The sequence below is a fragment of the Actinomadura sp. NPDC048021 genome (assembly GCF_040653135.1).
GTDB lineage: Bacteria > Actinomycetota > Actinomycetes > Streptosporangiales > Streptosporangiaceae > Spirillospora > Spirillospora verrucosospora.
Genome location: NZ_JBEZJQ010000005.1, coordinates 172,047 through 393,785, shown reverse-complemented (window position 1 = coordinate 393,785; position 221,739 = coordinate 172,047). Strand labels below are relative to the sequence as shown.

The following is a 221,739-nucleotide window of genomic DNA, read 5'->3' as shown; positions in this document are numbered from 1 at the left end:
CGGCCGAGCGGCGATCCGCTCGGCCCGCTCGGCCCAGTACTCGCGGGCCCGGCGCACCAGTCGCGCGTCCCGCTCGGCCCCGGCCTCCGCGCGCAGCGCGCGGGCCCGCTCGCTCATGAGCGACTGCATGATCTCGTGGTGGTACACGGCCCCTCCCGAATGGTCCGGGCCGATCGGCACGGCCCGACATCCAAGAGACTCTCGCTAAGGCCCCCGTCCCCACATGGGCACGACGCCTTATATCGCCCGGTCAGTGGTCTTAGGCCTGCTTAGGGCGGACGGTCCGGTGCCGGTGGCATGATCGCGGCATGGGCGAACCGCTGGCGGGGCTGGACGGCATCGACTGGGCGGGCCTCGACCACGCCTACGGGTCAGCGGAGGACGTGCCCGACCTGCTCCGCGCCCTTTCCTCCTCCGACGAGGACGAGCGGGAGGCGGCGCTCGGCGAGCTCTTCACCACCGTCTTCCATCAGGGGAGCCGGTACGGCGCGTCCGCCGCAGCGGTCCCGTTCCTGCTCGGGCTGGCGTCCCATCCCGGCACTCCCGAACGCACCTGGCCGCTCTATCTGGCGGCCGCGCTTGCCATCGGGTACGACGAGGCGCATCTGCCGTCCGGCGTCGACATCGCGACCTGGCGCGAGGAGGCCGCGCGGCTGCGGGAGACCGGCGACCGGGACCACTTCGACTTCGCGTGGACGCTGCGCTCCGTCGAGGCGGAACTCGCCGCCTACGACGCCGTCCGCGCCGGTCTGCCCACCGTGCGGGCCCTGCTCGGTGATGACGACGCCGGAGTGCGGGCCGCCGCCGCGTACACGGCGGGCTGGTTCCCCGAGGAGGCGGCGGCCACCCTCCCCGCGCTGGAGGCGCTGCTCGACGCCGAGCAGGACCCGGTCGTCATCGCGCATGCGCTCGTCGCCGCCGGGCTCCTGGAGGGCCGGGCGCTGCTCCCCCGGTTCCGCGAGCACCTGGCCGCCGCCGAGCCACTGCCGCGCTGGGCCGCCGCGATCGCGCTCGCCCGGCTGGGGGCGGCCGACGCATCCGTCATCGCCGAGCTGGCGGCCTCCAGCGCGTCCCCGCCCGAGGGCGAGGCGGCCTTTCTGGAGGGCGACCTGCGCCTCTACTCGGCCCTGACAATGGCCGCGCTGGACGGGGCGCCGCCCGAAGCCGTCGGCGCCGTCCTCGACGGTCTGTCCCGCACGTCCGGCGAGGCGTCGTTCCCGATGGCCGAGGCGGCGCTCCGGCTGACGTTCCGCACACCGGCCCTCCCGCTCCCCCGGTTCGCCGCCCTCGCCTCCGCGCAGCAGCGGACCGTCCACACGATCGCCGAACTGCCGCCCGAGAGCTGGCGATGGGGAAATCTGCTGGAGATCCTCCGCGCTTGGGGCCTGCCCACCGACCACGACGAGTGCCGCCGGTACGCCGGTCTCGCCTGAACCAGGCCTGACGTCGCACTAAGGTGATGCACCGTGCGTCTCGTTATCGCCCGCTGCAGCGTCGACTACGCCGGCAAGCTCACCGCCCACCTGCCGATGGCCCTCCGCCTGATCCTGATCAAGGCGGACGGGAGCGTGAGCGTGCACGCCGACGACCGCGCCTACAAGCCCCTCAACTGGATGAACCCGCCCTGCTCGCTGCGCGAGGAGGTCTACGAGGAGAACGGCGCCATCGCACGCTGGACGGTCACGCACGGCAAGTCCGGCGAGCGGCTGATCCTCACCATCGAGGAGCTCGTGCACGACACCAGTCACGAGCTCGGCATCGACCCCGGCCTCCAGAAGGACGGCGTGGAAGCGCACCTTCAGGAACTGCTCGCCGAGCACATCACCACCCTCGGCGACGGCTACACCCTGATCCGCCGCGAGTTCCCCACCGCCATCGGGCCGGTCGACATCCTCTGCCGCGACGCCACGAGCGCCACCGTCGCCATCGAGATCAAACGCCGAGGCGAGATCGACGGCGTCGAGCAGCTCACCCGCTACCTGGAGCTGCTGAACCGCGACCCGCACCTGGCCCCCGTCCGCGGCGTCTTCGCGGCCCAGGAGATCAAGCCCCAGGCCCGCGTTCTCGCCACCGACCGCGGCATCACCTGCGTCACCCTCGACTACGACGCCCTGCGCGGCATCGAACACGAGGGCACCCTCTTCTGACGCCCCTCCCGGGTCGCGGTCACGCGGCCCGGGGCGTCCGGTGACGGTGCAGGTCACGCAACGGGGAGCCTGGCCGCGAACTCGGGCTTGAAGAGGTCCTTCACCTTCCCGTACGGGACGGCGAAGTCGTAGCAGCTCGTGCGGCCCAGATCGAATGCCGAGGTGGCCGGGCCGTCGTCCAACCCGGCGTAGATGAGATCGAACCGCTTCTCACCGAAGAACGGCTGCGCCCACGGGGGCGACTCGGGTCGCCGGGAACTCAGGCTGAACGATTCGCGGGAGAAGGGGTTGAAGAAACCGCCTGAGCCGGAGTGACCGCGCATCAACTGCTGCTTGTCGTCTCCCTCCGGAAGCGCGTCCCACAGCCGGTCCATCCCGGCCGCGCCGAACGAGGCGGGCTTGAAGACGTCGTCGGCCGTCAGCGCGCGGCCGGTGCGCAGGTCGACGGTGACGACGAACCCCGGAAAGTGTCCCGGCCCTTCGCCGCACCTGCGCTGGAACTTCGGAACGTAGCGCACCGACACGAGGTCCGGGCCGGTCAGCCCCTTGACGACGGTCGTGCTCAGCAGGTTCGGCCGGCCGCCGCAGGCGGCGCGCGCGGCGGCCGTCCTGCCCCACTCCTTGTAGAACGTGACGGCCTGGTCGAGAGGGACGCGCAGCGCCCTGTTGGCCGCGGTCTGGACCGACGCGTTCTTCATCCCCTTGACCTGGGCATACTGGCCGCCCTTGACCTCCAGAACCCCGTCGGCGTACGTCCGGTTCAGGGCGGCGAGAGTGACCGCGGGCGCCTCCGCCGCCTCCGGGCGCGTCGTCTCGTAGGTGACCACACCGACGGTGCCCGCCGCGGTCGCCCCCGCGACGACCAGCGCGGCCTTGACCACGCTCGCCTTGGCGAGGAAGCCCGCCGCGGTGTTCCCGGCGCCCGCGGCGACGGTCCCGGCCGTTCCGGCGCCGCCCGCGCCCGCGGTCCCGGCGGCGGCGCCCGCGGCGGCGGTGCCCGCCGGCGCCGAGATCCCCGCGGCGGCGAGCGGGAACAGCATGGACAGCCCCGCCGCCGCCGCGGCCAGCGTGCGGACGCCGCGGCCCTCCCAGTCGTCCCCGTAGGCCGCGCGGGCGATGCTCTCGAGCTCGGCGACGAACTCCATGGCCCCGGCGTGCCGCTCCGCCGGGTTCTTCGCCAGCCCCCGGGCGACCAGCGGGCGCAGCGGGACGGGGAAGTCCTCCAACGGAACGGGTGCGGTGAGGTGCTGCCCGCGCAGCCCCACGACGCTGTCCGCGCCGAACGGACGCCGGCCCATGACGCACTCGTAGAAGACGCAGGTCGCCGCGTACACGTCGGCGGACGGGCCGGCCTCGCCCGCCTGCCACTGCTCCGGCGCCATGTACGACGGAGTGCCCGACCGCGACGCCGAACCTGCGGCCGACGCGATGCCGAAGTCGATGAGCTTGCTGCGCCCGTCCTCGGGCACCACCACGTTGGCGGGCTTGTAGTCCCGGTGGACGACGCCCACCGCGTGCGCCGCCGCCAGGCCGAGCAGCGACCCCTTCAGGACGGTCAGCGCCGCCTGCGGATCCAGCCGCCCGTGCTCGGCCAGGACCACCTTGAGCGAGACGCCGTCGACCGCCTCCATCACGAGGGCGGCGCCGTGCTCGCCCTCCACCAGCTGGTAGAGCCGGGCCACGTGCGGGCTCTCCACCCGGGCCAGCATCTCGGCCTCGCGCCGCAACGCCTCCAACGGGGCCGCGTCCGGCCCGACGACGACGTACTTCACCGCGACCGGGAACCCGGTCTGCTCGTGCCGCGCCAGAACGACGCGTCCCTGCGCCCCCGCCCCGAGTTCGCGCACCTCGCGAAAACCGGAGATCTTCCACTCGCCCACGTGCTCTCCTCGCCGCCCCGGCCGTGTTGATCATGTGACGCGACCGCCCACGAGGATGTTCGGACGCGATCGTCTCCGCGCGGGCATCACATTTCGGGCCGCTGCTCCGTCATAGGGGAGAAGGCCGAGGTTCCGCACTGATCGAAGGGGTGGGTGTCCATGACCGCGCAGCACGAGGTCGACGAGGCCGGGATCCGCGGGCAGGTCGGCAAGATCGTCGAGGGGATCCGCGCCAAGGACCTGAAGGCCCTGGAGCGGCTCTACGCGGAGGACGTCGTGTCCTTCGACGTCGAACCGCCGCTCCAGCACGTCGGGATCGCCGCGAAGCTGAAGAACTGGACGAACGTGTTCACGTTCTTCGAGGAGGTGGACTACGAGGTCCGCGACCTGGCACTCACCGTGGGCGGGGACGTGGCCTTCGGGCACTGCTTCGGCCGGCTCAGCGGCACGCTGAAGAACGGAACGGCGACGAGCGGCATGTGGGTCCGGGCCACCTTCTGCTTCCGGAAGGCCGGCGACGACTGGCTGATCGCGCACGACCAGGTCTCCGTCCCCCTCGACATGGCGACCGGCAAGGGAGTGGTGGACCTCCAGCCCTGACGGCACCCTGACGGCAACGCCCGACGCGTGCGGCAGGCCGGGCCTCCGACCTGGGCTCAAAGATCAGGGGCTCGGCCTGCGCCGCTGTCGGCACTTCGACAGTGCGGTCCAACGCATTATTCAAACGACCTGGAAACGAAACACCGAACCGGCTTCACAGCCCGAAACCTGCGGCAATTAACGCCCGCAAGCGGCCCCTGTTCCTGCCCACGCTCCCGGCCTGACGACCGGGCACGCATGACAGGTGAACACCGACCGGCCCCAGCCACCCGCTGGGGCCAGTCCTTCCGACATGGTCCTTCACGGATGCTGGACAGCGGGCGGCGTTGCCGGGACGATTCATGGCCGTGAACCAGGGCCTGCACATACGACCAGCCGAACCGGATGACTACGACCGCATCGTCGGCGTGGTGGACGACTGGTGGGGACGGCCGATCACGTCGATCCTGCCGCGCCTGTTCCTGGACCACTTCCACAGCACGAGCCTGGTCGCCGAGGACGGCGCCGGCCTGGCGGGGTTCCTCATCGGGCTCTTGTCGCCCTCGATGCCCGACGCCGCCTACATTCACTTCGTCGGCGTCGCACCCCGTCTTCGCGGCAACGGCCTCGCCCGTCGCCTCTACCACCAGTTCTTCGACCTGGCCGCGGCCGAGCACCGCACCCGAGTGAAGGCGATCACCTCTCCGCAGAACCAGGGTTCCATCGCCTTCCACACCGCGATGGGTTTCACGGTCACCGGCCCCGTCGCCGACTACGACGGCCCCACAGTCGACCGCATGGTCTTCCAGCTCGAACTCTCCACTGGGACGGGATGATGCGCCGGACGCCTCCCGCGGACCCGCCCAGTCCGGCACACGACGGCTTCACCTGCGCTCTGTGCGGGCAGGGCATTCTCGGCTCGTCCCGCCGCCCACCAGCTCGCTCGTCAGGCGCGGCGCCGCCGATGCGCAAGGGCTATCGCTTCAGTTCGGCCAGCAGTGCCCGGAAGTCACGCCGACCAAGCGTGAGGTGCCCCGCCTCAGGTGCCTTGCTGTCACGGACACCGACCCCGTCGGACAGAGCGGCGACCTCAACACACTGACCGTTGGTGCCCTCGGCGGACCGGCTCGACTTGCGCCAAGTGACTACCTGCACTGCTCCACCAGCTTCCGGAACGTCTCACGCGAGAGGGTGAGGTGACCGGCGTCCGGGGCCTTGCTGTCGCGGACGCCGATGCCACCGGGCAAACGAGCCAGCTCAACGCATGCGTCCCCCTGAGCTTCGCTTCGCCGAGCCTTGCGCCACTTGATCAACTCCATCGAGCGACCGCCTTCCGTATGAACTCATTGGACTCGCTCACATTCAACGCGTGAGCTTGGATGAACGAGAACATGCTGACTACGGGCAGGATGTCGCCCGGATCGCTAGTGGTCACTCCGCCCCGGGCGTTGGTCATGTAGAGCAGTTCCTCTCCTGTGGCTTGAGTCGCCAGGTTGAATGATCCACCCAATCCCCAGTGTCTCCCGGTGGGAGCAATTTGCAAGGCTACGTTGTCCATCTGAGCGACTTCCGCAAGGTACTCACACTGCTCCTTCATGATGGCCGGGCCGCCGACCTCGGTATAGAGAACCGGTTCACAGAGCACGATGCTGATCTTGGGGGGATGTTGCCGCTTCAAGATCCCCTGACGTTTGAGACGGGCCTCGACGGCCTGTTCCGTCCCGAGCAGCGCCCACATGTACGCCTCAGTCTGGAACAGCCCATAGACCGTCATGATCTCGAAGGCGCGCAAGAGCGCAGCCGTGGACTCAGCCTTGGGGTAGTCAACGAAGAACCGGGGGTAGGCAGCCGACCGCAGGAGGTCTTCCCATGCTTCCGCGAGAGTTGGCGAGCAGTCCATGGCCTTGTCCAAGCGGCTCGCGAATTCTTGGCGGCACCTGGTTGTGCCGAGTTCTACCTGAGCTATGTAGGAACGAGTGACGGCCGTGAGGTTGGCCAGCTCGATTCGCGAAAGGTCACGCTCTCTCCGCAAACGGGAGACCTCCCCGCCAAAGGCGACGGTTTGGGGAGTCGGCTTCCTTGTTGCCATGGGGACCTCCTGATTACACCAGGTGACACCGCTGTTTTTGTGTCTGGCCACTTCACCGCTAACGCTACTCCTCGGAGTGAATTCTGTGCGCAGAGTCACAGACATTCGAGGGGTGATCGTTCATGGAGGACCCGGCGGCGATCGTGATCAAGGCTGAGCTGGGGTCGGTGCGGGAGGCGCGGGAGTTCGTCGCGCTGGCATTCGGGGGGTGGGGCCTGGAGGACTATGTGGCCCGGACCGTGGTCAGCGAGCTCGCCACCAATGCCATCAGGCACGGGTCGCGGGAAGGCGATCACGTCGTCGTGCGGGCTTACCGGTGGGAGGGCGGGGGTGTCGTGGTCGAGGCCTGGGATCGGTCGGACGTGCTGCCTGTCGTTCGTCCCTTTGACTTCGCGGCCGAGTCGGGGCGGGGGCTTCAGCTCGTGGAGGCGCTGGTGCGGCGGTGGGGTGCCCGTCCGCTCAACGAGGGCGGGAAGGTCGTGTGGGCCGAGGTCGAGGCCGTCGAGGTATGAGTGACGCGCTTCTGCTGCTGTTTCTCCAGCGGCTCTTTCCGAGGTGGTCGATCCGGCTGGAGCGCGGTGGTGTCTGGCGGGCCGAGGGGACGTCCATATCTCGGCGTCGTCTCGGGAGGGGCTGGTCGGGGTGCTCGTCGCTGTTGATCCCGACGGGGTGGCGGAGGCTGTTCGGGTGCTTGGGGAAGTCGGTCGGTGAGGTGGGCGTAGGTCTCGCCCGGTGTCTCACGGGGCGGGCATCATTGCGGGCATGACGTTTCAAGCCAGCGGCAGCTTCGACATCGAGGCGTGGGACGCCGACAAGCCCTACGACGAGCAGGGCGGCAACCGGATGACCCGGGTCCACGTGGGCAAGACCTTCCACGGCGACCTCGTGGGGACGAGCTCCACCGAGCTGATCACGGTGGAGACGCCGGCGGGGCCGGTCGCCTATGTCGGGATCGAGCACGTCCAGGGGATCCTGCACGGCCGGGAGGGGACGTTCGTCCTCCAGCACAGCGCGGGCAGCGAGGACGGCACGGCCGACACCCAGTGGCTGCGGTGGCTGATCGTCCCCACCTCGGGGACGGGGGAGCTCGCCGGGATCCGCGGCGTCGGCCAGATCTCCGTCACCGAGGACGGCGGGCACACCTGGGCGCTGGAGTACACGCTGGACTGAGCGCCGACCGGCGGCCGGTAATGTTCGGGTCATGCCCCCGGTCACCGGCGACGCCACGCGCGAGCGCATCATCGACGCGGCCGAAGTGTGCTTCGGCCGTTTCGGCGTGGCCAAGACCACGGTCGAGGACATCGCCGCCGCCGCGAAGCTGTCGCGGGCGACCGTGTACCGCAGCGTCACCGGCGGGCGGGACGAGCTGATCCTCGCCGTGGTGGTGCGCGACCTGCGGCGGTTCCTCGACCGGCTCGCCGAGCGGCTGCGCCGGGAGCGGTCGGTCTCCGAGGCGATCGTCGAGGGGACGCTGGACGCGCTGAACTACGTCCGCGAGGAGCCGGCGATCGCGCACTTCCTCGTCCCGGAGGCGGCGGGGCACATGCAGGCGGCGGTGGCGGGGGCGGCCGAGCACGTGCTCGCGCTGTGCTGCGAGTACGTGCGGCCCCATTTCGAGCAGGCGCAGCGCCAGCGGACGCTGCGCGCCGACATCGAGGTGGAGGGCACGGTCGAGTTCCTCTTCCGCATCATCACCTCGCTGATCGTGATGGACCGGGACCGGGACGCCGACGGGCTGCGCCGCTTCCTGCGCACCTACGTCGTGCCGGTCATCGCGGCGCCGGCATGACGACCTGGGACGGGACGCCGCGGAGACGGCGCGGCGAGAGGGGCCGGGAACGATGAATGGCACTGCGCGCGAGAGCCGGGGAGGCGCGGCGGTCCGGCCGAGCCCGGTGTTCCTCGCGGTCGTGGGGGCGACGATCCTGTGCGGCCTGATCGCCTGGCGCTACGGGACGATCCTGGACAGGCCCGGCCGGATCGCGGTGTTCGGGTTCGTGATCGCGGCGTGGGTGCTGTCGCTGTCCCTGCACGAGTTCGGGCACGCGTACATGGCGTTCCGCTCGGGCGACCGCAGCGTCGCCGACAAGGGCTACCTCACGCTGAACCCGCTGAAGTACTCCGACGTGACGCTGAGCTTCCTCATCCCCGTCGTGTTCATCGTGCTCGGCGGCATCGGCCTGCCGGGCGGCGCCGTGTGGATCGACCGGCACGTGATCCAGGGCCGGCTGCGGCACAGCCTGATCTCGGCGGCGGGCCCGCTGTCGAACGCGCTGTTCGCCATCATGCTCGCGGTGATCTTCAAGAACTTCGCCGACGCCGACCACGCGCTGTTCTGGTCGGGGCTGGCGTTCCTGGCGTTCCTTCAGGTCACCGCCACGATCCTGAACCTGCTCCCGATCCCGGGGCTGGACGGCTTCGGGATCGTCGAGCCGTACCTGCCGCGCCGCCTGGCCGACCAGGCGAACGCCTACGGCGGCTACGCGTTCCTCGTCCTGATCGCGCTGCTGTGGCTGGGCCCGATCAACCAGGGCTTCTTCAACGTCATCTACTACCTCACCGACGCGATCGGCCTCGGCGAGTTCCCGTTCCGCGTCAACGGCTCGGTCGACCACTTCCCGATCGAGCTCGGGCACTATCTGTTCCAGTGGTGGAAGAGCTAGCCCGTCAGCCGGCGGACGATGCGGCGGAGCTGCTCGGTGTAGTGCTCCTGGAACTCGGGTGACTCGGGGTCCATCCCGAAGACGTGGCGGACGGCGAGCGGCTTGGTGACCGGCGCCGACACCAGCGCCATCACGGCGAACATGATCGCGGCCGGGTCCAGGTCGGCGGGCAGTTCCCCGGCGGCCTGGCGGCGTTCGATGTCGGACAGGTCCTCGCGGGGGCCGGGCGGGATGTCGTCCAGGTCCTCGGTGAGGGCGCGCCAGGCGTTCAGCCGCGTGCCGCGGGGATCGTCCAGGACGTGCCGCAGGTACCGGACGACGATCTCGTCGAACGGGGCGGCGGGGTCGTTGAACTCGGCCTCGCGCTCCAGCCAGCGGTGGTGGAGCGCGCAGTACAGGCCGTCCTTGCCGCCGAAGTAGTAGTTGATCAGCTGCTTGTTGACGCCGGCGCGGTCGGCGATGTCCTGGACGCGGGCGCCCGCGTAGCCCTTGGCGGAGAACTCCTCCAGCGCGGCGTCCAGCAGCAGGCGCCGCGAGCGTTCGGCGTCGAGCGCGCGCTCCTCGGGGGCGGGGGCGCGGCGCGCCCGCCTCGTCGCCGGCCGCTTCGTCGGTTCCGTCACGTTCCCCATGGTAGCCGGGCTGCTGAGAAGTTCAACCATCCGACTGTTTGACAACTTCATCCATCTGGTTGAAGCTGGCCGCATGATTCTCGTAACCGGAGCGACCGGCAACGTCGGACGCCATCTCGTCGGCGAACTGCTCACCGCGGGCGCCGCCGTCCGCGCCCTGTCCCGGGACCCCGCCACCGCCGACCTGCCCAGCGAGGCGCAGGTCGCCCGCACCGACGAGATGCCGCTGGACGGCGTCACGTCGCTCTTCCTCAACCCGGCCGTGTTCTGGAACGGCCTCGGCGACGTGCTGGCCCGCGCGGTCGACCACGGCGTCCGGCGCGCGGTGATGCTCTCGTCGGCCGCCGCGCTGGACGACGACCCGTCCAACCAGCTGGCGGTGCACCACCTCGCGATCGAGCGGGCGATCGAGGAGACCGGGATGGAGTGGACGTTCCTGCGTCCTGGCGAGTTCGCCTCCAACGCGCTGGCGTGGCGGGAGGCGATCGCCGCGGGCGAGCCCGTCCGCGAGCCGTACGCGGCGGCGCGCAGCACGCCGATCCACGAGCGCGACATCGCGGCCGTCGCGGCGAAGGCCCTGCTCACCGACGCCCTGGTCGGCGCCAGGCCGGTGCTGAGCGGTCCCGAGCTGCTCTCGCATCCGGAGATGGTCGGGCTGATCGGGGAGGCCGCCGGCCGCCCGGCGCGGTTCGAGGAGATCTCCCCCGAGCTGGCGCGGGAGGAGATGCTCGGCCGCCCCTACATGCGCGAGGGCCTGGTGGACGTCCTGCTCCGCCTGCGCGCCCGCGCCGTCGACCGTCCGATGGAGCCGTCCGGCGAGGTCGAGCGGATCACCGGCCGTCCCGGCCGGACGTTCAAGGAGTGGGCCGCCGACCACGCCCACGACTTCCGCTGACCGCGTCCCGCGGGGCCGCGAGCCTCAGTGCTCGCGGCCCCGCCCGCGCTCGGCGCCGCGCTCGCCGAGCGACTCGATCTCGCGCGAAGCCCACTCGAACCAGTCGCGGCGCATCGCGGCGAACCGCTTGCCGTACTCGATGACCAGCCGCCCGTAGACGGACAGGTCGTCCTCACCCCAGTCGACGTCCTTCTCCAGGGCGGTCAGCTCGTCGAGGTACTCCCCGAGCCCCGCCGCGTGCCCGCGCATGTAGCGCTGGGCCTCCTCCGGCTCGACCATGCCGAGGAAGAAGACGCGCAGCAGCGACTCGTCCTTGCGGCTCCCCTTCGAGGGGACGTCCACCAGCCAGTGGCGCAGCTCCGCGCGCCCGGAATCGGTGATCCGGTACGCCCGGCGGCCGCGGGGCCCCTCCTCGGCGACCTCGATCAGCCCGGCGTCGGCGAGCTTGCCCAGCTCGCCGTAGAGCTGGCTCTGCCGGGCCGGCCAGACGTTCCCCAGCGAGATCTCGAACATCTTCAGCAGGTCGTAGCCGCTGGCGCCGTCCATCTCGGCGATGAGCCCGAGCACCGCATGTCGCAAACTCATGCCCCGCACCCTAACCCTTCACAGTTGACATGTCGAAACTGGAATGTCTATCTTCGACATGTCAAAGTTGGAATGTGAAGCCAGGAGCCCCCGGCCATGTCGAAGTACTACGCCCGTACCTTCCTCCCCTGGATCCTGCTCGCGGTCGTCAGCGGCTTCGACGACCGCGCCGGGGCCGCCGCCGGGCTCGTCGCCGCGCTGGCCCTGCTCGGCCAGGACCTGCGCCGGGGCCGCCGCGCCGACTCGCTGATCCTGGAGATCTCGACCTCGGCGTTCATGGCCGCGCTCACCGCGCTCGCGTTCGCCGTCCCCGGCTCGCCGGCGCTGGACTACGGCGCCTCCCTGGCGATCGGGTGGCTGGCGCTCACCGCCTGGGCGACGCTGCTGCTCGGACGCCCCTTCACCGCGGGCGTCGCGCGCCGCCAGGTCACCGCCGAGATCGCCGCGACGGACGTGTTCCGGAGCGTCAACCGCGTGCTCACCTCCGTGTGGGCGGCGAGCTTCACCGTGCTGGCGGCCGCCCTCGGCTGCGTCCAGCACTGGACACCGGACGCGACGGCGCTGCTGGTCGCCGTGAAGGTCGCCGGTTTCACGGTCCCCGCCGTCTTCACCGCGCGGTACCCCGGGTTCGCGCGCAGGCGCCACCTCGACCGGCTCGGGCTACCGTGGGCGGAGGCGCCCGCCACGTCGCAGCCCGAGCCGTCCTCCCGCTGACCCCTCGCCGAGGAGCGGCCCGGAAAGGAGCACCGAGATGGGCGAGAACATCACCGAGCGCCCCGCCACCTGGCTGGACGGTCACCTGGCCCCCGTCCCCGACGAGACCGACGCCCGCGGCCTGGAGGTCACCGGCGCGCTGCCCCCCGAACTGACCGGCCGCTACCTGCGCAACGGGCCGAACCCCAAGCCCGGCGAGCCGAGCGGGCACTGGTTCACCGGCCACGGGATGATCCACGGCATCCGGCTGCGGGACGGCCGGGCCGAGTGGTACCGCAACCGGTGGGTGCGGACCGACGCCTACCTGAACGGGACGCCGTTCGTCCGCGACGACCTCACCTTCGACCGCCGCTCGGTGCAGGCCAACACCCACGTCGTCCCGTACGCGGGCCGGATCTGGGCGCTGGTGGAGGCCGGGTTCCCCTACGAGGTGACGCCCGAACTGGAGACCGTCGGCGCCTGCGACTTCGGCGGGCGGCTCACCACCGCCATGACCGCGCACCCGAAGGAGGACCCGGTCACCGGCGACCTGCTGTTCTTCGGGTACGGGGCGTTCGCGCCCCACCTCACCTACCACCGGCTGACGCCGGACGGGACGCTCGCCGAGAGCCGCGAGGTCGAGGTGGCGGGCCCGACGATGATGCACGACTTCGCGATCACCGAGAACCACGTCGTCTGGCTCGACCTGCCGGTGGTGTTCGACGTCGACCTGGCGATGTCCGGGTCGACCGGCATGCCGTACGTCTGGGACGACGCCTACGGCGCCCGGCTCGGCGTGATGCGCCGGGACGGCACGGCCGAGGTCACCTGGTACGACATCGACCCCTGCTACGTCTTCCACGTCGGCAACGCCCACGAGGACGCCGCCGGACGGATCGTGGTGGACGGGGCGCGCTACCGGCCCGAGAACTTCGCCGCCCTCTGGGAGGACATCGGCGGGACCGTCGACCCCGCCACCGGCGCGGCGCGCTCGCAGAAGGCGCACCTGCACCGCTGGGTCCTCGACCCCGCGACCCGCCGCGCCAGCGAGGAGCCGCTCGACGACCGCGGCGTCGAGTTCCCCACGCACGACGACGCCCGCACCGGCAGGGAGCACCGCTACCTCTACACGGTGGGCGGCGAGTCGATCGTGAAGTACGACCTGCGCGGGCAGGGGACGTCCGCGCACGAGCTCGGCGACGAAGCGCACGTCGGCGAGGCGGTCTTCGTCCCGGCGGCGGGCGCCCGCGCGGAGGACGAGGGCTGGCTGCTGTCGATCGTCACCCGCGGCCAGGCGTCCGAGCTGCTGGTGCTGGACGCGGCGGATCTGGCGCCCGTCGCGAGCGTCCGGCTGCCGCGCCGCGTCCCGGCCGGATTCCACGGAAGCTGGATCCCCGACGCCCGACCCGGCACATAGGGTGGTTTACTAGCCGGTACTGCTGTGCAAGCAGTCACTTACCAGGCCCTCCCGGGAGGTTCCCCATGTCCGTGGCCACGGAGAACGCCGAGACCTTCGCGTCGCTGAACCCGGCCACCGGCGAGGTCGTCGCCGAGCACCCCGTCCAGGACGGCGCCGCCGTGGCCGCGGCGGTCGAGCGGGCCCGCGAGGCGGCCGGCTGGTGGCGCGCCCTCGGCTGGAAGGAGCGCCGGCTCCGGCTGCTGAACGTCAAGGGCTCGCTCACCCGCAACCTGAACCGGATGGCCGAGCTCATCCACCAGGAGACCGGCAAGCCCGTCCAGGACGCCCAGCTTGAGACGATCATGGCGATCACCCACCTGGACTGGGCGGCGCGCAACGCGCAGAAGGTCCTCGGGCCGCGCAACGTCTACCCCGGGCTCATGGCGATCAACCAGCGCTGCGTGCTGGAGTACCAGTCGCTCGGCGTCGTCGGGGTCATCGGGCCGTGGAACTACCCGATCTTCACCCCGATGGGCTCGATCGCCTACGCGCTCGCCGCCGGCAACGCCGTGGTGTTCAAGCCGTCCGAGTACACGCCGGGCGTCGGCGTGCTCCTCGCCGAGCTGTTCGCCGCGGTGATCCCCGAGCACCCCGTCCTGCAGACGGTCACCGGGCTCGGCGAGACGGGGGCGGCGCTCGCCTCGTCCCCGCACGTCGACAAGATCGCCTTCACCGGCTCGGCCCGCACCGCCAAGCGCGTCATGGCGGCCTGCGCCGAGAACCTGACCCCGATCGTCGCCGAGTGCGGCGGCAAGGACGCCTGCATCGTCGACACCGGCGCCGACCTCGACGCCGCCGCCGACGCCGCGCTGTGGGGCGCCATGTCGAACGCGGGCCAGACCTGCATCGGCGTCGAGCGGATCTACGTCGTGGACGAGGCCTACGACCGGTTCCTCGGCAAGCTGACCGAGAAGGCCCGCGACCTGCGTCCCGGCTTCGACCGCGAGGCCGCCTACGGCCCCATCACGATGCCGTCCCAGCTCGACGTCATCGAGCGCCACATCAAGGACGCGCTGGACAAGGGCGGCAAGGCGGTCGTCGGCGGCGCCGAGTCCGTCCGCAAGCCCTACGTCGAGCCGGTCGTGCTGACGAACGTCCCGGACGACTCGGCGGCCGTGTGCGAGGAGACGTTCGGCCCCACGATCACCGTCCACCGCGTGAAGGACATGGACGAGGCGGTCGAGAAGGCGAACAGGACCGGCTACGGCCTCGCCGGGACGATCTTCTCCGGCGACAAGTCCCGCGCGATGGACGCCGCCCGCCGGATGCGGTCGGGCATGACGTCCATCAACGCGTTCGCCGCCTTCGCCCAGGTCGCCGCCCTGCCGTTCGGCGGCGTCGGCGAGTCCGGCTTCGGCCGCATCCACGGCGCCGACGGCCTGCGCGAGTTCGCCCGCCCGAAGGCCATCACCCGCCAGCGGTTCGCGACCATGAACCTCACCACGTTCGCCCGCACCGAGAAGGAGATGGCGCGCGTCCTCGGCATGATCAACATGATCCACGGCCGCCGCTACAAGCGCTGACCCGGCACCGCCCCCGCCGGTCCCCTGCGGGGGCGCCGCCTAGACTCGGAGCATGAACGACCCCGCGCGGAGCCGCCTGGAGGTGGCCCTGGGCGCGCCGCCCCCGCCCCCGCCCGGTTTCCGGCCGTTCACCGACGCCGACGTCCCGGCCCTGGCCGCCCTGATGTGGGACGCCTACCGCGGCACTCCCGACGAGGCCGACGTGGGGAACGTCCAGGGCGCCGTCCGCGAGATCCACCTCACCATGGCCGGCGAGTACGGCACGTTCCTTCCCGAGGCGTCCTTCGTGGCCGACCATGAGGGCCGCCCGGTGGGAGGGGCTCTCGTCACCCTCTACAGAGCCGTCCCCTTGCTCGCGTTCCTCTTCACCGCCCCGGCCCACGCGGGCCGCGGCCTGGGTCAGGGGCTCGTCCAGGCCGTCATGCACGCCCTGGCCGGGCAGGGCCACGACACCCTCGCCCTGGCCGTGACCCGCCGCAACCGCCGCGCCCGCCGCCTCTACGACCGCCTGGGCTTCATCGAGACCGCCTGACCCAGAGGCGGCGCTCAGTCGGCCACGAGGCGCGAGCCCCAGCCGCCGGGGGCGTACTCGCGCTGGCGGCGGACGACGTAGCGGCCCGGCGCGCAGCCGGACGCGCCGTGCTCGGGGTGCAGCAGGTAGACGGTCGCGGACGCCTCGAAGACGCCGATCGCCAGGCCGCCGGGCTCCGACACCTGCGTCGTCCAGCGGCAGGTGCCGGGGTCGGCGACCAGCGTGTGCGGGTTGCCGCCCGCCACGCCCCGCAGCAGCTCGACGCCCTCGGGCGGCACGTCCGTCCACGTGGCGTTCTGCCAGGCCGACAGGCCCGAGGTCTCGGCCATGGGGACGACGATCAGATCGCCCTGCGCCTGGATCCCGTCGACGACGGGGATGCTCACCGACCGGTCGAGATGGTCGAGGACGGCGAGCCCGGTCTGCTGGGAGAGGGAGTCGAGAGTCACGCTTTCGAAGACCAAAGAGATCACCTTTCAGGTTCGGCGGACGAGTCGTGCGTACTGGCCGGCGGACAGCCCGTAGGTCCATCCGGCGGCGGCGAGCGGGTCGTCGAAGACGCCCGGGACGGCCAGCCCGTACCGGCGGCGGCTCCCGTCGCGCTCGACGGAGCCGTTGACGGCGAGCAGCACCCTGGCCTTCTCGCTCGGGTCGTCGGCCCCGAGGTCGTAGAGCCGCAGCTCCGAGCCGGGGTTGCCGGGATCCGGCGCGGCCGCGACGAGCCGCAGCCCGGCCCGGTCGATGTACTCGCCCCAGCCGATGTTCTCGACCGCGCACCGCCGGACCTCGATGTTGGCCTCCCGCGCGATCCGCTCGACGCTCGGATCCTCCGCCACCCAGGCCGGCACCCTCGTGCCGTGCCAGGCGTGCACGTCCCAGCCGTCGGCGTACCGGAGGGCGGGACCGTCCGAGCGGTGCAGGCGCACCTCGCCCTCGTCGCCCCAGACCTCCGTATGGATCTCGACGGGCCGCTCGGAGACGACGCAGACGTCCTCGCGCGGCCACCACCAGCCGCACGACCGGGCCGGCGTCGCCCACAGGTCGATCAGCCGGTTCTGTTCGGGCGTGAAGACCACACCGGAGGTCCGGCGGACCGCGTCATAGTTCGCGCTCCAGGAGGCGCACAGGGCCCCGTGCCAGGCGGTGCCCCTCTCGACCCTCTCGTGCGGGGACCGGAGCGCCATCCGGACCGTGTTCCTGGCCGAGCCGACGATCGGCATCCTCACCAGCTGCGACAGCATCGGGCCCAGCGACCGGGAGTTCCGCAGGACCTGAGCCTCCAGCTGCACGGACAACCCGCCGATCAGACGGCGGAAGCGTGCCGGAAGAGGCCATTCGGAAAGCCGGTCCGCGCTCTCGGGGGCCCGCGGCCGGACGCCGGGCGGGACGGTCTCCAGGGCCGCCAGCGGCGACGGGACCCAGTGGAAACGGGGTTGATCGAGACCGATCAGCCGGTACAGCTCGGATATGGCCGCCTCGGCGGCCGGACGGTCGGCGGGCGCGGTGGAGAGCAGATGCCCGAGCCACTCCGCGCGGACGGCGGCAGCTTCCCGCTGCGCGTCGCCGCTCACCGGACGAGGGCGGCAGCGCCCCTTTCATTGATCATGCGCAGGATGGTGGCACATCGCGCTCCGCCTGTCCATACCCGGGCAGCCCGGACGTGTCTGAGCGTCCTACGCGGTCCTGCCGGCGGGACGGCCGGGTCTAAGGCGTCCTAGGCATGCCTAGATAAGGCGTCGTCCCGATGCTCAGGGTGGGGCCTTAGGACGAACCTTGTACATGTCGGGCCGAGAGGGCCCGGCGGGAACAAGGAGAAGCTGATGTTCAGCCAGGAGTTCATGAAGGTCGTCATCGAGGACCGCGTACGAGTGCTGCGAGCGGAGGGGAAGAACAGCCGCCGCGCCCGTATCGTGAAGGCGCTCAAGCGGTGAGCCCCGCAGCCTGCGTCCCAGCGGCCACGCCCCCGTCGTCTCCGACGGGGGCGTTCCTCATTTCCGGGCGCCCGCGGGCGCGAGGGGGGCGCGGCCCCGGATCAGGTCGGCGGCGCGTTCGGCGATCGCGATGGTCGGGGCGTTGGTGTTTCCCCGCGGGACGGCCGGCATGACCGAGGCGTCGACCACGCGCAGGCCCTCGACGCCCCGGACGCGCAGTTCGGTGTCGCAGACGGAGTCGTCCGCGCCCATCGCGCAGGTGCTGGTGGGGTGGAAGAGCGTCGCGGCCTCGCGGCGGACGAAGTCGGCGATGGCCTCGTCGGAGTCGACCTGCTCGCCGGGGGCCCACTCGCCGCCGATCAGGGAGGCCAGCGGCCCGGTGGAGGCGATCTCGCGGGCCTGCCGGACGCCGGCGACCAGGATGTCCAGGTCGGCCTTGTCGGCGAGGTAGGCGGGATCGATCAGCGGCTTGGCATGGGGGCTGGCGGAGCGGAGGGTCAGCGCCCCGCGGCTCGCGATCGCCACCGCGGTGACCATGACCGACAGCAGGCGCTCGGAGGAGTCGGTGAGGCCCTGGTTGACGAACGGGGTCGGCAGGACGTGGTACTGCAGGTCGGGGGCGGGCAGGCCCTCCACCGTCCGGGCGAACCCCCCGGCCTCGGCGACGTTCGAGGCGTAGGGGCCGCGCGCCAGGGCCTGGTAGAGGGCGAAGGAGCGGGCGTTCGCCAGTTCCCAGAGGGGCTTGGTGCGGGGCGTGGCGAACATGACGTTCACGAACGGGTGGTCCTGGAGCCGCTGCCCCACCGGGGAGTCGACCAGGACGTCGATGCCGAGGGAGCGCAGGTGGTCGGCGGGGCCGACGCCCGAGAGCATGAGGAGCTGCGGGCTGTTCACCGCGCCGCCCGACAGGATCACCTCGGCCTCGGCGCGGGCCGACATCGTCTCGCCGCGCGCCTCGTAGCGGACGCCGACGGCGCGGCCGTCCTCGATCACCACGCGGGTGGCGAGGGCGTCGGTGACGACCGTCAGGTTCGGGCGGTGCTCGATCGGGTGCAGGTAGCCGGCGGCGGTCGACCAGCGGCGGCCGCGCTTGTGGGTGACCTGGTAGAAGCCGACGCCGTCCTGGTCGGCGCCGTTGAAGTCGTGGTTGGCGGCGAGGCCGTACGCCTTGGCCGACTGCACCCACGCGCGGGTCAGGGGGTGCCGGTAGCGCAGGTCCTCGACGCGCAGCGGGCCGCCGACGCCGTGGTAGGGCAGCTCGCCGCGCTGCTGGTCCTCGGCGCGGACGAAGTAGGGCAGCAGGTCCTCGTAGCCCCAGCCCTCGCAGCCGTAGGAGTCGCGCCAGGTGTCGTAGTCGTGCCGGGCCCCGCGGATGTAGATCATCGCGTTGGTGGACGAGCTGCCGCCGAGCGTGCGCCCGCGCGGCCAGTACACGCTGCGCCCGGCCGCGTGCTCCTGCGGGACGGTCGCGTAGTCCCAGTCGTACGGGCCCTTGATCAGCGCGGCCACCGCGGCCGGGATGTGGATCTCGGGGGCGTCGTCGGGCGGGCCCGCCTCCAGCAGCAGGACCTTCACGGAGGGGTCCTCGGTCAGTCGGGCGGCCAGGACGCAGCCCGCACTGCCCGCTCCCACGATGATGTAGTCGTACACGGCGGCCTCCGAGGTCTTTCCGAAACCCTACCGAACGGGCTTCTGCCAGCGGCAGGGCTAGGCTGCCCCCATGGCGAAGAACAGGGACAATCCCGTCGTGCTCTCCCGGATCTACACCCGCACGGGAGACGACGGCACCACCGCGCTGGGGGACGCGTCCCGCACGTCCAAGACCGATCCGCGCCTCGCCGCGTACGCCGACGTCGAGGAGGCCAACGCCGCGATCGGCACGGCGATCGCGCTCGGATCCCTGCCCGAGGGGCTGGTCGCGCTGCTGACCCGGGTCCAGAACGACCTGTTCGACGTGGGCGCCGACCTGTGCGCGCCCGTCGTCCCCGACCCGCAGTACCCGCCGCTGCGCATCGAGCCGTCCTACGTCGAGCGCCTGGAGGAGGCCTGCGACGAGTACAACGCCGACCTTCCGACGCTGCGCAGCTTCATCCTCCCCGGCGGGACGCCCGGCGCCGCGCTCCTGCACGTCGCGCGGACGGTGACGCGCCGGGCCGAGCGGTCCGCCTGGGCCGCGATCGAGGCCCACGGCGACGCCGGCGACACGTCCGAGGGCGGCGTGAACGCGCTGACGGCCAAGTACCTCAACCGGCTGTCGGACCTGCTGTTCATCCTCTGCCGCGTCGCCAACGCCGAGACCGGCGACGTCCTGTGGAAGCCCGGCGGCGAGCGCTGAGGCGTCACGGGGGTGGGGCTAACCCCACCCCCGGTTGACCGGCTCCCCTCCTGGCGGGCGCCGCCGCGCCTGGAGCAGGCTTGCCCTTGACGGGCCGTACGCCGACGACGGGGAGAGACCACGTGAGGACTCTGACAGCCGCGGCCGCCACGGCGCTGACCGCGGCGGCGCTGACGGGCTGCGGCAACGTCAGCGTCGGCCGGCACCAGCAGGACCACTCCTACTCCGCGCCCGCGGGCACCGCCGGGTTGAAGATCACGACGCACGGAGGGCGGGTCGAGGTCACCGCGTCCGACTCCCCCGGCATCAGGATCACCGAGCGGCTGCGCTGGTCCAACGACAAGAACAGGCCGAAGGCACGGCACGTCTCCGAGGGCTCCACGCTCGCCCTGTCGTCCTCGTGCGGCCGGAACGTGATGGGGTTCTCCGCGTGCGGGGTCTCCTACCGCGTCCAGGTCCCGCGCAGCACGTCCGTGCAGGTCGAGAGCGGGGACGGGGCGATCGAGGTGTCCGGCCTCGCCGGGACGGTGCGGCTGCGCAGCGCCACCGGCGCGATCAGGGCGACGGACCTGCGGGCCGCGACGGTGTCGATCAGCGCCGACGACGGGGCGGTGCGCGTGACGGGCCGCGTGGCCACCGCCGACCTGCGCAGCGGCAGCGGCGCCGTCACGGCCGGGAACCTCACCGCCGACCGGCTGAAGGCCCGCGCGTCCGACGGCCGGATGGAGGTGAGCGGGCGCGTCCGCGTCGCCGACCTCCGCACCGGCAGCGGCTCGATCACCCTGGACGGGCTCGCCGCCGACCGGATCACCGCCCGGAGCGACGACGGCGGGATCACGATGCGGCTGGACTCGCCGCCCGCCGACGTCCGGGCCGTCGCCGGGAGCGGCCCGATCCGGCTGCGCCTGCCGGGCGAGGAGGGCTACGCCATCTCGCTGTCCGCCCAGGGGGCCAGGCGGATCGACCCGGGCGTCCGCCAGGACTCGCGGTCCGCGCGGCGCCTCGACCTGCGCACGCGCGACGGCGACATCGCCGTGACGCCAAACTAGGGCATCACCGTCATACCGGACTAACGGTCACGCCGAACTTGACTCGGTCCACGGTCTCCGGACGGTCATCCATGGCGCTCGCAGCCAGTAGCCCGATGGAGACGCATCATGACCGACTCACCCGACGGCCTCGCCGAGGACCTCGCCGACCTGCGCGCGGTCGTCGAGATCCACGGTCACGGTCTCGCCAGGCACGCGGAGGTCATCAAGGGACTCCGCGATCGGCTCGCCTCGCCCACGTCGATCGACGCCGAGGACCCCGCCGGCCGGCCGGAGGACGAAGGCCCGGTCGTGCCGACCTTCCTCCTGTACCTGGACGGCCCAGAGCACACCCTCGAACTGGAGACCATGGCCACCTGGGTCAACGTCCTCCTGGTCCCCGTCTACGTCACCCAGGTGAGCCCGCTCCGGCCGTGGTGCTCGCGCTGGTGGGAACATCCCGAGGCACTCGCCCGCCTCCACGCCCTCTGGATGGCCTGGCAGGGGCTCACCGACTCGCCGGGATGCGGGCACACCGGCCCGAGCACCTGGCACCGCGACCATCTCGACCCCACGCTCGCACGCCTCCGCGCCCCCGACGGCCCCTTCGCGGAGTGCATGACCGATCCCGAGCGGCCCGTCCACAACGCGGGCCCCGCCACCCCGGTCGAAGACTTCGGGTTCCCTTCGGTGTGACGCCGGGCCGGCCGGGCCCGCCCGCCGTCAACGCAGCAGGTACGGGCCCTGCCACAGCGGGGCGTAGGACGGGTCCACCGCCGCAGGGCCGAAGCGGGCGCCGCCGTTCACCGCGACCGTCGTCCGGGCCAGGTGCTGCAGCACGTGCGCGATCCCGTCGGCGTTGCTGTCGAGCATCCTGAGGTTGACGTTCTTCAGGCGGTCGCACTTCGCGTGATAGCACGGGTCGTACGCCTTGCCCGCCCTGCCGCCGAACACCTTGGCCTCGGCGGCGGTCTTCACTCCCTCGGCGCCGGTGTCCATCCCGCCCGCCGGGATGCCCCGCTCGACGAACGGCCCGTAGTCGGAACGCCCGTCGAACCGGCTCTCCGTGACCGGCAGGCGGCGGCCCTGGAAGTACTGCCGGAACATCCGCTCGATCGCCCCCGACCCGGCGGGCGCCCGCGTGCCCGCGCCGGTCGAGTGGTCGCCGTCGTAGACGCCCCGGGTGCCGTTGGGCGAACCGAGCATGTCGAAGTTCAGGTTCAGCGCGATCCGCGCCCGCTGCGACACGGGCAACGACCGCAGGTACTGCTCCGACCCCTGCAGGCCCTCCTCCTCGGCCCCCCACCAGGCGAAACGCACCCGGTTGCGCAGGCCGTCCCGGCCGAGCTGCTTGATCTTGGCGGCGACGGCGAGCAGGACGGCCGCGCCGGTGCCGTTGTCGTTGATCCCCGGGCCCGCCGGGACGCTGTCCAGATGCGCGCCGGCGACCACGACGTTGTCGGCCCGCCCCTGCGGGGTGTCGGCGATGACGTTGGCCGACGCCCGCCTCCCGTGCACGGCGTCGGTCCTGACCCGCAGCTTCAGGCCCCCCTTACGCGCGGCCTTCACCAGCGCGGCACCCACCGCGTGCGTCGGCCCGACGACCGGGACCGCGGCCGGCCGCGACAGCGTCCCGTTCAGCGGCCCCCGCTCCCCCGGCTTGTTGAAGATCACCACGGCGGACGCCCCGGCCGCCCGCGCGTTGGCGGCCTTGGCCGCGAACGTGCAGGTCCCCCGCTGGACGAGCGCGATCGAGCCCTTCGCGAAGCCCTTGAAGTCACCGGCCTCGCAGCCGCTCGTCCCCTCCCCCTTGGACGGGACGTCCACCGCCGCCGCCGGCGCCGTCACATCGCCCGAACCCGAGTACGCGAGCGTGAGGAAGTCGGCCTCCCGCCTGTAGGACGCCTTGGACGGCGCCGTCCGCGCGAACGCCGCGGGCGTCCGCTCCCGCCAGTACGGATAGGTGAACTTCTGCACCCTCGGCGCGAACCCGTACTTCTTCAGCCGCCCGGTGACGTACCGCACGGACACGTCGTAGCCGGCCCTCCCCGCCGCGCGGTCGCCGCCGTTGTAGTCGGCGATCTCCTGGAACGCGGCCAGGTGGGGCCTGATGTCCGCCAGCGTGACCAGCGCGGCGAGATCGGGACGCGCCGGCGCGGCCCCGGCCGTCGGCAGGGCGGCGGGCAGGAACAGGGCGGGCAGCGCCACGGCCGTGCCGAACGCGAGCCTGCGGACGGCGGGATGCCTGCGGCCGGTGAGGAGCATGCGCACGTGCACTCCAGCGGACGGAGAAGGGAGCGGACCAGCGCGATCCTCACCCCGCGCCCCGGCCGCCTCAAGCAGCGGCGGCACGGCCAGGCCGATTCGATACCGGGTTCTTACCAGCTCATGCCCGGCCCGTCCCCGATCGCGCCCGCCCGTCCCCTCATTCGGAGGAGTGCAGGTCGACCGGGAAGCCCGGCGGAGCCGCCTCCAGCCAGGCCAGGAACCCGGTCAGGGCCGCAGCGCCCATCGCCAGCTCCACCGCGAGGTCGCCGTTCCTGACCTCGATGACGCTCACGTCCGGCAGCAGGCCCTCGGCCTCCTCCCGGTCCGGGACGCGCCGGTTGGACACGACGAGGCCCCGGCGGTGGATCACCTGCCGGGGCCTTCTGCGGAAACCGAACACGCGGTGCCAGTGCAGGACATCGCCCTTGTAGCGGCCGATGCCGAGCCTCCACACTCCGGGGGCTCCGCCCTCCCGGGGCAGTTCGCGCAGGCTGCACTCCACGGTGCCGCCGCCGCGCGTGAACAGCCAGCGGCGCACCGCCATGGAGGCGAACAGCAGCGCCGCCCCCAGGACGAGCACGGCGAGCACCCCGCCGACGTCCAGTGCCAGGTGCTCGCCCAAGTCCCCCGCCGTTCGCCCGGACCTAGGCCTCGACGCCCGCCGCGCGCAGCCGCGCCCGGGCGCGCCGCTCCGGCGTCGTGTCCTCGCCCTCGGCGGACAGGGCCTCGTCGAGCGCCCGCTTGGCCTCGTCGACGTCGATCTCCTCGGCCCGCTGGACCTGCTCGGCCAGCACCGACACCTCGTTGGCGGCGACGGAGAAGAACCCGCTGCCGACCGCCGCCAGGACCGGCGCACCGCCGTCCGCGGGCTCGATCTTCACCACGCTGCCGTCGAGGAGGACGCCCAGCACCGGGGCGTGCCCCGGCAGGATGCCGAGCGAGCCCTCGATCGTCTGCGCGACCACCATCTTGGCCTCGCCGGACCAGACCTCGCGCTCCGGCGAGACCAGCCCGACCTTCAGGGTTGCCACGTCTTTCCCTCCGACTACTGGAGCGGATCCGGCGGGCCGGCCCGGGCGCGGAGCCCGGGCGCGGCCCGCCGGAGCGGACTACTTCTCCAGCTCCTTGGCCTTCTTCTCGACATCCTCGATGCCGCCGCACATGAAGAACGCCTGCTCGGGGAGATGGTCGTACTTGCCCTCCGCGAGCGCCTTGAACGAGGAGATCGTCTCGTCCTTCGGCACCGTCTCACCGGGCTGGCCGGTGAACTGCTCGGCCACGTACATCGGGTGCGACAGGAAGCGCTCGATGCGCCGCGCCCGCTGGACGGTGACCTTGTCCTCCTCGGAGAGCTCGTCGATGCCGAGGATCGCGATGATGTCCTGCAGCTCCTTGTACTTCTGCAGGATCCGGATCACTTCCTGGGCGACCTCGTAGTGCTCGTTCCCCAGGATCTGCGGGTCCATGATCCGCGAGGTGGAGTCGAGCGGGTCCACCGCCGGGAAGATCCCCTTCTCGGAGATGCTCCGCGACAGCGTCGTGGTGGCGTCCAGGTGCGCGAACGTGGTGTGCGGCGCCGGGTCGGTGATGTCGTCGGCGGGAACGTAGATCGCCTGCATCGAGGTGATCGAGTTACCGCGCGTCGAGGTGATCCGCTCCTGGAGCACGCCCATCTCGTCGGCCAGCGTCGGCTGGTACCCCACCGCGGACGGCATGCGCCCGAGCAGCGTGGACACCTCCGAACCGGCCTGCGTGAACCGGAAGATGTTGTCGATGAACAGCAGCACGTCCTGGTTCTGCACGTCGCGGAAGTACTCCGCCATCGTCAGCGCGGACAGCGCCACCCGCAGCCGGGTGCCCGGCGGCTCGTCCATCTGGCCGAACACCATCGCGGTGTCCTTGAGGACGTCCGCCTCGGCCATCTCCACCCAGAGGTCGTTGCCCTCACGGGTGCGCTCGCCCACTCCGGCGAACACCGAGGTGCCGCCGAAGTTGCGGGCGACGCGGCGGATCATCTCCTGGATGAGGACGGTCTTGCCCACACCCGCGCCGCCGAACAGACCGATCTTGCCGCCCTTGACGTACGGGCACAGCAGGTCGATGACCTTGATGCCGGTCTCCAGCATCTCGGTCCTGGATTCCAGCTGGTCGAACGGCGGAGCGCCGCGGTGGATGCCCCAGCGCTCGTTGACCTCCAGCGAGGCGGTCGGGACGTCCAGCGCGTCGCCGAGGGCGTTCCACACGTGGCCCTTGGTGATGTCGCCGACCGGAACCATGATCGACTCGCCCGAGTCGAACACCGGAGCGCCGCGGACGAGGCCGTCCGTCGGCTGCATCGAGATGGCCCTGACCATGTTGTCGCCGAGGTGCTGCGCGACCTCGAACGTCAGGGTCTTCGCCTCGCCGCCCAGGGTGACCTGGGCGTTGAGGGCGTTGTAGATCTCCGGAATGGCGTCGGCGGGGAACTCCACGTCGACGACCGGGCCGATGACACGGGCGACGCGCCCGGTCGCGGTCGCCGTCTCTACCTGAGCAGTCATACCCTTCTCACTCCCCGCCAGAATCGGCGAGCGCGTCAGCGCCACCGACGATCTCGCTGATTTCCTGGGTGATCGCAGCCTGCCGCGCCTGGTTCATCTGGCGCGTGTAGACCCCGACCAGTTCGTTGGCATTGTCGGTCGCCGACTTCATGGCCCGCCGGACCGACGCCTGGAAGGACGCCGCCGACTGCAGCAGCATGTGGAAGATGCGGCTCTCGATGTAGTTCGGCAGGAGCAGGTCGAGCGCGGCCTGGGCGGACGGCTCGAACTCGTACGCCGGCGGGACCTTGGAGGACTCGGCCTCCTCGATCTCCAGCGGCATCAGCCGGGTGACCCGGACGGTCTGGGTCAGCATCGAGACGAACTCGGTGTAGACCACGTGGATCTCCCCGACCCCGCCCTCGGCGTCGGTCTTGAGGAAGTCCTCGGCCAGCCGCCGCCCGATCCCCTCGGCGTTGCCGAAGTTCGGGCGGTCGCTGAACCCCTTCCAGGACTCGGCGAGGTCCCGGCCCCGGAACCGGTACCAGGTGATGCCCTTGTTGCCGACGACGTAGGGGACCGGCTCGCGGCCCTCGTCCCGCAGCGCCTTGATCAGCGACTCCGCCTCGCGGATGACGTTGGCGTTGTAGGCGCCGCAGAACCCGCGGTCGCTCGTGATGATCAGCACGGCGCTGCGGTTGTCGGCCGGCTGCTCCTCCAGCAGCGGGTGGTCGATCCCGACGTTGTGACTCACCAGCGCGGTCAGGGCCTGCGTGATCTGGTCGGCGTACGGCTTGGAGGCCGCCACCGCCTGCTGGGCCTTGACGATCCGCGACGTGGCGATCATCTCCTGGGCACGAGTGATCTTGGCGGTCGACTTGACCGTCTTGATCTTCTGCCGGAGTTGACGAAGCTGTGCGGCCATGGCCGTCAGCCCTTCTTGACGCGGGTGATCGTCTCCTGCTTGACGTCCTCGTCGTCGATCGCCTCGACGGGCTCCTCAGCGAGCAGCTCGCCCTCGCTGGTCTGGAAGCCCTTCTTGAACTCCGTGATGGTGTTCTTGAGGCTGGTGAGGCCGTCGTCGGACAGCTTGCCGGTCTCGCGGATGGAGGTCAGCAGGCCGCCCTCCTCACGCTCGACGTAGTCGAGGAACTCGCGCTCGAAGCGGCGGACGTCGGCCACCGGGACGTCGTCCAGCGCGCCGGAGGTGCCCGCCCACACGGACACGACCTCCTGCTCGACCGGGAACGGGCTGCCCTGCGGCTGCTTCAGCAGCTCGACCAGCCGGGCGCCGCGCTCCAGCTGGGCGCGCGAGGCGGCGTCCAGGTCGGACGCGAAGGCGGCGAACGCCTCCAGGTCGCGGAACTGCGACAGCGCCAGGCGCAGCGTGCCGGCGACCGTCTTCATCGCCTTGATCTGCGCGTCGCCGCCGACCCGGGAGACCGAGATGCCGACGTTGATCGCCGGCCGGACGCCCTGGTTGAACAGGTCCGTCTCCAGGAAGCACTGCCCGTCGGTGATCGAGATGACGTTCGTCGGGATGTAGGCCGACACGTCGCTGCCCTTGGTCTCGATGATCGGCAGACCCGTCATCGAGCCGCCGCCCATGTCGTCCGACAGCTTCGCGCAGCGCTCCAGCAGACGCGAGTGCAGGTAGAACACGTCACCGGGGTAGGCCTCGCGGCCCGGCGGGCGGCGCAGCAGCAGCGACACCGCGCGGTAGGCCTCGGCCTGCTTCGACAGGTCGTCGAAGATGATCAGGACGTGCTTGCCCTGGTACATCCAGTGCTGGCCGATCGCGGACCCGGTGTAGGGGGCGATGTACTTGTAGCCCGCCGGGTCGGACGCGGGAGCAGCCACGATCGTGGTGTACTCCAGCGCGCCGGCCTCCTCCAGGGAGCGGCGGACGTTGGCGATCGTGGAGCCCTTCTGGCCGATCGCGACGTAGATGCAGCGGACCTGCTTCTTCTCGTCGCCGGACTCCCAGTTCTCCTTCTGGTTGATGATCGTGTCCACGCAGACCGTCGTCTTGCCGGTCTGCCGGTCACCGATGATCAGCTGCCGCTGGCCGCGGCCGATCGGCGTCATCGCGTCGATGGCCTTGATGCCGGTCTGCAGCGGCTCGCTCACCGACTGCCGCTGCACGACCGTGGGGGCCTGCAGTTCGAGCGCGCGGCGCTCGGTCGTCTCGATCGGGCCCTTGCCGTCCAGCGGGTTGCCCAGCGCGTCCACGACGCGGCCGAGGAAGCCGTCGCCGACGGGGACCGAGAGGACCTCGCCGGTCCGGCGGACCTTCTGGCCCTCTTCGATCTTGCTGAAGTCGCCAAGGACAACGGCGCCGATCTCACGCACGTCCAGGTTCAGAGCCAGGCCACGGGTACCGTCCTCGAACTCAAGGAGTTCGTTCGCCATCGCGGAGGGCAGGCCCTCGACGTGGGCGATACCGTCGCCGGAATCGACGACGGTGCCGACCTCTTCGCGCGCGGCGGCCTCGGGCTCGTACGACTGGACGAAGCGCTCCAGCGCGTTCCGGATCTCGTCCGGACGGATCGTCAGCTCCGCCATGATTCCTCTCTTGCTCCCTATGGGGTCAGCTAGCCGGCGGGTCAGCCGGTGCCGAGCCGCCGGCGGACGTCGTCCAGCCGTCCGGCGATCGTGCCGTCGATGATCTCGTCCCCGATCTGGACCGAAAGGCCGCCGATCGCGGTGGGGTCGATCTCGATGTTCAGATGTACTTCGTGGCCGTAGGCGGCGGCGAGCACCGCGGCGAGCCGGGTCCGCTGCGCCGCCGACAACGGCGCCGGCGAGCGGACCAGGGCGACCAGCCGCTGCCTGCGCTGGGCGACCAGCTTGCCGTAGTCGGCGAGCCCGCTTTCCAGGCTACGTCCTCGCGGACGCAGCACGAGTTCCGTGAGCAGCGCCAGTGTCGCGTCGGTGACCTTGCCGTCCACCAGCGCGTTGACCAGCCCGATCTTGCGCTCGGCCGGCAGGCCGGGGTCGGCCAGGGCGCCGCGCAGTTCCGGCTCCCCCTCGACGACCCGGGAGAACCGGAACAGCTCGTCCTCCAGGTCGTCGATGCGGCCGGCGGCCTCGGCGCGGGCCGCCTCGGCGGTGACCGCGAGGATCTCCAGCGCGTCCGACATCTCCGACGGCGTGGACCAGCGCAGCCGGGCGACGTCGGCGACCAGCCCGAGAGCGGCCGGCGACACCTTGCCCTCCAGCAGGATCTGGACGAGCTGCGCCTTCTCGGCCCCGTCGCGCGACGGGTCGGAGACCGCCCGCCGCACACCGTGCTCGCGGTCGATCAGGTGCAGCACCGCGAACAGGTCGCCGCCGAGCCGCGCCAGGTCGGCGGAGGGGATCACGGCCTCCAGCCGTTCCTTGGCCTCGGCCAGCGACGCCCTGCTCACCGCTCCCGTGATGGTCATGATGTGATCTGCTCCTGGGTGCGAGCGCGTTCCTCGAGCTCCTCGAGGAACCGGTCGACGACCCGGCTCTGCCGCGCGCTGTCCTCAAGGGACTCGCCCACGACGCGCCCGGCCAGCTCGACCGACATGGCCCCGATCTCGGCGCGCAGCGACTGCAGCGCCTGCTGCCGCTCGGCCTCGATCTGCGCCTTGGCGTTCTCGACGATGCGGCGCGCCTCGACCTGGGCCTGCTCCTTGGCCTGGGCGATGATCTGCGCGCCCTGCTCCTCGGCCTTGCGCCGCTCGTTCGACGCCTCGACCGCGGCCGCCTTCTGCTGGGCCTTGTACTGCTCGAGGACCTGCTGGGCCTCCTTCTGCGCCTGCTCGGCCCGCAGGAGGCCGCCCTCGATCGCCTCGGTCCGCTCCTCCAGCGTCTGCTGGATGCGCGGCGTCAGGATCTTGCCGAGGACGATCAGCACGACCAGGAACGAGAAGATGCCGACGACCAGCTCGAACGGGTGCGGAATGAGAGGGTTGTTCTCCTCCGCCGCCAGGACGGAAGCTGCTGTGATCATGTCTGCAGCCCTTCCTCAGGTTCGGACGGCTACTACTTGATGCCCTGGAAGATGAACGGCGCGACCAGGCCGATCAGGGCGAGCGCCTCGGTAAGGACGAAGCCCAGCAGCATGTTGGTGCGGATCACACCGGTCAGCTCGGGCTGGCGGGCGATCGCGTTCACGCCCTGGCCGAAGATGATGCCGACGCCGATGCCCGGGCCGATCGCCGCGAGGCCGTAACCGATCGAGGTGACGTTACCGCTGAGGGCAGCGAGGTCTCCCATGTTCTTTCCCTTTTCTGTCGGCCGGCGGAAGCTCCGCCGGTCTGGGCTTACGAGGTTGTCCGATGGGGTCCGCGGAGCCGGGGCGTCGCGTGCCCCGCGGGTCTTAGTGGTCCGCTTCCAGGCCGCTCGAGATGTACATGGCGGCCAGCATGGTGAACAGGAACGCCTGCAGGAACTGGATCAGCAGCTCCAGCGCCGTCATGGCGATCGTGACGATCACACCGATGATGCCGACGCCGAACCCGGCGACCGTGGGCTTCTCGAAGAGGAACCAGAAGCCGACCAGGCTGAAGAACGCCAGGATCGTGTGGCCCGCGAACATGTTGGCGAAGAGCCGGACCGCGTGGGTGAAGGGGGCCAGGACGAAGGTCGAGAGGTACTCGATCGGCACCAGCAGGAAGTAGACCGGCAGCGGGAGGCCGCTGGGGATCATGTTCGAGAAGTACCGGATGCCCTGGTGCCGCAGCCCGAGGTAGATCTTGATGATGTAGACGAAGAGCGCCAGGACGATCGGGAACGCGATGTGCGAGGCGATCGGGAACTGGATGATCGGGACCACCGCGAAGATGTTCCAGACCCAGATCAGGAAGAACATCGACATCAGCATCGGCATCCACCGGTCGGTGTTCTTGCCGAGGAACGGGCGGGCGATCTCGTCCCGCACGAACATGTAGCCGACCTCGCCGAGGTTCTGCACGCCCCGCGGCACGAGCTTCGGCTTGGCGAAGGCGCTCCAGAAGAAGACGCAGATCACCAGCGACCCGACGACCGCGAAGACGACCGGCTTGGTGAGCCACGCGGGGCCGCCGGCGAACAGGGGCGGGAAGTCGAACAGCTCCGGTCCGGGGGCCTGGAACTCTTCTCCGCCGGAGGCGAGGACCGTCAGCGCGTTCACGCGGCGTTCCCTTCATCAATGTGGTGATGTTTCACGAAGGCTTCCTCGGCGGCGGGGCCGCTCAGGAGGAGTGGCGACCGAACTTCACGTAGACCAGGTAGACGGCGAGCACGACGCCGATGACCAGGCCGATCGGGACCAGCCAGGTCTGGTGCGTCCATTTGGACAGCAGCCACCCGAGACCGCCCCAGATGAGCATCCCGGAAAGGAGGTAGCTGGGCACGGACCAGGCGGCGTCGGCGAATTCCCGCTGGCCGTCTTCCGGCCGGCGTTTCTGCTCGCTCATCGCGCTCCGGACGATAGCAGGCCATGCCTGCGGTGGTCATATTGGAGTAGTCCGTCATGGTGGCCGGTACCGTCCGCGAGCGCTTCATCACGGACTCCGGTCCAGCACGTTCTCGGGGTCGTCAATGTAGGGCCTCCGCTGCAGGACGACGCGGAACTCGGCTCCGATCCACAGCAGCGCGAGCCCGATGACCGTCCAGCCGAAGACCTGGGTGTTGAAGATCGACACGCCGTCGATGGCCGTGACCAGCACCATCACCGCGAGGATCTTCACCGCGTAGCTGGCGAGGGCGGCCAGCATCATCGTCTGGGCCGAGAGGCGGGAGGCCCAGGAGACCACCAGCGCGCTCACCGAGAAGAAGGCGATCACCACGACGGAGGCCAGCGCCGCCGCGAGGGCGCCCTTGGCGCCCGCGGTCAGCAGGCCGATCACTACGGCACCCACCCCGACGACCGACGTCGGGATCGCGGCGCCGCGGAGCATCCGGGCGTCGGAGGTATGCATGAGGGCTCCGGCTGGTCACGTTCAGTGGTCGTCTCTTGTTCGTGAAAGGTATCACAAGCGTCCGGAATGTCCACAATTACCCTAGAGGTAATGCGATCCGGCGTGCGCGGCGCTACCGCGCGCGACACCCGCACGAGGGACTGTAGCCGAGCCCGCCCGGTGCCCACGCCCGTTCGGGGCCCGCGGAGCGGTCGGCGCCGCTCCCGCCCGAAGGCGTCCCGGCGCAGGTCAGACGGGCATCGAGGGGCGCTCGGCGGGCTGGTCGCCGGTGCCGGCGTCCGCGGCCTTCCCCCGGGCGGACCTGCGGCGACCGGGGATGCGGAGCATCAGCAGCACGCCCGCGACCGCCACCAGCAGGGTGACACCGAGGGTGATCCAGGCGGCGTCGAACAGCGCGAGGCCGACCAGCCCGGAGGCCAGCAGCCCGACCCAGAAATACATGATCAGCACGGCGCGGCGGGTGGAGTGGCCGAGCTCCAGCAGCCGGTGGTGCAGGTGCTGCTTGTCCGGGGCGAACGGGGAGCGGCCCTGGTTGGTGCGCCGCCACACCGCGAGCAGCATGTCCATGAACGGGACCGCCGCCACCGCCGGGATGAGCAGCACCGGGACGAAGAACGGGAAGAGCCCGTTGGCGAGGACGGCCGCGTCGAACTGCCCGGTCAGCATGATCGTGGAGGCGCTGAGCAGGAGCCCGATCAGCATCGAGCCGGTGTCGCCCATGAAGATCTTGGCCGGGCTGAAGTTGTGCGGCAGGAAGCCCGCGCACATGCCGAACAGGACCGCGGCGGTGAGGGTCGCGGCGGACAGCGTGGTGAGCCCGTGCGCCTTCGACAGCAGGTAGGCGTAGGAGAACAGCGCCAAGGCGGCGATCCCGACGACGCCGGCGGCGAGGCCGTCCAGCCCGTCGATGAAGTTGACCGCGTTGATCGTGGCGACGACGAGCAGGACGGTGAGCGGGACCCCGTAGGCGGGCGGCAGGGACAGCGAGTCGCCGGTGGGCAGCGGGATCACGTAGACCTGGATGCCCTGCATGATGAAGATCCCGGCGGCCGCGACCTGCCCGGCGAACTTGGTGAGCGCGTCCACCTCCCAGCGGTCGTCGGCGATGCCGATCAGCACGATCAGCCCGCCCGACAGCAGGAGCGCCTTGCTGACGCTGATCCCGCCGTCGCCGAGGACCTTGCGCATCTCGGGCAGGCCGGTGGAGACCACCAGCGCCGCCACCATCCCGCCGAACATCGCGAGGCCGCCCAGCCGGGGCGTCGGGATCACGTGCACGTCGCGGTCGCGCGGGACGGCCTGCGCCCCGAACCACACGGCGAACCTGCGCACCGACGGGGTCAGCAGGTAGGCGACGAGAGCGGCGACCAGGATCGTGAGCAGGTACTCCCGCACTCCCCTGCGCCTCCCTTCGCCGATCAACGATGCCTACGTGCCCCGTCCGGGGCTGAGTTCACCTAGGTAGACGACCGCCGGAACGATCAGTTCACGTCGCGACCGACCAACTGTAGTCCTCCCGGACGGTCTTCCGCCGCAAATCGGGCACTACCGGTCCGCTGAACGCACATGATCCCGACTCCGACGATCACGAGCGCGAGGCCGGCGAGGCACCGGTCGCCCAGCGAGAACGCCCACGGGCCGCTCGCCGCGACGTCGTCCCCCGCGTCGGCGACGACGAGCAGCGCCCCGGCGGCCGCCAGGCCGGCGCCGGTCCCCCGCCGCGGCGCCGGACGGCGCGCGAGCAGGGGCACGGCGGCGAGCGCGAGGGCCAGCACGGCGGTGCCCGTCCAGTGGCCCGTCCATCGCGGCGGGACGTACCGGGGCGGCGGGACGGCGATCGCGCGCTTGGGCAGCCGGACCCGGATCCGCATCCCCTCGTGCGGGGCGAGCGCGTTCTGGACGAAGTCGATCGCGTACGGGCCGTCGCGGTCGCGCAGGCACCGGGTCGTCGCCCCGGGCGCGCCCGCCCGGCAGGTCGCGTGCCGCAGCGGCACCGGCGCCTGCACCCGGACCGCCGCGTTCCCGATGGGGACGTCCCAGCTCGTCCCGATGGCGTCCCACAGCAGGTCGTCGTGGTCGGCGCGGGGGGTGAACGCGCGGCGCACCTCGTACTCGATCACGTAGGCCTGGCGGCCGCGGACCTCGCGGTGCCGGTCGCCGACGCTGATCCGCACGTCGCGCAGGAACCGGGTCGTGCGGACGCGGGCCGGGGCGCCGGTGGAGGAGCTGCTGCTGACGTTGCGGACCTCGTAGAGGCGGTCGCCGCGGCGGAACGGCACGTGCCGGACGATCCCGTGCTCCCCCGCCTGGTCGAAGTCGTAGGTGATCGTCTCCCGGACGTACAGCACGCCGTCGGTGCCGATGGTGAGGACGACGTCGTAGGCCGGGATGCTCTCGCCGCGGTAGGCCGGCTCGGGGGGCGGCGCGACGCCCGAGGACCCGGGCGCGGGCTCGGCGCCGGCCGGCCGGCCGGCGCAGGCGGGCAGGCCGAGCACGAGGAACAGCAGCAGCACCCCCGCGATGGTCGCGGAGCGCCGGACACGGCCACGCACGTCGGGCATGTTTCCACCGTTGCCATGATCGTGGCGGCGTAACGCGGTCGATGCGGCCGACCGGTAAGCCCTTTGCCCCTCGCGCGGACGCTCGGGGGCGTCTTGGACGCCTCCGGCGCCGGATCGGTTCGCCGGACGGCCGGATCCGTCCTGCCCCGGTCAGATGGACATCCCTACAGAAAACCGCTGGTAAGGGGCTGCTAGGTTATCGCTCGCTAACCCCCCCAATCCGAACACGGAGGGACCTATGCGGCGAATCGCTGCAGTCGCCCTGACCGCCGGCACGCTGATGGCCGGCATGGCCGCCGTCGGAGCCCCCGCCGAAGCCGCCACCGGCAGCTGGAAGCCCTACAACTCCTACAGCCACGTGGCCGCATGGGGCTCCTACACCCGCAGCGGCGGCAGCACCGCCGTCACGGGCTACCTCGCCGACGACAAGAAGAACGGCTGGACCTCCTGCGTCCGCTTCAAGTTCACCGAGGGCTCCAAGGTGTACTGGTCGCGCTTCAAGATCATCGGCGTGGCGCCCGACGGCACCAAGTACAACTTCGACGGCAAGGCCACCGTCAAGATCAGCGTGAAGTCGTCCTACGGCAGCCACATGTGGGTGCAGGAGTGCGGCCGGAACAAGAAGACCGGCAAGTACTACTACGGCAAGGGCAAGAAGATCTTCTGATCCCCTCCCCCCTTCCGCCTGACGACACAGGCCCCGCCCGGCCCGGCGGGGCCTTCGCGCTTTCCCGGCCCCCGTCGGCCCGGCTCACCAGTCCAGGTCGTAGAAGTCCCCGCCCACCTTGATCCGCGAGATCCCGTCCGGCTTTCCGAGATCGACCAGCCCGTAGCCGGTCACCAGGAACCTTCCGGTGGCGTCGCCCTTCATGGCGGGGTCGCCCGCGAACGAAGCGCTCCGGCGCCGGGTCGACCGCAGGACGCGGCCGTCGCCCGCCGACACCTCCAGAACCTCGAACCCGGCGTCGGCAGTCACCTCCGGGGCGTCGCCCCCGCCGGCGGAAACCGACCCCGCCGCGCCCTCGATCACGAAGACGCGCCGACCGTCCGGAGCGGCCGCGACTCCCTCGAATATCCGCGGCGAGGTCACGGCGCGGACGGGGCGGGCCGTGGACGGCGGGGCGCCGTCCCCTCCCAGCGGCAGGAAACGGATTTCCTGCATGGTCTTTTCCGGCCCCCTGTACCAGGAGCGCACGAAGAACAGCCGGTCCCCGGATCCGTCCCAGGAAAGCCGGTCGGCCAGCGCCACCCGCGATTCCCGCCATTCATGCCGGTCTCCGGTCGCCGAATTCACTATCGCGATTCTGGCGTTCGAGGCGATCCGCGTGATCGGCGGGTCGCCGCAGTCGACCAGGCCGTAGGCCAGCCGGCGGCCGTCGGGGGTGACCGCGAGGGATCCCTGCCCCGCAGGCTCCCCGGAAACGGCCGAACCGCCCACCTCCGTACTCCGGACGATCTTTCCCGACCCGTTGATCGAGAACTTCTCGACCCTCGTCACGCACCTCGTTCTCGCTCGTTTCAGAACGAAGAGCGTCCGCCCGTCGCCGGTGGCGGCGATGCTCAGGAAATTCGTTCCCGCGGGGGCGGATCTCGTGTCCAGGAGGCGGCCGGTGCGGGATTCGCGTACCTCGACGCGGGAGAGCTCCCCGCCTCCGGCCAGGTAGCTGGCGAAGTAGAAGCGGGGCATCGTGGGGACCTTCTGGAGGCGCCGGTCGGGCTCCATCATCTTGCGGACGCCGACGATCCCCGCGGCCAGGGCGAGGACGGCCAGCACCGCGCAGACCGGAACGGCCCACCGCCGCACCGGGGCGCCCCGCCGCGGCCTGCGCTCGGGGAAGGGACGCGGCTTGTCCGCGTCCACCCTGCCGGCCGAAGCGTGCAGGGCGTCCCGCAGGCGGTCCTCAAGCCCGCTCATCGCACCTCCTCCCCCAGTTCGCGGGCCAGCGCGGCGAGCGCCCTGGCCATCGTGGACCGCACCGTGGCGGGCCGGATGCCCATGGCCGCGGAGACCTCGTCGTCGCTCAGATCGAGGTAGTAGCGCAGCACCACGGCCTCGCGCTGGCGGCGCGGCAGCCTCTGGAGGGCCCGCATGACCGCCCGGCGGTCCTCGCCGAGCATCGCCGCCGACTCGGCCGACCAGACCGGCGGCTCATGGGGCTCGGTGTGCCGCCGCATCATCCTGCGGCGGCGCAGGACCATGCGGCAGCCGTTCAGCACCGCAGCGCGGACGTAGGCCAGCAGCTTGCCCTCGCCGTCCAGCCGGGGGGACCTGTCCTGCATGCGCAGGAAGACGTCCTGCACCACGTCCTCGGCGGTGGCCTCGTCCCCGACCAGCAGGACCGCCATCCGCACGAGGCGGAGCTGGTGCTCCTCGTACAGCGCGACGAGATCGCCGGTGCGGGGGATGACCACGGGGCGCGATCTTAACCGCGGGCGCCCGCGGGACGCCCGCGCACGGCCCGCCCGCCGGACGGCCGGTTGAGGCCAGCGCCGCCGCCGGTCATGACACGAGCGTCCGGCCGTGCCGCTCCAGGAGCCTCCGGAACGCGGCGCTGGGCTGGAGTCCCATCTCCTCGTCCAGCAGCCGCCGGTAGCGGGTGAACACCCGCCACGCGCTCACCTGGTCCTCCCGCACCAGGTGTGCGGCGGCCCTGATCCGGTGGGACGCCTCGGCCAGCCCGTCCACGCGCGCGGCCGCCTCCGCCAGGTCGATCGCACCGGTCGCGTCGCCGGCCGCCAGCGCGTGCTCGGCGAGCCGCTCCAGCGCGAGCAGCCGCAGCAGGTTCCACCGGTCCCGCGCGGCCCACACGTCCTCTTCCGGCCAGCAGGGCAGCAGCTCGCCGCCGAGCAGCCGCACCTCGTCCGGCTCCGCGGCCGTGACCGATCCCCCGGCCACCAGCCGCGCTAACCGCTCGCCCCGGCGCAGGTCGACGTCGACGTGGTCCGCGAGCGCGACATGGGACGGGGTCACGGCGAGCAGCCGCGCCCCGGTGTCCCGCCGGACGCGCCACAGCGACTGCCGCAGCCGCTTCGCCGCCTCGGCAGCGCCCGCGTCCGGCCACAGCCGCCCCTGCAGCGACTCCCTGCCCAGCCCGCCCGGCTCCAGCGCCACCGTGACGATCAGACGGCGGGGCGCCGGGGCGAGCCGGACGTCCCGCCCGTCCACCCGGCACCGGAAGAAGGAGAGGAGCCCGAGCCCGGCGTCCTCCGCGGGGACGGCACTTTGATCACCATGCATGCACGGTTGATGCACGCGCCCCGCCGCTCGCTGCTTCCTCCGCCGAGAATTTCTACAGATTCCGCACAGGGATGTCAGAAGCCCTGGTCATGCGTCCGGCGCACCGGCCGTCCGTCCCCCGGACACGGGAGCGCCCGGCCGCGCCGCGCCCAGGGCCGGAGACGTCCGGCGGACCCGCGCCTTAGGGTCGGCGTGTGCGCACGGACGAGAGCCTCGGGCGGTGGCCCCGCCCCGCCGACGTGGGCGTCCCGCTCGCCGTCGCGGGCGTCCAGCTCTCCGGCACCTGGTTCCTGGCCGAGGGCGGCGGGGAGCCGCTCGGCGGCGCCCGCTGGCCTCTGGTCGCGGGCTCGATCGTCCTGGCGGCCGCGGCGCTGGTGTGGCGGCGCGTGGCGCCCGTGCCGGTGCTCGCCGCCGCGATCTCGCTGAGCGCATCGGCGATCGTCGCCGCGGGCACGGCGGACACCGCCGTCAGCGGGCTCGCCGACGGCGTCGCCCTGTACTCGGTGGCGGTGCACAGGGAACGCCGGGACGCGGTCCTCGGATGCCTGGCCGCCTACACCGTCGCCTTCGCGGTCTACCTCCCGTACGCGCGAGGACCGGGCGATCTCTTCTCCAACGAGTTCCTGGACGGCGTCCTCTACCTGGGCATCGCCGCGTTCGGCCAGCTCCGCCGGCAGCGCGAGGCGGTGCGGAGCGGCCTGCGGGCGCGGCTGGCCGACATCGAGAGCGAGAGCCGCGCGGCGGCCGAGGCGGAGCGCGAGCGCTTGGCCAGGGAAGTCCATGACATCGCCGGCCACCATCTGAGCGCCGTCGCCGTCCACACGGGGGCGGCGGCCCGCCGCGCCGACTCCGAGCTGGTGGCCCAGGCCCTCGCCGTCGCGGCCGAGACCGGCCGCGAGGTGCTGAGGTCGTTGAGCGGGCTGGTGGACGTCGTGGCCCCCCGGGCGGGCCACGGCGGCCTGAAAGAACTGCTGCCTCCCCTGTGCCAGGGCCTGAACCGGCTGGGCATCCCGGTGTCCCTGCGGGTGGAGGGGCGGGCTCGCAGGCTCCCCGCCGAGCTGACGACGACCGCCTACCGGATAGTCCAGGAGTCGCTCACCAACGTCATGCGCTATTCGGCGGGCGCCGAGGTGCGGGTCTCCGTCCGTTACGCGCCGCGCGCGGTGAGACTGACGATCGAGAACGACGCCGCTGCAACCCGCGCGGCCGTCCCCGCGCTGGGAGGGGGCAGAGGCATCCAGGGCATGCGGGAGCGGGCGGCCGGGCTCGGCGGCGTCCTCACGGCCGGCCCCACGGCGGCGGGCGGCTGGTCGGTCGCCGCGCACCTCCCGTCGGGTCCGCGCCACCGGCGGGGATGGCCGGAGATCCTCGACGGCGTGGCGGTCGCCCTCTGCGCGTTCCTGCCGCTCCTGGGCTTCGTGCCGCCGGACCCGCTGGTCACGGGGCGGCCCGGGGCGGAGCTCCTCCTGATCGGCGTCGCGCTCACGCTCAGAGCCGTCCCGCTGTGGTGGAGGCGGCACGCGCCCCGCGCCGTGCTCGCGCTGATCGTCTCGGCGGACGCCGCCCTGGCCGTCGCCTGGGGACTGTGGTCACGGGACCTGCTCGGCCTCCTGGTCCTGGGAAGCGCCGCGGAACTGGTCGCCGTCTACTCGCTCGCCTGCTACAGGCCGGACGGGGCGCGCACCTGGCCCGCGGCGCTCGCCGCTCCGCTCCCCTGGGGGCTCGGCCTGGGCTTCCTGCTGGTCGCCGACCATGAGGTGGCGGCGGACGGCCCGACACCTGTCGCGTTCGCGTTCGGGCTGGTGACCGCCGTCGTGTGCACGGCGCCCCTCACGCTCGCGGCCTGGACGCTGGGCGTCACCACCGCGTCCAGGAGCCGCCGGTGGGGGGAGTCCGCGCTCGACGCCGTCTCCGCACGGGCGGGGGACGCCGTGCAGGCCGAACGCGACCGCGTCGCCGCGGGACTGAACGGGACCGTCCTGCACCACACCGTCAGGCTGGTGACGGTCGCCGAGGCGGGCCTGAGCGGTACGGACGGCGACGCGCACGAGGCCGTCGGCCGTGCGGCGGAGCTCGCGCGGGCCGCCCTCACGGAGATGCGCGCGCTACTGGACGCATGGGAGAGGACATGAGCATCCGTGTGCTGGTGGTGGACGACCAGGCCGTCGTCCGCGCGGGCTTCACCGCGATCATCAACGGCGAGCCGGACCTGGAGGTCGTGGGGCAGGCCGGGGACGGCGCCGAGGCGCTGCGCGCCGTCCCCCGGTGCCGCCCCGACGTGGTGCTGATGGACATCCGGATGCCCGGCGTCGACGGCCTGGCCGCCTCCCGGGAACTGGCCGCCACCGGGTCGCCCGCACGGGTGCTGGTGCTGACGACGTTCCACCGCGACGAGTACGTCTTCGGCGCGCTGCGCGCCGGGGCCTCGGGCTTCCTCCTCAAGGACTGCGACCCTCAGGAGCTCGTGGACGCCATCCGCACGGTCGCCGGCGGCGAGGCCCTGCTCGCCCCGGCCGTGACCCGCCGCCTCATCGACGCCTTCGTCACCGGTGCCATCAGCCCGCCGTCGGTCCCCGACGGCCGCCTGGAGGCGCTCACCCCCCGGGAACGCGACGTCCTCGTGCGGATGGCGAGCGGCCTCAGCAACCCCGAGATCAGCGCCGCGCTGGGGATCGGCACCGCGACCGTCAAGACCCACGTCAACGCGATCCTCGGCAAGCTGCGGCTGCGGGACCGGGTGCAGGCCACGATCTTCGCCTACGACGCCGGCCTCGTCCGTCCGGGGGCCGCCCCTCCACCCGGGGGTTGAGGGGCGGCCGACCGCCCGGCCGACCGCGGTCCGTCCCGCCGCAGGACGCGCGGGTGGCACGCGGCGCGCTTTCCTTGATCCATGACCTGCGAACACGACCGGCCGGACGGCGAGGCCACCACCGGAGAGAAGGCGGCCGTCCCCGCGCCGGACGAGGGACTCGACCCGGACGAGGGACTCGACCCGGACGAGGGACTCGATGCGGCATGGATACTTCCGGCACTGCTCATCCTGGCGGCGAAGGGCGTCCGCGCCGGCGGCGAGGGCGGACCGTGGGACGTCCTGGCCATCGGGCTGGCGGCGTGCGCGGCGCTCGCCACCGTCGTCGTCTTCGTCAAGGCCGTCAGGCGGCGCGCCTACGAGACCATGACGACGATCGCGGTCGCGACGCTGTTCGTCGGGGCCGTCGCCTACACCAGGGGCGACGTCCCCTGAGCGCCCGCCCGCGCGAGGAAGAGGCGAGAACTTCCAGGCCGGGTCCCCCACCTCGGAGGAGGACGAGGCGAAGACCCGGCGGAGACGCCGGGGAGACGTGCACGAGAAGCCGGGAAGACGCCGCGGAGACCCCCTCTTGTTGATCTGATCCCGCGGGCCAGGGCGGCTCGCGGCGGACACCGGTTCCGCCGGATCGATCTGGAGGAAACCTCCCATGAACAAGCAGCGGTTCGCCGCGAAGGCGGCGGGCGTCTCCCTGGCCGCGGTACTGGGCCTCGGGGTGCCGGGCCCCGCCTTCGGCGCCACGGCGGAGGCCGGCCGCACGGCCGCGCCCGTCACGGCGGTCCAGCAGCCCGCCCCGTCCCGGTTCAGCGCCGCCGACACCGCCGCGCTCCGGCAGATCGGCTTCTCCGGTCGCGAGATCCAGCAGCTCCAGCAGGACCTCGCGCGGAAGGGCGGCCTCAGCACCCTCCTGAAGATCCTCAAGAAGGCGGGCAAGCTCAAGTCGGCGATCAAGGCGGCGAAGAAGGGCTGGAAGGCCTTCAAGAAGTGGTACAGCAAGCTGCCGCGGCCCCTGCGGTGGGCCCTGAAGGCGGCCGGCTGGAGCACCAACGCCTGGGACCTCTACAAGCTGCTCCGCGGCTACTAGGAGCACCGGGGCCCCGAAGGGCGCACGGGGCCGGCTCCGCCACGGGAGCCGGCCCCGTGCCGGCGAGGCGGCGGCATCACCCGAACCGATCTCTGGGGACATCATCGTGACCAAGACGCGCGAGCCCGTGCCGGAAGCCGCATGGGTGTTGATCTTCATTCCCGCGGCGGCGTCGTCGCTCGTCCGGACCCTGCTCGACGGCGACCCGGCGACGTACACGGCCGACGCGCTGCTCTGCGTGGCCGCTCCGGCGGCGCTCGTCCTGCTGGTCCGCTCCGCCAGGTCCGGCGCGGGGTCGTGGTCGTGGGCCCTGATCACCCTGGCCTCGGTGGCCCTCGGGCTGGCGACCGCCCTCAGGTGACCCGGAGGAAGGCACGACAGTGATCAGAGTCGAAGAACTGACCAAGCGCTACGGACGCCGCACGGTGGTCGACCACCTGTCCTTCACGGTGCGCCCGGGGGTGGTGACCGGCTTCCTCGGCCCGAACGGCGCGGGCAAGTCCACGACGATGCGCATGATCGTCGGGCTCGCCAGGCCCGCGTCGGGCCGGGTGCTGATCGACGGGCGGCGCTACCACGACCTGCCGAACCCCTCCGGAACGGTCGGCGCGCTCCTCGACGCCGGCTGGGTGCGCCCGCATCTCACGGCCCGGAGCCATCTGCGCTGGACGGCGTGCCTGACGGGGGCGGAGCCCGGCCGCGTCGACGAACTCCTGGAGACGGTCGGGCTGGCCGGCGTGGCGGGCAGACGGGTCGGCGGCTTCTCACTCGGCATGCGCCAGCGCCTGGGCATCGCCGCGGCACTCCTGGGAAGGCCCAGGGCGCTTCTGCTGGACGAGCCGATGAACGGCCTCGACCCCGAGGGCATCCGCTGGATGCGGCACCTGCTCCGGCGGGCCGCCGGTGAGGGCTGCGCCGTCCTGGTCTCCAGCCACCTGCTCGCCGAGATGGCCCTGACCGCCGACGACGTCGTCGTGATCGGCGCCGGCCGGCTCATCACGCAGGCCCCCATGCGGGCGTTCGTCGAGCAGGCGGCCGGCGCCGCCGTGATCGTCCGGACCCCGGAGGCGCGGCGGCTCGCGGCCCTGCTCGGCCGGGCGGGCCTCGACGTCCGCCACGGACCCGACGGCGATCTCCGGGTGCACGGCGGCACCGCCGCCCGGGTGGGCGGGATCGCCGCGGCGCACGGCCTCGAACTGCACGAACTGCGCACCGACCACGGCTCCCTGGAGGACGCTTTCATGGAGATGACCCGCGACGCCGTCGAGTACCAGGCGTCCTCCCCGGTCGACTGCGCGGGAGGGCGGCGATGACGGCGCTGCGCCGGGCGCTCGCCGCCGAGACGGTCCGGTTGTCCCGCAGCCGGTCCACGTGGTGGTGCCTCGGCACGGCCGCGGCCCTGGCGCTCGCCTCGGCGGTCCTCGCGGCCCGCGTCCCGGAGGAGGGAGGCGCCGTCACCGTCGTGGACGTCCTCGCCGGGCTGTCGTTCGGCGAGATGATCCTTCTCGTCCTCGCGGCCCTGTCCGTCACCGGCGAGTACAGGCACGGCACGATCCGCCTCGCCTGCCAGGCGGTGCCGCGACGCTGGCCCCTGACCGCGGCGAAGGCCCTCCTGCTGGCGGCGGCCGGCGCGACCGCGGCCGTCTTCCTGGCCTTCGCGAGCCTGCTGGTGGCGGCCCTCTGCGCGGTGGGGCCCGGTCCGAGCCTCGACACGGCGGCGGAATGGCGCCAGGTCCTGGGGACGGGCGTCCTCTGGGCCTTCACGGCCGTGGCCGGAGTCGCCGTGGGCGCTCTCGTCCGCAACGGAGCCGCCGCCGTCGGCGTCCTGCTCCTGTGGTCGCTGGTGGGAGAGAGCGCCGCCGGGATGCTGCCGCGCGTGGGAGGCGCCCTGGCCGGGTGGATGCCGTTCACCGCGGTCGGCGGACTCGTGGACCCGGACGCGGGGTCGCGCGTCCCCTACGGCGCGGCCGGGCAGGTGGCGTACGCGATCGTCGCCGGGCCGGCGCTGCTGGCCCTCGGCATGGTCGCCGGCCGCCGCAGGGACCCCTGACCGGGCCGTCGCCGGAAGCCCCGGACGGCTCCGGCGCTAGGCGGCGCCGGGGTCGTCCTCGTCCTTGCGGAGCGACGGCTTGGGGTTCGGGGCAGGGGCTTCCTGGAGGGGCTCAGAAGGCTCTCGGGGAGTCTGCGGCGGCTCTTCCTTGGTGAGGGAAGGCTTGGCCGCCTCGGTGATGGAGGGGGCCTCTGCGGGCTTCTCGGGCTCGTCCTCTTCGGTGAGCAGGACGCCGACCACGGCGCGGAGCTTGTCCTCGGAGATGGCGCCGGCGCGCAGGAGCCGGGGCACCGGCCCCGTCAGGTCGATGATCGTGGAGGGGTCGGCGTGGCCGGAGGTGCCGCCGTCCAGGTAGACCGCGACCGAGTCGCCCAGCATCTTCTCGGCCTCGTCGGCCGTGCGGGCCGCCGGACGGCCGGACAGGTTCGCGCTGCTGACGGCGAGAGGCCCGGTCTCCTTGAGCAGTTCGACGGCGAGCTCGTGCATCGGCATCCGGATCGCGACGGTGCCCTTCGTCTCGCCGAGGTCCCACATGAGGTTGGGATTGGCGCGGCAGACCAGGGTCAGCGCCCCCGGCCAGAACTCGTCGATGAGGTCCTGCCCGTAGGTGCCGAGGTCGTCCACGAGCGCCGTGGCGGCGCGGACGGAGCCGACCAGCACCGGCGGCGGCATCTCGCGGCCCCGGCCCTTGGCGTCCAGGAGGGCGGTCACGGCGGGCGGCATGAACGCGTCCACGCCGACCCCGTACACGGTGTCGGTCGGCAGGACGATCAGCTCGCCGCGCCGGACGGCCGAGAAGGCCTCGGCGATCCCCCGGCTGCGCTCCATCGGCTCAGAGCAGTCGTAACGTCGGCTCACGGTCGCCCGTCTTCCCATCTGCACAGCGCTCGCGGGTATGGCATCGACCAGGATAGCGGGGCTAGTCGGCGGCCAGGCGCGCGGTGACGAAGCGGTCCCGGTTCGCCAGGTCGCGCCGGTTGCGCACGTCGCGCCAGCCGTGCTCCTCCGCGAAGACCCAGTACACGCCGTTGCCCTGCAGATCGCTGTGCTCGACCGCCGCGTAGCCGCCGGGGCGCAGGAGGCGCCGGGCGGTGCGCTCCACCACGCGGATCGCGTCCAGGCCGTCGTCGCCGCCGCCCCACAGCGCGTCGGCGGGATCGTGGTCACGGACGTCGCGCGGGACGTACTCCCACTCGCTCATCGGAATGTACGGGGGGTTGCTGACGACGAGGTCGACGGTGCCGTCCAGCTCGGTGAGGGCGGTCCCGAAGTCGTCCAGGTGCAGGCGGACGCGGCCCCGCTCGTCCAGCTCCTCCACGTTGCGGGTCGCGTGGACGAAGGCGGTCGGGTCCTTCTCGACGGCGTGCACGCGGGCGCGGGGCGCCTCCAGCGCGATGGACAGCGCGATCGCGGCGGAGCCGGTGCCGAGGTCGACGACGAGGGGGTCGCGCACGTCCATGTCGCGCAGCGTCTCCAGCGCCCAGCCGACCATCACCTCGGTCTCCGGGCGCGGCACGAACACGCCGGGCCCGACCTTCAGCTCCAGGTACCGGAAGAACGCGCGGCCGGTGATGTGCTGCAGCGGCTCCCCCGCCTCGCGCCGCGCGACGAACTCCCAGAACCGGGCGTCGAACGCGCTGTCGGGGACGCCGTGCAGCTCCGAGCGCCGCACCCGGTGCACGGCCGCCGCGAGCTCCTCGGCGTCGGCGCGGGGCGAGGCGGCGCCCGCGTCGGCGAGCCGCGCGGTCGCCCTGGCGATCTCGTCGAGCAGCAGGTTCATGATCCTGCCTTCCGAGGGGGGACGACCCCCCGCGCCCCCCGGTTCGCTGCGCTCATGCGTGCCTTCCGAGGGGGGACGACCCCCCGCGCCCCCCGGTTCGCTGCGCTCATGATTTCTGGGCTTCGGCCAGGCGGCGTTCCATCTCGGCGTCGACCAGCGCCTGCGTGACGTTGTGGAGGTCGCCGTCCAGCACCTGGTCGAGGTTGTAGGCCTTGTAGCCGACCCGGTGGTCGGAGATCCGGTTCTCCGGGTAGTTGTACGTGCGCACCCGCTCGGACCGGTCCACGGTGCGGACCTGGCTCTTGCGCTCGGCGGAGGCGGCCGCGTCGGCCTCCTCCTGCGCCATCGCCAGCAGCCGGGAGCGCAGGATGCGCAGCGCCTGCTCCTTGTTCTGCAGCTGGCTCTTCTCGTTCTGGCAGGAGACGACGACGCCGGTCGGCAGGTGCGTGATGCGGACCGCGGAGTCGGTCGTGTTGACGCTCTGCCCGCCCGGCCCGGACGAGCGGTACACGTCGATGCGCAGGTCGTTCGGGTCGACCTGGACGTCGACGTCCTCGGCCTCGGGCGTGACCAGGACGCCGACGGCGCTGGTGTGGATGCGTCCCTGCGACTCGGTCGCGGGCACCCGCTGCACCCGGTGGACGCCGCCCTCGAACTTCAGCCGCGTCCAGACCCCCTCCTCCTGGGCGCCCTTGGCCTTCACCGCGACCGTGACGTCCTTGTACCCGCCGAGGTCGGAGGGGTGGGAGTCGAGGATCTCGGTCTTCCAGCCGACGCGCTCGGCGTAGCGGAGGTACATGCGCAGCAGGTCGCCGGCGAACAGCGCCGACTCCTCGCCGCCCTCGCCCGCCTTGACCTCCAGGATGACGTCCTTGCCGTCGCTCGGGTCGCGGGGGACGAGCAGCCGCCGCAGCCGCTCCTCCAGCTCCGTGCGGCGCTTCGCGAGGTCGTCGGCCTCGGCGGCGAACGCGGCGTCCTCGCCGCCGAGCTCGCGGGCCGTGGCGAGGTCGTCCTCGGTCGCGGACAGCTCGCGGTGCGTCTCGACGATCGGGCGCAGCTCCGCGTAACGCTTGCCGAGCTTGCGCGCCAGGCTCTGGTCGGCATGGACGGACGGGTCGGCGAGCCGTTCCTCGATGCCCGCGTATTCGCTGATCAGATCGTCGAGATTCACGCTGTGTCCTGGCCCGTTGCGGTGCGGGGACGGCCGCCCCCGCACCGGTTTCGGACGGCCCGGGGACCGTGGGTCCCCGGGCCGCCCCTGATGTCCGCCGTGCGGCTCGCCCTACTTGTCGGCCTTCTTCTTGCCGAAGCGCTGCTCGAAGCGCGCGACCCGGCCACCGGTGTCGAGGATCTTCTGCTTGCCCGTGTAGAACGGGTGGCAGTTCGAGCACACGTCCGCGTGGATCACGCCGTTCTCGGCGGTGCTGCGGGTCTCGAAGGTGTTGCCGCACGTACACGTCACGGTCGTGACGACGTAGTTCGGGTGGATGTCGGGCTTCATCGGTTCTCCTCGCCTCAGGCGGTCGCCGGGCGCCCCCGATCCGCATGGCGAAGCCATGGGAGATGTGGGAGGCGTGAACCGGTACCGCAGCGGTTGCACACCAAGTGTGCCAGATACCCGAACGTCGCGAGGTCACCGGGCATTCCCGATCCGGGGCGGGAGGCGCGGGGCCCGCCGCGCCCGCCTAGTGCAGCCCCAGGTAGGCAAGGACGGCCATGACGCGCCGGTGGCCGCCCTGGGCGGGCTGCAGGCCCAGCTTCATGAAGATGTTGGAGATGTGCTTCTCCACGGCGCCCTCGGTGACGACGAGGTCCGCGGCGATGGCGCCGTTCGAGCGCCCCTGTGCCATCAGCCCGAGCACCTCGCGCTCGCGCGGGGTCAGCGCCTCCAGCGGGTCGCCGGTGCGGCGCCGGCCGAGCAGCTGGCCGATCACCTCGGGGTCGATGACCGTCCCGCCCGCGGCGATGCGGCGCACCGCGTCGATGAACTCCTCGACGTCCGACACCCGCTCCTTCAGCAGGTAGCCGACCCCCTGGGCGCCGCCGCCGATCAGGTCCGTGGCGTAGCGCTCCTCCACGTACTGCGACAGCACGAGGATCGGCGTGCCCGGGCGGCGCTCCCGGACGCCGAGGGCCGCGCGCAGCCCCTCGTCGGTGAACGACGGCGGCATCCGGACGTCCACGATGGCGAGGTCGGGGGCGTGCTCCTCCACGATCCCGAGGAGGCCGGGGCCGTCGCCCACCGTCGCCACCGTCTCGATCCCGGCGTCGGCGAGCAGCCGGACGAGCCCTTCCCGCAACAGCACCGAGTCCTCGGCGATCACTACCCGCATCCGGCCATTATCGTGCCCGGCGCGCCGCCCCGCGCCGCGATCACCACGTGCAGGGCAGATCCGCGCGGACGATCGTGGGGCCGCCGGGCGGGCTGTCCACGATCAGCATGCCGTCGATCGTCGCCGCCCGGTCGGCCAGCCCGGCCAGGCCGCCGTCCGGCCGCGCGACCGCGCCGCCCACCCCGTTGTCGACCACCTCGACGACCACCCAGCGGTCCTCGCGCACCACCCGGACGGACGCGCGGGTCGCGCGGGCGTACTTGGCGATGTTGGCCAGCGACTCGGCGACGATGAAGTAGGCGATGCTCTCGACCGCGGCCGGCGGGCGCTCGGGCAGGTCGACCTCCACCTCGACGGGGACCGGGGCGCGCCCGGCCAGCCCGGACAGCGCCGGGTCCAGGCCGCGGTCGGTGAGGATCGCCGGGTAGATCCCGCGGGCGAGGTCGCGCAGCTCGGAGATCGCCTCCCGGGTGCCCGCGTGCGCCTGCTCGATCAGCGCCCGCGCGCCCTCGGGGTCCTCGTCGAGCTTGGCGCGGGCGCGGCCGATGTCCATCGCCACGGCCAGCAGCCGCTGCTGGGCCCCGTCGTGCAGATCGCGCTCGATGCGGCGCCGCTCGAACTCGGCCGCGTCCACCCCGCGGGCGCGGCTGGCCCGCAGGTGCTCGGTCCGCTCGCGCAGCGCCGCGTTCTCCCGCTGCGACGGGCTCGGGCCCAGCATCAGCGCGGCGAACGCCGCGTGCCCCATCGCGATCACGCGCGTCACGTACATCGCCGGGACGAGGAGCGCCAGCCCCAGGAGCGAGACCGGCAGCGCCTCCACGGGGTTGCCCGCCCAGTACGAGACCCCGAAGTTGACCTCGGCCCCGCCGGACACCGCCACGATCACCGGGAGGAACAGCAGCGTGCCCGTCCCGGCCCACGCGATCGCCGACACGCCGAACTCGACCAGCGTGATCGGGAACAGCGCGGCGAAGTAGACCAGGTCCTTCCAGGTGCCCGGGTCCCCCGCCATCCCCTTGAGCCTGGTCAGCGGGTTGCGGCCCGCCGGCATGCGCCGGTACGGGGCCGGGATCCGGACGCCGAACGCCGCCAGGACGAACCGCCGCTCCACCGCCGCGCCGAACCGCCACGCGACCATCAGCAGCGCCAGCAGCGGGACGCCCACCCAGATGATCAGCAGCGCCACCGACAGGGTCAGCCCGACGGCGAGGACGACGAACCAGGCCAGCCCCCAGGCCAGGCTGACGCCCAGGTACAGCGCCGAGCGCCACGTCAGTGAGGACCTCACCATCGCGAGCGGATGCCAGGACCGGTTCATGACGGACGCCGACTCCCCGCCGGCCATCGTCGCCGTCGCCCACCGCGCCGCGGCCCACTGGACGGCGCCGCCGCCCGCGGCGCCGGGGTCCTTGCTCAACTCGCCCACATCGTCCCTCCGTGCCGCTCGGACCTGCGTCGGCCCTCTCCGCCTCGTGTGGTCAAGCGTGCCGGGCGGGACGCGGGGCCGCCATGACGTCCGCCGCCCGATCGGAGGTGGGGCTAACCCCACCCCTTCGCGGGGCTCGGACGGCGACGCCCCCGCCCGGAGGACCGGACGGGGGCGTGCGCGGCACTGCTCAGCGATCGCCGGAAGACTCAGCGGTCGTCGGAGACGGTCGTCTTCTGCACCTGGAGCAGGAACTCGGCGTTGGACTTGGTCTCCTTCATCTTCTCGATGAGGAGCTCCAGCGCCTGCTGCGTGTCGAGCGCGTGCAGCACCCGGCGCAGCTGCCAGACGACCCGCAGCTCCTCCGGAGCCATGAGGATCTCCTCCTTGCGGGTGGAGGACTGGTCGACGTCCACCGCCGGGAAGATCCGCTTGTCCGCGAGCGACCGGTTGAGCTTCAGCTCCATGTTGCCGGTGCCCTTGAACTCCTCGAAGATGACCTCGTCCATGCGGGACCCGGTCTCCACCAGCGCGGTGGCGAGGATCGTCAGCGAGCCGCCGTTCTCGATGTTGCGCGCCGCGCCGAAGAACCGCTTCGGCGGGTACAGCGCGGTCGAGTCGACACCGCCGGACAGGATCCGGCCGGACGCCGGCGCCGCCAGGTTGTAGGCCCGGCCCAGGCGGGTGATCGAGTCGAGCAGCACCACGACGTCGTGGCCGAGCTCGACGAGCCGCTTGGCGCGTTCGATGGCCAGCTCCGCGACCGTGGTGTGGTCCTCGGCGGGACGGTCGAAGGTCGAGTGGATGACCTCGCCCTTCACCGTCCGCTGCATGTCGGTGACCTCTTCCGGACGCTCGTCCACCAGGACGACCATCAGGTGGCACTCCGGGTTGTTCTTGGTGATCGCGTTGGCGATCGCCTGGAGCACCATCGTCTTGCCGGCCTTCGGCGGCGAGACGATCAGGCCGCGCTGGCCCTTGCCGATCGGCGACACCAGGTCGATGATCCGGGTCGTCAGGATGCCCGCGTCGGACTCCAGGCGCAGCCGCTCCTGCGGGTACAGCGGGGTCAGCTTGCTGAAGTCGACGCGGCCCTTGGCCTGGTCGGGCTCCACCCCGTTGACGGTGTCGAGGCGGACCAGCGCGTTGAACTTCTCGCGCCGCTCGCCCTCGCGCGCCTGCCGGACGGCGCCGGTGATGACGTCGCCCTTGCGCAGCCCGTTCTTGCGGACCTGCGCCAGCGAGACGTACACGTCGTTCGGGCCGGGCAGGTAGCCGGTCGTCCGGACGAAGGCGTAGTTGTCGAGGATGTCGAGGATGCCCGCGACGGGGATGAGGACGTCGTCCTCGGTGAGCACCGGCTCCTCGTAGCGCTCGCGGCCGCGGCCGCGGTTGCGCTCCCGGAACCGGCGCCCGCGACGGCCCCGGCCGCTGCCGTCGTCGTCGTCGTGCTGGCCGCCGCCGCCCTGACCGCCGCCGCCCTGGCCGCGCTGACGCCCGCCGCCCTGGTCGCCGCGGTCGCCGCGCTCACCTCGGTCACCGCGGTCACCGCGGTCACCGCGGTCACCGCGGTCACCGCGCTCGCTTCGGTCGCCGCGCTCACCACGCTCACCACGGTCGCCGCGGTCGCCGCGGTCGCGGCCCTCGCCGCGCTCCCGGCCACCGCGCTGCCGCTGGCGGCCGCCGCCTTCGCGGCCCTCACGGCCGTCGCGGTTGCCGTCCCGGCCGCCCTGGGACTCGCCGTCCTCGGAGTTCTGCTCGCGCCCCTGCTCGCGGCCCTGGTCCCGGCCCTGGCGGTCGCCGCGTCCCTCGGAAGCTCCCCGGTCCTGCTTCTCGCCCCGCTGCCGACCGCCCTGCCGCTCGGCCTTCTCCTGCTTGTCGCCCTGGACGGCCTTCTCGGCCGTGCCGGACTGCGCCTCGGGCGCCGCCGCGTTGTCGGACGCGGGCGCGGCCACGGGCGCGGCGTCGGCGATGGTCACCTGCTCGTCGGGCACCTCGCGCTTGGCGGCGGTGCGGCCGCGGCGCGGGCGCTCGGCCGTCACCGGGGCAGCGGCTCCCTGCTCGCCCCCGGCCGAGCCCTGCCCCTGGCCGCCCTGCTTCTCCTGAATGGCGGCGATGAGCTGGCTCTTGCGCATCCCGGTCGTGCCGGTGATGCCGAGGCTGGACGCGAGCGCCTTGAGCTCGGGGAGCACCATGGCCGACAGGCCGGTGCCGCGGCGGCGCCGGGGGGCGGCGGTCTCCGCGCCGGCCGGAGCGGCGGCGGTTTCCGTGCTCGTTGCGTCCGTAAGGAGTTCGCTGGATTCGCTCACTAAGGGTCCTTCCCAGGGCGCGGGCGTTGGCCGGCGTTCGGCCAGTCGACCCGGTGGTGCGGCCCGGCGGGGGCGCCGGATCGGGCTCCGCTGATCACGATGGAACCGGGATCTGCGTGTTCTGGGCACAGCCAGATGGTGGACGGGACGTTCCGCTCGTGCGTGTCCCCGGTACCGCCACGTCCGAAGTTTCGCTGGAATGCCTGACAACGGGAAGTCACGGTGTCGGGGAGCCTGGTACGCGGGACCGGCACGACCGGAGGGCCGAAATGGTGACGCGCGGCTGACGAGCACGCTGCCCCGAACGGGGCATCTGGTGCGGCAATCAGCCTAACATCACCAGGGCACACTGCTATTCCCCAGAGGTCGATGTCTTCGCATTTTACCTAGCCGGATCCTGCCGGACCGGCACCGGCCGGAGCGACGCGCGTCCCCCGCCCCCGGCGCCGCCGTCAGCTCCGGAACTCCGATTCCGGGGTCATCACGCGTGCGCCGCGGGTCGCGACGTCCAACGGGTGTTCGTGCCACCCTTTACCCACTCCGGCGCCGATCGAATCAACTCGTGATGCGGTTGTGAAGGCCAGGACAGTGGGCCCCGCACCGGAAATCACGGCCGGAACGCCCGCGTCCCGCAACCGCGCGACGAGCGCCGCCGATTCGGGCATGGCCGGGGCGCGGTAGTCCTGGTGGAGCCGGTCCTCGGTCGCGTCGAGCAGGATGCCGGCGTCCAGGCCGCCGGTGAGGGCCGCGACGAGCAGCGCCGCGCGCCCCGCGTTGGCGGCGGCGTCCCCGTGCGGGACGGTCTCGGGCAGCAGGCCGCGGGCCCGCTCCGTCGCGAGCCGCTGCTCGGGGACGAACGCGACCACCCGCGTGACCTGCGACTCCAGCCGCACCGACCGGGGGCCGCCGGGCGTCGTCCAGGCGACCGTCAGGCCTCCGGCGAGGCAGGGGGCCACGTTGTCGGGATGGCCCTCGATCTCCGTCGCGAGGCGCAGCGCCCCGGCGTCGTCGAGGAGCTTCCCGGCGGGGTGCAGCGCCCGGGCCGCGACGATCCCGGCGACGATCGCGGCGGACGAGGAGCCGAGGCCGCGGCTGTGCGGGATGCGGTTGCGGCAGCGCAGCCGCAGCCCGTCCGGGCGCGCGGGACCGCTTCCGGCCAGGTCGTCCAGGACGTCGAAGGTCCGCCGCAACACCCGCACGATCAGGTGCCGGTCGCCGCGGTCGGCGACCTCGGCGCCCTCGCCGTCCACCTCGATGGACAGGCCGCCGCCGGTCGCCTCGACCTCGACGTCGTCGTACAGCTCCAGCGCGAGGCCGAGCGAGTCGAATCCCGGGCCCAGGTTGGCGCTGGTGGCGGGGGTCCGCACCAGCACCGGGCCTTCCTGCCAGCCCACCTCAGGTGAGGCCGAGCTCGGACGCGGCCGAGTGCGCGTCGACCTTGATGGTCGTCGGCGCGGGCGCCCCGGAGATGGCCCAGTCGGGGTCCTTGAGGCCGTTGCCCGTGACGGTGCAGACGACCCTGGACCCGGCCGCGACCCCGCCCTGCTCGCTCGCCTGGAGCAGGCCGGCGACGCTCGCCGCGGAGGCGGGCTCCACGAACACCCCCTCCTCCCGCGCGAGGAGCCGGTAGGCGGCGAGGATCTGCCGGTCGGTGACCGAGTCGATCGCGCCGCCGGACTCGTCGCGCGCGGCGACCGCGAGGTCCCACGAGGCGGGGTTGCCGATGCGGATCGCCGTGGCGATCGTCTGCGGCTTCAGGACGGGCTCGCCCTTCACGAACGGCGCCGCGCCGCTCGCCTGGAAGCCCAGCATGCGCGGGGCGTGCGAGGCGAGGCCGTCCTTGGCGTACTCCTGGTAGCCCATCCAGTACGCGGAGATGTTTCCGGCGTTGCCGACCGGCAGGCAGTGGACGTCGGGCGCGTCGCCGAGCGTGTCCACGATCTCGAACGCGGCCGTCTTCTGGCCCTGCAGCCGGTACTTGTTCACCGAGTTGACCAGCGCCACCGGGTAGTCGACCGACAGCTTGCGCGCCAGTTCGAGGCAGTCGTCGAAGTTGCCGTCCACCTGGAGCAGCCGCGCGCCGTGCACCAGCGCCTGCGCCAGCTTGCCCATCGCGATCTTGCCGTTGGGCACCAGGACCGCGCAGGTCATCCCCGCCCGCACCGCGTACGCGGCGGCGGACGCGGAGGTGTTGCCGGTCGAGGCGCAGATGACGGCCTTGGCGCCGTCCTCGGCGGCCTTGCTGATCGCCATCGTCATGCCGCGGTCCTTGAACGACCCGGTCGGGTTGGCGCCCTCGACCTTGAGGAACACCTCGCAACGGGTCATCTGGGAGAGCCGGGGGGCCGGCACGAGGGGGGTACCGCCCTCCAGCAGGGTGACGACGGGCGTCGCGTCCGTCACCGGAAGCCGGTCGCGGTACTCCTCGATAATGCCGCGCCACGCGCGGGCGTTCGCGTTCACTCGGTCTCCTCGGCTGACCTGCGATGTTCGCCCGAAGTCTACCGGGACCGGCCCCGCCTCACTCGTCGCCTTCGACGCGCATGACGCTCGTCACGCCGCGGACGATCTCCAGCTCCCGCAGGCCCGCCACCGTGGCCGACAGCGCGGCGTCCGGCGCCCGGTGCGTCACGACGACGAGCTGCGCCTCCTCGCCCGAGCCCACCTGCCGCACGGCCTGGATCGACACCCCGTGCCTGGCGAACTCCTCGGCGACCGTCGCGAGCACGCCGGCCTCGTCCGTCACGTCCACCTCGATGTAGTAGCGGGTGACGGTCTCGCCCATCGGCAGCACCGGCAGCTTCGCGTAGGTGACCTCGACCGGGCCGGGCGTGCCGCCGACCACGTTGCGGGCCACCGCGACGAGGTCGCCGAGGATCGCCGACGCCGTCGGAGCGCCGCCCGCGCCCGCGCCGTAGAACATCAGCGAGCCCGCCGACTCCGCCTCGACGAACACCGCGTTGTACGCCTCGCGGACGCTCGCCAGCGGATGCGACCTCGGGATCATCGCCGGATACACGCGGACCGACACGCCGCGGCCGTTCCGGCCGTCCTCCGAAGGGATCCGCTCGCAGATGGCCAGGAGCTTGACGACGCAGTCCATCCCCTGGGCGCCCGCCACGTCGGCGGCGCTCACCTCGGTGATGCCCTCGCGGTGGACGTCCGCCGCCGTCACCGGCGTGTGGAAGGCCAGTTGCGCCAGGATCGCCGCCTTGGCCGCCGCGTCGAAGCCCTCCACGTCGGCCGTCGGGTCGGCCTCCGCGTACCCGAGCGCCTGCGCCTCGTCCAGCGCCTCGTTGAAGCCGGCGCCGTGCGTGTCCATCTGGTCGAGGATGTAGTTCGTGGTGCCGTTCACGATGCCGAGCACCCGGTGCACGTGGTCGCCGACCAGGGACTCCCTCAGCGGCCGCAGCAGCGGGATCGCGCCCGCCACGGACGCCTCGTAGTACAGGTCGGCGCCGTACTCCCGCGCCGCCGCGAACAGCGTCGCCCCGTCCTCGGCCAGCAGCGCCTTGTTCGCGGTGACGACCGACTTGCCGGCCTTCATCGCCTCCAGCATCAGCGTCCTGGCCGGCTCGATGCCGCCGATCACCTCGATGACGAGGTCGACGTCGTCCCTGGTCACCAGCGTCTGCGCGTCCGTGGTCAGCAGCGCCGGGTCGACGCCCGCGCGCACCCGGTCAGGCCTGCGCACGGCGATCCCGGCCAGCTCCAGCGGAACCCCCACCCGCGCGGCCAGATCGTCCGCCTGCTCGTTCAGCAACCGGACGACCTCCGTGCCGACCACGCCGCAACCGAGCAGCGCCACGCGCAGTCCGCGTTTCACGCTTCGACCTCCGCATCGAGCCGCAGCAGGTCGTCCGCGCTCTCCCGCCGGACGATCACGCGCGACCTGCCGTCCCTCACCGCCACCACGGCGGGCTTCGGGACATGGTTGTAGTTGCTGGCCATCGACCGACAGTACGCACCGGTCGCCGCCACCGCCACCAGATCCCCCGGCGCAAGATCTTCGGGGAACCACAGGTCCCGCACCACAATGTCGCCGCTCTCGCAGTGCTTGCCGACAAGCCTACTGAGCATGGGGGCGGCCTCGGACGTCCTGCTCGCCAGCACCCCGGTGTACTCGGCGCCGTACAGGGCCGTGCGCAGGTTGTCGGACATGCCGCCGTCCACCGAGACGTACGTGCGCAGCCCCTCGACGTCCTTGACCGTCCCGACCTCGTACAGCGTGACGCCGCCGGGACCGATGATCGCCCGGCCCGGCTCCACGGTCAGCCGCGGCATCGCCAGCCCGTACGCCCGGCACTCGCGCGCGACGATGGCGCGCAGCCCGTCCGCGATCGACTTCGGGTCGTGCGGCTCCTCGCCCGGCACGTAAGCGATGCCGTAGCCGCCGCCGAGGTCCAGCTCCGGAAGCTCGACGCCGTGCTCGTCCCGGATGGCCACCAGCAGCTCGGCCAGCCGGTGCGCGGCCACCTCGAACCCGTCCACCTCGAAGATCTGCGACCCGATGTGGCTGTGCAGCCCCACCAGTTCGAGCTGCTCCAGCGCCAGGACCCGCCTGACCGCCTCCAGGGCCGCCCCGGAACTCCGGGAGAACCCGAACTTCTGGTCGTCGTGGGCGGTGGCGATGAACTCGTGCGTGTGCGCCTCGACGCCCGTGGTCACGCGCACCATCACCTTGGCCCGGACGCCCATCTCCTTGGCGAGGTACCCCACCCGGGCGATCTCCTCGAACGAATCGAGCACGATCCGTCCGACCCCGACCTCCAGGGCCTTCTCCAGCTCCCAGGACGCCTTGTTGCTCCCGTGCAGCGTGATGCGCTCGGTGGGAAAGCCCGCCGCCAGCGCCACGGCGAGCTCACCGCCGCTGCACACGTCGAGGCCGAGCCCCTCCTCGTTCAGCCACCGCGCGACGGCCGTGCACAGGAACGCCTTGCCCGCATAGTGGACGTCCCCGTCGTGGAACGCCGCCGCGTACTCCCTGGCGCGGCTCCGGACGTCCTCCTCGTCGTAGACGTAGAGGGGCGTCCCGTACTCCTTCGCCAGGTCCCTGACGTCCACTCCCCCGACGGTGAGGGCGCCCTCCTCCCGCTTGGAGTTCCGCGGCCACACGGAGGGCTCGAGCGCGTTCAGGTCCTCCGCCGGCCCGGCCGGATGATCCTCCGGCAGGACGTCGGCATGCCGCGGCCCGGCAGGGTGTACTCGACTCATATCCGCTCTCTAGGTGTTTCACCGATCATGTTCAGCCCGTTGCCGAGGACGACCTTCACGGCCTCCGCCAGGCCGACCCGTCCCGCGTGCACCGCCCCGGGCTCCTCATCGCCCACGGGCAGCGCGGGACAACGCTCGTGCACCTCGTGGTACGCCCCGGCAACGCTCTCCAAGCACAACATCAGGGGCCTGGCGTCGCCTTCCCGCTCCGCCTGCGCGGCCCGTCCGGGAACGTCCCCGAGCGCCCCCACGAGCTCCTCCGCACCACCCTCGAACGGCCCGGCCCCGACCCCGAGTTCCCGCGCCCAACGCCCGACCCAACAGGCCCGCGCATAGGCGTAACGCACCGAGAACCCCGGATTCTCGAACGTCCGGGGCCATTCGCTCCACCCGCCCGACGGCACCCGCGCGACCCCGTAACGAGGATCACGCCGGATGACCTCCACCAGCTCGGGCCCCACCACGATCCTCACGAACCCGGGCCCGGAGACGCTCCCGCCGACCCGACGCGCGATCACCTGCGGATCGACACCGAGCCTCAGCGCCACCGGACTCTCGAAGACCCCGCCGCCCCGCCCGAAGACCACGACCTCCTCGGGAACCGCGACATCGATCTCCCCCGCGTCCACGGCGTCCCGCACCGCCCGCGCGAGAGCATCCCCTGGAGTCACCCTGGTGAGACTAGCCGACCACTATCTGGACACCGCGGCGAGTTTCCGCACCGTCTGGATCAGCTGGTTGGGGTCGAACGGCTTCGTCACGTACGCGTCGACGCCGATCTCGTGCCCCCGCCGCACGTCATGCTCCTGCGCCCGCGCCGTGATCATCACGACCCTGATGTGCGCGGTCCCGGGGTCCTCCCGCAGCCGCACCGCGGTGACCCACCCGTCCAGCCGGGGCATCATCACGTCCAGCGTGATCACGTCCGGCCCGACCTCCGCGACCTTCTCCAGGCAGTCCTGGCCGTCCACCGCGGTCGACACCTCGAACCCCTCCAGTTGCAGGTTCACGGCGATGAGCTGGCGGATCACCTCGTCATCATCGACGACCAGCACGCGTCCCAGTGGCTCGGTCACGGCCTTGAAGTTAGCCCACCGGACCCCCCGAACGCACGGCGAACCTCCCGGTGCGCGTCACCCCGCCAACCCTGGTAACCTCATACCGCGTCGCGCCCCCTTAGCTCAGGGGATAGAGCAACGGCCTCCGGAGCCGTGTGCGCAGGTTCGAATCCTGCAGGGGGCACCTCAGACGACCACCACAAACCCCGGCAGACCAGGCACTCAGCCTGTCGCCGGGGTTTGTCGCGTCTGCACCCAAGCGCCAGCGAAAGCCGCCGTTTGTCACGCTTCCCGGAACATACGCGGAACGCGTCAAGGGGCGGCGGCCCTCAGGCCGCTGCGCGGCCCCGCGCCAGGCCGCCCGGAGCGTGCGGCGTGGGCGCCGGTCACCGGGCGGCCGGACCGCGCGCCCTGCCAACCTGCCGGCCCCGTCCCGATCGCTCACCGCAGGGGCGCGCCACCGCCCTACCGAATCGCCGGGACCTCTACACCCGTTCGGCGACGAGCCACCATTACGCAGGCGGGAAGCTCGGGCACATGAGGCGTGCGCTAGTCGCGCCAGTGGAACCAGGCATCGAAGATCGTCTGCGCTGAGTCTGCAAGGTTCGTCTCGACGGCAAGCCCCATAGGCAGCGGGCGGGTAAGGAGATCTGCGCCGATCAGGGCTATACCGTGTCGGTCTAGAACGTCCCTGATCTGGCGATACTCACTGGCCCACGACCGATCGGGAGCGGTGATGACCCCATCGGATTCGGGCAGCACTGAGGAACCATTGTCACCAGGGCCTCGCCATCGATTGGCCGGGCGCAGCACACAGGCCACCGGAGCCAGACGACATAGGAGAACGTTCAGGCACTCGACGCTGACCTGGCCGCCGCCCTCATTTCGCCGGGTGGAACCATCACGCTTAGTGACAGACACATCGGCGTAGGAGGCGTACCCGGAGCCATAGTGATCGAACTCGGCATGCTCTACCACGACCAGTGGCAGGCTGTTCAACGAAGCGGTGACTCCTCGAAGCAGCCCTTCAACGTCCAGCCCATGAGCCCAGAAGCCTTCGCCGTGGAGCTGCTCGTCACGAACAGCCCGCCGCAGCATCGCAACCTCGGTCAACGACGCGTCCATGTGATCAGCCACTCAACGATCCTCGCGCTAACTGACCAAGATCCGGAACATACCGCGAACCTTCGTCATGGGTCCGATAGTGCCTGTCTGTATGGCTCGAGCTCTGCCGTGACCTGGGCGATTCCGTTAGACAGGGTCCACAGGTCGTACCACTTGTTCTCGACCAGGTTGAGCAACCTGTCGAACGTCCGCGCGGCCAGTGACCGAAGATCCTCCGGGCAGAGGAACATGAGGTCTATCAGGTCTTCTTCGGTATCTGGATCCACGACCATGCCCCCGGACCGGACAGCGGTCAACGCCGCAGCCACCAGCGCGTCATCTCCTGCGATCGAATCCACTGGCCCAGGCGCGTCGGCTACCTGCGACATGACCTCGCGGAGGCGATCAACGATGTCGTCCGCCTTCGCCAGATCCTCGAGGAGGTCTTGGGCGTAATCGCTATCGAAAGGCCCATAGCCCCAAGTACCCAAAGCGACCTCACAGTGATCCAGGTCTCCGACCGACAACTTATAGAGGGTGTTTGTTGATGAGCGCCAGGTTTCGGGTTGGGCTGTCATGGAGTTGTGTACTGGTCGTGCGGGAGCGGTCCTCGGGGCGCGGCTGCAACTTTGAAGCCCGAGGTCTTGTTCCAGGGGACCGCTGACCACAGGTTTTTCAGGGTTGTCCTTATACGTTCCACCAGTGGCCAGTCGGGGCGTTCGCCGCTCACCGTGACTCGCGCCATTAGATCGCTGCCCCATACGCCGTGGTCGTCATCAGGGTCTGCTGCGATCACATCTTCGGCGATGAATCGCATTCCTACATGGATTTCCAACAGGAGATAGTCAGCCGCCGGTCTCATGTCTTCGGTCGCTGTGGCCAGCCTGAAGCTTCGTACGGCGTCGGCCTCGGGGCCTGACCACTCACCTGGGCGAGGCTCGGGCGGGCCGAGGTATTCCCCGACCAAAGGGGGTCCGCTCTCTAGAACGGCGTTGAGAACATGCTCCATCGCCTCTCCGCCGGTTGTCTGTCCGGTTGCCCTGGCGAAGAACGTGAGCTGATATTCCATTGCGCATCCCTTACTGCCCTGCTAACTCGGGCGCCCGTGCGCCGCTGCCGTGTTACGGGCAGGCGATCACGATGACGTCGCCTGGTTGGTCGGCTTCTCGAAGGCTTTGGCTACCTTCTGGCGCACTTGGCCGTAGAGATGTGGATGTTGTGAGGCTTCCATGCCTTCAGCCCGGAAAACCGCGGCCGTGAACTCGTCTACGTCATTTGGCGGCGAGTCGCGCAGTGAATCGTGATCGTCCGGGGGTAGGCAGAAACCGAGTTCGACGCAGAGGTCGCGGAGCAGGAGAGTGACTTCCTCGTGAGACAGCTTGGCCGGTTCCATGCTTCTACGGTGGCACACCGCCCCCTAGGTGCTTTGGTGGGTGTGCGGGGCGGCGTGGGTGAGGTGTGTTGGGCTGACCTGGGGGAACTCTGTGTTCGCTCGCCGCGTTTTCGGCAGGGGAGGCAGATGACCAGGGGTTCGGGGGCCGGGGCGCGATGGTGATCCTGCTTTCGTTGGTGCTCGGGGTGCTGGTGATCCTGGGGATCACCGGGGTGACGGGGTACTTCGTCGCGCAGGAGTTCGCCTACATGGCCGTGGATCGGTCCAGGTTGGCGGCTCTCGCGGGGGGCGGGGACGGTGCCGCCCGGCGGGCGCTCGGGGTGACGCGGCGGACGTCGTTCATGCTGTCGGGGGCGCAGCTCGGTATCACGGTCACCGGTCTGCTGGTCGGGTACGTCGCCGAGCCGCTGGTCGGGCGGGCGTTGGGGGACGTGCTCGGCGGCGTCGGCGTGCCGGACGCGACGGGGATCGCGGTGGGCACGGTGCTGGCACTGGGGCTGTCCACGCTGGTGCAGATGCTGTTCGGGGAGCTCGTTCCGAAGAACCTGGCCATCGCGCGGCCGGAACCGGTGGCGCGGGCGCTGGCACGGTCCACGCTGGTCTACCTGAAGGTGTTCGGGTGGCTGATCCGGGTGTTCGACCAGTCGTCGAACCTGCTGCTGCGGCTGCTGCGCATCGCGCCGGTGCACGACGTCGAGCACGCGGCCACCGAGCGGGACCTGGCGCGCATCGTCGCCGAGTCGCGGCGCAGCGGCGACCTGCCGCCGGAGCTGTCCATCCTGCTCGACCGCATCCTCGACTTCCCGCGGCGGGACGTCGAGCACGCCATGATCCCGCGCTCCCGCGTCGACACGGTGGCGGTGCGGCAGCCGCTCGGCGAGGTCCGCCGCGCGATGAGCGCCGGGCATTGTGCTGGACGGCGGGCGCGTCGCCGGTGTGGTGCACCTCAACGACGTCCTGGCCGCCGGGACGGAGGGGACGGCGGCGTCGGTCATGCGGCCCGCGACCGTGCTCGCGACCCTCATGACGCTGCCGAAGGCGCTGGACGCGCTGGCCGGCGCGGGTGACGAGCTCGCCTGCGTGGTCGACGAGTTCGGCGGGTTCGCGGGGGTCCTGACGCTGGAGGATCTCGCCGAGGAACTGGTGGGCGAGATCACCGACGAGCACGACGTGGCGGAGGCCGGGCCCGCCGCGGTCGCCGGGTCCGACACCTGGATCGTTCCCGGCGACCTCCACATCGACGAGGTCGAGCGCACGCTCGACCTGAGGCTGCCCGAGGGCGACTACGAGACGCTGGCGGGGCTGGTCATCGCCGTCCACGGGGCGCTGCCCGAGGTGGGGACGACGGTCGAGGTCCCGCTGCCTCCGGAGGCCGCCGATCTGGTCCGTGACGACGAGCCGCCGGTCCGGGTCCTGGGGGCCGAGGTCCTGGAGGTGGAGCACCACGTGCCCTCGTCCGTCCGGTTGCGGGTGAGCGCGGAATGACGGCGAACCCGTGGGCGGTGCTCGCCGCGACCGTCGCCGTCATCGCCCTGAGCGCCTTCTTCGTCGCCGTCGAGTTCGCGCTCATCGCGGCCAGGCGGCACCGGCTGGAGGACGCCGCCCTGACCAGTCCGGCCGCCCGGGCCGCGCTGCGCAGCGCCTCCGAACTGTCCGTCCTGCTCGCCGGGGCGCAGCTCGGCATCACCGTCTGCACGCTCGCGCTCGGCGCGATCACCAAGCCGGCCGTGCACCACTGGCTCACCCCGCTGTTCGAACACTGGGGGCTCGCCCTCTGGCTCGCCGACGCGGCCGGGTTCGTGCTCGCGCTGGTCGTGGTGACGTTCCTGCACCTGGTGGTGGGCGAGATGGCGCCCAAGTCCTGGGCGATCGCCCACCCCGAGCGGTCGGCCACGATGCTGGCGCTGCCGATGCGCGGCTTCATGAAGCTGACCCGGCCGCTGCTGTCCACGCTGAACTCGGCGGCGAACTGGTGCCTGCGCAGGGTCGGCGTCGAGGCGACCGACCAGGTCGTCTCCCGCCAGGACCCCGAGGCCCTGCGCCACCTGGTCGAGCATTCGGCGAACGTCGGGGCGCTCGACGCGGGTTACTCCGCGCGGCTCACCGGCGCCCTCGACCTGCGCGAGCTGCGGGTGGACGACCTGGTGAAGCCCGGGCTGGCGGCCGTCCCGCCGGACGCCACCGTCGCCGATGTCCAGGCCGCCGCACTCGCCTCCGGGCATCTGCGCATCCTGGTCGGCGGGCCCGGCACCGCCTGGAAGGTCGTCCACGTCCGCGACACCCTGACCGAGCCGGAAAGCGCGGGCATCCGCCGTCTGACCCGTCCTGCGCTGCTGTTCCCCGCGGGTACGCCCGTCTACGCCGCGCTTTCTCGCATGCGCGAGAGCGGTAATCAGCTCGCCCTGGTGACACGCGGCGGCGAGATCCTGGGTGTCGTCACCATCACCGACGTGCTCCGCCGCCTCTTCTCGCGTCCGCCGTTGACCGGCCCCGGGGGTTCTCCGTCGTCATGAGATCGATGGGGTGTCCGGCAAGGTGGGTTTTCTGTGGAGTACCAGGAGGGCTACGTCGTCTGCCAGCTTGCTGTGGGCGTACTGCTCCAGGTCGTGGTGGACGGTAGGAGCGATTTCGGCGGGGGGCAGGTGCTCCCAGCGGGACAGGCGCTCTTCCAAGGGGTAGAAGGCGCCGGACGGGTCGCGGGTCTCAGTGATGCCGTCAGTGCATAGGAGGAGCGTGGAATCGGTTGGGAAGTTGAACGGTGTGACGGTTCGTGGTTCTGGGTTGAGGGAGGCTAGGCCCAGCGGCAGGGAGGCCTCTCCTAGGTGAATCTGGCCCGTCCCTTGCTCGGACAGCAGGTAGGGCGGGATGTGGCCGCAGTTGATGGCTTGGGCGGTCGTTTCCGAGCCGATGTCCAGGATGAGGGCTGTGACGAATCGTTGTTCCTCGCCTGTCTGGGCGACGAAGGAGTTGTGCCGCAGAACCGAGTTCTCCAGGGCATCCACGACGGCGGTCAGCGTCGGCTCTGCCAGGGCCGCCTCGCGGAACGAGTTGAGCACCGCGAAGGCCGCGCTGATGGCGGGGAGGCCCTTGCCCTGGACGTCGGCGATGAGGACGCGGCTGCCGTAGGGGGTCGGCATGGCCTCGTAGACGTCGCCGCCGACCATGCTGTCCTCCTCGACCGGCTCGTACAGGCCGTGGACGACGAGTTCGGCGGTGGCGAGGGGGAACGGGCGCAGGATATGGCGCTGCAGGGCGGCGGCCGCGGAGCGGAGCCGGCTGATCTCCTTTTCCTGGCGGACGCGGCGGACCGCCTGGACGACGCTCAGGCCGTCGAGCGCGAGAGCGAAGATGATCACGCTGGCGGTGGCCGCCGCGCTCGGCAGCGGGCGGCGGATCAGCGAGCCGATGATGACCAGGACCGTCCAGACGGAGGCGACCGCGGTCTGCCGGACCGTCCCGCGGCCGGCGATCAAGGTGGGCAGGAAGACCAGGAACGGGGCCAGGCCGGTCTCCCGGCCGAGCGCGACGCCGGTCACCGCGAGGGCCGCGGTGATCCCCACGAGCCATCCCGCCACGACCCGCCAGGTGAGGCCGCCCTCGCGCGTGACGGCGTTCGCACCGTCCGGATCCTCCGAGATGCCCATCTCCCGCCCCGTCGAGAGCCGCCCCTTCCGTGATCATTAGAACACGGAGGGTGGCCGACGGGATCACGGTCGCCCGACGCGGCGGGCCGGGGCCGACGTGGCGCCGCGTCGGCCCCGGACCCGCGCCGGCGGCTACTCCGCGTAAGGCTGGTCGGCTCCCTGGGCGCTGTAGCCGAGGCTCCAGATGTAGCCCTCGGGGTCGGCGAAGGTGCCGCCGTACCCGCCCCACGGCAGGGCGCCGGCGGGCTTGAGGATCGTGGCCCCGGCCTTCTCGGCCTCGGCCATGACCTCGTCGACGCGGGCCTCGCTGCGGACGACGTAGGTGAGCACCAGCCCGCTGAAGCCGCTGCCCTCCGGGCTCGTCCCGACCTGGTCGGCGAGGCCCTCGCGGCCGTAGAAGCCGACGGGCGAGGCTCCGTCCGACTCGAAGAACACCGAGATGCCGTAGTCGTTCTGGATCTTCCAGCCGAGGCCCTCGGTGTAGAACCGCTTGGCCCGGTCCATGTCGCGGACGGCCAGCAGAATCGAACTCACGTGCGCCTTCATGTCATGTCCCCTCGTGTGCGTGGTGGGTGCCGCGGGCGGCGGTGAGCCGCCCCGCCGCCCGCTTGCATGAATCACGCTACGTAGGGACCGGGGGTGAGCACTTCTCGATTCCTGATCGATCCTCTCGGGTGCTTTCAGGGGGTGTGGAGGTCCAGGGCCGCGCGGATTATCGAGTCCGTGTCGATGCCGTGGTGGCGGTGGACGTCCTCTATGGAGCCGGACTGTCCGAAGGCGGTGACGCCCAAGGTGGTGCAGGGGACGTTGTTCACCCCCGACAGGAAGGCCAGGGTGTGGGGGTGGCCGTCCAGGACGGTGACGAGCGGGGTGGCGCGTGAGGCGGGGAACGCCTGCTCCAAGATCCAGTTCGGGCCGTCGTCCTGGCCCTGGCGGGAGCGGAGGGCCCGGAAGAGCAGGCCGGGGCTGGTCACGCAGACCACGTCGGTGCCGACGCCGGCCTGCTCCAGGCGGTCGGCGGCGGCCAGGGCCTCGGGGACGAGGGCGCCCATCGCCGCGAGGGTGACGTCGGGACGGGCGGAGCGGCGCAGCGGGTAGGCGCCGGCGATCACCTGGCGGCGGCGGCGCTCGCGGGCGGCCGGGTCGGCCGGGACGTCCGCGAGGGTCTGGTCGACCGGGCGGGTCGACAGGCGCAGGTAGGCGGAGCCTCCGTCGGGGCGGCCCAGGCGGGCCATGCTCGCCAGCAGCGTCCACTCGGTGTCGAGGACGAACGCCGGCTCGTAAGCGACGCAGCCCGGCTGCTCGACACCGATGGACGGGGTGACGATGGACTGGTGAGCGCCGCCCTCGGGGGCCAGCGTGACCCCGGAGGGAGTGCCGATCAGGATCGACTGGCCGCCGGCGTAGATGCCGAACGACCAGGGTTCGAGCGCGCGACCGACGAACGGGTCGTACAGGACGCCGATCGGCAGCAGGGGCCGGTTCCAGCGGCTCCAGGTGGCGCCGAGTTCGCCGAGGAGGCCGACCAGGTTGGTCTCGGCGATGCCGAGCTCGATGTGCTGGCCCGCCGGGCCCTCCCGCCAGTGCAGGATCGTCTCGCCGTCGTCGGCGAACCAGTCGCGGCGTTCGGCGGTCGACCAGACGCCGACCTTGTTCACCCAGCCGCCGAGGTTGGTGCTGGAGCTGACGTCCGGGCTCACGGTGACGACGCGGGCGGCGGCGTCGGGCGCCTCGCGGGTGAGGTCGAGCAGGAGGCGGCCGAGGGCGGCCTGGGTGGTGGCGGTGCCCTTGGGGGTGCGGCCGATGTCGTCCGGCACGGCGGGCGGGGCCTGCGGCACGGCGGGGGGCCGGCGCAGCCGCGCGGCGGTGTCGGCGCACAGGCGGGCGGCCGCCGATCCGTCCTCGAAACGGGCCCAGGGGGCGTCCGGGTCGGCGCCCAGGCGGGGCGCGAGCTCGGCGATCTGGTCGGCGGTGAGGAGGGACGAGTGGTTCTGCGGGTGGCCCTCGCTGGGCAGGCCGTGGCCCTTGACCGTGTAGGCGAAGATCACGGTGGGCCGGGTGTCGTCGATGGCGTCGAACGCCTCGGCCAGGGTGCCGAGGTCGTGGCCGCCGAGGTTGCGGAGGGCCGCGAGGAGGGTGGCGTCGTCGAGTTCCGCGATCAGGCGGGCGACGGGCTCGCTGCCGCCGGGGAGGCGGTCGCGCAGTTCGGCGGCGTCGCAGCGCAGCAGGCGCTGGTACTCGGGGTTGGGCATCGCGTCGATGCGGGCGCGCAGGTCCGCGCCGCCGGGGCGCTCGAACAGCTCGGTCAGCAGCCGGCCGTACTTCAGCGTCAGCACCTGCCAGCCGGCGGCGGCGAACATGCCCTTCAGCCGGTGCGCGGCCAGGTACGGCACGACGCGGTCGAGGGACTGGCGGTTGAGGTCGACGATCCACACGATCTCGCCCAGGTCCGCCACGCCCGGGTCGAGGATCGCCTCCCAGACGGCGCCCTCGTCCAGTTCGGCGTCGCCGACGAGGGAGTACTGGCGTCCCGCGGGCGCCCCTTCCACGTACCGGCGGGCCACCGCGCCCCAGATCGGCGCGGTGGCGCCGATGCCCACCGATCCGGTGGAGTAGTCGACCGGGTCGGGGTCCTTGGTCCGGCTCGGGTAGCTCTGCAGGCCGCCGAACTCGCGCAGGGTCGTCAGGTACCGCTCGTCGAGCTCGCCGAGCAGGTAGTTGATCGCGTGCAGGACGGGGGACGCGTGCGGCTTGACCGAGACGCGGTCCTGCGGCCCGAGGTGGCGGAACCACAGCGCCGTCATGATCGAGGCGATCGACGCCGAGGACGCCTGGTGGCCTCCCACCTTCAGCCCGGACGGGTTGGGCCGGACGCGGTTGGCGTGGTGCACGATGGCCGTGGACAGCCACAGCACCCGCCGCTCGACCTCCTCCAGCACCCCGGAGTGCGTGGCCGCCGCCACCGGTTCGTTCATCTTCGGCTCCTTTGCCTCAGCGCCAGGGCGGGGTCAGGTCGACGGAGATCGACTGGATCTCCGTGACGGCCTCCGCGATGTAGCGGCCGCCCAGCCGGCCGTGACCGCTGTCGGTGCCCGGCGCACCGCCGAACGGCAGATGCAGCTCCCAGTAGTTGCTGGTGTCGTTGACGGTGACCTGCCCCGCGCGGAGCCGGCCGGCCACCGCCAGGGTACGGTCCAGATCGCGTCCGAAGACCGCCGAGCTGAGCCCGTACCGGCCGCGGTTCGCGGCGGCGAGGATCGCCTCGGTGTCGTCGGCGACCCGCAGCACCGGCGCCAGCGGGCCGAACGTCTCCTCGCCCATGGCCGCGGCCTCCGCGTCCAGCCCGACCAGGACGGTGGGACGCCAGAACAGGTCGGTGGGGCGGTCCGGCAGGGGGCCGCCGCCGAACGCCGCGCGGCCGCCGCGGGCCAGACCGTCGGCGACGTGCCGGGCCATCGTGTCGGCCACGCCGCGGGTGTGGACCGGCCCCATGGTGGTGCCCGCCTCGAAGGGCGATCCGACCACCTCGCGCCGGGCCTCCTCGACGAGGCGTTCCTCCAGTTCCGCCGCGATCGACCTCGCGGCGATGACGCGTCCGGCGGCCGCGCAGGACTGGCCGGAGTTGGCGAACGCGGCGGAGGCGATCGCCGGGGCCGCCCGGTCCAGGTCGGCGTCGGGCAGCACCACGATCGGCCCGTTGCCGCCCAGTTCCATCACCTGGGCCTTGCCCGCGGCGAGCCGGGCGATCTCGGCGCCCGCCTTCGAGCTGCCGGTGAACCCCACGCCGTTGACGGCGGGATGCGACACCAGGCGCTGCGCCGGGCCGAGGTCGGGGCCGGTGACGAGGTTGACCAGGCCGGGCGGGACGCCGGCGTCCTCGACGCAGTCGTACAGCGCGCCCGCCACCGCCGCCGTGGAGGGGGCCGGACGCCAGACGACCGCGTTGCCGTTGGCCAGCAGGGGGCCGAGGTACTCCACGGGGATGTTCACCGGGAAGTTGAAGGGGGTCATCACGGCGAACACGCCGCGCGGCTTTCGGGTCGTGAGCACGAGCTTGGCGCCGTCGCGCGCCGGGATGGTCTCGCCGCCGAGCCGCCTGGCCTCCTCGGCGGCGAGCCGGAAGCCGTCGGCGGCCAGCCGGATCTCGGCCTCGGCCTGGTCCACCGGCTTGCCGTGTTCGAGCGACAGGAGCCGGGCCATGGCCGCGGCGCGCTCCTCCACAAGGGCCGCGACCCGGTGGCACCAGTCCGCCCGGGTGAACGCGCTCTCCTGGCGGTGCGTCTCGAACGCCTCCGCCGCGGCGGCCACCGCCGCGTCCACGTCGGTCTCCGAGGCCCGGGCGACGGCGGCGAACCGCTCCCCGGTCGCCGGGCTCACCGCGTCGTAGACCGCTCCCCCGTGGGCGGCGCGGGCGCGGCCGCCGATCCGCAGGACGACGTCGTCAGGCATTCCGGACCTCCTTGGCGACGGCCGGGGCGGGCGTCCACGCGACCGCGTCGCCGCTCTCGGAGTCGAACAGATGGACCTTCCCGGGACGGACGCGCATCGACACCGGGGCGCCGGCGTCGAGGTCGACGTCCGGGTCGGCGCGGGCGATGACGTCGCCGGACGGGAACGAGGCCACGACGATCGCCTCGACCCCGAGCCGCTCGATCAGGCGGACGCGGCCCGCCGCGCCGGGGCCGTCCGGCTCCAGGGTGACGTCCTCGGGGCGGACGCCGAGCGTCAGGCCGTCCCGGGCCTCGCCCGTCCAGCCGATCGGCACCGTCCAGTCGCCGTGCGCGAACGACCCGCCGGCGTCCACCGCGCCCGGCACGACGTTCATGCCGGGCGTCCCGACGAAGCCGGCGACGAACCGGTTCGCGGGCCGCCGGTAGAGGTCGAGGGGCGGGGCCTCCTGCTGCACCACTCCGCCGTTCATGACGACGACCTGGTCGGCCATGCTCATGGCCTCCCCCTGGTCGTGCGTGACGTAGACGAAGGTGCCGCCGAGCTCGCGTTGGAGTTCGCGCAGGCTGATGCGCATGTCGGCGCGGAGCTTGGCGTCGAGGTTGCTGAGCGGCTCGTCCAGCAGGAAGACGTTGGGGCGGCGGACGATCGCCCGCGCCAGCGCCACCCGCTGCTGCTGGCCTCCCGACAGCTGGCGCGGCTTGCGGTCCAGGAGCGCGCCGATGCTGAGCATGTCGGCGACCTCGGCGACCCGTGCCGCGATGTCGGCGGCGGGGAGCCTGCGCAGCTTGAGGGCGAACGAGATGTTCTCCCGCACGCTGCGGTTCGGGTAGAGCGCGTACGACTGGAACACCATCGCGACGTCGCGCTTGTGCGGCGGGACGTCCTGGACCTCCGCGCCGTCGAACAGGATCTCCCCGGAGGACACCTCCTCCAGCCCGGAGATCATGTTGAGGGTGGTGGTCTTGCCGCACCCGCTCGGGCCGAGCAGCACGGTGAAGCTGCCGTCCTCGATGGTCAGGTCGACCGAGTCGACGATCAGCGTGTCACCGAACCGCTTGGTGACCTGCCGGAGTTCGATACTGGACACGCGTCACACCTTTCCGACGCCTGAGGTCAGGCCGCGTACGAGGAACCGCTGCGAGACGAGGGCGAGCAGCATCGTGGGGAGGGCGGCCAGCAGGGTGCCGGCGGCCATGATGCCGAAGGACTGCTCGCGCACGTTGTAGAGCCCGGAGATGGCCGGCTGGATCAGCATCGCGTCCGTCCGCGAGTTCAGGACCAGCGCGAACAGGAAGTCGTTCCACGACACCATGAACGAGAAGAGCCCGACGCTGATGATCCCGGGACGGGCCAGCGGCAGCACCACGCGGGCGAAGACCTGCCAGCGGGTGCAGCCGTCGATCATCGCGGCCCGGTCCACCTCGACGGGGATCCCGTTGAAGTAGGCCCGCATCATCCACACCGAGAACGGCACCGTGAACCCGAGGTGGGCGATGACGACGCCCGCGCGGGTGTCGGTGAGGCCCAGCGAGTGGAGCATCACGTAGAAGGGCACGACGAGCGCGAACACCGGGACGAGCTGGCTGCCGAGCATCAGGCCCGGGACCGTCCGGGAGCCGGGGAACCGGAACCGGGCGAACGCGTAGCCCGCCGTACTGGCGATCACGATGTTGAGGGCGGCGACGCAGACCGCGACCACGGCGCTGTTCTGCATGCCGGGGACGATCAGGTCGCTGGGGTTGCTCGGCGGCGCGGAGCTGAACGCCGAGTGGAGGATCTGCCGGAAGCTGCCGAAGTCCATGGCGGGGATCCACCGCGGCGGGGTGCGCAGCGAGTCGGCCCGGGACGTCAGCGCCACCAGCAGCAGGAAGTAGAACGGCAGCAGCACCCATGCCAGCAGCGCCAGGACGGTCCCGGCGCGCAGCGCGCGCACCGCGACCTTCCTGGCCGTGCGCCCGCGGTCTCCGGCGGCCATCACGCGGTCCTCCCTTCGCGGTTCCTGCGGGGTCCCCGGATGACGAGCGCGGTCAGCGCGGCGAGGAGCACCATCGCCAGCGTCATCAGGTAGAAGATCGCCGCGCCCCTGCCGAGGTCGAGGTCGCGGAACGCGGTGGTGTACCCCCACCAGGACAGCAGCGTCGTCTCGGTGCCCGGCCCGCCGCCGGTGAGGATGTAGATCAGCGCGAACGCCAGGAACGCGTTGATCAGGGCGAGCACGGACACCACCAGCACGGTGTCGCGGATCCAGGGCAGGGTGACGAAGAAGAACCGCCGGACCGGCCCGGCCCCGTCGATCCGCGCGGCCTTGTGCAGGTCCTCGGGGACGGTCTGCAGCGCGCCCAGGATCAGCAGCGTCGCGAACGGCACCAGGCTCCAGACGAACGCGACCGCCATCACGGTGAGGGCCACCCGCCCGGAGGCGAACCAGGCGACGTACCTGTCGATCACGCCGGCCTGCTGGAGCGCTCCGTTCAGCGGGCCGAACGTGGAGTTGAAGATCCAGCCGAAGGTGAGCGCCAGCGTGATCTGGGACAGCGACCACGGCAGGATCAGCACGCCCCGGACCACGGACCGGCCCCGGAAGTCCTGGTTCAGGGCCAGCGCGAACACCGTGCCGAGCAGCAGGGTGCCGAGGACGACGGCGGCGGCGAACAGGACGGTGCGGGTGAGCGAGGGCAGGAAGACGGGGTCGCCGAGGACGGCGGTGTAGTTGTCGAACCCGACCCAGCGGGCCGGGGCCCGGCTGCCGAGGGTCTGCTCGTGCAGGCTGACCCAGAACGAGTACACGAGCGGGTAGCCGAGCAGCAGCAGCGTGACGAGCAGGGCCGGCATGGCCATGGCCATGCCGAACCTCGCCTCGCCCCGCCCGTAGCCCGTGCGGCCCGTCCTGCCGGACCGGCCCCCGCGTCCGGTGCGGCCGGTCGCGGCGGTGGGAGGTGGACGTTTGCTGGAACGTTCCGGCCGCCGGCGGGGCTCCGCCGGGCGCCGGTCGGACTCGGTGGTCATGTCCGCGGCGGGCTCGCTTCCTTGGGTCGGGGACACGGCTACTTCTGCGCGCCCGCGAAGTCGCTCAGCTCCTTGAGCCCCTGGTCGGAGGACTTCTTGCCGAGCACGACCTCCTGGAGCACGGCGCACGCCATGTCGGCGAACTTCGGGTACCAGGTCTTGGTGGTGACGGGCCCGAGGGGCACGGTCTTGGCGAGCTGGCCGGTCAGGGCGTCCACGTCCGCCCACTTCGCCCACGACTTGAGCACGGCCGGGTCGGAGTCCACGCTCTTGTAGCCGCTGGAGAGGCCGAGCGCGGTCGCCACCAGGTTCTTGGGAACGTGGAACGAGCCGTCCTTGCCCGCGCCGCCGAGGTAGTCGATGACCGTCCCGGCGTTCTTCTCGCCCTCGGTGTTGTACGAGAGCATCCAGTACGCGCCGAAGCCGTGCGTCTCACGGGTCTTGCCGGGCATCAGCACGTTCTTGATGTCCTTCGCCGCCGAGCTCTGCTTCGGGTCCTTCCACCCGACGACCTGCGCCTGGTAGCGCATCGAGAAGCTGCTCTTGCCGCCGCCGAAGACGTTGGTCACGCCGCCGTAGTCGGTGGTGAACAGGTCCTTCGGGACCAGCCCCTCGGAGTACAGCGTCCGCCAGCGCTCCAGGGTGGCGCGCGCGACGGGGTTCCCGGCGAGGTTCGCCTTCCCGGACGGGTCGAACAGCGAGCCGCCGCCCTCGGACGCGACCTCGGCGGCGAACTGGTGCCACATGAGGAACGCGTACTTGATCCAGTACGGCGAGTACGGCGTCTGACTGATCCCCTTGGCCTTGAGCTCGCGCGCCTGCTCCAGGAACTCGTCCCAGGTCGCGGGCGCCGGCGCGTCGATCTTCTTGAGGTGGGCGGTGTTGACGGCGAACAGCTCGGCGCCCTGGAAGTAGGGCAGCGCGTAGACCTCGCCGTCCGGCCCCTTGAGGGCGTCGGCGACCCCCGGGTTCATGTTCGCGACCAGCTTGTCCAGGCCGGGCAGGTCCTTGAGGGAGCGGACCCACTGGTTCTTCGACCACGACTCCAGGTAGCCCTCGTCCGCGAACAGCACGTCGTAGGACGCGTTGCCGCCGGCGAGCTGCTGGTTGGTCACGGTGAGGTAGTCCTGCGCGACGTAGGACGTGCCGAGCTTGAGCGGGGCGTAGTTGGTGTTGAAGTAGTCCACGTACGGCTTGAACAGCGGGCCGACCGCGGCGTCGTGGTGCATCTGGAGGTCGTTCGGCGAGCCGTCGCCGCCGCCGGACCCGCAGGCCGTCAGCAGGCCCGTGCCGCCGAGCCCGGCGACGGCGCCGAGCGCCATCGTTCCGCGGAGGAAGGACCGCCTGCTGACGTGCGGGGTGGCCGGGGACGCGTTGCTGGGTGCCATGGTCTGCTCCGTTCCAATCGGTGCGTGGGGGACGGTCATGGCGCGCGCAGGACCTTGCCTGGGCGCCGACCGGTGGGGCGGGAGTTCTCGATGGCGGGTTCGCCGTTCACGAAGACCCAGCGCATGAGGTCGGGATAGGCGCGCTCCGGTGCCGGAGCCGCGCCCTCCCCCGTCCCCCGGCCGCTCTCGTAGGCGGCGGCGCGTCCGGGGTCGGCGACGGCGATGTCGGCGAACGCGCCGGGACGCAGGGTGCCGCGCCCGTCCAGGCGGAGCCGCCGGGCGGGCGCGGTGGCCAGGTGCCGGACCGCCCGGTCGAGCGGCGTCCGCCCGAGGAGCGCGGGGACCAGCACCTCGGTGGTGCTCGCGAGGTTGCGGGGGTGCTCGTGCCGCGCCTGCCCGGCCGTCATCAGCCAGCCGTCGCTGCCGTGCATGGCGGCGGGGTGCGCGGAGACGCGGGCGAGGTCGTCCCGGGAGGCGGCCGGGACGATCATGGTGAGGCTCTCGCCCTCGGCCAGGATCAGCTCCAGCAGCACCTCCACGGGGGCGCGGCCGAGCCCGGCGGCGTAGTCCGGCAGCGCCCGCCCGGACGCGTCCGGACGGTCCCGGGAGCGGCCGATGATGATCTCGTCGGGCCGGAACTGCGCCGCGCCGTCCAGGTGGCGCAGCAGGCGGAGCCGTTCGGCGCCCTCCCCCGCCCGCGTGCGCAGCAGCGGCCAGCCGCCGTCCAGCGAGCCGGGCGGCAGCAGGCTGGAGACCCCCGTGCTGCCGGAGGTGTAGGGGTAGTAGTCGACGGCGACCTCGACGGCGCCGCGGGCGTTGGCCTCGTCGACCATCGCGAGCGTCTGCTCCGTCCGCCCCCAGTTGGCCTTGCCGAGCGCCTTGTGGTGGGAGATCTGCAGGTCGACGCCCGCCCGCTCGGCGGTCGAGATCGCCTCGGCCACGGACGCGACCAGGCCGTCCCGCTCGTCCCGCAGGTGGGTGGCGTAGAAGCGGCCCGACCCGCGCAGCGGCGCGATGACCCGCCGCAGCTCGTCGGCGGCGGCGAACCGCCCGGGCGTGTAGACCAGGCCGCTGGAGACGCCGAACGCCCCCTGGTCGAGGCCGTCGGCGACGAGGCGGCGCATCGCGGCGACGGCCTCGTCCGACGGCGGCCGGGGGTCGGAGCCCGCGACGTGCTCGCGGACGGCGCCGAGGCCGACGAGCGGGGCGACGTTGACCGCCGTCCCGAGCGACTCCAGGTGGGCGGCGTAGGCGTCGAGGTCCGGGAAGCCCGGGTCCAGCCGGGAGCTGAAGAAGGAGCCGAAGCCCCTGCTGGTCCGGGGCAGCGGGAACGGGGAGAAGCCGCAGTTCCCGGTGACGTCGGTGGTGACGCCCTGGTGCAGGCGCGCCGGGGCGCCGGGGTCGTGCTGGAGCGTGAAGTCGCTGTGCGTGTGCATGTCGACGAAGCCCGGCAGGACGACCAGCCCGGAGGCGTCGATCACCGTCGCGCCGGCCGGCGGCGCGATCCGCGCCGCCAGCGCCGTCACCCGCTCGCCCTCGATGAGCAGGTCGAGCACCGCGTCGGTCCCGGTGCCCGGGTCGACGACGCGCCCCCCTCGGATGATCTTCACCACTGTCCTCTGCGTTCCATTCTGTGGTTTGGCATTCCACGTGATGGGATGTTGTGGCAACCTAATCTCGCTGCCAGTCCCCGGTCAAGGCATTCCTGGAGGCGTTCGTGGTGCAAGTGGTCGATCGCGTCGGTGCTCTGCTCGCCGCGTTCAGTCAGGAGGAACCCGTCCTCGGCCTGGCCGAATGCGCCGAGCGGGCGGGGCTGAGCAAGAGTTCGGCGCACCGCCTGCTGAGCGGGCTCGCCGAGATCGGCATGCTGGAGCGCGACCCCGACGGCAACTGGCAGATCGGGGAGCTGCCGCTCCGGCTGGCCGCGATCCGGCTCTCCCACCGCAACATGCGCCGGGACGCCATGGCGGCGCTGGCCCCGCTCGGCCGCCGGTTCGACGCCGCGACCGCGTTCTCGGTCCCCAACGGCGACGAGATGGTCTACGTCGAACGCACCGACAGCAGCATCCCGTTCGCCCCGAGCGCCCGGCTCGGCAGCACCGCCCCGATCTGGGAGGGCGCCGCCGGGCGGGCCGTGCTGGCCCGGCTCGACGCCGCCCGGTGGCGGGAGCTGTGCGCCGGCCCCCGGTGGTCGGCGCTGCCGGACGAGGTCCGCGCCAGGATCGCCGACGACGTCGAGCAGTCCGCGACGCGCGGTTACTCGGTGGACCGGGGCGAGTTCTTCGACGGCATCGCCGGCGTCGCGTCGGCGCTCGGCAGGCAGGGCGAGCCGGTGGCCGCGCTCAGCCTGATCGTCTCGGTCGAGCGGATGTCGCCCGAGCTGGAACGCGAGATGGGACGCGCCGTGGCCGAACTGGCACGCGAGATCACCGGCAAGGCCACGCTGCCGGAGGTGCCCCGGTGACCGGCGGCGACGGCTGGGCCGCGCTCTGCGCCGGGGACGGGCCGCCGACGCCCTTCCTGGCGCTGCGCCACTCCCGGCTCATGACCAACATCCGCGAGATGGCCGACCGGGTCACGGGCCGCGGCGGGCACTCCACACCCCACCTCAAGACCCACAAGTGCCTGGAGATCGCGCGGGCCCAGGTCGCGGCGGGGGCCGCCCGGGCGACCGTGGCGACCGTCGCCGAGGCCGCGCTGGCCTTCGACGCGGGCTTCCCGTCCGTGCTCGTCGCGTACCCGCCCGTCCCGGGCGAGCGCGTCCGCGCCCTCACCGCGCTCACCGGGCGCGGCCGGGTCGCCGTCACCTGCTCGCGCCCCGAGCACGTCGCCGCGCTCGCCGCGACCGGCGCGGAGTTCGACGTCTACTGGGAGGTCGACTCCGGGACGCGCCGGCTCGGCACCGCCCCCGGCCCGCCCACCGCCGAGTCCGTCGCGGCCGCGCCGTTCGGCGGGCGGGTCCGGCTCCGCGGCCTGATGACGTTCGCCGGGCACGCCTACGGCGCCACCGACGCCGCCGGGCTGGCCGCGGTCCGCGACCAGCAGGACGAGGCGCTGGAGAGCACGGGCGCGGCGCTGGCCGGACGCGGGATCGAGGCCCCCGTCCACAGCGTCGGCGTCACCCCGCTGGCCCGGCTGGAGTCCGGCCGCGCGCACGAGTACCGGTACGGCAACTACGTCTTCTACGACGCCACCCAGGTCGCGCTCGGCGGCCCGGACGCGGCCGAGTGCGCGCTCGCCGTGATCAGCACGGTGGTGGACGTCCCAGCGCCGGACCGGCTGGTCCTGGACGCGGGGGCCAAGAGCCTGCCCGCCGAGCGGATGACCGCGCTGACACCGGGCTTCGGCCTGGTGGACGGCCATCCGGGCATCGTCGTCGAGAAGCTCTACGAGGAGCACGGGCTCGCCGGATCGGCGGAACCGCACGGCCTGGCGCCGGGCGACCGCGTCGCGGTGATCCCCAACCACGCCTGCACCGCGGCGAACCTGTTCGGCCGGTACGAGGTGCACGACGGGACGTCCTTCGCGGACACCTGGCCCATCCAGGCGCGCAGGCGCTGACCGGACGAAGGGACGCACACGATGACAGCGGTGACAGGGCGCCTCCGGGCCGGCCCGGACCTCGAACTGGAGACCGTCCGGTTCGGTGACGGCGGCGGCCCCGCCGTGACCGTGCTCGGCGGGGTGCACGGCGACGAGCTGGAAGGCGTCCTCGCGGCGTACCGCGTCGCGGACCTGCTCGCCGCGGCGCCGGTCCGCGGGACGGTGACGGTGCTGCCCCGCGCCAACCCGCCCGCCCTCGCGGCGGGCACCCGGCACGGCGACGGCGGCGCCAACCTCGCGCGGCTCTTCCCCGGCGACCCCGGCGGCGGCCTCAGCGAGCGCATCGCCCACACGATCGCCGCCGCGCTCATCGACCCGTGCGACCTGCTGATCGACCTGCACTCCGCCGGGCGCCGCTACCGGATGCCCCCGATGTGCGGGTTCGGCGCGAACAGGACGCTCGGAGGCCGGCCGCTGCTGGACGCCGCCCGCGCGACGCCCTTCCCCTACCTGTGGGCGCACGCGTCCGTCGCGCCGGGCCGGTCCGTCAGCCGCGCCGACGCCCTCGGCAAGCCCTGGGCCTACTTCGAGAGCGGCGGGGGCGGCGCTCTCCGCGAGGCCGACATCGACCGGTACGCGCAGGGGGTGCTGCGCCTCCTGGAGGTCGCGGGCGCGGTCGAGCCCGTCTCCCTCGCCGGCCCGCCGCCCGGACGGCAGGTCGTCGTGACGGGCGGGGACGGCAACACCGACACCGGCGTGCTGTTCGGCGCCGCGGGGGCCTTCGTCTCCTCCGTCGCCGCCGGGGACGCCGTGGACGCGGGCCAGACGATCGGCGCCGTGTACGACGACGGCGGGCGGCGGGTGGAGGAGGTGCGGGCCGACGCGTCCGGCGTCGTCATGATGCTGCGCCACGACCTGCGGGCCGCGCCCGGCGAGGTCGCCGCGATCATCGCCGGGGAGGACGGCCGTGCGGCTTGACGCGGCCGTCGACCTGGTCGGCGGCGGACGGCTCGGTCCTGGGCTCAGCAACGCCTACGACGGCAACGTCTACCTGCTGCGCGGCGACGACGGGGCCTGGCTGGCCGACACGGGAAGCGGGCTCGACCAGCGGGTCCTGCTCGCGCGCGTCGAGAAGGCCCGCGGAGAGCTGCCGCTGCGCGGCGCGGTGGTCACGCACGCGCACGCCGACCACGCGGGCGGCGCCGCCGGGCTCGCCGCGCTGGGCGCCACGATCGTCGCCGGCGCGCTGACGGCGAAGCTGGTCCGCGACGCCGACCCCGGGCCACTGGGCCTCACCGCCGCGCTGCGCGCCGGGATCTACCCGGCCGGCTACCGGTTCGCGTCCTGCCCCGGCGTGCTGACGCCCGCCGAGGCCGGCCAGGAGCAGGGCCCGCTCCGGGCCCTGCCCACGCCGGGGCACAGCGCCGACCACACGGCCTGGCTGTTCACCGCGGGCGGCACGACGTACGCCTGCACCGGCGACCTTCTCTTCAGCCGCGGCCGGATCGTGCTGCCGGGCGCCGCGGACGCCGACGTCCAGGCGCTGCGGCGGTCCCTCGAACGGCTCCGCGACGCGCGACCCGACGTCCTGCTGCCCGGCCACGGCACACCGGTCATGTCGGACGCGACCTGGCACATCGAGCAGGCCCTGTCCGCCTTCGAACTGGGCCGGCTGCCCGGCTCCTTCCACTGACCCGAGGAACCCCATGAGCACAAGCGTCATCGTCACCGGCGGAGGGGGCGGGATCGGCTCCGCCATCACGCGGCGGCTCGCCGCCCCCGGCCGGACCGTCGTCGTCTTCGAGGCCGGGCCCGCCGCCGGACGGGCCCGCGCCGAGCTGGGGTCCGCCGCCGAGGTCATGGCGGTCGACGCGGGCGACCCGGCCGCGATCAGCGCCGCCGTCGCGGAGGTCGCCGCCGCGCACGGGCCCCCGGAGATCCTGGTCAACTGCGCGGCCGTGACCGGCGTCCCGGCCAAGGCGCCCCTGCTCGACACCTCCGACGACCTGCTCGCGCGCATCCTCGCGGTCAACACCGTCGGGCCGTTCGTCTGCGCCCGCGAGGCCGCGCGGCACATGGTCGCGGCGGGCGGCGGGACCATCGTCAACATCGGGTCCATCGCCGCCCACCGGGGCCAGCTCGACGCCTCCGCCTACACCGTCAGCAAGTCGGCGATGACCGGGCTGACCCGCGCGCTCGCCATGGAGCTCGGGCCGTCCGGCGTCCGGGTCGTCCAGGTCGACCCGGGCGACATCAGCACCCCGGGCAGCGACCGGCTCGTCGAGCTCGTCGAGAAGGACCGGGCGCGCTCGGGCGTCGCGGGCCTGCCGCCGCTCGGCCGCCGCGGACGCCCCGAGGAGATCGCGGACGTGGTCGCGTTCCTCTGCTCGCCGGGGGCCTCGTTCGTCTCCGGCACCCAGATCGTCGTCGACGGCGGATACCTCGCCGGATAGGGGCCCACCATGATCGATCTTCGCTCGGACGTGATGACGCTGCCCACCGAGGGCATGCTGCGCGCGATGACCGCCGCCCCGCTCGGCGACGAGCAGGAGCGCGAGGACCCCACCGTCCTCGCGCTGGAGGACGAGCTGACCGGGCTGCTCGGCCAGGAGGCGGCGGTGTTCGTCCCCTCGGCGACGATGGCCAACCAGATCGCGATGCTGTGCCAGGTGCAGCGCGGCCAGGAGATCGTCGGGGAGCGGCACAGCCACATGTTCCGCTACGAGGCGGGCGGCCCCGCCTTCCTCGCCGGGGCGGTCGTCACCGGCCTGCCGGGCGAGGCCGGGGTGTTCACCGGAGCGCAGGTCCGCGAGATCGCCCAGGTCCGCGACTCCGAGCACCGCCCCCGGACCGCGCTCGCCGTCGTGGAGGACACCCACAACGTCTCCGGCGGGCGGACATGGCCGCTCGCCGCCCTGGACGACCTCCACGACACCTGCGACGAGCTGGGCCTCGCCGTCCACATCGACGGGGCGCGCCTGTTCAACGCCGCCGTCGCGCTGGACGTCCCGCCCGCCCGGATCACCTCGCGGGCGCGGACCGTCGCCGTCTGCTTCTCCAAGGGCCTCGGCTGCCCCGCGGGCGCGGCCCTCGTCGGACGCTCCGAGGTGCTGGCCCCGGCCCGGCGCATCCGCCAGATGCTCGGAGGGTCGCTCCGCCAGGCCGGCGTGCTGGCGGGCGCCGCCCGCTACGCGCTCCGGCACAACGTCGCGCGGCTGGCCGACGACCACGCCAACGCCCGCACCCTCGCCACCCTGCTCGCCGAGGGCGGTCTGCCGGTCGACCCCGCCGGCGTCGACACCAACTTCGTCTTCCTCGATCTGGCCTCGCTCGGGCTCGACCGCGAGGACGCCCGGACCCGGCTGCGCTCCAACGGGGTGCTGTGGTCCAACGCGCACCACCCCACCGTCCTGCGCGCCGTCACCCATCTCGGGCACTCCGAAGCGGACCTCCGCACCGCCGCGGCCCGCACCGTCGAAGCACTGTCGAAGGAGGCGTGACCGGGGCGGTTCTAGCCGGCCGGTGACGGGGGGACGAGGTCCAGGGAGGCGCTGACGGCGGTGGGCAATTCGCGCAGGCGGTGGAGCGGCAGTTCGAGCGGGGTGACGTCCAGCGCCCACGGGGCGGCGTCGGCCACGACCGTGCGGGCCTGCCGCTTGGTGAGGCCCGCGTGCGCGTCGATCAGGGCGTCGCGCCAGACGTTGGCGACCTTCCCGTGCGCCCGGTCCATGACGGCGCGCACGATCCGCCGCGCCCGGTCGTCCGTGCCGGACGGGGTGCGCACCGCCTCCACGGTCGAGCCGCGCCGGGTCAACTCGTACACGGGAGCCAGCGACGCGGCCTCGTCCGCCAGGTCGCCGGGGGGTTCTGCAAGGAACACCCGGACCTGCTCGGCGCGCGTGGCCAGCAGCACGCGGACCAGCGCACCCTCCAGCCCCGGGGGCAGCGCGACGGCCGCGCGCCGCACCCGCGCGGCGTACGGCTTGGCCAGCCACGTCGTCAGCCGCACCCGCGGCACCTGCGGAAGCACCTGCTTGGGCCAGTCACCGACCAGGACGTCCGGCCGCAGGTCGGCGACGTCGTCGGGCGACGCCAGCACCGCCGTCCTGGCTTCGACGGCCTGGGGCCCCTGGGTGTAGATGGCGGTGGCGAACCGGTCGGCGCGGGCCCCGGCGGCCGGCAGGCTCTTGCCGGTCGGCCGCAGGACGTACAGGTCGGCGCGCGAACCGATCGCCTCCGCGCCGAAATAGCTGTTGAAGTCCGGGTAGACGGCCTCGCTCACCAGGTTCAGCTCCTGCAGCGCCTGCTGGACCTTCAGCGCGAGCATCGGAGTGCGGTCGCTCGCCCCGTAGGCCAGCAGGACGCGCCCCTGCCCCTGGTCCCGCAGCCCCTGCACCGCCCGGGCCACGAACAGCCCGACGCCTTCCGGCGTGTACGGAGGATCGGTCACCGCCAGATCCGCGTACTCGACGGCCGACGCGGGCAGCCCCAGCCTCAGGTCGGCCCAGCGGGTGCGCACGTCAAGCCCCAGGTCGGCGGCGCATGCGTCGATGTAGGCCAGGATCCGCTCGTCGACGTCCACGACGGTGGTCTGCACGCCCGGATGGACGAGCCCGACGGCCAGCGAGGTCAGATCGTGGTCCCCGACGCACAGCAGGCGCGTGCCCGGCAGCCAGAACCGCGCCCCCAGCAGCAGCGCCCGCCGCACGACCGTCTCCGGCGTGGCCGAGACATGGTCGAGGACGTGCCTCGCCCGCGGCGCCCGCTCGATCAGCCCGGCCACGCGCTCCACCACGGCGGCGTACTCGGGGAGCAGGTGCCCGACGGGGTCGGCCGGGTCGAGCGGACGGTACCCGGTGCGCAGGGACTCGGCGATCTCGGCGCCCTGCTCCGGGGTGAGGCGGAACCGGTCGCCGCCGGCGTGCTCCAGCGAGAGCCCGGCCAGCAGCGACTCCACCGAGCGCCGCGGCGCGCCCGTCTCCCGGACCAGCTCGCCGAGCGTCCGCCAGCGCCGGTCCGCCAGCAGGCTCAGCGCGGCGTGGATCCGCCGGGGATCCATGTCCGCCGCGATCGGCACTCCCCCATCAGCCATCCGCGCATGCTATCGGCGCGCGGGTCCGCGGGGATTCGCCGCGGGGACGCCCCGAGGTCGCCGAAGATTCACACGGCCACCTCTGGTCACGATGAGCGCTTCTCTCGCTACTTTCAGTAGCGTAGCCTCGGAGTATGCCCCTCCCCACAGAGCCCATCGGCAGCATCCCGCGTCCCCAGGAACTGCTCACCGCCTCGCCGTCCGACCTGGCCGCCGCCCAGGACCGCGCCGTGCGCGAGACCCTCCGCCGGCTGGAGGAGCTCGGCTCACCGGTGGTGACCGACGGTGAGCAGTCCAAGCCGAGTTTCGCCACCTACCCGATCACGGGCCTGGCCGACCTGGCCCCCGACGGCGCGGTGATCCCGTTCGCCGACGGGCACCAGCGGCAGCTCCCGCGGCTGACGGCGGGCCCGTTCCGCTACACCGGCCACGCCGTCGACTACCTGCGCGCCGCCCAGCGCCACGCGACCGCGCCGGTCAAGCAGGCCGTGATCGCCCCCTCGGCGCTGAGCCTGCTGTACCCGGCCGACGGCATCGACGGCTACCCGCGCGAGATGTTCCTCGACGACCTGGTCAGCGAGGCCGAGGCCGACATCCGCTCCTGCCTGGACGCGGGCGCCCACGTGGTGCAGCTCGACTTCACCGAGGGGCGGCTGTCGCTCAAGCTCGACCCCAGCGGCGGCGTGCTGGACGCCTTCATCGCGCTCAACAACCGGGTCCTGGAGCGGTTCTCCGCCGACGAGCGCGCCCGGATCGGCGTGCACGTGTGCCCGGGCGGCGACCTCGACTCCACCCACAGCCTCGACGTCGACTACGCGGGGCTGCTGCCCAAGCTGTTCCAGCTCAGGGCCGGCAACTTCTACCTCCAGCTGGCCAGCGAGCCCGACCCCGACCGGATCCTGGCCATCGTCGCCGCGCACCTGCCCGCCGACGCCCGCGTCTTCGTCGGCGTCGTCGACCCCATCGACCCCCGCGTCGAGACGCCCGAGGAGATCCGCGACCGCGTCCTCGCCGCGGCCCGCCACCTCCCCGTCGACCGCCTCGGCACCTGCGACGACTGCGGGTTCTCACCGTTCGCCGACGACACCTCCACGTCCCGCGACACGGCCTTCGCGAAGATCGCCGCCCGCGTGGAGGGCACCGCCCTCGCCGCCGCCGAACTCGGCGTCTGACCCGCCGCCCGTCTCCGCCGCCACACCCTCGCACCCTCGGACCCGATGGCACGCCCGCGGCCGCCGCCGCAGACGGCCTGGTCCGCTGACGGCGGTGCGGGGGTGGGGCGGCCCGTCCACCTCCAAGCGCCGCGTCCGGGCGGCGCGTGGACGGCTCACCACGTGCACCGGCCTCCCCGACGCCGACCCGGCCGTTCCGGCCCGGTGGTCGGCCATCGCGGTCACCGGGAGGTGTGGTCGGTGGTCGCGTCCGAGGAGGGCGGGGTCCGGATGAGGAGCATCACCACGACGGCCACGGCGGTCAGGGCCAGCGCCGAGACGGTCGCCCCGGTGGTGTAGCCGTGCACGAGGGCCCCCGCCCGCGAGGCGGCCGGACCGTGCTCGCGCAGGTAGCCCGCGGTCGCGCCGATCGCGACGGTGTTGACGACGGCGGTTCCGATCGAACCGCCCATCTGCGACGCGGCGTTGACGACCGCGGCGGCGACCCCGGCCTCGCGCGGGGAGACGCCCGCGGTCGCCAGTGAGAACGCCGGCGGGAACACGGCGCCCATGCCGATCCCGAGCAGGACCTCGACCGGGACGACGGCGGTGGCGTAGCCGCTGCCCGCGTCGAGCCGGGTCAGGGCGGCCAGCCCGGCCGCGGCGATGAGCAGGCCGGCGGAGATCAGCAGCCGGGCGGGCACCCGCCGGGTGAGCCGGGCGCCGACGAGGTAGCCGCTCGCGGAGTTCGCGACGGCCATCGGCAGGAACGCCAGCCCGGTGCGCATCGGGGAGAAGTGCGCGACCACCTGGAGGTAGTAGGTGAGCGTGAGGAAGACCCCGAAGGCGCCGACGACCGCGGTGGCCACCGCGAGGTAGGCGCCGGCCCGGCCCCGGTCGGCGAGGATCCGCAGCGGCAGCAGCGGCGCGGCGTGCCTGGCCTGGCGCACGGCGAACAGGGCGAGCGCCAGGCCGCCGACCGCGAGCGGCGCGGTGGTCCGCCAGGCGTCCCAGCCGTGCGGGGCGGCCTCGCCCGCGCCGTACACGACGGCCGCCAGGCCGCCGGTGACGAGGACGGCGGAGATCCAGTCGACGCGCGCCCCGGGGAACGCCGGCGGCGCGGGAAGGACGATCCGTCCCGCCACCGACGCGGCCGCGGCGATGGCGACGTTGACGTAGAGGCACCAGCGCCAGTCGGCGTACTGGGTCAGCGCGCCGCCGAGCAGCAGCCCGACCGCCGCGCCGCTGCTCGCCACGGCGCCGTAGACGCCGAACGCCTTCGCGCGCTCCCTGGGCTCGGTGAACGTCACCGCCAGCAGCGACAGGGCGGTGGGCGCGAGCAGCGCGGCGAACGCCCCCTGCAGGGCGCGCCCGACCACGAGGACCCCGAAGCCGGGCGCGGCCCCGGCGATCATCGAGGCGACGGCGAACCCGGCCAGCCCGGCCAGGAAGCTGCGGCGCCGCCCGACCAGGTCGGCGATCCGGCCGCCGAGCAGGAGCAGCCCGGCGAAGGACAGGGTGTACGCGGTGATCACCCACTGCCGGTCGGCGTCGCCGAAGCCGAGCGCGTGCTGGGCCGTCGGCAGCGCGATGTTCACGATGGTGGCGTCGAGCGCGATCATCAGCTGCGCGACGGCGATGACGACCAGCGCCGCCCAGCGCCGGTTCGGGACGGCCGCGGACGGACCGGACGCGGTGCGCGCCGGGATGGCGGTCATGGAACCCACCTCCTCTAAGTGAAGGGTTCTCCTCCGGATATTAACTGGAGGTTTCTCCTCCGTCTAGAGGCGCATCGGGCCCGGATCGCCTCCCCGGCACGCCCACAACGGCGGCAGGCGACGGCCGGGGTGCCGGGTCGGCACGGCACTGAGCTGCGGAATCATCGCCCGCGACCTTGCCGTCTCTTGGTGATTTCAGTAGCTTTGCCCCTTCAAGACGCCTTCCAGGCGTTTTGTCCCACCGTGGGGTTTCCGAGCGCGGTGGGGCGGGGTGCCGTCCCCGCGCGACAAGGCCCGAGATCCCTCATCGATCGGGCCCCACATCGTCAGCGCCGCTGTCTCTCAGCGGCACCCGCCGAGTCCGCCGTGGCGCGGAGCCGGGGACCCAACCCGAACTGGGGTGAATCGGCCTGTCAGGCCGTAGGGCGACTTCCACGTCCGAACCCGTCAGCTAACCCGGTAGGCGGCACATGGAAGCAAGGAGCCCCCCTTGAAAGGCAAGCACCTCGACCGGCCGCGCGTTCTGCGGCCCGGCCCCTGGGTCACCGTCACGCTGACGGGCCTCGCCGTCTTCGGCGCGACGGCGGCCATGCCGACGACCCTGCAGCACGCGTCCACCGAAACCGTCGCCGCCGTCCAGACCGTGCCGCAGCAGCGGACCGCGCCGCGGCAGGCGGCGCCGCGGGAGCAGGTCAGAGCGCAGGCCCAGGTCCAGAAGGAGTTCAAGGCCCCAGCGAAGGCCGAGCCCTCGGCGAAGGCCGAGCCCTCGGCGAAGACCGAGTCGTCGGCGAAGGCCGAGCCGCGGAAGCAGGCCGCCGCGCCGAAGTCGGACGCGCGGTCCAAGGTCATCGCGCGGGCCAGGACCTGGCATCCGCACACCGGCCGACGGGTCCCCTACAGCCAGACCAGCACGCACAACGGCTACCGCACCGACTGCTCGGGATACGTGTCCATGGCGCTGGGGCTGCCCAAGCCCGGGACGAACACCGTCGGCCTCACCGCGTCGCGGTACACCGAGCGAATCGCGATGTCCGAGCTGAAGAAGGGCGACCTCGTCATGGACGCCCTCGGCAGCAACACCACCCGGCACGTCGTCATCTTCGAGAAGTGGGCCGACAAGGAGCACTCGTCGTACTGGGCCTACGAGCAGCGCGGCCGGTACGGAACCGACCACCGCGAGCTCGACTACGGGCTCTCCTCGGGCGACGAGTACAAGGCGTACCGGCCGACGTCCCTCACGTAGGCGTCCCTGAAGACGCCCGGCATCGGCGGGACGCCGGTGCCGGGCGGAACGGGCTTGGAGAGAGAGGGGTCAGACCGAGCGGACGGCCCGCAAGGACTCCTTCAGGGAGCCGAGGGTCGAGAAGACGGCCGTGGGTTCGTAGCCGCAGTGGGCCATGCAGTTGGCGCAGCGGGAGTCGCGTCCCCTTCCGTAGGAGTCCCAGTCGGTCTCGTCCAGGAGTTCCTGGTAGGTCTGCGCGTAGCCGTCCGACATCAGGTAGCAGGGACGCTGCCAGCCGAAGAGGGAGTAGGACGGGATCGCCCAGGCCGTGCAGGGGAAGTCGACCTTGCCTTCCAGGAAGTCCAGGAACAGGGGCGAGTGGTTGAAGCGCCACCGCTTGCGGTTGCCGTCCCCGAACGCCTTGCGGAACAGCTCCCGCGTCTCCTGGACGCCGAGGAAGTGGTCCTGGTCGGGCGCCTTGTCGTAGGCGTAGCCCGGCGAGATCATCATCTCGTCGACCCGGAGGTCGTCGTTGAGGTAGTTCATGACGTCGATGACGGTCTGCGGCGTGTCCGTGTTGAAGATCGTCGTGTTGGTGGTGACGCGGAACCCCCGCCGCTTGCACTCCCTGACGGCCGCGACGGCGTCGTCGAAGACGCCCTCCTTGCACACGGACGCGTCGTGGCGTTCCCGCAGCCCGTCGATGTGCACCGCCCACGCGAAGTACGGCGAGGGCGCGAACTTGTCGATCTTCTTGGGGATGAGCAGCGCGTTCGTGCACAGGAAGACGTACTTCCTGCGGCGGACGAGCTCGTTCACCAGCTCGTCGATCTGCGGGTGCATCAGCGGCTCGCCGCCCGCGATGGAGACCATCGGCGCGCCGCACTCCTCGATCGCGGCGAGGGCCTGCTCGACCGGCATCCGCTTCCTCAGCACGTCGTGCGGGTGCTGGATCTTCCCGCAGCCGGCGCAGGCGAGGTTGCAGGCGAACAGGGGCTCCAGCTCGACGATGAGCGGGAACTTCTCCCGGCCGCGCAGCTTGTTGCGGAGGATGTAGCTTCCGATGCGAAGGCTCTGGCGGAGCGGCATGCTCATGGTGTCGGGACCTCCTCGTGCAGGGTGAACTCGGCGGTCCCGCCCGGTCCGCGCCCCCGCCTCATGCCGCGCCCTCCAGGTAGCGGCCGAGGGCGCTCAGGGGGAAGACCAGGCGGTACAGGTGGTAGTTGATGTAGAAGTCGCCGGGGAAGCCGGTGCCGGTGAACTGCTCCTCGTCCCAGTTGCCGTCCGGGCGCTGGTGGTCGACGAGCCACCGCACGCCGGCCTCCACGGCAGGGGTGCGCTCGCCCGCGGCGAGCAGCGCCAGCAGTGCCCAGGCCGTCTGCGACGGGGTGGACTCGCCCCGCCCGATCCACGCGGGGTCGTCGTAGGAGCGCAGGTCCTCGCCCCAGCCGCCGTCGGGGTTCTGGTGGTCCTCCAGCCAGACCACGGCGCGCCGGATCGCGGGCTTGCCGGGACGCACCCCGGCCGCGACGAGCGCGGGCACCACGCTTCCCGTGCCGTAGACGTGGTTCGCCCCCCAGCGCCCGAACCACGAGCCGTCCGCCTCCTGCGCCCGGAGCAGCCACACGACGGCGCGCCTGACCACGGCCGACTCCGCGAGGCCCTCCTTGGACAGCGCCTCAACGACGTGGGCGGTGACGTCGGCGGACGGCGGGTCGATGACGGCGCCGAAGTCGCAGAAGGGCAGCTTCGTGCACAGCTCGCGGGTGTTGTCGGCGTCGAAGGCGCCGAAGCCGCCGTCGCGCGAGGCCATCCCCTCCAGCCAGCGGACGGCCCGCCTGATCGGCTCCTCCGCCGCCGGTAAGGCGGCCCGGCGCAGCGCCAGGATCGCCTCGGCGGTGTCGTCGGTGTCGGGGTAGACGTCGTTGTCGAACTCGAACGCCCAGCCGCCCGGCGGGACGTCCGGCCGCTTCACCGCCCAGTCCCCCGGCCCGCGGACCTCCTCGCCGACGATCCATTCGGCGGCCCGCAGCAGGGACGGGTGGTCGGCGGCCACCCCCGCGTCGGCGAGCGCGTTCACGGCGAGGACCGTGTCCCAGACGGGTGACTGGCACGCCTCAAGGCGGCGTCCCTTCCCGTCGCGGATCGTGAAGCGTTCGAGCCCGTCGAGGCCGCGCCTGATGACCGGATGGTCGAGGCCGTAGCCGAGCTCGTGCAGCGCCATCAGCGAGTACACCCACGGCGGCTGGATCCCGCCCCAGCAGCCGTCGGCCTCCTGCCTGGCGACGATCCAGTCGGCGGCCCGGCGCAGCGCCGCCCGGCGCAGCGGGCGCACCGGCCGCCTCTCGTACACGTGCAGGACGCGGTCGAGGGCGTTGAACGCCGCCCCCCAGCCGCGGGCCTCCCGGGCCGGCATCACGCCGCGGCGCAGTTCGGGCAGGTCGAACGGCAGGGCCCGGACCGGGCGCAGCGACCCGAGGATCGTCAGCGGGACGATCGTCTGCCGTGCCCAGCACGCCCAGTCGTAGACGTTCAGGGGGACGCGGCTCGGCAGGTACATCAGCTCGGGCGGCATGACCGGCAGGTCGTCCCAGGACCACTGGCCGAACAGCGCCAGCCAGACGCGGGTGAAGACGCGGCTGCCCTCGATGCCGCCCGCCTCCCGCACGTAGGCCGCGGCCTCGCGCATGTGCGCGGCGTCCACCGGGTCCCCGGCGAACCTCAGCGCGACGTACGCCTCGATCGTGGTGGACAGGTCGGCCGGGCCGCCGTGGAAGTTCGCCCACGTGCCGTCGTCGCGCTGCCGGGAGCGGATCCAGCGCGCCGCGTCCTTGGTGTCGGCGTCGGAGCGGATGCCGAGGAACTGGCGGAGCAGCAGGTCCTCGGCGTCCATGGTCACGTTGGTCTCCAGCTCGGCCTTCCACCAGCCCTCGGGCGACTGGAGGCCGATCAGGCGGTCGCGGGCGGCGTCGACGGCGGCGGCGGCCGCGCCGGTGAGTCCGGACACGTCGGTGGTGGTCATGCAGCGCTTCCCTTCTCGCCGGCGCGGCGGGGTCAGTGGTCCCGGGAGGTGACGAACAGGGCGATGTCGCGGAACTCGGCGGCCACGGCGCCTTCCATGCCGGACTCGTCGAGGTGGCGCCCGGCGGCGGCGACGCGGCGGTCGGCCTCGGCGGAGGCCCAGTCGCGCCCGCCCGCCGCCTCGACGAGCCGGGCCGTCTCCCGCAGGGCGTCCTCGGACGGCGGCCCGGGGTCGGCGTACAGCGCGGCGAGCCGCCGCGACTCGGGGCGCCCGGCGTTCAGCGCGTACACCACCGGGAGCGACTTCTTGCGCGCCCGCAGGTCGGCCAGGACGGGCTTGCCGGTCGCGTCCGGGCTGCCCCAGATGCCGAGCAGGTCGTCGACGAGCTGGAACGCGAGGCCCATCTCGGCGCCGAAGCCGGTCAGGTGGGTGACGAGCCGGGCGGGGCCCTCGGCCAGCATCGCCCCGATCGAGCACGCGCAGGCGAGCAGGGCGCCCGTCTTGTCGGCCGCCATCGCCAGGCACTCGTCGAGGGTGACGTCGTCGCGCTGCTCGAACCCGATGTCGAGCGCCTGGCCCGCGATGAGCCGCTGCGTGGCGGCGGTCAGCGCGCGCGCCGCCCAGTGGGCGCCGCGCGTCTGCTGGTCCAGGAGCAGGTTCTCCGACAGCGCCATCAGCGCGTCGCCGCCGAGGATGGCGGCGGACGGGCCGAACACCGTCCAGGCGGCGGGGCGGTGCCGCCGGGTCCGGTCGCCGTCCATGATGTCGTCGTGCAGCAGCGAGAACGCGTGCACGAACTCGACGGCGACGGCGCCGGGCAGCGCCGTCTCCTCGGACGCGCCGGCGGCCCGCGCGGACAGCAGCGCCAGCGCGGGGCGCAGCGCCTTGCCGCCCGCGGCGGCGGGCTCCCCGTTCTCGTCGATCCAGCCGAGGTGGTAGGCGACGACGCGGCGGGTCCACGGGTCGAGCCGCTCCGCGGACGCGCGCATGGCCTGGTCGACCAGGGCGCGCCCGCCGGTGATCGAGGTCGGGACGGTCATCGGCCGCTCACCCCGTCCGGGGCCGTCCGGCGCAGGTGGCGGCGGACGAGCCGGGCCGCGGTCAGGCCGCTGCGCACGGCTCCCTCCATCGTGTCCGGCCAGCCCGTGTCCGTCCACGCGCCGGCGAGGAACAGCCACGGCAGCCGGGTCGCGGACGCGGGGCGCAGCGCCTCGCTGCCGGGGCTCTGGCGGAACGTCGCGTGCCGCTCCCGCGTCACGAAGAAGTCGGTGACGCGGGCGCGCCGCGCGGCCGGGAACAGCCGCTCCATCTCGGCGAGGTAGACCGCGCGCAGCGCGGCGGTGGGCGTGTCGATCCAGCGGTCGGCCGCCGAGACCGAGACCGCCAGGTACTGGCCGCCGCCGGTGAGGCCGCTGACCGCGGTGCGGTCGAACACCCACTGGACGGGCGAGCCGACCGCCGCGGCGAACGGCGGGTCGGCGCCGTCGACCCGCAGGACGGGACGGTCGTAGACGACGTGGACGTTGACGATCGGGCTGGAGCCGAGGCCGGCCCAGCGCGCCCGGCCGGGGGCCGCCTCCTCGGGGACGAGCGCGGCCGCCGCCCGGTGGGGCACGGCGACCACGACGGCGTCGGCGCCGACCGGGGCGCCGTTCACGACGAGCTTCGGACCGGCGTCGATCGCCGTCACCTTCGCGTTCAGGTGGATCCGGCCGCCGTCCCGCTCGATCCTGGCCGCCGGGAGCGCGCCGTGCAGGTCGCCGAGCGGGACCGCCGGCACGCCGATGTCGGCGGCGTCCGGGCGGCCGAGGAGCGCGGTCCGGCACACGAACGCGGCGGGGCCGAGCGCGGCGCCGTCCAGCCGGGCGTTGAGCGCGGCCGTGACGAACAGCTCCCAGAGCGCCTCGCGCGCCCAGGGCCCCTGCCCGTGCTCGGCGAGCCAGGTGCCCATGCTGATCCGCTCGTGCGACGGGTCGGAGAGGTCGAGGCGGTCGAGCGCCAGCGACGCGCCGACCGCCCGCAGCCGGTCGGCCGGCGAAAGCAGCCGGTACCCGGCGAGCGCGGGCAGCAGGTGCAGGGGGCCGGGGGCCTTCACACGGCGGAGCCGTGCAGTGGACACCGCACGGCGGAGCCGTCCGGCGCGGCCGTCCGGGGTCAGGACGCGGACGTCGAAGCGGTCCTGGACGCGGACGCGGTCCTGGGCGTCCAGCCGTGCGAGCAGGCCCCGGTACGCCGAGCAGCACTTCAGGAAGATGTGCTGCCCGTTGTCGACCGTCAGCCCGTCCCGCGAGAACGAGTGGGTGGCGCCGCCGAGCCGGGGACGCGCCTCGTAGATCGTCGCGCGCACCCCCGTCTCCTGGAGCGCCAGCGCGGTGGTGACCCCGGCGAGCCCGCCGCCGACGATCGCGACCTCCGGCGGGGCGCCGTCGCGGGCGCTCACCGGTGGATCCCGGCCATCGCCATGGCGGACACGGTCGCCTTCTCCCAGGCGGGCAGGGACGTCCGCGTCTCCAGCGCGGTCAGCGGGTCGGCCGTGATACGCCGCAGCAGGTGCCGGTAGATGCCCGCCATCGCACCCGCGCACGCGGCGCTGCGCCGGTCGAGCATGGGCAGCAGCTTCAGGCCGTCGGCGTACCACCGCCCCGCCCGGTCCGCCTCGAAGCGGACGAGGCCCGCCAGCCGGTCGGGGTCGTCGGTCGTCCGGCCCGCCTCGTCGCGCTCCAGGGTGCACCCGAACCGGGCGAGGTCCTTGGCGGGGAGGTAGACGCGGCCGTTCGCCCCGTCCTCCCGGACGTCGCGGAGGATGTTCGTCAGCTGGAGCGCGACGCCGAGCGCGTCGGCGCGCGGCACGGCCGCGGCGGGGTCGGCCGTCCCGAACACGCCGAGCGACAGGCGGCCGACGGCCCCGGCGACGCAGCGGCAGTACCAGAGGAGGTCGTCGAAGGTGTCGTAGGTCTCGCCGCGCACGTCGGCCTCGCAGCCGTCGATCAGCTCGCCGAACGCGTCGAGGGGGATCGCGTGGCGGCGGGCGGCGTCGGCCAGCGCGACCAGCACCGGGTCGGAGGGATGGGCACCGGGCTCGGCGAGCCGCGCCCGCTCGGCGGCGAGCTTCGCGAGCCGGTCCGCCGCGGACGCGCCGTGGTCGTCGCCGATGTCGTCGATCCGCCGGGCGAACGCGTACACGGCGCTGAGGGCCCGCCGTTTGGGCGGGGGAAGCAGCCGGATCCCGTACGAGAAGTTGCGCGCCTGGGAGCGCACGACGCTCTCGCAGTGCCGGTAGGCGGTGGAAGCGTCCATCTAAGCTGCCCTTCTCCTTCCCATGGTCCGCGACCACTCGGCGAGCAGCCGCACCTTCCCCGGCCGCGGCGGGCGGGGCAGGACGTCGTAGGCGGCGCGCTCCAGCGCGTCGAGGGCGGCGAGGCCGCCCGCGACGTATCCGGCGACGGCGATGCGCGCGAACCCCCGGAGCCCGCCGGTGAGCCCGGCGCCCTCGTCGAGCATGCGCCGCGCCCGCCTCGCCTGGAGCGCCACGACGCCGCGCAGCCGGGTCGGGGTCGCCGGGGCGGTGAGGTCGTCCTCGGCGCACCCGAACCGCCGCAGGTCGTCCGCGGGCAGGTAGACGCGCCCGTTGCGGTGGTCCTCGCCGACGTCCTGGCAGTGCTCGATGATCTGCAGCGCGGAGCACACCCGGTCCGACAGGCGCAGCCGGTCCGGCGTGGCGGCGCCGAACACGTGCAGGACGATGTGCCCGACCGGATCGGCGGACAGCGCGCAGTAGCCGAGGAGGTCGTCGAACGTCGCGTACCGGGTGACCTCCTGGTCCTGGCGGTTCGCCCGGACCAGGCGGCGGAACGGCTCGGCGGGGATGCGGCGGGCGACGATCGTCGCGGCGAGGTCGCGCAGCACGGGCAGTTCCGGCCGCTCCCCCGCGTAGACGCGGTCGAGGTCGCGCTCGACGAGGTCGAGGAGACCGGCCCGCTCGCCCGGCGGCGCCTCGTCCCCTATGTCGTCGACCAGGCGGGCGTACCCGTACACGTTGAGCAGGTGCGCGCGGTGGCGCGCGGGCAGCAGCCGGGAGGCGACGGGGAAGTTCTCCCCGGACTGCAGTTCGGTCCTCGCCCGGCGTTCCTCGGTGGCGTTCCACAAACGCTCGCTGACGGACATGGCGTTCCCCCTGGGGCGGTGGCGGCGCGGGGGCGTACATCGATGCCCGTTAACCGGGTGGCCGGCCGGTAAACATGGCCATCGACGGGGCCCATGACGCGTACGTCCCCGATCGGCCGCGCCGAGCCTCCCGATTTTCCGTCCTTTATGAAAATAGGCCGGAAGCGGTCAGGCGGGAACAGGGAATCGGAGAGTCCGGCGATCACCGGCGGTCATCGCGCATTCACCTGTGGATGATCATTACCTGGCGGGATGGAGGCGGCGATCCGGACGGAACGGGCTGGGGCCGGCTCAGTAGGTGGTGAGGATTCGCGCGAGTATCCGGGGCGTCTGCTCGGGCGGTGCGGCCTCGGTGACCAGCGTGTTGAAAATGTGCCAGTGGTGCTCGATGTCGGCGCGCCGCGTCGGGTAGACGGCATTGTCGGGACGCTCCAGATAGACCATGTCCTGGAGGCCCTGCTGCGGGAACCGGACGAGCGTGAGCGACCCGTCGCCGGCCACCTGGCCGGAGATGCCGAGGGGCGCGATCTGGATCGTGACGTTCGGCCGCCTGCACTGCTCGATGATGTGTCTGATCTGCAGCCGCATCGTCTCGGGCGCGCAGACGGGACGCCACAGCGCCCCCTCGTCGAGCACGACCCAGAGGTTGAGGGGGCGCGGCCGGCGCCGCAGGACGCGCTGGCGCCGCATCCGGAACTCGACGCGCCGCTCGACCTCGTCGGACTCGGGGCGCAGGCCGCGGACCAGGCCGCGGGTGTAGTCCTCGGTCTGGAGCAGGCCGGGGACGAACTGGGCCTCGAACGTGCGGACCAGCCTGGCCGCCTGCTCGGCGCTCAGGTAGTCGCGGACCCAGCGCGGCACGATGTCGGCGTCGCCGTGCCACCAGGGCCGCGCGCCGGTCTGCTCGGCCAGGGCGAGCAGGGTCGCGCGCTCGCCGGGGTCGGCGCCGTAGCGGTCGAGCAGGCCGGCGACGTCGGCGGCCTTGGCGCCCGTGCGGCCCAGCTCCAGCCTGGCGATCTTCGACTCGGACGCGCCGATCGCCAGGCCGGCCCCGGGCCGGGGCAGCCCGGCCGCCTCCCGCAGCTCGCGGAGCCGCTTGCCGAGCAGCATGCGCGGGACGAACGGGTCGCCCTGCGCGGGGACCGCGCCGGCCGGAGCGCTGCGCCCGGGCGGCGGTTTCCTGCTGCCGGTGATCGTGACGGAGGCCAAGGGGGGACTCCTCATCGGAAGACGGCATGGACGACCGCTCCGACTATAGTTCACGCTCCGCGTCGGAGATAAGACCGTATGTTACTTACCGTCCCGGCCACGCGGCCCGGACCCCGGAGACGGTTCCCGGCACGGCGCGTCAGGGTTTACGGGCCACCCCGCACCTGGTCGGCAGGCTCTCGCCCTCGATCGGCCCGACTTCGGGACGCCACGCCCCGCTCGTCACCAGCCCCGGTTCCTCCAGCTCCAGGCCGTCGAAGTAGCCGCGGATGAACTCGGGGTCGCGCAGCCGGAACGGGATCGCGCCGGTCTCGTCGTAGGCGCGCTGCGCCGCGTTGAACCGCGCGTTCTCGTCGGTGGAGTCGTGCAGGATGAGGTAGCTGCCGGAGGGCAGCGGGTCCATCAGCCCGCGGACGACGCCGTAGGCCTCGTCCGGGTCGACGATGTGCCCCAGCACGCCAATGATCATCAGGCCGACGGGCTGGGACAGGTCCAGCAGCTCCGAGGCCCGGTCCATGATCGTCTTCGGGTCGTGCAGGTCGCAGTCGATGTAGGCGGTGCGGCCCTCGTTCATCAGGGCGCGGGCGTGCGCGAGGACGAGTGGGTCGTTGTCGACGTAGACGACCTTGGCGTCGGGGGCGGCGCGGCGGGCCATCTCGTGGGTGTTGTCGACGGTGGGAAGGCCGGTCCCGCAGTCCATGAACTGGCGGATCCCCCGCTCGCGGGCGAGGAACCGGATCGCCCGGTCCATGAAGTAGCGCCCCGCGCGGGCGATCTCCACGATGCCCGGGTACAGCGAGACGTAGTGGTCGCCGGCGAGCCGGTCGACCTCGTAGTTGTCGGTCCCCCCGAGCCAGTAGTTCCAGATCCGCGCCGACTGCGGCACCTCTGTGTTGATCTTGGTGTCCGATCCCTTTCCCGGGCCCCGGGTGGTATCCGTCATGTCTGACGCTCCTTCCAGCAGGTACGGGCACCTCTCGCGGCAAACCTAGACCCCGCGCCCCAGAGGCGGCCGGAAAAGTGAAATTCGGACCTGTCCGCGCACCGATTCGGGACGATAATGAATACACAGAGTGGCGGAAACCCCGAAAATCGGGTGGCGCGTGCGCCAGGTGTGACGAAAGCGATCGCTGAACGCCCTCCGCCCGGAGGACCGATCGATCTCTTACGGGCGGGACACGGATCGGTGTCCGCGCCGCCAGGATGAACCGGCCGGACCACCGCGGAAATTCACCTTTCACTTTTCCAAGATTTTACTTGACCGAGCGGCGCCCGTGACCGAAGCCTCCAAACCCTCATAGTCGCCTATATCAGGTGATTCTTGAGAAACCGTCACCCGGCACCGCACCTGATCACACGTTTCTTCAATGCGGCGTTTCGGACATTCGCCTCGTCCAGCCTGAGAGCGTCCAGGGGGACGGCCCTCAGCGGCCCGCCCAGACGGCGATCGCGAGCGCCACCCGGTCCTCGAACCGCATGGGGTCGCGGCCGGTCAGCGACTCGATCCGGGACAGCCGGTGGCGCAGGGTGTTGGGATGCAGGTACAGGGCCCGCGACGTCGCGCCGACCGCGCCGCCCATGTCCAGGAAGGTGCGCAGCGTCTCGGTGAGGCGGGTGCCGTGCGCGGCGTCGTACTCCCTCAGCGGACGGGCGATCTGCTCGGCGAACGGGGCGAGCTGCTCCTGGTCGAGGCGGCCGAGGAGGGCCTGGAAGGTGGCGAGGTCGGCGGCGTGCACGACCCCGCCGGTGCGGCGCGCGGTGTCCAGGGCGGTGAGGCTCTCGGTGAGCGAGACCGGCAGGTGCTCCAGCGGGCCGGGGCTGCCGACGCCGGCGGGCTCGGCCCAGGCGTGCGCGTCGTTGGTGACGAGCAGGGCCGTGTGGTCGTCCAGGCCGAGGACGCCGGGCAGCTCCTCCTCGACCGCGCCGTCCATCGCGATCACCAGCAAGGACGCGGGGTCGAGCCCGGCCTCGTCGATCCGGGGCCGCAGCGCCTCGGCGGACGCGAGCCCGTCGCGCACCATGCGCAGCAGCCGCCCGGTCTCCTCCCGCTCGTGCCGCTCGTCGCCGACGGACGCGAGCCGCTCGGCGAACCACTCGGTGAACCCGAGGAACGGGACCTCCCGCGGCACCTCCAGCAGCGGGAGGCCGACGCGGTCGCAGGCGTCGCGCAGCTCCTCGGGGACGGCGTCGGTCACGTCGCCGATCCCGTAGCCGACGGCGCTCGCGCGGGCTGCTTTGACCGAACCGGCGAACGCGGCGCACGCGCCCCCGTCCCGCAGCGACGCGCCGACCGTCAGCACGATCTCGTGCCCGTGCAGGTAGGGGCCGGGGTCGAGGAGCTCGGTGGAGTGCGCCCAGCGGACCGGGCGGTCGAGACCGTCCTGCCCGGCGACAAGGCGCAGCCGGAAGCGCGGCACCTCGAGGAGCTGCCGGACGGTCAGGTGCGGCAGCGTGGAATCGCTGGTCACATCCTCACCCTCTCACCCCGCCCGGGTGCCCTCCCGCGCCCGTGACCGTGTTTTGGGCAAGTGCACGAAAGGTCGGGCGCGCCGCGGTGGGTTCGGCCAAGAAATCCCCATGACGCTTGTCACCAGCGGTTATGCCGGGTTTGCCTGGTGCTTTCGGAGCGTTGCGAGGTGATCTCATGGACGGGCGGGTCGCGCTGGTCACCGGGGCGGCCGGCGGCGTCGGCGCCGCGCTGGTGCGCGAGCTGGCGGGACGCGGCTGGCGGACGGCGGGCCTCGACCTGCGCCAGGCCCCGGACACCGACCACTCGGTGAGCGTGGACGTGGCGGAACCCGCGCAGGTGCGCGCGGCGGTCCGGCGGATCGAGCGGGAGCTCGGCCCGGTGGAGGCGGCGGTGAGCGCGGCCGGGCATCACATGATCGTCCCGGTGTCCGACATCGCCTGGCCCGACTGGCGGCGGATGCTGCGGGTGCACCTCGGCGGCGTGGTGAACATGTGCGCCGCCCTCGCGCCGGGAATGGCCGAGCGCGGCCGGGGGAGCATGGTGGCGATCACCTCTCACCTCGCCGTCGGCGGCGCGAGCGCCGAGGCGCACTACGCGGCGGCCACCGGCGCGGTGCTCGGGTTCGTCCGGTCGCTGGCGGCGGAGCTCGGACCGTCCGGGGTACGGGTGAACGCGGTGGCGCCCGGCCCGACCGACACGCCGATGCTCCCCTACGACTCGCCCTGGCGCAGGCCGTCCTATCTGCAGGGCGTGCCGGCCGGGCGGCTGACCTCCCCGGAGGAGGTCGCGCTCGCCGTCGCCTACCTCATCGAGGACGGCACGTTCTGCACCGGCGAGGTCCTGTCCCCGAACGCGGGGACGGTGGTCTGATGACGATCGCGCTGATCACCGGGGCGGCCGGCGGGCTCGGCGAGGCGGTGGCGCGCCGGCTCGCGGCCGACGGCCGCCTGGTCGTCCTCAACGACCGTCCCGGGCGGGACGTGGCCGGGCTCGCCGCCGAGCTGAACGGCATCGCCGCGCCGGCCGACGTCTCCGATCCGGCGGCGGTCACCGCGATGGTGGCGGAGGTCGAGCGCCGTACGGGCGGGCAGATCGCGCTCCTCGTCACCTGCGCCAGTCGGCTGGAGATGGCTCCGTTCACCAGGTCGGAGGACCTCGACGACTGGTGGCGGACGGTCGACATCGACCTCGGCGGGACGTTCGCGTGCGCGCAGGCCGTGATGCCGGGCATGGTCGAGCGCGGCGGCGGCCGGATGGTGTTGACCTCGTCCGAGTGGGGCGTGGTCGGATGGCCGGAGGCGAGCGCCTACTCGGCGTCCAAGGCGGGCGTCGTCGCGCTCGCCAAGTCGCTCGGCCGCGAACTCGCCCCGCTCGGCATCGCGGTGAACGCCGTCGCGCCGGGCGCGATGGACACGCCGCTGCTGGAGGCGGACGCGACCGCCGCCGGGGTGTCCGTCGAGGAGATCCGCGCCCGGTACGCCGCCCGGACGCCACTCGGCCGGATCGCGACCCCCGAGGAGATCGCGGCGGCGGTCGCGTTCCTGGCCGACGAGCGCCTTCCGACGCTCGTCGGCCAGATCCTCCACGTCAACGGCGGCACCACCCGCTGCCGCGCCTGACCGTCACTCGCGGGCGCCGACGGCGTCGGCGGGGCGGGAGGCCATGGCGAGGCGGGCGGCCGGGAAGGTCGCGGCCGCGGCGAGCAGGAGGCCCCAGGCGAGGACCCCCAGGTGGCCGAGCGGCGGGACGTGCGGGGGGCCGTCCGTCATGCCCGCGCCGAACGCGGTGAGCGCGGCGAGGGCGACGGCCGTGCCGAGGACGGCGGCGATCACGACGACGGCCAGCGTCTCCCACCCGAGCATCGCCATGACCTGGCGCCGGGTCGTCCCGACGAGGCGCAGCACGGCGAACTCGCGGGCCCGGCCCGCGGTGGCCATCGCGAGGGTGTTCACCACGGCGATCGCGGTGAACGCGATGATCAGCCCCATCGCGACGTAGGCGACCTCGGCGTTCCCGGCCGTCCGGGCCTCGGCGAGCGCGCCCGGGGCCGCGACCGGGAGACCGCGCGGCGGGGCGCCCGCGATCAGCAGCGCGCCGCGGGGGTCGTCGACGTGGGCGGCCAGCAGGTCGCGGTCGACGGTGAGGTCGCCGAAGCCGAGGCCGCGCCCGTAGACGGCGATCACGGTGGGCCGGAACGGCGTGCCGTCCCCGAGGGTGAGCGCGAGCCGGTCCCCGGGCCGGACGCCGAGGCGCCGGGCGGCGGTGGCGCTGACCGCGATGCCGGAGGCGTCCAGGCGGTCGAGCGACCCGGCCCGGACGTCCAGGTCCATGGTGCGGTCGAGGCCCGCCGGCGTGACGCCCTGGACGCCGTAGTTCTCCAGGCCGACCCGGACGGTGCCGTGCAGGACCTCGGTCACGGCGGTCACACCGGGCGTCCGGCGGAGCCGCTCGGCGGTGCCGTGCGGGACCGCGGGGCCGGCGGCGTGCGCGGCGACCGTGCCCTCGCGCGCCTGCCGTGTCGCGGCGTGGCCGATCGTCGTCTGCGTGAACAGGATCGTCGAGGTCAGCCCGATCATCAGCGTCAGCGGGGTGACGACGGACGCCAGGCGCCGGGCGGCCGCGGCGAGGTTGGCGGCCGCCAGGTGCCCGCCGCCCGGCAGGAGCCGGAGCGGGACGGCGAGCCCGGCGACCGCGGCCCGGACGAGGGCGGGGCCGAGGAGCGCGACGGCCGCGGTCCAGACGATCGCGGTCAGCATCGTCACCGGGCTGGACGCCGCCTCCGTGTCGAGGTGCGCCAGCAGCGCCGTCAGGGCGGCGGCCCCGGCCGCGACGGCCAGCCCGGCCGCGATCCGGACGGCGCCGAGCCGGGCGCGGCCCGTCGCCGCGTCGCCGAGGGCCTCGACGGGCCGGACCCGGGCCGCGCCGCGGGCGGTGATCCGGGCTGCGGCCACGGCCGCGAGGACGGTGGCGAGCGCGGCGGCGAGCGGCGGGAACGGGCCGACGACGAGGTCCAGGTTGGGCGGCAGGGCGCCGAGCCCGCGGAACTCGTCCCGCAGCAGGAACGCCAGCGGCAGGCCGGCCGCCGCGCCGAGCGGTCCCGCGACGAGCCCGACCAGCAGCGCCTCGCCCCCGATCATCCGGCGGACCTGCCACGGCGTCGCGGCGACCGCGCGCAGCAGCGCGACCTCGCGCTCCCGCTGCCGCACCGACAGCGCGAACGTCCCGGACACCACGAGGACGGCGACGAGCAGGGCCGTCCCGCCGAGGGCGCCGCCCAGGGAGATGAGCTTGACGCGGGCCTTCTCCGCGCCGAGGAACTCCGCCCGGCCCCGGTCGCCGCCAGTGTGGACGGTCGCCCCGGTGCCGCGCACGGCGTCCTCGACGGCCCTGGCGGAGCCGCGGGCGCCGACGGCGGTGACCATGCCGCCGCGGCCGGACAGGCGGGTCGCCTGAGCCGTCGAGAAGAAGACGGCGGTCTGGTGCGCGAGCGCCTGCCGGGTCACCCCGACGACGCGGTAGGCGCCGGGGACGGCGGCCTCGACCCGCACCGACGTGCCCGGGTGCAGGCGGCGGGCGCGCGCCGTGGCGGCGTCGACCACGATCTCGTCGTCCGCGGCCGGGGCGCGGCCCTCGCGGAGGGTGAACGGGGTGAGCGCGGCGGACTCCCACCCGTGGCCCCAGGACGGGCGGTCCTCCTCGGGGGCGCCGATCTCGGCGGGGAACGTCACCTCGGTGACGACGTCCCGGACGCCGTCCGCCGCCCGGACCCGGGCGGCGACGGAGGCGGGCAGCCACACGCGCTCGGCGAGCGGCTTGGCCTTGTGCTTGCGCTTGCCCTTCTTCTTGACGATCACCTGGTGGACGGACTGGTCGCCGGTGACGACGACCGGCGCCCCCGCGTACCGTTCCGGCGCGACGGAGCCGCGCAGGCCCGTGTCGAGCAGGACGCCGCACGCGCAGATCAGGGCCGCCGCGCACAGCAGCGCGGCGAACGCCCCCGCGAAGCCCGCCTTGCGATGGCGCAGCGTGCTGAGCACGATTCCGAACATCACTTCCACGCTCCCAGCCGGGTCATGCGGGCGGCGACCTTGTCGCTGGACGGGGCGTCCATCGAGTCGACGATCCGTCCGTCCGCGAGGAACAGCACCGTGTCGGCGTAGGAGGCGGCGACCGGGTCGTGCGTGACCATCACGACCGTCTGGCCCATGCCGTCCACGGTCTCGCGCAGCAGCGTCAGCACGTCCCGGGCCGTCATCGTGTCGAGCGCGCCCGTGGGCTCGTCCCCGAACACGACGTCCGGGCGCGTCACCAGGGCGCGCGCGATCGCGACCCGCTGCTGCTGCCCGCCGGACAGCTGCCCGGGCCGGTGCCCGGTCCGGTCCGCCAGCCCCACGCGGGCGACCACCTCCGTGAGCCACGCCTTGTCCGGGCGGGTGCGCGACAGGCGCAGCGGAAGCGTGATGTTCTGCTCCACCGTCAGGGACGACACCAGGTTGAACGCCTGGAACACGAAGCCGACGCGGCGCCTGCGCAGCTCGGTCAGCTTCGTCTCGTTCATGGAGGACAGCTCGGTGTCCCCCAGCCGGACCGTGCCGGACGTGGGCGTGTCGAGACCCGCGGCGCAGTGCAGGAACGTGCTCTTGCCCGAGCCGGACGGCCCCATCACCGCCGTGAGCCGGCCCCGCGGGAGGGTCGCCGTCACCTCCCGCAGCGCCGCCACCGCTCCCCTGCCCCGTCCGTAGACCTTGCTCACCGCGTTCAGGCTCACCGCGTCCATGCGCACCGCGTCGTTCATGCCCACAAGTCTTGTGACCTGCGGTTCCGGCCACCAGAGAGGAGATCACCGGCCACCCGTGACCTCGTCATGGGTCCGGGCGTGACGCCGTCCGGGGCGGTCGGCGCCGGCTGGTAGACATATGCCGTGATCAAGGTGCTTCTCGCCGACGACCACCACGTGGTGCGCGGCGCCCTCGCCGCCCTGCTGGGGCTCGAACCCGACCTCACCGTGGTGGCCGAGGTCGAGCGCGGGGACGAGGTGCTGCCCGCGGCCCGCTCGACCCGTCCCGACGTCGCCGTGCTGGACATCGACATGCCGGGCCTGGACGGCCTCGCGGCCGCGGCGGCGCTGCGCGAGGCCCTCCCCGACACCGCGACGCTGATGCTCACCGGGCACGGCAAGCCCGGCCACCTGCGCCGCGCCCTGACGGCGGGGGTCCGCGGCTTCCTGCTGAAGACGGCGCCGCCGGACGAGCTGGCCGCCGGCATCCGGAAGGTCGCCGCCGGGGAGCGGGTCCTCGACCCGAACCTCGCGCTCACCGCCTGGGACCTCGCCGACAACCCGCTCACCCCGCGCGAGACCGACGTGCTGCGGCTCGCGGCGGAGGGCGCGGAGGCCCCGGAGATCGCCGGGCGGCTCCACCTGTCCGCCGGGACGGTGCGCAACTACCTGACGGCCGCCGTCACCAAGCTCAACGCCCGCAGCCGCACCGACGCCGCGCGCATCGCACGCGAAGCGGGCTGGCTCTAGCCGATCCTCGCCTCCAGCCGGAAGCATCCCTTTCCGTCGGCGCGCGCGCTGAGCGTTCCGCCCGCCGAGGCGAGCCGCGTGGTCAGGTTCCCGATGCCGGCGCCGGGCGCCGTCCGGGGGGCCGCCGGGTCGAGCCCGTCGTTCTCCACGACCAGCCAGACGGCGGCGCCGTCCTCCCCGGTCGCGATGGTGCAGCGGGTGGCGGCGCTGTGGCGGAGCACGTTGGTCACCGCCTCGCGCAGGACCGTGCCGAGCACCGCCGACACGCGCCCGTCCAGGACCGGGTGCCCGAGGACGGTCTCGACCTCGACCCCGGCGGCGGCGAGCACCGACCGCGCCGACGCCGCCTCACCGTCCAGCGCGAGTTCGGCGTCCCCGCCGGTCGCGGTGCGCAGGTCCGCGCGGGCCTGCTCGGCCATGGCGACGACCTCGGCGAGTTCCGCGCGGGCGCGGTCCGGGTCCGCCCCGGCGAGCCGGCGGGCCAGCTCGCACCTGAGCAGGATCGCCGCCAGGCTGTGCCCGAGCAGGTCGTGCAGGTCCCGGGCGGCCCGCAGCCGCTCCTGGACGGTCGCCGCCCTCGCCAGCTCGTCCCCGGCCGCCCGCAGGTCCCGCACCAGCCGCGCCAGCCGGACGAGCCCGTACACCACCAGGCCCGTCACCAGCGTGCTGACCACGTAGTTGGCGACGGCCGCCGCGCCGAGCCCGAGGGCCCGCGCGGCGGCGCCGGTCACCGCCATGGACGCCGCCACGAGCGGGACGGCGGCCCACGCGGGGAGCCCCACCAGGAACGTCCCGGCGAGGAACCCGGCGACGCCCAGCCACGCCTTCCCGAAGACGGCGAGAGGGGCGAAGCAGAGGACGGCCAGGACCGGCGGCCACCACCGGGGCCGCCCGCGCCCGGCCCAGAGCAGCTCCACCGCCGAGATCAGCGCCAGCCCCGCCGCGGCGGCCGGCCACCGCGGCCCCCACGGGACCAGCAGCAGCCCCTTGACGGAGAACCCCGCCAGGACCGCGGCCAGCAGCGCGAGCGAGAGCCGGTAGGCCGCCCGGTCGGGCAGGCTCACGGTGCGGTCCCCCGCCGCGACGGCGGCCTCCACCGCGAACCGGCCGTCCCCGTCCAGGCCGGCCGAGAAGGTCCCGCCCGCCGCGCGCACCCGTTCCGCCGCCTGCTCCAGGCCCTCCGCGCCGCGCTCGGCCGTGCGGACGCCGTCGTTGACCACCCGCAGCCCGACCAGGCCGCCCCGCTCCGACGTCGCGATCAGGCAGGTCCGCGCGGAACCGGCGCGCACCACGTCCGTCACCGCCTCGCGCAGGACCGTCGCCAGCAGCGCCCCGGCCGGGCCGAGCGGCTCCCGGTGGCCCTCGCGCACCTCGGCCCGGACGTCCGCCGCCTCCAGCAGCGCCCGCGCCGCCGCCATCTCGGGGGCCAGCGACATGCTCCGCAGCCCCGCCGCGGCCGTGCGCGCCCTGTTCAGCGACTCCCTGGCCACCGCCAGCACGTCCGCGACGGACTCCGGGCGGTCGAGGGCGCGCCGGCTGCCGGCCGAGATCGCCCGCAGGCCGTCGCCGAGCCCGCCGTCCAGCTCCGCCGCGATCCGCAGCCGCTCCCGTTCCACGGCCGCCACGGTGAGGGGCAGCCGGGCCGCCGCGACGTCGTCCGCCCGGTCGGCCAGCCGCACCAGCCCGTAGACGACGAGCCCGGTCAGCAGGCAGCTGATCGTGACGTCGGCGCTCGCGCCGCCGCGCAGGGCGTCCGCGAGCGCCGCGCTCGCCAGGACGCAGGCGGCGGCCGGCCAGGCGCCCGCGAGCAGCAGCGACCCGACGACGAAGCCGAGGATCCCAGCCGACGTCCCGAACGCGACGACGCCCGCGTAGGCGGCGGCCGCCTGCGCGGCCAGGCTCCAGCCGCCGCGCCATCGCCGCCAGCGCGGCACGACCTGGACGAACTGGGCCAGCAGGACCACCAGCACGAGGGCGGTCGCCGCGGCCGCCCGCGCGGCGCCCTCAGTCCGCGAGGGCGCCGCCAGCGCGTACACCGCGGCGAACGAGGCGAGCACCACCCCGACGATCACCCGTGCCGACCGCGGCCCCGCCGGTACCGCCCCTGCCACCCGTCCCCCGCTTCCCGGCCCCTGCTTCCCGTTCCGAGGGCCGCCGTCCCCGCCGCCCGCGCCCGCGAGTCCGGACCACGGCGGCGGGTGCCAGGGTACGAGGTCGTCGAGAACGTGACCGTCCGGGACGCCGTCCCGGCGCACCTGTGGCGGCGCGACGACGTGCTGCGGCCGTTCGGCTTCTTCCGGCTGGTCAGGGCGGTCGTCCCGGCATGGCCGGTGATTTCGCCGATGTCGGCGGACGCGGCGCGGGCCGAGAATGTGCGTCCCGGAGCCGGGTGACCGGCCCCGCCCCGTTTCCGGAGCCGCCCTCGGCTCCGCCCCCCGGAACAGGAGCGAACCGACGTGCCCACCCTCACCGCACGCGCGGCGAAGACGGCGCTGGCCGCGGCGCTGACCGCGGCCGCCATCGCCGTCCCCCAGACCGCCCGGGCCGCCGACAACCCCTACGAGCGCGGCCCCGCCCCGACGCAGCAGAGCATCGAGGCCCTCCGCGGCCCGTTCGCGACGTCCCAGACGAGCGTGTCGTCCCTGAGCGTCACCGGCTTCGGCGGCGGGACGATCTACTACCCGACGAGCACCGCCGAGGGGACCTTCGGCGCCGTGGCGGTGGCGCCCGGCTACACCGCCGACCAGACCAGCATGGCCTGGCTCGGGCCGCGACTCGCCTCGCAGGGCTTCGTCATCTTCACGATCGACACCCTCACCCGCCTCGACCAGCCCGACAGCCGCGCCCGGCAACTGGAGGCCGCGCTCGACTACCTCACGCAGCGCAGCACCGTCCGGACCCGGATCGACACGACCCGGCTCGGCGTGATGGGCCACTCGATGGGCGGCGGCGGGACGCTGGAGGCCGCCGAGGACCGGCCGCAGCTCCAGGCCGCGATCCCGCTGACGCCGTGGGACCTGCAGAAGAACTTCTCGGACGTGCGCGTCCCCACCATGATCATCGGCGCGCAGGCGGACACGGTCGCGCCGGTCGCCACGCACTCCCAGCCGTTCTACGAGAGCATCCCGGCGGCGTCGGAGAAGGCGTACCTGGAGCTGGCGGGCGCCAGCCACTTCGCGCCCAACACCTCGAACACGACGATCGCGAAGTACAGCATCTCCTGGCTCAAGCGGTACATCGACAACGACACCCGCTACGACCAGTTCCTGTGCCCGGCGCCCTCGCGCGACCTCACCATCTCCGAGTACCGGGACACCTGCCCGAACTCCTGACCCCGGTCGCCGACCGGACCCCCTACCGGCCGGGCCGCCCGCCTCCCCGCGCGGGCGGCCCCTCGGCGTTCGGGCCGGGCCCGCCGTCCCCGGGGCCGTGCAGCCGCAGCGCGCTCAGCGCGAGGACGAGCTCGACCAGGTCGCCGGGCCGGGCGAGGGTCCGCCCGGTGAGCCGCTCGATCCTGCGGAGCCGGTTCAGGACGGTGTTGCGGTGGCAGAACAGCCGGTCGGCCGCGCGGGCCGCCGAGCCGCCGCACTCCAGCCAGGTCTCCAGCGTCGTCAGCAGGGCGTCGCGGAACCCGGGGTCGACGTCCCCGAGCCCGCCGAGCGCGACCTCCCCGAGGCGCCCGGCGAGACGGGGCTGGGACAGCACGAGCGCGTCGGGGAGCCGGCGGTCCAGGCGGGCGATCTGGTTGCCGGGGCCGCGGCACGTCCGCAGCGCCAGCTCGGCGAACCAGCGGGCGCCGCCCAGCTCGGCGAGGCTGCCGACGACCGGGCTCACGCCGGCGTGCGACCGGGCGTAGGGGCGCACGGCGTCGACGAGGTCGTCGAGCTCCGCGGCGCCGAGCGCGACCAGCGCCACCTGCGCGTCGGTGCGCAGCCGCCAGATGAACCGCATCCCGCCGGTGTCGCCCGGCCGCCGGTTCACCCCGTCCCCGAAGCCGCCCTCCGCGCCGAGCATCACCACGGCGTAGCGGCCGGTCGCGGGCAGCCCGAGGACGGACGTGGCGGTCGCGAGCAGCCCGCCGTCGGCGCCCTGGCCGTCCAGGAGGGCGTCCACGATCGCCTGGACGCGCTCCTCGCTGCGCCGCGCGAGGTCCAGCTCCGTGCGGTGGTAGGCGGCGGCCGCCGCGCCGGACTGCTGGTCGATCGTGTCCCAGGTGCGGGTCGCCTGCCGGATCAGCGCCGCGACGTTCTCCGGGTCGTGCCGTCCGACGACCTCGACGACGGCCTCCCAGAACACCCGCCCGGCGAGCCGGTAGGAGCGCAGCAGCTGGTCGAGCGGCTGCCCCTGGTGCGCGCGCCGCTGCCCGAGCCGCCGCGCCCACTCCAGGTCGGCGCGGCCGCGGCCCGGGTCCAGGATCGTCTTGAAGCCGTGCCCGAGCCCGGTGTGGCACATCTCCCACACGTCGTGGCGGAAGGCGTCGTCGCGGTCGCCGCGGTCACCGGAGAGGATCTCGGCGGTGAGCCGGTCGGCGAGGTCCGGCAGCCGGTCCGCGAGCCGCAGCACCGCCTTGCGCATGATCGTGCGATCGGCGTCCACCTGGCCGACGTTCATCGCGGGCCACCTCCAGCAACGGGCGCGCCCCGCACAACGCGGGGGCCTCATCGTGCCACCACGGGGGCGCACGGGCCATCGTGGGACGCCGACACTGTGCGCGGTCACAACGGCCGCCGCTCCGCGTTGCGCCGCGTCCCCGAAACCGGAGCCCGCTCTGGACCGGTGCCGGGCGCCCGTGTTGCCCTAGGGTCCCCTTCCCTTTTTGAGACCCCGTCCAATAGGGCCTCCCACGGCTCGCGGGCGAGGGTGGTTCCCGCCGAGGAGGGACCGGCATGACACACGAACGGCTGCACGGACGCGAACGCGACCTTCGGACGATCGCGGCGATGCTCGACCGGGCCCGGGACGGGCACGGCGGCGCACTGGTCGTCGCCGGGGACGCCGGCATCGGCCGGACGGCCCTCCTGGAGGCCGCCGTGCGCGGCGCAGGCACGGGCTTCCGCACGCTCGGCACGACCGGGGTGCCCGGCGAGACCGGCGTCCCCTACGCGGGGCTGCACCGGCTGCTGCGCCCCCTGTCCGAACAGGTCGCCCAGCTGCCGCCGGCGCACCGGGACGCCCTCGCCGCGATCCTGTCCGGCGCGCCCCGCGCCGCGCCGTTCGTGCTGTTCACGGCGGTGTGCGAGCTGCTGGGCCGGGCCGCGCGGAAGGGGCCCGTGCTGTGCTGGGCCGACGACGTCCACCGGCTCGACGCGGGCTCGCTGGAGGTGCTGGCGTTCGCGGCGCGGCGCGTCGAGGACGAGCCCGTGGCGGTGCTGTTCTCCGTCCGCGACGGCGAGCCGGACGGGGGCGCGCTCGCCGGGATCCGGCGGCTGCGGCTCGCGCCGCTGGCCGAGGACGCGAGCCGGCGCGTGCTGCGCGACGCGCTCGGCGGCACGGCGCCCGACCTCTGCCTGGACGGCTCGGCGGGCGGCGACCTGACCGAGGAGATCGTCGACCTGGCCTGCGGCCGCCCCCTCGCGATCCGCGAGCTGGCCGGCGCCCTGACGTCGGGGCAGCTGTCGGGCGCCGCGCCGCCGCCGCGGGCGCTGCCCCCGTCCAGCTCCCTGCGCGCCCTGCACCGGGGCCGCTACCGCGCGCTGCCCTCCGGGGCGCGGCGCCTGGTGCTGATGACCGTGGCGGAGGAGTGGCTCGGCGCCGCGACGATGGAGCGGGCCGTCCGGGCGGACGGCATCGGCGGCGGCGACCTCGACGCGGCCCGCGAGTCGGGGCTGCTGCGGTTCGAGGGCGACGGGGTCGCGGTCCGCAACCGGCTCGTCCGGTCCTCGCTGTGGGCGGACGCGACCCGCGAGGAGCGGCGGGACGCGCACACGCTGCTCGCCGGCGTCCTGGCCCAGGAGTGGCAGCGGCCGCGGCGGCTCTGGCACCGCGCGGCCGTGACGGGCGAGCCCGACGACCGGCTCGCCGCCGAGCTCGCGGGGGCGGCGGACGCGGCCCGGCGGGCGGGCCGGTACGCCGACTCCTGGCGGATGTGGCAGCGCGCCGCGACCCTGACCGTCGAGCACGGCGCGCGGACGGACCGGTACCTGGCCGCCGCCGGGGACGCCTGGGCGAGCGGCCGGTCGCGCCGGGCCCGCGCGATGCTCCGCCAGGTCCGCCCGCGCGGCTGCGACGGGCCCCGCATCGCCCGCGCCGCCGCCCTGCGCGGCGAGATCGAGACGGCGGCGGGCTCCCCCGCGGCCGCGGTCGCCGCGCTGCGCGACGCGGCCGAGCGGCTCGCCGGAGCCGACGCCGCGTCAGCGCTGGACGCGCTGGTGTGGGCCGCGGAGGCCGCCGACGCGTCCGGCGACCACCGCGCCCGCCTGGAGATCGCCGAGCGCGCCCGCGCGCTGGAGCCCGCCGCGCCCGGTCCGCGCGCCGAGCTGCTGCTCGCCCACCTCGGCGGCGTCGCGGCCGTGATCCGCGGCCGGTACCGGGAGGCGGCGGAACGCCTCGGGCACGCCGTGCGCCTCGGCGCGGACGCGGCGGACCCGGACGCGCGGTCGTGGGCGGCGCTGTCGGCCCTCGCCCTCGGCGACGGCTCCCGCGCCCGCGCGCTGGCGGCCGAGGCGGTCGCGGCGGCCCGGCGGTCCGGCGACGCGCCCGCCGAGTCGTTCGCGCTGGTGGCCGCCGGGCGCTGCGAGACGCTCCTCGGGCATCCCCCCGCGCCGATCGCCGCCTGCCACGACGGCCTGCGCCTGGCCCGCGCCACCCGCCTGCACGGGCACGCCACGGAGCAGCTCGCCACCCTGGCCCTCACCGCCGCCTTCAACGGCGACGAGGCCAGGACGCGCGAGCTGCTGGACCAGCTCACCGGCGCCGCCGACGAGCGGGGCCTCGCCCGCGCGGCCGCCCTCGGATCGTGGGCGCCCGCGTGCCTCGACCTCGCCGCGGACCGGCCCGCCGACGCGGCCGCGCGGCTGCGGCTGCCGGGCGGCGCCGGGCTCGCGCACCCGCCGGCGCGGCTCCTGTCCGTCCCCCACCTGGTCGAGGCGCTGGTCCGCACCGGCGAGCACGACCCGGCCGCGGGGGCCTACGGGCACTTCCGCCGCTGGGTGGACGGGATCGGCTCGCCCCCCGGCCCGGAGGCGCTCGGCCGCCGCTGCCTGGGCCTGCTGGCCGGGTGCGACGACGAGGCCGAGGAGCACTTCACCGAGGCCCTGCGCCTGCACGAGGCCGCCGGCGCCGCGTTCGAGCTGGCCCGCACCGAGCTGCTGTTCGGGCACCGGCTGCGGCGCGGGCGACGCCCCCGCGCCGCCCGCGAGCACCTGCGCGCCGCGCTGCGCGTGTTCGAGCGCTACGGCGCCGCCCCGTGGACGGGGCGGGCCCGCGCCGAGCTGCGCGCCGCCGGGGAGACCGCGCCGCGGGCGGCGAGCGGGTTCGGCAAGCTCACCGCGCAGCAGGCGCACATCGCCCGGATGGCCGCCGAGGGGGCCACCAACCGGGAGATCGCTGCGCGCCTGCTGCTCAGCCCGCGGACGATCGACCACCATCTCCGCAACGTCTTCACCCGTCTCGGGATCCGCTCGCGCGTCGAGCTGGCCCGGCTGATCCGCTGATCCGGCCGGCCGCCGGGTCAGCGGGCCTGCTCGTACTCCTCCTCGCGGTCCTCGGCCTTGCCGCTGCGGGACGACGAGGAGGACGAGGAAGAGGAGGAGCTCCGCGTGCTCCGGCCGTTCCGGGAGCCCTTGGTCTCCGAGTCCTTGGAGTCCTTGGCGCTCTCGGAGCCCTTCGCGGAGGTGCCGGAGCCGCTGCCCTTACCGGACTTCTCCTCTTCCTCCATGGCCTCCTCGTGCGTCCGGACGACCTCGCTGTCGCGGATCTCGCCGCGCCAGCCCTCGATCTCGTCCGCGCGGGTCAGCGAGTTCGTCATCACGTACCGGCGGAAGTGCTTCAGTTCGAGCCGGGCGCGGCGGCCCTGGGCGCGCCACAGGTTGCCCGTCCGCTCCATGAAGCCCTGCGGGTGGTACTCCAGGACGACCAGGACGCGGGTCAGGTTCGGCGACAGCTCGTGGAAGCTCACCGTCCCGTCCACGTGGCCCTTCGGGCCCTTCGAGCGCCACACGATGTGCTCGTCGGGGACCTGCTCGACGATCGTGGACTCCCACGTGCGCGCCGACCAGAAGATCTTGGCCTTCCAGTTCAGCTTGGTGTCGTCGGCCTGGTCGACGCTGACGACCTTCTTCATGAAGGACGGGTAGTCCTGGAACTGCGTCCACTGGTCGTAGACGAGGCGGGACGGCGCACCGATGTCGATGTGCTCGACGATGTTGGTGACCTTCACCTTCTTCCCGCCGCCCTTGCCGCCCTTGCCCTTCTTGCCGCCGGGCAGGACGTCCTTGAGCTTGCCGAAGATGCCCTTGCCCTTGCCCTCGGACTGCTCGTCCTTGCCGTCGGCGTCCTTGGCGCCGGCCTTGGCCTCGTCCTTGGAGTCGCTCTTGGCGGCGTTCTCGGCCTCGTCCTTCGCGCCGTTCTTGGAGTCGCTCTTGGCGTCGGAGGCCTTCGCCTGCTCCTGGTCGCCCTGGTCGGAGTCCCGCCCGGCGCGGTTGCCGGCGATGGCCCGGCTCGCCGCGACGGCCGCGCCGGCGCCGAGCAGGACGCCGCCCGCGGTGCCGACGGCCCGGCCGCCCGGGAGGGCCTTGGTGATGGCGCCGATACCGGACGAGCGCTTGCGCCCGCCGATCGGCAGCCTCTTGGCGATCTGGCCGACGGGCAGCTTGCCCATCGGGTTTGCGCGTGCCATGTTCCGCTTCCTCACTTGGGGTTGGTGACGGTCTCGCCGTCGCGGATCTCGCCGCGCCAGCCCTCCACCTCGTCGGGGTGCAGGAGCGCCTGCGTCATCACGTGACGGCGGAAATGCTTCAGTTCCAGCCGCGTCCGGCGGCCCTGGGCCCGCCAGAGATTGCCCGTCCGCTCGAACAGGCCGACGGGGTGGTACTCCAGGACGAGCAGGACGCGGGTCAGGTCGGGGGTCAGCTCGTGGAAGCTGACCGACCCGTGGGCGTGGCCCTTCGGGCCCTTCGAGCGCCACACGATGTGCTCGTCGGGGACCTGCTCCTTGATCGTCGACTCCCACGTCCGCGCCGACCAGAAGATCTTCGCCTTCCAGTTCAGCCTGGCGTCGTCGGCCTGGTCGACGCTGACGACCTTCTTCATGAAGGACGGGTAGTCCTGGAACCGCGTCCACTGGTCGTAGACCAGCCGGCGCGGCGCCCCCACGTCGATCTGCTCGACGATGTTGGTCAGCTTCCCCTTCCGCCCCCGGCCGAAGATGCCGGCGAGGGTCTCCTTCAGGGCCGTCCAGCCGAAGCTCAGCAGCGCGCGGAAGGGCGACTTGCCCTCCTGCAGCGCCTTGACCCCGGCCAGTGCGGCCTTGGCGAGCGGGCCGGCCTGCTCCGCCTTCGCGGTGAGGTGCCGGACCGCACGGTCGAGCCGCCGTTCGAGCCGGGTGACGAGCCCGGCCGAGGCACGGCGTGCCAGGCGCCGCGCCGAGAGCGCGGCCAGCGCCCCGCCGGCGCCGACGGCCGCGCCCGCGATCGGGCCCGTCCGGAGTTTCATGTCCTGTCCACCTCATCGTCCAACTCGGGTACGGCGCCGGGTTACCCGGTCAAGATGGGGCAAAACAGGACGCAGGCAAGATGCGACACATCGCGGTGCGGTTGGCCGCTCCAGGACGGGGGCCCGCGAGGCCCCCGGAGCGAACGCCCGGACGCTCCTGACGGGCGACCAGACCAGCCCAGCGTGGACACCGGACCAGACCGGCGTCTCCGAAACCTCGCATAACGGTTGAGATTCGTGCTTTACGGGCCCCTTGAACTGGTACGGACCAGTGTTTATCTTCTTCCCCACCACGCGCGTTTGTGCTCGGGGGGCGTTCACACCGCGCAGAATCTTTCATGCGCGACAGCCGGAGAAGGCGGGGACAGATGAAACGGCACCTCATGGGCGTCGTCGCCGCGGGCCTGACCGTGGCACTCGGCGTCAGCGGCTGCGGCAAGGGCAGCTCGTCGGGAGGCGACTCCGACGGCAAGACCATCAAGTTCGTCGCCGCGATCTACGACGACAACACCAAACCCTTCTGGGACGCCCTGATCAAGGACTTCGAGGCGAAGAACTCGGGCTACAAGGTCAACCTGGAGATGGTCGACTGGACCCAGATGGACGCCAAGGTGAAGACCTACGTCCAGACCAAGCAGGTTCCGGACGTCCTCAACTACAACGCGTTCTCCGACTTCGCCCGCGACGGCCTCATCTACAAGGCGGACGAGGTGCTGTCGCCGGGCACGCTCGGCGACTTCACGCCGACCTTCGTCCAGCAGGCGCAGTACAACGGCGCGCAGTACGGCCTGCCGTTCATCTCCAGCGCCCGCCTGCTCTTCTACAACAAGGCCCTGTTCAAGAAGGCCGGCATCAGCGACCCGCCCGCCACCTGGGACGAGGTCAGGGCCGACGCCGAGAAGATCAAGAAGGCGGGCGCCACCGGGTACGGGCTGCCGCTCGGCCCCGAGGAGTCCCAGGCCGAGTTCTACTCCTGGGCGATGAACAACGGCGGCGGCTGGGTCGACGCGTCCGGCAAATGGGCGATCAACCAGAAGGCCAACGTCGACACCCTCGCCTTCCTCAAGGACCTCAACAAGTCCGGGCTGACCCAGCCGAACCCGGAGACCACCGACCGCAAGACGGTGTTCAACCAGTTCGCGCAGGGCAAGATCGGCATGGCGATCGGCGGCCCGTTCACCAAGGCCGGATTCATCGACCCGGTGAACAAGGACCTGGAATTCGGCGTCGCGCCGCTGCCGAGCAAGAGCGGCACCGAGCACAACACCCTCGGCGTCATGGACGTCCTCGCCGCGTTCAAGAAGGACGGCGGCAAGAACAAGGAGGCCGTCAAGAAGTTCCTCGACTTCTTCTACCAGAAGGAGAACACCTCGAAGTTCCTCAAGACCGAGGGCTTCCTCCCGGTGACGAAGTCGGCCGGGGACGCGCTCAGCGCCGACCCGTACATGAAGCAGTTCGTGGACGCGCTCCCGACGTCGAAGTTCGCGCCGACGTCCAACCCGGCGTGGTCGGCGGTCGCGGGCGCGGTCAAGCAGGACCTCGGCACCGCCGCCGCGAACGAAGACCCGAAGAAGATCCTGGACAAGATCCAGGAGACGGCGGAGAAGGCCGGCTGAGTGCTGGAGTCCCCGACCGGAGAGCGGGGGGCCGCCGCCTCGACGGCCCCCCGCCCCTCCCTCCTCCGGCGGACCGGACGCGCCCTGGCACCGCTGCCGTGGCTCGCCCCGTCCCTCGCGCTCATCGCGATCGTGGTGCTGTGGCCCGTCATCGAGATGGTCCGCACCTCGCTGCAGAAGATCAGCTCGTCCGGCGTCACGCTCGGCTACCGGGGCGGCGGCAACTACACCGACCTGTTCGGTGAGGACGACCTCGTCCCGGTCGTGCTGCGGACGCTGCTGTGGGTCGCCGGAGTCGTCGTCGTCACGATGGTGCTCTCGCTCGCCCTCGGCCAGCTGCTGAACGCCCGCTTCCCCGGCCGCCGCGTCGTGCGCTGGGCCGTCATCGTCCCGTGGGCGGCGTCGGTGCTGATGACGTCGCTGATCTGGAAGTGGATGCTGGACAACTACTCCGGCCTGGTCAACCGCGTGCTGCTCGACCTGCACGTGATCGACGAGCCGGTGAACTGGCTGGCCCACCCGGGGCAGGCGATGCTGTGGATGATGTGGGTGGCGGTCTTCGTGTCGCTGCCGTTCACCTCGTTCGTCATCCTCGCCGGGCTCCAGACGATCCCCGCCGACGTGTACGAGGCGGCCCGCGTCGACGGCGCCGGGTCCGTGCGCACCTACGTCGCCATCACGCTGCCGCTGCTGCGCCCCGCCGTGCTCATCGCGTCCATCATCAACGTGATCAACGTCTTCAACTCGTTCCCGATCATCTGGGCGATGACGGGCGGCGGCCCCGGCAGCAAGACCGACACCACCACCACGTTCATGTACAAACTCGCGTTCTACGATCAGAACGTCGGCGAGTCCGGCGCGATGGCGGTCGTGAACTTCGCGCTGATCCTCGTGATGGTGCTGCTGTACCTGCGCGCCGCCCGCTGGCGGGAGGAGGTCCGATGACGCGCCGGATCGTCCTCACGGGCGTCGGCTGGCTGGTCGCCCTCGCGTTCCTGCTGCCCTACCTGCAGATGTTCGTCACCGCGCTCAAGCCCGAGCGCGAGCTGACCAGGTCGCCGGGCACCTACCTGCCCTCGCACTGGACGTGGTCGAACTTCGTGGACGTCTGGTCGGCCGCGCCCGTCTGGACGTACATGCGGGTCTCCCTCACCGTCGCGGCGGCCGCGACCCTGGTCACCCTCGCCTGCGCGATGCCCGCCGCGTACTACACGGCCCGCAACCGCTTCCGGGGGCGCGGGGCGTTCCTGCTGCTCGTCCTGGTCACGCAGATGTTCGCGCCGACCGCCCTGGTGATCGGCATCTACCGGGAGATGGTCGCGCTCGACCTCACCGACACGCTGCTGTCGCTCATCCTGGTGAACGCGGCGTTCAACCTGCCGTTCTGCATCTGGATCCTGCACGGCTACTTCTCCAGCATCCCGAAGGAGCTGGAGGAGGCCGCCTTCCTGGACGGCGCGGGCCGCGTCGGCGCCCTCACCCGCGTCACCCTGCCCATCTCCATGCCGGGCGTCGTCACCGCGATCGTCTACACGTTCATCGCGGCGTGGAACGAGTACATCGTGGCGCTGACCGTCACCGCGTCCCCGGACCGCCGCCCCCTCACCGTCGGGATCCCGTCCTTCGTGACCCAGTACCAGGCGCACTGGCAGTACCTCTTCGCCACCTCGCTGATCGCGATCATTCCGGTTGTCATCCTGTTCGTCTTCATCGAGCGCTACCTCATCGGCGGCCTGACGGCGGGGTCGGTCAAATGACCCTGATCGGCCTGGACGTGGGCGGTACCACGATGAAGGCCGCCCTGTTCGGCGAGGACGCGGGCGGCGAGGAACCGCAGATCCTAGCGAGCGAGTCGCGGCCCACCGACCGGGCCGACCCGGTGGGGGGCGTCCTCGACTTCGCCGCCCATCTCGCCGCCCGCGCCGCGTCCCTGGGCTCCCCCGCCCGCGCGGCCGGCATCGCCCTGCTCGGCATCGTGGACGAGGCGTCGGGCACGGCCGTCCACTCCGCCAACGTGGGGTGGCGGGACGTGCCGATCCGGCGGCTGGCGCGCGAACGCCTCGGCATCCCCGTCGCGATCGGCCACGACGTCCGCACCGGCGGCCTGGCCGAGGCCGTGCTGGGCGCGGGCCGCGGCGCGGGAGACTTCGTCTTCGTGGCCGTCGGGACCGGCATCGCCGCCGCCCTGATCCTGGACGGCGCCCCCTACCCGGGGACGGTCGGCTGGAGCGGCGAGATCGGCCACGTCGTCGTCCGTCCCGGCGGCGAGCCCTGCGCCTGCGGGAACCGGGGGTGCGTGGAGACCTACGCGTCCGCCGCCGCCATCTCCCGCCGCCACGGCGAGGGCGTCCCGGCCGAAGAGGTGATCGCGCGGGCCGGGCGGGGCGAGGAGAAGGCCGGACGGGTCTGGTCGGAGGCGCTCGACTGCCTCGCCGACGGCCTCGCGATGACGACCCTGCTGATGGACCCGGGCCTGGTGGTCGTCGGCGGCGGCCTCGCCCGCGCCGGGGACACCCTGCTGGCTCCCCTCGAAGCACGCCTGGCCGCCCGCCTGAAGTTCCGCGACCCGCCGCGCCTGCTGCGCACGCGGCTGGACGACCAAGCGGCCGTCAGGGGCGCGGCGATCCTCGCCCGGCGCGCCCTGGACCGGCTAGGGCGATGACGCTGCGTGCGGCGCGTCCCGGGTGAGGAGGCGCAGCGCGTCGGCGGAGCCGGCGTCGTTCGGGGTGTAGATCTCCAGCCGGTGGTCGGGGCTGTCGGGCTGGAGCCAGACCTGGTAGGCGACGCTCGCGGCCCCGACGGTGGGGTGCTGCAGGTGCATGTCCCCCACAGTGCAGTCGGCGACCTCACCGGTCGCCCACATGGCCGCGAACTCGTCGCTGCGCATGGTGAGTTCGCCGATGAGTTCGGCCAGCCGGGCGTCGGTCGGGAAACGGCCCGCGGTGAGCCGCAGGTAGGCGACGTGGACGCGTGCGAGTTCGTCCCAGTTGCGATGGAGGCTCCGGGTGAGCGGGTCGAGGAAGAACATCCGCGGGATCGAGGGACGCCGATCCGGCGCGTCCGGCGCGTCGAAGTCGATGTGCTCGGCGAACAGCGCGTGGCCGGCGCGGTTCCACGCGAGCACGTCTCCTCGCCGGCCCAGCACGAGCGCCGGGGTCGCGTCGCCGAGCGTGGCGAGGAGAGCCAGAACGCGCCTGTGGGGCTCCTCCCGGCCGGGGTCCGACAGTCCGGGGGCGGTGGACTGCCGAGCGAGATTGCGCAAGTGCGCGGTCTCCACCTCGTCGAGTCGCAGCACCCTTGCCAGGGCATTGAGCACTTGGTCCGAAGCTGTTTCCGCCTGTCCCTGCTCCAACCGGGTGTAGTACCCGGGGCTGACTCCGGCGAGCTGGGCCAGTTCCTCGCGACGCAACCCCGGGACCCGCCGAGAGGTGCCGTAGGTGTGCAGTCCGATCTCGGCCGGGGTGATTCCATCACGCCGGTTCTTCAGGAACGTTCCCAGGCTCTCCACGCCATGGAGCGTATGCACGCCGCGGCGGGCGTGGGTGCACCTGCTGGGTCTACCCAGAGCAAGGGGATGGCCGTCCGACGCGGCGGCCCTGAGCGTGGACGACATGTATCAACAGCACGCGAGTACGCCGGGTGCACGGGCCTGGCTTGGTCTCCTTGTCGTCCTGGGGCCGGTACTGCTGGTCTCGATGGACGGGTCGATCCTCTTCCTGGCGATGCCCCGGATCAGCGGAGCACTGGCGCCGACGGCCGAGCAGGCCCTGTGGATCCTGGACGTCTACGGCTTCGCCGTCGGATCCCTGCTCATCGCGTTCGGCGACCTCGGCGACCGATACGGCAGGCTGCGGCTCCTCATGATCGGCACGGCGGTCTTCGGGCTGGCGTCCGCGGCCGCGGCGTTCGTCCCCGACGCGGGACTGCTCATCGCCGCTCGTGCGCTGATGGGCGTCGCCGGGGCCACCCTGCTCCCCTCCGCCCTGGCGGTGGTGAGCGAGCTGTTCGCCGACCCGCGGCGCCGCGCACAGGCCATCGGAATCTTCGCGGCCGCGTTCGCCGCCGGCTTCGCCATCGGCCCGGTCCTCGGTGGCGTGCTGCTGGAGAGCTTCTGGTGGGGATCGGTCTTCTTGGTCAACCTGCCCGTCGTCGCCGTGTTCCTGGTCCTCGCGCCGGTCCTGCTCGGTGAGGTCCGCGCGACTCGGCCCGGCCGCGTCGACGTCACCAGCGTCGTGACCTCCGCTGCCGGCCTGCTGCTCGCGATCTACGCGCTGAAGCGCGTCGCGGCCGAAGGTCTCTCGCTCCTCCCCGTCCTGGCGGCCCTGACCGGAGCGGTGCTTCTGGTGTGGTTCGCGACCCGGCAGCGGCGCCTGCGACATCCACTGATGGATTTCTCCCTGTTCGGTGACCGCACCTTCACCGTCGCGATCGTCACCGGGCTGCTGCCCCTGGCGGCATGGTCCGCGACCGCCTACCTGGCGGGCGTCTACCTCCAGTCGGTCCTGGGCCTTGCGGTCCTGCACGCCGCCCTGCTCGCACTACCCGGAGCCGCGGTGCTCACCCTCACCTGCATCATCACGCCGGCCGTGGTCGACCGCATCGGCAAACGCACCACCCTGCTCGTCTGCCATCTCTCCATCGCCGCCGGGCTGCTGCTCCTGCTCCCCACCACCGTCCACGGTGGCGCCGGCTGGTACATCGCCTCCACCGTCGTCGCGGGACTCGGCTACGGCCTCTCCTTCGCCCTCGTCGCGGACACCGCCGTCGGCGCGGTCCCGCCGGAGCGCGCCGGCGCGGCCGGAGCCATCGCCGAGACCAGCAACGAGATCGGCAACGCCCTCGGCATCGCGCTCCTCGGCTCGCTCGCCGCACTCGTCTTCCGGCTCCAGGGCCCGGCCTTCGCCCCGACCCTCGGCGAGACACTCCAGATCCCGGAACTGACGGCCACTCAGGCCGACGATGCGAAGTCCGCCTTCGTCGTCGGACTGCACGCGGCGGTCGCCGTGGCGAGCCTCCTGCACGTCGTCCTCGGCGTGCTCGCATCTCGCTGGCTGCCCAGACAGAGCAAGAGCAATTCGTCGCCCTCCCCAGGCGCGCCCGCCGATCTCGCGGAGAGGGAGGCGCGCTGAGCCAGGCCGGCCCTAGTCCGCTTCGACGAGCCTAGCGAGGTTGTCCAGGGCCATTCGCGTGCCGGTCTCGTTGTCGGCGGCGGGCACCGCGTCGGGCATGCCCTCGTGCACGACGAGAACCTCCGTGCCCCCATCGACCTCGGTGAGCGTCGTGGTCATCGTCATCTCGCCCTGGAAGGCGGGATCGCCGGTCTCGAACTCGAACACCTCGACCACGCGCTCGCCGGGCACGAGCTCCGCGAACCGCCCGTGGTAGGTGTCGGTGCGCGCCGACGACTTGCCGGCGCCGGTCGGCGCGTCGTAGGTGAGCGAGATCCGGAACGCGCCGCCCTCGCGGGCGTCGAACTCGTGCACCTCGCCGGTCATGCCGTCCGGCACCCGCCATCTCCTGATCGCGTCCGCGTCGACGAGCGCCCGGTAGACGTCCGAAGGACGGGCTTTCACGTGCCGCGACACCCGCGTCGAGTACATGCGCCGACCCTATCCGCAGGGTGTGTCAGGACACGTGGCGAGCCGGGCGGCCGGTTCAGGGGCGGCGGGCGCGGAAGGCGCGCCGGTAGTCGGTCGGCGGGACGCCGACGTGCCGGGTGAAATGGCGCCGCAGGTTCGCGGCCGAGCCCAGGCCGCTGCGGCGGCTCACCTGGTCGACGGGCAGGTCGGTGGATTCGAGCAGGGCGCGGGCGCGGCCGAGGCGCTGGTCGAGGAGCCACCGGGACGGGGTGGTCCCGGTGTGGGCGGTGAAGCGGCGGGCGAACGTCCGCGGGCTCATCCGCGCCCGCCGGGTGAGGTCCGTGACGGTCAGCGGCTCGTCCAGGCGCGCGGCGGCCCACTGCAGGACCGGGCCCAGCCCGTCCCCGTCGGTGCGGGGCACGGCGAGCTCGACGTACTGGGCCTGGCCGCCGGGGCGGTGCGCCGGGACCACCATGCGCCGGGCGACCTGGTTGGCGACGTCCGCGCCGAGGTCACGGCGGACGATGTGCAGGCACAGGTCGAGCCCGGCGGTGCGTCCGGCGCTGCTGAGCACGTCCCCCTCGTCCACGTAGAGCACCGAGGCGTCCACCCGGACCCGCGGGTACCGGCGCTGCAACGTGCCGGCGAACATCCAGTGGGTGGCGGCGGACCGTCCGTCCAGGATTCCGGCGGCGGCGAGGGCGAACGCGCCGGTGCACAGCGACACGATCCGCGCGCCGGCGCGGTGCGCGGACGCGAGCGCGGCGGTCAGCCCGGGCGGCACCGGGCGGTCGGACTCCACGTGGGCGTACGGCAGCGCGGGGACGACCACCATGTCGGCGCCGGCCAGGCCGTCGAGCCCGTGCCCCGCGCCGAGGGTGAAGCCGAACTCCAGGTGCACGTCCCCCGGCTCGGTCGAGCACAGCCGCAGGCCGTACCACGGGACGTCCGGGTCGGCCCGCGCCGAGCGGAAGACCTGGCAGGCGATCCCGACCTCGAAGAACGGCATGTCGTCGAGCAGGACGAGGGCGACGGAGGCGCGCGTCATAGCCGCCCAACTTATGGCAGAAAGCGTGCGCATGTCGGCAGATCAGCCACTCGTGGCCGCCGCGCCGGGCTGCGACCGTGGAGGCCCGCCCCTCCCGAACGAAGGAAACGAGCCATGTCCGAGGCCCCCGGCGCCGCGCCGGCCCCCGCGGCGGACCTCCGCTGCTCCGTCGTCGAACTGCGGCAGTACACCCTCCGGCCCGGGGCCCGGCCCGTCCTGACCGATCTCTTCGACCGCGAGTTCGTCGAGACCCAGGAGGCCGCCGGGATGCGCGTCATCGGGCAGTTCCACGACGAGGCCGACCCGGACCGGTACGTGTGGCTGCGCGGCTTCCCCGGCATGGAGGCGCGGAAGGCGGCGCTCACCGCCTTCTACCTGGAGGGCGCGGCGTGGAGGGAGCACGGCATGGCCGCCGCCGCCACCATGGTCGACTCCGACGACGTCCTGCTGCTGCGGCCGGTGGGGCCCGGCTCCGGCTTCCCGCCCGCGGACGGGCGGCCGCCGGTCGGAGCGGCGCCTCCCGAGTCCCGGGTCATGGCGACGATCCTGCATCGCGGAGCACCCGTCGACGCCGCGTTCGCGGCGCACTTCGACGCCACGATCGCACCGTTCATGGCCGGTCTCGGCGCCGCTCCCGTCGCCCGCTTCCAGACCGAACCGGCCGAGAACACCTTTCCCCTCCTCCCCGTGCGGACGGGCGAGAACGTCTTCGTCTGGTTCGCGGTCTTCGAGAACGCCGCTCACCTGCGCGACCACCTCGACCGGCTGGCCCGGTCACCGGAGTGGACCGAGCGGCTCCTGCCCGCCCTCGCCGCGGACTCCGCGGCGCCACCGGAACGGCTGACCCTGGCCCCCACCGCCCGCTCCGCACTCCGCTGAGCCGTCCCGCACCCGGAACACCTCGTCCGATTTGCGCGCCTTGACAGCGGCGGTCCCCCCGGCAACGATCACTCGCAGGGGTGGCAGCACGGAGGTCACCCAACACGCCAATCAACAAGGACACTGAGATGGCCGAGCAGAAGAACCCGCAGCGTTTCGACAACCCGACGCAAGGCATGGGTGACAACAACGCGAACATGCTCAAGAACCAGGCGGAGCTGTCGCCGACCGGCAAGGTCGACGTCCAGTCCGGCCACAACGGCGACCACCACACGATCACGACGGTGAGCGGCAGCCAGTCCGCCGCCGAGATCAAGGCGCAGGTGGAGGCGGCGCGGAAGCAGTGATCCGCGCCTCCTGACACTCTGAGAGCAACTTCCGAGGCCCTGGGGAGCACCACCGTCCCCAGGGCCTCTTCCCGTCTTTTTTGTGTCGTGGACGCACCGGCCGGTGGGCGGGCGGTCCGGCTTGTAGTGTTCTCGGCGTGTTCATGGGGCGAGACCGCGAGCTCGACCACCTCACCGGGCTGCTCAGGGACGCCCGCGCCGGGCGGAGCAGGACCGTGGTGGTCCAGGGCGAGGCGGGGATCGGCAAGACGGCCCTGGTCGAACAGGTCGCGGCGGCCGCCGGGGACATGCGGGTCCTCCGCGGGATCGGCGTCGAGTCCGAGAGCGAGCTCGCGTTCGGCGGGCTGCATCTGATGCTGCACCCCTACGGCGACCGGTTCGACGCCCTGCCCGAGCAGCAGGCGGCGGCGCTGCGGTCGGCGTTCGGCCTCGGCGCGGGCCCGGCGGGCGACCGCTTCCTGATCGGCGCGGCCACGCTCACGCTGCTGTCGGAGCTGGCCGCCGACCGCCCCCTGGTGTGCCTGGTCGACGACGCGCAGTGGCTGGACACCGCGTCGCTGGACGCCCTGCTGTTCGCCGCCCGCAGGCTCGGCGCCGACCCCATCTCCATGATCTTCACGGCCCGGGACGGCGCCCGCCCCTTCCCCGACCGCGGGCTGGAGGTGCTGCGGCTGACCGGCCTGGACCGCGGGGCCGCCGAGGACCTGGTGATGGCGCACGCCCCCGGGCTGACCGTGCCGGTGCGCGAGCGCCTGCTGGACGAGGCGGCCGGCAACCCGCTCGCGCTGATCGAACTGGGGAACGCCCTGCGGTCGCGGCCCGCCCGCCCCGCCGGGCCGCTGCCGGTGGGCGGCCGGGTGCAGGAGACGTTCCGGCGCCGGCTGGCCGAGCTGCCGGACGCCACACGCCGGCTGCTCCTGGTGGTCGCCGCCGACGGCACCGCCGACCTCGGCATCGTGCTGCGCGCCGGGGACGCGCTCGGCCTGACGCCCGCCGACCTCGGGCCCGCCGAGGAGGCCGGGCTCGTGGTCCTGGACGGTGGTGAGGTGCGGTTCCGCCACCCGCTCATCCGCGCCGTCACCTACCAGGACGCGGCGCACCACCGGCGGATCGACGTGCACGGCGCCCTGGCGAGCGTGCTGCCCGGAGACGAGCACGCCGACCGGCGCGCCTGGCACTTGGCGGCGGCCGCGACCGGCCCCGACGAGCGCGTCGCCGCCGAGCTCGAACGGGTCGCGCACCGCGCCGAGCTGCGCGGCGGGACGGCCGCCGTCGCCACCGCCTACGAGCGCGCCGCGCGGCTCAGCACCGAGCCGGAGGGCAAGGCCCGGCGGCTCGTCCACGCGGCGCGGGCCTCCTACGACGCCGGCCGGCCCGACCAGGCCGCCCGCCTCGCCGAGGAGGCCGAGCACCTCAGCGCCGAGGACGGGGTCGTCGCGGAGGCCACCTTCATCCGCGCCCAGGTCGCCTACGAGCGCACCTCGCCCGCCGCCGACGCCGAGCTGGCGCTGCGGGGCGCGGCGCTCATCGCCGGGAGCGATCCCGAGCAGGCGGTCGCCATGCTGACGGAGGCCGTCTGGGCCGCACGGGACGCGGGCGCCCACGACCTGGTGCGGCGCAGCGTCGAGCTGCTCGGGACGGTGCGGCTGCCGGACGGCTCACCGAAGGCGCCGGTGACCGCCGCGCTGATCGCCTACGGTCGGCTCGCGGACGGCGTGCCAGGGGCCGTCCCCCCGATGCGGGCCCTCTTCGAGGCCGCGCGGAGCGGCGAGGTCGAGGAGGCCGTCGAACTCGTCATCGGCGGGTTCATGGGCCTGCTCGTGGCCGACGACCGCGGCGCCACCGGGCTGCTGGAGCGGATGGCCGCGCAGGCCAGGGCCCGCGGCGCGCTCGGCTGGCTCCCCTACATCCTGGAGGCCCTCGCGATCGGGCGGGTGCTGCTCGGCGACCTGCGCGGCGCGGACGCGGCGGCGGCCGAGGGCATGTCGCTGGCCGCCGACATCGGCATGGACACGCAGGTGACCGCGCTGCGGTGCATCGTGGTGCGGCTGGAGTCGGACGCCGTCCGCAGCCGGGCCCTGGCGGCGGGCGTCCTCAAGCACTCCGACCTGCACCCGACCAACACCGCGCTCGCGTCCTGGGGCCTCGGGCTGCTCGACCTCGCCGAGGGGAACGCCGGAGCCGCCCTGGAGCGGCTGGACGCGGTGTGCTCGGGCCCGTCCCGGCACGACGTGCTGATCCGCGCCGTCCCGGACCACGCGGAGGCGGCGGTGCGCGCCGGGCGCCCGGACCTGGCCCGCGCCCACCTTCCCGCGTTCGAGGCGTGGGCGGCGGCCACGTCGAGCACGGCCCTGATCTCCCGCTGCCGCGCCCTGCTCGCCACCGGGGACGAGGCCGGCGAGCACTATCGCGCCGCCCTCGGCCTGCACGGCGACCGCGCCTACGACGCCGCGCGGACCCGGCTGCTGTACGGCGAGTGGCTGCGCCGCCGGCGCCGCCGCCCCGAGGCCCGGGAGGAGCTGACCGCGGCGCGGGAGGCGTTCACCCGGCTCGGCGCCGAGTGCTGGGCCGAGCGCGCCCGCGCGGAGCTGGAGGTCCTCGGGGACCGTCCGGCGGCGCGGTCCGGGGACGCCGACCCCCTGAAACGGCTGACCCCGCAGGAGCTCCAGGTCGTGCGGCTCGCCGCCGCCGGGCTCAGCAACCGGGAGATCGGCGCGCAGCTCTACCTCAGCCCCCGCACGGTCGGGCACCACCTCTACAAGGCGTACCCGAAGATCGGCGTCACCCGCCGCGTGGAGCTGGCCCGGCTGGTATCGGACACATGACTTAGGCCTGCCGCCGCGCCCGCGGGGACCGCCTTCCCCGCGCCTCTCCCCGGCCCGGTTCAGCCGTGCCGACCTGGGCTGTTGAACACCCGTTCGATGACCGATGCGGGCCGTCCGTCCGCGCTCGTAGCGTCGTGGCACCTCAGACGAACGGAGAACCACGATGCTTCTGGAGAACAAGACCGCGGTCGTCTACGGCGGAGGCGGCGCCATCGGCGGCGCCATGGCGCGCGGTTTCGCGGCCGAGGGCGCGCGGGTGTTCCTCGCCGGCCGCACCCCCGCCAAGCTCGACGCCGTCGCCGAGGAGATCCGGGCCGCGGGCGGCCTCGCCGAGACGGCGCGCGTGGACGCCCTGGACGAGGACGCCGTGAACGGCTGGGTCGACTCGGTCGTGGAGACGGCCGGCAGCGTCGACGTGTCGGTCAACGCCATCTCCCAGGACGCCCTGTTCATGCCCCTGCTCGACATGCCGGCGGCGGACTTCGGCCGGGCCATGGACAAGGTCGCCCGCTCGTTCCTGGTGACCACGCGGGCCGCCGCGCGGCACATGGTCAAGCAGAACTCGGGGGTGATCCTGCACTTCGGCGGCTCCGACCCCGCCAACCGGCTGCCCGGCATCGGGACGGTGCAGATCGGCTGCGACATGGTGGAGGCGATACGCCGCCAGTGGGCCTGCGAGCTCGGACCGCACTCGGTCCGCGTCCTGTCGATGCGCACCGGCGGCATCCCCGAGTCCATGCCGAACATCCCGGACATGGAGCCGGTCAAGCAGCAGATGGTGGACGCCACCCTGCTCAAGCGCGCCGCGACGCTCGCCGACGTCGGCCGCGTCGCCGCCTTCCTGGCCTCCGACCACGCCGCCAGCCTGACCTCCACGCAGGTCAACATCTCCGCCGGCGCCCTGGTCGACTGACGCGGGACCGTCCTCGCGCCGTCCGGCCGATCCCGCGTCCCGCGCACGGGCGGACGGCGCGACGGGGGCGATGACGCCTCACCGCTCCGGCGGAGCCACGATCCGGGCCCACCGGCGCAGGCGAGGCGTCATCTCGGCGTGTCCTCCCCGCTCAGCCGCGGCCGCCCGGCTTCGGGACGAAGGAGGAGGCCATCAGGGCGCCCCAGCCCGTGATCTGGCCCCGCTTCAGGGGCAGCAGGCCGGGCTCCCGGTGGTCCTTCACCGCGATGGCGCGGAAGCCCAGGTAGGCGTAGGTCTTCGGATCGATGAGGATCTCACTGCGCAGGTAGCCGTTCTCGACGCGGTAGAGCGTCACCCCCCGGCGATGCCCGAGATCGGCGGCCGCGGGCTCGTAGCGCACGCCGGGGATCCTCGCGGCGGCGCCGTACAGCGCCGCCTCGATCTTCGCGGGGAGGACGGCGTCGCGCATGTACTGGGAGACGAGCTCGAACGCCGTGGAGTCGCGCTCTTCGGCTGTCGGCGGCTTCGGCTTCGCCTTCTTCATCAGGGCGTGCTTCTCGCGCGTCCGCTTCGGCAGCCCCTCCGGGATCGGCTTGCCCCACTCGGCGAGACGCCGGGCGTACTCGGCGTCGATCGTCTTGTAGATCCGGGCGAGCACCGCGCCCGGGTCGGTGGGCAGCGAGAGCAGTTCGGGATAGGTCGGGGTGTACTTCGAGCCCTTGGCGACGCGCAGCCTGCCGTCCTCGATCACGGCGAACCGCCTGCCGTCCGTCCGGCGCCACAGTTCCTGGGTGCGGGTCTTGTCCGGGGCGCCGAAGAGGGGCCGTCCGCCGCCTTCCTGGGTCTCGGCGTAGACCGTCTTCAGGTAGGCCCACTGCGCCGGACCGATCTTCGGAACGGGCTTGGTCGCAGCGACCAGGGCGGCGTTGTGGGCCAGATCCTGGGGGGCGCCGACCGGACGCAGGGCCAGGGCGCCGGGCTCCCGCTCGTCCCGGCCGCCGACGGTGACGGCGGTGGCGGCGGCGATCGCCAGCGCCCCGGCGAGGGCTCCGGCCGTGAGGAGGCGCCGGCGGGCCCGCCACGGCCGGGCCGGGGAGGCGGGCGCCCCGTCACTGAGGCGGACGCGCAGGCGGGCCTTGGCCAGGCGGTCGTACTCGGGGACGTCCGGGCGGCCCTCGCGGAACAGGGTGATCTCGTCGGTGGTCATGTCGCGTTCTCCTGGAGGGGGTGGGCGCCGCCGAACGCGCGGTGCAGCTTCTTGCGGATCCGGTGCAGGCGGGACTTGATCGTGCCGAGGGGGACGCCGAGGGCCTGGGCCGCCTCCTCGTAGCTCAGGTCGGCCCAGGCGATGAGCAGGAGCAGGTCGCGGTCGGCGGCCGAGAGCCGGGTGAGCGCCGCGGCGAGCTCGGGCCGGAGCCGGCCCGCCGCGACCCTGGCGGTGCTGCGCTCGTCGAAGGCCTCCTCCGGCCGGTCCGGCGCCGCGCGGGCCATCGCCCTGGTGCGGCGGGCCTCGGCGCGGCGGTGCTCGCGCAGGGCGTGCGTGGCGATCCCGTAGAGCCACGGGCGCGCGTCCGGCCGGCCGGGGTCGTACCGTCCGCGTTTGCGGAAGGCGGTCAGGAACGTCTCCGCGACGACGTCCTCGGCCATGTCGGGGCCGAGGCGGCGGGCGACGTAGCGGTGGATCTCGTCGCCGTGCCGGTCGAAGAGGTCCGCGAAGCGCTCGGGTCGCCGGAGCGACTCCCGCAGGACCGCGGCGTCGGTCGGCGGGCCTGGAGGGACGTCCGGCTCCGTCCCCGAAGGTGCGGTCATCATGTGACTCGTCCGTTCACAGGGGTCCTTTCGGTGGGCTTTCACCCGGTACTCGGCCGGTCGCGCCGGACGGGTTCCCTCCGCCTGTGGAGCGGGACGAGTGCACGCCTTGGCGTCGGTCGCCGGTCAGGCGGACGGGCCTTGGGCTTCGGCGCGCAGGGCCCCGGCGATGGCGTCCTGCCAGGCCGCCAGGAAGGCGGGGTATCCGTCGGCGAAACGCCGCAGGTCGGCGGCTCCGTCGCCGGAGAGCGCGGTGAGCTCGTAGGTGACGGTCACGTCGCTGTGGTCGCCTGCCCGGTCCAGGACGACGGAGACCGTTCCCGCGCTGACGCCCGGGGTGACGCGCGCGTAGCGGATGCGCCGGCCGGGGGTCGCGTCCACGACGATCCAGGTGGTGGTCCGGCCGTGGTCGAGGGTCTGGAAGACCGTCCCGGGCTCGGCGTCGTCGGCGACGGGCGCGGGGAAGGACGGCGCCCATCGCGGCACCCACCGCCGCTCTCCCCGCGCGGTGAACAGGGGGAACGCCTCGTCCGGAGGCAGCGCGACCGCCAGGCGGCCGGTGAGCCGGTGCCGGGCGCCGCTCATCGCGTCTCGTCCAGGGCGTGCGCGTCCGCCGCGGTCAGCGTCAGGCCGTAGACGTCCTTGAGCTGCTCGATCTTGGCGAGCGTCTCCGGCGCGAAGGGGGCCTTTCCCTCGAAGGCGTGCAGGGCGATCCCCTCGACCAGGTCGCCCAGGGACAGGTCGAGGTACTCGGCCAGCGCCTTGAGGACCTTGAGCACGTTGCGCTCGATCCGCACACCGGTCTGCACCCGCTCAACTTTTACCATGGTACCAAGTTACCAATTCACCCGGCGCGGGGTGGCCAGACCCGGAGGATCACCTCTACCTTGGACGACCACGCGATCTTCGGACATGGCGGGCGGAAGGGAGGGAGCACATGCCGGAACCTTCGGCCGCGCCCGGCGAAGAGCCATCGCTGGAAGGGCAGGCGACGGAAGGGCGGGCGACGGTCGGCCCGCCGAGCCGGCCGAGGTGGGCGGCCTGGCTCGTCCCGGGCTACGCGATCTCCTACGGGCTCGTCCTGCCGGCCTTCAGCGACGACTTCTGGTGGCTCGGGATCCCCGGGATGCTCGGGCTCGCGTGCGTGGTGCTCATGGCGCTGCACGTGCTGCTCGAAGGGCCGTTCCGCCGTGCCGTCCCCTACGCCACGGACGGCACCGACCGCCGGGGCCCGGTGAAGCACCACTACAAGGTCCTGATCGGGCGTTACCTCGTGCTGGTGGCGGTCGGCGCCCCGATGGTCGTCGTGCCGCTCGCCGTGGACGTCCGCTACCTCTACCCGTTCGTCGGCACGGGCATGATGGCACTGCTGCTGGGGACGAGGTTCTGGCTCCCCCAGATTCTCTACCTACGCAAGTGCGACCGCGTACTGAAGGTCTACGACTTCGAGTTCCGCTCCCCGGTGAAGAAGTCGAACCTGCGCGGCAACGGGGTACGGTCCCTGACCATGGGCGCCGCCGGCTCACCGCGCATGTCGGCCCGGGAGCCGCTGTTCTCCGACCGTTGGCCGAGGGGGATCGAGCGCGGAGTATGGTTCGCCGGAGACGACCCCTTCGGCGGGGTGATCCTCGTCCCGGACACCGGTGAGCTGATGTACATGCAGCCGGAGGTCTGGGCGGCCCAGGACACGGCCCGGCGGCAGGCCGCGCACAAGCGCCGGGAGAAGGCGCGCCAGGCCGGGCTGGCACGCAAGTCGATCTAGCCGCCCGGGGCCGTCCCGCGGCTACGGCGTGATGACGAGCTTGCCGCGCGTGTGCCCGCCGCGGCTGGCGTCGAAGGCCTCGCCCACCTTCTCCAGCGGGTACGTCCCGGCGACCTCCACCGTGAGCGCGCCGTGGTCGGCCATGGCCGCGAGCTCCGCCAGCTTCGCGCCGCTGGGGCGGACCCAGATCCAGTGGCCGCCGTGCTGTTCGACCGTGTCGTCGGCGACCGACACGTGCCGCCCGCCCTCCGCCAGGACGGCGAGCGTGGCGTCGAGCTGGCCGCCCACGAAGTCGGCGACGGCGGTCACCCCGTCGGGCGCGAGGTCGCGGACGCGCTCGACCAGGCCGTCCCCGTAGACGACGGGCTCGGCGCCGAGGCCGCGCAGGAAGTCGTGGTTCCGCTCGGAGGCCGTGCCGATGACGCGGGCGCCGCGGTCCCGTGCGATCTGGACGGCCTGGCTCCCCACCCCGCCGGACGCCGCGTGGATCAGCAGGACATCGCCCGGACCGACCTCCAGCCGGTCGAGGGAACGCTGCGCGGTCATCCCGACGAGCGGCAGCCCACCGGCCTGGTTCCAGTCGAGAGACGCGGGCTTGCGCGCCACATCGTCCGCCGCGACGGCGACATACTGCGCGAACGTCCCGGCGCCGACCACGTCCTTGCGGGCGTAGGACATGACCTCGTCGCCGTCCGCGAACTCCGGCGTGTCGGGGCCGCGGCCCCGCACCACACCGGCGACGTCCCAGCCGGGGATGACGGGGAACATCGTGTCCATCATCCCGTCCAGGCCGCCGGCCATGACCTTCCAGTCGACGGGGTTGACCCCCGCCGCGCGGACCTCGATCAGGACCTGCCCCGGGCCGACCTTCGGATCCGGGACGTCCCCGACCTTCAGGCGGGAGTTGTCAGTGGCATAGGAGTCATAGGTGACGGCGCGCATGCCCTCAACCTGCCACCCGGCCCGCCCGGCAAACATGGCGCCGTCGCGTAGGAATCCTCCTACGCTTGACATGTAGGCAAACTCCTACATATCTTCGGGCGCATGAACATCACGCATGTGCGGCTGCTGACCGTGCCGGTCTCCGACCAGGACGCGGCCAGGGACTTCTACGCGACCAAGCTCGGCTTCGAGGTGGTGGTGGACCGCTCGATGGGCCCGATGCGCTGGCTCCAGATGGCGCCGAAGGGCGCGGAGACGAACGTCGTCCTGGCGAACCATGTGCCCGGCGCAGCGCCCGGCGGCGTGCACGGTCTGATGCTGGAGACGACCGACCTCGACGCGGACTGCGAGCACCTGCGCGACGCGGGTGTGCGGGTCGAAGGCCCGCAGGACCTCCCCTGGGGCCGTCAGGCCACGCTGACCGACCCCGACGGCAACGGCATCGTGCTGGCCGCGCGGTGACGGCGGACGTCTTCGCGGCCCTGGCCAGCCCCGTCCGGCGGGAGCTCACCGCCCTCCTGCTGGACGGGCCGCGCCCGGTCAACGACCTCGCGGCGCACTTCGCGATGAGCCGCCCGAGCGTGTCGGAGCACCTCAAGGTGCTGCGCGACGCCGGACTGGTCAGCGAGCGCCGCGACGGCCGGCAGCGCCTCTACAGCCTGGAGCCCGCGCCGCTGCGGGAGCTCTCGCAGTGGCTCACCCCATACGAGCGGTTCTGGCGGGAGAAGCTCTCCGGCCTGCGCGACCTGCTGGACGAGGAGGAGCTGTGACCTCGCCGACGAGAACCACAGCACCAGCCTGGGCCTTCTGTGCGTGAGGTGCCTGCCCCCGAACGAGCCCCCGCCCGTCTTGCGGAGCCCGCTCTGTGCCACGTACTCGCCCTGGAACACCTCGCCGGCGCCGCACGCGCCGCACTGCCCGTAGCGCATATCCCCATTCGTCATGAGAGCACCCTAGGATTCGCGCACGGTGACGGGCATCGTCATAACGTGACGGCACCGCCCGAGAGCAACGGCCCCGCCGTCCGCACATACCCACGTCGGGGCGGCGCCCCGAAGGCCGCAAGCTTCCCCGGCCACAGGGCCGCCCCTTCGGCCCGGTGGCGTACGTGGGCGCGTACCGGACGGCGCGGCGCGGGTCCTCCCTCAGGGCGCGGCGCGCCTCAGGCACTACGTCTTGCGAGCGCCGACCGAGACCGTCGGGAACGTCCTGAGGCCGGGCGCCGTCACCGTCGCCGTTTCCGCCAGATGAGACATGGGAGAGGGAGAACATGAGTGGTGAGCGGGCCTCGATCGAGGTGGACGAGTTCCTGCCGCATCCGCCGGCGAAGGTGTGGCGAGCGCTCACCGAGCCGGACCTGCTGGCCCGGTGGCTGATGCCGAACGACTTCAAGGCCGTCGTCGGGCACCGCTTCACGTTCACCGCCACGCCGATCCCGGCGGTCGGCTTCGACGGGACGATCGCGTGCCGCGTCCTCGACGTCGAGGACGCGGCACTGCTGCGCATCAGCTGGCGCGGCGGCGGCCTCGACACGACGGTGACGTGGCGGCTTGTGCCCGAGGGGCGCGGTACGCGCCTGTTCGTCGAGCACGCGGGCTTCGACCTGGACGACCCCGTCAACGCCCACGCCTTCCGGGGCATGGGCAGCGGCTGGCGCTCCAACATTCACCGCTCCCTGCACGACCTCCTCACCGACCTTCCCTGACCCACCCGCCCTGAGCGAGAACCCCGCACCGGCCCACTCGGCCGTGCTGCGGCTCGACCACACGGGATGTCGGACACGGCCGGGCCTCCGGACGCTGCCGACGCGCGCACGAGCGAAGGCGTTCGGTGGCCCCGGCCCGCGCCGAGACCGACAGCGCGCCCCCGCCCGGAGGGGGCGGAGGCGCGGGCGCGGGGGCGGGGTTCCGGGCTGGGGCGGTTGCGGCATTCGGTCAGGCGACGGGCTCCAGGGGCGGGTCGTCGGCGAACTGGGTGTGGTAGAGGTCGGCGTAGCGGCCGTCCGCGGCGAGGAGCTCCTCGTGCGTGCCGCGCTCGACGATGCGGCCGCTCTCCACGACGAGGATCAGGTCGGCGGCGCGGACCGTCGACAGGCGGTGCGCGATGACCACGGCGGTGCGGCCGTCGAGGGCCTCGGTGAGGGCCTCCTGGACCGCGGCCTCGGAGGTGGAGTCGAGGTGCGCGGTGGCCTCGTCGAGGATCACGACGCGCTGGCGGGCGAGCAGGAGCCGCGCGATGGTGAGGCGCTGGCGCTCACCGCCGGACAGGCGGTAGCCCCGCTCGCCGACGATCGTGTCGAGGCCGTCGGGCAGGCCCTCGATGAGGGCGTCGAGCCGGGCGCGGCGCAGGACGTCCCAGAGCTCCTCCTCGGACGCCTCGGGGCGGGCCAGCAGGAGGTTCTCGCGGATCGACTCGTGGAACAGGTGCCCGTCCTGCGTCACCATGCCGAGCGTGTCGCGGATGGCCTGGAACGACAGGTCGCGGACGTCGACGCCGCCGAGCCGGACGGCGCCGGAGTCGACGTCGTAGAGGCGCGGCAGCAGTTGCGCGATCGTCGACTTGCCCGCGCCGGACGAGCCGACCAGGGCGACCATCTGGCCGGGCTCGGCGCGGAACGACATGTCGTGCAGGACGTCGACGCCGCCCCGGGTGTCGAGGGTGGCGACCTCTTCGAGGGAGGCGAGGGAGACCTTGTCGGCCGACGGGTAGGCGAAGGTGACGTGGTCGAACTCGACGGCCACCGGGCCCTCGGGCACGTCGCCGGGCTCGGGCTTCTCGGCGACGAGCGGCTTGAGGTCGAGCACCTCGAAGACCCGCTCGAAGCTGACGAGCGCGCTCATCACCTCGACGCGGGAGCTGGCCAGGGCGGTCAGCGGCGCGTAGAGGCGGGTGAGCAGCAGGGCGAGGGCGACGACGGCGCCGGCGTCGAGGTGGCCGCGCAGGGACAGGAACCCGCCGACGCCGTAGACGAGCGCGAGGGCGAGCGCCGAGACCATGGTCAGCGCCGTGATGAAGACGTGCTGCACCATCGCGGTGCGGACGCCGATGTCGCGGACGCGGCGGGCCCGGGCGGCGAACTCGGCCGACTCTCGGGCCGGGCGCCCGAACAGCTTCACCAGCGTCGCGCCGGGGGCGGAGAACCGCTCGGTCATCTGGGTGCTCATCGCGGCGTCGTGCGCCGCGGCCTCGCGTTCGAGCTTCGCCAGGCGGGAGCCCATCCGGCGGGCCGGGAGGACGAACACGGGCAGCAGGACCAGCGCCAGCAGAGTGATCTGCCAGGAGATCCGCACCATCACGGCGAAGGTGAGGAGCACCGTCACGAGGTTGCTGACCACTCCGGAGAGGGTGTCGCTGAACGCGCGCTGGGCGCCGATCACGTCGTTGTTGAGCCGGCTGACCAGGGCGCCGGTGCGGGTCCGGGTGAAGAACGCGACCGGCATGCGCTGCACGTGGTCGAACACGGACGTGCGCAGGTCGAGGATCAGCCCCTCGCCGATGCGCGCGGAGAGCCACCGGTTGAGGAGCCCGAGGGAGCCCTCGGCCAGCGCCAGAACCGCGATCACGATGGCGAGCCACACGACCGTGGACGTGGAGTCATGGTCGACGATCGCGTTGACGACCCATCCGGCGAGGACGGGCGTCGCGACGGCGATGACCGCCATCACCACGCTGAGCAGGAGGAAGGCCGTGAGTATGCCCCGGTGGGGGCGGGCGAAGCGGGCGATGCGGCCCAGCGTCGCCCGGGAGAACGGCCTGCTGTCCCTCGCGTTCATGGCGTGGTGCAGCGACATCCACGCCGTGACTTCCATGTCCATGGAGACCCCTGTGATCGTTAGCCTGGAACAGCAAGCATGCGACCTCAAGAAAGGTTGAGGTCAAGCCGCCGCAGGATCCCAGGGTCCCGCGGGGGTACGACAATTCCGCGAGGGGAAGGCTGCCTGTGGACATCGACGAACTCCGGTCCGACACTCCCGGCTGCGCGAAGGTGGCCCATCTCAACAACGCCGGGGCCGCGCTGCCGCCCCGTCCCGTCATCGACGCCGTCGCCGGGCACTTCGAACTGGAGTCGCTGATCGGCGGATACGAGGCCGCCGAACGCAACGAGGCGGCCATCGCGCACTTCTACGACGCCGTCGCCCGGCTGCTGGGCGCCCGCCCCGACGAGATCGCCTTCGTGGAGAACGCCACCCGGGCATGGGACATGGCGTTCTACGCGATCCCCTTCGCCGAGGGCGACCGCATCCTGACGACGACGAGCGAGTACTCCAGCAACGCGATCGCCTACCAGCAGGTGGCGGCGGCCAAGGGCGCCCGCGTGGAGGTCGTCCCGGACGAGGCCGACGGCACCCTCTCGCTGGACGCGCTGGAGGCCGAACTCGCCAAGGGCGACGTCCGGCTGGTGTCGCTGAACCACATTCCCACCCACAACGGGCTCATCAACCCGGCCGCCGAGGTCGGGCGGCTGTGCCGCGCGCACGGCGTCCTGTTCCTCCTGGACGCGTGCCAGTCGGTGGGGCATCTCGCCGTGGACGTCGAGGAGATCGGCTGCGACATCCTGTCGGCGACGGGGCGCAAGTTCCTGCGCGGCCCGCGCGGCACGGGCTTCCTCTACGTCCGGCGCGACATCCTGCGGACGCTCGTCCCGCCGTTCCTCGACCTCCAGGCCGCCGACTGGAAGGCGCCGGACGGGTTCGAGCTGCGCGACGACGCCCAGCGGTTCGAGACGTGGGAACGGCACGTCGCCGGGCAGATCGGGCTGGGCGTCGCCGCCGACTACGCGGCCGGCCTCGGGATGGAGTGGATCGAGGACCGCGTCCTTGGCCTCGCCGCCCGGCTCAGGGAGGAACTCGCCGAACGGCCCGGGATCACCGTCCTGGACCGGGGCGCGCGGCCGTCCGGCATCGTCACGTTCACCGTGGACGGACGCGAGCCGGCCGCCGTCAAGGCGGCGGCCAGGGAGCGGGGCGTCAACGTCAACGTGACCGACCCGCTCTCGCACGGATACGACCCGCACGCCCGTCCGTCGGCCGTGCGGGCCTCCGTGCACTACTACAACACCGACGAGGAACTGGAGCTGCTCCTGTCCGTGCTGTAGGCGGGCATGTCAGCCGTTGGAGCGCGCCGCACTGATGTCGGCGAGCGCCGAGGCCGAGTCCTTCTCGATCGCCAGGTCGCCGATGGACACGATGCCCACCGGACGGCCGTCCTCGATGACGGGGAGCCGCCGGACGGACCGCTCGCGCATGATCTGCGCGGCCTTGTCGAGGGAGTCGTCGGGCCCCACCGTCGCGGTCACCTTGCTGGCGATCTGGCCGATCTTGGCCTGGGCGGGGTCGCCGCCTGCGGCGAGCCCGCGCACCACCAGGTCGCGGTCGGTGACGACGCCCTTCAGGTCGTCGCCCTCCGCCACCAGGACCGCACCGATCTCCTCGTCGCGCATCGCGCGCGCCACGGTGACGATGTCGAGCTCCGGCGACACCGACGTAGGCGAGCCGGTCATGATGTCGCGGACTTTCGTGGCCATCGCTCACTCACTCCTTGCTCGTGGGTCGTAGCCGGGAACGATGCGGCCCCTACCCCTCAGACCGGGCGTCACTCATCGCGTCAGGAAGGGCGCGAGCACCCTCCGGGCGGCGGCCTCGTCCAGCACGAGCCGGTTCGGGTCCGAGGGGGCGGGACGGACGGGGATCGTGGCCGCGGCGACGCCGCCGCTCCCGTCGTACCCGCGCGCGAGCGCGCGCAGCGCCCCGGCGTCCAGCCGCGGCGTGCTGTCGATCGAACGGGCCGCGACGGCGAGGAAGCGCGCGAACCGGATCGGGTCCTTCGCCATGACCACCCCGGCCTGCCGCGCCGCCGAGGCGAGGAACTGCTGCTGGCGCCGGACGCGGTCGAGGTCCGAGCCGTCCCCGAGGCCGTGCCTGGTCCGGACGTAGGCGAGCGCCTGCTTCCCTCTCAGCCGGTGCCGGCCCGGGGGAAGGCTCAGCCCCGACTTGGCGTCGTCGACCGCCGTCGGCAGCGTCACCTCCACCCCGCCGAGGGCGTCCACCATCCGCGTGAAGCCACCGAAGTCGATCACTATGGTCTGGTCGATCCGGACGCCGGTCAGCGACTCCACCGTCCTGCGCGTGCAGGCGGCGCCGCCCCTCGGGAACGCCGTGTTGACCAGCGCCTGCCGCCCTCTGGCCCGGCCGCAGGCGGGCATCGGCACGAGCACGTCCCGCGGGATGCTCACCACCCGCGGCCTCTTCCGGTCGGCGGGGACGTGCACGAGCATCAGGGTGTCCGAGCGCGACGCGCCGCCGTAGCGGGCGTCCAGCCCGATGACCAGCACGTTCAGCGCCGTTCCCGCGGCGGGCGCGGTCGAGCCGGTCGCCGCCGGCCGCGCGTCCCGCCCGTGCAGGAGGACCGCCGGGACGAGGATCGCCGCGGCCGTCACCGCCGCGACCACGCCGAGCAGCGTCCACCGCACCATGCCCGTCACCCCTGCCATGCCCGTCACTCCCGCCATGCCCGTCCAGCGCCCCCTGCCGCGGCGCCCGTGCCGCGCCTCGTCCAGCAGCCGGCCGCGCTGGCGGGCGAGGGACGGCGGCGGCTCGTGCTCCAGGTCGCGGCCGAGGCCGCGGATCAGGTCGAGATCGTCCATGGTCACGCCTCCTCGCGGGTCGGGTCGGTGTCGCCGAGCGCCGCGCGCACCTTGCGCCGCGCCCGGTTGAGGCGGGAGCGGACCGTGCCGACCGGGATGCCGAGCGCCCGCGCCGCCTCCTCGTAGGACAGGTCGCCCCAGGCCACCAGGAGCAGGACGTCCAGGTCGCGGCGCGCCAGGCCGGACAGCGCCGCCGCCAGCGCGGGGCGGGTCGCCGACGCGGTCACCCCGGCCGCGACGCGGTCGTCGGGCCCCTCGACGGGGCCGTCCACGGGGCTGCGCCGCAGTGCCCGGTAGCGCGCGGCCTCCGCCCGGTGGTGCCGCGCCACCAGCTTCGTCGCGATGCCGAACAGCCACGGCCGCGCGTCACGCTGCTCCAGGTCGTAGCGGTTCCGCTTGCTGAACGCGACCAGGAACGTCTCCCCGACGACGTCCTCCGCCGCCTCCGGCCCGAGCCTGCGGGAGACGTACCGGTAGATCATCGCTGAGTAGCGGTCGAACAGCGCGGCGAACGCCTCGGGGTCGGCGAGCGATCTCTCGACGAGATCGGCGTCGCCCTCCCGAGCCGTCGGGGGAACGGTCATCGCGGCCACCATGGCATGCGCACCGGGCCTTCCCGTGGGGGGACGTTGTCAGCGATGTATCTCCGCGAACCCCGCACCAGGTTCACGGCGACACGGCGCGCGCCGATACGGATCCTGGCGAACCTTCCCGATAAAATGCGCATCCTCTATACGCACGGGGTTGTCGGCAGGACCGCTCCGCCGCCTGTCAGGGACGAGCAGAGGGGGTCTGCACGTGGGCGACGACGCCGAGCTCGACGCGGAACCGGCGCGCAACGGAACCGCCGAGTTCCGCGTGCCGGTGAAGGTCAACCTGACCCGTCCGGACATCGCCGTCCGCCGTCCCGCCGAGCCTCGGGACGAGCCCGGCGACGAGGCTGCGGACGAGGTCGCGGACGAGGTCGCGGACGAGGTCGTGGACGAGGCTGCGGACGAGGCCGCCGGCGAGACCTCGGACGAGGGCGGCGACGAGGGCGGCGACGAGGCGGCCGAGAAGCCGGCGGGCCCCACCTGGTACGTCCAGTTCACGCCTCCTCCCCCGGACGAGGAGCCCGAGCAGGAGGCGCCTTCCGCCGCTGCTGCTCCGCCCCCGGAGACCGAGCCCTGGCGGCCCACGTCCCGCTCCGTCCAGGATGAGGAGCCCGCCCAGGAGGACGACACCTCCTCCCCTGCGGAGCAGTCACCGGCCGAAGAGCGCCCCAAGGACGACGACGCCCGAACCACCGCGCCCCGGCAGGACCGTGCCGCCGCCGCACCGGCGGAACCGCAGGAGCGCACCGACGACGCCCGCGAGCCGCGCAGCGCCCCGCGACAGCGCCATGCCGCGCCGCCGAAGCCCGACGACGACCCGCCTCCGGCCGTCTCCCCCCGAAGCAGCGGACGCCACGCGATACGTCCCGCGGCCGAGCATCCCGAGGGCGCCCCCAAGCCGGAGGCACAGCGGGAAGCGGCGGGCGACGCCTCCGAGGCCGGCCCCGGCACGGCTCCGCCCGCCAGGGGGCGTCGGCACGCGCCCCCCTCTGACGCCGAACGCCCTCAGGGCGGGGCTCCGCACGCCGTCCCCGCGCCACCGCAACACCAGGAACACCCGGGCGACGTCCACCGACCGCGCGGCAGGCGGGCTCGCCCCGAACCGCCCGACGCCGAACGTCCGCAAGGCGCGCCCGCGCCGGCGGCGCAGCAGGGCGCACCTGGCGACGTCCGCGAGCCCCGTGCAGGCGCGGCGCCGGTGGCTCCGTCGCGGCAAGCGCCGCCTCCCCAGGGGGAACGCCCCCCGAGGGCGCCCGCACCGGCCGGGCGGCAGGCGCCGGGCGACGTCCACGAGGCGCGCGCCAACGCCGCGCCGCCCGCCCCCGCCCGGCGCGCCGCACCCCCGGAGACCGAGCACCCCCAAGGCGCTGCCCCGCGCACCGCGCCCGCACCGCCGCAACACCGGGAACGCCCCGGCGACGCCCAGGAGACGCGGAGCGACCGGGCGCTGCCCGCCCCGCACCGGCCTCCCGCGCCGCCCGAGATCGAACGCCCCCACGCCGCGGCCGCACCGGCCATGTGGCCGGAGGCGCCCGGCGACGTCCGCGGCGGCGCCTCCTCGTCCGCCGGGCCTACGCGGGTCGAGCGGTTGCCGGATCTGTCGGCGCAGGGCGGCCCCTGGGAGGCCTCGCTCCCTGCTCCGGCGGCGCGGACGTCCGGCCAGTGGAGCGTGCCCTGGGACGGGACGGCATCGCCCGCACAACCCGCACAACCCGCACAGCCCTCGCAGCCCGTCCAACCGGCTCAACCGGCTCAACCGGCTCAGCCGCCGTACCCGGCCGCGCCCGCCGAGGCGGAGAAGCGGAAGGGCAAGCGGCGCTGGCTCGTCGTCGTCGCGGCCATGCTGGTCCTCGTGGCCGGGGTCGTGGCCGGGCAGCTGCTGCGGCCGCCGCCCGACCCGACGGTGCGGATGACCCTCGCGTCGAGCCACACCTTCCCCGGCCAGGCCCCGGCGCTGCCGTGGCCAGCGGTGGGCCAGGCGGTGCTCTACGTGGACGGGGTCGGGACGATGGGCTCGTCCGGCGGGGCGGTGCCGACGCCCACGGCGAGCGTCGCCAAGGTGATGACGGCCTACGTGTACCTGAACGACCACCCGCTGAAGTCCGGCGAGGCGGGGCCGGTGCTGACGGTGTCACCGCAGGCGGCGGCGCAGATCCCGGCGCGCAAGCGGCGCGGCGAGTCGCTGCTCGGAGTCACGGCGAACCAGCGGCTGACGCAGCGCAAGGCCCTGGAGGCCCTGCTCATCATCTCGGCGAACGACGTGGCGCACGAGCTGGCGCGCTGGGACTCCGGGAGCGACCAGGCGTTCGTGGCGAAGATGAACGCCGCGGCGAAGCGCCTCGGCATGACCGGCACGCGCTACACCGACCCGAGCGGCTACCACTCCGGCACCGTCAGCACGGCCGCCGACCAGGTGAGGCTGCTGCGGGCGGCGATGGAGATCCCGGCGTTCACCGAGATCGTGAACAACCGGATGTACGTGCCGGACGGCGGCGGCTCCCCGCGGCAGGGCGGCAACTTCATCCTGGGACGCAACGGCGTGGTCGGCGGCAAGACCGGGTACACGGACGCGGCGGGCGGCAACTACGTGTTCGCCGCGCGCCGGGACGTCGGCGGCACGCAGACCCTGATCGTGGGCGCGGTGATGGGGCAGCGCTCCCCCAGCGCGGCCGACGCCGTCAACACGGCGGAGGGCATCCTCGTCGCGGCCGAGCAGGCCATGGTCGCGGTGCCGCTGGCGCGCCCCGGGCAGAGGGTCGCCTGGCTGGAGGACGGCCTCGGCGGCCGCAAGGCGCTGACCGCCGCGTCGCCGGTGAACGTCGTCGGCTGGCCCGGCCTCACCGTGCCCGTCCGCTTCGACGGCGACCCGCCCGCCGAGCCCGCGCGCGGCACGAAGGCCGGTGTCGTGGAGGCGGGCGCCGCCCGGGTGCCGGTGGAGGTCGGCACGGGACGGCCCCCGTCCATCGTCAAGCGGCTGACGCGCCTCGGCTAGGCGCGTCGGGGGTCACGCGTACAGCGCCGACAGGAAGCGGATCAGCAGGGCCTCGCGGGTGGCGGGCGGCAGGGCGTCCAGGATGGCGTTGACCATGGCCATCTCGGGCTCCGCGCCGCCCGCGAGGTCGACGCCGACCGACGCGAGCAGCCCCGCGAATCCGGCGTCGTCGAGGCTGTCGAGCTCCAGGCCGGCGAGCGCGTCGACCAGGCCGGACGGGACGTCCGGCGGCCCGGCGTCGCGGGCGGCCTTCACCGCGTCGGCGAGCGCCGCGAGGAGCGCGCCGACGTCGCTGACTCCGGTGAGCGTGAAGTGCAGGTTCGGCGGGATGCCCTGGTAGGACAGCTGCGGCTGGAAGAACCAGCCGCGTGCGCGGGCCTCGTCGGCGACGACGAACACGTCCAGCGCCGGATCGGTCGAGGCCACGGCGACGAGGGGGGCGGCGGGCTCGCCGAGCACCCGCAGGCCCGGAATCCCGGCGACGCCCGCGGCCAGCCGCTCGGCCGCCGCCATCGCGGACGCGGCGAGGTCGCGGTAGCCGCGGGCGCCGACCGCCATGAGGGTCGCCCACGCCGCGCCCAGCGGCCCGGCGCTCTTGCTGCTCTGCACGCCCGCGTTGATGACGGTGTAGCCGGGCCATTCCGCGGACGCGAAGTAGGCGCGGCGGCGGAGCGACTCGTCCGCGAACAGCACGACCGATGCCCCCTTGGGCGAGTAGCCGTACTTGTGCAGGTCGCAGGACAGGGACGTCACGCCCGGCACGGACAGGTCGAACGGCGGGACGTCCCGTCCGGCGTCGCGCAGCCAGGGCAGCACCCAGCCGCCGACGCAGGCGTCCACGTGGCACGGCACCCCGGCGGACGCCGCGATGGAGGCGATCTCCGGGACGGGGTCCATGACGCCCTGCGGATAGGACGGCGCCGACGCGACGACCAGCACCGTGCGGGGCGTGAGCGCGGCGGCGGTCGCGGCCGGGTCGGCGCGGAACGCGTCGTCGACGGGAACGTGCACGACCTCAAGGCCGAGATAGTGCGCGGCCTTGTGGAACGCGGGGTGCGCGGTCGTCGGCAGGACGATCTGCGGCGTTCCCTCCACCGGCCGGGCGTCCCGCGCCGCCTTCACCGCCAGCATGATCGACTCGGTGCCGCCGCTGGTGAAGACGCCGGTGCCGCCGCCCAGCTTGTCCGCGACGCAGCCGACGATCTGTCGTTCGAGCGCGACGATGCTCGGGAACGCCGTCGGGTCCAGGCAGTTGACCTCCAGCATCTCCTGGTAGGCGGTGGCGGCGAGGTCGTGCACGGCCTCCCGCCCGGTGTCGTAGACGTAGGCGGTGACCTGGCCGCCGCGTACGGGCAGGTCGGCGCTCCGCAGACCGGCGAGTTCGTCGAGCAGTTCGGCGCCGGGGCGCCCGGCTTCGGGAAGGCGTTCAGACGGCATGTTCCGGTGTTCCCTCGATCGGGCGGTGGACGGCGGCCTGCCGGCGGTAGGCCAGCAGGAGGGGGACGCTGAGCAGCAGCAGAGCGGCCGGGACGAGCGTGAACCCGGCGGTCAGCCCGGTGAGGGCCGACTCCGGCTGGACGACGGGGGTGTCGAGGTCGGAGGACTGGAACGACGAGGCGGCCAGGATCAGCGCGAACACGCCGGGCCCGAGGGCGAGCGCACCCGTCTCCGCCGCCGTCCACAGCCCGGTGAAGGCGCCGGACTGCGCGTGGCCCGTCCGCCCGGCGTCGGCGTGGACGGTCTCGGGCATCAGCGACAGCGGAAGCAGCTGCACGGCCGCGTAGCAGACGCCGACCAGGGCGCTGAGGGCCAGGACCCCGGCGGTGGAGGTGATGAGCGGGTAGGCGGCGACGCCGGTCGCGGCGAACACCACCAGCGCCGCCGCGTAGCAGCCGACCTCCCCGTACCGGCGCGCCAGCCACCGCCACAGCGGGACCGCGAACGCGCTCGGCGCGACCATGCAGACGAACATCGCCGAGGTGAGCCCGTAGTCGTCCAGCCGGTACGTCGCGACGTACGGCGCGCCCGCCAGCATGATCGCGACGGCGAGGGTGTTCCCGACGTGCGCGCCGAGCAGCAGGAAGAACGGCCGGTTGCCGCGCGCGGTGCGCAGCGCGGCGGCGAGGCCGAGCGGGTGCGGCCCCGGGCGGGACGGGATCCAGCGGGTGGCCAGCGTGCTCGCCACCATCGCCGCGCCCATGACGAGCCCGATCACGGCCCCCATCAGGGCGTATCCCGCGCGCCCTCCCCCAGCGGCGCCGGTCAGGACGGGCGCGAGCCCGCCCGCGACCAGGATGCCGACCGTCAGGCAGACGACCCGCCACGCCATCGCCCGGCCCCGCTCGGACGGCTCGCCGGAGATCTCCGCGGGCAGCGCCACGTACGGCACCTGGAAACACGCGAACGCACTGGCGGCCAGCAGGAACATGAGTGCGGCCCAGCCGGCCGCGAACCCGGGCGAGTCGACCGGCACGGCGAACATCGCGGCGAAGAGGACCGGCAGGGTCAGCGCGCCCAGCAGCAGGAAGCGGGTGCGGCGGCCTGTCCGGACGGCCTCGCGGTCGCTGGCGGCGCCGACGACCGGGTTGAGGAGCACGTCCCAGGCTTTCGGGACCACGAGGACGGCCCCGGCGATCGCGGCGGACACGCCGAGGACGTCGGTGAGGTAGTAGAGGAGCAGGAGGCCGGGGACCGAGGAGAACACGCCGGTGCCGATCGAGCCGACGCCGTAGCCGAGGAGCCGCCGCCGGGGCAGCGCACCGCTCATCCGGGGCTGCCGGCGGGCGGGCTGATCGCCGCGGCGACCGTCCGGCGCATGTGGGCGCGGAACCGGGCGACCGCCTCCGGGTCGTCCAGTTTCCGGCGTTTCCCCTGCTGGTCGAGGAGGCCGCCGGAGCCGAACCCGTGCGTGCACCAGACGACCGTCCACACGAGGAAGTCGAGGTCGACCTCCTCACCGACGACCCCGCGGACGGCCCCGCTGACGATCTCCATCAGCGGCCGGACGTAGTCGTCGTCGAGATGCGCGACGTCGGCGGCGTCCGACAGCCAGCGGTGCATCCACAGTGCGGGGATCTCGGGCCGCGCCATGCAGAGTTCGACGTACCGGTCGACGAGGGTGAGGACGCCCTCCAGGTCCGGGGTCATCTCGGCGAGGGCCTCCTCCAGCACCTGCCGCTCGGCCCGGTGGGCGCGCTCCATGACGATGAGGTACAGGTCGCGCTTCCCGCCGACGTGGTAGGCCACGGTCGCGACGTTCAGCCCGGCGGCCTCGGCGATCATCCGGGTGGACGTGCCGTCGTAGCCGAGGGCCGCGAACAGCCGGGTGGCGGCCTCGATGATCCGGTCTCGTCCGGAGTCGGTGCTGCTCATCCGCCCAAGCTAGGCGCTCCGACCGTCCCGGTCAATCGTTTGATTGAGCCGCCCCCGGGGGCCCGGAGAGCCGGACGGTCAGCACCATCTCCAGTTCCAGCCGCAGCTCCGGCTCGTACATCCGTTCACCGAACAGCTCCTCCAGCTGGTGCAGCCGGTACCGGACGGTCTGCGGGTGGACGTGCAGCCGGTTCGCGACCTCGGTGGCGTTGAACCCGTTCTGCAGGCAGGCCAGCAGCGTGCGCATGAGCCGCTCGCGGTGCCGGGGCCGGACCTCCTTCAGCGGCGCGAGCCGCAGCTCGGCGACGGCGCGGACCAGCTCCTCGTCCTTGAAGACGACGAGCGCCGGCATGTGCTCGGCGCAGCGGATCAGCCGGTCGGACGGCAGGACGCCGCGGCGCGCGAGCGGCAGCGCCTCCCGGGCCCAGCGCAGCGACCTGGCCGCGTCCTCGGTGCGGACGGTCGGGCCGAGCGCGGCGACCCAGTCGCGCAGCGCCGACTCCAGCATCCGGCCGCGCCCCGGGCCCTCCGGGTCGGGCACGAGGAGGCAGGGTTCGCGGCGGTCGACGTCGGCGAGCACGTCGGGCGGCAGGGACGGGTGCGAGAAGGGCCGCCGCCCCCGCTCGTACAGGACGACGGCGGCGACGGTGCGCGGGACGCGCCACCGGGCGAGGCGGGCCAGGTCGGCGACGGCCTGCGGGGCGGCGGGCGGCTCGGCGAGCAGCAGGTCGAGCAGCCGGCGGCGGCGGTGCTCCAGCTCGCCGGCCTCCTGCTCGCGGGCCTTGGTGTAGCCCTCGGTGGCGGCGCGGGCGATCTCGTCCAGGAAGGCGAAGATCGCCTCGGCGATGCCGGCGAGGGTGCGGCGGGAGATGTCGTACCGCTCGGACTCGGCGGCGAGCCTTCGCCAGGCGACGCGGGCGCCGAGCCGCAGCGAGGTCTGCAGGATGTCCAGGTTGCGGCCCTCGCGCGCCTCCGCCCAGCCGATCTCCCGGTAGACGGCGGCGACCGGCTCCCAGGAGCTCTCCGGGTCCATGATGAGGTCGACGAACTGGCGCAGCGCACCCTCGACGGCCAGCCGGACGAGGCGCGCGTACTCCTCGTCCTGCGGGCGGGAGTACTCGGGGATCCCGGCGAGGATCTCCTCGATCATCTCCTCGGCGAGGGCGTCCAGATGGGGCCGGAACACGGTGGACAGCTCGCGGGGGACGCCGGCCCAGGGCTCCAGCGGCGAGCGCTGATCGAGGCTCGTGGTCACCGTTTCGCACCTCCCGCTCCGGAAGCTACCGACGCCCGGCCCGGGAGGCTGCACGACGCGGCGCGCATTGCGCCGCGTCACTTGTCAGCGGACTGACAAACCCTCCGCGTCCCACCGGAGCGCCGTGCGGAACGAGCCTCACGCACGGCGGGGGCTCGGGGCGGCGAACACGGCCGCGACGCCGAGGGCGAGGTAGATCAGCCCTGTCGCGTACCGCTGCCGGCGCCGGAACGCGGGACGGGCCCGCAGCCACGTCCCGATCGAGCCGGCGGCGACCGCGTACACGATGTCGGCGGCCAGCCCGATCAGCGCGGTAGCGGCCCCCATCACCGCGATCTGCAGCGGCACCGCGCCCGCGTCCTGGTCGACGAACTGGGGCAGGAACGCGAGGAAGAACAGCACGACCTTCGGGTTGAGGACGTTGACGAGCACGCCGTCCAGGTAGACGCGGTGAAGCGGCCGCGGTTCGAGGTCGGGCTCGCCGGCGTCGTGGCGGCCGCGCAGCGCCCGGTACGCGAGGTAGACGAGGTAGGCGGCACCCGCGTAACGAAGGAACCCGAACGCCGTCGCGGACGCGGCGACGATCGCGGACAGCCCGCCCGCCGCCGCGGCGATGTGGACCAGCGTGCCGGTCTCGACCCCGAGCGCGGACGCGATCCCGGCGCGGCGGCCCTCCCCGACGCTGCGCGCGGTGATGTAGAGGTGGTTCGGACCCGGGATGGCGACGAGCGTCAGGGCGGCCAGCAGGAACAGCAGCGGGTTGGTCATGGAGGCACGCTAGGACCGGATTGGCCCGTCCTCTAGGTCCAATCTCCGTCGAGCATCATGGACCAATCAGCTCGGGGTGGGGGCGGCGAACGCGCCGGCCAGCACGAGCCGCCCGGCGGTGCGGACCATCGCGGCGACCTCCTCGGCCGGCTGCCGCAGCGACGCCAGGCTGATCAGCGCGGCGAGCAGGATGTGCCCGAGGACGATCTCGACGTCGTCCCGCTCGGGCACCGGGTCGCCGATCGCCGTCGAGAGCCGGTCGCGCAGGAACAGGAACAGCACGGTGCGGTCGTCGTCGACGCTGGAGTCGTCCGAGGTCACGGCCTGGATGATCGCCGACGTCAGGGTCGGCTCCGCCGCCGCGACGTACACGATGCGCTCCAGCAGCGCGGTGAGGCGCTCCTGCGGGGTGTCGCCGACGGCGAGCGCGTCGACGTCGTCGGTGACGCGGTGCGCCCACGTCGCCGCCACCTCGGTGAGCAGGTGGTCCTTGGTGGCGAAGTACCGGTAGACGGTCGCGCGGGCGACCCCGGCGCGGTCGGCCACGTCGTGCATGGTGACGGCCGGGTAGCCGCCCTCCAGCGCGAGCTCGCGGGCCGAGTCGATCAGGCGCTCGCGCCGCGCCTGCTGGTCCTTGCTCAGCGTCCGCGTGACGGTGAACCGCGCCTCGCCGCTCAAATCGTCCTGCCTCTCCGCCTGGCCCGCCTCGCCGTGACCGTTCCCCATTCTTCCGTACATCGCCCCCTAACGCGCCAATCCCGGGCGTATGCCCCTTTACCGACAGCGCGTCCCGGTTCACGATAGACCTACCGCTTGCTTGGGTGAGACGCTAGTCTCGACTCACGTCTCTCCCCTCCCGCCCCCGAGGAGCGAGCCCATGGACATCGACCTTCTCGACGGCGAGATGTACGCCACCGACCCCTGGTCCGTCTACGCGAGGCTCCGCGCCGAGGCGCCCGTCTACCACGACGCGGAGAACGGGCTGTGGGGCGTCGCGCGGCACGCCGACGTGTTCGCGGTCGAGCGGAACCCCAAGGTGTGGACGAACTCCGGCGGGTACCGCCCGCAACTGCCGGCCGACCCCTCGATGATCGGGCAGGACGACCCCGAGCACGCGCACCGGCGCCGCATGGTCTACCAGCGCTTCACCCCGCGCGGTGTCTCCCGCTACGCCGACCGCATCCGGTCGACCGCCGTCGACTGCATCACCGCGGCCCTGGAAGCGGGGACCGTGGACGCCGTCCCGGCGCTGGCCGCTCCCCTGCCCGCCCGCGTCATCGGCTGGCTCCTCGGCTTCCCCGAGGACATGTGGCCGCGCCTCGTCCACTGGTCGGCGACGGCCGTGTACGCGGGCGGCGGCCTGCGCTACATCACCGACGACGCGACGATCGCCGCTGGGGAGTACGCCCTCGCGGTGCTGGAGATGGCGAAGGACCGCCGCGCCCGCCCGACCGACGACCTGCTGTCGATCTGGTCGAACGCGGGCCCGGACCAGCCCGCCTACGACGACGAGCACCTCGCGCACGAGGCCCTGCTCCTCCTCGTCGGCGGCGCGGAGACGACCCGCACGGTCATCGCGACCGCCCTGGACGCCCTCATCCAGAATCCGGCGCAATGGCGGAAACTGCGCGACGACCCGTCCCTCATCCCGGACGCCGTCGAGGAGTTCGTCCGCTGGACCACCCCGATCCTCAACATGTGCCGCGTCGCCGCCACCGACGCAGAGATAGCGGGCGTGCGGATCCCGGCGGGCGGCCAGATCCTCCTGATGTACGGCTCCGCCAACCGCGACGAGTCGGTGTTCGAAGCCCCGGACGTCTTCGACGTGACCCGCCGCCCGGGCGACCACCTAGCCTTCGGCCTGGGCCCCCACTTCTGCCTGGGCGCGTCCTTGGCCCGCCTGGAACTCCAGATCTTCTTCGAAGAGTTCATAGCCCGCGTGGACACGGCGGAATGGGCCGACGACGAGGGCCCCCGAATCCTCCGCAACGCCTTCGTCAGAGGCGTGACCGAATTCCCGGTGACCCTGACGCCCCGCTGACCGGCTACGCGAAGGGAACCAGGGCCGGCCGCCGCGGGACCTGGCGCTCGTGACGCCGGTCGAGCCTCGCCGGGGAAGGGGCTATTGGCCGGTTCGCCGGAGCGCTTTGCCGAGGACGGCGCGGATGTGGTCCGGATCGGCCTCGTCGTCGTCGAGGAGGATGGCCGCGCACAGGCCGTCGGACACGGCGACGAAGGCTTCGACCGCGTCCGGGTCGTCCGTCTGCGTTCGGGCGAGTTCCGCGACGTTGTCGCGCCAGCGTCGCGCTACCGGCCGCAGGGCGGGCCGGCGGGCGGCCAGAGTAGACAGCTCCCGTTCGGCAAGGGCGCGCTCCCGGCCCGGACCGGCGGATTCGGCGATGAGCCGGGCGAGACCGCCGACCGGGTCGTCGTCGGACTCGATGAGGCGGCGTATGCGCCGGGTGTACTCGTCCGTGACGCTGCTCAGGGCCGCGACCAGGAGGTCGTCCAAGGTCGCGAAGTAGTAGAGGGTGAGGCTGGTGGTGATCCCCGCCTCCTTGGCGACGCCGCGATGGGTGACACCCGTGGCGCCGTCCCGGCGGATGATCGCCAGGGTCGCCTCGATGATCTGGGCCCTGCGGCGTTCACCGCGCGCTCTCCGCCCGTCAACGGTGCCGTGCTCAGCCGCCATCCTCGTGCTCACCCGTCGTCGCCGCTCATGCTCGTCGAGGCTATCGGCTCCGCCTCACGATCAGCGGCCCCGAGGGGCCGCAGGTGGCGCAGTGCCGTGAAGCAGACCAGCGAAGCGGCCGCCACGGCGATGCCCGCCACCGCGGCGGCGGTGTTGAGTCCGCTGGTGAACGCGGTCCTCGCGCCGTCGAAGGCCGCGGGCGGCAGCCGGTCCGCGACGGACGAGGCTCCAGAAAGGCTGTCTCGGTAGGTGTCGGCGTCGGACGGCGTCAGCCCGGAGGGCGCCTCGACTCCGCTCCGGTACAGCACGGTGGTGAGGCTTCCCAGGAGCGCGACTCCCACCGCGACGCCGAGTTCCTGAACGGTCTCGGAGAGCGCGGCCGCTGATCCGGACTTCTCCGCCGGCGCCGCGCCCACGACGATGTCGGTACCGAGCGCGGCGATGACGCCGAGTCCGAGGTACACGAACGCGAATCCGGCGATCACGCTGGGCCTGCTGCCGGTCCCGGCGAAGGCGAGCAGCACGTATCCGGACAGCGACAGGGCCAGCGCGGCCGCCATGACAACGCCGGGTGACATCCGGCCGGCCAGGAGCGGGGCGCCGATGGCGCCGACGAGCATCGCCAGTGCGGGCGGCCCCATCCACAGCCCCGCCGCCGTCGGCGAGAGGCCCTCGACGAACTGCAGGTACTGGGTGACCAGGAACATCACCCCACCGAAACCGACCAGACCGACCAGCAGGACGGCCAGCGCCGCGCGGAAGGCCCGGCCGGTGAAGAGCTTCATGTCCAGCAGCGGCTCGCTCAGGCGCAACTGGCGGCGGACGAACGCGACCGCGGCGCCCCCGCCGACGAGAACGGCGGCCGATGCCCGGGCGTCGAGGCCGTGGACCGCCGCGTGCTTGAGCGCGTAGGTGACCGGCAGCATCGCCGCGAGGGACAACCCGACGCTCGGCAGGTCGGGACAGCCGCCGGAGGTCCGGTACTCCGGCAGCAGCGCCGGCGCGCCGGCCAGCACCAGCACGGCGACCGGCACGGCGACGAGGAAGGCCGCACCCCACCAGAAGCCGGCGACCAGCGCACCGCCCGTGACCGGACCCGCCGCCATCCCGAGGGCGAACATCGTCGCCCACACGCCGATCGCCAGCGCCCGCTGCCGGACGTCGGCGAACATGTTGCTGATCAGCGACAGCGTCGACGGCATGAGCGTCGCGCCGGCCACTCCGAGCAGTGCCCGCGCCACGATCAGCCACAGCGCGCTCGGAGCGAACGCCGCGAAGACCGAGGCCGCGCCGAACGCCGCCACTCCGATCATCAGCAGTCGGCGCCGTCCGACCCGGTCCCCCCACGTCCCCATCGTGATCAGGAAGCCCGCGATGAAGAAGCCGTAGGCGTCCATGATCCACAGCGTCTCCGTCGCGGTCGGCTCCAGATCCGCGGACAAGCTCGGAACGACGAGGTAGAGCGCCGTCACGTCGAGCCCCAGCAGCAGGGTCGGCAGCGCGAGCAACGCGAGCCCCGCCCACTCGCGCCACCCTGCGCGCACCGACCGCTCCATGCACACCACGCCCCGTCGTCAGTAGTTGAACGAACGTACTACTTGTACCATGGTTCAACTTGTGACGCCGGCGAGACCCGCGACCTCGCGATCCTCACCACCAAGAACCAGGCCGTCGAAACCGCCGCCCTGGACCCCGAGGCCGCTTCCGTCAGGTCGCCGGTTGGACGGGCTGGCGGAGGACGGTCTTGAACTTGGCGGGCTCGGTGCGGCGGTGGTCGCCGAGGTAGATCTCGTGGTGGGGCCCGGACATGCGCAGGCCGTTGGCGGCGAGGTACTCGTGGTGGAGCCTGGCGAGCGCGGGGCCTTCGTCGTCGTAGGGCCCGACGTGCAGGAGCTGGGCGCAGGTCCCCTCCTTCAGGGCCTCCCGACGGACCTCGGCGATCGCGGGGAGGCCCTTCTTCGCCAGCGCGGCCCGCTTGGCCTCCTCGATGACGTCCTCGGTGATCCAGTCGGGCTGGCTGATGAGCATGCGCCACTGCCAGGCGTCCTTGACGCGGGTGACGAACACCTCCGGGTCGTCGGCCCACCACAGCCCTTCGAGCGGCCCGACGACGAAGTCCCGGCCGAGAGCCTTGCTGTCGAACTTGATCGTGTAGGCGACGGCGTAGAGCGCCTCGACGGCACGGGCGTAGTCGTCGCTGGTGTTGGGGTCGCCGCTGCCGTCGACGGCGATGAACTGCTGCGCGGGCACGTCGACCAGCGCCCAGTCGGTGTTCCTGGGCGCGTAGCACTGCTTGAGGTCTCGTTTGACGTCATAGCGGTCCATTGCCGTCTGCCTTCTTCTCAAGAGATCGGTCGTCGACTAGGGCTGCCCGGTACTCGGTCAGCCATTGCTGCTCGGCAGCCAACTGGCCCAGCGCGTAATCGAAGGTGGCGCGGACGAAGTCGGGCACGTCAGGCTGCGCGTCGCGGGCCGCCCTGATGGTGGCCGTCCTCTCCGCCAGGGCAGCGGCCCGCTGGTCGAGCGCGGCCCGCAGGCGCTCGGGCGGGATGACGGGCTGGTTGGCCAGACCGACCAGCAGCGGCGGGAACACCGGCCGCAGTTCGGCCACCGCGGCCTCGGCAGCCCGCGCGCAGGCCCGGTACCCCTCCGGCGTCGGCCCGTAGACCCGGCGGGCCTTCCCCCGGCCGCCCTGCGGCGCGTCCACCTCGGCGATCAGCCCGCGGTCCCGGAGCCGGGTCAGCAGGTAGTAGATCGAACTGAAACCGATCTCGGTCCACTCGCGCATGCCCCGGGCGTCGATGACGTCGTCCAGCTCGTAGCCGTGCCTCGGCTTCTCCACGAGCAGGCCGAGCAGCGTCAACTCCGCGGGCGTCAGGTCAGCGGCCACGGAGTTACTCTAGCGCTAGAATAAAGCGCTGCGGTCCGTCACTGGGGAGCGGGCCACTCCTCGGCCAGGAGCGCGTAGGAGAGACCGTCGAGCCATCCCTTGGTGCGGTGGAGAGAGTCCTTCACCGTGTGCTGTTCGCGGCGCATCCCCACCCGCTCCATCAGCCGCCACGAAGCCTCGTTGTCGTAGAAGCACTCAGCGTGCAGGCGGCGCAGGCCAAGGCTCCCGAAGGAGAGGTCGATGAGGGCGCGTACCGCTTCGGTGGCGTAGCCCTTGCCGCCGTAGGAGGGGTCCAACGTCCACCCCAGCTCTCCCTGGACGCCTTTCGCCTGGTCAGCGACCTCCTCCTGGGCCCAAGCGTCCTGGACCTGCAGCGTCAGATCACCGATCACCCGGCCGTCCAGTTCGATGATGAGCAGGTCCGCGAGCCGGTCCTCGCGGAGGAAACGCTCACGGTAGTCGTCGTGGGACTCCGTGGCCGCCGTGACCCATTCCTGGGTCTCCGGCCGTTGCCGGTAGACCCAGGTCGCGTCCACGTCGTCGGGGGCGGCCCGGCGCAACAGCAGTCGGCCGGTGGAAACCGGCCAGTCCAGCGTGTCAAGAGGGTGGCGCATGGGCCTCATGCTGGCAGAGGGCCTTGGAGACGCACAAAAGTGCCGGGAGACCTACGGGGCCGCAGGCGGCGCACGACCCGTTTCATGCCGACCACGGTCCGGTACCGATCCCGGGCCTCGAACTCCTGCCAGCTCCACACGGTGGGGTGCCCGGCCTCGGCGCACAGGTGCAGGATCTGGTCGTCGCCGGCGACGACTCCCACGTGAGCGCCCCACGCATTCCGGGTGGCGTTGAACAGGACCAGGTCGAGAGGACGTGCCGTTGTCACCCGCTCGGTGAATTCCACATCGTCCCAGAGGTCACTCGACCGCAGGTCAGGCGGGTCGAGTCCGAACATCCTGAGCACCTCATAAGCGAACAGCTGGCAGTTGGCCCCGTCGGCGAGCCCGGGCCGGTCGGTCACCAGAGGTGACCCCGGAAAGCGCGCACCGACATACGGAGTGGCCCACAGACCATCCGGCAATTTCTTCAGCACGGCCCCTCCGGTGACAGTGCGTTAAACGGCGCGGTCGAGGTGGGACGTGAGGGTGCTCGACTCGCGGGCTTCCAGGAGTTCGTCCCAGTGCTCTTCCGCCCAGGCGCAGGCGGCCGCCATCGGTTCGAGCATGCTGCGGCCCAGCGAAGTCAGTTCGTACTCCACGTGCGGCGTCGCTTCGGCGTAGACGGTGCGCTTGACGAGGCCGTCGCGTTCGAGGGACCGCAGCGACTGGGTGAGGACCTTGGGGGTGACGCGGCTGAGCGGCACGCGCAATTCGGAATACCGGCGGGGCCCGTTCTCAAGGCAGCGGATGACGAGCCCGGCCCACTTGTCACCGAACCGGATCGGGTTGAGCGAGGACGGGCACAGCTCGTCGAACATGTCGGCGGGCAGGGGTTCCCTCATGGCCTCACGATAGCCGGTATCCAGGCGGTAACCACGGCCCCCGATAGCGTCCGCGCAGCGGTCGGGCACAGGAGCTCCGGCCCTGGTGAAAGGGTCGCTCATGAACATCGTGGTCTTCGGTGCGGGTGGACGGGCCGGGCGGCAGGCGGTCGCCGAGGCACGCCGGCGCGGCCACCAGGTCACCGCCGTGGTGCGCGACCCCGCGAGTCACGGTGACCTGACCGACGTGCGGGTCGTGGCGGGTGACGTCACGGACGCGGAGAGCGTCGAGCGGGCGGCCGCGGGGCAGGACGCCGCCGTCAGCGCCGCCGCGGACCTGACGGTGCCGCCGCACGACTTCTTCACCGCGTCGGCTCGCGCCCTCGGCGCCGGCCTGGCGAAGGCGGGCGTGCGCCGCCTGGTGGTGGTCGGCCTCGCATCGATCATGCCGGGGGCGTCCGGTGCTCCCCTGATGGACGAGCCCGGCTACCCCGACGAGTACCGCTCCTTCTACCTCGGCCACGCGGCGGGCCTGGAGGAGCTCAGGACCTGCGACCTCGACTGGGCGTACGTGGCTCCCGCGGGTGACTTCGACCATGGCGGCGCCCGCACCGGCGGGTACCGGGTCGCCGACCATGGAGACCCGGCCAGCCGGATCACGTACGCGGACTTCGCGATCGCGCTGCTCGACGAGATCGAGACGCCCCGCCACCGCCGGACCGCGGTCAGCATCCGGGAGGCGTAGCCCGTCCGCGTTGTCCCAGCCCGCATCAGGGACGCTCGCCGAGGTGACGCGGAACATCCGGTCACCGATCAGCCATGACCCAGGCGAGGCGGTGGCACGGAGCACGAGCGCTCCGCCACCTACTGAGACGCGGTCCGTCCGGTCGCCCCGGCGGAAGGTACGGGCGACCGGACGGACCGAGTTCGTGGGTCAGGCCACGTCGAGACCGCGGCGGCGGTCGGCCCACTGGAGGGAGTGGCGGATGGCGTCCTCGACGGTGTACTCGGGCTTCCAGTCGAGCAGGTCCCAGGCCTTGGCCGGGTCGACGTAGGCGCCGACCACGTCGCCGGGGCGGGCGGGGGCGTCCTCGGCCCGGAAGGAGTCGCCGACGACCTCGCGGAAGGCGGCGACGAGCTCGCGGACGGTGACGCCGTCGCCGGTGCCGAGGTTGATCACTTCGTAGCGGGCGTGGTCGCCGGCCGGCGGGATGATCGCGTCGAAGCGGGCGGCGGCCGCGTGGAAGGCGCGGGCGATGTCCCAGACGTGGATGTAGTCGCGGATCGCGGTGCCGTCGCGGGTCTCCCAGTCCACCCCGGTGATCTTGAAGGGCACGCCCGTCGCGTAGCACTCGATCATCTTGCCGAGGGCGTGGGTGGGCTTGCTGTTCTGCAGGCCGGTGCGCAGGCGCGGGTCGGCGCCGATCGGGTTGAGGTAGCGCAGCGAGATGACGCGCAGCCCGTAGGCCTCGCAGAAGTCCCGCAGGAGCAGCTCCGCCATCATCTTCGAGCGGGTGTAGGGGTTCTGCGGTTCGAGTTCGGACGTCTCGGTGACCGACAGGTCGGCCTCCGGGCGGTACATCCCCGCGGTGGACGCGAAGATCATCCGATCGCAGCCGTTGCGGACGAGGTGGCCCGCGAGATCGAGGGTCTTGGACAGGTTGACCCGGTAGTAGCGCAGCGGGTCCGTCATCGAGTCGGGCACCACGATCAGCGCGGCGCAGTGCACGGTGAGCGCGATGTCGGGGTGGTCGCGGAAGATCTCGTCGATGAGGTCCCCGTCCCCGATGTCGCCCTGGTAGAAGACCTTGCCGTCGGTGAACTCCCGCCGTCCGGTGATGAGGCTGTCGAGCACCACGGGAGTGGCGCCGCGCTCGGTGAAGGCGGAGGCGATCGTGCTGCCGATGAAGCCGGCTCCCCCTGTGATCAGCACTTTCATGTGGCATCCCTGCAGGCCAGTGCGTCCCCTGAAGTTCCAGCCACAGGATGAGCAGGCGGCGGCGGGCGGTCAATGTCCCGCGTTCGAGGTGACCGGGTCCGGACTCGCGTGAACCGGCCGGGCCCGGCCGCGTCCGCGCACGAGCCTTCCCCCGAGTACTCGTCCTGCGAGGTCGCAAACCGGGCTCCGGCAATCGGACGGCCGAAACGAAGTACAGCGTTTGCAGGATCCGCCGGGCCCGCGCAGCGGTCATCGTCGGTGCATGGAACCGATCCGTGTCCTCATCGTGGACGATCACGCGCTCTTCGCCGAGGCCCTCGCGGCACGGCTGGGACGCGAGCCCGATCTGGTGATCCTCCCGATCGCCGCCGACGTGCGGCGCGCGCTGGCGCTGACCGCCGCCGAGCGCCCGCGGGTCCTCGTCCTCGACATGACGCTGGACACGGAGAACGGGCTGGACGTCCTGGAGCGGGTCCGCAAGCGGTACCCGCACGTCCGGGTCGTCATGCTGACCGCGATGAGCGACGTGGACGCGATGGTGCGGGCGGTCCGGACCGGCGCGGTGGGCTGGGTGGAGAAGACCGAGAGCGCCGACCTCGTCGCCCGGGTGATCCGGTCCGCGGCGCGGCAGGGCGGCTGGATCCCCCCGGACGTGCTCGGCGAGGTGCTGCGCAGGCTGACCGAGGGCGGTGGCGACGGGCTGATCGCCGAGCTGACGCCGCGGGAGCGCGAGGTCCTGCAGTGCATGGTGGACGGCCTCGGCCGCGCGGAGATCGCCGAGCGGCTGGGCCTGTCGGCGAACACCGTCCGCACCCACACGCAGAACCTGCTGGCCAAGCTCGACCTGCACTCCGCCCTGGAGGCGATCACCCTCGCGATGCGCGCCGGCATGCGGCCGACCTCGGACGACTACTGAGCGTGGGGCGCGCTCTGGTGCAAACGGCGTAGAGCGGGGTCGTCATTTGTGTGATTCCTCCGGACAGGCGGCTTCCTACGCTCGGCCATGACGGAGCCGGAGGGGGAACCGTGGAGATCGACGAAGTCGCCGCGCGGGTGGTCCGGAGCTACTGGGCGCTCCTGCTGGTCATGACGCTCCTCCCCCTGGTTCTGGTCGGCCTCGCCATGAGCGGGCGGGAGCCGCCGTACACGGCCGCGACGCGGTTGCAGGCGAGCAGCAGGGCGACCGACGCGGCCCCCGGGGACGCGGGCGTGTCCATCGTGGTCAGCCAGGTGAAGGCGTTCGCGACCAGCGAGAACCTGCTGAGCGGGGTCCTGCGGCAGCAGCACGCCGACCGGTCGACGGTGAAGACGGCGAAGGCGATCGGGGTGACCGGGCTCGGGACGTCCACCGTGGTGGAGCTGTCGGTGAAGGACCGCGACCCGGGCGTGGCGCGGCGGCTGACCGACGCGCTCGGCGCCGCGGTCGTCAAGGAGATCAACGAGTCGAACCAGGGCGCGATCCGGCAGCAGATGGACGACATCGACAAGCGCGTTCGGACGCTGGAGAAGCGTCTCGGCCCGCTGTCGCGGCGGGCGGGCGCGCAGCCGAACCCCGACATCGGCGCCGCCAACGAGCGCGAGCGGGTGCAGGCGGAGCTCACCGACCTGCGGTCGAACCGGTCGGACCTGCAGACGCAGCTGTCGTCGGCCGGGACGGCGTCGGTGGTGCAGCCGGCGGTCCTGGCACCGCGCACGAACCCGGTCGTGATGACGGCGGCCATCGCGGGGCTGGTCGGGCTGGTCGGCGGCATCCTGATCGCGGTGGTGACGGAGACGGCCCGTCCCACGATCCCGGGGCAGCGGCGGGTCGCGCGGCGGCTCGGGGTTCCGCTGCTCGGCTGGGCCGACCGGGGGCCCGAGCAGCTCGCCGACCTCGGGCGGCGCGTCCGGCTCGCGGTGAAGAAGGAGGGGGTCGGACGGGTCGCGCTGGTCGGTGCGCCCGGCCCGCTGCCGGCCGGCGTGGTGTCGTCGGTCGCGTCCGCCGTCTACGGGGACGGCACGAAGGTCGTCACGGCCCGCCCCGGAGACGACGCCCCGGACGGCGAAGGCGACGGCGACGGCAAGGGCGGGACGCCGCCGGCCGGCGGCGGGTCCGGCAAGGGGAAGAGCAGCACGTCGGTGGTCCGTGCCGGCACCGCCGTAATGGCGAAGAAGGCGGTCCCGGTGCGCCGGCTCTGCCAGGTGCACGCGTTCGAGGAGATCGATCCGGGCTCGGACGACGTGGTCGGCGTGGTCGTGGTGGTCGGTCCGGTGACGAGGGCGGCGGGGCTGGAGACCGTCCGCGACCTGGTCGCCGCGTCCGGCTGGCCGCTGCTCGGCGTCGTCGGCGCGGCCCGGAAGATCAAGGGGTGACCAGATGAGTACGTCCGTTCCGTTCACGGTTCCGTCGGTGTCCGGTGAGGCCGCCGACGCCGTCGTCAAGGTGCTCGACTCGGGTTGGATCACGACGGGGCCGCAGACGGCCGCGTTCGAGCAGGAGTTCGCCGATCATCTGGGCGCCGCGCACGTCGTCGCGGTCTCCTCGTGCACGGCCGCGCTGGAGCTGTGCCTGCGGGCGCTGGACCTCCCCCCGGGTTCGGCGGTGCTGACGCCGAGCCTGACGTTCTGCGGCGCGATCAACGCGATCCTGCACGCGGGGCACCGGCCCGTGCTGGTCGACATCGACGAGGACACGCTGGTCCCGAGCCCCGAGACGGTCGCGGCGGCGGCCCGCCGCGCCGTTCCCGCGGCGATGGTCGTCCAGAACCAGGGCGGCTACCCGGTGGACGTCGCGGCGCTCGCCGCGGCGGCGGGCCTGGACCGGACGAAGGTCGTCGAGGACGCGGCGCACGGTCCCGGCGCCGGACGCGGCGGCAGGCCGGTCGGGTCGGAGTCGTTCGCGGCCTGCTTCTCCTTCTACGCCACCAAGAACATGCCGATCGGCGAGGGCGGCGCGGTGGCGTCGAGCGACGGGGAGTTCGCCGACCGGGTCCGCGCGATGCGGATGCACGGGATGAGCAAGGACTCGTGGAAGCGGTACCTGCCCGGCGGCAGCTGGCGGTACGACGTGAAGACGGTCGGGCTGAAGGCCAACATGACCGACGTCCAGGCGGCGATCGGACGGGCGCAGCTCGCGGCGCTGCCGGGCTGGCAGCGGGACCGCGCCGAGATCACGGCCCGCTACGACGCGGAGCTCGGGGGGCTGCCCGGTCTCGTCCTGCCGCAGCGCGACCTGGACGGCGTGCAGCACGCCTGGCACCTCTACCAGGTCCGGGTGCCGGACCGGGACGCGGTCAGCGCCGAACTGGAGGCGGCGGGCGTCGCGACGTCCGTGCACTTCATCCCGGCGAACCAGATGACGGCCTACCGGCGGATCCTCGGCGCCGAGGAATGCGCGCGCGTGCCGGTGACCGACCGGGTCGGTGAGGAGTTACTGTCGCTGCCGCTGTATCCGGGGCTGACGGCCGACGGCGTCGAACGCGTCGTCGCCGCGCTCTCCGCGGCGCTGCGGAGCCGGAGCGCGTGAGCACCGCCCGCAAGCTCAGGGTCGCCACGGTGATCACCCGGTTCAACGGGGGCGCCGGCCAGGTCGCGCTGAACGGTGCGCTGGCGCTGCCGGACGGCGACTACCAGCGCACGATCGTCACCGGTGGCGTCGGAATGGACAGCACGGCCTCCGCCACCGGCGACGGCGTCCTCTACGGGGAGGAGGCCGTCGCCAACGCCGCCGCCGGCGACCTCACCGGGCGGGCGCACGCGGCCGGGATGGAGATCGTCCAGGTGGGGCCGCTGGTACCGCAGGTGTCCCCGCGCGACGACCTCGCCGCGCTGAGGACACTGACCAGCGTCCTGGCGGAGGGGCGGTACGACGTCGTCCACACCCACAGCGCGAAGGGCGGCGTGCTCGGACGGATCGCGGCGGCCCGCGCGGGCGTCCCCCGCATCGTCCACACGTGGCACGGGTTCCCGTTCAACGAGTTCCAGTCGCGGGCCCGGCGGCACCTCTACATCCGCCTCGAACGGCTGGCGGCGAAGCGCACCGACGCGTTCCTCGCGATCGGGTCGGAGACGGTGACGACGGCTCTGCGGCTCGGGCTGACCACGCCGGAGCGGGTCCGGCTGTCCTGGCCGGCCGTGGACGTGGACGCCTACGCGGCCGCGCCCGGCTCCCGCGTTCAGGCCCGCCGCCGCCTCGGCCTGCCGCTCGGCGTGCGGGTCGTCGGGTCGGTCGGGCGGCTGACGTTCCAGAAGGGACCGGAGATCTTCGCCAGGGCGATCGCCCGGCTTCCGGACGACGTGTTCGGGCTGTGGGTCGGCGGCGGCCCGATGGCGGGCGAGGTGGAGCGGCTCACCGCGAGGCTCGGCGTCGGCGAGCGGATGCGCTGGCTCGGGCACCGCGGCGACGTCGCCGACGTGCTTCCCGCCTTCGACGTGATGGCGATGGCGAGCCGCTGGGAGGGTCTCCCGTGCGTGCTGGTCGAGGCGATCGGGGCGGGGATCCCGCTGGTCGCGACGGCCGTCCCGTCCAACCAGGACCTCGTGCTCGCCGGGGAGACCGGCGTGCTCGTCCCGCCCGGGGATCCCGCCGGGCTCGCCGCCGGGATATCGGCGCTGCTGAACGACCCGTCCGCCGCCGCGCGGATGGCGGAGCGGGCCCGGGCCAGGGTCGGCGAGTGGTTCTCGCCCGGATACCTCGGGACCGTCCTGGACGAGACCTACCGAGGCGACTCGCGCCGGCCATGACCACGGTGATCGAGGCCCCGCCCGCGCCGCCGCCGCTGAGGCGCGGCCCGCGGCCGGCGGCCGCCGTGCTGGTCGCGGGCATCGCCTCGCTGCCGATGCTGATGCCGGGCGGCCTCCCGCCGGGCCCCGGCAACACCGGGCTGCCCGACCTCGCGCTGGTCGGGCTCATCGCGACGACGCTGGTGTGGGCGGGCACCCGCGGGCACCCGGTCCGGTGGCCGTTCCTCGTCCCGACCCTGATGACGATCATCGCGGGCGGGGTCGCCGCCATCGTCAACGAGGCGGGCGCGCTCACCCTGCTCAAGGACATGTTCGTGCTGCTGTGGGCGGTGAGCCTCGCCAACCTCGGCCGCGACCCGGCGCTGCTGAGGGCGGCGCTCCGCGCGTTCGTGTGGATCGGGACGAGCTACGCCGCCGTCATGATCGTCGGTTTCGTGCTGGGCATCGAGGCGCTGTCCGGCAAGCAGATCGACGGCGAGCGCGCGATGTTCACGTTCGGCGACGCGAACTACGCGTCCAACTGGTTCATCTGCGTCTTCTTCGTCGCCCGCGCGACCCGGTATCCGGGGGCCGGGGGGAAGAGGTGGGCGGTCTGCGGGATCCTGCTCGCCGCCGAGATCCTCACCGGCTCGAACGGCGGGCTGCTCGCGCTCTGCGTCGCGGTCCTGCTCGGCCACCTGTTCCGGCTGGTCCGCGAGGGCAGGGCGCACCACGCGATCGCCGTCGGCCTGTTCGCCGTGTTCGTCGGCGGGGCCGGCGTCGCGGTCGTCGCCCAGGTCGACGTCCAGCCGTATCTGGACCAGGCCGGCCAGGCGTCGCCGATCCTGCGCGACTCCATCGGGCGGACGACCGGGGAGAGCACGAACTCGCGCGGCACGGTCCTCGCCACCACCCTCCAGATGATCGACGACCAGACGCATCCGTGGGGCATCGGGCCCGGCCAGACCGAGCGCCAGATGCTGGTGCGGCAGGAGACCTACGTCCGGGAGGCGCACAACGACTACGTCGCCGCGGTCCTGGAGCGCGGCTTCCTCGGCGGCGTCGCGCTCATCGCGCTGGTCTTCGTCCTGCTGCTGAAGTGCGTGCGGATCGCCCGCCGGGACGCGCTGACCGGCGAGTACGCGCGGCTCGTCCCGCGTCCCGAGCTGTTCGGCGCGCTCGTCGCCGTCTTCCTCGTCTCCGGCCTGTTCTACGAGACGCTCCACTACCGCCACGGCTGGGCGATCTTCGGGCTGATCGCCGCGCTCGACCTCTTCGGACGCCGCGGCGACTCCTCCGTCCGCCGGCGTCTCCGGCCGCGGGCGAGCACGCCCGCCGTCTCATCGGCCATGCCCGGCCCCCCGCCGAACCTGAACGGTGCGGCGGTCGCCGTGCCGCCGCCCCGAACTCCCGAACCGGAGGGCGGCGGGAGAAACGCACGGCGCAGGCTGCTGACGCTGGTCGCGGGGAACGTGGCGGGACGGGTCGGCGCGCTCGCCTCGCTCGGCGTGGCGACGATCCTGGTGGCGCGGATCGGCGGGCCCGAGCTCGTCGGCGCGTTCACGCTCGTCCGGATCCTGCCGGGGCTGCTGTGCCAGCTGTCCAGCGCCGGGCTGCCGGGCGCGGCGCCGTACTTCCTCGCCCGGAACGACTACGACCAGAGCCGGGTACGGCCCACGCTGGCGTGGCTGACCGTGATCGGCGCGACGATCTCCGGTGCGGGCTGGCTGGCGCTCAGCCCGCTGGTCTACCTGGTGTTCTTCAAGTCGTTCGGGCTGTGGGTCGCGGTCGCCGCGGCCGCGCCGTCCTTCACGCAGGGCTTCGTCTCGGTCGGCAAGGGCCTGCTGCAGGGGACCGGCGACCAGCCGGGCGCGAGCCTCGCCATCGCCGTCGAGGAGTTCGTGTTCCTGCCGATCTACCTCGTGCTCCTCACCGGCTGGTACGGGCCCGGCGCGCTGGTCAGCGGGCTGGTGCTCGCCGACGTCGCCGCCGCCGCGTGGATCGCCCGGCGGCTCGCGCGGCGCGGGTTCTTCGCCGGGTGGGGGCGCCCCGACCGGCGGCTCGGCCGGTCCATCGCCGGGTACGGGCTCCGCGGCTACCTCGGCCAGCTCATCGACCTGCTGCAACTGCGGTTCGACATGGCGCTGCTCGGCGCGCTCGCCGGGCCGAAGGTGCTCGGCGTGTACACGGTCGCGAGCAAGTTCGCCGAGCTCGTGCAGCTCCCCGGCCTCGCGGTCAACTACATCCTGTACCCGGACTTCGCCAAGGACGACCGGGACACCGCGATGAAACGGACGTCCCGCCTGATCCTGCCCGCGCTCGGCGTGTCGGCCCTGGCCGCGCTGCCGCTCGCCCTCATCGCCGGGACCGCGCTGCCGTGGATCTTCGGCGACGTGTTCGACGACGCGGTCGTGCCGACCTACGTCCGGCTCGCCGGCGTCGTGACCTTCGGGGTCACCGGGCTCGTCATGGCCTGCCTGTACGGGGTCGGGCGGCCGGGCGCCGCGTCCGCGGGGCAGGGCATCGGGCTCGCGGTCGTCGTCGTCCTCGGCGTGGTGCTGATCCCCGCGCACGGCGCGGTCGGCGCCGCGGTCGCCACGTCCATCTCGTTCGTCGCCACGACGGCGGCGCTGCTCGTCCTGTTCCGGCGCGTCGGGAAGGCCGCGCCGCCGCCCCCCGCACCCGAAGACAAGGGGTGATCATGTCCGAGTTCGCGAGCCGTCCCGTCGACACGTCCGACGGCGTCCCCCCGTCCACGGCGCGCCGCGTCCTGGACGTCGCCGGAGCGGCCGCCGGGCTGCTGATCCTCAGCGTCCCGCTGCTGGTCGTCTACCTGCTGGTGCGGCTGTCCAGCCCGGGGCCGGGCGTGTTCCGGCAGACGCGGGTCGGGCAGGGCGGGAGGCCGTTCACCATGTACAAGTTCCGGACGATGCGGCAGGGCGTCGGCGGCCTCGCCGTCACCGCCAACCGCGACCCGCGCCTGACGCGGACCGGGAAGATCCTGCGCCGGTGGTCGCTGGACGAGCTGCCGCAGCTGGTGAACGTCCTGCGCGGCCAGATGACCCTCGTCGGGCCGCGCCCGGAGACCTACGACCTCGCCGTCCACTACGACGGGCGGCACCGCTGGATCTTCGACCACCGGCCCGGCCTGACGGGCGTGTCGGAGGTCCGGTTCCGCGACTTCGACGTGCTCGGCCCCGGCGAGGAGGTCGACCTCGCCGGCTACATCGAGCGGATCGTCCCGGCGCGGGTCGCGGTCGACGCCGTGTACCTGCGGGACCCGTCGATGCGGGCCACGCTCGGCGCGCTCTGGGACACCGTCCGGCACCTCCTCGGCTTCACGGTCCCGCCCCTGCGGGTGGACGCCGCCGGGGCCGTGCACGAGGCCGCCATCGAGGAGGCGCGGGAGCGGCCGGTGCGCGCCGCCGAGGAGCCCGGTTCCGCCGCCTGACCATCGCCTTCGGGGAGTGACGCGGGATGGACGTCCAGGACGCCCGATTCAAGATCGCGGCCGTCGCCACGGCGGTCGTGCTGGCGGCCGGATTCCTTTTCCACCTGCACCGGCGGACGTCGGACCACCGGCCGTACCGGGGGCCGTCCGCCGCGCCGGGGACGCCCGCGACCGAGCCCGGCGGGACCCGCCGGATCGCGCTGAACACCCGGCCGTCGGACTATCCGCGGCTCCGGGCGCTCGGCTATGACCTGGTGGACGTCGAGGCGGACCCGTCGCTCGTCGCCGGGGTCCCCGCCGGGATGCGGGCGCTGCTGTGGGTCGGCAACTTCACCTGCGGCGACTTCGCGCTCGGCTGGGACGAGTTCCAGCGTGCCGTCCAGCGGTTCGGGCGCGACCCGAAGGTGTACGGGTGGTACCTGTCGGACGAGCCCAACACCGGCGACTGCCCGGAGGTCGCCGGCGAGATCCGCCGCCGCGCCCGCTACATCGACCGGAACGCGCCCGGGCAGGTCTCGTTCATCTCGCTGACCGACTGGCCGATGGGACCGCTCACGCCGCGGCGCGTCGGCGTCGACCTGGTCGGCCTGGACCCCTACCCCTGCAAGGGCTCCCCGGAGGCGCGCGAGCACTGCGACATCGGGGCGATCGACCGGATGGTCCGTATGGCGGACGCCGCCGGCATCCCGCGCGCCAAGGTCGCGCCCGTCCTGCAGACGTTCGGGCAGGGCTGCACCGAGGGCGACAAGCAGTACTGGCTGCCGACGCGGGCCCAGTTCCGCGCGATCCTCGCGCGCTGGGACCGGCTCGCGCCGCGGCCGCCGCTGGAGATCTCCTACTCCTGGGGACACCAGGAGAAGTGGGCCTGCCCCACTCTCGCGGACGCCTCCGGCGGCGCCCACCCCGACCTGCAGAGCCTCATGCGGGCACGCAACACGGCGCGCTGAGAGGCCCTGACCGGCGCGGAGGTCAGTTACCGCCCGGCTGGTCGGCGACGGCCGGATGCCGCGACTTCGACGGAACCTGGAACTCCAGTGACCCGAGCCTCAGGGCCAGGACCTCCATCACACCGACGGCCAGAATCAACGCGACGGCCATCAGGCCGAGCTTCCTGCGGTTCAACCGCGCACCCCTTTGAAACCCCCGAACGAGCAGGTCAAGAACTTAACATGCAGTGATCTTTCTTCTGTTCCGGAACTGCCCGTTTCTCACCCTTTGTAACGCCTTTGTGATCCTGCGCAGCCCCGCGCCGCCACCCGCGCCGCCACCGCGGCGCGGTCAGAGGGCCCGGCTGGTGAGGTTGGCGGCGCGGGCGTTGAGGCACTCGCCGGTGGCGAGGTCGAAGGCAAAGTTGTGGGCCAGGCAGTGGATCCGCCCGTCCCGGACGACCGAGCCGACCGACAGGTCCTCGCCGGCGTGCGGGCAGTACCGCGGGATGTCGTAGCGGGCGCCGGCGTCGGCGACGACGATGCGCTCGCTCTCGTCCCGCCCGGTCTCGTACGCCTCGACGGCTTCCAGCGCCGGCGCGTTCGCGTGCTTGAGCAGTCCGACCAGGTGGTCGTTGTAGACGTCGGGATCGCGGTAGAGGCTGAGCCGGAACGAGATGAGCAGGTCCTCCCACGCCATCCGGCCGGTGAGCACGCCGTCCAGCCAGCGGGCCGCGGTGGTGATCCGGTAGTGCGGGCGGACGCCGGGGGACGCCTGCGCCACCGTGAGGCCGCCGGGAGAGAAGTCGACGTCCCAGGAACCGCCGTGCGGACCGGTGACGTCGAACCGGACGATCATCGAGATCCGCCGGAGGAAGTAGTCGCTGAGCCCGCCGAGGCGCGCGAAGTGGGCGGTGAACCTGTCGAACAGGTCCGGGCCCGGCTCGGGGTGGTCCGCCAGCACGCCGGCGATGGCGCCGGCCCGGTCGGCGGCGTACCGCCTGAGGTAGTCGCCCCGGGCGTCGTCGGCGAAGGAGAACTCCGCCGAGACCGGGTCACGGGTGATCTCCCCTGTGTCCAGGTCGACGGCGTCGCCCGGCTTGAAGCACTCCCAGCGCTGCCCCGGCAGATGCTCGCGCAGCCAGTCGGTGGCGACCTCCGGGTCGCAGAACGCGCCGTCCGCCTGGTCGAGCACCCGGTTGAGGTGCTCGACCTCGGCGTCCAGGAAGCACGGCGGCCCGGCGAACGGGGCCGCCAGCAGCGGCTCGGTCTGCCGGACGAGCCGCTGCGCCGCGCGCAGCTTGGAGACGCGCTTGGCCGCCGAGACCTCGGCCATCTCGGCGGCGGAGTACTCGTAGCAGATCGGGTGCCAGGACGCCCCGGACGTCTGGAGCGCCATCAGGTCGAGCCGGCCTCCCGCCATGTGCTTGGCCCGGCGGGCCTGCGCGGCGGTGAGCCTGGCGTCGTTGCAGTGCAGGATCGCGCGACCGTCCGCCACGATCAGAAAGGCGGCGTCATGGCACATGGGCGACAGTTCTGGAATGACGGTGATCCAGGAGCCGCGATTGTCGAGCGTGAATTTCTCCCACGGCCGTATTTCGATGACCTGACGCCCGCCCGCGGCGGCCGCGATGCGTTCCCGGAAGGCGGGTCCGGGATAACACGGAATGAGGATCCGGGTCCGCGCGGGAAGGCGCTCGATGACCCACGGGTCGAAATGGTCGAGATGCTCGTGCGAGACCGCCACCCAGTCCGCGTCGAGCAACGGAGCGAGATCCAGATGATCGTTTCTCGGGTACTGGTGCCAGGCGCCGAGAAAGGCCCCGGTCGGAGCCAGCCACGGGTCCGCGAGCAGATGGAACGCGGCCGCGTCCACCGACACCCCCGCATGTCCGATAAATGTGACAGTCGGCATGTCCAGACTGTCGCTCTTCGGGCCCCGCCGGCACACCCGCCGGAGTGCGTAAAGCGGCTACGCCGTCAGCATGAAAGCACTATATGCACGGTCTTGATACGTCGGCCGAGACGCCCGGAAACAGATCGAGTTCACACTCCCCCGGACAATGACCGCTTCCGGACAAAAGGTACATATTACGGACGATCTACTGGACATCCGCGGGGCCGCCGGGCGATCGTCGACTGGGTGCTGGAATAGCGGGCGGTGGTCGTCATGGGCAACGGGCGGGCTCGATCTTCCCGAGCGGACACTGCCCCGGGCGCGCGGGCGCTCGCGGGCACGGGCGGCCGCGAGGGCGTGCGCCACGAGCACCATGACCGGACGGGACCCCCCGACCGCGGCGGGCGGCAGCTGTGGCGCAGGCGGCTGCGGCACGACATCCGCCACGAACTCGGCACGATCATCATGCTGGCCTCGGCCGTCGCCGTCGCGGACGACCTCGGCGACACCAGCCGGGCCCGCATCGACCAGCTGCTCGGCGAGACCCGGTGGCTCGACCACCTGCTCCGCCGGCTCGACGAGGACGACGACCGCCCGGCGCCCGCCCCGGAGCGGATCCGGGTGGACGACCTCACCGCCGAGGTCGTCACCGGGATGCGGCTCGTCACCCCGCACGAGATACGCCTCACCGCCGGCGAGGCGTGGGCGCACATGGACCCGGTGTCGTTATGGCGCGCGGTCCGCAACGTCCTCGAGAACGCGTGCCGCGTCGCGGAGGGACGCGTGGACGTGCACGTCGAGGCCGCGCGGGGCCGGCTCGTCATCCAGGTCGACGACGACGGCCCGGGGTTCGGCGCGGGCCTGGGGACACCGGCGGGGCGAGGACCGGCCCGGCCCGGGCTGGCGTCGTTGGGGCTCGGCATCGTGCACGACCTCATCTCCGGGTACGGCGGCGGCCTGGAGATCCGCACCAGCGAGATGGGCGGCGCGCGCGTCCGCATGCTGCTGCCCGCGGCGCCGCCCCCGGAGGACCGCGCGGCGGGCGCCCTCGCCGACGCCTGCTCCGACGACTGGCGGCCCCACCCATGAGGATGGTGATCTGCGACGACCACGCGGTCTTCGCCGAGTCGCTGTCCCTGGTGCTGAGCAACGCCGGGCACAGCGTCGTGGAGGTGACCTACTCCCCCGCCGAGGCGCTGCCCGTGCTCCGGGCCAGGCAGCCCGACCTGTGCCTCATCGACCTGCACTTCCCGTCCGGCACCGCGCTCGACTGGATGCCGCGGCTGCGCGGCTCGTCCCCGCGGACGAGGTTCGTCGTGCTGACCGGATTCCTGGAGCGGCCCGTGCTGGAGGCGGGCCTCGCGGCCGGGGTCCGCGGGTTCGCGCACAAGGGGCAGCAGACCGGCGAGATCCTCGCCGTGCTGCGCCGTGTCGCGGACGACGAGATCGTCGTCGACCAGGAGATCCGCCGCGGTGACGCCCGGGGACGCGACCAGTCGCGCAGGTTCGCCCGGTTCCTCACGCCCCGGGAACGCGAGGTGCTGACCCGGCTGGCGCGCGGCGAGTCCACGCAGACCCTCGCCCGGGCGATGGGGGTGACGCGCAGCACGGCGCGCAGCCACGTCCAGAGCGTCCTCAGCAAGCTGGGGGTGCACTCCCAGCGGGAGGCGGTGATCGAGGCCGCCCGGCACGGTCTGGTCAGCGTGGAGACCGGAGAGTGGATCGCGGGCTAGCCGCCGCGTGTTTCGGCGGGATTCCGGGCGGGGACGGCCGGACCTGGCCCTTCAACGGGCGACCGTGACGCGTTAGCGTCTGCCTGGGGAGAGGAGGTACCCATGCCTCAACGGCGAGGCACGCCGCCCGTCTCCGACGCGGGGGTCCTCGACTGCCCGGACGCCTACGTGCGCGGGGTCCCCTACGACAGGCTCGAACGGCTCCGGACGCGGACGCCGGTGGTGTGGCTGGACGGGCGCACGGCGGGACGGCCGGGCGCCTGGGCCGTGCTGCGCCACCGCGACGTCCGGCATGCCCTCGCGCACCCGGAGACGTTCTCCCCGCAGGTGGACGGCGTCGTGCACGGCCCGCTGAGCGGGGAGGAGCCGTCGGGCGAGGACGAGCTGATCGACATGGACCCTCCCGTGGAGGCGATGCTCGCGCGGATCCCGCCGCGGGAGAGAGTCGACTTCGTCCGGGAGGTCGCCCGCGACCTCCCGGAGACGCTGCGCAACACCCTCGCCGGCGGCCTGCACGCCCTGCTGCGCCACCCCGCCGAGTACGTCCGGCTCCGCGACGGGCGGCGGGACGACCGGCTCCTCGACAGCGCGGTCGAGGAGATGCTGCGCTGGTGGACGCCCGTGCTGCACGTCCGGCGCACCGTGCAGCGCGGCACGGTCGTCGGCGACGTGCCGCTGCTCGCGGGCGAGGAGGTCATGCTGTGGCTGGTGTCCGCGAACCACGATGACGAGGTGTTCCCCGAGCCGGGGCGCTTCGTCCCCGGCCGGTTCCTGCGGGACGCCCCGCCCCATCTGTGCTTCGGGTTCGGGCACCGGGCCTGCCTGGGCGCGCGGCTCGCGCGGGTGCATCTGCGCGCCCTGCTCGCCGCGCTGCTCGAACGGCCCGGCCTGCCGCGGCCGGCGGGCGAGCCGGTGATGCTGCGGTCGAGCGCCCGGCACGGCTTCGCGCATCTGCCCCTCCGCTGGGACCGCTGAACTTTTTCCGCCCCTCGGTCGTAGTAGGTGCGTGGGACTCACGAGCGCGGGGACGCTGAGCCTGCTCTTCCTGCTGGCCTTCGGCTGCATGGCCGCGACCGTGCGGGCCTGGCCGCGTGCCGCGGCCCCCGGCGCCCGGGCCGTGGGGGCCCGCGCGCTGATGCTCGCGGGCTGCCAGTTATCCGTCCTGCTCACGCTGGTCGCGGCCCTGAACGCGCACTACCTGTTCTACGGCTCGTGGACGGACCTGCTGAGCGCCGCCGGCGGAGGCGCCCAGGAGCACCGGCCGAACGGGGGGAACGCGGCCGCCGCGACGAGGGTCGTGCGGACGGTGCAGGCGGGCCTCGACCCCGGACCGCGTGCCGAGCACGTCCCGGCGAAGGACGGCCAGGTCGAGCGCCTCGACATCCGCGGCGTCCGGACGGGACTGGCGTCGCAGGCGTACGTGTACCTGCCGCCGCAGTACTTCCAGCGCGCCTACGCCGCCCGCCGCTTCCCGGTCGTGGTCCTGCTGGCCGGGTACCCGGCGGCGGACCGGCTCGTGTGGATCCGCCAGGGGCACGTCCCCGAGGACGCCGCGCGGGCGCAGGCGCGGGGCCTGATCCGGCCGATGATCTACGTGATGATGCGGCCGACCGTCGTGCGGGGCTGGGACACCGAGTGCGCCGACGTGCCCGGCGGTCCGCAGGTCGAGACGTTCTTCGCGCAGGACGTCCCCGAGGCGGTCGCCGAGACCTACCGCGTGCCGCGGGACCGGAGCGGCTGGGCGCTCGCCGGGTACTCCACCGGCGGGTTCTGCGCCGCGAAGCTGGCGATGCGGCACTCCGACCGGTTCTCCGCCGCCGTCAGCATGGCCGGGCACTTCGACGCGCTGATGGACCCGACGACCCGCGACCTGTACGGCGGGAGCAGGGCCGTGCGGCAGAGCGACGACCTCGTCTGGCGGCTGCGGCGCCTTCCCGCGCCGCCGGTGTCGATCCTGGTGGCGTCGGCGGACACCGGGGAGAAGACGTTCCCGTCGGCGCAGCGGTTCATGCGGGCCGCGCGCCCTCCGCTGGTCGTGGACAAGGTGCTGCTGCGCAGCGGCGGCCACAACTTCAAGACGTTCCGCAAGTACATCCCGCCGTCCATCAGGTGGCTGAGCGCACGGCTGCGGGGAGGGTGACATGGAACCGGTGAGCGCGGCCCTCATCGGGCCCGTGTGCCTGCTGGCGCTGGGCTGCGCGGTGGCGGCCGTCGTCCTGTGGCGGCGGCTCGCGGGGACGGGCGTGCGGGCCGTGCTGGCGCGCTCCGGGCTCCTGCTGGCCACGCAGGCCGCGCTCACCACGTCGATCCTGCTGCTGGCCAACCGGTACTTCGTGTTCTACGCGACGTGGAACGACCTGCTCGGCAACGATCCCGCGCGCCTCCGGGTCGAGCACGTCCAGCCGCAGCGCGCGGCGGGACGCCTCGTGGAGCGCACCGTGACCGGCCTCGGCCCGAAGCGGGCGGGGCACACGGCCGACCCCGCGAAGGACGGGCGGGTCGACCGCCTGACCGTCCACGGCGCGCGGAGCGGCCTGGACGCCGAGGCCTACGTCTACCTCCCGCCGCAGTACTTCCAACGGGCCGGGCGGCTGCCCGTGGTGGTCCTCATGGGGGACGGCGCGCCCGCGGACCGGCTGCGGGACGCCGGCCTGCTCCGGGCCGCCGGGAGGACGCGGCCGATGGTGTACGCGATGGTGCGGCTCCGCGGCGCCGCCGACTGCGTGGACGTGCCGGGGCGTCACGCCACGCTCGGCGAGACCTACCTCTCGCAGGACCTTCCGGAGGCCCTGGCCTCGCAGTACCGGGTGACGGAGGCCCGCGAGGGGTGGGGTCTGGCGGGGACGGGCGACGGCGGATGGTGCGCGGCGCGGCTCGCCATGGTGCGCTCCGACCGGTTCGCCGCCGCCGCGAACGTCGGCGGCCGGTTCGGCGCGCCGGCGGGCGACCTCTACGGCGGGAGCGAGCGCTACCGGCTCGGCGACGACCTGCTGTGGCGGCTCCAGAACGTCCCGCCGCCCCCGGTGTCGATCCTGGTCGGGGCGGCGAGGGGCGACGAGCAGGCCCGGCGGTTCGCCGCGCTGGCGCGGCCGCCGATGCGCGTCGAGACGTTTCCGGGCGAAGGTCCCTCCGCGCTTCCGTCCGTCCTGACGTGGCTGGGGGCGCGGCTCCGGATACCTCCCGCGGAGTAGGGGCGCTGACTCCTCAGGGCCGACGTGGCCCGGCACACCCATGACTTAACGTGCAGGAATGAGCACTTCGCCGCCGCGCTGGCCGCGGCCCGCCGCGTGGCCGGTGTGGGTCGTCCCGCTGCTGGTCGCGTTCCTCCAGGTGGGCGGGTCGCTGGGCGCGCAGGGCGAGCGGCCGCCGGGAGGGCGGACCGGCGGACCGCCGTGGGAGCACGGGAGCGCGTCCATCGGGCACACCGACCTGGACGCGCTCGGCTTCGCGCTGCTCCTCGCCGGACCGGTCCTGCTGCTGTTCCGGCGCCGGCACCCGGTGTTCACGGTGTGCTCCACCGCGGCGGTGACCGCCCTGTACTTCCTGCGCGCCTACACCTACGGCCCGGCGCCGCTGGCGCTGGCCGTCGCGATGATGGCGGCCGTCACCGCCGGGCACCGGCTGCTGGTCTGGGCGGGGACGGGCGTCGGCCTCGCCGCGTTCTTCTCCCTCACCGCGCTGATCGGCGTCCCGGCCGCCGAGCGCGGTCAGGGCGGCCCGTTCCCGGTCGAGGAGCCGACGCTCGGCGGGTCGGGCTTCGTGGTCGGCTGGGCGCTGGTGGTGCTCGTCACGGCCGAGCTGATCCGGATGAGCCGGCAGCGCGCCGCCGAGACCGCCCGCACGCGCGCCGAGGAGGAGCGCCGCCAGGCCAGCGAGGAGCGGCTGCTGATGGCCCGCGAGCTGCACGACGTGCTCGCGCACAACATCTCCATGATCAACGTGCAGGCGGGCGTGGCGCTGCACCTGATGGACGAGAACCCCGAGCAGGCCCGGACGGCGCTCGCCGCCATCAAGGACGCCAGCAAGGAGGCGCTCACCGAGATGCGCGGGGTGATCGGCGCGCTGCGGGCGCAGGGCGAGACCGCGCCCCGCGCCCCGACCGCCGGGCTGGAGGGGCTGGACGACCTGCTGGCCCGCGCGCGGTCCGCGGGGCTGGACGTCGAGGCCGAGGTCACCGGGGAGCGGCGGCCGCTGCCCGCAGGCGCCGACCTGGCCGCGTTCCGCATCGTCCAGGAGTCGCTGACGAACGTGACCCGCCATGCCGGTCCCGGACCGGTGACGGCGCGGGTCCGCATCGCCTACGGTGAGCACGAGGTCGTGGTGGAGGTCGAGGACGACGGCCGGGGCGTGTCCCTGCTGGACGACCGGCCGGGCGGCAGCGGGATCCGCGGCATGCGCGAGCGGGCCGCCGCGCTCGGCGGCGCGTTCGAGGCCGGTCCGCGACCCGGCGGCGGCTTCGGCGTGCGGGCGCGGCTGCCGCTGGACGCCGGCCCGGCCGGGCCCGAGGAGGGTGCGCGATGATCAAGGTGCTGCTGGCCGACGACCAGGTGCTGGTGCGGGCCGGGTTCCGGGCGCTGCTGGACGCGCAGCCCGACATCGAGGTCGCCGGGGAGGCGGGCGACGGCGAGGAGGCGGTGGCGCTGGCCCGCCGGCTGCGTCCCGACGTCATCCTGATGGACATCCGCATGCCCGGCCTGGACGGCCTGGAGGCGACCCGGCGGATCGCCTCCGACGAGCGGCTGGACGGCGTGCACATCGTGATCCTCACCACGTTCGAGCTGGACGAGTACGTGTTCGAGGCGCTGCGCGGCGGGGCGAGCGGGTTCCTGGTCAAGGACACCGAGCCGGTGGAGCTGATCCACGCCGTCCGGGCCGTCGCGGACGGGGACGCGCTGCTGTCGCCCGGCGTGACCCGGCGGCTGATCTCGGAGTTCGCCGCGCGGGCCAAGGAGCCGGCGCCCTCGCCGCGGCTGAACGCGCTCACCGAGCGTGAGCGGGAGGTGATGGCGCTGGTCGGCGAGGGACTGTCGAACGAGGAGATCGCGGCCCGGCTCGTGGTGAGCCCCGCGACGGCCAAAACGCACGTCAGCCGTACGATGGTGAAGCTCGGGGCGCGGGACCGGGCGCAGCTCGTGGTGTTCGCCTACGAGTCGGGGCTGGTCAAACCGGGCTGGCTGCCCTAGAAATTTTACTCTGCGGGGATTCGCTGTCCTCCCCCGCAGGACCATGACAGGGTGGACGGCGCAGGCCGTCACCGACGTGAGGGAGTCCGGTGCCGCACGACGCGAGGATTCTGGCCGTCGACGACCGCGAGGAGAACCTCACCGCCCTCGCGGCCGTGCTCGACGCGCTGCCGGTGGAGGTCGTGTCGGTCACCTCCGGCCAGGCCGCCCTGAAGGAGCTGCTGAACGATGACTTCGCGCTGATCCTGCTCGATGTCGTGATGCCGGAGATGGACGGGTTCGAGACGGCCGAGCACATCAAGGCCCGGCCGCGCACCCGGGACGTCCCGATCATCTTCCTCACCGCGGGCGGCGGCGCCGGGGAGCAGGCGTTCCGCGGCTACGCGGCGGGCGCGGTCGACTACCTCACCAAGCCGTTCGACCCGTGGCTGCTGCGCGCGAAGGTCTCGGTGTTCGTCGAGCTGCACCGCCGCAACCAGCAGCTCCAGCAGCAGGCGCTGCTGCTGCGCCAGACGCTGGAGGAGGGCGAGGGCGGGGCCTCCCCGGCAGGGTGCGACCGGCTCCTCGCGGCCCTGGACCAGCGGGTCGCCCGCATCGAGGCGGACGTCGCCCGGCTGCGGTCCGGCGAGCCCGCCGACGAGCTGGAAGCTCACGTCGCCGACCTGCGGACGGCGCTCGACACGCTGGCCGCGGGCGGCTGAGCGCCCCTCTCGATCCTTCTCGATCCCCTGCGAGGGCGGGGTTCCCGCGCACGTCAGCGGCTACTTACCGTAGCCGTTCTCGTCCTCACTCCCCTCCAGGGCGGCCGGCGTCTCCAGAACATGATCTTGCAGGTCAGAGAACTGGAATCTTTTACCTTTGATGATGCTTGTCCGGTTTGTCGCAAGTAAGTACTTGGGGGTAACTTGCACTCTGCGTCACACCAGTGACCCGTGTCACCGCGGTCCCCCCACGGACCACGACCCCCCGGAGGCCCCCATGTCCCCCTCGTCCGACGCCGCGCCCGGCCGCGTCCGCTGGAAGCGGTTCGCCGCGATCGCCGCCCCCGCGGCGGTCGGCGCGGGCGCCCTGGTCTTCATGACCGCGCAGGGCGCGATCGCCTCCTCCTTCGCCGTCTCCGGCGGCAGCTTCAAGGTCAGCGCCGACTCGCTGAGCGGGCAGGGCTTCGTCCAGTACGGCGGGGTCGACGCGCGCAAGGACGGCGCCAAGCACCCCGTGCAGGTCTCCGCCATCAGGTCCGCGCAGATCCGCGACATGTGCCAGTCGGTGAAGGTCGGCCCGTTCACGCTGCGGCTCACCGCCGGCACCGGCGCCAAGCCCGTCGAGGCGAGCGACCTCGTCCTGGACGTGGAGCAGCTCAACGCCGACGCCACGTTCTCCGACATCGAGATCGGCCGGGACGCGAGCACGCTGGACAAGGGCCCGGACGGGGCGAGGGGCCCGGCGGGCATGTTCGGGCAGCAGGCGTCCTCGATCGAGCTCCGCGACGTCAAGCAGGTCGCGTGGGCGACCACCGCCGGGACCTTCAAGCTGAACGACCTCAGCATGAAGCTCGGCGCCGAGTGCTTCTGAGGCCATGACCCTTCCCACCGGACCCGCTCGTCCCGCCCCGTCCGCTCCCCGCGCGCCGCACGGATTCCGCCGCTGGCGGCGGACACGCCCCTTCTGGGGAGGCGTGTTCGCCGTCCTCGGCGGCGTCGAACTGGTCGCGATCCCGCTGGCCCCGATGCCGCTCATCGTCCACCAGGGCATGGCCGGGGTGGCGAGCTGGCTCATCGGCGCGCTGCTCGTCACCGCTGGCGCGCTGATGTGGTTCCAGCCCGCCCAGCGCAGCTTCTACGGCATCCTCGCGGTGCTGCTGTCCCTGGCGTCGTTCCTCACGTCCAACTTCGGCGGGTTCCTCGTCGGGATGCTGCTGGGCCTGCTCGGCGGCGCCCTCGGCTTCGCCTGGACGCCCGCGCCGGACGGGCCCCGGCCCGCCACGACGCCGCGGGACGGCCGTCACGGCGCGCACGCGGCGCCGCGCGGCGGGCGGCTGACCGCCCTCGCGCTCCCGGCCGTCCTGGGGATCCACCTGCTCGCCCCGTCCCCGTCCCCATCGCCGTCCTCCCCGGTGGCGGCGTCCTCGGCCACCCCCGCCCCCTCGGCGGCGCCGTCCGCGATCCAGACCGCGTCTCCGAGCCAGACGCCGTCCACGCAGCCCACCACCAGCGCGACACCCGCCCCGACCGCCACGCCTTCGCCCAGCGCGACGCCATCGCCCACTGCGACGCCCGCACCGGCCAAGGACGCGGGCACCGGGCCGCGCCTCTACACCGACGCCGGGACGCTGCGCGCCGACTCGCTGACGATGTCGGGGCTCAGCTACGACGGCGTCGCGTCCCTCCCCTCGGCGGGCGGGACCGTGAAGGCGCTGAAGTTCAGCATGTCCAAGGCCGTCCTGAAGAACGTCGACCAGACGGCCTCGCACGGCGGCGCCACCGCGCGGACCCGGACCGGCAGCCTGACGCTGACCGGCGATGTCGTCATGTACACGACGAAGATGTCGTCCAAGCTGCTGGGCGTCCCGGTGACCTTCACTCCGGCGGCGCCTCCGCCGCTGACGCCGCCCTACATGGTGATGACCGACGTGGTCTCCGAGCAGCCCGCCGTCACCGCCGGCGGAGCGCAGATCAGCGGCCTCGCCACCGGCTGACCGGGCGCCTCGCCCAGCGCGCCGGCGCCCAGCTTGCCGCGCAGGATGAACGCGCCCAGCAGCACGGCCGCCACCACGAGGACGACCGCGACCGTGACGACCACCACCGTCTTGCGGCGCTCCCCGCCACTTCCGGGACGGTCGTGGACGGGCGGCGGAGGCGGCTGCTGCCAGTTCGCGTACTGCTGCGGCTGCTCCCACGGCGGAGGCGTCTGCGGCGGAAGGCTCGGATGCGGCTGGATGACCGACGGTTGCCGCACCGGCGGGTGCTGCACGGACGGGTGCTGGGACGGGGGCGGCGGCACCCAGTCCGACTCCAGCGGCGTCCGCGGAGCCGGCTCCGGAGGTTGGGGAGGGGGCGGCGGCGGGTGCGAGGCGCCGCGGTCCTGGAACCGGCCCGGGTCGCGGCGGGTCACCGGCTCGGGTTCGCCGAGGTCGTGGCGCACCGGCTCGCGGCGAACGGCGTCTCCCACGTCCCGGCGCGTGACCGGGTCGAGGTCCTCGGGGTCGAGGACGGTCTCCGAGGCGCGGTCGGGCAGGTAGCGGGCGGACGGCTCGTCCGTCATCGTCTCGTTCACCCGCGAGGGCAGCGGCGGCACCGGCGGGGACGGCTGCTGGACGGCCACGACCTGGGTGAGCAGGGGCAGCGCCTGCTCCGCCGTCATCCGGCCGAACGGCTCGCGCGCGAGCAGCCCCTCCAGCACCCGGCCGAGCGGCCCCGCGTTCCGCGCGGGCGGCACGGGCTCGGTCAGCGCGGCCTGCAGCGACGACATCGCGTCGGACCGCTCGTACGGGGAGCGGCCCTCCACGGCCGCGTACAGGGTAGCGCCGAGCGCCCACAGGTCGGAGGCGGGGACCGCGCGCTCGCCCTGCACCCGCTCCGGCGCGATGTAGGCGGGCGACCCCATGACCAGGCCCGTCTGGGTGAGGGTCGAGTCGCCCTCCATCTGCGCGATGCCGAAGTCGGTCAGCACGGCCCGTCCCGTGTCGGTGACCAGCACGTTGCTGGGCTTGACGTCGCGGTGCAGGATGCCCTTCTGGTGGGCGTGCTGGAGCGCGCCGAGCATCTGCAGCCCGATGTCGGCGACCCGGCGGTGCTCCATCGGGCCGCGCTCGATGATGTCCTGCAGCGACGGGGCGAGGACCAGCTCCATCACGATCCAGGGCCGGTCCGCCTCCTCGACGACGTCGTGGACGGTCACCACCCCGGAGTGGTTCAGCCGCGCCGACGCGCGGGCCTCGCGGAACGTCCGCTCGTAGAGGACGGCGCGCTCGGACTCGCTCAGCCCGGGCGGGAGCACGACCTCCTTCACCGCGACCTCGCGGTCCAGCATGGTGTCGAAGGCGCGCCACACGGTGCCCATGCCGCCGCGGCCGACCACCGAGTCGAGCCGGTAGCGGTTACCGAGCAGACGTGCCTGTGCCATCTCTAGAAGGTCCCCCCACTGGTCATCCCACCCCGGAGGGCTGGAACGTGTCGAGGACATTGTTCACGAGTGTCTCGTTCTCGTTCCACTGGGAGGTGGGTACCGCCACCACGATGGCGAACGGCCGGCCGTCCACCATCACGCCGCGGTCCTTCGCGCGCGTGCCGCCCGAGCGGGACCAGCTGAACTCGATGTCGGCGGCCAGACGCCCGGCGACGGTCGTGCGGGTGATCTCTCCGATGCGCTGGAAGCCCTGGAGCTTGCCGTCGGCGATGGCCTCCCGCTCCCAGGTGACCCAGTGCTCGTAGGGGTCGCCGGACCACACCGTCCGGTCGACCTGCACGTAGGCGCTGGACGCGGGGTCGGTCCAGACGACGCTGTTGCCCTGCACCGAACGCCGCCACCCGCGCGGGACCGCGATCGTGAAGCCGCGCTCGCGCGCGGGGACGAGCCCCGCGGGAATCGGCCGCCTGCTCGCACTCGGCGAGGGCGCCGGGTCGTCCGAGGCCACGGTCGGCGTGCTCCCCGTGGCCGGCGTCTCCTGCCCGGCGGCCTGCGGCGGCTGCGACCGTTCCGGTCCGCCGTCCGAGGAGTTCTTCGGCCAGAAGGCGAACCCGGCGATCGCCAGGACCGCCGCCGCCACGACGACGCCGGCGAGGACCGGCACGACCGGGGACTTCCCGCGCGCCGGGGCGGCGGGCGCTCCCTGCGTCCACTGCGTGGACGTTCCGTGCGGAAAGTGCTCCGTCGATTCGGGCGGGACGGGCACCGGAATGGACGGCTGCGCGAGCGCCTGCGACGGTGCCGCCTGCGACGGTGCCGCCTGCGACCCGCCGGACGGGAGCGTCGCGGTCCAGGTGGCGCCGGCGGCCGCGGCCGCCGCCTCGTTCGCGGCGATCTGCGCGGCGGCCGCGTCCGCGGCGTGCCCGGAGGCGACCGCCTTCAGCGCCGCCTCGGCCCGGTCCCCGGTCATCCGCCGCACCGGGTCGCGCTCCAGCAGCCCGGTGAGGACGGGCGCCAGCGGCCCCGCGTTCCTCGGCGGCGGGACGTCCTGCGTCATCACGGCGGCGAGGACCGCCATCGCGTCGCTGCGGTGGTGCGGCGCCTTGCCCTCCGTCGCCGCGTACAGGGTGGCGCCGAGCGCCCACAGGTCGGACGCGGGGATCGCCGGGTCGCCGTTCACCCGCTCCGGCGACATGTACGCGGGCGACCCCATGATCAGCCCGGTGCCGGTGAGGGTGGCGTCGCCCGCCACCTGGGCGATGCCGAAGTCGGTGAGCACGGCCCGGTCGTCGCCGGTGACCAGCACGTTCGCCGGCTTGACGTCGCGGTGCAGGACGCCGATCGCGTGCGCCGCCCGCAGCGCCCCCGCGATCTGCGCGCCGATGGTCGCGACCCGTCCGGGCGGCAGCGGCCCGTCCTCCTCCACGACCTCCTGGAGGGAGCGGGCGCGCACCAGCTCCATGACGATCCACGGCCGGCCGTCCTCGTCGACGACGTCGTGCACGGTCACGACGCCCGGGTGGTTCAGCCTGGCCGAGGCGCGGGCCTCGCGCAGCGTGCGGCGGTGCCGGTTCTCGCGCTCCTCGTCGCTCAGGCCCGCGGGCAGCACGACCTCCTTGACCGCGACCTCGCGGTCGAGGGTCTCGTCGGAGGCGCGCCACACGGTGCCCATGCCGCCGCGCCCGACGACCGATTCGAGCCGGTACCGACCGGCCAGCAGCCGCCCCTCCATCAGGCGTCCGCGGGCTTGAAGAACCGGTAGACCGGCTGGAGTTCGGAGTACACCTCGTCCCAGTCGCCGTCAGGGGCCCGCAGCAGGATCGCGTAGCCGTGCCCCTTCGTCACGAACCCGCGGTTGAGGATGTGCACCCGGCCTCCGTCGCCGTCGTAGGTGAACTCCCAGTCCGCCGACTTGTCGCCGTTCCCGGTGTCGGGCACCGGCGGGTGGTCGCCGGTCGCGGCGATCCTGAGCTTCTTGTAGCCGGGCCAGCCGGAGCCGCCCCGCTCCTGCCGCCGCCAGTCGTCGATCGCGCTCGGGCCGGGGTCGTCGGTCTGGTCGATCTGGATGTAGGTCTTGCGTCCGGGCGCGTAGAAGAAGTCGCCGCCGTTCTTGCGCTCGGGTCCCTTCCAGCCCTCGGGGACGGGAACGGAGTAGCCGCTGCGGTCCTTGTGCGTCCTGAACCCGGCGGGAAGGGCCGGGCTCGGGTTCTTCGACTTGACCGGGGAGGACGAGGACGCCCTCCCCGTGGCCGGCGGCGTCGAGGCGCTCTTCTTCGCGCCCTTCCCCTTGTCGTCGCCGCCGTTGCTGGCCAGCGCGATCCCCGCGATGACCAGGATGACGAGGAGCACCACCCCCGCGATGATCAGCACGTTGCGGTTGGACGCCAGCGCCGGCCGTCCGGCGGAGGGGTGGTGGGTCGTCGGCGGGAAGTGCGTGTCCGGGCCGGGCTCGGGCCCCCGGCTCGGGACCGTGACCCGTCCGGCGGGCTGGGTGCGGGGCCCCGGCCGCCAGGAGCTGACCCTGTCGGGGTCGGGCGCGGTCTCGGCGGGGTTCGCGGCCTCGGGCGCGCTCGGCGCCCCCCTCGGGAGGTCGAAGCTGGTGAGCTGGTCGGGCCGGTCGCCGGCGCCGGCCGGGCGGGGCGCCTCGTCGGGGGCCTCCGGCATGGTCGTCTGCGTCCCCGGCGCCTCCTCGACCGGGTACTCGACGGCCATCGTCCGCTGGGTGTCGATGGTCTCCTGCCGGACGATGTCGTCCAGCATCCGGCCGGCCTCGATCGCGTCCATCCGCTGGTCGGGGTTCTTGCGCAGCAGGCCTTCGATGACCGGGACGAGCCGGCCGCCCTTCTCCGGCGGGTCGGGCTCGTCGGAGATCACCGCGACCAGCGCGGCCATCGGCTCGGGACGCTCGAACGGCGACTTGCCGTGCAGCATCGCGTACAGGGTGACGCCCAGCGACCACAGGTCGGAGGCCGGACCGGCGACGCGGCCCCGGGCCCGCTCCGGCGCGATGTAGGCGGGCGAGCCCATGACGAGCCCGGTCTGGGTGAGGGTGGCGTCGCCGGAGGCGGTCGCGATGCCGAAGTCGGTGAGCACGGCGCGCTCGCCCATCCGCCCCGTGCCGGTGATCAGCACGTTGCTCGGCTTGACGTCGCGGTGCAGCACGCCGGCCTCGTGCGCGGCGTGCAGCGCGGCGAGCATCTGCCGGGCGATCTCCGCGGCGCGGCGCGGCTCCATCGGCCCGTCCTGCTTGATCACCTGGTCCAGGGAGCGCGCCCTGATGAGCTCCATGATGATCCAGGGGCGGTCGTCCTCCTCGACGACGTCGTAGACGGCGACGACGCCCGGATGACTGAGCCTGGCCGCGGTGCGGGCCTCACGGAACGTGCGCTTGTGGTGCACGGCGCGTTCCTCATCGGTGAGACCATGCGGGAGGATGACCTCCTTCACCGCAACGTCACGACCGAGGACCTCATCGTGCGCCTGCCAGACCGTCCCCATGCCGCCTCGGCCGACCTGGGTCACCAGGCGGTAGCGGCGGGCGAGCAACCGCTCACCGGTGGGTTCATTTGGCATATCCGCGACCATATCGACTTTTGCTGACAACCTTGGACTGAGAGTGCAAGCCACATCCCCTTACCCGTACGACGCCCGAGATCACTCCGCGGTTCGCCGCGGGCCGGGCGCGCGGGGGCGGAGACGTGATCGACGTGCGACCCGGTAGAAAGGGGACCATGACCGAGCAGGGCCAGCAGCGCGGCCTGCGGGGCGAGTGGGGGCGGCTGATCCAGGCCGCGCCGACGATCTTCTTCTGGTACACCCGACTCTCCGGGATCCTGTCGCTGCTCGCATGGGTCTCCTATGGTCTCATCCTTGAGATAGCCGATATCTGGGCGTTGCGATGGATCGGTTATCTCGGCTGGTTCCCGAGCGTCCCGATCGGCCTGCTGTGGATCCTGCTGTCGATGGGCGTCCGGCGGCGCAAGAAGGCCGCGTGGCGGATCCTCGTCCTGATCTTCTGCCTGCCCACCGCGCTCGGCGTCACCGCCGTCCTGACGACGCTGATCAACCCGGACAGGCCCACCCCCGTCGGCCTGATCGTCACCGCCGCCGTGTACCTGGCGGTGCTCGGCCTGCTGATCTCCGCGCGCGGCCAGTTCACCACCCTGCCCGACCGGGCCAACCGGCGCCTGGCCACCCTCGTCTTCACCAGCCTCCTCATCGTGACCTGCGGCATCGGGACGTTCCTCGTCACCGTGACCGACCGCATCTCCCGCGGCGACTTCTGGACGCACCCGCTCTACGCGATCGCCCAGACCGTCCTCGGGCCGCGCGTCACCGGCAAGCCGATCGACGTGTCGGTGCCGTTCTGGGTCGACGTGATCCTGTGGGTGCTCGGCACCGGACTGATGATCGCCACGTTCTGGGCGCTGTTCCGGCCCGGGCGGCGCGACCCCGTCCTCAGCCCCCCGGAGGAGCTGGCGGCCCGCGCCCTGCTCGCCGAGTACGGCGACCAGGACTCCCTCGGCTACTTCGCGCTGCGCCGCGACAAGGACGTCATCGTCGCGCCGAACGGTAAGGCGGCCATCGCCTACCGGGTGGAGGGTTCGGTCTCCCTGGCCAGCGGCGACCCGCTCGGCGACCCCGAGTCGTGGGACCAGGCGATCGAGGCGTGGCTCGGCGAGTGCCGCGCGCACGCCTGGATCCCCGGCGCGGTCAGCGTCGGCGAGCGCGCCGCCCGCATCTACAAGCGGCACGGCTTCGACGCGCTGGAGCTCGGCGACGAGGCCATCGTCGACCTCACCGACTTCAACCTGGACGGACGGGAGATGCGGCAGGTCCGCCAGGCCGTCCGGCGCGTCGAGCGGGCCGGGTACACCGTGCGGATCCGCCGCCACTCGCAGATCCCCGGCTGGGAGATGGCCAAGCTCATCCGCAGCGCCGACGCCTGGCGCGGCGAGGAGACCGAGCGCGGCTTCTCCATGGCGCTCGGCCGGCTCGGCGACCCCACCGACGGGCGCTGCGTCATGGTCGAGGCGTTCGACGCGCACGGGGAGCTGCGCGGCCTGCTCAGCTTCGTCCCCTGGGGGCGGGCCGGGCTGTCGCTCGACCTGATGCGCCGCGACCGGCTCGCCGAGAACGGCCTCAACGAGTACATGGTCGCCAAGCTCGCCGAGAAGGCCGCCGCGGTCGGCGCGCAGCAGCTGTCGCTGAACTTCGCGATGCTGCGCTCGGCGTTCGAGCGCGGCTCCCAGATCGGCGCGGGCCCCGTCGCCCGGCTCTACTACCGGTTCCTGTCGTTCGCGTCGAAGTTCTGGCAGCTGGAGTCGCTGTACCTGTCGAACGCCAAGTACATGCCCGACTGGCGTCCCCGCTTCATCTGCTACGAGCACGGGCGGCACCTCGTCCGGCTGGGCCTCGCCTACGCCCGCGCCGAGGGGTTCCTGCCGAGCCTGAACCGCCCCAAGCTGGACCGGGCCGCCTCGATGGTCCCCTCCGACGACCTCGTCGAGAGGATCAAGGAGATCGAGGAGGCCGCGGAGGCCGCCCGCGCCCCCCAGCGCCGGCTGTCGGAGCAGGAGCGGGTCCGGCACGCCAAGCTCGACCAGATCCGCGCCGCCGGGATGGAGCCGTACGCGCTCGGCTGCGAGCGCACCGACGTCGCCTCCGGCATCCGGGAGCGGCACTCCGGTCTCGCCCCCGACACCCGCACCGGCGACTCCGTCGCGATCGCGGGCCGCGTCGTCCTCGCCCGCGAGCACGGCCGGCTGATCTTCGTCACGCTGCGGGACGAGACCGGCGACCTGCAGGTCATGCTGACCGCCGACTCGGTCGGCGAGGAGTCGCTGCGCCGCTGGAAGGCGCTCATCGACCTCGGCGACCAGGTCGGGGTGCGGGGCGAGGTCGTCACGTCCCGGCGCGGGGAGCTCTCGGTTCTCGCGTCCTCGTGGACGCTCGCCGCCAAGTGCCTGCACCCGCTGCCGAACAAGAGCTCCGGGCTGTCGGACCCGGAGGCCCGCGTCCGGCAGCGGTACGTGGACTTCATCGTCAACGACGAGTCCCGCCGGATGCTGCGGATGCGCGGCGACGCCGTCGCCGCCGTCCGGGACGGCCTGCGCGCCCGCGGCTACCTGGAGGTCGAGACGCCGATGCTCCAGCCGGTGCACGGCGGCGCCACCGCCCGCCCGTTCACCACCCGCATCAACGCCTACAACATGCAGCTCTACCTGCGGATCGCGCCGGAGCTGTACCTCAAGCGCCTCCTCGTCGGCGGCGCCGGCCGCGTCTTCGAGCTGAACCGCAGCTTCCGCAACGAGGGCGTCTCGCAGCGGCACAACCCCGAGTTCACGATGCTGGAGGCCTACGAGCCCTACGGCGACTACGACACCATGGCCGAGCTGACCCGCTCCCTCGTCGTGGACGCGGCCCGCGCCGCCCTCGGCACCACGGTCGTCGTCCGGGACGGCGCCGAGTACGACCTCGCCGAGCCGTGGCAGGAGATCACCGTCTACGAGTCGGTGTCCAAGGCGCTCGGCGAGGAGATCACCCCGGGCACCTCGCCGGAGCGCGTCCACGCGTTCGCCGAGCGGGCGGGGCTGAACGTCGACCCGCAGTGGGGGCAGGGCAAGGTCGTCCAGGAGCTGTTCGAGGCGCTCGTCGAGGAGCACCTGACGGCGCCCACGTTCGTCCGCGACTACCCGGCCGAGACGTCCCCGCTGACCCGCCCCCACCGCGACGACCCGCGCCTGGCCGAGAAGTGGGACCTCATCGTCTTCGGCCTCGAACTCGGCACCGCCTACTCCGAGCTGATCGACCCCATCCTCCAGCGGCAGCGGCTCACCGAGCAGTCGCTCCAGGCCGCGGGCGGCGACCCGGAGGCCATGGAGCTCGACGAGGACTTCCTGCGCGCCCTGGAGTACGCGATGCCGCCCGCCGGGGGCATGGGCATGGGCATCGACCGGCTGCTGATCACGCTGACGGGCCGCAGCATCCGCGAGACGATCCCGTTCCCGCTGGTGCGCCCCGGCTCCTAGAGGCCGCGCGGGACGGGCCGGAACCCCTGCCCCGCGAGCCACGCCCGCGCCGCTCCCCGCCGGGCGTCCTCCCCCTCGGGCAGGACGCCCGGCGGAACGGGCAGCCCCTCCGCCTCGTCGGCCGGGAGCACGTCCCCGCGCTCGGGATCGAGCACCTGGAAGCCGTCCTCCATCGCCGCGGCGACCGCCCCCAGGTCGACGGGAAGCGGAGCCAGCCCGGTCGGCGCCCCCGCGCCCAGGGCGGCGGCGAGCTCGTCCGCCAGCTCGGCGTCGCCGGGCAGGTCGCGCTCGTTCAGCTCCTCCAGGCACGCGAGGGCGAGGGACCGCGCGTCGCGCCCCTGCGCCAGGGCCGCGACGAGGACGTCCCCGGCGTACTGGAGCACGGGAGCCAGCGGACGGCCCCGGAGCAGCTCGGCGTCCCCGAACCCCCGGTGCGCCGCCGCCCGCAACCGCGCCAGCGCCTCATCGCCCCATTCCGTCACGCACACATTTGTACAGACAACCTCTGACACGCGCGCTCGATTCATTGCCCGTGCGGCCTGGACATTGCGAACGGCGGCGACATACCATCAATGAAATATACCTTGGAGGGTATGTTCGAGATCGAGATGGAACCCGAGGTCGTCGCGTGGCTGGACACTCTGACCTTCGTCCAGTACCAGCGCGTCATGCGGAACGTGGACGACTACCTTGTGGACCGTGGAGACCTTCTCGACGGCAACCACACCCGAGCGTTACGAGCCGGCGTTCGTGAGTTGCGTCTTCACTTGGAGGACACCACGTGGCGGATCACCTACTGGCTGCCGACGGTCCGCGGACGCCTCATCGTGTTGCTGACGGCTTTCCAGAAGGTTCGCAATGGCTCCCAGCCGCAGGATGTCGAAAGGGCGGTCTTCATGCGAAGAATCTGCGAGTCGTCCCACTTGGCACCCACAGGGCACGTCTATGAAAGGAGCGAGTGATGGCCGGGCATAGCGGGTGGCGGGCCTACCGCGCGAAGCGACTGCGGGAGGAGACCGCGGCCCATCCCGAGTACGAGCAGGCGGGGCTCGACCTCCGCCTCGGTGACATGGTGCGCGAACGCCGACTCCGCCTCGGGCTCACGCAGGCGGTCGTCGCCGAGCGCGCCGGCATCACCCAGCCCGCGCTCTCGCGGCTCGAAGGGGGTGGCGGAATTCCCACCCTCGCGATGCTGGACCGCATAGCCAGGGCCATGAACACCACCTTCACGATCACTGTGGGAGAGGACGCGGCGGCCTGACCTCCATCAGGATCGTGGCGGTGGTGGTGGGGGTGGTGTGTGCCGTCGTCGGGGGTGTGGGGGTGCTGGCGGCGGACGCCGGGCTCCGGCGGCGGGCCGTGGTGGTGGACGGGGTGCCGGTCGAGATCGTGCGGCAGGCCGGGGCGTCCGGGCGGGCGCCGGGTGTCGTGGTGGCGCACGGGCTCGGAGCAAGCGGGCGCCTGATGCGCGGGTTCGCCGACACGCTGGCCCGGCGCGGGTACGCGGTGGCGCTCGTCGACCTCGCGGGGCACGGGGCCAGCACGCGGCGGCTCCCCGGGAACGGGGACGGCCCTGCCGCCGATGCCCGGCTCGACCGTGACGTGGACGTCGCCGTCACGCGCCTGCGGGCCGTGCCGGGGGTGGACGGGGAGCACATCGGACTCGTCGGGCACTCGCTGGGAGCCGCCGCGGTCATCCGCTACGGCGCGGCGCATCCGTCCGTCGGGGCGACGGTCGCGATCTCGCAGGGGGCGATGGCGGTGCCGGCGTCCGCGCGGAACGTGCTGCTGGTCGCCGGCGGCCTGGAGTTCCCCGCGTATCGGGACGGCGCCGTCCAAGCGCTGCACGCCGTCCACCCGGAGGGGCGGCCCGGCGCGACCTACGGCGATCCGCGCGACGGGACGGCGCGACGGGCCGTCATCGTCGGCGGTGTCGAGCACGTCGGCGTGCTGTTCAGCCCGCGCACCCATCGCGAGACCGGCGCCTGGTTCGACGCGGCGTTCGGGCGGCACTCGGCTCCGGTCTCCGACGTGCGCGCCGTCCAGCGCGCGGGGTCGGCGCTGCTGCTGCACCTCGCGGCCGTGCTGACCTTCGGGGCGATCGCCTCGGCGCTGCTCGGGCGGCCCTCGGACGCCCGCGAGGCGCGCCGCCGCGTCCCGGTGCGGTTCGCGCTGCTCGCGGCGGCGTTCGCGGCCGGGGTCGCGGTGCCCGTGATGGGGGTCTTCCGGTTGCCGCTCGCGGTGGCCGGTCCGCTCGCCGGGTTCTTCGGCGTCGCCGGCGTGGTGGCGCTCGTCTGCGCGAGGGACCCCGGCTTCCTCGGGGGCCGGCCCCGGGCGCGGACGGTGGCGGCGGCGGCCGTCCTCGTCGCCTTGACCGTGGTGTCGTTCGCCGTCCCGGCCCAGCTGGGGTGGGCGCACGCGGTGCCGGTGGGCCCGCGGGTGTGGGCGCTCGTCCCGATCACCGCGGGCACCGCCCTGTACTGCCTGGGGGTCGAGGCGCTGTGCGCCGGACATGATCGGCCGACCGCCATCGGCGTGCACGCCTGGGCGGCGACGGCCGCGCTGGCCGCCCTCCTCGCGGCCGCCCTCGTCGGGGCCGTCTCGCCGTTCGTGCTGCTGGTGTCGCCGCTGATCGCCGGACTCCTGGCCTGGCAGGGCGTCCAGGCGGCGGCGCTGCGCTCGATCCGAGCCCCGGCGTGGGCGACCGCGCTCGTCGGCGGCGTCCTGCTGGCCTGGCCCCTCGCGGTCACCATGCCGATCACCTGACGTCCGGTGAGCTCACCGCGCGAAGCGCAGGACGTGGTCGGCGTCGGCGGCGGCGAACGCCAGGAGGCGGGCCGCCTCCTCCCGGACCGGCTCCTCGTCGGGGAGGGGCGCGAGAAGGTCCACGGTCAGCTCGGCGCGGGCCGCCTTCCGGTCGTGCTTGAGCGTCCAGGTGCCGTGGACCCGCCCGTCGACGAGGACGGTCGGCTTGGTGACGGCCCCCACGCACACGGCTTTGCGCTGCTCGTCCGTCATCATGCGGCTCCGGTCGGAGTAGGCGAGGATCAGGTTGTCGAAGGCCGGGAGGAAGCGGACGGGCGCGGGGGCGTCGGCGTCCGGGAGCGGCATGCCGGGAAGGTCGAAGAGCTCCGCGCCGCTCTCGTCCCGGTAGGTCCGCAGAGACGGGCGGAGCTCCTCGAAGGCGGCGTCCATGCGGCGCAGCCCGGACCACATCTGGAAGTCCTTGACGGAGGCCGGGCCGAACGCGGCCAGGTAGCGGCGGATCAGCCGCTCCGGCGACTCCGGGGAGAGCGGGCGGCCGATCCACTCCTCCGCCAGGGCGAACGGCGTCGCGCCGCCGGTGTTCCACGTCCCGCTGGGCGGCGGATGGACGACGGAGACCAGCGCCTGCGCCGACCAGCCGAGCGCCTGGAGGTCGCGGTCGGGCCAGCGCTCGGCGAGGGCGCGGGCGAGCTGCGGGCGGGTGAGGGTCCGCCCCCGCAGGAGCCTGCGCGCCTCGGCGGCGAGCCCGTCCAGGTCCCAGTCCCGGGTGGCGCTGCCGAAGGCCGCCTGGCGTCCGCGCAGGACGCTCTCCTGGACGAGGGGGCGCACCCACAGGAAGTCGGCGGCGGACGCCAGGTGCTGCGTCCCCCGAAGGATCGTGCTGCGCACGGCGGACCGGTCGTAGAGCAGGCCGGTGAGGTCGTCTCGGCGGAAGCCCTCCAGCCGCGTCCAGAGCCCGATGTACGGCATGTTGGTCTCCTGGGCCTGGATGGCGACGAGCCGTTCGACCGCTTCCAGGAGGGGCATGCCGGAGCGCTCCAGGAGCAGCTGCCGCTCAAGCGCCGCCCGGTTCAGCGTCCGGCGATCCAGTGTCCGCGTCATTCCGCCAGTCTACCAGAACGGAATGCTCTATTCCGTAATTGGGCCCGTATCATCGAGCCGGGGAGGTAGGTGGTGATGTGCGTTACGTTGCCTACATCGGCAACCTGACCCGGCTCGCGGTCGAGCTGGTCAACGGGGACGAGCCCAGCGAGCTGCGGCGGGAGTTCTTCCAGCAGCACGACGTGGTGGAACCGGACGACCCGAGGGACCTCCTCCCGGCCCTGCGCGACGCGGTCGCGGCCGTCGCCGACGGCGGACCGCCCCTCCCGGTCAACCTCCTCCTGGACCGTTTCCCGCCCGCGATGCGCGTCGCCGAGCACGACGGCGACGGCCCGCACCTGCACTTCGCCCGCGACGGCGAGGACGGCGTGCAGTGGCTCGGCCGAAGCTGCGCCGCCGCCCTCGCCCACGTCCTGTGCGGGGACCCCGACGTCACCGTGGGCCGCTGCCGCGCGGACGGCTGCGCCCGCTTCTACGTGGACGAGTCCCGCAACCGCAGCCGCCGGTTCTGCTCGAACGCCTGCGCGAGCCGCACGACCGTCGCCGCCCACCGCGCCCGCCGCCGGGCGAGCCGGTGAGCGCTACCCGGCGCCCTCCCGGTACACCTCCACCGCGTACCGGAGGCGGGCCCCGACGAGCAGCGCCTCGTCCTCCGGGCACCCGAGGAGCCGGGTGACCAGCTCGACGATCTGGTCGTCGGTCAGATCCGGTTCGAGCTCGGCGACGTGCCCCACGATCTCGACCAGCTCGGGCCGCTTGTAGGACGCGATCGACCGCCCCCGCCGAACCCGCGTCTCCCCGACCGACCGCCGCTGCACCGCCCCTTCCGCCTCCTGCGCAGCAGGCCGCACGTCTTCCGCCCGCGCCGAACCCTCCCCCCGCGAACGAGGCTGCGCAGGTTGCGGACGCTGCTCCTGCGCGGATTCTGGCTGCGAGGAAACCTCCGCCTGCGAACGATGCGCCGCTGGTTGCGGCCGCTGCTGCTGCGCAGGTTCGGACTGCGGAGGGACCTCCGCCTGCAAGCGGGGCTGCGGCTGCGAGGACTCCGTCCGCGAGCGAGGCTGGCTCTGTTGCGGGCGCTGCTGCTGCGCGGGTTCTGATTGGGGCGGGATCTCCGCCTGCGAGCGGGGGCGCGGCTGTCGTGGCTGCTGCGGCTGTGAGGGCTCCGTCCGCGAGCGAGGCTGCTCCTGTTGCGGGTGCTGGGGGCGCTGCTTCTGTGAGGGGTCGGTCTCTTGTGGGCTAGGTGCGCCCGGTTGTGGGGGTTGTGTTTCCGCCGTGGTTTCCCTCTGCGGGCGGGGTTGGGCTTGTTCTGGGGGATGGGCCTGCTGGGGCGGCTTCGGGCTCTCTGAGGGGTTCGGCAGCGGGCCGGGTCTGCCCCAGAGCGCGGGGATGTCCGAGCGGCCGGGAGGTGGGGCGTGCCCGGCCTCCGGGACGCGCGGGTTGGGGCCCGTGGCCTGGGCGCCCGGCTCCTGGGCGGGCTCGTCCCATCTCATGGCGTCCAGGCGCCGGGGCGGAAGGCTGCCGCCGCGCCCGCCCGGCCGGCCCTGGTCCTGCGGCTCTCGCCGGGGCGCGTCCAGACGTCGGGGCGGTGCGCCTTGCCCGGACGCGCCGGTGCCGGGACGCGCAGGCGGTCGAGCGCGCACGTCCCGCTGCGTCACGTCCGGCCGCTCCCCCGCGCGCGGGTCACGGCCCCCCAGACCGGGGCCGGGACGCGGTTCTCTCGGTCGTTCCAGCGGGCGCGGGTCGCGCGGCCTCGTTCCTGCTTCCTTCCGCGGAGCCTCGGGCGGGACGGCGGCGGGCGGCCGTGACCGGAGGTCCTCTCGCGTCGGTTCCGGGCGCGGGGGCTGGATCGGGAGGTCCCGTTGGGTCACGTCCGGGCGCTCGGACAGGGGGCGCGCAGCGGGAGGAGGCGGGGTGCGGGGAGTGGTGAGGGCGGTGAAGAGCGTGGTGGTGGGGGTTATGGCTTCGTGCAGGTGGGACGGGAGGCGGGGGCTCGGCGGCGGGCCCTCGGGAGGGGGGAGGTCGGGGCCGGACGGGCCGACGAGGATGGTGCGGGGCGCGTGCCAGAGGACGAAGAGGGCCTCGGCGCCGGCCTCGTGCTCGCCGTCCACGATGACGACGTCGAAGTCGTCCGGAGCGGGCGGGAGGACGTCCGGGACGCGCCACAGCGGCAGGATCCACGCGGGGACGATGTCGGGTCCGGAGCGGGCGAGGGCGGACGCCGCGGCGCGGGCGGCGGTGAGGTCGGCGCGGGCCTCGCGCAGGGCGCCCTCGGCCTCGGCGAGGGCGTCGCGGAGGCGGTCCGCGGCGGCGGGGCCGGTGGAGGCCGCGCGGCGGCGGGCCCACGTCCAGGCGTCGTCCCAGCGGCGGGCGCGGTCGTGCCAGACGTCGTCGCCGTCGGTGGCGATCATGAGGTGGGCGAGGTCGGGGTGGACGGCGCGGACGCGGGCGACCAGCTCCTCGCAGCGGATCTGCCGGGAGCGCTCGTGCCGGGCCTCGGCGAGGGCGCCGAGGGCGCGGCCGTAGGCGGCGGCGTCGCGGGCGTCGACGGCCGCGAGCGCGGCGCGGAGCTCGGGGGGATCGTCGGCGTCAACGGGGCCGATCGAGTCGCGGAGGGCGTCGAGGTCGGCGGTGGCGCGGCTGACGCCGAGCCCTTCGAGGGCGTTGCGCAGGGCCGCGGCGTAGTCGTGCCACTGGATCGGGTGGACGAGCGGGACGCGGAAGCCGGAGCGTTCGAGGAGCCGCCGCGTCGAGTCCAGGGCGGTCATCGCGTCGCGGACGCGGGCGAGCCGGGCGTGCGCGCGGACGAAGCGGGCGACGCGCTCGCCGGGCGGCAGGTCGGCGGGGAAGGAGATGCCGGCGGCCTCCCACACGTACTGCAGCTCCCGGCAGGTGATCCGCACCATGAGGTCGGTGTGGGCGATGTCGAGCAGCTCCGGCGTGGTCGGCGCCGCGCCGTCCACCTTGACCGTGGCGAGGAGGGGCTCGGCCTGGCGCTGGGCGGCGGACCGCAGCGGGCCGCGCTTGAGGACGCCGCCGTCGGCCAGGTAGGCGCGCAGGTCCTGGGCGGCGGCGGCGAGGCCGCGCAGGTCGGCGTCGGCGGGCAGCTCGACGCGGTGGCCGCTCAGCTCGCCGAGGGCGCGCTCGGCCCACTGCGCGCGGGCCGTCATCTCCACGACGCGGGCCCAGATGAGGGGGCGCCGCTCGGCGAGGGCGTCGCCGAGGGCGCGGACGGCGAGGTCGGAGGGGTTCCAGCCGCCCGGGTGGCCTTCCAGGCCGAGGTCGCGGAGCGCGGCGGCGACGACGGAGGCGTCCCCGTCGAGGCGGGCGAGGAGGGTGACGTCGCTGTCGCGCAGGAGCTGCGACAGCTCGGTCCTGGACCGCTCGGCGCGCTCGGCGGCGGCGGCCTCCGCCTCGATCAGGGTGCGGACGTAGGCGGCGCTCGGCAGCGCGCCCGGGTCGACGTCCCGCTGCTCGGTGCGGGCCTTGCGCTCGGCGGTCTCCTCCGCGAGGAGGACGACCAGTTCGGCGGCCTCGGAGCGGGAGATCGGCGGGCCCGGCGGCAGGTCGGGCCGGACCGGCATCCAGGACAGCTCGGGCTCCTCGCCGCGCAGGTCGGGCGGCGGCTCCGCCGGCCCGCCGCCGCGCAGGCGCTCGGTGATCTCGGCGACCCGCAGGGCGGCGGCCTCCTCGCGCTCGGCGAGGGCGTCGAGGTCGGGTTCGCCCCCGGCGCGGACCGCCTCGGCCACGCGGGCGGCCATGGCCGCGTCGGTGGCGGTGAGGGCGGCGAGGCCGGGCGGGAGCGCGCCGCGCAGGGCGGCGGACGCGGCCGGGCCGGACGTGGCGACGAGTACCCGGCGGCCCCGCGCCAGCAGCCCGGCCAGCAGGTCGGGGACGGTCTCCGGCGCCCGCTCCGGTAGGTGCATGACCTGGGGCTTCAGCTCGGGCGAGACGAACCGCGCGACCCCCTCGGGGACGCCGCGCGGCAGCAGGCTCAGGAGCCTGGCGTGGTGGTCGGCGACGGCCTCGCGGCCCGCCGGGCGGACGACGAGGGCGGGCGCGAGGCGCAGCCGGGGGACGGGCGAGGCGGCGTCGGCGTCGGGCGTCCAGTCCTCGCGGTAGTCGGCGGGGCTCGTCAGCGCGACCTGGCACCATTTGCGCAGGACGTCCCCGACGGAGGCGTTGAGCCCGAAGCCCTGCCCGGCCTGGACGGCGTCGGCGATCCAGTCGGCGGGCCGGAAGCCGGGGTGCCCGGACAGCAGTTCCCGGTCGCGCAGGGTCGTGTGCCCGGTGAGGACGACGTCGACGCGTTCGGTCCGCTCGTCCAGGACGATCCGGACGGGCGTGCTCAGCAGGTGGTCGTGGACGGCGGGCCGCCACGACAGCAGGCCCGTCGCGAGGACCGCTTCCTCGCCGGCAAGCTCGCGCAGGACGCGGTACCAGGTGCGCAGGGCGAGCCAGCCGTCGAACTCCTCCAGCACGACCGGCGGCGTCAGCGGGATGACCGGGATGCTGAACAGCACCTCGCCGGGCCCGGCGTCGGCCTCGACGTAGACGTCGCCGGGCAGTCCGGCGAGCCAGTGGACGTGGTCGTGGTCGGCGAGGTCGCGCGAGGGGCGCCGCCGGGCCCGCGCCAGATCGCGCAGGTACCCGAGCAGTCGCGCCGCGTGGTCTGCCTCCCGCGCGGCGGCGTCGTCCAGGGCCCGGCCCGTCCGGCCGGGACCCGGAGCCTCGTCAGGCACCGCGGCTCCTCCCCACGGGAATGCTGGTGCCCCGATCTAACACCCCCGGGCGGCCCCGGTCGAGCGCAATCGTTGATCTTGAGTCAGCGGGCGCCGGCCATGTGGCGGTCCTCGTTCGGCATCATGACCCAGAGGACCAGGTAGACGACGAACTGCGGGCCGGGCAGCAGGCACGAGAGCAGGAACAGGATCCGGACGGTCCACGGGGTCATGCCGAACCGGCGCGCGAGGCCGGCGCAGACCCCGGCGATGACGCGGTCGCGGCGCGGACGATAGAGGCCGTTCATGGGTTCTTCTCTCCCCGATTCGTCGAGCGGTGAACGCGGCCGCGGTCTTCGCGGCCACGTCTCTCACGCTACGAACCGGGCAGGCGACCTCACATCGCTCTCGCGGCCTGTTCCCCGCTGCTACCTCAGGAGTACGGGACGTCCCCTAGGGGGCGGCGGGCCGGCCGGCGTTGTGCTCGGCGACCAGGCTCGGCAGGGCGGCGAGGTCGTCGAGCACGAACAGGCACTCGCCGAGCGCTTCGTCGTCCCTCTGGATGTTGCCCCACGGGCCGCGGCGCAGGAACGCCGCCCGCATCCCGAACGCCAGGGCGGGCCGGACGTCGTTGTCGATGCGGTCCCCCACGTACAGGACGCGGTCGGGCAGCACGTCGGCGAGCTGGGCGCAGCGCTCGAAGAACTCGTGGGACGGCTTGCTGACGCCCCACACGTCCGAGATGCCGACGACGTCCGCGTCCAGGGCCAGCTCCGCCATCTGCTCGGCCGCCTGGACCGGCTGGTTGCCCGCGATCCCGACGTACAGGCCCTGGTCGCGCAGGCCCGACAGGCACGCCCGCGCGTCGGGGTAGAGGTCGTCCGGCCCGAACCCGTTCGGGACGCCCGCCTCCGCGCGGCGCCGCTCCTCCTCTTCCAGGTCGAACCCCGGCCGGAAGTACTCGAACAGGTCCGTGTGGTCGCCGCCGGTCGCGAGCAGCGCGCCGAGCTTGGTGAGGAAGGTGTGCCTGGGCACGCCGAGCCAGTCGGCCCAGCGCCCGTAGATCTCGCCCTCGTTGACGAGGGTCTCGCCGATGTCGAAGAACACGGCCTGGATGGAGCGCGGCGCGGGGAGGCCCGCCGCGTACTCGGAGGAGCCGGCGCGCTCGGCGGCCGCCGGCTCGGCGGCCGGGGGGATGCGGGGGGAGGCGTTCACTTGGCGGCCAGGTCCACTGAGGTGCCGGGGGTGAGGCGCACGAACTCCTTGCCGAGTTCGTCGCCGGCACTGGTGAGGACGCGTTCCATCACCTGGAGGCCGATGTCGTTCAGCAGCCCGTCGTGGATGGCGAAGGCGCGCCCCGGGCGGACCTCGCGCGTGTACTCGTACAGGTCGAGGGCGCGCATCCAGGGCGCGTTGCCGGGCAGGCACAGCGTCGGGACGGGCTCGGACGGGACGGTCAGCGCGTCGCCCGGGTGGAAGACCTCGCCGTCGACCAGGAACCCGACGTTCGGGACGGGCGGCAGGTCGGGGTGCATGAGCTCGTGGTCCTCGCCGTAGACGTGGACGTCGAAACCGGCGATCGTGACGGCGTCGCCGTGGCCGACCTGGTGGACGCGTCCGCCGAGGTCGGCGAGGTTCTCGGCCACGGCGCGGGACGTCCACGCCTCCAGCTCGGGGCGCTCGGCCATCGCGGCGCGCAGCGCGTCGGGGTCGAAGTGGTCGAAGTGCTCGTGGGTGATCAGTACGGCGTCGGCGGCGGCCAGCGCGTCCCCGGCCTCGCTGAACGAGCCGGGGTCGATGACGATCGTGCGGTCGTCCTCGGTGAGCTGCACGCACGCGTGTCCGAGCTTGGTGAGGCGCATCCGGCGATTTTTTCACGGGTGCGTCCCCGCCCATTGACCACCCCCCGGACCGTTGATAGAACACGTTCTAATTCGGGCGCGACCCCGGCCAGCAGGCACGGCAAGGAGGCGGTGCGATGCCCGTTCCCGACCAGCGCGACCCCGAGATCACCCGGCGGGCCCTCACGCGGTGGCTGGACGGCCATCTGCCCGGGGTCCGCATCCCGCATGTGGAGACCCCGCAGACCAGCGGCTTCTCCAACGAGACCCTGCTCTTCGAGGCCGAGTGGGACGGGGGCGGAGGGCCGAGACGCGAGCCGCTCGTCGCGCGGGTCGCCCCGGAGAAGTACCAGATCTTCCCCGAGCCGCGGTTCGAGGAGCAGTACCGGCTGATGCGGATCCTGGACGAGCGCACCGCCGTCCCGGTGCCGCCGATCCGCTGGTACGAGCCGTCCCGCGACGTCCTCGGCGCCCCGTTCTTCGTGATGGGCCGCGTCGACGGCCGCGTCCCGACCGACATGCCGCCGTACCACATGGACGGCTGGGTGACCGGAGTGCCGCCCGGTGAGCGGGCCGCGATGTGGTGGTCCACCCTGGAGATCATGGCGCGGCTGCACCGGCTGGACGTCGGCGAACTGGGTCTCGGCTTCCTGGACCAGCCCGCCTGGGGGGCGCCGGGCCTCGACCAGCGGCTCAACTACTACGAGCACTACCTGGGCTGGGCCTACCGGGGGCCGCAGGAGACGGCGCTCAGGGCGCTGGAGTGGCTGAAGGCGAACCGCCCCGACGAGCCGGACGACCCCGTCGCGCTGTGGGGCGACGCCCGCATCGGCAACGTGATCTTCCAGGACGGCGCGCCCGCGGCGGTGCTGGACTGGGAGGGCGCCGTGCTCGGCGCGCCGGAGGAGGATCTCGCCTGGTTCATGTTCCTGGACCGGCACCACTCCGAGGGCGTCGGCGCCGCCCGGCTGGAGGGCTTCCCCTCCTACGAAGAGACCGTCGCCCGCTACGAGGAGCTGCTCGGACGCCCGATGCGGCACATGGCGTACTACGAGATCCTGTCCGGCTTCAAGTTCTCGGTGATCATGGCGCGGATCGGCCAGGCGATGATCGACTTCGGCTGGATCGAGGAGACGGCCGACTTCCCCCACGACAACAACTGCACGCAGCTGCTCGCCCGCATCCTGGGAGGGGACCGGTGACGCTCTCGCCGCTCGACGACTACCCGATCCACCAGGCGCCGGAGGTGATGCGGCACGTCACCACCTCCGACCGGAACTTCTACGACCGGTACTACTTCAACGTCCACCCGTGCTCCGACGAGCTGATGATGATCATCGGGATCGGGCAGTACCCGAACCTCGGCGTCATGGACGCGTTCGCGGTCGTGCGGCGCGGATCGGTGCACAAGGTCGTCCGGGCGTCCCGCGAGCTGGGCGACGACCGGATGGACACCACGGTCGGGCCGTTCCGCGTCGAGGTGGTCGAGGGGCTCAAGCGGCTCCGGGTCGTCCTGGACGAGACCGAGCACGGCCTCTCGTTCGACCTCGCCTGGGAGGGCACGGTCCCGGCCACCCTGGAGCCGCCGCACTACCTGCGCTGGCAGGAGCGCGTCGTCTTCGACTCCCGCCGTCTCGCGCAGACAGGCCGCTGGACGGGCACCATCACGGTCGACGGCGAGACCATCGAGGTCACACCCGACCACTGGTGGGGCTCGCGCGACCGCTCCTGGGGCATCCGGCCCGTGGGCGAGCCGGAGCCGCCCGGCATCCAGGTGAAGAACGCGGGCACGTTCTACTGGCTGTACGCGCCGATGCAGTTCGAGGATCACGCCATCTTCTGCATCGTGCAGGAGGACGAGAAGGGCCGCCGCATCCTGGAAGAGGCCACCCGCGTGTGGCCCGACCGCGAGCCCGAGTATCTGGGACGTCCCGAATACCGCCCGGAGTACGCGGAGGGCACCCGCGACGTGGTGACGGCGACACTGCGTTTCGCCCCGCCCGGCGGGGAGCCGTTCGAGGTGAGGGCGACGCCGATCCTGCCCGTCCACCTCATGGTCGGCACCGGCTACGGGCTGGAGCCCGACTGGAAGCACGGCATGTACCAGGGACCCGACCTGAAGGTGCAGGGCGTCGCCTACGACACCCGCAAGCCGGACGACGCGGCCCGCATGTGGGGCATGGTCGACGCGGTCGGCCGCTACGAGTACCTGGACGGGGCGCAGCCCACCGCCGCCGCCACCGGCTACGGCCTGTTCGAGTACTGGGCCCTCGGCCCCCACCCCTCCTTCCCGGGCTGACCGGTGCCCGGAGTCCCGGCGGGCCCTGACTCCGTCCGCGCGGACGCACGGCCCGGGCGGTCGGCGGGTGGAGTGATCCATCTGCGACACTGGCGCTCGTGACGACCCCGCCCTCACGCGACCCCCTGGACGCGGGACGTTCGTTCCGGCGAAGACCGGACCGGCAGGCGCGCGACCGCTCCCCCGCCTGGCGCGACCAGCCGCGCGCCCTGGCCTGCGCGGTGATCGCGGCGTTCGCGTTCCTCACCGCGGCGGCGTTCGTGTTCGCCGTGGTCGCCGTCGTCGCGGCGATGCGCTGACACGCGGGGAGAACACGAGACCGGGGCGGCCCGGCGGGCGCGCCCCGGTCTCGCCTCCAACGTCAGGTGGGGGTTCCCTCCGACCCCTCGGCGATGGTGAAGGCCACGTCGCCCTGCGGGTCGACCTGGGCGTCGAGGGTCTTGTCGTCCAGCATCTCGGCGACCGTGGGCTCCAGGTACACCTTGGCGCCCTCTTCCTCCACGACCTGGTCGCCGGCCTCGGGGGCCGGGGCCACCGAGAGCCGCAGGGCGTCCGAGCCGTCGAGCCCGGACTCGATGCGGATGCCGGTCTCGGGCGGAAGCTCCGGGTTGGCGGTCACCGTACGGATGACCTGGACGGCACCGCTGGTCAGCGTGAGCACGATCAGCTCCTCACGTCTCTTCGTTCTCTGTCGGGATTTGCCCCACCCTCCCCGCTGCTCCCGGCCGTAAACATCGGGACGTGATCGAACGATCTCAGTCCGCACTCGGGGCGAGCGCCCGCACCGCCTCCGCCGGGGACAGGCCCCCGCCCGGGACGACCGCCAGCACCGGCGTGGTGAGACCGTTGTCGACGTACTCGCGGACGCGGGCCCGGCACCGCTCCGGGGAGCCGTGCACGATCAGGTCGTCCACCACCTCGTCCGGGATGGCCTCCAGCGCCCTCTTCCGGTCGCCGGCCGCCCACGCCTCGTTCATCGGGGCCAGCGCCTCGCCGCGTCCCAGCCACTCGTGGAACGCCCGGTAGACGGGGACCGTCATGTACGCGGCGATCATCCAGCGGCCGATCGCGCGCGCCTCCTCGGCATCGCCCGTGGGGCAGACGAACAGCCGCGCGATCAGCTCCGGCCCGTCACCGAGGGCGCCGCGGACCGTCCGGACGTCCTTCGGCGCGAGCCAGTTGGTGATCGCGCCGTCGGCCTCGCGGGCGGCGAGCCGCAGCATGCCGGGGCGCAGGGCCGCGAGGACGATCGGCGGCGGCGTCGCCGGTGCGCTCTCCAGCTTGAAGCCCTTCACGGCGAAGGTCTCGTACTCCTCCTTCACCTTCTCCCCCGCGAGCGCCCTGCGGAGGAAGCGCAGCGTGTCGCGGGTGCGCTTGTAGGGCTCGTCGAACGGGATGCCGTTCCAGCGCCGCACGATCGTGTCGGACGAGGTGCCGATGCCCAGCACGAAGCGTCCCGGCGCGAGGTCGGCGAGGGTGGCGGCCTGCTGGGCGAGCAGGGCGGGCCCGCGCGTGTAGACCGGCACGATCGCCGGCCCGAGGCGCAGCCCCGGGTCCCACTGCGAGGCGAGCGCCAGCGGGGTGAAGGCGTCGGCGCCGTTGGTCTCGGCCGACCAGGCGTCGGTGTAGCCGAGCCCGGACAGCCCGGACACGATCTCGCGGTGCTCGGCCAGCGGGAGGCCGGTCAGCGGAATGGTCAGTCCCCAGCGTGACATGCGCTTCTCCCTGTTCCTGTGTTCGCGGGCGTTCCTGTGTTCGTGGGCGGGCGGTCAGGCGATCGAGGGCCGGATGGTGGCGCCGCCGTCCACGACGAGCGTCTGCCCGGTCATCCAGGACGAGGCGTCGCCCGCGAGGAACACCGCGGCGTTGGCGATGTCCTCGGGCTCGCCGATGCGGCCGAGCGGCATGTACTTGCTGATCTCGGCCTCGTTGTTCTCCCACAGGGCGCGGGCGAGGTGCGTCTTGACCAGGCCGGGCGCGATGCAGTTCACGCGGACCTTCGGGGCCAGCTCCATCGCGAACTGCCGGCTGAGGTGGATCACGGCGGCCTTGGTGGCGTTGTAGTAGCCGATGCCGTGCTCGGTGAGCATGCCGCCGACCGAGGCGATGTTGATGATCGCGCCGCCGCGCTCGGCGAGGGAGGCGCGCAGCGCCAGCTGCGTCCACTGCACGACCGCGAACTGGTTGACCTGGACGGTCTTGGCCGCGGCGGCGGGCTCGATGTCGGCCATCGGGCCGAAGTAGGGGTTCGTGCCGGCGTTGTTGACCAGGACGTCGAGGCCGCCGAACTCGGCGACGGCCGCGTCCACGCAGGCCGCGGCCTGCTCGGCGTCGCCGACGTGGGCCGCCTTGGCGAGGACGCCCGCGCCCGGGTGCGCCGCGCGGATCTCCTTGGCGACCTCGTCCAGCGCCTCCTGCTTGCGGGAGGACAGGACGACGTTCGCCCCCTCGGCGGCGAGCGCGGTGGCGATCGCCTTCCCGATTCCCCGGGACGCCCCGGTGACCAGCGCCGTCTTGCCCTCTAGACCAGTCCGCATCCGCACGCTCCCTGCCTGTCCGCACCCTGAGGGCCTGCCTGTTCGCACCCTGCGGGCGGCATCACCAGAATCCGACTCGGTTCACTGTACCGAAGTGACTGACGAGTCAGTTAGGTGGGTTCGCATGGTCCGTCCCGCTCACCGGACACGTCCCGTTCGGGGCGCTCGCCCGGTTGTTACGCTGCGCCCGGTCGGAGACGAGGAGGACCGCGTGACCACGACCAAGGAACGCCGTCCGGCGATCGAGGGCTGGTTCGCCGCCGCGGACGGCGACGTCCGCCTGCTGGGCACCCGCTGCGGCGCCTGCGGAACGCCGTACTTCCCGCGCAACGAGCTGGCCTGCCGCAACCCGGCCTGCACCGGCCCGAAGGACGGCTCCGAGCTGGAGCCGTACGCGCTGTCGCGGCGCGGGCGCGTCTGGTCGTACGCCGACTCCCGGTACAAGCCGCCGCCTCCGTACGTCTCCCCCGACCCCTTCGTCCCGTACACCGTCGCGGCCGTCGAACTCGAAGCCGAGCGCATCGTCGTCCTGGGGCAGGTCGCCCCCGGCCACACCGTCGACGACCTCGCGGTCGGCATGGAGGTCGAGCTGACCGAGGGCGTCCTCTACGAGGACGACGAGGCCGAGTACACCGTCTGGATGTGGAGGCCCGTGAAATGACGCGCGACATCGCCGTGCTGGGCGCGGGCATGCATCCGTGGGGCAAGTGGGGCCGCAACTTCGTCGAGTACGGTCTCGCGGCGGCGCGGGCCGCGCTCGCCGACGCCGGCCTCGCGTGGACGGACGTCCAGTACGTGGCGGGCGCGGACACCATCCGCAACGGCTACCCGGGGTTCATCGCGGGCGCGACGTTCGCGCAGGCGCTCGGCTGGTCGGGCGCGCGCGTGTCCAGCTGCTACGCCGCGTGCGCGTCCGGGGCGCAGGCCATCAACAACGCGCGCGCGCAGATCCTCGCGGGTCTCTGCGACGTCGCGCTGGTCGTGGGCGCCGACGCCGCGCCGAAGGGCTTCTTCAAGCCCGTCGGCGGGGACCGCCCCGACGACCCCGACTGGCTCCGCTTCCGCCTCTTGGGCGCCACCAACCCCATCTACTTCGCTCTGTACGCGCGCCGGCGGATGGCGATGTACGGCGCGACCCTGGACGATTTCGCCGCCGTCAAGGTGAAGAACGCCCGGCACGGGCTGTCGAACCCGAACGCCCGGTACCGCAAGGAGGTGACCGTTGAGGACGTACGCGAGTCCGCCGTGGTCGCCGATCCGCTGCGGCTGCTGGACATCTGCGCCACCAGCGACGGCGGCGCGGCGCTCGTCCTGACGTCCATGGAGTTCGCGCGCGGGCACGGCATCGCCGACCCGGTGCGCATCCCGGCGCTGTCGACGGCGACGCCCACGTTCCCGAAGACCGTCCTGGACCTGCCCGACTTCGCGACGGACTCGGCGATGACCGTCCCGGAGCCCGAGCGGCCGTTCCGGTCCGCGATCGCGCACGCCGCCTACGAGGAGGCGGGCATCGGCCCCGAGGACCTGTCGCTCGCCGAGGTCTACGACCTGTCCACCGCCCTCGAACTCGACTGGTACGAGGACATCGGCCTGTGCGAGAGGGGCGGCGCCGAGGAGCTGCTCCGCTCGGGCGCCACGGCTCTCGGCGGCCGCGTCCCGGTCAACCCGAGCGGCGGGCTCGCCTCCTTCGGCGAGGCGATCCCGGCTCAGGCGATCGCGCAGGTCTGCGAGCTGACCTGGCAGCTGCGCGGCCAGGCCGAGGGCCGCCAGGTGGAGAACGCGCGGGCCGGCATCGCCGTGAACCAGGGCCTCTTCGGCCACGGCTCCGCCGTCATCGCCGTCCGCTGACCGGAACGGCTAGGCGACGGTGAAGCCGTCGCAGGTCAGGTAGTAGGCGTCGCCGTTCGGGCGGACGTGGAACCAGATGACCGTCCAGTCGCCCTTCATCAGCGGGTAGGTGCCGTTTCCGGCGCCCTCCCATTTGAACTCCGACGGGTAACGCATGTTCAGCCACGCGGCCTGGCCGGGGTACATGTGCGGCTTGCTCTGCACCACCCCGGTGACGCCGTTGCCCTGCTGCTCCACCGGCGGACGGACCTGGATGGCCACGTAGTACTTGGCCGGGTCCGCGTACTTGAAGCGCAGGCCGAACTCGACGGTCTTCTCGGTGTACGGCTGGCGCGGTACCGACGTCTGGGTGTCGTTGGTGAGGTCGAAGTCCTCCGGACGGGCGGCGGGCTGGCATGTCTTGGCCGCCTGGGTCCATCGGAGGTCCGCGATGTCGGCGGGCTGCTTGATCAGGATCCGGTCGGGCGGGACGCCGTTGGCGGCGGCCGAAGTCCTGCTGCCGGGGGTCGAGCCCGCGGGATCACCGGTCGCGGTGCCGCCCTGCGTTCCCTGCCCGGCCCGGGGCTTGTTCCGGTTCTCGTCGCCGCCGCCGTCCCCGTTGAGGACGAACCGCGCGAGCAGGGCGCCCACCAGGACCACGGCGGCCACCCCGGCGCCCGCCGCGATGACGGCGGCGCGCGACCGTCCGCGCGAGACGCCCGGGACCGTCCTCGTGCGGTCGGCCGGGACGAGCCCCGACGCGACCGCGTCGGTGACGCTGGCGGGCATCGGCGCCGGAACACCCACGATCCGCCGGTAGGCGGGGTCGGCGGCGAGGGGGCCGAGCGCGGGCAGCTGCTGGAGCAGCCGCTCCAGCGGGATCCTGGCCTCCGGCTCCTTCGCGGCGCACTGCCGGACCAGCCCGGCGACGCGCGGGTCGACGCCCTCCAGGTCGATGTCACCGCTGAGCGTCCGGTGGATGATCGCCTCGATGCGCCCGCCGCCGAACGGGGGCCGTCCCGTCGCGGCGTAGGCGACCGTCCCGGCGAGCGAGAACACGTCCGACGCGGGAAGCGGCTGCTGCTCGCGGACCACCTCGGGCGCGACGAAACCGGGGGTGCCGTTCCACGCGCCGGTCTGGGTGATCTGCGTCTGGCCCTCGCCGCGCGCGATGCCGAAGTCGATCAGCCGCGGCCCGTCCGGGGCGAGGATCACGTTGCCCGGCTTGAGGTCGCGGTGCTGGACGCCGTGCCGGTGGATCTCCAGCAGCCCCTGCGCCAGTTCGGCGAGCAGCCGCACGCAGGTCTCGGGAGGCAGCGGCCCGTGCGCGGCCACCGCCTGGCGGAGCGTCGGCCCGGGGACGTACTCCGTCGCCAGCCAGTACGGCGGCGCGTCCAGGCCGGCGCCGACCATCGCCGCGGCGAACCTGCTGCGCACCCGCTCGACGGTCGCGACCTCGCGCCGGAACCGGGCCAGCGCCGTCGGCCCCTCGAAGTCCTCCCGGATCACCTTGAGGGCGATATGCCGCCCGCTGGCGGTCAGCCCCAGATAGACCTGCCCCATGCCGCCGGCGCCCAGGCGCCCCAGCAGCGGATAGCCGCCGATCGCAGAAGGATCTTCCAGACGGAGTGCTTCCATACTTTCCCCGGCCCCTCGTCAACACGCACCGCCGCCAAATGATCTCATTCCGGGAGGAGCCGTGTGGACCGGGTTCTCAGTCGGCCTGGCGGGCCACGTGGAGGGCCCAGGCCACCAGGGGGGCCTGGAGCGGGAGGCGGGCGTAGGCGGCCGCGCGGAGGGGCAGCGGGCGGTGGCGCCAGTCGCGGGCCATCTTCACGTTGGCGGGGAAGACCGCCGCCATCAGGCCCGCCGTGGCGAGCGCGCCCGCCTTGCGGGTGCGGGGGCGGGCAACGGCCGCGGCGCAGGCCAGCTCGGCGACGCCGCTGAGGTAGGTCCAGGTCCGCGCGCCGCCGGGGAGCCGCTCGGGGACGAGCGCGTCGAACGGCTTCGGAGCGGTCATGTGGAGGGCGCCCATCCCGGCCATGAGCGCGGCCAGCCCGCGGTGCGCGTGTGACGACTCGGTCATCCCCGGAGTCTGTCAGATCGGACGGTCCGTCCAATAGTGGCGGCGCCGCCTCCCTGGTCGGATGGGGCGTGTGTGACCTAAATCACGGCATTGATCTGTGTGACCCCAGTCGTGGGGGTCACGTGTCTGATGTCACCGCTCGGGTGGATTCGCGAAGTTCGCAGCAGAGCTAGGTTTGTACTGACCAGTCAGTTCAAAACCGGCTCTCCGGAAGGTCGCGATGACGTCCGATCACCAGACTCCAGGGGCGGCCGCCGTGGCCGGGGGGACCGCGGCGCCCGTCCCTGGACCCCGCCCGATCGGCTCAGGGGCTGGCGGGGGCCGCCCCGGAGCCGGCCCCGCGCCCGCGCACGGCTCGTCCGTGCGGGCGCGGGACCTCGGCGTGAAGGGGGCGCGGGGCTGGGTCTTCCGCGACGTCCACCTGGACGTCCCGGGCGGCGCGCTGGTCGCCGTCAGCGGCATCGCGGGCACCGGGCGGACCGCGCTGCTGCTCACGCTCGCCGGGCGGATGCGGCCCGCCGAGGGCACGGTCGCGGTGGGCGGGGTCACCGGGCTCAGGCGGATCCAGCGGGTCGCGGCCCTCGGGATCGTGCCGGGGGTGACCGAACTCGACCCCGCGCTGACCGTCCGGGAACACGTCGACGAGGCGCTCGCGCTCCGCGAGGGCGTCCTCGGCAGGTTCCGCGGGCGCGAGGCCCGCAGGCGCCGGATCCTCGAAAGGGTCGGCCTCGACGTCGCCCCAGGGACGCTCGCCGAAGAACTCGCGCCCGACGAAGCCCAGCTCCTGGGCGCCGCCCTGGCGCTCGCCGGAGATCCCGGGCTCCTCCTCCTCGACGACGTGGACGAGGGCCTGCCCGCCGACCGGCAGCGCGACCTGTGGCGGCGGCTCGCCGCCGTCGCCTCCGGCGGCGTCACCGTCATCGCGTCCTGCCACGACGCCGCGCCCGCCACGGGCGTCGCCACCCACGCACTCCCCCTCTAGCAGCCCCCAAGCCAGGAGACCCCCCCGATGAGACTTCCCGCGTTGACCTCGGGCGGCCTTGAGCTGCGCCGCTTCCAGCGCAACCGGCTGACCCGCGTCGCGATGGCCGGGCTCGTGCTGCTTCCGCTGCTCTATGCCGGCCTCTACCTCTGGTCGTTCTGGGACCCGTACGCGCGGCTCCAGCACGTTCCGGTCGCGCTCGTCGTCCAGGACCGGCCCGCCAACGCCGGCGGCAGGACCGTCCACGCGGGGGCCGACCTGGCGGACGAGCTGAAGAAGCGCAAGGTCTTCGACTGGCGCACCGTCTCGGCGGCGAAGGCCGAGGAGGGCGTCCGGTCCGGGAAGTACTACATGTCGCTGACGATCCCCGCCGACTTCAGCGCGCGGATCGCGTCGCCGTCCGGGGACGGGACCCCCGCGCCGGCCGGGTTGCGGCTCCAGATGAACGACGCGAACAACTACGTCGTCGGGACGCTCGCCCAGGCCGCGTTCAAGGAGATCAGCGCCGCCGCCGGGAGCGAGGCGGTGCGCGGCTACCTCGACCAGATCTTCCTCTCCTTCGGCAAGCTGCACGGCGAACTCGGCAAGGCCGCCCAGGGCGCGGACGAGCTCGCGACGGGGTCCGGCCAGGCGCACGACGGCGCGGGCAAGCTCGCCGAAGGCGCGGGCAAGGCCGAGGCGGGCGCGGGGAAGCTGAAGGGCGGCATCGACGAGGCCCGCGCCGGCAGCGGCAGGCTGACCTCCGGCCTGGAGGAGCTCCGCACCGGAACCGGCCAGGTCGCCGCCGGAATGCAGCGGCTGACCGCGACCGTCGACCGCGCGGGCGACACCCTCGTGCCGCTGCTGAGGGAGAACGCCCCCGAGATCCGCCAGGCCGCGCTCGCCGTCGCCCAGGGGGCGGACGCCCTCGCCGACGGCGCCGGACGGCTTCCCGCCCAGACCGCCGCCGCCGTCCAGCACGCGGAGAAGGCGCAGGCCGAACTGGACGCCTACCTCGCCGCGCACCCGGAGGTCCCCGCAGACGTCCGCCAGGACCTCACCCGGGCGGCCGCGCAGGTCGTCACCGTCGCGAAGCAGGTGGACGGATACATCAGCGACCGCACCGGCGACCTGCGCAAGGTCGCGGCCGACGCCCGCACGGTCGAGCGGGCCGCCCGCAAGATCGCCAAGGACGCGCCTTCCCTGGCCGCCAGGGTCGAGAAGGCGCGCCGGGACGTCGACCGCCTCAACGCCGGAACCCAGCGGGTCAACGCCGGGACCGGCCGCCTGCTCTCCGGGTCGTCCCAGCTCACGGCGGGGCTCGGCACGCTCTCGGGAGGCGCGGGCGAACTCCGGGGCGGGCTGGGACGGCTGTCCGGCGGCGCCGTGACCCTGGAGACCGCCCTCGCGCAGATCTCCCACGGCAACGAGCAACTGGCGAACGGCCTCAACGAGGGCGTCTCCCAGATCCCGGACTACGGCGCCGGGGAGCGCGCCGCGCGCGACGACATGATGAGCAACCCGGTGCGGCTCGCCAGCTCCACCGAGAACGAGGTGCCGAACTACGGGACGGGGTTCGCGCCGTTCTTCGTCCCCCTCTCCCTGTGGGTCGGCGGCATGATCATCTACATGCTGCTGCGCCCGCTGAACCCCCGCGCGCTCGCGGGCACCGCGCCCGGACGCCGCGTCGCCCTCGCCGGCTGGCTGCCCGCCGCGGCGATCGGCGCGGCGCAGGCCTGCGTCGTCCTCGCCGTCCTGCACTTCGCGCTCGGCCTGCGCGCCGAGCACTGGCCCGGCCTCGTGGCGTTCCTCGCGCTCGCCTCCGCCGCGTTCCTCGCGGTGATCCAGTGGGTGAACGCCCGCTTCGGCCCGATCGGCCGGATCATCGCGCTGGCGCTCCTGATGCTCCAGCTCACCTCGGCCGCCGGCACGTACCCGATCGAGACGAGCCCGGCGTTCTTCCAGGCCGTCCGCCCGTACCTGCCGATGCCGTGGGTCGTGGACGCCGTCCGGCACCTGATCAGCGGCGGCGACCTGTCCTCGGTATGGCAGGGTTGTGCGGTGCTGGCCGCCTTCCTGGCCGGCGGGCTCGCGCTCACCGCCCTGGCCGTCCGGCACAACCGGGTCTGGACGGTGAAGCGCCTGCACCCGGCACTGAAGCTCTGATCGGAGGCAGGGGACGTGGCCCGCATCGCGACCCGGGAGAAGCTCTTCACCGCGGCGATCGAGCTGATCGCCGAGAGCGGGCTCGCCGCGACGACCGTCGACCAGATCGCCGAGCGCGCCGGGGTGGCCAAGGGCACCGTCTACTACAACTTCGACAGCAAGGCCGCGCTGTTCGCGGCGCTGCTGGAGTACGGCGTCGACCGCCTCGCCACCGCGCTCCGCGCCGCCGCGTCCGGCCGCCCCCCGCTGGAGGCGCTGGACGCCGTCGTCGCCGCGGAGCTGGCGTTCATCGGCGAGCACGAGCCCTTCGCCCGGCTCCTGATCGCCGAGACGTGGCGGGCCGGCGGCGACTGGCAGCACGCCGCCCGCCTGATCCGCGAGCGCGCCATCGGCGTCGTCGCCGACGTCCTGCGCGAAGCGGTCGCCGCCGGCGACCTGCGCTCCGACCTGGACACCGGCACGGCCGCCTCCGCCGTCTTCGGCATGGTCCTCACCGTCGCCCTGGACTGGCGCGCCCTCCAGCCCGGCCGCTCCCTGGACGACGTCCAGGCGACCCTGCTGGACCTCCTCCGAGGCCGCCTCACCCCCTGATCTTCACTGGACGAGCTGCTGGCCGCCGTCGATGTCGTAGGTCGCGCCCGTGAGCGCCGTGTTGGCCATGATGTGGACGGCCAGCGCGGCGACGTCGGCCGGGCCCACGACCCGGCCGATGGGGAGCGTCGCCCGCAGCTCGTTCCTGCGCTCGTCGAGCCGGTCCCCGAGAAGCGACGCCGACAGCGGCGTGTCGACGAAGCCCGCGGCGATGAGGTTGACCCGGACGGGCGCGAGTTCGAGGGCGAGGGTCGCGGTGAACGGCGGCAACGCGGCGGTGGCGGCGGAGATGAGCCCGAGCCCGCGGCGGACGCGACGGCCCCCGGTGCCGCCCATGAGCAGGAGCGTCCCCCCGGGGCGCATCCTCGGGGCCGCGCTGCGCGCGATCTGGAGCGCCACCACCATGTGCCCGCCGACCTCCTCGCGCACCTCGTCGGCGTCCATCTCCAGCAGCGGCTTGTAGCGGGGCCCTCCGGCCGTGATCAGCACGTGGTCGACGGGTGAGGGGAGCTCCCGGAAGAACCCCTCCACGGCGTCCCGGTCGTTGGCGTCGAACACGGCAGTGCTCCGCGCCCCGACGTCCAGCGCGGCGCGCTCCAGCCGCTCGGGGCTGCGCCCGGTGAGGACGGTCTCGGCCCCCTCGGTCCGGGCGAGCCGGGCGGTCTCCAGCCCGATCCCCGCGCTGCCGCCGACCAGGACGACCGTCTGCCCGTCCAGCTGCGTCCCCATGATCTCTCCCGGCGGGTGCTGGTCTTCGGGAGCCGCCGTGGCGGCGGCCTGAAGGCGTACGGCGTCACCATCACCCGCACCCTCAGGCCAAAACCCCTCTTTAACAGCCCTTACTGGCCTTTAGGCGGATTCTCGCCTCGCGCGCTACGGCGCGTCCGTGAGCTTGGCGGCGTCGGGCGCGTAGGCGGCCATCCAGTGCGGGTGCAGGCGGTAGTAGACGATCTCCTCGTCCCAGTCGAAGGCGTCCCCGCCGTAGAAGCCCTTGAAGTAGGCGAGCAGGTCCGGCCAGTCCGGGGCCGGTTCGGCGTCCCGCGGGTTGAGGATCTCCACCCTGCCGTGCGTGAACACGCCGAGGTCCTCCCCGCGCATGTGCGCCGCGCTGACGGCGGGCCGGGCGGCCAGATGGCGGGCCTTGGCCGCCTCGCGCGCCGTGCCGAAGTGCCACTTGCCGTGCAGGAAGTGCCCGTCCACACCGCTGATCCGCGGCTCCCCCAGGGCGGTCACCGTGGACAGCGCCAGCGTGCACATGCCGGTGAGCACCCGGCAGAGCTGCTCGGCGGTCAACGTCCTCTCCGTGTTGATGATCGACCGCAGATGCGCGGTGGAGCGGGAAAGGGAGTCGTCCAGAAGGGTCTGGAGCTCCTTGAGTTCTTCTCTGGTTTCACGCATGACGAGTCCTAGTCCGAAGGGTCCGGTCCACACTTCATCCCCCAGCACTGGCCGGTGTCCCCACCCTGCCCCCAAAACCTGACACCTTCCGTCAGGCTTTCTCCGGGTGCGGAAAGTTCGGCGGCTCCGCGCGAACTTCTCGATGCCGTCGGGACATCCGGACGGCCGCGGCCGACCGTGGGTTCGGGGAGCGGCCGGTCGGATTGATCACGTCCCGCCGCGCCAACTCGCGCCGCGTCCCCCCGCATCTCACCCCCCAGAGCGCGATCACGAGAGACCGCGCACGGAGAACGGGAGCGAGGACCCATGCGGAAGATCATGATCACCGGAATGGCGGCGGCGCTGGCGCTCGGCCTGACGGCCTGCGGCGGCGACGGCGGCTCCGCGGCGGCCTCGCCCTCCTCGCCCGCGGCCTCCGCGCCCGCGCCGAGCGAGTCCTCGACGCCGGACGGCGGGTCCACGCCTGGCGGCCCTTCGACCCCGCAGGGCCCGGGCGGCTCGGGTACCCCGGGCGGCCGGCACACCCCGCTCGCGCAGCAGGGCGGGCAGCAGGGCGGCCGGCAGGTCACCACCAAGTGGGGGCCGCTGCGCTACCTGGCGCCGGGCAAGTACACCGTCGGGAACGTCGCCTTCTTCACCGCCACCGACACCGTCGTGTACGTCGCCGGAGGCACCTGCCCCAACGGCGCGCCCACCCCGCCCGACGTCAGCAAGTGCTCCGTCGACGGACTCGACGAGTGGGTGAAGGCCGCCCCGCACAACGCCAGCGTCCGCTTCTCCGGCGCGACCGCCACCCGCATCACCGAGACGCAGTAGCGCGCGGCCGCCCAGCTTCGGAAGCCCCGCCGGCAGACCGGCGGGGTTCCCGCGCTTCCGGCGCCGGGCGGGGTCAGGGGAGTTTGCGGATCTCTTCTATGACGGACGGCATCGTCTCGTTGTTGTGGCGGATCCAGTCGAGGAGGACGGCGACCTGGTCGTCGGTGTAGGCGTCGAGGCGGTCGCGGAAGGCCCGGCCGATCGGTTCGAAGTAGCGGGCGAACTGGGCGACGTTCTCCTCGACGAGTTCGACGATCACGCGGCGGCGGTCGTCGGGGTCGCGGGTGCGGCGGACGTAGCCGGCGCGCTCCAGGCGGTCGATGACGGCGGTGATGGCGCCGCCGGTCGTGATGCCCATGAGCTGGGCGAGCTGGCCGGGCGTCTGGGGGCCGTCGAGCGTCAGCGCGTTGACGCACTGCGCGTCGGTGACGTTCATGCCCGCCTTGCTCGCGGTGGCATGGTGCAGCAGCACCGTGAACATCGTGCTGCGCTGCATCGCCATCTGCAGCTCGCCCGCCATCCGCTCGCGCTCCGGGGTCGACACGCCGAGGACCTCTCTCCCTATTTCTCTCATGTAGAGACACTCACTTCAAGAGCGACTCTCTAGGGGAGATTCTATCGACCCGACCCGGGCGGGACCAGGCAGGACGGCGACGGCATGTGGCGCAGCCGACACCGTTCAATGATCGCACCACTGCGGAGCGCGACCTACCATGGGTTTCGTTAGGACCACTAACAGAGGTCCGCTCCTGGCCCCGAATCCCACGAAGGTTCGGGGCCGCCCCCCTATCTGGCCTCCTCCGCCACCTGCTTCGCCCAGCGGTAGTCCGCCTTGCCGGCCGGGGACCGCTTCATCTCCGCGACGAACGCGTAGACGCGCGGCACCTTGTAGCCCGACAGCTTCTTGCGGCAGTGCTCGTTCAGCTCCTCGGAGGAGGGCTCCGCGCCGGAGGGCTGGACGACCGCCGCGACCCGGCTGCCCCAGCGCTCGTCCGGAATGCCCGTCACGACCGCGTCGTAGACGGCGGGGTGGCCCTTGAGGACGGCCTCGACCTCTTCCGGGAACACCTTCTCGCCGCCGGTGTTGATCGCCTGCGAGCCGCGGCCGTACACGGCGATCGAGCCGTCCTCCTCCACGGTCGCGATGTCGCCGGTGAGCAGCCAGCGCCGACCGTCCACCAGGGGGAACGTCCGGGCGGTCTTCTCCGGGTCGTTGTAGTAGCCCTGCGCGATGTGGCCCGTGCGGGCGACCTGGCCGATCACGCCGGATCCCGGCTTCACGGGCTGGAACGCGTCGTCCAGGACGGTGACGTTCTCCACGTCCGGCGCGAACCGCAGGCCCTTCTCCGGGGTGGAGCCGGCGACCGCCTCGGCCGTCGAGCCCGACTCGGTCGAGCCGAAGCGGTCCAGGATCATCGTGTTCGGCAGCAGCCTCTGGATGCGGTCGCGGACCGTCCCGGTGAAGATCGCGCCGGTGGAGACGTAGGCCAGCAGGGACGAGGTGTCGTAGTCCCCGCGCGCCAGCTCCTCGGCCATCGGGATCGCCATGGCGTCACCGGTGATCGTCAGCGAGTTGACCTTCTCCCGCTCGATCGTCCGCCACACGTCCGCCGCGTCGAACTTGCGCGTGTAGACGAGCGTCGCGCCCATGAACCAGGCGATCCAGGTGGCCATCTGGGCGGCGCCGTGCATCAGCGGCGCGACCGGCATCATGGTCATCGGGCCGCCGCCCCGGGCGTTCTCGACGACGTCCTCCGGCCTGGTCGGACGGGGAAAGGTGGGGTTCCAGAACGCGAGCAGCATCTGCTCGGTCGACCACATGACGCCCTTCGGCATCCCGGTGGTCCCGCCGGTGTAGATGATGTAGAGGTCGTCCTTGGAGCGCGCCGGGAAGTCCCGTGCGCCGGAGGCGTCCTTCAGGGCCTCGTCGTAGGCGACCGCGCCCGGGATGGACGGCTCGCCGCCCACCGCGACCAGGTGCCGCAGCCCGGGCGCCTCCGGGACGGTCGCCGCGACGCGGTCCTCGAACTCCACGTCGTACAGCAGCGCGACGCTGTCGGAGTCCTTGTACACGTAGAGGAGCTCGCTCTCCACGTACCGGTAGTTGACGTTGATGGGCACGGCCCGGATCTTCAGCGCGGCCAGCAGCGCGGCGGCGTACTCGACGCCGTTGTAGAGCTGGACGGCGACGTGCTGGCCGGGCCGGACCCCCGCGTCCGAAAGGTGGTGCGCGAGGCGGTTCGCGTGCTCGTCCAGCTCGGCGTAGGTGAGGCGCCGGTCGCCGCACACCAGCGCGAGACGGTCCCCGATCGCGTCCGCGACGCCCTCGAACAGGTCAGCGTGGTTGAACTCCATCGGACGGGCCTCCGGGAATCAGGGTTTGTCGCTGCCGACGATCCACATGGCGAAGAACTGGGCTCCGCCTCCGTAGGCGTGGCCGAGCGCGCGGCGCGCGCCGTCCACCTGGTGCTCGCCCGCCCGGCCGCGCACCTGCAGCGCCGCCTCGGCGAACCGGATCATCCCGGACGCCCCGATCGGGTTGGACGACAGCACGCCGCCGGACGGGTTCCACGGAATGTCGCCGTCCAGTGCCGTCGCGCCCGCCTCGGTGAGCTTCCAGCCCTCGCTCTCACCGCAGAACCCGAGGTTCTCCAGCCACATCGGCTCGTACCAGGAGAACGGGACGTAGACCTCGGCGCAGTCCAGCTCGCGCCGCGGGTCGGAGATCCCGGCCTGCCGGTAGACGTCCGCCGCCGCGTCCTTGCCGCCCTGCGGGCTGACGGTGTCGCGCCCGGCGAACTGCATGGGCTCCGAGCGCATCGCCGTGCCGTGCACCCACGCGGGCGGGGCCGGTGCCCGCTTCGCCGCGTCCTCCGAGGCCAGCACCATCGCGCACGCGCCGTCCGAGGACGGGCACGTCTCCAGGTAGCGGATCGGCTCCCAGAGCATGGGCGTCGACTCGACCATCTCGCGGGAGATGCCGGGGATCTTCAGGTGCGCGTACGGGTTCTTCAGCGCGTTCTGCCGGTCCTTGACCGCGACGAGCGTGCCGACGTGGTCGGGGGCGCCCGAGCGGCGCATGTAGGCGCGGATGTGCGGGGCGAAGTAGCCGCCCGCGCCCACGACCAGCGACGTCGTGAACGGCGAGTTCACCGTCAGCGCCCACGTCGCGTTCGACTCCGACTGCTTCTCCCACGCGATCGTGAGGACGCGGTCGTGGACGCCGCCCTGGATCAGCCCCGCCGCGACGATCGCCGTGGAGCCGCCGACCGACCCGGCGGTGTGCACCCGCATGATCGGCTTCCCCGCGGCGCCGAGCGCCTCGGCGAGGAACGTCTCCGGCATCATCACGCCCTCGAACAGGTCGGGGGCCTTGCCGACGACGACCGCGTCGATGTCCTTCCAGGTCAGCTGGGCGTCCTCCAGCGCCCGGCGGGCCGCCTCGCGCAGCAGCCCGGCCATCGAGACGTCCAGCCGCTTGGTCTTGTACGCCGTCTGCCCGACGCCGATGATCGCGCAACGGTTAGCCATGGTTCTCTCCCGACAGGACGCAGACGAGGTTCTGCTGGAGGCAGGGGCCGGACGAGGCGTGCCCCAGCACGCGGGACGCCGACCCGTCGTGGACGCGGGCCGCGGCCTCGCCGATCCGGATGAGGCCGGCGGCCATCATCGGGTTCGCCGACAGCGGCCCGCCGGACGGGTTGACCGCCGTGTCCTCGCCCAGGCCGAGCGCCTCCCGCAGGATCAGCTCCTCGTGCGTGTACTGCGCGTGCAGCTCGGCGACCTCGATCCCGGTCGCGCCGGCCCTCTCGCCCGCGACGCGGGCCGAGTCCGAGCGGCTCAGGTCGCGGACGCCCGGCGCGTGCGGCTCGGTGCGGTGGTCGATCCCGGTGATCCACGCGGGGCGCTCGCACAGCTCGCGGGCCCGGTCGCCCGCCGCGAGGACGATCGCGGCGGCGCCGTCGGTGACGGGCGCGACGTCGTAGGGATGCAGCGGGGCGACGTCGTAGTCGTCGCCCTCGGGGTCGGGCAGGTGCAGCGCGAACGGGTTGCCGCGCCCGGCCTCACGGGACCGCGCGGCGACGGCGCGCAGGTCGTCCTCCTTCGCGCCCGACCGCTCCATGAAGGCGCGGGCCTGGAGCGCGGCCAGGGACACCGCGTCGATGCCGAGCGGCGCCAGGTGGTACGGGTCGAGCTGCTGGGTGAGGACCGCGCGCAGGTTCCCCTGCGACGACTTGCCGAACCCGTACACGAGCGCGGTGTCGATGTCGCCGTGCTGGAGCCTCACCCACGCCTCGTACAGCGCCCAGGCGGCGTCCATCTCGACGTGGCTCTCGGAGATCGGCGGCCACGCGCCGATGGCGTCCAGCGCCGACACGAACGCGAAGGGGGCGCCGGCGAGGTAGTCGCAGGATCCGGAGCAGGTGAAGCCGAACTGCTTCTGGCCCGTCCGCTCCTTGATCTCGGTGATGACGGGGGCCAGGATCTCGATCTCGGCCATCCCCCGGTCCTCACCGCTGTGCTCGGTCTGCGCGAACGCGACCACGGCCACGGGACGAGGCATCACATGAAGTCCTTGATCTCTTCGAAGGGGACGTCGGGCTCGTCGATCGGCTCGAACCACTTGATGTTGCCCATCGTCCGCTCCCACTCCTCGCGGGGCCGCCACGCCGCCTTCACCCGCATGCCCATCCGGACCTGGTCGGCCGGGATGCCCGCCACGAGCGTCAGCATCGTCAGGCCCGCGCCGTCCAGCAGGACGTAGGCGGACACGAACGGCACCTCGGGCGCGCGCGGGTCGGGGATGTTGTTGACCGCGAAGGTGGTGACGGTGCCGGTGTCGGGCAGCTCCACCTCCTCGGTCGTGGGGACGCCGTCGCGCGGGCACAGCCCCTTCATCGGGACGATCACCGATTCGCACACCGGGCACCGGTGGCCGAGGATGCGGCCCTCGGACATGCCCTCCAGGAAGCGCCGCAGGGCCTGCCCGCCCTTCAGGCGGTACTCCAGCCGCGTCGGCGCGTTGATCATGGTGACCTCGGGCTGGAAGCACTCGATGTCGCCGATTCCGCCGGTGCGCTCGGCCCGCCACCGGGGGCGGACGCGCATCCCGGTCCTGAGGAACTTCGGCGGCTTCGCGCCCTCCTCGAAGATGCCGAGGTCGAGGGCGTGCAGGAGCGCGGTGTCGGCGCCGTCCGGGCGGATCAGCGCCCAGGCGAACGGGCGGTCGAGCGGGTGCTCCTTCGCCGGGTGCGCCACCCACGACCAGGTCGTGACCGTCCCGACCGGGCCGACCTCGACGAACTCGTCCGTCACGTCCTCGCCCGTCTGCGGGTCGTACTCCGACGGCGGGACGAGGACCCTGCCGTCCGCGGTCCGGACGCCGACCAGCCGGCCGTCGCGCAGCTCGCTGAAGAAGCGGCCGATCACCGGGCCGACCGAGCGCGTGTAGCCGCCGGGGAACTCCAGGACGTGGTTCGGCTCGGGCGGCCCGGCGTCGGCGGGCGCGTTCTCGACGGGCGCCGTGTCAGATGGCACTGTCGCGGTCCTTCCAGTACGGGTCCCTGAGCTTGCGCTTGAGGAGCTTGCCGTTGGGTTCGCGCGGCATCGCCTCGATGAAGTCGACGGACCTCGGCCACTTCATCTTGGCCAGCCGCCCCTCCAGCGACGCGAGGATCTCCTCCGCGAGCCCCGGGCCGGGCTCGACGCCCTCCGCGGGCTCCACCACGGCCTTGATCTGCTCGCCCCACTCGTCGTCCGGGATGCCGAACACGGCCACGTCCCCGACCTTGGGATGCAGGATGATCTCGTTCTCGATCTCGGCCGGGTAGATGTTCGCCCCGCCCGAAATGATCATGTCGGCCTTGCGGTCGGACAGGAACAGGAACCCGTCCTCGGTCAGGTACCCGATGTCCCCGACGGTGAAGAAGTCCTTCAGCCGGTTCTTCTCCGTCTTCTCCTTGTCGCCCTTGTACTCGAACTCGACGCCGGCCATCTTCATGTAGATCGTGCCGTGCGTCCCGGTCGGGACGGGCTCGCCGTCGTCGTCCACGATCAGCAGCTCGCTGATCGGCCAGGCGTTGCCGACGGTGCCGGGGTGGGCGCGCCAGTCGGCCGGGCTGGCGATCGTCCCGCCGCCCTCCGTCGCCGCGTAGTACTCCCAGATGCAGTCGCCCCACCAGTCGAGCATCTGCTGCTTGAGCGGCACGGGGCACGGCGCCGCCGCGTGGATCGCCCATTTCATGCTCGACACGTCGTACCGGGACCGGACGTCCTCCGGCAGCGACAGCAGCCGCTTGAAGTGCGTCGGCACCATGTGGGTGTTGCTGACGCGGTGCTCCTGGATCAGCCGCAGGGTCTCCTCGGCGTCCCACCTGTCCATGTAGACGAGCGTGTGGCCCATCTGCAGGGCCGTCCCGCCGAACTGGGTGACGGCCGTGTGGTAGTTCGGGGAGGTGACGAGGTGCGCCTGGTGCTCTCCCCCGGCCGGGCGGCCCGGAGGGATGCCGAACATGCCGAGCAGGAACGTCATCAGCTCGGCGCTGTCGTCGGGGTCGAGCCCGGCCAGCGCCCGCTTGACGCCCTTCGGCCGTCCCGTCGTCCCGGACGTGTAGTGCATCGTGGCGCCGTTGCTGCGGTCGTCCGGCAGGGTGTCGGGCTGCCCGTCGACGAGTTCCGCGATCGGCCGGAAGCCCTCGACCTCCCCGAACGCGAACCGCCGGTGCGCCTCGATCTCCTCGCCCGCCCGCGCGCCCTCGGCGGCGTACCGCTCGTGGACGAAGAACGCCTTGGCCTCGCTGTCGGCGACGATGTAGCCGATCTCCGGGCCGGTCAGATGCCAGTTGATCGGCGTGTAGTACCAGCCCGCCTGGAGCGCCGCCAGGTAGAGGACGACCCCGTCCGCGCCGTTCGGGACGAGGCCGCAGATGCCGTCGCCCTTCTCCAGTCCGAGCGCGCGCAAGCCGTGGACGAGCCGGTTCGCGCGTGCCAGCAGGTCGCCCGCGGCGTGCTGCGTCCCGTCCGGATCGATGGCGGCGACCCACTCGGGATCGGCCTGCGCCAGCCGCCAAAAGCCCAATGACCCCATCGGATCTCCCTACGTGAGCACAGAGCACACAGAGCACAGAGCACCGGCGCCCGCTGCGGACGCCCGGCAGCCAAAGTAGATCACGTTCTCGTTTTGCAGTTCAACCCCTATCGGTAGGGCAGCGGCTTAACTAGAATCTGTTCTCGTTTGACATCTGAGCTGGAGGAACCATGACGGAACGGCTGCCGATCAGCACCGAGCACTGCGTCGTCGAGCGCGACGGCCACGTCGTCATCGTCACGATGAACCGCCCGGAGGCGCGCAACGCGCTCAGCTCGTCCATGCTGGTGGGCCTCGCCGACGCCTGGACCTACATCTCCGACACCCCCGAGGTGCGCGTCGCCATCCTCACCGGGGCCGAGGGCACGTTCTGCGCCGGCGCCGACCTGAAGGCCATGGGGCAGCAGCCGTCCGACCCCCGCGTCCAGGAGCGGATGGCGCAGATCCCCAACTTCCACTGGAAGGGCCTGCTGCGCGAGGGCCAGCCGACCAAGCCGCTGATCTGCGCCATCGAGGGCTACGCCGTGGCGGGCGGCACCGAGCTGCTCGTCGGCACCGACCTGCGCGTGGTCGCCGAGGGCGCCACCCTCGGCCTGTACGAGGCGAAGCGCGGCCTGTTCCCCATGGGCGGCTCCGCGATCCGGCTCCCCCGCCAGATCGGCTACGCCAACGCGATGGACATCCTGCTGACCGCCCGCTCGGTCACCCCGCGGGAGGCCCTCGCCATGGGCCTCATCAACAAGATCGTCCCGGACGGGCAGGCGCTGGCCGCAGCCCGCGAGCTGGCCGACCAGATCGCCGCCTGCGGCCCGCTCGCCGTCCAGGGCATCCTGCGCACCTACCGCGAGACCCAGCACCTGTCCGAGGAGGACGCCCTCAAGATCTCCGACGAGATCGGCTGGCCGGTCATCGGCTCCGAGGACGCCAAGGAGGGCTCGCGCGCCTTCAAGGAGAAGCGCCCGCCCGTCTACCACGGCAAGTGACGTCCGTCCGACCGGAAATGGACTGTCCGTAAATAGGGGCCGGGTTTGCGGGGCGCCTCCCGTGGCATCGCCTGGGGCGAAGGCGAGCACGGAAGGACGAGGCCATGGCCTTGCATCTAGGACGCAAGCACGAGACGCCGGAGGAGACGTCCCCCCGTCCGCCCCGGCGGGCGCTCTGGCGGCGGACGGACGGCACGGCCGTCCAGCGCAAGCCGCCGCGCTGGCGGCGCACCAGGCCGAACCCCGTCAGCGCGATGATCATGGCGGCGGGCTGGGCGGCGGTCGCGATCCTCGCCCTCGGCATGCTGCTGACGTGGGGCGGCGCGAACCCCGGCAACACCCTGGTGGACGCCACGCTCGACGCGGGACGCTGGCTCGCCACGCCGTTCCACGACGTCTTCACGCGCAGCGACCCCGACGAGCAGCTCTACATCAACTGGGCCCTCGCGGGCGCCGTCTACTACGTCCTGGCCCGCGCACTGTCCTGGATGACCCGCTTCTGACCGGCCCCCGAACCGAGGAACCCGGCCGGCGCCAGAGGGACGGCGCCGGCCGGGTTCCTTCTATGCGGTCGTCAGCTGCTGCGCCAGTGAGCCAGGTCGGCCCACCCGGTCGCGCTGTTGCTCGTCCAACCGACCGCCCACATGGTCGTGGTGCCCGGGCGGAGGGCCAGCGCCGTCGGGTTGGCCCTCGTCCCAGTGGGCTGGGCCACGGTCTCGTCGGACCAGACGCCCGCCGCGGTGCGGTGGCGCATGGTGGTGCCGGCGGAGACCCAGATACCGCCCGCGCCGTCCGAGGCGACCTTGGTCAGGTAGGTGCCGGGGGCGCCGAGGGTGTTGCTCCACACGGTGCCGTTCCAGTGCGCCAGCAGCGAACGCGAGACCTTCTTGCCCGATTCGTCGACCACCCGCACCGACCCGACCGCCCAGACGTCGTTCGCGGAGGCGGCGTACACGTCGCTCAGGGTGGACGCGATCTCGCTGTTGACGTCCACGCCGTCGACCCGGGGGAACGGGACGTTGGTCCACGAGGTGCCGTTCCAGTGGGCCGTGGCGGGCTGCCCCTCGGCCCAGCCGACCGCCCACGCGCTGGTGGACGAGACGGCCGTGATCGCGCGGGGCTTGATCCCGATCGGGGTGTCGGCCCAGGCCGTGCCGTTCCAGTGCTTGGCCGCCGAGCTGCTGACCACCCACGTGCTGCCGGGGCCCGCGGTGGCGATGTCGCTGGGCTGGAAGCCCAGCGGGACCTTGAACGTGCTCCAGGCCGTGCCGTTCCAGCGCAGCACGGCGTGGGAGTCACCCGAGGTGTTGAGCTGGGCGGCCAGCCACAGGTTCGACGCCGACGTGGCCGCGGCGGCGTTGAAGCGGTACGGGGCGGCCGCCGCCGGCAGCGCCACGTTGCTCCAGGTGTCGCCGGTCAGGCGCTGGAGGATCGGCTTGTAGACGCCGCTCGCCTGCCGGCCGCCGGCGGCCCACATGGTGCCGTCCGGTGCCGCGGCCAGACCGCTGAGGCTGGTTCCGGTGTCGGTGTTCGGGCTGCTCTGGACGAGCGGCCACGTGGTCGCGGCGGCGCCGGCGACGGACGCCGCGCGGTGCTCGCCGGGGCGCGCCGCGACGATCCCGGCGGCGGCGACCGCCCCCAGAGCGAGGGTGGACCCCGCGAACACGGCGAGCCTTCTGCTTCTCTTCACCCGATGCCTTTCCCCGTAAAAATGATCTTGGTGCGGGCACACCGTAACAGCGGCCACCGCCGGTATCAGGGGCTTTGATGATCTTCGTACGGTCGCCGCGCGACCGGGAAAGCGCGCGGCCCCGGCCGGGGCTGGGAGGAACAGCACCGGCCGGGGCCTTCGGGGCGGTCAGCCCTCGGTGATGGCGTTCAGGCGCTCGATCGCCTCGACGTACTCCTCGATCAGGTCGTAGACGACCTGCGCGGCCGGCTTCACCTGGTTCATCGATCCGACGATCTGGCCCACCGGGAAGGTGACCAGCTCCCCGTCGCCGGACCGCTGGATCCGGGGCAGGGCGTCGGCGATCAGCATGAACTGCATGGGCATCGGGAGGTAGCCCGGCGAGTTCTCGCTCTCCCACGCCTCGGTCCACGCGGTCTTGAGGAAGCGCGCGGGCTTGCCCGTCCAGGCCCGGGACCGGACGGTGTCGCGGGACGTGGCGTTGAGCAGCTTCGGCAGGGCCCGCTCGGGGGTGTCGGCCTCGTCGACCGTCAGCCAGATCGAGCCCGTCCAGACGCCGTCCGCGCCGAGCGCCATGCCGGCGGCCATCTGGCGGCCCCGGCCGATGCCGCCCGCCGCGAGCACGATGGTGTCCTCGCCGACGGCGTCCACGACCTCGGGGATGAGGACCATGGTGGCGACGTCGCCGGTGTGCCCGCCCGCCTCGGTGCCCTGCGCGACGATGATGTCCACGCCGACCTCGACCTGCTTGAGGGCGTGCCGCGCGTTGGAGGCCAGCCCGGCGACCTTCACCCCGTGCTCGTGCGCCTGCTCGACGACGTCCGCCGGGGGCGGGCCGAGCGCGTTGGCCAGCAGCGCGATCGGGTGCTTGAGCGCCACCTCGACCTGCGGCCGCGCGGTCACGTCCGTCCAGCCGAGCAGCGCCTTGCCGGCCTGCTCGCTGGGCGGGTCGACCCCGTGCTCGGCCAGCAGGTTCTCCAGGAACTCCCGGTGCTGCCCCGGGATCATGCCCTGGAGCTTGCCGAGCAGCTCCTCGGCGTCGCCGACGTCGGCGCCCTCGTACTTGGCGGGCATCACGACGTCCACGCCGTAGGGCTTGCCCCCCACGTGCTCGTCGATCCACTTCAGCTCGAGTTCGAGCTCCTCGGGGGTGAAGTGCAGGGCGCCGAGGACGCCCATGCCGCCGGCGCGGCTCACCGCCGCGACCACGTCGCGGCAATGACTGAACGCGAAGATCGGGTACTCGATGCCGAATAGTTCGGTGACTCGTGTCCGCACAGCCTCGACCCTAGGCGCGGACCCGTAAAACTGCAACAGGTTCTAGTTAGGAATCTCATCCCGGACGCCCGCCAGCCCGCCTTCTAGAACACGTATCAACAACCTCTCTCAGCACCACGGGCCGACGCACAGGAACCCCGCAACAGCAAAGCAAAGGCAACCCAGGCCGCAGGCAACACAGGCAACACAGGCAAGAGGTGACGCGGGCCGCAGGCGGCGCAGGCCGCAGATAGCGCAGGCCGCAGGTAGCGCAGGCCCTAGGCAACGCGGGCCGCAGGTGGCGCAGGCAGGAGGCGGCGCGGGCGGGAGGTGACGGTGCGGCGTGCGGACCGGCAGGCGGTCGCAGCTCGTACTGGGATACGGGCGTGGGCGGCTGGGCAGGGCGAGGGGGCGGCGAGCCGGGCCTGCCCGTGGGGTCAGCGGCGTTTCGCGGGGCCTGCGGCCTTGCGTTGCTGGCGCTGGCTGCGGGGCGCCGTGCGGCGGGGCTCGGGCGGACCGGCGGAGGGGACGACGGGCGCGGCTGATTCGGTGGGCGTCGCGGACGGCTTGGACGGTCCGGGCGGGCCGGACGGCCTGCGCGGGCCGGGCGAGGTCATGTCGCCGAACTTGCCGTCGGGGCGGCGCGGGGCCTCCAGGGGCGGGGCCTCGCGGCGGGACATGCCGAAGTGGCCGCCGACGAAGAGCAGGATCAGGCCGAGCAGGACGCCGGCGGCCGGGATGTAGCTGCGCACCATGTCGATCTGCAGGGCGGTGCTGTTCGCCATGTCGACCAGGCCCTTCTGGTCCCTGTCGACGGTGATGAGGTCGGCCTGCGCGACGATCATCGAGCCCCTGCCGTCGGCCGTGCGGACGGTGCTGCGGATGTTCTCGCGGTGCTTGACCGGGATGCCCGTGCGCGGGTCGACCCAGACGGTGTTGTAGGCCTCGGTGTACCGGTCGACCTTCTGGCTCCCCGCGTCGTCGGGCAGGCCGAGCATCTTCGCGGGCAGCTTGGCGTCCAGCGCCGCCGTCTTGGTGAGCGGGATCGTCTGGGTGAACCGGTACGTCGTCAGCCCGTGGACCTTCTCGACGGCGTTGAACTGCATCGGCGCCGTCTGCTTGGTCGTCATGTCGTAGAAGGGGTAGTCCTTCTTCTGCACGTTCGCGATGGGGAACAGCAGTCCGTACCCGGTCATCCGGACGCCGTTGTCGCCGTCGACGTTGGCGCCGCAGCAGTTGGTCAGGACGCCGGTCCGGCGGTCGAAGGCGATGCGGTAGCCCTGGATCTGAACTGGCTTGTCCGGCTTGTCCTGGTTGTAGATGTTGGTGGTGGAGTCCCAGACCGCGATGTCGTCGTTGCCCTCGTTGGCGCGGACGTCCCCGCGGACGGTGTTCTTGGCCAGCAGCGTGACGCCGGTCTTGAGCTTGAGGTCGGCCTCGTCGAAGTACGTGGAGCCCTTCGACTCCAGGTTCGTCACCTGGTAGCGGTTCAGTGGAGCGACGACCACCTGGTCGGCGACGTAGAAACGGACGAGCGGCGCGAGCGTGAGGAAGAACGCGCCAAGGCCGATCAGGACCAGGCCGACCGGTCGCCGCATGAACACCTCCGGGGCTGCCGTCGCTCGCACGGCGGGCGGGGGCCTCGCCGAGCCGCCGGGCCCCACCTCCAGCATGTCCGGGTCACCCTACCGGACCGCTGTACTGGTCGGTAAGCTCCCCGTTACCTTGCGGGCGCCCGATCGGCGGGACGACCGGGCTCGACGACACGGACGGTGAGGTGGCGATGGCGGCGGCGCCCCCCAGGCGGGACGGAACACGTCCCGGGAACGGGCACCGGGCCACGCTGGCGCGGTCGGTCCGGTTGCTGAACGCTTTCCGGCGCGAGCAGAGCGAACCGGAGTACTTCTACGAGCTGATGGCGCGCGACACCGTCGCGCAGCTCGGCTCGTACGCCGATCTGGCGGGCGCGACGGTCGTCGACGTGGGGACCGGCTCCGGGTTCTTCGCCCGCGCGCTGGCGGACGCCGGCGCGCGCTGCACCGGCATCGACCACGACCTTTCCGAACTGACCGCGCACGCCGTCGACGTGCCGAACACCCTCGTCGGGAGCGCGCTGGCCCTCCCCTTCCGCACGGGGTCGGTCGACGTGTGCTTCTCGTCGAACGTCCTGGAGCACGTCCCCGACCCCTGGCGCATGGCCGACGAGATGGTCCGGGTGACCAGGCCCGGCGGGACGGTCTTCCTGTCGTTCACCAACTGGCTGTCCCCGTGGGGCGGCCACGAGACGTCCCCCTGGCACTATCTCGGCGGCGACCGGGCGGCGCGGCGCTACGAGCGCCGGAACGGGTTCCCGCCGAAGAACCGGTTCGGGCTGGGCCTGCATCCGGTGTCGGTGTCGTCGGCGCTCAGGTGGGCCCGCGGGAACGACCAGGCGACCGTCCTGGACGCGCTGCCCCGCTACCACCCGCGCTGGGCGGAGGCCGTCGTCCGCGTCCCGGGCCTACGCGAAGTCGCCACCTGGAACCTCGTCCTGGTACTCAGAAAAAACACCCCCCTCAACGACCACCCCACACCCAGAAAGCAAGAAGCGCCCGGAGAGCCGGACGCGCTCCGGCAGGGTGGGGGGCTTGGCGGGGTCGAGAACCATGGCGTGCTCGGGGGGCCTGGTTCGTGAGGGATGGTGAGCGGGGGGTCCGGTCTGCGGCGCCGCCCGTTTCGGGGCATCAGGACACCGTGGACGGCCTGCGCGCCGTGGCGGCGCTCGTGGTCCTGGTCTTCCATGTCGCGAGCGCGGCCGGTTCGATCACCAACCCGAACGGCGCGCGGTGGCTGTTCAACGGCGGCCAGGTGGGCGTGCCGATCTTCTTCGCGCTCTCCGGGCTGCTGCTCTACCGCCCGTGGGCGGCGGCCGTCCTGGA

The 221,739-nt window shown here is 73.1% G+C and carries 212 protein-coding genes, 1 tRNA gene, 2 pseudogenes and 1 riboswitch (1 of these 216 cut by a window edge); of the genes and pseudogenes, 93 read left to right on the top strand and 122 right to left on the bottom strand.

All coding sequences use genetic code 11. From position 1 onward, the window contains the following. The first annotated feature begins 308 nt into the window (after positions 1-308). A complete protein-coding gene (locus tag AB0C87_RS11820; protein WP_345184114.1) occupies positions 309-1,433 on the top strand; it encodes a HEAT repeat domain-containing protein in 1,125 nt (374 codons plus the stop codon). Between the two features lie 33 nt (positions 1,434-1,466). Then, a complete protein-coding gene (nucS, locus tag AB0C87_RS11815; RefSeq protein WP_345184112.1) occupies positions 1,467-2,147 on the top strand; it encodes an endonuclease NucS in 681 nt (226 codons plus the stop codon). Between the two features lie 53 nt (positions 2,148-2,200). Here nucS and AB0C87_RS11810 read toward each other — a convergent pair whose 3' ends face one another. After that, a complete protein-coding gene (locus tag AB0C87_RS11810; protein ID WP_360577314.1) occupies positions 2,201-4,027 on the bottom strand; it encodes a serine/threonine-protein kinase in 1,827 nt (608 codons plus the stop codon). A gap of 159 nt (positions 4,028-4,186) precedes the next feature. Between AB0C87_RS11810 and AB0C87_RS11805 the strand changes: the two genes are divergently transcribed. Next, on the top strand, positions 4,187-4,627 hold the full coding sequence (locus tag AB0C87_RS11805; RefSeq protein WP_360577312.1) for a nuclear transport factor 2 family protein: 441 nt from the start codon (positions 4,187-4,189) through the stop codon (positions 4,625-4,627). A 341-nt stretch (positions 4,628-4,968) separates the two neighbouring features. After that, positions 4,969-5,442: a GNAT family N-acetyltransferase gene (locus tag AB0C87_RS11800; protein WP_360577310.1), complete on the top strand. Its 474-nt coding sequence runs from the start codon at positions 4,969-4,971 to the stop codon at positions 5,440-5,442. A gap of 139 nt (positions 5,443-5,581) precedes the next feature. On the opposite strand, the gene AB0C87_RS11795 is transcribed toward AB0C87_RS11800, so the two are convergent. The 3 genes from AB0C87_RS11795 to AB0C87_RS11785 are packed head-to-tail and all read right to left on the bottom strand — an operon-like array spanning position 5,582 to position 6,695. After that, positions 5,582-5,761, bottom strand: coding sequence for a DUF397 domain-containing protein (locus AB0C87_RS11795; protein ID WP_360577309.1), 180 nt, complete (start codon positions 5,759-5,761; stop codon positions 5,582-5,584). Beyond that, a complete protein-coding gene (locus AB0C87_RS11790; protein WP_360577307.1) occupies positions 5,752-5,925 on the bottom strand; it encodes a DUF397 domain-containing protein in 174 nt (57 codons plus the stop codon). The genes AB0C87_RS11795 and AB0C87_RS11790 overlap by 10 nt, the downstream gene beginning before the upstream one ends. Then, positions 5,916-6,695 carry a helix-turn-helix transcriptional regulator gene (locus tag AB0C87_RS11785; RefSeq protein WP_258941734.1) on the bottom strand — a complete coding sequence of 260 codons (780 nt, stop codon included), beginning with the start codon at positions 6,693-6,695 and terminating at the stop codon, positions 5,916-5,918. The genes AB0C87_RS11790 and AB0C87_RS11785 overlap by 10 nt, the downstream gene beginning before the upstream one ends. A gap of 122 nt (positions 6,696-6,817) precedes the next feature. Between AB0C87_RS11785 and AB0C87_RS11780 the strand changes: the two genes are divergently transcribed. The 4 genes from AB0C87_RS11780 (at position 6,818) to AB0C87_RS11765 (ending at position 9,358) form a co-directional block, all read left to right on the top strand. Next, positions 6,818-7,207 carry an ATP-binding protein gene (locus tag AB0C87_RS11780; RefSeq protein WP_360577305.1) on the top strand — a complete coding sequence of 130 codons (390 nt, stop codon included), beginning with the start codon at positions 6,818-6,820 and terminating at the stop codon, positions 7,205-7,207. 250 nt (positions 7,208-7,457) lie between these two features. Then, on the top strand, positions 7,458-7,865 hold the full coding sequence (locus tag AB0C87_RS11775; RefSeq protein ID WP_258941732.1) for a DUF3224 domain-containing protein: 408 nt from the start codon (positions 7,458-7,460) through the stop codon (positions 7,863-7,865). A 31-nt stretch (positions 7,866-7,896) separates the two neighbouring features. Continuing rightward, positions 7,897-8,484 (top strand): TetR/AcrR family transcriptional regulator, encoded by a 588-nt coding sequence (locus tag AB0C87_RS11770; protein ID WP_345182558.1) that lies wholly within the window; start codon positions 7,897-7,899, stop codon positions 8,482-8,484. A gap of 52 nt (positions 8,485-8,536) precedes the next feature. Beyond that, positions 8,537-9,358, top strand: a complete 822-nt coding sequence (locus tag AB0C87_RS11765) for a site-2 protease family protein (protein ID WP_345182561.1) — start codon at positions 8,537-8,539, stop codon at positions 9,356-9,358. On the opposite strand, the gene AB0C87_RS11760 is transcribed toward AB0C87_RS11765, so the two are convergent. After that, entirely contained in the window at positions 9,355-9,978 is a 624-nt protein-coding gene (locus AB0C87_RS11760) for a TetR family transcriptional regulator (RefSeq protein WP_345182563.1), read from the bottom strand. The genes AB0C87_RS11765 and AB0C87_RS11760 overlap by 4 nt on opposite strands. Positions 9,979-10,060: 82 nt before the next feature. Between AB0C87_RS11760 and AB0C87_RS11755 the strand changes: the two genes are divergently transcribed. Further along, positions 10,061-10,882 carry an NAD(P)H-binding protein gene (locus AB0C87_RS11755; RefSeq protein ID WP_360358626.1) on the top strand — a complete coding sequence of 274 codons (822 nt, stop codon included), beginning with the start codon at positions 10,061-10,063 and terminating at the stop codon, positions 10,880-10,882. A gap of 24 nt (positions 10,883-10,906) precedes the next feature. Here AB0C87_RS11755 and AB0C87_RS11750 read toward each other — a convergent pair whose 3' ends face one another. Continuing rightward, positions 10,907-11,467 (bottom strand): PadR family transcriptional regulator, encoded by a 561-nt coding sequence (locus AB0C87_RS11750; RefSeq protein ID WP_360577303.1) that lies wholly within the window; start codon positions 11,465-11,467, stop codon positions 10,907-10,909. A 96-nt stretch (positions 11,468-11,563) separates the two neighbouring features. On the opposite strand from AB0C87_RS11750, the gene AB0C87_RS11745 reads away from it, so the two are divergent. From AB0C87_RS11745 to AB0C87_RS11730, 4 genes are all read left to right on the top strand, one after another. After that, positions 11,564-12,181: a hypothetical protein gene (locus AB0C87_RS11745; protein WP_360577301.1), complete on the top strand. Its 618-nt coding sequence runs from the start codon at positions 11,564-11,566 to the stop codon at positions 12,179-12,181. A 37-nt stretch (positions 12,182-12,218) separates the two neighbouring features. Next, positions 12,219-13,577 (top strand): carotenoid oxygenase family protein, encoded by a 1,359-nt coding sequence (locus AB0C87_RS11740; RefSeq protein ID WP_360577299.1) that lies wholly within the window; start codon positions 12,219-12,221, stop codon positions 13,575-13,577. Positions 13,578-13,642: 65 nt separating this feature from the next. After that, a complete protein-coding gene (locus AB0C87_RS11735; protein WP_345182573.1) occupies positions 13,643-15,142 on the top strand; it encodes an aldehyde dehydrogenase family protein in 1,500 nt (499 codons plus the stop codon). 52 nt (positions 15,143-15,194) lie between these two features. Continuing rightward, entirely contained in the window at positions 15,195-15,674 is a 480-nt protein-coding gene (locus AB0C87_RS11730) for a GNAT family N-acetyltransferase (protein ID WP_345182575.1), read from the top strand. Between the two features lie 14 nt (positions 15,675-15,688). Here the strand turns inward: AB0C87_RS11730 and AB0C87_RS11725 are convergent, their stop codons facing one another. From AB0C87_RS11725 to AB0C87_RS11715, 3 genes are all read right to left on the bottom strand, one after another. After that, entirely contained in the window at positions 15,689-16,138 is a 450-nt protein-coding gene (locus tag AB0C87_RS11725; RefSeq protein WP_360577297.1) for a hypothetical protein, read from the bottom strand. 12 nt (positions 16,139-16,150) lie between these two features. Beyond that, entirely contained in the window at positions 16,151-17,245 is a 1,095-nt protein-coding gene (locus AB0C87_RS11720) for a DUF6745 domain-containing protein (protein ID WP_360577296.1), read from the bottom strand. A 417-nt stretch (positions 17,246-17,662) separates the two neighbouring features. Beyond that, complete coding sequence (locus tag AB0C87_RS11715) at positions 17,663-19,255, bottom strand: GMC family oxidoreductase N-terminal domain-containing protein (RefSeq protein WP_345182581.1); 1,593 nt, start codon at positions 19,253-19,255, stop codon at positions 17,663-17,665. 70 nt (positions 19,256-19,325) lie between these two features. Here AB0C87_RS11715 and AB0C87_RS11710 point away from each other — a divergent pair, with 70 nt between their 5' ends. The 3 genes from AB0C87_RS11710 (at position 19,326) to AB0C87_RS11700 (ending at position 21,664) form a co-directional block, all read left to right on the top strand. Continuing rightward, complete coding sequence (locus AB0C87_RS11710; protein WP_360577294.1) at positions 19,326-19,940, top strand: cob(I)yrinic acid a,c-diamide adenosyltransferase; 615 nt, start codon at positions 19,326-19,328, stop codon at positions 19,938-19,940. A gap of 122 nt (positions 19,941-20,062) precedes the next feature. Further along, positions 20,063-20,989: a DUF4097 family beta strand repeat-containing protein gene (locus AB0C87_RS11705; RefSeq protein WP_360577292.1), complete on the top strand. Its 927-nt coding sequence runs from the start codon at positions 20,063-20,065 to the stop codon at positions 20,987-20,989. Between the two features lie 108 nt (positions 20,990-21,097). After that, on the top strand, positions 21,098-21,664 hold the full coding sequence (locus AB0C87_RS11700) for a DUF4913 domain-containing protein (protein WP_360577291.1): 567 nt from the start codon (positions 21,098-21,100) through the stop codon (positions 21,662-21,664). A 27-nt stretch (positions 21,665-21,691) separates the two neighbouring features. Here AB0C87_RS11700 and AB0C87_RS11695 read toward each other — a convergent pair whose 3' ends face one another. From AB0C87_RS11695 to AB0C87_RS11630, 14 genes are all read right to left on the bottom strand, one after another. Beyond that, complete coding sequence (locus AB0C87_RS11695) at positions 21,692-23,233, bottom strand: M28 family peptidase (protein ID WP_360577328.1); 1,542 nt, start codon at positions 23,231-23,233, stop codon at positions 21,692-21,694. A gap of 160 nt (positions 23,234-23,393) precedes the next feature. Next, complete coding sequence (locus tag AB0C87_RS11690) at positions 23,394-23,858, bottom strand: DUF2550 family protein (RefSeq protein ID WP_353831731.1); 465 nt, start codon at positions 23,856-23,858, stop codon at positions 23,394-23,396. A gap of 22 nt (positions 23,859-23,880) precedes the next feature. After that, complete coding sequence (locus tag AB0C87_RS11685; protein WP_345182591.1) at positions 23,881-24,267, bottom strand: F0F1 ATP synthase subunit epsilon; 387 nt, start codon at positions 24,265-24,267, stop codon at positions 23,881-23,883. Between the two features lie 78 nt (positions 24,268-24,345). Beyond that, positions 24,346-25,776, bottom strand: a complete 1,431-nt coding sequence (gene atpD / locus AB0C87_RS11680) for a F0F1 ATP synthase subunit beta (RefSeq protein ID WP_353831730.1) — start codon at positions 25,774-25,776, stop codon at positions 24,346-24,348. A gap of 7 nt (positions 25,777-25,783) precedes the next feature. Continuing rightward, positions 25,784-26,680: a F0F1 ATP synthase subunit gamma gene (locus AB0C87_RS11675; protein ID WP_360577289.1), complete on the bottom strand. Its 897-nt coding sequence runs from the start codon at positions 26,678-26,680 to the stop codon at positions 25,784-25,786. A gap of 5 nt (positions 26,681-26,685) precedes the next feature. Continuing rightward, positions 26,686-28,320 carry a F0F1 ATP synthase subunit alpha gene (atpA, locus tag AB0C87_RS11670; protein WP_345182598.1) on the bottom strand — a complete coding sequence of 545 codons (1,635 nt, stop codon included), beginning with the start codon at positions 28,318-28,320 and terminating at the stop codon, positions 26,686-26,688. A 41-nt stretch (positions 28,321-28,361) separates the two neighbouring features. Beyond that, a complete protein-coding gene (locus AB0C87_RS11665) occupies positions 28,362-29,183 on the bottom strand; it encodes a F0F1 ATP synthase subunit delta (RefSeq protein WP_353831728.1) in 822 nt (273 codons plus the stop codon). Next, on the bottom strand, positions 29,180-29,737 hold the full coding sequence (locus tag AB0C87_RS11660) for a F0F1 ATP synthase subunit B (RefSeq protein WP_345182602.1): 558 nt from the start codon (positions 29,735-29,737) through the stop codon (positions 29,180-29,182). The genes AB0C87_RS11665 and AB0C87_RS11660 overlap by 4 nt, the downstream gene beginning before the upstream one ends. Before the next feature lie 32 nt (positions 29,738-29,769). Continuing rightward, positions 29,770-30,003: an ATP synthase F0 subunit C gene (atpE, locus tag AB0C87_RS11655; protein WP_089310093.1), complete on the bottom strand. Its 234-nt coding sequence runs from the start codon at positions 30,001-30,003 to the stop codon at positions 29,770-29,772. Positions 30,004-30,106: 103 nt separating this feature from the next. Then, complete coding sequence (gene atpB, locus AB0C87_RS11650) at positions 30,107-30,898, bottom strand: F0F1 ATP synthase subunit A (protein ID WP_345182604.1); 792 nt, start codon at positions 30,896-30,898, stop codon at positions 30,107-30,109. 61 nt (positions 30,899-30,959) lie between these two features. Next, positions 30,960-31,184 (bottom strand): AtpZ/AtpI family protein, encoded by a 225-nt coding sequence (locus AB0C87_RS11645; RefSeq protein ID WP_185027641.1) that lies wholly within the window; start codon positions 31,182-31,184, stop codon positions 30,960-30,962. Between the two features lie 87 nt (positions 31,185-31,271). Then, complete coding sequence (locus AB0C87_RS11640; protein WP_353831727.1) at positions 31,272-31,688, bottom strand: hypothetical protein; 417 nt, start codon at positions 31,686-31,688, stop codon at positions 31,272-31,274. A 228-nt stretch (positions 31,689-31,916) separates the two neighbouring features. Then, a complete protein-coding gene (locus tag AB0C87_RS11635) occupies positions 31,917-33,083 on the bottom strand; it encodes an MraY family glycosyltransferase (RefSeq protein WP_345182608.1) in 1,167 nt (388 codons plus the stop codon). Positions 33,084-33,169: 86 nt separating this feature from the next. After that, a complete protein-coding gene (locus tag AB0C87_RS11630; RefSeq protein WP_360577285.1) occupies positions 33,170-34,249 on the bottom strand; it encodes a DUF2207 domain-containing protein in 1,080 nt (359 codons plus the stop codon). A gap of 238 nt (positions 34,250-34,487) precedes the next feature. Between AB0C87_RS11630 and AB0C87_RS11625 the strand changes: the two genes are divergently transcribed. Next, a complete protein-coding gene (locus tag AB0C87_RS11625; protein WP_345182611.1) occupies positions 34,488-34,916 on the top strand; it encodes a hypothetical protein in 429 nt (142 codons plus the stop codon). Between the two features lie 84 nt (positions 34,917-35,000). On the opposite strand, the gene AB0C87_RS11620 is transcribed toward AB0C87_RS11625, so the two are convergent. From AB0C87_RS11620 to AB0C87_RS11610, 3 genes are all read right to left on the bottom strand, one after another. Further along, positions 35,001-36,164: a hypothetical protein gene (locus AB0C87_RS11620; RefSeq protein ID WP_353831725.1), complete on the bottom strand. Its 1,164-nt coding sequence runs from the start codon at positions 36,162-36,164 to the stop codon at positions 35,001-35,003. Then, positions 36,161-36,661 (bottom strand): SigE family RNA polymerase sigma factor, encoded by a 501-nt coding sequence (locus AB0C87_RS11615; protein ID WP_345182613.1) that lies wholly within the window; start codon positions 36,659-36,661, stop codon positions 36,161-36,163. Before AB0C87_RS11615 ends, AB0C87_RS11620 begins: the two co-directional genes overlap by 4 nt. Before the next feature lie 88 nt (positions 36,662-36,749). Continuing rightward, positions 36,750-37,487, bottom strand: a complete 738-nt coding sequence (locus AB0C87_RS11610; protein WP_345182614.1) for a BTAD domain-containing putative transcriptional regulator — start codon at positions 37,485-37,487, stop codon at positions 36,750-36,752. Positions 37,488-37,681: 194 nt separating this feature from the next. Between AB0C87_RS11610 and AB0C87_RS11605 the strand changes: the two genes are divergently transcribed. The 7 genes from AB0C87_RS11605 (at position 37,682) to AB0C87_RS11575 (ending at position 43,430) form a co-directional block, all read left to right on the top strand. Further along, the gene (locus AB0C87_RS11605; RefSeq protein ID WP_360577282.1) at positions 37,682-39,619 is read left to right on the top strand and encodes a histidine kinase; all 1,938 of its coding nucleotides are present in this window, start codon (positions 37,682-37,684) and stop codon (positions 39,617-39,619) included. Further along, on the top strand, positions 39,616-40,296 hold the full coding sequence (locus AB0C87_RS11600; protein ID WP_360577280.1) for a response regulator transcription factor: 681 nt from the start codon (positions 39,616-39,618) through the stop codon (positions 40,294-40,296). The genes AB0C87_RS11605 and AB0C87_RS11600 overlap by 4 nt, the downstream gene beginning before the upstream one ends. 81 nt (positions 40,297-40,377) lie before the next feature. Continuing rightward, positions 40,378-40,731, top strand: a complete 354-nt coding sequence (locus AB0C87_RS11595) for a hypothetical protein (RefSeq protein WP_360577278.1) — start codon at positions 40,378-40,380, stop codon at positions 40,729-40,731. Positions 40,732-40,945: 214 nt separating this feature from the next. Continuing rightward, positions 40,946-41,380, top strand: coding sequence for a hypothetical protein (locus tag AB0C87_RS11590; protein WP_360577276.1), 435 nt, complete (start codon positions 40,946-40,948; stop codon positions 41,378-41,380). A gap of 106 nt (positions 41,381-41,486) precedes the next feature. After that, positions 41,487-41,741: a hypothetical protein gene (locus AB0C87_RS11585; protein WP_360577275.1), complete on the top strand. Its 255-nt coding sequence runs from the start codon at positions 41,487-41,489 to the stop codon at positions 41,739-41,741. Between the two features lie 19 nt (positions 41,742-41,760). Continuing rightward, positions 41,761-42,693 (top strand): ABC transporter ATP-binding protein, encoded by a 933-nt coding sequence (locus AB0C87_RS11580; protein WP_360577273.1) that lies wholly within the window; start codon positions 41,761-41,763, stop codon positions 42,691-42,693. Continuing rightward, on the top strand, positions 42,690-43,430 hold the full coding sequence (locus AB0C87_RS11575) for a hypothetical protein (RefSeq protein WP_353831720.1): 741 nt from the start codon (positions 42,690-42,692) through the stop codon (positions 43,428-43,430). Before AB0C87_RS11580 ends, AB0C87_RS11575 begins: the two co-directional genes overlap by 4 nt. Positions 43,431-43,466: 36 nt before the next feature. Here AB0C87_RS11575 and AB0C87_RS11570 read toward each other — a convergent pair whose 3' ends face one another. The 13 genes from AB0C87_RS11570 to AB0C87_RS11510 form a co-directional block, all read right to left on the bottom strand. Continuing rightward, on the bottom strand, positions 43,467-44,288 hold the full coding sequence (locus tag AB0C87_RS11570) for an L-threonylcarbamoyladenylate synthase (protein WP_345182624.1): 822 nt from the start codon (positions 44,286-44,288) through the stop codon (positions 43,467-43,469). A 61-nt stretch (positions 44,289-44,349) separates the two neighbouring features. Beyond that, complete coding sequence (gene prmC / locus AB0C87_RS11565) at positions 44,350-45,210, bottom strand: peptide chain release factor N(5)-glutamine methyltransferase (protein ID WP_345182625.1); 861 nt, start codon at positions 45,208-45,210, stop codon at positions 44,350-44,352. A gap of 106 nt (positions 45,211-45,316) precedes the next feature. Further along, positions 45,317-46,381 (bottom strand): peptide chain release factor 1, encoded by a 1,065-nt coding sequence (gene prfA, locus AB0C87_RS11560; protein WP_345182626.1) that lies wholly within the window; start codon positions 46,379-46,381, stop codon positions 45,317-45,319. A gap of 111 nt (positions 46,382-46,492) precedes the next feature. Further along, entirely contained in the window at positions 46,493-46,711 is a 219-nt protein-coding gene (rpmE, locus tag AB0C87_RS11555) for a 50S ribosomal protein L31 (protein WP_121434040.1), read from the bottom strand. A 184-nt stretch (positions 46,712-46,895) separates the two neighbouring features. Further along, the gene (locus AB0C87_RS11550) at positions 46,896-47,543 is read right to left on the bottom strand and encodes a response regulator transcription factor (RefSeq protein WP_345182627.1); all 648 of its coding nucleotides are present in this window, start codon (positions 47,541-47,543) and stop codon (positions 46,896-46,898) included. Between the two features lie 40 nt (positions 47,544-47,583). After that, the gene (locus tag AB0C87_RS11545) at positions 47,584-48,969 is read right to left on the bottom strand and encodes a sensor domain-containing protein (RefSeq protein WP_360577270.1); all 1,386 of its coding nucleotides are present in this window, start codon (positions 48,967-48,969) and stop codon (positions 47,584-47,586) included. A 209-nt stretch (positions 48,970-49,178) separates the two neighbouring features. Continuing rightward, on the bottom strand, positions 49,179-51,278 hold the full coding sequence (gene rho / locus AB0C87_RS11540) for a transcription termination factor Rho (protein WP_360577268.1): 2,100 nt from the start codon (positions 51,276-51,278) through the stop codon (positions 49,179-49,181). Between the two features lie 452 nt (positions 51,279-51,730). Then, the gene (gene thrB, locus AB0C87_RS11535) at positions 51,731-52,651 is read right to left on the bottom strand and encodes a homoserine kinase (RefSeq protein ID WP_345182630.1); all 921 of its coding nucleotides are present in this window, start codon (positions 52,649-52,651) and stop codon (positions 51,731-51,733) included. A gap of 22 nt (positions 52,652-52,673) precedes the next feature. Continuing rightward, a complete protein-coding gene (thrC, locus tag AB0C87_RS11530; protein WP_360577267.1) occupies positions 52,674-53,741 on the bottom strand; it encodes a threonine synthase in 1,068 nt (355 codons plus the stop codon). 58 nt (positions 53,742-53,799) lie between these two features. Further along, the gene (locus AB0C87_RS11525; protein ID WP_345182683.1) at positions 53,800-55,086 is read right to left on the bottom strand and encodes a homoserine dehydrogenase; all 1,287 of its coding nucleotides are present in this window, start codon (positions 55,084-55,086) and stop codon (positions 53,800-53,802) included. Positions 55,087-55,100: 14 nt separating this feature from the next. Beyond that, positions 55,101-56,492 (bottom strand): diaminopimelate decarboxylase, encoded by a 1,392-nt coding sequence (gene lysA, locus AB0C87_RS11520; protein ID WP_345182632.1) that lies wholly within the window; start codon positions 56,490-56,492, stop codon positions 55,101-55,103. After that, complete coding sequence (locus AB0C87_RS11515) at positions 56,489-57,163, bottom strand: DALR anticodon-binding domain-containing protein (RefSeq protein ID WP_345182634.1); 675 nt, start codon at positions 57,161-57,163, stop codon at positions 56,489-56,491. The genes lysA and AB0C87_RS11515 overlap by 4 nt, the downstream gene beginning before the upstream one ends. 21 nt (positions 57,164-57,184) lie before the next feature. Beyond that, positions 57,185-57,547, bottom strand: a complete 363-nt coding sequence (locus AB0C87_RS11510) for a response regulator (RefSeq protein WP_345182684.1) — start codon at positions 57,545-57,547, stop codon at positions 57,185-57,187. A 115-nt stretch (positions 57,548-57,662) separates the two neighbouring features. Here AB0C87_RS11510 and AB0C87_RS11505 point away from each other — a divergent pair. Next, positions 57,663-57,734: transfer RNA gene (locus AB0C87_RS11505), tRNA-Arg, on the top strand. A 365-nt stretch (positions 57,735-58,099) separates the two neighbouring features. Here AB0C87_RS11505 and AB0C87_RS11500 read toward each other — a convergent pair. From AB0C87_RS11500 to AB0C87_RS11485, 4 genes are all read right to left on the bottom strand, one after another. Further along, on the bottom strand, positions 58,100-58,687 hold the full coding sequence (locus tag AB0C87_RS11500) for a hypothetical protein (RefSeq protein WP_360577266.1): 588 nt from the start codon (positions 58,685-58,687) through the stop codon (positions 58,100-58,102). Positions 58,688-58,740: 53 nt separating this feature from the next. Next, positions 58,741-59,181, bottom strand: coding sequence for a DUF4259 domain-containing protein (locus tag AB0C87_RS11495; protein ID WP_360577265.1), 441 nt, complete (start codon positions 59,179-59,181; stop codon positions 58,741-58,743). A gap of 47 nt (positions 59,182-59,228) precedes the next feature. Then, a complete protein-coding gene (locus tag AB0C87_RS11490) occupies positions 59,229-59,723 on the bottom strand; it encodes a hypothetical protein (protein WP_360577264.1) in 495 nt (164 codons plus the stop codon). A gap of 66 nt (positions 59,724-59,789) precedes the next feature. Continuing rightward, the gene (locus tag AB0C87_RS11485) at positions 59,790-60,047 is read right to left on the bottom strand and encodes a hypothetical protein (protein ID WP_360577263.1); all 258 of its coding nucleotides are present in this window, start codon (positions 60,045-60,047) and stop codon (positions 59,790-59,792) included. Positions 60,048-60,202: 155 nt separating this feature from the next. Between AB0C87_RS11485 and AB0C87_RS11480 the strand changes: the two are divergent. Both AB0C87_RS11480 and AB0C87_RS11475 read left to right on the top strand, forming a co-directional pair. After that, positions 60,203-61,532 (top strand): annotated as a pseudogene (locus AB0C87_RS11480) (hemolysin family protein). After that, on the top strand, positions 61,529-62,560 hold the full coding sequence (locus AB0C87_RS11475) for a hemolysin family protein (protein WP_345182641.1): 1,032 nt from the start codon (positions 61,529-61,531) through the stop codon (positions 62,558-62,560). Before AB0C87_RS11480 ends, AB0C87_RS11475 begins: the two are co-directional and overlap by 4 nt. Here the strand turns inward: AB0C87_RS11475 and AB0C87_RS11470 are convergent. The 9 genes from AB0C87_RS11470 to AB0C87_RS11430 form a co-directional block, all read right to left on the bottom strand. Then, complete coding sequence (locus AB0C87_RS11470; RefSeq protein ID WP_345182642.1) at positions 62,555-63,691, bottom strand: PP2C family protein-serine/threonine phosphatase; 1,137 nt, start codon at positions 63,689-63,691, stop codon at positions 62,555-62,557. The two genes, AB0C87_RS11475 and AB0C87_RS11470, sit on opposite strands and share 6 nt — an antisense overlap. Positions 63,692-63,823: 132 nt before the next feature. Continuing rightward, positions 63,824-64,225 (bottom strand): VOC family protein, encoded by a 402-nt coding sequence (locus AB0C87_RS11465; protein WP_345182643.1) that lies wholly within the window; start codon positions 64,223-64,225, stop codon positions 63,824-63,826. 146 nt (positions 64,226-64,371) lie between these two features. Next, a complete protein-coding gene (locus tag AB0C87_RS11460; RefSeq protein WP_360577262.1) occupies positions 64,372-66,666 on the bottom strand; it encodes a pyruvate dehydrogenase in 2,295 nt (764 codons plus the stop codon). Positions 66,667-66,682: 16 nt separating this feature from the next. Further along, positions 66,683-68,140 (bottom strand): aldehyde dehydrogenase family protein, encoded by a 1,458-nt coding sequence (locus tag AB0C87_RS11455; protein WP_360577261.1) that lies wholly within the window; start codon positions 68,138-68,140, stop codon positions 66,683-66,685. Further along, positions 68,133-69,230, bottom strand: a complete 1,098-nt coding sequence (locus AB0C87_RS11450; RefSeq protein ID WP_360577260.1) for an ABC transporter ATP-binding protein — start codon at positions 69,228-69,230, stop codon at positions 68,133-68,135. Before AB0C87_RS11450 ends, AB0C87_RS11455 begins: the two co-directional genes overlap by 8 nt. A 3-nt stretch (positions 69,231-69,233) precedes the next feature. Beyond that, the gene (locus AB0C87_RS11445; protein WP_353833578.1) at positions 69,234-70,118 is read right to left on the bottom strand and encodes an ABC transporter permease subunit; all 885 of its coding nucleotides are present in this window, start codon (positions 70,116-70,118) and stop codon (positions 69,234-69,236) included. Beyond that, positions 70,118-71,185 carry a sugar ABC transporter permease gene (locus AB0C87_RS11440; protein WP_345182648.1) on the bottom strand — a complete coding sequence of 356 codons (1,068 nt, stop codon included), beginning with the start codon at positions 71,183-71,185 and terminating at the stop codon, positions 70,118-70,120. The genes AB0C87_RS11445 and AB0C87_RS11440 overlap by 1 nt, the downstream gene beginning before the upstream one ends. A 2-nt stretch (positions 71,186-71,187) precedes the next feature. Further along, a complete protein-coding gene (locus AB0C87_RS11435) occupies positions 71,188-72,537 on the bottom strand; it encodes an extracellular solute-binding protein (RefSeq protein ID WP_353833579.1) in 1,350 nt (449 codons plus the stop codon). A gap of 35 nt (positions 72,538-72,572) precedes the next feature. Beyond that, a complete protein-coding gene (locus AB0C87_RS11430) occupies positions 72,573-74,147 on the bottom strand; it encodes an amidohydrolase family protein (protein ID WP_353833580.1) in 1,575 nt (524 codons plus the stop codon). A 110-nt stretch (positions 74,148-74,257) separates the two neighbouring features. Between AB0C87_RS11430 and AB0C87_RS11425 the strand changes: the two genes are divergently transcribed. The 6 genes from AB0C87_RS11425 to AB0C87_RS11400 are packed head-to-tail and all read left to right on the top strand — an operon-like array spanning position 74,258 to position 79,580. Then, complete coding sequence (locus AB0C87_RS11425; RefSeq protein WP_345182652.1) at positions 74,258-75,001, top strand: IclR family transcriptional regulator; 744 nt, start codon at positions 74,258-74,260, stop codon at positions 74,999-75,001. After that, complete coding sequence (locus tag AB0C87_RS11420) at positions 74,998-76,098, top strand: alanine racemase (RefSeq protein WP_360577259.1); 1,101 nt, start codon at positions 74,998-75,000, stop codon at positions 76,096-76,098. Before AB0C87_RS11425 ends, AB0C87_RS11420 begins: the two co-directional genes overlap by 4 nt. 21 nt (positions 76,099-76,119) lie before the next feature. Next, positions 76,120-77,058, top strand: a complete 939-nt coding sequence (locus tag AB0C87_RS11415; protein ID WP_345182654.1) for a M14 family metallopeptidase — start codon at positions 76,120-76,122, stop codon at positions 77,056-77,058. Further along, positions 77,048-77,773, top strand: a complete 726-nt coding sequence (locus tag AB0C87_RS11410) for an MBL fold metallo-hydrolase (RefSeq protein WP_360577258.1) — start codon at positions 77,048-77,050, stop codon at positions 77,771-77,773. The genes AB0C87_RS11415 and AB0C87_RS11410 overlap by 11 nt, the downstream gene beginning before the upstream one ends. A 13-nt stretch (positions 77,774-77,786) precedes the next feature. Continuing rightward, positions 77,787-78,533 carry an SDR family oxidoreductase gene (locus AB0C87_RS11405; RefSeq protein WP_345182656.1) on the top strand — a complete coding sequence of 249 codons (747 nt, stop codon included), beginning with the start codon at positions 77,787-77,789 and terminating at the stop codon, positions 78,531-78,533. Between the two features lie 9 nt (positions 78,534-78,542). Then, positions 78,543-79,580: a GntG family PLP-dependent aldolase gene (locus tag AB0C87_RS11400; protein ID WP_353833583.1), complete on the top strand. Its 1,038-nt coding sequence runs from the start codon at positions 78,543-78,545 to the stop codon at positions 79,578-79,580. An 11-nt stretch (positions 79,581-79,591) separates the two neighbouring features. Here the strand turns inward: AB0C87_RS11400 and AB0C87_RS11395 are convergent, their stop codons facing one another. After that, on the bottom strand, positions 79,592-81,172 hold the full coding sequence (locus AB0C87_RS11395) for a bis-aminopropyl spermidine synthase family protein (RefSeq protein ID WP_360577257.1): 1,581 nt from the start codon (positions 81,170-81,172) through the stop codon (positions 79,592-79,594). A 134-nt stretch (positions 81,173-81,306) separates the two neighbouring features. Between AB0C87_RS11395 and AB0C87_RS11390 the strand changes: the two genes are divergently transcribed. Beyond that, complete coding sequence (locus tag AB0C87_RS11390; protein ID WP_360577256.1) at positions 81,307-82,344, top strand: cobalamin-independent methionine synthase II family protein; 1,038 nt, start codon at positions 81,307-81,309, stop codon at positions 82,342-82,344. A 221-nt stretch (positions 82,345-82,565) separates the two neighbouring features. On the opposite strand, the gene AB0C87_RS11385 is transcribed toward AB0C87_RS11390, so the two are convergent. Next, a complete protein-coding gene (locus tag AB0C87_RS11385; RefSeq protein ID WP_345182661.1) occupies positions 82,566-84,041 on the bottom strand; it encodes an MFS transporter in 1,476 nt (491 codons plus the stop codon). 343 nt (positions 84,042-84,384) lie between these two features. Continuing rightward, positions 84,385-84,522: riboswitch (cyclic di-AMP (ydaO/yuaA leader) on the top strand. 9 nt (positions 84,523-84,531) lie between these two features. Between AB0C87_RS11385 and AB0C87_RS11380 the strand changes: the two genes are divergently transcribed. After that, on the top strand, positions 84,532-85,284 hold the full coding sequence (locus AB0C87_RS11380) for a hypothetical protein (RefSeq protein ID WP_360577255.1): 753 nt from the start codon (positions 84,532-84,534) through the stop codon (positions 85,282-85,284). A gap of 69 nt (positions 85,285-85,353) precedes the next feature. On the opposite strand, the gene hpnH is transcribed toward AB0C87_RS11380, so the two are convergent. The 9 genes from hpnH to AB0C87_RS11335 all read right to left on the bottom strand — a co-directional run bounded on the left by hpnH (position 85,354) and on the right by AB0C87_RS11335 (position 96,126). After that, positions 85,354-86,358, bottom strand: a complete 1,005-nt coding sequence (gene hpnH / locus AB0C87_RS11375; RefSeq protein ID WP_353833587.1) for an adenosyl-hopene transferase HpnH — start codon at positions 86,356-86,358, stop codon at positions 85,354-85,356. Positions 86,359-86,419: 61 nt separating this feature from the next. Continuing rightward, a complete protein-coding gene (gene shc, locus AB0C87_RS11370) occupies positions 86,420-88,285 on the bottom strand; it encodes a squalene--hopene cyclase (RefSeq protein WP_345182665.1) in 1,866 nt (621 codons plus the stop codon). Positions 88,286-88,317: 32 nt separating this feature from the next. After that, positions 88,318-89,325, bottom strand: a complete 1,008-nt coding sequence (locus tag AB0C87_RS11365) for a polyprenyl synthetase family protein (protein WP_360577254.1) — start codon at positions 89,323-89,325, stop codon at positions 88,318-88,320. Further along, positions 89,322-90,725, bottom strand: a complete 1,404-nt coding sequence (gene hpnE, locus AB0C87_RS11360; protein WP_360577253.1) for a hydroxysqualene dehydroxylase HpnE — start codon at positions 90,723-90,725, stop codon at positions 89,322-89,324. Before hpnE ends, AB0C87_RS11365 begins: the two co-directional genes overlap by 4 nt. Continuing rightward, positions 90,722-91,582: a presqualene diphosphate synthase HpnD gene (gene hpnD / locus AB0C87_RS11355; RefSeq protein ID WP_360577252.1), complete on the bottom strand. Its 861-nt coding sequence runs from the start codon at positions 91,580-91,582 to the stop codon at positions 90,722-90,724. Before hpnD ends, hpnE begins: the two co-directional genes overlap by 4 nt. Continuing rightward, entirely contained in the window at positions 91,583-92,449 is an 867-nt protein-coding gene (hpnC, locus tag AB0C87_RS11350; protein WP_360577251.1) for a squalene synthase HpnC, read from the bottom strand. Between the two features lie 291 nt (positions 92,450-92,740). Further along, on the bottom strand, positions 92,741-93,658 hold the full coding sequence (locus tag AB0C87_RS11345; protein WP_360350811.1) for a helix-turn-helix transcriptional regulator: 918 nt from the start codon (positions 93,656-93,658) through the stop codon (positions 92,741-92,743). Between the two features lie 139 nt (positions 93,659-93,797). Further along, positions 93,798-94,601, bottom strand: a complete 804-nt coding sequence (locus AB0C87_RS11340) for an SAM-dependent methyltransferase (protein WP_345182669.1) — start codon at positions 94,599-94,601, stop codon at positions 93,798-93,800. Positions 94,602-95,082: 481 nt separating this feature from the next. Continuing rightward, positions 95,083-96,126: a PucR family transcriptional regulator gene (locus tag AB0C87_RS11335; RefSeq protein WP_345182670.1), complete on the bottom strand. Its 1,044-nt coding sequence runs from the start codon at positions 96,124-96,126 to the stop codon at positions 95,083-95,085. A gap of 176 nt (positions 96,127-96,302) precedes the next feature. Here AB0C87_RS11335 and AB0C87_RS11330 point away from each other — a divergent pair, with 176 nt between their 5' ends. Further along, positions 96,303-96,998 carry an SDR family oxidoreductase gene (locus tag AB0C87_RS11330; RefSeq protein ID WP_360577250.1) on the top strand — a complete coding sequence of 232 codons (696 nt, stop codon included), beginning with the start codon at positions 96,303-96,305 and terminating at the stop codon, positions 96,996-96,998. Beyond that, the gene (locus AB0C87_RS11325; RefSeq protein ID WP_345182672.1) at positions 96,998-97,747 is read left to right on the top strand and encodes an SDR family NAD(P)-dependent oxidoreductase; all 750 of its coding nucleotides are present in this window, start codon (positions 96,998-97,000) and stop codon (positions 97,745-97,747) included. Before AB0C87_RS11330 ends, AB0C87_RS11325 begins: the two co-directional genes overlap by 1 nt. Positions 97,748-97,750: 3 nt before the next feature. Here AB0C87_RS11325 and AB0C87_RS11320 read toward each other — a convergent pair whose 3' ends face one another. Next, a complete protein-coding gene (locus AB0C87_RS11320) occupies positions 97,751-100,177 on the bottom strand; it encodes an FtsX-like permease family protein (RefSeq protein ID WP_360577249.1) in 2,427 nt (808 codons plus the stop codon). Further along, positions 100,177-100,923 carry an ABC transporter ATP-binding protein gene (locus AB0C87_RS11315; protein ID WP_345182674.1) on the bottom strand — a complete coding sequence of 249 codons (747 nt, stop codon included), beginning with the start codon at positions 100,921-100,923 and terminating at the stop codon, positions 100,177-100,179. The genes AB0C87_RS11320 and AB0C87_RS11315 overlap by 1 nt, the downstream gene beginning before the upstream one ends. A 126-nt stretch (positions 100,924-101,049) precedes the next feature. On the opposite strand from AB0C87_RS11315, the gene AB0C87_RS11310 reads away from it, so the two are divergent. After that, the gene (locus AB0C87_RS11310; protein WP_353833594.1) at positions 101,050-101,655 is read left to right on the top strand and encodes a response regulator; all 606 of its coding nucleotides are present in this window, start codon (positions 101,050-101,052) and stop codon (positions 101,653-101,655) included. On the opposite strand, the gene AB0C87_RS11305 is transcribed toward AB0C87_RS11310, so the two are convergent. After that, on the bottom strand, positions 101,652-103,727 hold the full coding sequence (locus AB0C87_RS11305; RefSeq protein WP_360577248.1) for a histidine kinase: 2,076 nt from the start codon (positions 103,725-103,727) through the stop codon (positions 101,652-101,654). The genes AB0C87_RS11310 and AB0C87_RS11305 overlap by 4 nt on opposite strands. A gap of 126 nt (positions 103,728-103,853) precedes the next feature. Between AB0C87_RS11305 and AB0C87_RS11300 the strand changes: the two genes are divergently transcribed. Continuing rightward, positions 103,854-104,048, top strand: a complete 195-nt coding sequence (locus tag AB0C87_RS11300) for a hypothetical protein (protein ID WP_360577247.1) — start codon at positions 103,854-103,856, stop codon at positions 104,046-104,048. A gap of 99 nt (positions 104,049-104,147) precedes the next feature. Continuing rightward, positions 104,148-104,987 (top strand): dienelactone hydrolase family protein, encoded by an 840-nt coding sequence (locus tag AB0C87_RS11295; protein WP_345182687.1) that lies wholly within the window; start codon positions 104,148-104,150, stop codon positions 104,985-104,987. A gap of 22 nt (positions 104,988-105,009) precedes the next feature. Here the strand turns inward: AB0C87_RS11295 and AB0C87_RS11290 are convergent, their stop codons facing one another. Continuing rightward, complete coding sequence (locus AB0C87_RS11290; protein WP_345182679.1) at positions 105,010-106,266, bottom strand: helix-turn-helix domain-containing protein; 1,257 nt, start codon at positions 106,264-106,266, stop codon at positions 105,010-105,012. A 275-nt stretch (positions 106,267-106,541) separates the two neighbouring features. Here AB0C87_RS11290 and AB0C87_RS11285 point away from each other — a divergent pair, with 275 nt between their 5' ends. Next, positions 106,542-109,307 carry a LuxR family transcriptional regulator gene (locus tag AB0C87_RS11285; protein WP_360577246.1) on the top strand — a complete coding sequence of 922 codons (2,766 nt, stop codon included), beginning with the start codon at positions 106,542-106,544 and terminating at the stop codon, positions 109,305-109,307. Positions 109,308-109,324: 17 nt separating this feature from the next. On the opposite strand, the gene AB0C87_RS11280 is transcribed toward AB0C87_RS11285, so the two are convergent. Both AB0C87_RS11280 and AB0C87_RS11275 read right to left on the bottom strand, forming a co-directional pair. Then, complete coding sequence (locus tag AB0C87_RS11280; RefSeq protein WP_353835384.1) at positions 109,325-110,491, bottom strand: SRPBCC family protein; 1,167 nt, start codon at positions 110,489-110,491, stop codon at positions 109,325-109,327. Between the two features lie 11 nt (positions 110,492-110,502). Beyond that, positions 110,503-111,306 carry an SRPBCC family protein gene (locus AB0C87_RS11275; protein WP_345181513.1) on the bottom strand — a complete coding sequence of 268 codons (804 nt, stop codon included), beginning with the start codon at positions 111,304-111,306 and terminating at the stop codon, positions 110,503-110,505. A 368-nt stretch (positions 111,307-111,674) separates the two neighbouring features. Between AB0C87_RS11275 and AB0C87_RS11270 the strand changes: the two genes are divergently transcribed. From AB0C87_RS11270 to AB0C87_RS11255, 4 genes are read left to right on the top strand one after another with little or no spacing between them, the layout of a single operon-like run. Next, positions 111,675-112,922, top strand: coding sequence for an extracellular solute-binding protein (locus AB0C87_RS11270; RefSeq protein WP_345181517.1), 1,248 nt, complete (start codon positions 111,675-111,677; stop codon positions 112,920-112,922). After that, positions 112,923-113,867, top strand: a complete 945-nt coding sequence (locus AB0C87_RS11265) for an ABC transporter permease subunit (RefSeq protein WP_353835385.1) — start codon at positions 112,923-112,925, stop codon at positions 113,865-113,867. Beyond that, the gene (locus AB0C87_RS11260; protein ID WP_345181524.1) at positions 113,864-114,679 is read left to right on the top strand and encodes a carbohydrate ABC transporter permease; all 816 of its coding nucleotides are present in this window, start codon (positions 113,864-113,866) and stop codon (positions 114,677-114,679) included. The genes AB0C87_RS11265 and AB0C87_RS11260 overlap by 4 nt, the downstream gene beginning before the upstream one ends. Continuing rightward, a complete protein-coding gene (locus AB0C87_RS11255; RefSeq protein WP_360577245.1) occupies positions 114,676-115,584 on the top strand; it encodes an ROK family protein in 909 nt (302 codons plus the stop codon). Before AB0C87_RS11260 ends, AB0C87_RS11255 begins: the two co-directional genes overlap by 4 nt. Here the strand turns inward: AB0C87_RS11255 and AB0C87_RS11250 are convergent. After that, on the bottom strand, positions 115,573-116,430 hold the full coding sequence (locus AB0C87_RS11250) for a helix-turn-helix transcriptional regulator (RefSeq protein ID WP_360577244.1): 858 nt from the start codon (positions 116,428-116,430) through the stop codon (positions 115,573-115,575). The genes AB0C87_RS11255 and AB0C87_RS11250 overlap by 12 nt on opposite strands. Before the next feature lie 103 nt (positions 116,431-116,533). Between AB0C87_RS11250 and AB0C87_RS11245 the strand changes: the two genes are divergently transcribed. Beyond that, positions 116,534-118,051: an MFS transporter gene (locus tag AB0C87_RS11245; RefSeq protein WP_360577243.1), complete on the top strand. Its 1,518-nt coding sequence runs from the start codon at positions 116,534-116,536 to the stop codon at positions 118,049-118,051. Positions 118,052-118,063: 12 nt separating this feature from the next. Here AB0C87_RS11245 and AB0C87_RS11240 read toward each other — a convergent pair whose 3' ends face one another. Further along, positions 118,064-118,522 (bottom strand): SRPBCC domain-containing protein, encoded by a 459-nt coding sequence (locus tag AB0C87_RS11240; protein WP_353835388.1) that lies wholly within the window; start codon positions 118,520-118,522, stop codon positions 118,064-118,066. A gap of 55 nt (positions 118,523-118,577) precedes the next feature. Further along, positions 118,578-119,549, bottom strand: coding sequence for a helix-turn-helix domain-containing protein (locus tag AB0C87_RS11235; protein ID WP_345181537.1), 972 nt, complete (start codon positions 119,547-119,549; stop codon positions 118,578-118,580). Positions 119,550-119,663: 114 nt separating this feature from the next. On the opposite strand from AB0C87_RS11235, the gene AB0C87_RS11230 reads away from it, so the two are divergent. From AB0C87_RS11230 to AB0C87_RS11215, 4 genes are all read left to right on the top strand, one after another. After that, on the top strand, positions 119,664-120,428 hold the full coding sequence (locus AB0C87_RS11230) for an NIPSNAP family protein (protein WP_360577242.1): 765 nt from the start codon (positions 119,664-119,666) through the stop codon (positions 120,426-120,428). A 128-nt stretch (positions 120,429-120,556) separates the two neighbouring features. Then, complete coding sequence (locus AB0C87_RS11225; protein WP_360350864.1) at positions 120,557-120,775, top strand: hypothetical protein; 219 nt, start codon at positions 120,557-120,559, stop codon at positions 120,773-120,775. 143 nt (positions 120,776-120,918) lie between these two features. Continuing rightward, a complete protein-coding gene (locus tag AB0C87_RS11220) occupies positions 120,919-123,600 on the top strand; it encodes an AAA family ATPase (protein WP_360577327.1) in 2,682 nt (893 codons plus the stop codon). A gap of 163 nt (positions 123,601-123,763) precedes the next feature. Then, positions 123,764-124,513, top strand: coding sequence for an SDR family oxidoreductase (locus AB0C87_RS11215; protein ID WP_360577241.1), 750 nt, complete (start codon positions 123,764-123,766; stop codon positions 124,511-124,513). A gap of 151 nt (positions 124,514-124,664) precedes the next feature. Here AB0C87_RS11215 and AB0C87_RS11210 read toward each other — a convergent pair whose 3' ends face one another. From AB0C87_RS11210 to AB0C87_RS11195, 4 genes are all read right to left on the bottom strand, one after another. After that, positions 124,665-125,720: a CU044_5270 family protein gene (locus AB0C87_RS11210; RefSeq protein WP_345181545.1), complete on the bottom strand. Its 1,056-nt coding sequence runs from the start codon at positions 125,718-125,720 to the stop codon at positions 124,665-124,667. After that, entirely contained in the window at positions 125,717-126,325 is a 609-nt protein-coding gene (locus AB0C87_RS11205; protein ID WP_345181547.1) for an RNA polymerase sigma factor, read from the bottom strand. Before AB0C87_RS11205 ends, AB0C87_RS11210 begins: the two co-directional genes overlap by 4 nt. 123 nt (positions 126,326-126,448) lie before the next feature. Then, on the bottom strand, positions 126,449-126,907 hold the full coding sequence (locus AB0C87_RS11200; RefSeq protein WP_353835295.1) for an SRPBCC family protein: 459 nt from the start codon (positions 126,905-126,907) through the stop codon (positions 126,449-126,451). Continuing rightward, positions 126,904-127,149, bottom strand: coding sequence for a hypothetical protein (locus tag AB0C87_RS11195; protein ID WP_353835296.1), 246 nt, complete (start codon positions 127,147-127,149; stop codon positions 126,904-126,906). Before AB0C87_RS11195 ends, AB0C87_RS11200 begins: the two co-directional genes overlap by 4 nt. A gap of 110 nt (positions 127,150-127,259) precedes the next feature. On the opposite strand from AB0C87_RS11195, the gene AB0C87_RS11190 reads away from it, so the two are divergent. After that, entirely contained in the window at positions 127,260-128,084 is an 825-nt protein-coding gene (locus tag AB0C87_RS11190) for a hypothetical protein (protein ID WP_345181553.1), read from the top strand. Positions 128,085-128,105: 21 nt separating this feature from the next. On the opposite strand, the gene AB0C87_RS11185 is transcribed toward AB0C87_RS11190, so the two are convergent. Then, positions 128,106-129,026: an NADP-dependent oxidoreductase gene (locus AB0C87_RS11185; protein WP_345181555.1), complete on the bottom strand. Its 921-nt coding sequence runs from the start codon at positions 129,024-129,026 to the stop codon at positions 128,106-128,108. Between the two features lie 102 nt (positions 129,027-129,128). On the opposite strand from AB0C87_RS11185, the gene AB0C87_RS11180 reads away from it, so the two are divergent. The 3 genes from AB0C87_RS11180 (at position 129,129) to AB0C87_RS11170 (ending at position 130,731) form a co-directional block, all read left to right on the top strand. After that, positions 129,129-129,488: a VOC family protein gene (locus AB0C87_RS11180; RefSeq protein WP_353835297.1), complete on the top strand. Its 360-nt coding sequence runs from the start codon at positions 129,129-129,131 to the stop codon at positions 129,486-129,488. Beyond that, positions 129,485-129,796 carry a metalloregulator ArsR/SmtB family transcription factor gene (locus AB0C87_RS11175; protein ID WP_360577240.1) on the top strand — a complete coding sequence of 104 codons (312 nt, stop codon included), beginning with the start codon at positions 129,485-129,487 and terminating at the stop codon, positions 129,794-129,796. Before AB0C87_RS11180 ends, AB0C87_RS11175 begins: the two co-directional genes overlap by 4 nt. A 500-nt stretch (positions 129,797-130,296) precedes the next feature. After that, on the top strand, positions 130,297-130,731 hold the full coding sequence (locus AB0C87_RS11170) for an SRPBCC domain-containing protein (protein WP_353835299.1): 435 nt from the start codon (positions 130,297-130,299) through the stop codon (positions 130,729-130,731). A gap of 229 nt (positions 130,732-130,960) precedes the next feature. On the opposite strand, the gene AB0C87_RS11165 is transcribed toward AB0C87_RS11170, so the two are convergent. Then, complete coding sequence (locus tag AB0C87_RS11165; RefSeq protein ID WP_345181565.1) at positions 130,961-132,841, bottom strand: ABC transporter ATP-binding protein; 1,881 nt, start codon at positions 132,839-132,841, stop codon at positions 130,961-130,963. A 125-nt stretch (positions 132,842-132,966) separates the two neighbouring features. Between AB0C87_RS11165 and AB0C87_RS11160 the strand changes: the two genes are divergently transcribed. Continuing rightward, positions 132,967-134,121 carry an aminotransferase class V-fold PLP-dependent enzyme gene (locus tag AB0C87_RS11160; RefSeq protein ID WP_353835301.1) on the top strand — a complete coding sequence of 385 codons (1,155 nt, stop codon included), beginning with the start codon at positions 132,967-132,969 and terminating at the stop codon, positions 134,119-134,121. Between the two features lie 9 nt (positions 134,122-134,130). Here the strand turns inward: AB0C87_RS11160 and AB0C87_RS11155 are convergent, their stop codons facing one another. The 3 genes from AB0C87_RS11155 to AB0C87_RS11145 all read right to left on the bottom strand — a co-directional run bounded on the left by AB0C87_RS11155 (position 134,131) and on the right by AB0C87_RS11145 (position 136,253). Then, positions 134,131-134,550 (bottom strand): CBS domain-containing protein, encoded by a 420-nt coding sequence (locus tag AB0C87_RS11155; protein ID WP_345181569.1) that lies wholly within the window; start codon positions 134,548-134,550, stop codon positions 134,131-134,133. 72 nt (positions 134,551-134,622) lie between these two features. Beyond that, entirely contained in the window at positions 134,623-135,669 is a 1,047-nt protein-coding gene (locus AB0C87_RS11150) for an LCP family protein (protein ID WP_360577239.1), read from the bottom strand. 2 nt (positions 135,670-135,671) lie between these two features. After that, positions 135,672-136,253: an RNA polymerase sigma factor gene (locus tag AB0C87_RS11145; protein WP_345181573.1), complete on the bottom strand. Its 582-nt coding sequence runs from the start codon at positions 136,251-136,253 to the stop codon at positions 135,672-135,674. 214 nt (positions 136,254-136,467) lie between these two features. Here AB0C87_RS11145 and AB0C87_RS11140 point away from each other — a divergent pair, with 214 nt between their 5' ends. Further along, positions 136,468-139,254 (top strand): hypothetical protein, encoded by a 2,787-nt coding sequence (locus tag AB0C87_RS11140; protein ID WP_345181576.1) that lies wholly within the window; start codon positions 136,468-136,470, stop codon positions 139,252-139,254. A gap of 12 nt (positions 139,255-139,266) precedes the next feature. Here AB0C87_RS11140 and AB0C87_RS11135 read toward each other — a convergent pair whose 3' ends face one another. From AB0C87_RS11135 to AB0C87_RS11110, 6 genes are all read right to left on the bottom strand, one after another. Then, the gene (locus AB0C87_RS11135) at positions 139,267-140,691 is read right to left on the bottom strand and encodes an aminotransferase class V-fold PLP-dependent enzyme (protein ID WP_345181578.1); all 1,425 of its coding nucleotides are present in this window, start codon (positions 140,689-140,691) and stop codon (positions 139,267-139,269) included. Beyond that, on the bottom strand, positions 140,681-142,021 hold the full coding sequence (locus AB0C87_RS11130) for an MFS transporter (protein ID WP_345181581.1): 1,341 nt from the start codon (positions 142,019-142,021) through the stop codon (positions 140,681-140,683). Before AB0C87_RS11130 ends, AB0C87_RS11135 begins: the two co-directional genes overlap by 11 nt. Next, positions 142,018-142,626 carry a TetR family transcriptional regulator gene (locus tag AB0C87_RS11125; protein ID WP_345181583.1) on the bottom strand — a complete coding sequence of 203 codons (609 nt, stop codon included), beginning with the start codon at positions 142,624-142,626 and terminating at the stop codon, positions 142,018-142,020. Before AB0C87_RS11125 ends, AB0C87_RS11130 begins: the two co-directional genes overlap by 4 nt. 31 nt (positions 142,627-142,657) lie before the next feature. Continuing rightward, positions 142,658-143,881, bottom strand: coding sequence for a helix-turn-helix domain-containing protein (locus tag AB0C87_RS11120; RefSeq protein WP_353833731.1), 1,224 nt, complete (start codon positions 143,879-143,881; stop codon positions 142,658-142,660). Between the two features lie 138 nt (positions 143,882-144,019). Beyond that, positions 144,020-144,649 (bottom strand): LysE family translocator, encoded by a 630-nt coding sequence (locus AB0C87_RS11115; RefSeq protein ID WP_360577238.1) that lies wholly within the window; start codon positions 144,647-144,649, stop codon positions 144,020-144,022. A gap of 66 nt (positions 144,650-144,715) precedes the next feature. Beyond that, positions 144,716-145,375 carry a TetR/AcrR family transcriptional regulator gene (locus AB0C87_RS11110; RefSeq protein WP_345181590.1) on the bottom strand — a complete coding sequence of 220 codons (660 nt, stop codon included), beginning with the start codon at positions 145,373-145,375 and terminating at the stop codon, positions 144,716-144,718. A 151-nt stretch (positions 145,376-145,526) separates the two neighbouring features. Here AB0C87_RS11110 and AB0C87_RS11105 point away from each other — a divergent pair, with 151 nt between their 5' ends. Next, positions 145,527-146,690 (top strand): cytochrome P450, encoded by a 1,164-nt coding sequence (locus tag AB0C87_RS11105; protein WP_360577237.1) that lies wholly within the window; start codon positions 145,527-145,529, stop codon positions 146,688-146,690. Positions 146,691-146,771: 81 nt separating this feature from the next. Here AB0C87_RS11105 and AB0C87_RS11100 read toward each other — a convergent pair whose 3' ends face one another. The 7 genes from AB0C87_RS11100 to AB0C87_RS11070 all read right to left on the bottom strand — a co-directional run bounded on the left by AB0C87_RS11100 (position 146,772) and on the right by AB0C87_RS11070 (position 151,729). Further along, entirely contained in the window at positions 146,772-147,341 is a 570-nt protein-coding gene (locus AB0C87_RS11100; protein WP_345181594.1) for a TetR family transcriptional regulator, read from the bottom strand. A gap of 8 nt (positions 147,342-147,349) precedes the next feature. Next, the gene (locus AB0C87_RS11095; protein WP_360577236.1) at positions 147,350-148,897 is read right to left on the bottom strand and encodes an MFS transporter; all 1,548 of its coding nucleotides are present in this window, start codon (positions 148,895-148,897) and stop codon (positions 147,350-147,352) included. 151 nt (positions 148,898-149,048) lie between these two features. Next, positions 149,049-149,666, bottom strand: a complete 618-nt coding sequence (locus AB0C87_RS11090; RefSeq protein WP_345181598.1) for a GyrI-like domain-containing protein — start codon at positions 149,664-149,666, stop codon at positions 149,049-149,051. Next, entirely contained in the window at positions 149,653-150,231 is a 579-nt protein-coding gene (locus tag AB0C87_RS11085) for a PadR family transcriptional regulator (RefSeq protein WP_345181599.1), read from the bottom strand. The genes AB0C87_RS11090 and AB0C87_RS11085 overlap by 14 nt, the downstream gene beginning before the upstream one ends. Before the next feature lie 38 nt (positions 150,232-150,269). Further along, entirely contained in the window at positions 150,270-150,845 is a 576-nt protein-coding gene (locus AB0C87_RS11080) for a GNAT family N-acetyltransferase (RefSeq protein WP_360577235.1), read from the bottom strand. A 5-nt stretch (positions 150,846-150,850) separates the two neighbouring features. Then, positions 150,851-151,321 carry a hypothetical protein gene (locus AB0C87_RS11075; protein WP_360577234.1) on the bottom strand — a complete coding sequence of 157 codons (471 nt, stop codon included), beginning with the start codon at positions 151,319-151,321 and terminating at the stop codon, positions 150,851-150,853. 21 nt (positions 151,322-151,342) lie between these two features. Next, a complete protein-coding gene (locus tag AB0C87_RS11070; RefSeq protein WP_345181605.1) occupies positions 151,343-151,729 on the bottom strand; it encodes a helix-turn-helix domain-containing protein in 387 nt (128 codons plus the stop codon). Between the two features lie 100 nt (positions 151,730-151,829). Here AB0C87_RS11070 and AB0C87_RS11065 point away from each other — a divergent pair, with 100 nt between their 5' ends. Then, positions 151,830-152,453, top strand: a complete 624-nt coding sequence (locus tag AB0C87_RS11065; protein ID WP_360577233.1) for an NAD(P)H-binding protein — start codon at positions 151,830-151,832, stop codon at positions 152,451-152,453. A gap of 189 nt (positions 152,454-152,642) precedes the next feature. Here the strand turns inward: AB0C87_RS11065 and galE are convergent, their stop codons facing one another. Further along, a complete protein-coding gene (gene galE, locus AB0C87_RS11060) occupies positions 152,643-153,647 on the bottom strand; it encodes a UDP-glucose 4-epimerase GalE (protein WP_360577232.1) in 1,005 nt (334 codons plus the stop codon). A gap of 262 nt (positions 153,648-153,909) precedes the next feature. Between galE and AB0C87_RS11055 the strand changes: the two genes are divergently transcribed. The 7 genes from AB0C87_RS11055 (at position 153,910) to AB0C87_RS11025 (ending at position 162,746) form a co-directional block, all read left to right on the top strand. After that, positions 153,910-154,563 (top strand): response regulator transcription factor, encoded by a 654-nt coding sequence (locus AB0C87_RS11055; RefSeq protein WP_179846292.1) that lies wholly within the window; start codon positions 153,910-153,912, stop codon positions 154,561-154,563. A 110-nt stretch (positions 154,564-154,673) separates the two neighbouring features. Then, complete coding sequence (locus tag AB0C87_RS11050) at positions 154,674-155,999, top strand: hypothetical protein (protein ID WP_360577231.1); 1,326 nt, start codon at positions 154,674-154,676, stop codon at positions 155,997-155,999. Between the two features lie 4 nt (positions 156,000-156,003). Continuing rightward, positions 156,004-157,152, top strand: a complete 1,149-nt coding sequence (locus tag AB0C87_RS11045) for a DegT/DnrJ/EryC1/StrS aminotransferase family protein (RefSeq protein WP_345181614.1) — start codon at positions 156,004-156,006, stop codon at positions 157,150-157,152. Continuing rightward, positions 157,149-158,369, top strand: a complete 1,221-nt coding sequence (locus AB0C87_RS11040; RefSeq protein ID WP_360577230.1) for a glycosyltransferase — start codon at positions 157,149-157,151, stop codon at positions 158,367-158,369. Before AB0C87_RS11045 ends, AB0C87_RS11040 begins: the two co-directional genes overlap by 4 nt. Then, complete coding sequence (locus AB0C87_RS11035) at positions 158,366-161,047, top strand: O-antigen ligase family protein (RefSeq protein ID WP_360577229.1); 2,682 nt, start codon at positions 158,366-158,368, stop codon at positions 161,045-161,047. Before AB0C87_RS11040 ends, AB0C87_RS11035 begins: the two co-directional genes overlap by 4 nt. 2 nt (positions 161,048-161,049) lie before the next feature. Next, the gene (locus AB0C87_RS11030) at positions 161,050-161,799 is read left to right on the top strand and encodes a sugar transferase (protein ID WP_360577228.1); all 750 of its coding nucleotides are present in this window, start codon (positions 161,050-161,052) and stop codon (positions 161,797-161,799) included. A 26-nt stretch (positions 161,800-161,825) separates the two neighbouring features. Further along, positions 161,826-162,746, top strand: a complete 921-nt coding sequence (locus AB0C87_RS11025; protein WP_345181622.1) for a hypothetical protein — start codon at positions 161,826-161,828, stop codon at positions 162,744-162,746. A gap of 22 nt (positions 162,747-162,768) precedes the next feature. Here the strand turns inward: AB0C87_RS11025 and AB0C87_RS11020 are convergent, their stop codons facing one another. Next, the gene (locus AB0C87_RS11020; protein ID WP_345181624.1) at positions 162,769-162,921 is read right to left on the bottom strand and encodes a hypothetical protein; all 153 of its coding nucleotides are present in this window, start codon (positions 162,919-162,921) and stop codon (positions 162,769-162,771) included. Positions 162,922-163,077: 156 nt separating this feature from the next. Next, complete coding sequence (locus AB0C87_RS11015) at positions 163,078-164,640, bottom strand: Rieske 2Fe-2S domain-containing protein (protein ID WP_360577227.1); 1,563 nt, start codon at positions 164,638-164,640, stop codon at positions 163,078-163,080. Between the two features lie 255 nt (positions 164,641-164,895). Here AB0C87_RS11015 and AB0C87_RS11010 point away from each other — a divergent pair, with 255 nt between their 5' ends. The 10 genes from AB0C87_RS11010 to AB0C87_RS10965 all read left to right on the top strand — a co-directional run bounded on the left by AB0C87_RS11010 (position 164,896) and on the right by AB0C87_RS10965 (position 174,233). Beyond that, positions 164,896-165,711 (top strand): ATP-binding protein, encoded by an 816-nt coding sequence (locus AB0C87_RS11010; RefSeq protein ID WP_353833744.1) that lies wholly within the window; start codon positions 164,896-164,898, stop codon positions 165,709-165,711. Continuing rightward, entirely contained in the window at positions 165,708-166,355 is a 648-nt protein-coding gene (locus AB0C87_RS11005; protein ID WP_360577226.1) for a response regulator transcription factor, read from the top strand. Before AB0C87_RS11010 ends, AB0C87_RS11005 begins: the two co-directional genes overlap by 4 nt. 102 nt (positions 166,356-166,457) lie before the next feature. Next, positions 166,458-167,330, top strand: coding sequence for a cytochrome P450 (locus AB0C87_RS11000; RefSeq protein ID WP_360577225.1), 873 nt, complete (start codon positions 166,458-166,460; stop codon positions 167,328-167,330). Between the two features lie 31 nt (positions 167,331-167,361). Further along, positions 167,362-168,495: an alpha/beta hydrolase-fold protein gene (locus tag AB0C87_RS10995; protein WP_345181634.1), complete on the top strand. Its 1,134-nt coding sequence runs from the start codon at positions 167,362-167,364 to the stop codon at positions 168,493-168,495. A gap of 1 nt (position 168,496) precedes the next feature. Beyond that, a complete protein-coding gene (locus AB0C87_RS10990; RefSeq protein ID WP_345181636.1) occupies positions 168,497-169,546 on the top strand; it encodes a hypothetical protein in 1,050 nt (349 codons plus the stop codon). A gap of 58 nt (positions 169,547-169,604) precedes the next feature. Further along, positions 169,605-170,876: a sensor histidine kinase gene (locus AB0C87_RS10985; protein ID WP_345181638.1), complete on the top strand. Its 1,272-nt coding sequence runs from the start codon at positions 169,605-169,607 to the stop codon at positions 170,874-170,876. Next, a complete protein-coding gene (locus AB0C87_RS10980; protein WP_185027840.1) occupies positions 170,873-171,538 on the top strand; it encodes a response regulator transcription factor in 666 nt (221 codons plus the stop codon). The genes AB0C87_RS10985 and AB0C87_RS10980 overlap by 4 nt, the downstream gene beginning before the upstream one ends. Positions 171,539-171,627: 89 nt before the next feature. After that, positions 171,628-172,239 (top strand): response regulator, encoded by a 612-nt coding sequence (locus AB0C87_RS10975; protein ID WP_345181641.1) that lies wholly within the window; start codon positions 171,628-171,630, stop codon positions 172,237-172,239. Positions 172,240-172,516: 277 nt separating this feature from the next. Beyond that, positions 172,517-173,110: a DUF6230 family protein gene (locus AB0C87_RS10970; RefSeq protein ID WP_360577224.1), complete on the top strand. Its 594-nt coding sequence runs from the start codon at positions 172,517-172,519 to the stop codon at positions 173,108-173,110. Between the two features lie 4 nt (positions 173,111-173,114). Further along, a complete protein-coding gene (locus AB0C87_RS10965; protein WP_345181644.1) occupies positions 173,115-174,233 on the top strand; it encodes a DUF6114 domain-containing protein in 1,119 nt (372 codons plus the stop codon). On the opposite strand, the gene AB0C87_RS10960 is transcribed toward AB0C87_RS10965, so the two are convergent. The 3 genes from AB0C87_RS10960 to AB0C87_RS10950 are packed head-to-tail and all read right to left on the bottom strand — an operon-like array spanning position 174,149 to position 179,236. Then, positions 174,149-175,660: a serine/threonine-protein kinase gene (locus AB0C87_RS10960; protein WP_345181646.1), complete on the bottom strand. Its 1,512-nt coding sequence runs from the start codon at positions 175,658-175,660 to the stop codon at positions 174,149-174,151. The genes AB0C87_RS10965 and AB0C87_RS10960 overlap by 85 nt on opposite strands. A 22-nt stretch (positions 175,661-175,682) precedes the next feature. After that, entirely contained in the window at positions 175,683-177,395 is a 1,713-nt protein-coding gene (locus AB0C87_RS10955; protein WP_360577223.1) for a protein kinase, read from the bottom strand. Then, a complete protein-coding gene (locus AB0C87_RS10950; protein ID WP_345181650.1) occupies positions 177,395-179,236 on the bottom strand; it encodes a protein kinase in 1,842 nt (613 codons plus the stop codon). The genes AB0C87_RS10955 and AB0C87_RS10950 overlap by 1 nt, the downstream gene beginning before the upstream one ends. Positions 179,237-179,394: 158 nt before the next feature. On the opposite strand from AB0C87_RS10950, the gene lysX reads away from it, so the two are divergent. Then, complete coding sequence (gene lysX / locus AB0C87_RS10945; RefSeq protein WP_360577222.1) at positions 179,395-182,694, top strand: bifunctional lysylphosphatidylglycerol synthetase/lysine--tRNA ligase LysX; 3,300 nt, start codon at positions 179,395-179,397, stop codon at positions 182,692-182,694. Here lysX and AB0C87_RS10940 read toward each other — a convergent pair. Beyond that, positions 182,691-183,176: a hypothetical protein gene (locus AB0C87_RS10940; protein WP_353833453.1), complete on the bottom strand. Its 486-nt coding sequence runs from the start codon at positions 183,174-183,176 to the stop codon at positions 182,691-182,693. The genes lysX and AB0C87_RS10940 overlap by 4 nt on opposite strands. A gap of 111 nt (positions 183,177-183,287) precedes the next feature. On the opposite strand from AB0C87_RS10940, the gene AB0C87_RS10935 reads away from it, so the two are divergent. From AB0C87_RS10935 to AB0C87_RS10925, 3 genes are read left to right on the top strand one after another with little or no spacing between them, the layout of a single operon-like run. Continuing rightward, positions 183,288-183,656 (top strand): type II toxin-antitoxin system RelE/ParE family toxin, encoded by a 369-nt coding sequence (locus AB0C87_RS10935; protein WP_360577221.1) that lies wholly within the window; start codon positions 183,288-183,290, stop codon positions 183,654-183,656. Then, positions 183,656-183,955: a helix-turn-helix transcriptional regulator gene (locus AB0C87_RS10930; protein ID WP_345181660.1), complete on the top strand. Its 300-nt coding sequence runs from the start codon at positions 183,656-183,658 to the stop codon at positions 183,953-183,955. The genes AB0C87_RS10935 and AB0C87_RS10930 overlap by 1 nt, the downstream gene beginning before the upstream one ends. Before the next feature lie 14 nt (positions 183,956-183,969). Further along, a complete protein-coding gene (locus AB0C87_RS10925) occupies positions 183,970-185,460 on the top strand; it encodes an alpha/beta fold hydrolase (protein ID WP_360577220.1) in 1,491 nt (496 codons plus the stop codon). 12 nt (positions 185,461-185,472) lie between these two features. On the opposite strand, the gene AB0C87_RS10920 is transcribed toward AB0C87_RS10925, so the two are convergent. After that, on the bottom strand, positions 185,473-186,561 hold the full coding sequence (locus tag AB0C87_RS10920; protein ID WP_360577219.1) for a winged helix DNA-binding domain-containing protein: 1,089 nt from the start codon (positions 186,559-186,561) through the stop codon (positions 185,473-185,475). Between the two features lie 77 nt (positions 186,562-186,638). Here AB0C87_RS10920 and AB0C87_RS10915 point away from each other — a divergent pair, with 77 nt between their 5' ends. Beyond that, complete coding sequence (locus AB0C87_RS10915; RefSeq protein ID WP_360577218.1) at positions 186,639-187,139, top strand: CGNR zinc finger domain-containing protein; 501 nt, start codon at positions 186,639-186,641, stop codon at positions 187,137-187,139. Between the two features lie 3 nt (positions 187,140-187,142). Here the strand turns inward: AB0C87_RS10915 and AB0C87_RS10910 are convergent, their stop codons facing one another. The 4 genes from AB0C87_RS10910 to AB0C87_RS10895 all read right to left on the bottom strand — a co-directional run bounded on the left by AB0C87_RS10910 (position 187,143) and on the right by AB0C87_RS10895 (position 193,144). Next, on the bottom strand, positions 187,143-191,303 hold the full coding sequence (locus tag AB0C87_RS10910; protein WP_360577217.1) for a hypothetical protein: 4,161 nt from the start codon (positions 191,301-191,303) through the stop codon (positions 187,143-187,145). Positions 191,304-191,386: 83 nt separating this feature from the next. Beyond that, complete coding sequence (locus AB0C87_RS10905) at positions 191,387-191,590, bottom strand: PspC domain-containing protein (RefSeq protein WP_173397798.1); 204 nt, start codon at positions 191,588-191,590, stop codon at positions 191,387-191,389. A 145-nt stretch (positions 191,591-191,735) separates the two neighbouring features. Beyond that, complete coding sequence (locus AB0C87_RS10900) at positions 191,736-192,497, bottom strand: HAD family hydrolase (RefSeq protein WP_345181674.1); 762 nt, start codon at positions 192,495-192,497, stop codon at positions 191,736-191,738. After that, positions 192,494-193,144: an MBL fold metallo-hydrolase gene (locus AB0C87_RS10895; protein ID WP_345181676.1), complete on the bottom strand. Its 651-nt coding sequence runs from the start codon at positions 193,142-193,144 to the stop codon at positions 192,494-192,496. The genes AB0C87_RS10900 and AB0C87_RS10895 overlap by 4 nt, the downstream gene beginning before the upstream one ends. Positions 193,145-193,260: 116 nt before the next feature. Between AB0C87_RS10895 and AB0C87_RS10890 the strand changes: the two genes are divergently transcribed. From AB0C87_RS10890 to AB0C87_RS10880, 3 genes are all read left to right on the top strand, one after another. Next, complete coding sequence (locus tag AB0C87_RS10890) at positions 193,261-194,325, top strand: phosphotransferase family protein (protein WP_345181678.1); 1,065 nt, start codon at positions 193,261-193,263, stop codon at positions 194,323-194,325. After that, a complete protein-coding gene (locus AB0C87_RS10885) occupies positions 194,322-195,422 on the top strand; it encodes a hypothetical protein (protein ID WP_345181680.1) in 1,101 nt (366 codons plus the stop codon). Before AB0C87_RS10890 ends, AB0C87_RS10885 begins: the two co-directional genes overlap by 4 nt. 98 nt (positions 195,423-195,520) lie before the next feature. After that, positions 195,521-195,721, top strand: a complete 201-nt coding sequence (locus AB0C87_RS10880; RefSeq protein WP_345181682.1) for a hypothetical protein — start codon at positions 195,521-195,523, stop codon at positions 195,719-195,721. A 62-nt stretch (positions 195,722-195,783) separates the two neighbouring features. Here AB0C87_RS10880 and AB0C87_RS10875 read toward each other — a convergent pair whose 3' ends face one another. The 3 genes from AB0C87_RS10875 to AB0C87_RS10865 form a co-directional block, all read right to left on the bottom strand. Then, positions 195,784-196,083 (bottom strand): Fe-S cluster assembly protein HesB, encoded by a 300-nt coding sequence (locus AB0C87_RS10875; RefSeq protein WP_089310191.1) that lies wholly within the window; start codon positions 196,081-196,083, stop codon positions 195,784-195,786. A 94-nt stretch (positions 196,084-196,177) separates the two neighbouring features. After that, positions 196,178-197,137: an LLM class F420-dependent oxidoreductase gene (locus tag AB0C87_RS10870; RefSeq protein ID WP_345181685.1), complete on the bottom strand. Its 960-nt coding sequence runs from the start codon at positions 197,135-197,137 to the stop codon at positions 196,178-196,180. Positions 197,138-197,191: 54 nt separating this feature from the next. Beyond that, positions 197,192-197,959, bottom strand: a complete 768-nt coding sequence (locus AB0C87_RS10865; protein ID WP_345181686.1) for an SDR family oxidoreductase — start codon at positions 197,957-197,959, stop codon at positions 197,192-197,194. Between the two features lie 211 nt (positions 197,960-198,170). Between AB0C87_RS10865 and AB0C87_RS10860 the strand changes: the two genes are divergently transcribed. Both AB0C87_RS10860 and AB0C87_RS10855 read left to right on the top strand, forming a co-directional pair. Next, the gene (locus AB0C87_RS10860) at positions 198,171-198,620 is read left to right on the top strand and encodes an OB-fold domain-containing protein (RefSeq protein ID WP_345181689.1); all 450 of its coding nucleotides are present in this window, start codon (positions 198,171-198,173) and stop codon (positions 198,618-198,620) included. After that, on the top strand, positions 198,617-199,807 hold the full coding sequence (locus AB0C87_RS10855; protein ID WP_345181691.1) for a lipid-transfer protein: 1,191 nt from the start codon (positions 198,617-198,619) through the stop codon (positions 199,805-199,807). Before AB0C87_RS10860 ends, AB0C87_RS10855 begins: the two co-directional genes overlap by 4 nt. 9 nt (positions 199,808-199,816) lie before the next feature. Here the strand turns inward: AB0C87_RS10855 and AB0C87_RS10850 are convergent, their stop codons facing one another. Next, the gene (locus AB0C87_RS10850; protein WP_353833466.1) at positions 199,817-201,424 is read right to left on the bottom strand and encodes a protein kinase; all 1,608 of its coding nucleotides are present in this window, start codon (positions 201,422-201,424) and stop codon (positions 199,817-199,819) included. 76 nt (positions 201,425-201,500) lie between these two features. Beyond that, positions 201,501-201,872 carry a hypothetical protein gene (locus tag AB0C87_RS10845; RefSeq protein ID WP_360577216.1) on the bottom strand — a complete coding sequence of 124 codons (372 nt, stop codon included), beginning with the start codon at positions 201,870-201,872 and terminating at the stop codon, positions 201,501-201,503. 361 nt (positions 201,873-202,233) lie between these two features. On the opposite strand from AB0C87_RS10845, the gene AB0C87_RS10840 reads away from it, so the two are divergent. Genes AB0C87_RS10840 through AB0C87_RS10830 form a run of 3 tightly spaced genes read left to right on the top strand, consistent with a single transcriptional unit; the run spans position 202,234 to position 205,590 of the window. After that, positions 202,234-202,854 (top strand): ATP-binding cassette domain-containing protein, encoded by a 621-nt coding sequence (locus AB0C87_RS10840; protein WP_360577215.1) that lies wholly within the window; start codon positions 202,234-202,236, stop codon positions 202,852-202,854. 27 nt (positions 202,855-202,881) lie between these two features. Beyond that, positions 202,882-204,999 carry a YhgE/Pip domain-containing protein gene (locus AB0C87_RS10835; RefSeq protein ID WP_360577214.1) on the top strand — a complete coding sequence of 706 codons (2,118 nt, stop codon included), beginning with the start codon at positions 202,882-202,884 and terminating at the stop codon, positions 204,997-204,999. Between the two features lie 15 nt (positions 205,000-205,014). Then, the gene (locus tag AB0C87_RS10830; RefSeq protein WP_360577213.1) at positions 205,015-205,590 is read left to right on the top strand and encodes a TetR/AcrR family transcriptional regulator; all 576 of its coding nucleotides are present in this window, start codon (positions 205,015-205,017) and stop codon (positions 205,588-205,590) included. 3 nt (positions 205,591-205,593) lie between these two features. Here AB0C87_RS10830 and AB0C87_RS10825 read toward each other — a convergent pair whose 3' ends face one another. Next, positions 205,594-206,319 carry an SDR family oxidoreductase gene (locus AB0C87_RS10825; RefSeq protein ID WP_345181704.1) on the bottom strand — a complete coding sequence of 242 codons (726 nt, stop codon included), beginning with the start codon at positions 206,317-206,319 and terminating at the stop codon, positions 205,594-205,596. A gap of 144 nt (positions 206,320-206,463) precedes the next feature. Beyond that, positions 206,464-206,988 (bottom strand): pyridoxamine 5'-phosphate oxidase family protein, encoded by a 525-nt coding sequence (locus AB0C87_RS10820; protein WP_345181707.1) that lies wholly within the window; start codon positions 206,986-206,988, stop codon positions 206,464-206,466. Positions 206,989-207,294: 306 nt separating this feature from the next. Here AB0C87_RS10820 and AB0C87_RS10815 point away from each other — a divergent pair, with 306 nt between their 5' ends. Beyond that, on the top strand, positions 207,295-207,804 hold the full coding sequence (locus AB0C87_RS10815; RefSeq protein WP_353833472.1) for a hypothetical protein: 510 nt from the start codon (positions 207,295-207,297) through the stop codon (positions 207,802-207,804). 73 nt (positions 207,805-207,877) lie between these two features. On the opposite strand, the gene AB0C87_RS10810 is transcribed toward AB0C87_RS10815, so the two are convergent. The 6 genes from AB0C87_RS10810 to AB0C87_RS10785 form a co-directional block, all read right to left on the bottom strand. Then, positions 207,878-208,348 carry a MarR family transcriptional regulator gene (locus AB0C87_RS10810; RefSeq protein WP_345181711.1) on the bottom strand — a complete coding sequence of 157 codons (471 nt, stop codon included), beginning with the start codon at positions 208,346-208,348 and terminating at the stop codon, positions 207,878-207,880. Between the two features lie 242 nt (positions 208,349-208,590). Beyond that, positions 208,591-210,159 carry an acyl-CoA synthetase gene (locus AB0C87_RS10805; protein WP_360577212.1) on the bottom strand — a complete coding sequence of 523 codons (1,569 nt, stop codon included), beginning with the start codon at positions 210,157-210,159 and terminating at the stop codon, positions 208,591-208,593. A gap of 18 nt (positions 210,160-210,177) precedes the next feature. Beyond that, complete coding sequence (locus tag AB0C87_RS10800; RefSeq protein WP_345181716.1) at positions 210,178-211,335, bottom strand: thiolase domain-containing protein; 1,158 nt, start codon at positions 211,333-211,335, stop codon at positions 210,178-210,180. Then, on the bottom strand, positions 211,328-212,368 hold the full coding sequence (locus tag AB0C87_RS10795) for a thiolase domain-containing protein (RefSeq protein WP_360577211.1): 1,041 nt from the start codon (positions 212,366-212,368) through the stop codon (positions 211,328-211,330). The genes AB0C87_RS10800 and AB0C87_RS10795 overlap by 8 nt, the downstream gene beginning before the upstream one ends. Continuing rightward, positions 212,368-213,342: an OB-fold domain-containing protein gene (locus tag AB0C87_RS10790; protein WP_345181720.1), complete on the bottom strand. Its 975-nt coding sequence runs from the start codon at positions 213,340-213,342 to the stop codon at positions 212,368-212,370. Before AB0C87_RS10790 ends, AB0C87_RS10795 begins: the two co-directional genes overlap by 1 nt. Next, the gene (locus AB0C87_RS10785; protein ID WP_345181723.1) at positions 213,332-214,891 is read right to left on the bottom strand and encodes an acyl-CoA synthetase; all 1,560 of its coding nucleotides are present in this window, start codon (positions 214,889-214,891) and stop codon (positions 213,332-213,334) included. Before AB0C87_RS10785 ends, AB0C87_RS10790 begins: the two co-directional genes overlap by 11 nt. Before the next feature lie 170 nt (positions 214,892-215,061). Between AB0C87_RS10785 and AB0C87_RS10780 the strand changes: the two genes are divergently transcribed. Next, the gene (locus AB0C87_RS10780) at positions 215,062-215,874 is read left to right on the top strand and encodes a crotonase/enoyl-CoA hydratase family protein (protein WP_360577210.1); all 813 of its coding nucleotides are present in this window, start codon (positions 215,062-215,064) and stop codon (positions 215,872-215,874) included. A gap of 104 nt (positions 215,875-215,978) precedes the next feature. After that, a complete protein-coding gene (locus AB0C87_RS10775) occupies positions 215,979-216,377 on the top strand; it encodes a hypothetical protein (RefSeq protein ID WP_345181726.1) in 399 nt (132 codons plus the stop codon). Between the two features lie 71 nt (positions 216,378-216,448). On the opposite strand, the gene AB0C87_RS10770 is transcribed toward AB0C87_RS10775, so the two are convergent. The 3 genes from AB0C87_RS10770 to AB0C87_RS10760 form a co-directional block, all read right to left on the bottom strand. Beyond that, complete coding sequence (locus tag AB0C87_RS10770) at positions 216,449-217,564, bottom strand: hypothetical protein (RefSeq protein WP_360577209.1); 1,116 nt, start codon at positions 217,562-217,564, stop codon at positions 216,449-216,451. A gap of 168 nt (positions 217,565-217,732) precedes the next feature. Next, on the bottom strand, positions 217,733-218,842 hold the full coding sequence (locus AB0C87_RS10765; protein WP_360577208.1) for a nitronate monooxygenase family protein: 1,110 nt from the start codon (positions 218,840-218,842) through the stop codon (positions 217,733-217,735). Between the two features lie 416 nt (positions 218,843-219,258). Then, entirely contained in the window at positions 219,259-220,419 is a 1,161-nt protein-coding gene (locus AB0C87_RS10760; protein WP_360577207.1) for a DUF3068 domain-containing protein, read from the bottom strand. Positions 220,420-220,604: 185 nt separating this feature from the next. Here AB0C87_RS10760 and AB0C87_RS10755 point away from each other — a divergent pair. Beyond that, a pseudogene (locus AB0C87_RS10755) lies at positions 220,605-221,366 on the top strand (methyltransferase domain-containing protein); the annotation flags it as partial. 188 nt (positions 221,367-221,554) lie between these two features. Then, positions 221,555-221,739 carry the start of an acyltransferase gene (locus tag AB0C87_RS10750; protein ID WP_345181735.1) on the top strand. 997 nt of this gene lie beyond the right edge of the window, so only the first 185 of its 1,182 coding nucleotides appear in the window; the start codon lies at positions 221,555-221,557; the stop codon falls past the right edge of the window.

Bases quoted from the DNA above. Each gene is read 5' to 3' on its own strand.
- AB0C87_RS11195 (WP_353835296.1), bottom strand. From the start codon at position 127,149: ATGGTAAAAGTTGAGCGGGTGCAGACCGGTGTGCGGATCGAGCGCAAC.
- AB0C87_RS11240 (WP_353835388.1), bottom strand. From the start codon at position 118,522: ATGTACTCGACGCGGGTGTCGCGGCACGTGAAAGCCCGTCCTTCGGAC.
- AB0C87_RS10780 (WP_360577210.1), top strand. From the start codon at position 215,062: ATGACGGAACGGCTGCCGATCAGCACCGAGCACTGCGTCGTCGAGCGC.
- AB0C87_RS11090 (WP_345181598.1), bottom strand. From the start codon at position 149,666: ATGGACCGCTATGACGTCAAACGAGACCTCAAGCAGTGCTACGCGCCC.
- AB0C87_RS10965 (WP_345181644.1), top strand. From the start codon at position 173,115: ATGACCCTTCCCACCGGACCCGCTCGTCCCGCCCCGTCCGCTCCCCGC.
- AB0C87_RS11330 (WP_360577250.1), top strand. From the start codon at position 96,303: ATGGACGGGCGGGTCGCGCTGGTCACCGGGGCGGCCGGCGGCGTCGGC.
- AB0C87_RS11200 (WP_353835295.1), bottom strand. From the start codon at position 126,907: ATGAGCGGCGCCCGGCACCGGCTCACCGGCCGCCTGGCGGTCGCGCTG.
- AB0C87_RS11805 (WP_360577312.1), top strand. From the start codon at position 4,187: ATGACCGCGCAGCACGAGGTCGACGAGGCCGGGATCCGCGGGCAGGTC.
- AB0C87_RS11385 (WP_345182661.1), bottom strand. From the start codon at position 84,041: ATGACCGCCATCCCGGCGCGCACCGCGTCCGGTCCGTCCGCGGCCGTC.
- hpnH (WP_353833587.1), bottom strand. From the start codon at position 86,358: ATGAGCATGCCGCTCCGCCAGAGCCTTCGCATCGGAAGCTACATCCTC.
- AB0C87_RS11255 (WP_360577245.1), top strand. From the start codon at position 114,676: ATGACCCTGATCGGCCTGGACGTGGGCGGTACCACGATGAAGGCCGCC.
- AB0C87_RS11390 (WP_360577256.1), top strand. From the start codon at position 81,307: ATGCCCCTCCCCACAGAGCCCATCGGCAGCATCCCGCGTCCCCAGGAA.
- AB0C87_RS11740 (WP_360577299.1), top strand. From the start codon at position 12,219: ATGGGCGAGAACATCACCGAGCGCCCCGCCACCTGGCTGGACGGTCAC.
- AB0C87_RS11095 (WP_360577236.1), bottom strand. From the start codon at position 148,897: ATGGAGCGGTCGGTGCGCGCAGGGTGGCGCGAGTGGGCGGGGCTCGCG.
- AB0C87_RS10835 (WP_360577214.1), top strand. From the start codon at position 202,882: ATGAGACTTCCCGCGTTGACCTCGGGCGGCCTTGAGCTGCGCCGCTTC.
- lysA (WP_345182632.1), bottom strand. From the start codon at position 56,492: ATGAGTCGAGTACACCCTGCCGGGCCGCGGCATGCCGACGTCCTGCCG.
- AB0C87_RS11115 (WP_360577238.1), bottom strand. From the start codon at position 144,649: ATGACCAACCCGCTGCTGTTCCTGCTGGCCGCCCTGACGCTCGTCGCC.
- AB0C87_RS11125 (WP_345181583.1), bottom strand. From the start codon at position 142,626: ATGAGCAGCACCGACTCCGGACGAGACCGGATCATCGAGGCCGCCACC.
- prmC (WP_345182625.1), bottom strand. From the start codon at position 45,210: ATGAACCTGCTGCTCGACGAGATCGCCAGGGCGACCGCGCGGCTCGCC.
- AB0C87_RS11700 (WP_360577291.1), top strand. From the start codon at position 21,098: ATGACCGACTCACCCGACGGCCTCGCCGAGGACCTCGCCGACCTGCGC.
- AB0C87_RS11320 (WP_360577249.1), bottom strand. From the start codon at position 100,177: ATGTTCGGAATCGTGCTCAGCACGCTGCGCCATCGCAAGGCGGGCTTC.
- AB0C87_RS10805 (WP_360577212.1), bottom strand. From the start codon at position 210,159: ATGGAGTTCAACCACGCTGACCTGTTCGAGGGCGTCGCGGACGCGATC.
- AB0C87_RS11170 (WP_353835299.1), top strand. From the start codon at position 130,297: ATGAGTGGTGAGCGGGCCTCGATCGAGGTGGACGAGTTCCTGCCGCAT.
- AB0C87_RS11790 (WP_360577307.1), bottom strand. From the start codon at position 5,925: ATGGAGTTGATCAAGTGGCGCAAGGCTCGGCGAAGCGAAGCTCAGGGG.
- AB0C87_RS11245 (WP_360577243.1), top strand. From the start codon at position 116,534: ATGTATCAACAGCACGCGAGTACGCCGGGTGCACGGGCCTGGCTTGGT.
- AB0C87_RS11045 (WP_345181614.1), top strand. From the start codon at position 156,004: ATGAGTACGTCCGTTCCGTTCACGGTTCCGTCGGTGTCCGGTGAGGCC.
- AB0C87_RS11110 (WP_345181590.1), bottom strand. From the start codon at position 145,375: ATGGGGAACGGTCACGGCGAGGCGGGCCAGGCGGAGAGGCAGGACGAT.
- AB0C87_RS11145 (WP_345181573.1), bottom strand. From the start codon at position 136,253: ATGACCGTTCCCCCGACGGCTCGGGAGGGCGACGCCGATCTCGTCGAG.
- AB0C87_RS11180 (WP_353835297.1), top strand. From the start codon at position 129,129: ATGAACATCACGCATGTGCGGCTGCTGACCGTGCCGGTCTCCGACCAG.
- AB0C87_RS11435 (WP_353833579.1), bottom strand. From the start codon at position 72,537: ATGGCACCCAGCAACGCGTCCCCGGCCACCCCGCACGTCAGCAGGCGG.
- AB0C87_RS11285 (WP_360577246.1), top strand. From the start codon at position 106,542: ATGACACACGAACGGCTGCACGGACGCGAACGCGACCTTCGGACGATC.
- atpE (WP_089310093.1), bottom strand. From the start codon at position 30,003: ATGGGAGACCTCGCTGCCCTCAGCGGTAACGTCACCTCGATCGGTTAC.
- AB0C87_RS10985 (WP_345181638.1), top strand. From the start codon at position 169,605: ATGAGCACTTCGCCGCCGCGCTGGCCGCGGCCCGCCGCGTGGCCGGTG.
- AB0C87_RS10895 (WP_345181676.1), bottom strand. From the start codon at position 193,144: ATGCGCCTCACCAAGCTCGGACACGCGTGCGTGCAGCTCACCGAGGAC.
- AB0C87_RS10775 (WP_345181726.1), top strand. From the start codon at position 215,979: ATGGCCTTGCATCTAGGACGCAAGCACGAGACGCCGGAGGAGACGTCC.
- AB0C87_RS10935 (WP_360577221.1), top strand. From the start codon at position 183,288: ATGTTCGAGATCGAGATGGAACCCGAGGTCGTCGCGTGGCTGGACACT.
- AB0C87_RS11620 (WP_353831725.1), bottom strand. From the start codon at position 36,164: ATGAGCGGGCTTGAGGACCGCCTGCGGGACGCCCTGCACGCTTCGGCC.
- AB0C87_RS11800 (WP_360577310.1), top strand. From the start codon at position 4,969: ATGGCCGTGAACCAGGGCCTGCACATACGACCAGCCGAACCGGATGAC.
- AB0C87_RS10825 (WP_345181704.1), bottom strand. From the start codon at position 206,319: ATGGGGACGCAGCTGGACGGGCAGACGGTCGTCCTGGTCGGCGGCAGC.
- atpD (WP_353831730.1), bottom strand. From the start codon at position 25,776: ATGACTGCTCAGGTAGAGACGGCGACCGCGACCGGGCGCGTCGCCCGT.
- AB0C87_RS11405 (WP_345182656.1), top strand. From the start codon at position 77,787: ATGAGCACAAGCGTCATCGTCACCGGCGGAGGGGGCGGGATCGGCTCC.
- AB0C87_RS11660 (WP_345182602.1), bottom strand. From the start codon at position 29,737: ATGATCACAGCAGCTTCCGTCCTGGCGGCGGAGGAGAACAACCCTCTC.
- AB0C87_RS11595 (WP_360577278.1), top strand. From the start codon at position 40,378: ATGACCTGCGAACACGACCGGCCGGACGGCGAGGCCACCACCGGAGAG.
- AB0C87_RS11395 (WP_360577257.1), bottom strand. From the start codon at position 81,172: ATGGCTGATGGGGGAGTGCCGATCGCGGCGGACATGGATCCCCGGCGG.
- AB0C87_RS11010 (WP_353833744.1), top strand. From the start codon at position 164,896: ATGGGCAACGGGCGGGCTCGATCTTCCCGAGCGGACACTGCCCCGGGC.
- AB0C87_RS11025 (WP_345181622.1), top strand. From the start codon at position 161,826: ATGGACGTCCAGGACGCCCGATTCAAGATCGCGGCCGTCGCCACGGCG.
- AB0C87_RS11460 (WP_360577262.1), bottom strand. From the start codon at position 66,666: ATGAACGAACCGGTGGCGGCGGCCACGCACTCCGGGGTGCTGGAGGAG.
- AB0C87_RS11070 (WP_345181605.1), bottom strand. From the start codon at position 151,729: ATGAGGGAACCCCTGCCCGCCGACATGTTCGACGAGCTGTGCCCGTCC.
- AB0C87_RS11770 (WP_345182558.1), top strand. From the start codon at position 7,897: ATGCCCCCGGTCACCGGCGACGCCACGCGCGAGCGCATCATCGACGCG.
- AB0C87_RS10990 (WP_345181636.1), top strand. From the start codon at position 168,497: ATGGAACCGGTGAGCGCGGCCCTCATCGGGCCCGTGTGCCTGCTGGCG.
- AB0C87_RS11065 (WP_360577233.1), top strand. From the start codon at position 151,830: ATGAACATCGTGGTCTTCGGTGCGGGTGGACGGGCCGGGCGGCAGGCG.
- AB0C87_RS11730 (WP_345182575.1), top strand. From the start codon at position 15,195: ATGAACGACCCCGCGCGGAGCCGCCTGGAGGTGGCCCTGGGCGCGCCG.
- hpnD (WP_360577252.1), bottom strand. From the start codon at position 91,582: ATGGACGCTTCCACCGCCTACCGGCACTGCGAGAGCGTCGTGCGCTCC.
- AB0C87_RS11625 (WP_345182611.1), top strand. From the start codon at position 34,488: ATGCGGCGAATCGCTGCAGTCGCCCTGACCGCCGGCACGCTGATGGCC.
- AB0C87_RS11315 (WP_345182674.1), bottom strand. From the start codon at position 100,923: ATGAACGACGCGGTGCGCATGGACGCGGTGAGCCTGAACGCGGTGAGC.
- shc (WP_345182665.1), bottom strand. From the start codon at position 88,285: ATGACCACCACCGACGTGTCCGGACTCACCGGCGCGGCCGCCGCCGCC.
- AB0C87_RS11035 (WP_360577229.1), top strand. From the start codon at position 158,366: ATGACCACGGTGATCGAGGCCCCGCCCGCGCCGCCGCCGCTGAGGCGC.
- AB0C87_RS11640 (WP_353831727.1), bottom strand. From the start codon at position 31,688: ATGCATACCTCCGACGCCCGGATGCTCCGCGGCGCCGCGATCCCGACG.
- AB0C87_RS11445 (WP_353833578.1), bottom strand. From the start codon at position 70,118: ATGGCCGCCGGAGACCGCGGGCGCACGGCCAGGAAGGTCGCGGTGCGC.
- AB0C87_RS11030 (WP_360577228.1), top strand. From the start codon at position 161,050: ATGTCCGAGTTCGCGAGCCGTCCCGTCGACACGTCCGACGGCGTCCCC.
- AB0C87_RS11455 (WP_360577261.1), bottom strand. From the start codon at position 68,140: ATGCCTGACGACGTCGTCCTGCGGATCGGCGGCCGCGCCCGCGCCGCC.
- AB0C87_RS11165 (WP_345181565.1), bottom strand. From the start codon at position 132,841: ATGGACATGGAAGTCACGGCGTGGATGTCGCTGCACCACGCCATGAAC.
- AB0C87_RS11280 (WP_353835384.1), bottom strand. From the start codon at position 110,491: ATGGCACGCGCAAACCCGATGGGCAAGCTGCCCGTCGGCCAGATCGCC.
- AB0C87_RS11080 (WP_360577235.1), bottom strand. From the start codon at position 150,845: ATGCGCCACCCTCTTGACACGCTGGACTGGCCGGTTTCCACCGGCCGA.
- AB0C87_RS11735 (WP_345182573.1), top strand. From the start codon at position 13,643: ATGTCCGTGGCCACGGAGAACGCCGAGACCTTCGCGTCGCTGAACCCG.
- AB0C87_RS11645 (WP_185027641.1), bottom strand. From the start codon at position 31,184: ATGAGCGAGCAGAAACGCCGGCCGGAAGACGGCCAGCGGGAATTCGCC.
- AB0C87_RS11105 (WP_360577237.1), top strand. From the start codon at position 145,527: ATGGACATCGACCTTCTCGACGGCGAGATGTACGCCACCGACCCCTGG.
- AB0C87_RS11590 (WP_360577276.1), top strand. From the start codon at position 40,946: ATGAACAAGCAGCGGTTCGCCGCGAAGGCGGCGGGCGTCTCCCTGGCC.
- AB0C87_RS10850 (WP_353833466.1), bottom strand. From the start codon at position 201,424: ATGGAAGCACTCCGTCTGGAAGATCCTTCTGCGATCGGCGGCTATCCG.
- AB0C87_RS10950 (WP_345181650.1), bottom strand. From the start codon at position 179,236: ATGCCAAATGAACCCACCGGTGAGCGGTTGCTCGCCCGCCGCTACCGC.
- AB0C87_RS11665 (WP_353831728.1), bottom strand. From the start codon at position 29,183: ATGACCATCACGGGAGCGGTGAGCAGGGCGTCGCTGGCCGAGGCCAAG.
- AB0C87_RS11610 (WP_345182614.1), bottom strand. From the start codon at position 37,487: ATGCATGGTGATCAAAGTGCCGTCCCCGCGGAGGACGCCGGGCTCGGG.
- AB0C87_RS10955 (WP_360577223.1), bottom strand. From the start codon at position 177,395: ATGGAGGGGCGGCTGCTGGCCGGTCGGTACCGGCTCGAATCGGTCGTC.
- AB0C87_RS11710 (WP_360577294.1), top strand. From the start codon at position 19,326: ATGGCGAAGAACAGGGACAATCCCGTCGTGCTCTCCCGGATCTACACC.
- AB0C87_RS11185 (WP_345181555.1), bottom strand. From the start codon at position 129,026: ATGCGCGCCGTCACCTATGACTCCTATGCCACTGACAACTCCCGCCTG.
- AB0C87_RS11220 (WP_360577327.1), top strand. From the start codon at position 120,919: ATGGGGCGAGACCGCGAGCTCGACCACCTCACCGGGCTGCTCAGGGAC.
- AB0C87_RS10815 (WP_353833472.1), top strand. From the start codon at position 207,295: ATGCGGAAGATCATGATCACCGGAATGGCGGCGGCGCTGGCGCTCGGC.
- AB0C87_RS10760 (WP_360577207.1), bottom strand. From the start codon at position 220,419: ATGCGGCGACCGGTCGGCCTGGTCCTGATCGGCCTTGGCGCGTTCTTC.
- AB0C87_RS10920 (WP_360577219.1), bottom strand. From the start codon at position 186,561: ATGACGCGGACACTGGATCGCCGGACGCTGAACCGGGCGGCGCTTGAG.
- AB0C87_RS10795 (WP_360577211.1), bottom strand. From the start codon at position 212,368: ATGCCTCGTCCCGTGGCCGTGGTCGCGTTCGCGCAGACCGAGCACAGC.
- AB0C87_RS11630 (WP_360577285.1), bottom strand. From the start codon at position 34,249: ATGCCCGACGTGCGTGGCCGTGTCCGGCGCTCCGCGACCATCGCGGGG.
- lysX (WP_360577222.1), top strand. From the start codon at position 179,395: ATGACCGAGCAGGGCCAGCAGCGCGGCCTGCGGGGCGAGTGGGGGCGG.
- AB0C87_RS10800 (WP_345181716.1), bottom strand. From the start codon at position 211,335: ATGGCTAACCGTTGCGCGATCATCGGCGTCGGGCAGACGGCGTACAAG.
- AB0C87_RS11475 (WP_345182641.1), top strand. From the start codon at position 61,529: ATGACGGCGAACCCGTGGGCGGTGCTCGCCGCGACCGTCGCCGTCATC.
- AB0C87_RS10845 (WP_360577216.1), bottom strand. From the start codon at position 201,872: ATGACCGAGTCGTCACACGCGCACCGCGGGCTGGCCGCGCTCATGGCC.
- AB0C87_RS10870 (WP_345181685.1), bottom strand. From the start codon at position 197,137: ATGTCACGCTGGGGACTGACCATTCCGCTGACCGGCCTCCCGCTGGCC.
- AB0C87_RS11600 (WP_360577280.1), top strand. From the start codon at position 39,616: ATGAGCATCCGTGTGCTGGTGGTGGACGACCAGGCCGTCGTCCGCGCG.
- AB0C87_RS11820 (WP_345184114.1), top strand. From the start codon at position 309: ATGGGCGAACCGCTGGCGGGGCTGGACGGCATCGACTGGGCGGGCCTC.
- rpmE (WP_121434040.1), bottom strand. From the start codon at position 46,711: ATGAAGCCCGACATCCACCCGAACTACGTCGTCACGACCGTGACGTGT.
- galE (WP_360577232.1), bottom strand. From the start codon at position 153,647: ATGAAAGTGCTGATCACAGGGGGAGCCGGCTTCATCGGCAGCACGATC.
- AB0C87_RS10865 (WP_345181686.1), bottom strand. From the start codon at position 197,959: ATGCGGACTGGTCTAGAGGGCAAGACGGCGCTGGTCACCGGGGCGTCC.
- AB0C87_RS11210 (WP_345181545.1), bottom strand. From the start codon at position 125,720: ATGACCACCGACGAGATCACCCTGTTCCGCGAGGGCCGCCCGGACGTC.
- AB0C87_RS10930 (WP_345181660.1), top strand. From the start codon at position 183,656: ATGGCCGGGCATAGCGGGTGGCGGGCCTACCGCGCGAAGCGACTGCGG.
- AB0C87_RS11775 (WP_258941732.1), top strand. From the start codon at position 7,458: ATGACGTTTCAAGCCAGCGGCAGCTTCGACATCGAGGCGTGGGACGCC.
- AB0C87_RS11205 (WP_345181547.1), bottom strand. From the start codon at position 126,325: ATGATGACCGCACCTTCGGGGACGGAGCCGGACGTCCCTCCAGGCCCG.
- AB0C87_RS11695 (WP_360577328.1), bottom strand. From the start codon at position 23,233: ATGCTCCTCACCGGCCGCAGGCATCCCGCCGTCCGCAGGCTCGCGTTC.
- AB0C87_RS11785 (WP_258941734.1), bottom strand. From the start codon at position 6,695: ATGGCAACAAGGAAGCCGACTCCCCAAACCGTCGCCTTTGGCGGGGAG.
- AB0C87_RS10970 (WP_360577224.1), top strand. From the start codon at position 172,517: ATGTCCCCCTCGTCCGACGCCGCGCCCGGCCGCGTCCGCTGGAAGCGG.
- AB0C87_RS11225 (WP_360350864.1), top strand. From the start codon at position 120,557: ATGGCCGAGCAGAAGAACCCGCAGCGTTTCGACAACCCGACGCAAGGC.
- AB0C87_RS10820 (WP_345181707.1), bottom strand. From the start codon at position 206,988: ATGCGTGAAACCAGAGAAGAACTCAAGGAGCTCCAGACCCTTCTGGAC.
- AB0C87_RS11230 (WP_360577242.1), top strand. From the start codon at position 119,664: ATGTCCGAGGCCCCCGGCGCCGCGCCGGCCCCCGCGGCGGACCTCCGC.
- AB0C87_RS11415 (WP_345182654.1), top strand. From the start codon at position 76,120: ATGACAGCGGTGACAGGGCGCCTCCGGGCCGGCCCGGACCTCGAACTG.
- AB0C87_RS10890 (WP_345181678.1), top strand. From the start codon at position 193,261: ATGCCCGTTCCCGACCAGCGCGACCCCGAGATCACCCGGCGGGCCCTC.
- AB0C87_RS11470 (WP_345182642.1), bottom strand. From the start codon at position 63,691: ATGGGCATCTCGGAGGATCCGGACGGTGCGAACGCCGTCACGCGCGAG.
- AB0C87_RS11575 (WP_353831720.1), top strand. From the start codon at position 42,690: ATGACGGCGCTGCGCCGGGCGCTCGCCGCCGAGACGGTCCGGTTGTCC.
- AB0C87_RS11765 (WP_345182561.1), top strand. From the start codon at position 8,537: ATGAATGGCACTGCGCGCGAGAGCCGGGGAGGCGCGGCGGTCCGGCCG.
- AB0C87_RS11340 (WP_345182669.1), bottom strand. From the start codon at position 94,601: ATGACGGATACCACCCGGGGCCCGGGAAAGGGATCGGACACCAAGATC.
- AB0C87_RS11485 (WP_360577263.1), bottom strand. From the start codon at position 60,047: ATGGAACCGGCCAAGCTGTCTCACGAGGAAGTCACTCTCCTGCTCCGC.
- AB0C87_RS10905 (WP_173397798.1), bottom strand. From the start codon at position 191,590: ATGAACGGCCTCTATCGTCCGCGCCGCGACCGCGTCATCGCCGGGGTC.
- AB0C87_RS11260 (WP_345181524.1), top strand. From the start codon at position 113,864: ATGACGCGCCGGATCGTCCTCACGGGCGTCGGCTGGCTGGTCGCCCTC.
- AB0C87_RS11150 (WP_360577239.1), bottom strand. From the start codon at position 135,669: ATGGACGATCTCGACCTGATCCGCGGCCTCGGCCGCGACCTGGAGCAC.
- AB0C87_RS11005 (WP_360577226.1), top strand. From the start codon at position 165,708: ATGAGGATGGTGATCTGCGACGACCACGCGGTCTTCGCCGAGTCGCTG.
- AB0C87_RS11000 (WP_360577225.1), top strand. From the start codon at position 166,458: ATGCCTCAACGGCGAGGCACGCCGCCCGTCTCCGACGCGGGGGTCCTC.
- AB0C87_RS11135 (WP_345181578.1), bottom strand. From the start codon at position 140,691: ATGCCGTCTGAACGCCTTCCCGAAGCCGGGCGCCCCGGCGCCGAACTG.
- AB0C87_RS11155 (WP_345181569.1), bottom strand. From the start codon at position 134,550: ATGGCCACGAAAGTCCGCGACATCATGACCGGCTCGCCTACGTCGGTG.
- AB0C87_RS11190 (WP_345181553.1), top strand. From the start codon at position 127,260: ATGCCGGAACCTTCGGCCGCGCCCGGCGAAGAGCCATCGCTGGAAGGG.
- AB0C87_RS11275 (WP_345181513.1), bottom strand. From the start codon at position 111,306: ATGAAACTCCGGACGGGCCCGATCGCGGGCGCGGCCGTCGGCGCCGGC.
- AB0C87_RS11750 (WP_360577303.1), bottom strand. From the start codon at position 11,467: ATGAGTTTGCGACATGCGGTGCTCGGGCTCATCGCCGAGATGGACGGC.
- AB0C87_RS11270 (WP_345181517.1), top strand. From the start codon at position 111,675: ATGAAACGGCACCTCATGGGCGTCGTCGCCGCGGGCCTGACCGTGGCA.
- AB0C87_RS11400 (WP_353833583.1), top strand. From the start codon at position 78,543: ATGATCGATCTTCGCTCGGACGTGATGACGCTGCCCACCGAGGGCATG.
- AB0C87_RS11235 (WP_345181537.1), bottom strand. From the start codon at position 119,549: ATGACGCGCGCCTCCGTCGCCCTCGTCCTGCTCGACGACATGCCGTTC.
- AB0C87_RS11290 (WP_345182679.1), bottom strand. From the start codon at position 106,266: ATGAACGTCGGCCAGGTGGACGCCGATCGCACGATCATGCGCAAGGCG.
- AB0C87_RS11015 (WP_360577227.1), bottom strand. From the start codon at position 164,640: ATGCCGACTGTCACATTTATCGGACATGCGGGGGTGTCGGTGGACGCG.
- AB0C87_RS11745 (WP_360577301.1), top strand. From the start codon at position 11,564: ATGTCGAAGTACTACGCCCGTACCTTCCTCCCCTGGATCCTGCTCGCG.
- AB0C87_RS10980 (WP_185027840.1), top strand. From the start codon at position 170,873: ATGATCAAGGTGCTGCTGGCCGACGACCAGGTGCTGGTGCGGGCCGGG.
- AB0C87_RS10855 (WP_345181691.1), top strand. From the start codon at position 198,617: ATGACGCGCGACATCGCCGTGCTGGGCGCGGGCATGCATCCGTGGGGC.
- AB0C87_RS11215 (WP_360577241.1), top strand. From the start codon at position 123,764: ATGCTTCTGGAGAACAAGACCGCGGTCGTCTACGGCGGAGGCGGCGCC.
- AB0C87_RS11780 (WP_360577305.1), top strand. From the start codon at position 6,818: ATGGAGGACCCGGCGGCGATCGTGATCAAGGCTGAGCTGGGGTCGGTG.
- AB0C87_RS11130 (WP_345181581.1), bottom strand. From the start codon at position 142,021: ATGAGCGGTGCGCTGCCCCGGCGGCGGCTCCTCGGCTACGGCGTCGGC.
- atpA (WP_345182598.1), bottom strand. From the start codon at position 28,320: ATGGCGGAGCTGACGATCCGTCCGGACGAGATCCGGAACGCGCTGGAG.
- AB0C87_RS10785 (WP_345181723.1), bottom strand. From the start codon at position 214,891: ATGGGGTCATTGGGCTTTTGGCGGCTGGCGCAGGCCGATCCCGAGTGG.
- AB0C87_RS11325 (WP_345182672.1), top strand. From the start codon at position 96,998: ATGACGATCGCGCTGATCACCGGGGCGGCCGGCGGGCTCGGCGAGGCG.
- AB0C87_RS11755 (WP_360358626.1), top strand. From the start codon at position 10,061: ATGATTCTCGTAACCGGAGCGACCGGCAACGTCGGACGCCATCTCGTC.
- AB0C87_RS11055 (WP_179846292.1), top strand. From the start codon at position 153,910: ATGGAACCGATCCGTGTCCTCATCGTGGACGATCACGCGCTCTTCGCC.
- AB0C87_RS10960 (WP_345181646.1), bottom strand. From the start codon at position 175,660: ATGGCACAGGCACGTCTGCTCGGTAACCGCTACCGGCTCGACTCGGTG.
- AB0C87_RS11675 (WP_360577289.1), bottom strand. From the start codon at position 26,680: ATGGCCGCACAGCTTCGTCAACTCCGGCAGAAGATCAAGACGGTCAAG.
- AB0C87_RS11550 (WP_345182627.1), bottom strand. From the start codon at position 47,543: ATGCGGGTAGTGATCGCCGAGGACTCGGTGCTGTTGCGGGAAGGGCTC.
- AB0C87_RS11365 (WP_360577254.1), bottom strand. From the start codon at position 89,325: ATGACCGTCCCGACCTCGATCACCGGCGGGCGCGCCCTGGTCGACCAG.
- AB0C87_RS11100 (WP_345181594.1), bottom strand. From the start codon at position 147,341: ATGGCGGCTGAGCACGGCACCGTTGACGGGCGGAGAGCGCGCGGTGAA.
- hpnC (WP_360577251.1), bottom strand. From the start codon at position 92,449: ATGTCCGTCAGCGAGCGTTTGTGGAACGCCACCGAGGAACGCCGGGCG.
- AB0C87_RS11490 (WP_360577264.1), bottom strand. From the start codon at position 59,723: ATGGAATATCAGCTCACGTTCTTCGCCAGGGCAACCGGACAGACAACC.